At 71.1% G+C, this 225,891-nt stretch carries 203 protein-coding genes, 2 tRNA genes and 1 pseudogene (2 of these 206 cut by a window edge); 111 read left to right on the forward strand and 95 right to left on the reverse strand.

The features are described from left to right. The 4 genes from sucC to glnB form a co-directional block, all read left to right on the forward strand. On the forward strand, positions 1-831 hold the 3' portion of the coding sequence (sucC, locus tag LMH63_RS02115; RefSeq protein WP_109679015.1) for an ADP-forming succinate--CoA ligase subunit beta. The gene continues 339 nt to the left of window position 1, outside the view; 831 of the gene's 1,170 nt are visible here — the last part of the coding sequence; its start codon lies beyond the left edge, outside the window; it ends in the stop codon at positions 829-831. 35 nt (positions 832-866) lie between these two features. Continuing rightward, positions 867-1,739: a succinate--CoA ligase subunit alpha gene (sucD, locus tag LMH63_RS02120; protein WP_109679014.1), complete on the forward strand. Its 873-nt coding sequence runs from the start codon at positions 867-869 to the stop codon at positions 1,737-1,739. Positions 1,740-2,012: 273 nt separating this feature from the next. Next, on the forward strand, positions 2,013-3,638 hold the full coding sequence (locus LMH63_RS02125; RefSeq protein ID WP_109679013.1) for an NAD+ synthase: 1,626 nt from the start codon (positions 2,013-2,015) through the stop codon (positions 3,636-3,638). A gap of 265 nt (positions 3,639-3,903) precedes the next feature. Beyond that, positions 3,904-4,242 (forward strand): nitrogen regulatory protein P-II, encoded by a 339-nt coding sequence (gene glnB, locus LMH63_RS02130; protein WP_109679012.1) that lies wholly within the window; start codon positions 3,904-3,906, stop codon positions 4,240-4,242. A gap of 11 nt (positions 4,243-4,253) precedes the next feature. Here the strand turns inward: glnB and LMH63_RS02135 are convergent, their stop codons facing one another. After that, a complete protein-coding gene (locus LMH63_RS02135; RefSeq protein ID WP_109679011.1) occupies positions 4,254-5,159 on the reverse strand; it encodes an outer membrane protein assembly factor BamD in 906 nt (301 codons plus the stop codon). Between the two features lie 70 nt (positions 5,160-5,229). On the opposite strand from LMH63_RS02135, the gene rluD reads away from it, so the two are divergent. From rluD to clpB, 3 genes are all read left to right on the forward strand, one after another. Beyond that, positions 5,230-6,180, forward strand: a complete 951-nt coding sequence (rluD, locus tag LMH63_RS02140) for a 23S rRNA pseudouridine(1911/1915/1917) synthase RluD (protein ID WP_109679010.1) — start codon at positions 5,230-5,232, stop codon at positions 6,178-6,180. A gap of 9 nt (positions 6,181-6,189) precedes the next feature. Then, positions 6,190-6,930 carry a peptidoglycan editing factor PgeF gene (gene pgeF, locus LMH63_RS02145; protein ID WP_109679009.1) on the forward strand — a complete coding sequence of 247 codons (741 nt, stop codon included), beginning with the start codon at positions 6,190-6,192 and terminating at the stop codon, positions 6,928-6,930. Between the two features lie 248 nt (positions 6,931-7,178). Beyond that, positions 7,179-9,776 carry an ATP-dependent chaperone ClpB gene (gene clpB, locus LMH63_RS02150; RefSeq protein ID WP_109679008.1) on the forward strand — a complete coding sequence of 866 codons (2,598 nt, stop codon included), beginning with the start codon at positions 7,179-7,181 and terminating at the stop codon, positions 9,774-9,776. A 135-nt stretch (positions 9,777-9,911) separates the two neighbouring features. On the opposite strand, the gene LMH63_RS02155 is transcribed toward clpB, so the two are convergent. Together LMH63_RS02155 and LMH63_RS02160 are read right to left on the reverse strand one after the other, a co-directional pair. After that, positions 9,912-10,838: an AEC family transporter gene (locus tag LMH63_RS02155; RefSeq protein ID WP_109679007.1), complete on the reverse strand. Its 927-nt coding sequence runs from the start codon at positions 10,836-10,838 to the stop codon at positions 9,912-9,914. Between the two features lie 71 nt (positions 10,839-10,909). Then, positions 10,910-11,494, reverse strand: a complete 585-nt coding sequence (locus tag LMH63_RS02160; protein ID WP_109679006.1) for a DJ-1/PfpI family protein — start codon at positions 11,492-11,494, stop codon at positions 10,910-10,912. Between the two features lie 132 nt (positions 11,495-11,626). Between LMH63_RS02160 and LMH63_RS02165 the strand changes: the two genes are divergently transcribed. Then, on the forward strand, positions 11,627-13,279 hold the full coding sequence (locus tag LMH63_RS02165; protein ID WP_109679005.1) for an acyl-CoA dehydrogenase family protein: 1,653 nt from the start codon (positions 11,627-11,629) through the stop codon (positions 13,277-13,279). Between the two features lie 274 nt (positions 13,280-13,553). Here LMH63_RS02165 and LMH63_RS02170 read toward each other — a convergent pair whose 3' ends face one another. Next, the gene (locus LMH63_RS02170) at positions 13,554-15,098 is read right to left on the reverse strand and encodes a CoA-acylating methylmalonate-semialdehyde dehydrogenase (RefSeq protein WP_109679004.1); all 1,545 of its coding nucleotides are present in this window, start codon (positions 15,096-15,098) and stop codon (positions 13,554-13,556) included. Positions 15,099-15,262: 164 nt separating this feature from the next. Continuing rightward, positions 15,263-15,730, reverse strand: a complete 468-nt coding sequence (locus LMH63_RS02175; RefSeq protein WP_109679003.1) for a copper chaperone PCu(A)C — start codon at positions 15,728-15,730, stop codon at positions 15,263-15,265. A gap of 149 nt (positions 15,731-15,879) precedes the next feature. Between LMH63_RS02175 and LMH63_RS02180 the strand changes: the two genes are divergently transcribed. From LMH63_RS02180 to LMH63_RS02235, 12 genes are all read left to right on the forward strand, one after another. Continuing rightward, on the forward strand, positions 15,880-16,458 hold the full coding sequence (locus LMH63_RS02180) for an SRPBCC family protein (RefSeq protein WP_158280390.1): 579 nt from the start codon (positions 15,880-15,882) through the stop codon (positions 16,456-16,458). A gap of 155 nt (positions 16,459-16,613) precedes the next feature. Next, positions 16,614-17,081, forward strand: coding sequence for a (2Fe-2S)-binding protein (locus LMH63_RS02185; RefSeq protein ID WP_109679001.1), 468 nt, complete (start codon positions 16,614-16,616; stop codon positions 17,079-17,081). 1 nt (position 17,082) lies between these two features. Next, positions 17,083-19,464 carry a xanthine dehydrogenase family protein molybdopterin-binding subunit gene (locus LMH63_RS02190; RefSeq protein WP_109679000.1) on the forward strand — a complete coding sequence of 794 codons (2,382 nt, stop codon included), beginning with the start codon at positions 17,083-17,085 and terminating at the stop codon, positions 19,462-19,464. Between the two features lie 49 nt (positions 19,465-19,513). Beyond that, entirely contained in the window at positions 19,514-20,308 is a 795-nt protein-coding gene (locus tag LMH63_RS02195) for an FAD binding domain-containing protein (protein WP_109678999.1), read from the forward strand. A 185-nt stretch (positions 20,309-20,493) separates the two neighbouring features. After that, positions 20,494-21,393, forward strand: coding sequence for an AAA family ATPase (locus LMH63_RS02200; RefSeq protein ID WP_109678998.1), 900 nt, complete (start codon positions 20,494-20,496; stop codon positions 21,391-21,393). Positions 21,394-21,728: 335 nt separating this feature from the next. Beyond that, entirely contained in the window at positions 21,729-22,970 is a 1,242-nt protein-coding gene (locus LMH63_RS02205) for a vWA domain-containing protein (RefSeq protein ID WP_109678997.1), read from the forward strand. Further along, on the forward strand, positions 22,939-23,535 hold the full coding sequence (locus tag LMH63_RS02210; protein WP_109678996.1) for a nucleotidyltransferase family protein: 597 nt from the start codon (positions 22,939-22,941) through the stop codon (positions 23,533-23,535). Before LMH63_RS02205 ends, LMH63_RS02210 begins: the two co-directional genes overlap by 32 nt. Beyond that, positions 23,525-24,319, forward strand: coding sequence for an XdhC family protein (locus LMH63_RS02215; protein WP_109678995.1), 795 nt, complete (start codon positions 23,525-23,527; stop codon positions 24,317-24,319). Before LMH63_RS02210 ends, LMH63_RS02215 begins: the two co-directional genes overlap by 11 nt. Further along, on the forward strand, positions 24,316-24,738 hold the full coding sequence (locus LMH63_RS02220) for an iron-sulfur cluster assembly scaffold protein (protein ID WP_109678994.1): 423 nt from the start codon (positions 24,316-24,318) through the stop codon (positions 24,736-24,738). The genes LMH63_RS02215 and LMH63_RS02220 overlap by 4 nt, the downstream gene beginning before the upstream one ends. 163 nt (positions 24,739-24,901) lie before the next feature. Continuing rightward, positions 24,902-25,447: a PadR family transcriptional regulator gene (locus LMH63_RS02225; RefSeq protein WP_158280389.1), complete on the forward strand. Its 546-nt coding sequence runs from the start codon at positions 24,902-24,904 to the stop codon at positions 25,445-25,447. Then, a complete protein-coding gene (locus tag LMH63_RS02230; RefSeq protein WP_229332694.1) occupies positions 25,444-26,562 on the forward strand; it encodes an efflux RND transporter periplasmic adaptor subunit in 1,119 nt (372 codons plus the stop codon). The genes LMH63_RS02225 and LMH63_RS02230 overlap by 4 nt, the downstream gene beginning before the upstream one ends. Positions 26,563-26,572: 10 nt before the next feature. Beyond that, positions 26,573-29,716: an efflux RND transporter permease subunit gene (locus LMH63_RS02235; protein ID WP_109678992.1), complete on the forward strand. Its 3,144-nt coding sequence runs from the start codon at positions 26,573-26,575 to the stop codon at positions 29,714-29,716. Positions 29,717-29,916: 200 nt separating this feature from the next. Here the strand turns inward: LMH63_RS02235 and LMH63_RS02240 are convergent, their stop codons facing one another. Beyond that, entirely contained in the window at positions 29,917-30,588 is a 672-nt protein-coding gene (locus LMH63_RS02240) for a haloacid dehalogenase type II (protein ID WP_109678991.1), read from the reverse strand. 139 nt (positions 30,589-30,727) lie between these two features. Here LMH63_RS02240 and LMH63_RS02245 point away from each other — a divergent pair, with 139 nt between their 5' ends. Next, on the forward strand, positions 30,728-31,333 hold the full coding sequence (locus LMH63_RS02245) for a glutathione S-transferase family protein (protein ID WP_158280388.1): 606 nt from the start codon (positions 30,728-30,730) through the stop codon (positions 31,331-31,333). A gap of 443 nt (positions 31,334-31,776) precedes the next feature. Here LMH63_RS02245 and LMH63_RS02250 read toward each other — a convergent pair whose 3' ends face one another. Continuing rightward, positions 31,777-32,355, reverse strand: a complete 579-nt coding sequence (locus LMH63_RS02250; protein WP_109678989.1) for a histidine phosphatase family protein — start codon at positions 32,353-32,355, stop codon at positions 31,777-31,779. Beyond that, the gene (locus tag LMH63_RS02255) at positions 32,355-33,740 is read right to left on the reverse strand and encodes a YihY/virulence factor BrkB family protein (protein ID WP_109678988.1); all 1,386 of its coding nucleotides are present in this window, start codon (positions 33,738-33,740) and stop codon (positions 32,355-32,357) included. The genes LMH63_RS02250 and LMH63_RS02255 overlap by 1 nt, the downstream gene beginning before the upstream one ends. A gap of 193 nt (positions 33,741-33,933) precedes the next feature. Here LMH63_RS02255 and LMH63_RS02260 point away from each other — a divergent pair, with 193 nt between their 5' ends. The 5 genes from LMH63_RS02260 (at position 33,934) to LMH63_RS02280 (ending at position 37,780) form a co-directional block, all read left to right on the forward strand. Further along, a complete protein-coding gene (locus LMH63_RS02260; RefSeq protein ID WP_109678987.1) occupies positions 33,934-34,623 on the forward strand; it encodes a bactofilin family protein in 690 nt (229 codons plus the stop codon). A gap of 314 nt (positions 34,624-34,937) precedes the next feature. Next, positions 34,938-35,567 carry a hypothetical protein gene (locus tag LMH63_RS02265; RefSeq protein WP_146205224.1) on the forward strand — a complete coding sequence of 210 codons (630 nt, stop codon included), beginning with the start codon at positions 34,938-34,940 and terminating at the stop codon, positions 35,565-35,567. Between the two features lie 83 nt (positions 35,568-35,650). Further along, entirely contained in the window at positions 35,651-36,670 is a 1,020-nt protein-coding gene (locus tag LMH63_RS02270; protein ID WP_109678985.1) for a metal-dependent hydrolase, read from the forward strand. A 107-nt stretch (positions 36,671-36,777) separates the two neighbouring features. Then, complete coding sequence (locus LMH63_RS02275) at positions 36,778-37,470, forward strand: AzlC family ABC transporter permease (RefSeq protein WP_109678984.1); 693 nt, start codon at positions 36,778-36,780, stop codon at positions 37,468-37,470. Further along, on the forward strand, positions 37,463-37,780 hold the full coding sequence (locus tag LMH63_RS02280) for an AzlD domain-containing protein (RefSeq protein ID WP_109678983.1): 318 nt from the start codon (positions 37,463-37,465) through the stop codon (positions 37,778-37,780). The genes LMH63_RS02275 and LMH63_RS02280 overlap by 8 nt, the downstream gene beginning before the upstream one ends. 478 nt (positions 37,781-38,258) lie before the next feature. On the opposite strand, the gene LMH63_RS02285 is transcribed toward LMH63_RS02280, so the two are convergent. After that, on the reverse strand, positions 38,259-38,450 hold the full coding sequence (locus LMH63_RS02285) for an RSP_7527 family protein (protein WP_109678982.1): 192 nt from the start codon (positions 38,448-38,450) through the stop codon (positions 38,259-38,261). Between the two features lie 117 nt (positions 38,451-38,567). Here LMH63_RS02285 and LMH63_RS02290 point away from each other — a divergent pair, with 117 nt between their 5' ends. Both LMH63_RS02290 and LMH63_RS02295 read left to right on the forward strand, forming a co-directional pair. After that, positions 38,568-39,527 carry a LysR family transcriptional regulator gene (locus tag LMH63_RS02290; RefSeq protein WP_109678981.1) on the forward strand — a complete coding sequence of 320 codons (960 nt, stop codon included), beginning with the start codon at positions 38,568-38,570 and terminating at the stop codon, positions 39,525-39,527. A gap of 217 nt (positions 39,528-39,744) precedes the next feature. Further along, the gene (locus tag LMH63_RS02295; protein WP_109678980.1) at positions 39,745-40,233 is read left to right on the forward strand and encodes a hypothetical protein; all 489 of its coding nucleotides are present in this window, start codon (positions 39,745-39,747) and stop codon (positions 40,231-40,233) included. On the opposite strand, the gene LMH63_RS02300 is transcribed toward LMH63_RS02295, so the two are convergent. From LMH63_RS02300 to glpK, 7 genes are all read right to left on the reverse strand, one after another. Further along, positions 40,208-40,720 carry a TspO/MBR family protein gene (locus LMH63_RS02300; RefSeq protein WP_229332695.1) on the reverse strand — a complete coding sequence of 171 codons (513 nt, stop codon included), beginning with the start codon at positions 40,718-40,720 and terminating at the stop codon, positions 40,208-40,210. The two genes, LMH63_RS02295 and LMH63_RS02300, sit on opposite strands and share 26 nt — an antisense overlap. A 4-nt stretch (positions 40,721-40,724) precedes the next feature. Next, the gene (gene gloA, locus LMH63_RS02305) at positions 40,725-41,165 is read right to left on the reverse strand and encodes a lactoylglutathione lyase (RefSeq protein ID WP_109678979.1); all 441 of its coding nucleotides are present in this window, start codon (positions 41,163-41,165) and stop codon (positions 40,725-40,727) included. A gap of 37 nt (positions 41,166-41,202) precedes the next feature. Then, positions 41,203-41,820, reverse strand: coding sequence for an ABC-type transport auxiliary lipoprotein family protein (locus tag LMH63_RS02310; RefSeq protein WP_109678978.1), 618 nt, complete (start codon positions 41,818-41,820; stop codon positions 41,203-41,205). Then, a complete protein-coding gene (locus tag LMH63_RS02315; protein ID WP_109678977.1) occupies positions 41,817-42,755 on the reverse strand; it encodes an MlaD family protein in 939 nt (312 codons plus the stop codon). Before LMH63_RS02315 ends, LMH63_RS02310 begins: the two co-directional genes overlap by 4 nt. Further along, the gene (locus tag LMH63_RS02320) at positions 42,740-43,546 is read right to left on the reverse strand and encodes an ABC transporter ATP-binding protein (protein WP_229332696.1); all 807 of its coding nucleotides are present in this window, start codon (positions 43,544-43,546) and stop codon (positions 42,740-42,742) included. The genes LMH63_RS02315 and LMH63_RS02320 overlap by 16 nt, the downstream gene beginning before the upstream one ends. Further along, a complete protein-coding gene (locus tag LMH63_RS02325) occupies positions 43,521-44,750 on the reverse strand; it encodes an ABC transporter permease (protein WP_199225676.1) in 1,230 nt (409 codons plus the stop codon). Before LMH63_RS02325 ends, LMH63_RS02320 begins: the two co-directional genes overlap by 26 nt. 264 nt (positions 44,751-45,014) lie before the next feature. Continuing rightward, positions 45,015-46,511 carry a glycerol kinase GlpK gene (gene glpK / locus LMH63_RS02330; protein WP_109678975.1) on the reverse strand — a complete coding sequence of 499 codons (1,497 nt, stop codon included), beginning with the start codon at positions 46,509-46,511 and terminating at the stop codon, positions 45,015-45,017. A gap of 156 nt (positions 46,512-46,667) precedes the next feature. Between glpK and LMH63_RS02335 the strand changes: the two genes are divergently transcribed. The 10 genes from LMH63_RS02335 to LMH63_RS02380 all read left to right on the forward strand — a co-directional run bounded on the left by LMH63_RS02335 (position 46,668) and on the right by LMH63_RS02380 (position 57,426). Then, a complete protein-coding gene (locus LMH63_RS02335) occupies positions 46,668-47,483 on the forward strand; it encodes a DeoR/GlpR family DNA-binding transcription regulator (protein WP_109678974.1) in 816 nt (271 codons plus the stop codon). A gap of 114 nt (positions 47,484-47,597) precedes the next feature. Continuing rightward, positions 47,598-49,133 carry a glycerol-3-phosphate dehydrogenase gene (gene glpD / locus LMH63_RS02340; RefSeq protein ID WP_109678973.1) on the forward strand — a complete coding sequence of 512 codons (1,536 nt, stop codon included), beginning with the start codon at positions 47,598-47,600 and terminating at the stop codon, positions 49,131-49,133. Continuing rightward, positions 49,130-50,203: an ABC transporter ATP-binding protein gene (locus LMH63_RS02345; protein WP_109678972.1), complete on the forward strand. Its 1,074-nt coding sequence runs from the start codon at positions 49,130-49,132 to the stop codon at positions 50,201-50,203. The genes glpD and LMH63_RS02345 overlap by 4 nt, the downstream gene beginning before the upstream one ends. A gap of 13 nt (positions 50,204-50,216) precedes the next feature. After that, positions 50,217-51,287: an ABC transporter ATP-binding protein gene (locus tag LMH63_RS02350; RefSeq protein WP_109678971.1), complete on the forward strand. Its 1,071-nt coding sequence runs from the start codon at positions 50,217-50,219 to the stop codon at positions 51,285-51,287. A gap of 26 nt (positions 51,288-51,313) precedes the next feature. Further along, positions 51,314-52,183, forward strand: coding sequence for a carbohydrate ABC transporter permease (locus tag LMH63_RS02355; RefSeq protein WP_109678970.1), 870 nt, complete (start codon positions 51,314-51,316; stop codon positions 52,181-52,183). Next, on the forward strand, positions 52,183-52,986 hold the full coding sequence (locus LMH63_RS02360) for a carbohydrate ABC transporter permease (RefSeq protein ID WP_109678969.1): 804 nt from the start codon (positions 52,183-52,185) through the stop codon (positions 52,984-52,986). The genes LMH63_RS02355 and LMH63_RS02360 overlap by 1 nt, the downstream gene beginning before the upstream one ends. A gap of 13 nt (positions 52,987-52,999) precedes the next feature. Next, a complete protein-coding gene (locus LMH63_RS02365; protein ID WP_109678968.1) occupies positions 53,000-53,302 on the forward strand; it encodes a DUF2160 domain-containing protein in 303 nt (100 codons plus the stop codon). Between the two features lie 134 nt (positions 53,303-53,436). Next, entirely contained in the window at positions 53,437-55,185 is a 1,749-nt protein-coding gene (locus LMH63_RS02370; RefSeq protein ID WP_109679021.1) for an ABC transporter substrate-binding protein, read from the forward strand. Between the two features lie 322 nt (positions 55,186-55,507). Continuing rightward, positions 55,508-56,947: a multicopper oxidase family protein gene (locus LMH63_RS02375; RefSeq protein ID WP_109678967.1), complete on the forward strand. Its 1,440-nt coding sequence runs from the start codon at positions 55,508-55,510 to the stop codon at positions 56,945-56,947. Between the two features lie 53 nt (positions 56,948-57,000). Beyond that, entirely contained in the window at positions 57,001-57,426 is a 426-nt protein-coding gene (locus LMH63_RS02380) for a hypothetical protein (RefSeq protein ID WP_146205222.1), read from the forward strand. A gap of 267 nt (positions 57,427-57,693) precedes the next feature. Here the strand turns inward: LMH63_RS02380 and dctP are convergent, their stop codons facing one another. The 4 genes from dctP to LMH63_RS02400 all read right to left on the reverse strand — a co-directional run bounded on the left by dctP (position 57,694) and on the right by LMH63_RS02400 (position 62,332). Then, positions 57,694-58,806: a TRAP transporter substrate-binding protein DctP gene (dctP, locus tag LMH63_RS02385; RefSeq protein WP_109678965.1), complete on the reverse strand. Its 1,113-nt coding sequence runs from the start codon at positions 58,804-58,806 to the stop codon at positions 57,694-57,696. 50 nt (positions 58,807-58,856) lie between these two features. Continuing rightward, positions 58,857-60,182 carry a TRAP transporter large permease gene (locus LMH63_RS02390; protein WP_109678964.1) on the reverse strand — a complete coding sequence of 442 codons (1,326 nt, stop codon included), beginning with the start codon at positions 60,180-60,182 and terminating at the stop codon, positions 58,857-58,859. Then, the gene (locus LMH63_RS02395) at positions 60,172-60,687 is read right to left on the reverse strand and encodes a TRAP transporter small permease subunit (protein WP_109678963.1); all 516 of its coding nucleotides are present in this window, start codon (positions 60,685-60,687) and stop codon (positions 60,172-60,174) included. The genes LMH63_RS02390 and LMH63_RS02395 overlap by 11 nt, the downstream gene beginning before the upstream one ends. A 241-nt stretch (positions 60,688-60,928) precedes the next feature. Then, positions 60,929-62,332, reverse strand: a complete 1,404-nt coding sequence (locus LMH63_RS02400) for a sigma-54 interaction domain-containing protein (protein ID WP_199225675.1) — start codon at positions 62,330-62,332, stop codon at positions 60,929-60,931. Positions 62,333-62,506: 174 nt separating this feature from the next. On the opposite strand from LMH63_RS02400, the gene LMH63_RS02405 reads away from it, so the two are divergent. Next, the gene (locus tag LMH63_RS02405; protein ID WP_109678962.1) at positions 62,507-64,999 is read left to right on the forward strand and encodes a heavy metal translocating P-type ATPase; all 2,493 of its coding nucleotides are present in this window, start codon (positions 62,507-62,509) and stop codon (positions 64,997-64,999) included. A 79-nt stretch (positions 65,000-65,078) separates the two neighbouring features. Next, a complete protein-coding gene (locus LMH63_RS02410; RefSeq protein WP_109678961.1) occupies positions 65,079-65,381 on the forward strand; it encodes a metal-sensitive transcriptional regulator in 303 nt (100 codons plus the stop codon). Here the strand turns inward: LMH63_RS02410 and LMH63_RS02415 are convergent. Next, positions 65,341-66,651 (reverse strand): GGDEF domain-containing protein, encoded by a 1,311-nt coding sequence (locus LMH63_RS02415; RefSeq protein ID WP_109678960.1) that lies wholly within the window; start codon positions 66,649-66,651, stop codon positions 65,341-65,343. The two genes, LMH63_RS02410 and LMH63_RS02415, sit on opposite strands and share 41 nt — an antisense overlap. A 171-nt stretch (positions 66,652-66,822) precedes the next feature. Between LMH63_RS02415 and LMH63_RS02420 the strand changes: the two genes are divergently transcribed. Next, positions 66,823-67,974, forward strand: coding sequence for a glycosyltransferase family 2 protein (locus tag LMH63_RS02420; protein ID WP_158280387.1), 1,152 nt, complete (start codon positions 66,823-66,825; stop codon positions 67,972-67,974). Positions 67,975-68,010: 36 nt separating this feature from the next. On the opposite strand, the gene LMH63_RS02425 is transcribed toward LMH63_RS02420, so the two are convergent. Continuing rightward, complete coding sequence (locus tag LMH63_RS02425) at positions 68,011-70,731, reverse strand: bifunctional acetate--CoA ligase family protein/GNAT family N-acetyltransferase (RefSeq protein ID WP_109678958.1); 2,721 nt, start codon at positions 70,729-70,731, stop codon at positions 68,011-68,013. Between the two features lie 343 nt (positions 70,732-71,074). Between LMH63_RS02425 and LMH63_RS02430 the strand changes: the two genes are divergently transcribed. The 3 genes from LMH63_RS02430 (at position 71,075) to LMH63_RS02440 (ending at position 73,443) form a co-directional block, all read left to right on the forward strand. After that, the gene (locus tag LMH63_RS02430) at positions 71,075-71,584 is read left to right on the forward strand and encodes an OsmC family protein (RefSeq protein WP_109678957.1); all 510 of its coding nucleotides are present in this window, start codon (positions 71,075-71,077) and stop codon (positions 71,582-71,584) included. Next, complete coding sequence (locus LMH63_RS02435) at positions 71,581-72,642, forward strand: calcium/sodium antiporter (protein WP_109678956.1); 1,062 nt, start codon at positions 71,581-71,583, stop codon at positions 72,640-72,642. Before LMH63_RS02430 ends, LMH63_RS02435 begins: the two co-directional genes overlap by 4 nt. Before the next feature lie 495 nt (positions 72,643-73,137). After that, positions 73,138-73,443: a DUF2288 domain-containing protein gene (locus LMH63_RS02440; RefSeq protein ID WP_109678955.1), complete on the forward strand. Its 306-nt coding sequence runs from the start codon at positions 73,138-73,140 to the stop codon at positions 73,441-73,443. Between the two features lie 390 nt (positions 73,444-73,833). Here LMH63_RS02440 and msrA read toward each other — a convergent pair whose 3' ends face one another. Next, on the reverse strand, positions 73,834-74,364 hold the full coding sequence (msrA, locus tag LMH63_RS02445; protein ID WP_109678954.1) for a peptide-methionine (S)-S-oxide reductase MsrA: 531 nt from the start codon (positions 74,362-74,364) through the stop codon (positions 73,834-73,836). Positions 74,365-74,583: 219 nt separating this feature from the next. Here msrA and mepK point away from each other — a divergent pair, with 219 nt between their 5' ends. After that, positions 74,584-75,147: a peptidoglycan L,D-endopeptidase MepK gene (gene mepK / locus LMH63_RS02450; protein ID WP_229332697.1), complete on the forward strand. Its 564-nt coding sequence runs from the start codon at positions 74,584-74,586 to the stop codon at positions 75,145-75,147. A gap of 75 nt (positions 75,148-75,222) precedes the next feature. Here mepK and LMH63_RS02455 read toward each other — a convergent pair whose 3' ends face one another. The 3 genes from LMH63_RS02455 to LMH63_RS02465 form a co-directional block, all read right to left on the reverse strand. Next, positions 75,223-75,753 carry a DUF4864 domain-containing protein gene (locus tag LMH63_RS02455; protein WP_109678952.1) on the reverse strand — a complete coding sequence of 177 codons (531 nt, stop codon included), beginning with the start codon at positions 75,751-75,753 and terminating at the stop codon, positions 75,223-75,225. A gap of 335 nt (positions 75,754-76,088) precedes the next feature. Beyond that, the gene (locus LMH63_RS02460) at positions 76,089-76,529 is read right to left on the reverse strand and encodes a PAS domain-containing protein (protein ID WP_109678951.1); all 441 of its coding nucleotides are present in this window, start codon (positions 76,527-76,529) and stop codon (positions 76,089-76,091) included. Positions 76,530-76,711: 182 nt separating this feature from the next. Next, entirely contained in the window at positions 76,712-77,266 is a 555-nt protein-coding gene (locus tag LMH63_RS02465) for an NUDIX hydrolase (RefSeq protein ID WP_109678950.1), read from the reverse strand. A 348-nt stretch (positions 77,267-77,614) separates the two neighbouring features. On the opposite strand from LMH63_RS02465, the gene LMH63_RS02470 reads away from it, so the two are divergent. The 3 genes from LMH63_RS02470 to LMH63_RS02480 all read left to right on the forward strand — a co-directional run bounded on the left by LMH63_RS02470 (position 77,615) and on the right by LMH63_RS02480 (position 80,251). Next, positions 77,615-78,523, forward strand: a complete 909-nt coding sequence (locus tag LMH63_RS02470) for an MBL fold metallo-hydrolase (RefSeq protein WP_109678949.1) — start codon at positions 77,615-77,617, stop codon at positions 78,521-78,523. A gap of 211 nt (positions 78,524-78,734) precedes the next feature. After that, on the forward strand, positions 78,735-79,835 hold the full coding sequence (locus tag LMH63_RS02475) for a porin (RefSeq protein WP_109678948.1): 1,101 nt from the start codon (positions 78,735-78,737) through the stop codon (positions 79,833-79,835). 62 nt (positions 79,836-79,897) lie between these two features. After that, positions 79,898-80,251 (forward strand): hypothetical protein, encoded by a 354-nt coding sequence (locus LMH63_RS02480; protein WP_109678947.1) that lies wholly within the window; start codon positions 79,898-79,900, stop codon positions 80,249-80,251. A gap of 77 nt (positions 80,252-80,328) precedes the next feature. On the opposite strand, the gene LMH63_RS02485 is transcribed toward LMH63_RS02480, so the two are convergent. Beyond that, a complete protein-coding gene (locus tag LMH63_RS02485; RefSeq protein ID WP_109678946.1) occupies positions 80,329-80,871 on the reverse strand; it encodes an acyloxyacyl hydrolase in 543 nt (180 codons plus the stop codon). A 263-nt stretch (positions 80,872-81,134) separates the two neighbouring features. Then, complete coding sequence (locus LMH63_RS02490) at positions 81,135-82,457, reverse strand: ammonium transporter AmtB (protein WP_373317894.1); 1,323 nt, start codon at positions 82,455-82,457, stop codon at positions 81,135-81,137. 277 nt (positions 82,458-82,734) lie between these two features. Between LMH63_RS02490 and LMH63_RS02495 the strand changes: the two genes are divergently transcribed. From LMH63_RS02495 to LMH63_RS02510, 4 genes are all read left to right on the forward strand, one after another. Continuing rightward, complete coding sequence (locus LMH63_RS02495) at positions 82,735-83,412, forward strand: ABC transporter ATP-binding protein (RefSeq protein WP_109679966.1); 678 nt, start codon at positions 82,735-82,737, stop codon at positions 83,410-83,412. After that, positions 83,409-85,904, forward strand: a complete 2,496-nt coding sequence (locus LMH63_RS02500) for an ABC transporter permease (protein ID WP_229332698.1) — start codon at positions 83,409-83,411, stop codon at positions 85,902-85,904. Before LMH63_RS02495 ends, LMH63_RS02500 begins: the two co-directional genes overlap by 4 nt. 104 nt (positions 85,905-86,008) lie before the next feature. Then, positions 86,009-88,372 (forward strand): PAS domain S-box protein, encoded by a 2,364-nt coding sequence (locus LMH63_RS02505; RefSeq protein WP_109679965.1) that lies wholly within the window; start codon positions 86,009-86,011, stop codon positions 88,370-88,372. Continuing rightward, complete coding sequence (locus LMH63_RS02510) at positions 88,369-89,538, forward strand: lipocalin-like domain-containing protein (protein WP_229332699.1); 1,170 nt, start codon at positions 88,369-88,371, stop codon at positions 89,536-89,538. Before LMH63_RS02505 ends, LMH63_RS02510 begins: the two co-directional genes overlap by 4 nt. Before the next feature lie 284 nt (positions 89,539-89,822). On the opposite strand, the gene LMH63_RS02515 is transcribed toward LMH63_RS02510, so the two are convergent. The 3 genes from LMH63_RS02515 to LMH63_RS02525 form a co-directional block, all read right to left on the reverse strand. Further along, positions 89,823-90,464 (reverse strand): MlaC/ttg2D family ABC transporter substrate-binding protein, encoded by a 642-nt coding sequence (locus LMH63_RS02515; protein ID WP_109679964.1) that lies wholly within the window; start codon positions 90,462-90,464, stop codon positions 89,823-89,825. 169 nt (positions 90,465-90,633) lie between these two features. After that, positions 90,634-91,278, reverse strand: a complete 645-nt coding sequence (locus tag LMH63_RS02520; protein WP_109679963.1) for a hypothetical protein — start codon at positions 91,276-91,278, stop codon at positions 90,634-90,636. 152 nt (positions 91,279-91,430) lie between these two features. Next, on the reverse strand, positions 91,431-92,696 hold the full coding sequence (locus LMH63_RS02525) for a Bcr/CflA family multidrug efflux MFS transporter (protein ID WP_109679962.1): 1,266 nt from the start codon (positions 92,694-92,696) through the stop codon (positions 91,431-91,433). A 236-nt stretch (positions 92,697-92,932) separates the two neighbouring features. Between LMH63_RS02525 and LMH63_RS02530 the strand changes: the two genes are divergently transcribed. Next, a complete protein-coding gene (locus LMH63_RS02530) occupies positions 92,933-93,766 on the forward strand; it encodes an NAD-dependent protein deacetylase (protein ID WP_109679961.1) in 834 nt (277 codons plus the stop codon). After that, complete coding sequence (locus tag LMH63_RS02535; RefSeq protein WP_109679960.1) at positions 93,763-96,102, forward strand: putative bifunctional diguanylate cyclase/phosphodiesterase; 2,340 nt, start codon at positions 93,763-93,765, stop codon at positions 96,100-96,102. The genes LMH63_RS02530 and LMH63_RS02535 overlap by 4 nt, the downstream gene beginning before the upstream one ends. On the opposite strand, the gene LMH63_RS02540 is transcribed toward LMH63_RS02535, so the two are convergent. Both LMH63_RS02540 and LMH63_RS02545 read right to left on the reverse strand, forming a co-directional pair. Then, entirely contained in the window at positions 96,015-98,501 is a 2,487-nt protein-coding gene (locus LMH63_RS02540) for an EAL domain-containing protein (protein WP_109679959.1), read from the reverse strand. The two genes, LMH63_RS02535 and LMH63_RS02540, sit on opposite strands and share 88 nt — an antisense overlap. Positions 98,502-98,961: 460 nt before the next feature. After that, positions 98,962-99,573 (reverse strand): DUF924 family protein, encoded by a 612-nt coding sequence (locus LMH63_RS02545; protein ID WP_109679958.1) that lies wholly within the window; start codon positions 99,571-99,573, stop codon positions 98,962-98,964. Positions 99,574-99,717: 144 nt separating this feature from the next. On the opposite strand from LMH63_RS02545, the gene LMH63_RS02550 reads away from it, so the two are divergent. Both LMH63_RS02550 and LMH63_RS02555 read left to right on the forward strand, forming a co-directional pair. Next, entirely contained in the window at positions 99,718-99,858 is a 141-nt protein-coding gene (locus LMH63_RS02550) for a DUF2256 domain-containing protein (RefSeq protein WP_109679957.1), read from the forward strand. Beyond that, entirely contained in the window at positions 99,855-101,387 is a 1,533-nt protein-coding gene (locus tag LMH63_RS02555) for a cryptochrome/deoxyribodipyrimidine photo-lyase family protein (protein WP_109679956.1), read from the forward strand. The genes LMH63_RS02550 and LMH63_RS02555 overlap by 4 nt, the downstream gene beginning before the upstream one ends. Positions 101,388-101,618: 231 nt before the next feature. Here the strand turns inward: LMH63_RS02555 and LMH63_RS02560 are convergent, their stop codons facing one another. Then, the gene (locus LMH63_RS02560; protein ID WP_109679955.1) at positions 101,619-102,377 is read right to left on the reverse strand and encodes a DUF3050 domain-containing protein; all 759 of its coding nucleotides are present in this window, start codon (positions 102,375-102,377) and stop codon (positions 101,619-101,621) included. A 261-nt stretch (positions 102,378-102,638) separates the two neighbouring features. Between LMH63_RS02560 and LMH63_RS02565 the strand changes: the two genes are divergently transcribed. Then, positions 102,639-105,353, forward strand: coding sequence for a cation-translocating P-type ATPase (locus LMH63_RS02565; protein ID WP_109679954.1), 2,715 nt, complete (start codon positions 102,639-102,641; stop codon positions 105,351-105,353). Positions 105,354-105,413: 60 nt separating this feature from the next. Here LMH63_RS02565 and LMH63_RS02570 read toward each other — a convergent pair whose 3' ends face one another. After that, positions 105,414-106,265, reverse strand: coding sequence for an HDOD domain-containing protein (locus tag LMH63_RS02570; protein ID WP_158280464.1), 852 nt, complete (start codon positions 106,263-106,265; stop codon positions 105,414-105,416). 464 nt (positions 106,266-106,729) lie between these two features. Here LMH63_RS02570 and otnI point away from each other — a divergent pair, with 464 nt between their 5' ends. From otnI to LMH63_RS02590, 4 genes are all read left to right on the forward strand, one after another. Then, a complete protein-coding gene (otnI, locus tag LMH63_RS02575) occupies positions 106,730-107,524 on the forward strand; it encodes a 2-oxo-tetronate isomerase (RefSeq protein ID WP_109679968.1) in 795 nt (264 codons plus the stop codon). A 105-nt stretch (positions 107,525-107,629) separates the two neighbouring features. Beyond that, positions 107,630-108,376 carry an SDR family oxidoreductase gene (locus LMH63_RS02580; RefSeq protein WP_109679952.1) on the forward strand — a complete coding sequence of 249 codons (747 nt, stop codon included), beginning with the start codon at positions 107,630-107,632 and terminating at the stop codon, positions 108,374-108,376. A gap of 192 nt (positions 108,377-108,568) precedes the next feature. Continuing rightward, positions 108,569-109,207: a glutathione S-transferase family protein gene (locus tag LMH63_RS02585; protein WP_109679951.1), complete on the forward strand. Its 639-nt coding sequence runs from the start codon at positions 108,569-108,571 to the stop codon at positions 109,205-109,207. A gap of 251 nt (positions 109,208-109,458) precedes the next feature. Next, on the forward strand, positions 109,459-110,421 hold the full coding sequence (locus tag LMH63_RS02590) for a 2-hydroxyacid dehydrogenase (protein ID WP_109679950.1): 963 nt from the start codon (positions 109,459-109,461) through the stop codon (positions 110,419-110,421). A gap of 13 nt (positions 110,422-110,434) precedes the next feature. Here LMH63_RS02590 and LMH63_RS02595 read toward each other — a convergent pair whose 3' ends face one another. The 6 genes from LMH63_RS02595 to LMH63_RS02620 all read right to left on the reverse strand — a co-directional run bounded on the left by LMH63_RS02595 (position 110,435) and on the right by LMH63_RS02620 (position 116,766). Next, positions 110,435-111,343, reverse strand: coding sequence for a DMT family transporter (locus tag LMH63_RS02595; protein WP_229332700.1), 909 nt, complete (start codon positions 111,341-111,343; stop codon positions 110,435-110,437). A gap of 108 nt (positions 111,344-111,451) precedes the next feature. After that, positions 111,452-111,664, reverse strand: coding sequence for a hypothetical protein (locus tag LMH63_RS02600; protein WP_109679949.1), 213 nt, complete (start codon positions 111,662-111,664; stop codon positions 111,452-111,454). Next, positions 111,661-111,996 carry a type II toxin-antitoxin system prevent-host-death family antitoxin gene (locus LMH63_RS02605; RefSeq protein WP_158280463.1) on the reverse strand — a complete coding sequence of 112 codons (336 nt, stop codon included), beginning with the start codon at positions 111,994-111,996 and terminating at the stop codon, positions 111,661-111,663. The genes LMH63_RS02600 and LMH63_RS02605 overlap by 4 nt, the downstream gene beginning before the upstream one ends. Before the next feature lie 253 nt (positions 111,997-112,249). After that, positions 112,250-113,488 (reverse strand): threonine ammonia-lyase, encoded by a 1,239-nt coding sequence (locus tag LMH63_RS02610; RefSeq protein ID WP_109679947.1) that lies wholly within the window; start codon positions 113,486-113,488, stop codon positions 112,250-112,252. A 408-nt stretch (positions 113,489-113,896) separates the two neighbouring features. Continuing rightward, positions 113,897-114,976, reverse strand: coding sequence for a porin (locus tag LMH63_RS02615; protein ID WP_109679946.1), 1,080 nt, complete (start codon positions 114,974-114,976; stop codon positions 113,897-113,899). A gap of 767 nt (positions 114,977-115,743) precedes the next feature. Next, entirely contained in the window at positions 115,744-116,766 is a 1,023-nt protein-coding gene (locus tag LMH63_RS02620) for an IS110 family RNA-guided transposase (protein WP_229332701.1), read from the reverse strand. A gap of 191 nt (positions 116,767-116,957) precedes the next feature. Here LMH63_RS02620 and LMH63_RS02625 point away from each other — a divergent pair, with 191 nt between their 5' ends. The 4 genes from LMH63_RS02625 (at position 116,958) to LMH63_RS02640 (ending at position 122,829) form a co-directional block, all read left to right on the forward strand. Beyond that, complete coding sequence (locus LMH63_RS02625) at positions 116,958-117,311, forward strand: hypothetical protein (protein WP_146205225.1); 354 nt, start codon at positions 116,958-116,960, stop codon at positions 117,309-117,311. A gap of 171 nt (positions 117,312-117,482) precedes the next feature. Next, the gene (locus tag LMH63_RS02630; protein WP_109679026.1) at positions 117,483-118,394 is read left to right on the forward strand and encodes a MurR/RpiR family transcriptional regulator; all 912 of its coding nucleotides are present in this window, start codon (positions 117,483-117,485) and stop codon (positions 118,392-118,394) included. A gap of 527 nt (positions 118,395-118,921) precedes the next feature. After that, positions 118,922-119,890 carry a TAXI family TRAP transporter solute-binding subunit gene (locus tag LMH63_RS02635; RefSeq protein WP_109679027.1) on the forward strand — a complete coding sequence of 323 codons (969 nt, stop codon included), beginning with the start codon at positions 118,922-118,924 and terminating at the stop codon, positions 119,888-119,890. A 338-nt stretch (positions 119,891-120,228) separates the two neighbouring features. Further along, on the forward strand, positions 120,229-122,829 hold the full coding sequence (locus tag LMH63_RS02640) for a TRAP transporter permease (protein WP_109679028.1): 2,601 nt from the start codon (positions 120,229-120,231) through the stop codon (positions 122,827-122,829). 121 nt (positions 122,830-122,950) lie between these two features. On the opposite strand, the gene betA is transcribed toward LMH63_RS02640, so the two are convergent. The 3 genes from betA to betI form a co-directional block, all read right to left on the reverse strand. Continuing rightward, positions 122,951-124,609, reverse strand: a complete 1,659-nt coding sequence (betA, locus tag LMH63_RS02645; protein WP_109679029.1) for a choline dehydrogenase — start codon at positions 124,607-124,609, stop codon at positions 122,951-122,953. A 235-nt stretch (positions 124,610-124,844) separates the two neighbouring features. Then, entirely contained in the window at positions 124,845-126,308 is a 1,464-nt protein-coding gene (gene betB / locus LMH63_RS02650) for a betaine-aldehyde dehydrogenase (RefSeq protein WP_109679030.1), read from the reverse strand. After that, entirely contained in the window at positions 126,292-126,903 is a 612-nt protein-coding gene (gene betI, locus LMH63_RS02655; protein WP_109679031.1) for a transcriptional regulator BetI, read from the reverse strand. Before betI ends, betB begins: the two co-directional genes overlap by 17 nt. A gap of 137 nt (positions 126,904-127,040) precedes the next feature. On the opposite strand from betI, the gene choX reads away from it, so the two are divergent. Next, positions 127,041-127,985, forward strand: coding sequence for a choline ABC transporter substrate-binding protein (choX, locus tag LMH63_RS02660; RefSeq protein ID WP_109679032.1), 945 nt, complete (start codon positions 127,041-127,043; stop codon positions 127,983-127,985). 258 nt (positions 127,986-128,243) lie between these two features. On the opposite strand, the gene LMH63_RS02665 is transcribed toward choX, so the two are convergent. The 4 genes from LMH63_RS02665 to LMH63_RS02680 form a co-directional block, all read right to left on the reverse strand. Further along, entirely contained in the window at positions 128,244-129,440 is a 1,197-nt protein-coding gene (locus LMH63_RS02665; RefSeq protein WP_109679033.1) for an HD domain-containing phosphohydrolase, read from the reverse strand. Then, positions 129,437-130,723 (reverse strand): coiled-coil domain-containing protein, encoded by a 1,287-nt coding sequence (locus tag LMH63_RS02670; protein ID WP_109679034.1) that lies wholly within the window; start codon positions 130,721-130,723, stop codon positions 129,437-129,439. The genes LMH63_RS02665 and LMH63_RS02670 overlap by 4 nt, the downstream gene beginning before the upstream one ends. Positions 130,724-131,044: 321 nt before the next feature. Further along, positions 131,045-132,109: a DNA polymerase IV gene (locus LMH63_RS02675; RefSeq protein WP_109679035.1), complete on the reverse strand. Its 1,065-nt coding sequence runs from the start codon at positions 132,107-132,109 to the stop codon at positions 131,045-131,047. Continuing rightward, on the reverse strand, positions 132,093-134,792 hold the full coding sequence (locus LMH63_RS02680) for a bifunctional diguanylate cyclase/phosphodiesterase (protein ID WP_158280391.1): 2,700 nt from the start codon (positions 134,790-134,792) through the stop codon (positions 132,093-132,095). Before LMH63_RS02680 ends, LMH63_RS02675 begins: the two co-directional genes overlap by 17 nt. 199 nt (positions 134,793-134,991) lie before the next feature. Between LMH63_RS02680 and LMH63_RS02685 the strand changes: the two genes are divergently transcribed. Together LMH63_RS02685 and LMH63_RS02690 are read left to right on the forward strand one after the other, a co-directional pair. Beyond that, positions 134,992-137,019 (forward strand): methyl-accepting chemotaxis protein, encoded by a 2,028-nt coding sequence (locus tag LMH63_RS02685; protein ID WP_109679037.1) that lies wholly within the window; start codon positions 134,992-134,994, stop codon positions 137,017-137,019. Between the two features lie 241 nt (positions 137,020-137,260). Then, positions 137,261-138,937, forward strand: coding sequence for an ABC-ATPase domain-containing protein (locus LMH63_RS02690; protein WP_109679038.1), 1,677 nt, complete (start codon positions 137,261-137,263; stop codon positions 138,935-138,937). A 164-nt stretch (positions 138,938-139,101) separates the two neighbouring features. On the opposite strand, the gene LMH63_RS02695 is transcribed toward LMH63_RS02690, so the two are convergent. From LMH63_RS02695 to otsB, 4 genes are all read right to left on the reverse strand, one after another. Then, positions 139,102-140,631, reverse strand: a complete 1,530-nt coding sequence (locus LMH63_RS02695) for an AAA ATPase domain-containing protein (protein ID WP_229332702.1) — start codon at positions 140,629-140,631, stop codon at positions 139,102-139,104. Between the two features lie 630 nt (positions 140,632-141,261). After that, positions 141,262-142,647, reverse strand: a complete 1,386-nt coding sequence (locus LMH63_RS02700) for an alpha,alpha-trehalose-phosphate synthase (UDP-forming) (RefSeq protein WP_109679039.1) — start codon at positions 142,645-142,647, stop codon at positions 141,262-141,264. A 40-nt stretch (positions 142,648-142,687) separates the two neighbouring features. Continuing rightward, the gene (locus tag LMH63_RS02705; RefSeq protein WP_109679040.1) at positions 142,688-144,499 is read right to left on the reverse strand and encodes a glycoside hydrolase family 15 protein; all 1,812 of its coding nucleotides are present in this window, start codon (positions 144,497-144,499) and stop codon (positions 142,688-142,690) included. Next, positions 144,457-145,209, reverse strand: coding sequence for a trehalose-phosphatase (gene otsB / locus LMH63_RS02710; RefSeq protein ID WP_109679041.1), 753 nt, complete (start codon positions 145,207-145,209; stop codon positions 144,457-144,459). The genes LMH63_RS02705 and otsB overlap by 43 nt, the downstream gene beginning before the upstream one ends. A gap of 636 nt (positions 145,210-145,845) precedes the next feature. Here otsB and LMH63_RS02715 point away from each other — a divergent pair. Next, a complete protein-coding gene (locus tag LMH63_RS02715; protein ID WP_158280392.1) occupies positions 145,846-146,106 on the forward strand; it encodes a YcgL domain-containing protein in 261 nt (86 codons plus the stop codon). A 78-nt stretch (positions 146,107-146,184) separates the two neighbouring features. Next, complete coding sequence (locus tag LMH63_RS02720; RefSeq protein ID WP_109679043.1) at positions 146,185-146,523, forward strand: PilZ domain-containing protein; 339 nt, start codon at positions 146,185-146,187, stop codon at positions 146,521-146,523. 63 nt (positions 146,524-146,586) lie between these two features. Here the strand turns inward: LMH63_RS02720 and LMH63_RS02725 are convergent, their stop codons facing one another. After that, the gene (locus tag LMH63_RS02725) at positions 146,587-147,168 is read right to left on the reverse strand and encodes a YajG family lipoprotein (protein ID WP_158280393.1); all 582 of its coding nucleotides are present in this window, start codon (positions 147,166-147,168) and stop codon (positions 146,587-146,589) included. Positions 147,169-147,388: 220 nt separating this feature from the next. Between LMH63_RS02725 and LMH63_RS02730 the strand changes: the two genes are divergently transcribed. Beyond that, complete coding sequence (locus tag LMH63_RS02730) at positions 147,389-148,306, forward strand: mycobacterial-type methylenetetrahydrofolate reductase (RefSeq protein WP_109679089.1); 918 nt, start codon at positions 147,389-147,391, stop codon at positions 148,304-148,306. A gap of 218 nt (positions 148,307-148,524) precedes the next feature. On the opposite strand, the gene LMH63_RS02735 is transcribed toward LMH63_RS02730, so the two are convergent. Then, positions 148,525-148,749 (reverse strand): hypothetical protein, encoded by a 225-nt coding sequence (locus tag LMH63_RS02735; RefSeq protein ID WP_109679045.1) that lies wholly within the window; start codon positions 148,747-148,749, stop codon positions 148,525-148,527. 117 nt (positions 148,750-148,866) lie between these two features. Between LMH63_RS02735 and LMH63_RS02740 the strand changes: the two genes are divergently transcribed. The 3 genes from LMH63_RS02740 (at position 148,867) to LMH63_RS02750 (ending at position 150,986) form a co-directional block, all read left to right on the forward strand. Then, positions 148,867-149,550 carry an MOSC domain-containing protein gene (locus LMH63_RS02740; RefSeq protein ID WP_109679046.1) on the forward strand — a complete coding sequence of 228 codons (684 nt, stop codon included), beginning with the start codon at positions 148,867-148,869 and terminating at the stop codon, positions 149,548-149,550. Further along, positions 149,547-150,452, forward strand: a complete 906-nt coding sequence (locus LMH63_RS02745) for a DMT family transporter (protein ID WP_109679047.1) — start codon at positions 149,547-149,549, stop codon at positions 150,450-150,452. The genes LMH63_RS02740 and LMH63_RS02745 overlap by 4 nt, the downstream gene beginning before the upstream one ends. A gap of 297 nt (positions 150,453-150,749) precedes the next feature. Then, complete coding sequence (locus LMH63_RS02750; protein WP_109679048.1) at positions 150,750-150,986, forward strand: hypothetical protein; 237 nt, start codon at positions 150,750-150,752, stop codon at positions 150,984-150,986. On the opposite strand, the gene LMH63_RS02755 is transcribed toward LMH63_RS02750, so the two are convergent. From LMH63_RS02755 to ccoN, 11 genes are all read right to left on the reverse strand, one after another. Next, positions 150,961-152,403 (reverse strand): FAD-binding oxidoreductase, encoded by a 1,443-nt coding sequence (locus LMH63_RS02755; protein WP_109679049.1) that lies wholly within the window; start codon positions 152,401-152,403, stop codon positions 150,961-150,963. The genes LMH63_RS02750 and LMH63_RS02755 overlap by 26 nt on opposite strands. A 141-nt stretch (positions 152,404-152,544) precedes the next feature. After that, the gene (locus tag LMH63_RS02760) at positions 152,545-153,231 is read right to left on the reverse strand and encodes a sulfite exporter TauE/SafE family protein (protein WP_109679050.1); all 687 of its coding nucleotides are present in this window, start codon (positions 153,229-153,231) and stop codon (positions 152,545-152,547) included. Continuing rightward, a complete protein-coding gene (ccoS, locus tag LMH63_RS02765) occupies positions 153,228-153,407 on the reverse strand; it encodes a cbb3-type cytochrome oxidase assembly protein CcoS (protein WP_109679051.1) in 180 nt (59 codons plus the stop codon). The genes LMH63_RS02760 and ccoS overlap by 4 nt, the downstream gene beginning before the upstream one ends. After that, a complete protein-coding gene (locus LMH63_RS02770) occupies positions 153,404-156,022 on the reverse strand; it encodes a heavy metal translocating P-type ATPase (protein WP_158280394.1) in 2,619 nt (872 codons plus the stop codon). The genes ccoS and LMH63_RS02770 overlap by 4 nt, the downstream gene beginning before the upstream one ends. Continuing rightward, entirely contained in the window at positions 156,019-156,525 is a 507-nt protein-coding gene (locus LMH63_RS02775) for a FixH family protein (protein ID WP_158280395.1), read from the reverse strand. Before LMH63_RS02775 ends, LMH63_RS02770 begins: the two co-directional genes overlap by 4 nt. Then, a complete protein-coding gene (gene ccoG, locus LMH63_RS02780; protein WP_308443948.1) occupies positions 156,525-157,943 on the reverse strand; it encodes a cytochrome c oxidase accessory protein CcoG in 1,419 nt (472 codons plus the stop codon). Before ccoG ends, LMH63_RS02775 begins: the two co-directional genes overlap by 1 nt. 1 nt (position 157,944) lies before the next feature. Beyond that, a complete protein-coding gene (locus LMH63_RS02785; protein ID WP_109679053.1) occupies positions 157,945-158,220 on the reverse strand; it encodes a hypothetical protein in 276 nt (91 codons plus the stop codon). Beyond that, on the reverse strand, positions 158,201-159,118 hold the full coding sequence (gene ccoP / locus LMH63_RS02790; protein ID WP_109679054.1) for a cytochrome-c oxidase, cbb3-type subunit III: 918 nt from the start codon (positions 159,116-159,118) through the stop codon (positions 158,201-158,203). The genes LMH63_RS02785 and ccoP overlap by 20 nt, the downstream gene beginning before the upstream one ends. Then, positions 159,115-159,276: a cbb3-type cytochrome oxidase subunit 3 gene (locus tag LMH63_RS02795; protein WP_109679055.1), complete on the reverse strand. Its 162-nt coding sequence runs from the start codon at positions 159,274-159,276 to the stop codon at positions 159,115-159,117. Before LMH63_RS02795 ends, ccoP begins: the two co-directional genes overlap by 4 nt. Next, complete coding sequence (gene ccoO, locus LMH63_RS02800; RefSeq protein WP_109679056.1) at positions 159,276-159,881, reverse strand: cytochrome-c oxidase, cbb3-type subunit II; 606 nt, start codon at positions 159,879-159,881, stop codon at positions 159,276-159,278. The genes LMH63_RS02795 and ccoO overlap by 1 nt, the downstream gene beginning before the upstream one ends. Before the next feature lie 13 nt (positions 159,882-159,894). Next, positions 159,895-161,319, reverse strand: a complete 1,425-nt coding sequence (ccoN, locus tag LMH63_RS02805) for a cytochrome-c oxidase, cbb3-type subunit I (RefSeq protein ID WP_109679091.1) — start codon at positions 161,317-161,319, stop codon at positions 159,895-159,897. A gap of 134 nt (positions 161,320-161,453) precedes the next feature. On the opposite strand from ccoN, the gene LMH63_RS02810 reads away from it, so the two are divergent. From LMH63_RS02810 to LMH63_RS02845, 8 genes are all read left to right on the forward strand, one after another. Continuing rightward, the gene (locus LMH63_RS02810) at positions 161,454-161,654 is read left to right on the forward strand and encodes a SlyX family protein (RefSeq protein WP_109679057.1); all 201 of its coding nucleotides are present in this window, start codon (positions 161,454-161,456) and stop codon (positions 161,652-161,654) included. Positions 161,655-161,751: 97 nt separating this feature from the next. After that, a complete protein-coding gene (locus tag LMH63_RS02815) occupies positions 161,752-162,327 on the forward strand; it encodes a YfaZ family outer membrane protein (protein WP_158280396.1) in 576 nt (191 codons plus the stop codon). A 200-nt stretch (positions 162,328-162,527) separates the two neighbouring features. Then, on the forward strand, positions 162,528-163,367 hold the full coding sequence (gene cpdA, locus LMH63_RS02820; protein WP_109679059.1) for a 3',5'-cyclic-AMP phosphodiesterase: 840 nt from the start codon (positions 162,528-162,530) through the stop codon (positions 163,365-163,367). A 5-nt stretch (positions 163,368-163,372) separates the two neighbouring features. Further along, entirely contained in the window at positions 163,373-164,467 is a 1,095-nt protein-coding gene (locus LMH63_RS02825; protein ID WP_109679060.1) for a hypothetical protein, read from the forward strand. A gap of 75 nt (positions 164,468-164,542) precedes the next feature. Then, complete coding sequence (locus tag LMH63_RS02830) at positions 164,543-164,713, forward strand: rubredoxin (RefSeq protein WP_109679061.1); 171 nt, start codon at positions 164,543-164,545, stop codon at positions 164,711-164,713. A 214-nt stretch (positions 164,714-164,927) separates the two neighbouring features. After that, positions 164,928-165,560 (forward strand): thiamine phosphate synthase, encoded by a 633-nt coding sequence (gene thiE / locus LMH63_RS02835; protein ID WP_109679062.1) that lies wholly within the window; start codon positions 164,928-164,930, stop codon positions 165,558-165,560. Positions 165,561-165,881: 321 nt separating this feature from the next. Further along, on the forward strand, positions 165,882-167,171 hold the full coding sequence (gene hemL / locus LMH63_RS02840) for a glutamate-1-semialdehyde 2,1-aminomutase (RefSeq protein ID WP_109679063.1): 1,290 nt from the start codon (positions 165,882-165,884) through the stop codon (positions 167,169-167,171). Positions 167,172-167,201: 30 nt separating this feature from the next. Next, positions 167,202-169,154 (forward strand): phosphatase PAP2 family protein, encoded by a 1,953-nt coding sequence (locus tag LMH63_RS02845; RefSeq protein WP_109679064.1) that lies wholly within the window; start codon positions 167,202-167,204, stop codon positions 169,152-169,154. 54 nt (positions 169,155-169,208) lie between these two features. Here the strand turns inward: LMH63_RS02845 and LMH63_RS02850 are convergent, their stop codons facing one another. The 3 genes from LMH63_RS02850 to LMH63_RS02860 are packed head-to-tail and all read right to left on the reverse strand — an operon-like array spanning position 169,209 to position 171,660. Then, positions 169,209-169,811 carry a flavin prenyltransferase UbiX gene (locus LMH63_RS02850; protein ID WP_109679065.1) on the reverse strand — a complete coding sequence of 201 codons (603 nt, stop codon included), beginning with the start codon at positions 169,809-169,811 and terminating at the stop codon, positions 169,209-169,211. Beyond that, entirely contained in the window at positions 169,808-171,157 is a 1,350-nt protein-coding gene (gene mpl, locus LMH63_RS02855; protein WP_229332703.1) for a UDP-N-acetylmuramate:L-alanyl-gamma-D-glutamyl-meso-diaminopimelate ligase, read from the reverse strand. Before mpl ends, LMH63_RS02850 begins: the two co-directional genes overlap by 4 nt. Beyond that, positions 171,154-171,660: a hypothetical protein gene (locus tag LMH63_RS02860; RefSeq protein WP_229332704.1), complete on the reverse strand. Its 507-nt coding sequence runs from the start codon at positions 171,658-171,660 to the stop codon at positions 171,154-171,156. The genes mpl and LMH63_RS02860 overlap by 4 nt, the downstream gene beginning before the upstream one ends. A gap of 155 nt (positions 171,661-171,815) precedes the next feature. On the opposite strand from LMH63_RS02860, the gene LMH63_RS02865 reads away from it, so the two are divergent. The 3 genes from LMH63_RS02865 (at position 171,816) to LMH63_RS02875 (ending at position 176,694) form a co-directional block, all read left to right on the forward strand. After that, the gene (locus LMH63_RS02865) at positions 171,816-173,030 is read left to right on the forward strand and encodes an SAM-dependent methyltransferase (protein ID WP_109679092.1); all 1,215 of its coding nucleotides are present in this window, start codon (positions 171,816-171,818) and stop codon (positions 173,028-173,030) included. Between the two features lie 634 nt (positions 173,031-173,664). Then, the gene (locus LMH63_RS02870; protein ID WP_109679067.1) at positions 173,665-174,921 is read left to right on the forward strand and encodes a 6-phosphofructokinase; all 1,257 of its coding nucleotides are present in this window, start codon (positions 173,665-173,667) and stop codon (positions 174,919-174,921) included. A gap of 213 nt (positions 174,922-175,134) precedes the next feature. Continuing rightward, positions 175,135-176,694, forward strand: coding sequence for a methyl-accepting chemotaxis protein (locus LMH63_RS02875; protein ID WP_158280397.1), 1,560 nt, complete (start codon positions 175,135-175,137; stop codon positions 176,692-176,694). A 220-nt stretch (positions 176,695-176,914) separates the two neighbouring features. Here the strand turns inward: LMH63_RS02875 and LMH63_RS02880 are convergent, their stop codons facing one another. Both LMH63_RS02880 and LMH63_RS02885 read right to left on the reverse strand, forming a co-directional pair. Next, positions 176,915-177,406: a DUF192 domain-containing protein gene (locus tag LMH63_RS02880; RefSeq protein ID WP_109679069.1), complete on the reverse strand. Its 492-nt coding sequence runs from the start codon at positions 177,404-177,406 to the stop codon at positions 176,915-176,917. Positions 177,407-177,450: 44 nt separating this feature from the next. Then, positions 177,451-179,064, reverse strand: a complete 1,614-nt coding sequence (locus tag LMH63_RS02885; protein ID WP_158280398.1) for a putative bifunctional diguanylate cyclase/phosphodiesterase — start codon at positions 179,062-179,064, stop codon at positions 177,451-177,453. 165 nt (positions 179,065-179,229) lie between these two features. On the opposite strand from LMH63_RS02885, the gene LMH63_RS02890 reads away from it, so the two are divergent. From LMH63_RS02890 to LMH63_RS02910, 5 genes are all read left to right on the forward strand, one after another. Beyond that, positions 179,230-179,712 (forward strand): Dps family protein, encoded by a 483-nt coding sequence (locus tag LMH63_RS02890; RefSeq protein WP_109679071.1) that lies wholly within the window; start codon positions 179,230-179,232, stop codon positions 179,710-179,712. Between the two features lie 218 nt (positions 179,713-179,930). Beyond that, the gene (locus tag LMH63_RS02895) at positions 179,931-181,772 is read left to right on the forward strand and encodes a monovalent cation:proton antiporter-2 (CPA2) family protein (protein WP_109679072.1); all 1,842 of its coding nucleotides are present in this window, start codon (positions 179,931-179,933) and stop codon (positions 181,770-181,772) included. A 239-nt stretch (positions 181,773-182,011) separates the two neighbouring features. Next, the gene (locus LMH63_RS02900) at positions 182,012-182,974 is read left to right on the forward strand and encodes a TAXI family TRAP transporter solute-binding subunit (protein WP_109679073.1); all 963 of its coding nucleotides are present in this window, start codon (positions 182,012-182,014) and stop codon (positions 182,972-182,974) included. A 4-nt stretch (positions 182,975-182,978) separates the two neighbouring features. Further along, the gene (locus LMH63_RS02905; RefSeq protein WP_109679074.1) at positions 182,979-183,470 is read left to right on the forward strand and encodes a DUF1850 domain-containing protein; all 492 of its coding nucleotides are present in this window, start codon (positions 182,979-182,981) and stop codon (positions 183,468-183,470) included. Beyond that, positions 183,467-185,464 (forward strand): TRAP transporter permease, encoded by a 1,998-nt coding sequence (locus LMH63_RS02910; RefSeq protein WP_109679075.1) that lies wholly within the window; start codon positions 183,467-183,469, stop codon positions 185,462-185,464. Before LMH63_RS02905 ends, LMH63_RS02910 begins: the two co-directional genes overlap by 4 nt. A 405-nt stretch (positions 185,465-185,869) precedes the next feature. On the opposite strand, the gene LMH63_RS02915 is transcribed toward LMH63_RS02910, so the two are convergent. Together LMH63_RS02915 and LMH63_RS02920 are read right to left on the reverse strand one after the other, a co-directional pair. After that, a complete protein-coding gene (locus tag LMH63_RS02915; protein ID WP_109679076.1) occupies positions 185,870-187,078 on the reverse strand; it encodes a CaiB/BaiF CoA transferase family protein in 1,209 nt (402 codons plus the stop codon). Between the two features lie 5 nt (positions 187,079-187,083). Continuing rightward, entirely contained in the window at positions 187,084-188,265 is a 1,182-nt protein-coding gene (locus LMH63_RS02920) for an acyl-CoA dehydrogenase (protein WP_109679077.1), read from the reverse strand. Between the two features lie 199 nt (positions 188,266-188,464). On the opposite strand from LMH63_RS02920, the gene LMH63_RS02925 reads away from it, so the two are divergent. Together LMH63_RS02925 and LMH63_RS02930 are read left to right on the forward strand one after the other, a co-directional pair. Then, the gene (locus LMH63_RS02925; protein ID WP_109679078.1) at positions 188,465-189,748 is read left to right on the forward strand and encodes an O-acetylhomoserine aminocarboxypropyltransferase/cysteine synthase family protein; all 1,284 of its coding nucleotides are present in this window, start codon (positions 188,465-188,467) and stop codon (positions 189,746-189,748) included. A 101-nt stretch (positions 189,749-189,849) separates the two neighbouring features. After that, complete coding sequence (locus tag LMH63_RS02930; protein WP_109679079.1) at positions 189,850-191,253, forward strand: coiled-coil domain-containing protein; 1,404 nt, start codon at positions 189,850-189,852, stop codon at positions 191,251-191,253. A 99-nt stretch (positions 191,254-191,352) separates the two neighbouring features. Here LMH63_RS02930 and LMH63_RS02935 read toward each other — a convergent pair. Further along, positions 191,353-191,443 (reverse strand) — tRNA-Lys (locus LMH63_RS02935). Between the two features lie 116 nt (positions 191,444-191,559). Here LMH63_RS02935 and LMH63_RS02940 point away from each other — a divergent pair. The 14 genes from LMH63_RS02940 to ltrA all read left to right on the forward strand — a co-directional run bounded on the left by LMH63_RS02940 (position 191,560) and on the right by ltrA (position 202,587). Beyond that, positions 191,560-192,831, forward strand: a complete 1,272-nt coding sequence (locus LMH63_RS02940) for a tyrosine-type recombinase/integrase (protein ID WP_109679080.1) — start codon at positions 191,560-191,562, stop codon at positions 192,829-192,831. Further along, positions 192,831-193,424: a hypothetical protein gene (locus LMH63_RS02945; RefSeq protein ID WP_146205227.1), complete on the forward strand. Its 594-nt coding sequence runs from the start codon at positions 192,831-192,833 to the stop codon at positions 193,422-193,424. The genes LMH63_RS02940 and LMH63_RS02945 overlap by 1 nt, the downstream gene beginning before the upstream one ends. Before the next feature lie 77 nt (positions 193,425-193,501). Then, positions 193,502-193,705, forward strand: a complete 204-nt coding sequence (locus LMH63_RS02950) for a helix-turn-helix domain-containing protein (protein WP_109679081.1) — start codon at positions 193,502-193,504, stop codon at positions 193,703-193,705. Position 193,706: 1 nt separating this feature from the next. Then, positions 193,707-194,123, forward strand: a complete 417-nt coding sequence (locus tag LMH63_RS02955; protein WP_229332705.1) for a hypothetical protein — start codon at positions 193,707-193,709, stop codon at positions 194,121-194,123. Continuing rightward, positions 194,120-194,680 carry a hypothetical protein gene (locus LMH63_RS02960; RefSeq protein ID WP_199225682.1) on the forward strand — a complete coding sequence of 187 codons (561 nt, stop codon included), beginning with the start codon at positions 194,120-194,122 and terminating at the stop codon, positions 194,678-194,680. The genes LMH63_RS02955 and LMH63_RS02960 overlap by 4 nt, the downstream gene beginning before the upstream one ends. Beyond that, the gene (locus LMH63_RS02965; RefSeq protein WP_146205228.1) at positions 194,677-194,883 is read left to right on the forward strand and encodes a hypothetical protein; all 207 of its coding nucleotides are present in this window, start codon (positions 194,677-194,679) and stop codon (positions 194,881-194,883) included. The genes LMH63_RS02960 and LMH63_RS02965 overlap by 4 nt, the downstream gene beginning before the upstream one ends. Positions 194,884-195,369: 486 nt before the next feature. Further along, entirely contained in the window at positions 195,370-195,558 is a 189-nt protein-coding gene (locus LMH63_RS02970; protein ID WP_109679082.1) for a hypothetical protein, read from the forward strand. A 177-nt stretch (positions 195,559-195,735) separates the two neighbouring features. Continuing rightward, entirely contained in the window at positions 195,736-196,104 is a 369-nt protein-coding gene (locus LMH63_RS02975; protein ID WP_146205229.1) for a hypothetical protein, read from the forward strand. A 68-nt stretch (positions 196,105-196,172) separates the two neighbouring features. Continuing rightward, positions 196,173-197,249: a phage major capsid protein gene (locus LMH63_RS02980; RefSeq protein WP_109679084.1), complete on the forward strand. Its 1,077-nt coding sequence runs from the start codon at positions 196,173-196,175 to the stop codon at positions 197,247-197,249. A gap of 10 nt (positions 197,250-197,259) precedes the next feature. Next, positions 197,260-197,484, forward strand: coding sequence for a hypothetical protein (locus LMH63_RS02985; protein WP_109679085.1), 225 nt, complete (start codon positions 197,260-197,262; stop codon positions 197,482-197,484). Between the two features lie 331 nt (positions 197,485-197,815). Continuing rightward, positions 197,816-198,301 (forward strand): DUF1441 family protein, encoded by a 486-nt coding sequence (locus LMH63_RS02990; protein WP_109679086.1) that lies wholly within the window; start codon positions 197,816-197,818, stop codon positions 198,299-198,301. Further along, on the forward strand, positions 198,301-199,683 hold the full coding sequence (locus LMH63_RS02995; protein WP_109679087.1) for a phage tail tape measure protein: 1,383 nt from the start codon (positions 198,301-198,303) through the stop codon (positions 199,681-199,683). Before LMH63_RS02990 ends, LMH63_RS02995 begins: the two co-directional genes overlap by 1 nt. Then, complete coding sequence (locus tag LMH63_RS03000) at positions 199,680-200,471, forward strand: YecA family protein (protein ID WP_199225683.1); 792 nt, start codon at positions 199,680-199,682, stop codon at positions 200,469-200,471. The genes LMH63_RS02995 and LMH63_RS03000 overlap by 4 nt, the downstream gene beginning before the upstream one ends. An 889-nt stretch (positions 200,472-201,360) precedes the next feature. Then, the gene (gene ltrA / locus LMH63_RS03005) at positions 201,361-202,587 is read left to right on the forward strand and encodes a group II intron reverse transcriptase/maturase (protein WP_229332588.1); all 1,227 of its coding nucleotides are present in this window, start codon (positions 201,361-201,363) and stop codon (positions 202,585-202,587) included. A gap of 75 nt (positions 202,588-202,662) precedes the next feature. On the opposite strand, the gene LMH63_RS19470 is transcribed toward ltrA, so the two are convergent. The 21 genes and pseudogenes from LMH63_RS19470 to LMH63_RS19475 all read right to left on the reverse strand — a co-directional run. After that, positions 202,663-203,100, reverse strand: a complete 438-nt coding sequence (locus LMH63_RS19470; protein ID WP_109680205.1) for a type II toxin-antitoxin system PemK/MazF family toxin — start codon at positions 203,098-203,100, stop codon at positions 202,663-202,665. A gap of 141 nt (positions 203,101-203,241) precedes the next feature. Then, complete coding sequence (locus LMH63_RS03010; RefSeq protein ID WP_109680204.1) at positions 203,242-203,589, reverse strand: hypothetical protein; 348 nt, start codon at positions 203,587-203,589, stop codon at positions 203,242-203,244. Further along, positions 203,589-203,744 carry a hypothetical protein gene (locus tag LMH63_RS03015; RefSeq protein ID WP_158280484.1) on the reverse strand — a complete coding sequence of 52 codons (156 nt, stop codon included), beginning with the start codon at positions 203,742-203,744 and terminating at the stop codon, positions 203,589-203,591. The genes LMH63_RS03010 and LMH63_RS03015 overlap by 1 nt, the downstream gene beginning before the upstream one ends. Continuing rightward, a complete protein-coding gene (locus tag LMH63_RS03020; protein WP_109680203.1) occupies positions 203,741-204,190 on the reverse strand; it encodes a hypothetical protein in 450 nt (149 codons plus the stop codon). The genes LMH63_RS03015 and LMH63_RS03020 overlap by 4 nt, the downstream gene beginning before the upstream one ends. A gap of 102 nt (positions 204,191-204,292) precedes the next feature. After that, positions 204,293-204,368, reverse strand: a tRNA-Lys gene (locus LMH63_RS03025). Between the two features lie 68 nt (positions 204,369-204,436). Then, positions 204,437-205,276 (reverse strand): tol-pal system protein YbgF, encoded by an 840-nt coding sequence (ybgF, locus tag LMH63_RS03030; RefSeq protein ID WP_109680202.1) that lies wholly within the window; start codon positions 205,274-205,276, stop codon positions 204,437-204,439. Between the two features lie 22 nt (positions 205,277-205,298). Next, positions 205,299-205,871 carry a peptidoglycan-associated lipoprotein Pal gene (gene pal, locus LMH63_RS03035; RefSeq protein ID WP_109680210.1) on the reverse strand — a complete coding sequence of 191 codons (573 nt, stop codon included), beginning with the start codon at positions 205,869-205,871 and terminating at the stop codon, positions 205,299-205,301. 47 nt (positions 205,872-205,918) lie between these two features. Beyond that, on the reverse strand, positions 205,919-207,289 hold the full coding sequence (gene tolB / locus LMH63_RS03040) for a Tol-Pal system beta propeller repeat protein TolB (RefSeq protein ID WP_229332706.1): 1,371 nt from the start codon (positions 207,287-207,289) through the stop codon (positions 205,919-205,921). Further along, positions 207,282-208,370 (reverse strand): cell envelope integrity protein TolA, encoded by a 1,089-nt coding sequence (gene tolA / locus LMH63_RS03045; RefSeq protein WP_109680200.1) that lies wholly within the window; start codon positions 208,368-208,370, stop codon positions 207,282-207,284. Before tolA ends, tolB begins: the two co-directional genes overlap by 8 nt. A 2-nt stretch (positions 208,371-208,372) precedes the next feature. Next, a complete protein-coding gene (gene tolR / locus LMH63_RS03050) occupies positions 208,373-208,774 on the reverse strand; it encodes a protein TolR (RefSeq protein ID WP_109680209.1) in 402 nt (133 codons plus the stop codon). A 58-nt stretch (positions 208,775-208,832) separates the two neighbouring features. Further along, positions 208,833-209,534: a protein TolQ gene (gene tolQ, locus LMH63_RS03055; protein ID WP_109680199.1), complete on the reverse strand. Its 702-nt coding sequence runs from the start codon at positions 209,532-209,534 to the stop codon at positions 208,833-208,835. Continuing rightward, positions 209,524-209,949 (reverse strand): tol-pal system-associated acyl-CoA thioesterase, encoded by a 426-nt coding sequence (gene ybgC / locus LMH63_RS03060; protein WP_199225759.1) that lies wholly within the window; start codon positions 209,947-209,949, stop codon positions 209,524-209,526. Before ybgC ends, tolQ begins: the two co-directional genes overlap by 11 nt. Before the next feature lie 528 nt (positions 209,950-210,477). Further along, positions 210,478-211,833, reverse strand: a complete 1,356-nt coding sequence (locus LMH63_RS03065) for a sigma 54-interacting transcriptional regulator (protein ID WP_109680198.1) — start codon at positions 211,831-211,833, stop codon at positions 210,478-210,480. Positions 211,834-211,835: 2 nt separating this feature from the next. Beyond that, on the reverse strand, positions 211,836-212,405 hold the full coding sequence (locus LMH63_RS03070) for a hypothetical protein (protein ID WP_109680197.1): 570 nt from the start codon (positions 212,403-212,405) through the stop codon (positions 211,836-211,838). Positions 212,406-212,445: 40 nt separating this feature from the next. Beyond that, positions 212,446-213,984 (reverse strand): HAMP domain-containing sensor histidine kinase, encoded by a 1,539-nt coding sequence (locus LMH63_RS03075; RefSeq protein WP_229332707.1) that lies wholly within the window; start codon positions 213,982-213,984, stop codon positions 212,446-212,448. A 33-nt stretch (positions 213,985-214,017) separates the two neighbouring features. Then, positions 214,018-215,061, reverse strand: coding sequence for a Holliday junction branch migration DNA helicase RuvB (ruvB, locus tag LMH63_RS03080; RefSeq protein WP_109680196.1), 1,044 nt, complete (start codon positions 215,059-215,061; stop codon positions 214,018-214,020). Positions 215,062-215,075: 14 nt separating this feature from the next. Beyond that, on the reverse strand, positions 215,076-215,678 hold the full coding sequence (gene ruvA / locus LMH63_RS03085) for a Holliday junction branch migration protein RuvA (RefSeq protein ID WP_109680195.1): 603 nt from the start codon (positions 215,676-215,678) through the stop codon (positions 215,076-215,078). Between the two features lie 24 nt (positions 215,679-215,702). Continuing rightward, complete coding sequence (gene ruvC / locus LMH63_RS03090) at positions 215,703-216,209, reverse strand: crossover junction endodeoxyribonuclease RuvC (protein ID WP_229332708.1); 507 nt, start codon at positions 216,207-216,209, stop codon at positions 215,703-215,705. A 7-nt stretch (positions 216,210-216,216) separates the two neighbouring features. Continuing rightward, positions 216,217-216,960, reverse strand: coding sequence for a YebC/PmpR family DNA-binding transcriptional regulator (locus tag LMH63_RS03095; RefSeq protein WP_109680193.1), 744 nt, complete (start codon positions 216,958-216,960; stop codon positions 216,217-216,219). Between the two features lie 285 nt (positions 216,961-217,245). After that, positions 217,246-217,983: a patatin-like phospholipase family protein gene (locus LMH63_RS03100; protein WP_229332709.1), complete on the reverse strand. Its 738-nt coding sequence runs from the start codon at positions 217,981-217,983 to the stop codon at positions 217,246-217,248. A gap of 130 nt (positions 217,984-218,113) precedes the next feature. After that, a pseudogene (locus tag LMH63_RS19475) lies at positions 218,114-218,293 on the reverse strand (hypothetical protein); the annotation flags it as partial. A gap of 151 nt (positions 218,294-218,444) precedes the next feature. Between LMH63_RS19475 and LMH63_RS03105 the strand changes: the two are divergent. Next, the gene (locus LMH63_RS03105; RefSeq protein ID WP_109680192.1) at positions 218,445-219,692 is read left to right on the forward strand and encodes an HDOD domain-containing protein; all 1,248 of its coding nucleotides are present in this window, start codon (positions 218,445-218,447) and stop codon (positions 219,690-219,692) included. A 34-nt stretch (positions 219,693-219,726) separates the two neighbouring features. Here the strand turns inward: LMH63_RS03105 and LMH63_RS03110 are convergent, their stop codons facing one another. Further along, entirely contained in the window at positions 219,727-221,427 is a 1,701-nt protein-coding gene (locus tag LMH63_RS03110) for an AMP-binding protein (protein WP_229332710.1), read from the reverse strand. A gap of 75 nt (positions 221,428-221,502) precedes the next feature. On the opposite strand from LMH63_RS03110, the gene pabB reads away from it, so the two are divergent. The 4 genes from pabB to phbB form a co-directional block, all read left to right on the forward strand. Then, positions 221,503-222,852 (forward strand): aminodeoxychorismate synthase component I, encoded by a 1,350-nt coding sequence (pabB, locus tag LMH63_RS03115; protein ID WP_109680191.1) that lies wholly within the window; start codon positions 221,503-221,505, stop codon positions 222,850-222,852. Between the two features lie 374 nt (positions 222,853-223,226). After that, positions 223,227-224,405, forward strand: coding sequence for an acetyl-CoA C-acetyltransferase (locus tag LMH63_RS03120; protein ID WP_109680313.1), 1,179 nt, complete (start codon positions 223,227-223,229; stop codon positions 224,403-224,405). A 158-nt stretch (positions 224,406-224,563) separates the two neighbouring features. Continuing rightward, positions 224,564-225,103, forward strand: a complete 540-nt coding sequence (phaR, locus tag LMH63_RS03125) for a polyhydroxyalkanoate synthesis repressor PhaR (protein WP_109680312.1) — start codon at positions 224,564-224,566, stop codon at positions 225,101-225,103. A 207-nt stretch (positions 225,104-225,310) separates the two neighbouring features. Continuing rightward, a protein-coding gene (gene phbB, locus LMH63_RS03130) for an acetoacetyl-CoA reductase (RefSeq protein ID WP_109680311.1) crosses the window boundary here: on the forward strand, positions 225,311-225,891 show its 5' portion. 166 nt of this gene lie beyond the right edge of the window; the window shows 581 of its 747 coding nt (coding positions 1-581); it begins with the start codon at positions 225,311-225,313; the stop codon falls past the right edge of the window.

Genomic DNA, 225,891 nt, shown 5'->3' on the forward strand with positions numbered 1-225,891 from the left:
GTGGACCGCGGCAGCAAGCGGGTGGTGTTCATGGGGTCCGCCGCCGGCGGTATGGACATCGAGGAGGTGGCCGCCACCGAGCCGGAGAAGATCATCACCGTGCGGGTGAACCCGGTGGCCGGTCTGCAGCCCTACCAGTGCCGGCAGATGGGCTTCGCCCTCGGGCTCTCGCCCGCGCAGATCAAGCAGCTCACCCAGATCATGTCCGGGCTCTACCGCTGCTTCACCGAGCGCGATCTGAGCCTCATCGAGATCAACCCGCTGATCGTCACCGGCGACGACGAGCTGCTGGCGCTGGATGCCAAGATCAACGTCGACGACAACGCCATCGAGGTGAACCGCCAGGCGGAGATCGCCGAGATGCGCGACGTCACCCAGGAGGACGAGACGGAGGTTCAGGCCGCCGAGCACGGCCTGAACTACATCACCCTGGACGGCAACATCGGCTGCATGGTCAACGGGGCCGGCCTCGCCATGGCCACCATGGACGTGATCAAGCTCCACGGCGGGGAGCCCGCCAACTTCCTCGACGTCGGCGGCGGCACCAACAAGGAGCGCGTCACCGAGGCGTTCAAGATCATCTCGGCGAGCCCCGACGTGCAGGGCATTCTGGTGAACATCTTCGGCGGCATCGTCCGCTGCGACATGATCGCCGAGGGCATCATTGCGGCGGTGAAGGAGGTCGGGGTGCAGGCCCCGGTGGTCGTGCGCCTGGAGGGCACCAACGTCGAGCAGGGCAAGAAGCTGCTCGCCGAGAGCGGCCTGGACATCATCCCGGCGGACGATCTCACCGACGGCGCGAAGAAGGTCGTGGCCGCCGTTGGCGCCTGACCGCGAACCCGGACAGACAACGAGGAATCCGCACCATGAGCATTCTGGTGGACAAGCACACCAAGGTCATCGTCCAGGGCTTCACCGGCAAGCAGGGCACCTTCCACGCCGAGCAGTGCATCGCCTACGGCACCAACGTCGTCGGCGGCACGACACCAGGCCGAGGCGGCGAGACGCATCTGGATCGTCCGGTGTTCAACACCGTGCGTGACGCGGTGGACCAGACCGGCGCCGACGCCTCCATGATCTACGTCCCGGCCGCCTTTGCCGCGGACGCGATCCTCGAGGCCGCCGAAGCGGGCATCAAGGTCATCGCCTGCATCACCGAGGGCATCCCGGTGCTGGACATGCTGAAGGTCAAGGCCGCGCTCGACTTCTACGACGCCACCCTCATCGGCCCCAACTGCCCCGGCATCATCACCCCCAACGAGTGCAAGATCGGCATCATGCCGGGCCACATCCACAAGGCCGGCTCCATCGGCATCGTCTCCCGCTCGGGCACCCTCACCTACGAGGCGGTGAAGCAGACCACCGACATCGGCCTCGGTCAGAGCACCTGTGTCGGCATCGGCGGCGACCCGATCCAGGGCATGAGCTTCATCGACGTCCTCGAGCGCTTCGAGGCCGACCGCCAGACCAAGGGCATGGTGATGGTGGGCGAGATCGGCGGTACCGCCGAGGAGGAGGCCGCGGAGTTCATCCAGTCCAACGTGCGCAAGCCCGTGGTGGCGTACATCGCCGGCGTCACCGCACCCCCCGGCAAGCGCATGGGCCACGCCGGCGCCATCATCAGCGGCGGCAAGGGCACGGCCAGGGACAAGTTCGGCGCCCTGGAGAAGGCCGGCGTGGCCACCGTCCGCTCCCCGGCCGAAATCGGCGAGCGCGTGAGCGAGTTCTTCACGGGCTGAGTCCTGCGCCGTGCCTGTTTTAGGGCCTGCTTGAAACACAACGACACCACGAGCACAACGGATCACAACGATTAGAGAAAGGCTGGATGGGGCAATTTCGTGCTCTATCCATTCCTTCTACCGTTGTGATTCGTTGTGACCGTGGTGTCGTGGTGTTTGATCCCGGCGCTGGAACGGAGTCGATCGGCGCCGGAGCGGAACCAACCGCATTCCCGGGCGGCGCCGGGTTCGGTAGCATCGGGTGCTCTTCCACGGCGCTGACGGGGCGGCCCGATGACCGAGCAGATCCGCTTTGCGATGGCCCAGATCAACCTGCTGGTCGGGGACGTCGCCGGGAATACCGAGGCCGCGATCGCGGCGGCGGAGTCGGCGCGGGACGATCTCGGCGCCGAGGCGGTGATCTTCCCTGAGCTCACCCTCACCGGCTATCCGCCGGACGACCTGCTCCTGCGCGCGGACTTCATCCGCGCGGTGGAGGCCGGCATCCGTCGCATCCAGGAGGGCGTGCGCGGCATCACCGTCATCATCGGCGCGCCGATGCTGGACGAGGAGGGGCTGCTCAACGCCGCCCTCGTCCTGCGCGACGGCGAGCTCCTCGGCACCTACGGCAAGCACCACCTGCCCACCTACGGCGTCTTCGACGATCGCCGCTATTTCACGCCCGGCGAGGGTGCCTGCGTGGTGGAGGTGGCCGGCTGCAGGGTGGGGGTGACCGTCTGCGAGGACGCCTGGCACCCCGGGCCGGTGGCGGAGGCGGCCGCGGCTGGCGCCGAGGTGGTGGTCAACATCAACGCCTCGCCCTTCGACCAGTACAAGTGGATGGCGCGGGAGGCGGTGCTGCGCGAGCGCATTGGCGAGACCGGGCTGCCGATCCTCTACTGCAACATGGCCGGCGGGCAGGACGAGGTGGTCTACGACGGTGGCTCCTGCGCCTTTGACGGCGAGGCGGACCTCATGGTGCGGGCGCCGCGCTTCCGCACCGGGCTCTACCCGGTGGACCTCGCCCGCATCCACGGCCAGTGGCAGCCCCTGGAGGGCGAGATCGAGGACGACCCCTCGGACGAGGCGGTGGTCTACGAAGCGCTGGTCTGGGGCGTGCGCGACTACATCGAGAAGAACCGCTTCCCCGGCGTGGTGATCGGCCTCTCCGGCGGCATGGACTCGGCGCTCACGGCCTGCATCGCCGTGGACGCCCTCGGCCCCGAGCGGGTGCACTGCGTGATGATGCCCACCCGCTACACCTCGGACATGAGCCGTACCGACGCCGGTGCGGTGGCCGAGGCCCTGGGGGTGCGCTACGACACGGTCGCCATCGAGGATATCTTCAACGGCTTCACCGCCGCGCTCGCGCCGGTGTTCTCCGGCCGGCCGGCGGACGTCACCGAGGAGAACCTGCAGTCGCGCATCCGGGGCGCGCTGCTGATGGCCGTCTCCAACAAGCTCGGCGGCCTGGTGCTCGCCACTGGCAACAAGAGCGAGATGGCGGTGGGCTACGCCACGCTCTACGGCGACATGGTCGGCGGCTTCTCGCCGCTGAAGGATATCTTCAAGACCGAGGTCTACCGGCTTGCGCGCTACCGCAACGAGCTCGGGGCAGTGATCCCGGAGAACATCTTCACCCGCCCCCCCAGCGCCGAGCTCGCCCCGGACCAGAAGGACACCGACAGCCTCCCCGACTACCCGGAGCTCGACGCCATCCTCGCCGCCTACGTGGAGGAGGACGCGAGCATCGAGGAGATCGTCGCCGCCGGCCACGACCACGCCACCGTGGCCCGGGTCGTGCGCCTGGTCCACCGCAACGAATACAAGCGCCGCCAGGCCGCCCCCGGCGTCAAGGTCACCGCCAAGGCCTTCGGCCGCGACCGGCGGTACCCCATCACTTCCGGGTTCGGGCGGTGAGGCGAGGCCACCGGGAGAGGGGATCACCGCAAAGGCGCAAAGGACGCTAAGCGGAGAGATGTTGCTTGGAGCATGGCTCGTGAGCGGCAGCGCCTCGGCTCAGGAACCCCCCGGCGTCATCAACGGTGCCAGGAAACATCAAAGCTTTGCGCGTTCTTGGCGTCCTTCGCGCCTTTGCGGTCAACTCCCACAGTCACCGCCGAAAGCCGCACTGGGCCGTGGGCTGATACACTCCACGCCGATTTCCGGATCCAGGAGCGTTGGGATGAAGAAGATCGAGGCCATCGTCAAGCCGTTCAAGCTGGACGACGTGCGCGAGGCGATCTCCGAGGTGGGGATCCACGGGATGACGGTCACCGAGGTGAAGGGCTTCGGCCGCCAGAAGGGGCACACCGAGCTCTACCGGGGCGCGGAGTACGTGGTGGACTTCCTGCCCAAGATGCGCATCGAGATCGTCGTGGCCGACGACCTGGTGGACCGCTGCGTGGAGGCCATCATCAAGGCCGCCCAGACCGGCAAGATCGGCGACGGCAAGGTGTTCGTCACCCCGGTGGAGCGCGCCGTGCGTATCCGCACCGGCGAGGAGAACGATCAGGCGATCTGAGCCCGGGCGCCTCAGACCCCCGGTCCAGGCCCTGGTATCGGGCTCGGGCCGCCCGGCCCCGGCGGGCGCGGTGCCGGCGGTGCCGGCTGCGGCTGGTCCTGACCGGGCAGCGGTACCGACTCCCCATCGTCGGACTCCGGCGGATCCGGCAGCTCCGGGATCCCGTCCCTCGCCGGAGCCTCGAAGCGCCCGCTGGTGGGCAGGTCGAGCTGGCGCACCCGGGCGACGCTGGCGGCGAGGTCCTGCAGCTCGAGGGCGCGGTAGGCGGTCTCGAGGACGTCCAGGGCGCCGGGTATGGCCACAGTCCGCGGGTAGTTGTCCAGCACGTGGATCGAGCGCCGGGCGGCGGCGACCCACGCCTGGCGGGCGGCGTAGAATTCCGCCACCGAGAGCTCGTAGCTCGCGAGCTGATCGAAGATTACCGCCATGCGCGCCTCGGCGTCGCTGCGGTAGTCGCTGTCCGGGAAGCGTTCCACCAGGGTCCGCAGGGCCTGATAGGCGCGCTCCAGGGGCACCGGGTCACGGGCGCTGCGCTCGATCCCGAACCAGCGCGTGAGCGTATCCTGCCCGGCCTCCTGCTGGGCGACGCCCTCCATGTACCAGCTGTAGGGCACTGCCGGATGGCGCGGGTTGATGCGCCGGAAGCGCTCCGCGGCGGCCACGGCGGACTCGGTTTCGCCGGCGCGGTAGTAGACGTAGATGATGTCGAGCTGCGCCTGGGTGGCGTAGGCGCCGAACGGGTACTGCGCCTGCAGCGCCTCGAGCTCCTGGGTGGCGGTGGTCCAGTCGCCGCGCTCGATGGCCGCGGTGGCGGACTCGTACAGCTCGGCGGCGGCGGCGTCGTCGTCCACCGGCTCGTTGGACGCGCATCCGGCGAGGAGCAGAGCCAGCGCGAGAGTAGCAAGGAGGCGCAGCATGCAGCGGTCCGTGGCGTGTGCAGTGAAGCCGACAGTCTAGAGAAAAGTGTGGTCCTGTGAAGGGGCGACGATGAGCCGAGAAGAAACCATCCAACGCGCGGCGGTGATCCCGGAGGCGGCCGCCGGCCAGCGCCTGGACCGGGCGCTGGCGGAGCTCTTCCCGGAGTTCTCCCGCAGCCGCCTGCAGCGCTGGCTGCGCGAGGGGGCGCTGCGCGTGGACGGAGCGACACCGCGGCCGCGGGCGGCGGTGCAGGGTGGCGAGCAGGTCGTGCTGGAGGCGGTGCTGGAGGCCGAGGGTCCGGCAGAGGCGGAGGCCATTCCGCTCACCGTGGTGCACGAGGACGACAGCCTGCTGGTGATCGACAAGCCGGCGGGCCTGGTGGTGCATCCGGGGGCGGGCAACCGCGAGGGCACACTGCAGAACGCCCTGCTGCACCACGACCCGGCACTGGCCGCCGTGCCCCGTGCCGGCATCGTCCATCGGCTCGACCGCGAGACCTCGGGGCTCATGGTCGTGGCCCGCACGCTGCCGGCCCACACCGACCTCGTCGCCCAGCTCCAGGCGCGCAGCGTGGGCCGGGAGTATCTGGCCCTGGTGGCGGGCACCTTCACCGCCGGGGGCCACGTCGAGGCCGCCATCGGCCGCCATCCGCGGGACCGCCTGCGCATGGCGGTGCGGGAGGACGGCAAGCCGGCGGTCACCCACTATCGCATCGAGCGGCGCTTTCCGGCGCATACGCTGCTGCGCTGCCGCCTCGAGACCGGCCGCACCCACCAGATCCGCGTGCATATGGCCCACATCCGTCATCCCATCGTGGGTGACCCGCTCTATGGCGGGCGGCTGCGCCTGCCCCCCGGCGCCGACAAGACGGTGACCGACGCCCTGCGCGGCTTCCGCCGCCAGGCCCTGCACGCCGAGCGGCTCACCCTCCGCCATCCGGCCACCGGTGAGACGCTGAGCTGGACCTCCCCGCTGCCGGCGGACTTCGACAGCCTGCTCCGGGTGCTGGCGGACCGGTAGGCTGCGGTCATGAGCGTCAGACATCTGTTACTTCCCGACTGGCCTCGGCCTCCGGGGGTGTGCGCCCTGGCGACCACCCGGGCTGGTGGTGTCAGCAAGCCCCCGTTCGACACCCTGAACCTGGGCACCCGTGCCGGCGACGACCCGTCGGCCGTCGCCGCCAATCGCGGGCGCCTCCGGCATCTGGCGGCTCTACCCGCCGTACCGTCCTGGCTCGCCCAGGTTCACGGGCGTCGTGTGGTGCACGCCGACGAGGTGATGCCGGATGTCACCGAGGCGGACGCGGTGTGGAGCGACCGGCCGGGGGCCGTGTGCGCCGTGCTGGTGGCGGACTGCCTGCCTGTCCTGCTCGCCGACCGTGACGGCCGTTGCGTCGCCGCCGCCCATGCCGGCTGGCGCGGCCTCGCCGGTGGGGTGCTGGAGGCGACGGTGGCGGCGCTCCCGGTTGGCCCGGGCGCCCTCGTCGCGTGGCTCGGCCCGTGTATCGGGCCCGACGCCTTTGAGGTCGGCGTCGAGGTGCGGGAGGCCTTCCTGGACGGTGATAGCGGGGCCACCGGGTGCTTCCGGCCGTCTCCGGCCGGGCGCTGGCTGGCGGACCTGGGCGGCCTTGCCCGCCGCCGCCTCGCCGGCGCGGGGGTGGCCGCCATCCACGGCGGTGGCCTTTGCACCTACAGCGACCCCGCACGCTTCTTCTCCTACCGCCGCGACGGCCGCACCGGACGCATGGCGGCACTGGTCTGGATGCAGTAATCGGGGCCAGCGCGTTCCGGTGGGGGTCGGCAGCGGGTTCACGGCATGGGATGTCGCACACGGCTACGCCCTGGACGACACGTGGAACACCTTCGCGTATGACCGCGATCGCGGGCGCGGCCGCGCTTTCGGCCCTCTCCCATTGACCCTGGTCAAGTCTTTTCCACAGCCCACCATTGGAAAGCCCGGGGCAGCCCCTCATCTAGGGAGGCATAGTCGCAACGCAAGATTTTCGAGGTTTTCTCCCCATGCGGATGGACAAGCTCACGACGAAATTCCAGCAGGCGCTGGCCGAGGCGCAGTCGGTGGCGGTGGGCCGGGATCACCAGTTCATCGAGCCCGAGCACCTGATGACCGCCATGCTCGACCAGGAGGGGGGCGGCGTGCGCCACCTGCTGCAGCAGGCCGGCGTCAACGTCAACTACCTGCGCTCGCAGCTCGGCAATGCGCTGGACCGCCTGCCCACGGTCTCGGGCACGGGCGGCGAGGTGCACATCTCCAACGAGCTCGGGCGCCTGCTCAATCTCACCGACAAGCTCGCCCAGAAGCGCAAGGATCAGTACGTCTCGAGCGAGCTGTTCCTGCTCGCGGCGGTGCAGGATGGCAAGTCCCGCCTCGGCGAGGTGCTGACCAAGTCGGGGGCCAACGCGAGTGCCCTGGAGCAGGCCATTGACGAGGCCCGCGGCGGCGAGAGCGTGGACGACCCGAACGCCGAGGACCAGCGCCAGGCGCTGGAGAAGTACACCATCGACCTCACCGAGCGCGCCGAGCAGGGCAAGCTCGATCCGGTGATCGGCCGCGACGAGGAGATCCGGCGCACCGTGCAGGTGCTCCAGCGCCGCACCAAGAACAACCCGGTGCTGATCGGTGAGCCCGGCGTCGGCAAGACGGCCATCGTCGAGGGCCTTGCCCAGCGCATCGTCAACGGCGAGGTGCCGGAGGCGCTGAAGAACAAGCGTGTGCTGGCGCTGGACATGGGCGCGCTGGTGGCCGGCGCGAAGTACCGCGGTGACTTCGAGGAGCGCATGAAGGCGATCCTCAAGGATCTCGCCAAGCAGGAGGGGGAGATCATCCTCTTCATCGACGAGATCCACACCATTGTCGGCGCCGGCAGGGCCGAGGGCTCCATGGACGCCGGCAACATGCTCAAGCCCGCCCTCGCCCGGGGCGAGCTGCATTGCATCGGCGCCACCACGCTCGATGAGTACCGCAAGAACATCGAGAAGGACGCCGCTCTCGAGCGGCGCTTCCAGAAGGTGCTGGTGGACGAGCCGAGCGTGGAGGACACGGTGGCCATCCTGCGCGGCCTGAAGGAGCGCTACGAGGTCCACCACGGCGTGGAGATCACCGACCCGGCCATCGTCGGGGCGGCGACGCTCTCGCATCGTTACATCACCGACCGCAAGCTGCCGGACAAGGCCATCGACCTCATCGACGAGGCGGCGAGCCGCATCCGCATCGAGATCGACTCCAAGCCCGAGGAGATGGACCGGCTGGAGCGGCGGCTCATCCAGCTCAAGATCGAGCGCGAGGCGCTCAACAAGGAGACCGACGAGGCCTCGAAGAAGCGGCTCGCCTCGCTGGAGGAGGAGATCGCCGAGATCGAGCGCGAGTACAACGAGCTCGAGGAGATCTGGAACTCCGAGAAGGCGGCGGTGGAGGGCACCCAGCACATCAAGGAGGCGCTGGAGCAGGCCCGTCAGGAGCTCGAGACGGCCCGCCGCGCCGGCGACCTCGGGCGGATGTCCGAGCTGCAGTACGGGCGCATCCCCGAGCTCGAGCGCCAGCTCGACATGGCCGCCCAGGCCGAGATGCAGGAGATGCGGCTGCTGCGGAACAGCGTCACCGAGGAGGAGATCGCCGAGGTGGTGTCCAAGTGGACGGGGATCCCCGTCTCGAAGATGCTCGAGGGCGAGCGCGACAAGCTCCTGCGCATGGAGGAGGCGCTGCGCGAGCGCGTGGTGGGCCAGGACGAGGCAGTGGCCGCGGTTTCCAACGCCATCCGCCGCTCCCGCGCGGGGCTCGCCGACCCGAACCGGCCGAACGGCTCGTTCCTCTTCCTCGGGCCGACGGGTGTCGGCAAGACGGAGCTCTGCAAGGCGCTGGCCGGCTTCCTGTTCGACACCGAGGAGGCGATGATCCGCATCGACATGTCGGAGTTCATGGAGAAGCACTCCGTCGCGCGGCTCATCGGCGCGCCGCCGGGCTATGTCGGCTATGAGGAGGGCGGCTATCTCACCGAGCACGTGCGCCGCAAGCCCTACTCGGTGATCCTGCTCGACGAGGTGGAGAAGGCCCATGCGGATGTGTTCAACATCCTGCTGCAGGTGCTGGACGACGGCCGGCTCACGGACAGCCACGGGCGTACCGTGGACTTCCGCAACACGGTCATCGTCATGACCTCCAACCTCGGCTCGCACCTGATCCAGGAGCAGGGCAGCGAGGAGGACTACGACGAGATGAAGCGGACGGTGATGGGTGTGGTCTCCCAGCACTTCCGCCCGGAGTTCCTCAACCGGATCGACGACGTGGTGGTCTTCCACGCCCTTGGTCGCGAGCACATCCGCCGGATCACCGGCATTCAGGTGCGCTACCTCAGCGAGCGCCTGCGTGACCGGGATATGGACCTGGAGCTCAGCGAAGCAGCGCTGGACCTCATCGGCGAGGCGGGCTTCGACCCGATCTACGGCGCCCGGCCGCTGAAGCGGGTGCTCCAGCAGCGGGTGGAGAACGCCCTCGCCCAGCGCATCCTGCAGGGCGACTTCGGACCCGGCGACCATATCCGGGTGGACGTCGAGAACGGCGAGCTCACCTTCGAGCGGGTGGCCGAGGCCGAGGTGGCCTGACGCTGCCCTGGCGGAGGCTGCCCCGTGGGAGCGGCCTCCGACCGCGAAACGCCGCGCAGCGGCATACCGGACCGGGCTCTGCACGCTCCCGCGGTCGGAGGTCGCTTCGGTCGGGGGCGCTCCCGCGGCGCCTGCTCAGGCCCGCTCCAGCAGGCTCAGCACCACCGGCAGGGTTACCGCCGCGGCGGCGGTCTGCAGCGTAAGGATGCTGGCGACCAGGCGGTGATCGCCGCCCATCTGCCGCGCCAGGATGTAGGCCGAGGGCGCGGTGGGCAGGGCCGCGATGAGCACCAGCGCCCGGGTCTCGAGGGTGTCCAGGGCGAACAGCCCGGCCGCGAGCCAGGCCACTGCCGGCATGAGGGCGAGCTTGAGCACGGTGGTCTGCACCAGGGTGCCGGCATCCCGCCAGACGCGGCTAAGCCGCAGCCCCGCCCCGACGGTCATCAGCCCGAGCGGCACCGCCGCCGAACCGGCGATGTCGAGCAGCGAGGCGAGGTGCGTGTTGAGGCCGATACCGGTGAGGTTGAGCGCGAGTCCGGCGAGGCAGGCGAGGATCAGCGGGTTGCGGGCAAGCCCCCGGGCCAGTGCCCCGGCGTCCGTCGCGCCGCCCGCGTAGATCGTCAGCATCAGCACCGAGCCGACGTTCACCAGCGGTATGAGCAGGGCCAGCACCAGCGCCGCCGGCGCCATCACCGGCTCGCCGTAGAGGGCCAGCGCGATGGCGATGCCCAGATAGGTGTTGAAGCGCACCGCGCCCTGGTACACGGAGGTGAGGCCCGGGCCGTCCACCCGCAGCAACGGCCGCAACGCGAACAGGGCGGCGCTCATGGCCAGAATCGTCAGTGTCGTCGCCGCCACCATCCCTGGCAGCTGGCTTGCGGCTACGTCCGCCGTGGCGAGCCCCTCCACCAGCAGCGCCGGGAACAGTACGTAGTAGATCAGCCGCTCGAGCCGCGACCAGAAGTCGCCACCGGGGAAGTCCAGGCGCTGCAGCACCGCGCCCGCCACGATAAGGGCGAACAGCGGCAGCAGTGCGGCAAGGATGGGGCCGAGATTGCTCACGGGTGGTCGCTGTGGTCGTGGTGTCGGAGGCCGCCACCCCGGCGCCGCCAGGGCGGCGGCGCCGGGGTGGGTCAGTCGTGGCTGATGCGCGTGCCGAGAACGGCCAGGAACTGCGCGAGCCAGGCGGGATGGGCCGGCCAGGCCGGTGCGGTGACGAGATGGCCGTCGGTGACCGCATCGTTCACCTCGATCTCCGCGTACTCGCCGCCGGCGAGCCGCACCTCCGGGGCGCAGGCCGGGTAGGCGGAGACGCGTCGGCCCTTGATGGTCTGGGCCGCGGCCAGTATCTGGGCGCCATGACAGATCACGGCCATGGGCTTACCGGCGCTGTCGAACTGGCGGACCAGGTCGAGCACGCGCTCGTCGAGCCGCAGGTATTCCGGTGCGCGGCCGCCAGGCAGAACCAGCGCATCGTACTGCGACGCCTCGACCGTGGCGAAGCTCGCGTTGAGCTGGAAGTTGTGGCCGGGCTTCTCGGTGTACGTCTGATCGCCCTCGAAGTCGTGAATGGCCGTGCGCACGCCCTCGCCGGCATGGCGGTCGGGACAGACGGCGTGCACCGTATGGCCCACCGCCTGCAGCGCCTGAAAGGGCACCATGATCTCGTAGTCCTCGCCGAAGTCGCCGACAATCATCAGGATCCGCTTTCCGCTCATGGGGTCGTCCTCCTTGGTGGCGCGACGCCGAGCACTGTACCGCGGGCGATGGCTCAGCGGGCAGCCTCGCTTGACGTTTGGCGCCCGCGGCGGTGTGCTAGCTGAAAACGCCTCGCCGCTGCGGAGGCCGCCATGACGCACCGCCAGCCCCGAACCGAGCTTGGGACGCATCGCGTGGAGAATCAGCCCCCGGAGGTCGGCGACCAGGATCTCTGGGGCGACGACCCGGGGCTGCGGCGCGTGGTCGACCGCGAGGGGCCCGACTGGGTCGGTCGTTTTCTCGCCGAGCTGGGCGCGGACCTCGGCCGCGAGATCTGGTTCGAGCAGGGCGTGCTCGCCAACCGCTGCCCGCCGGAGCTGGTGTCCTTCGACCGGCACGGTCGCCGGCTCGACGAGGTGCGCTACCACCCGTCCTACCATGCGTTGATGACCCGCGCCATCGAGGGCGAGGTGCATCGCATTGCCTGGACGCGGCAGGGGGAGGGCGGCCATCTCGCCCACGTCGCCGGGCTCTATCAGCTCACTCAGCCGGAACAGGGCGTCTGCTGCCCGGTCACGATGACCCACGCCGCCATCCCCGCCCTGCGCCGGGCACCCGGGGTGGCGGGCATCTGGGAGCCGCGGGTGCTGTCGGCGCGCTACGACCCGCGCTGCCTGCCCGCGGAGGAAAAGCACGGCGTCACCGTCGGCATGGCCATGACCGAGAAGCAGGGGGGCTCGGACGTGCGGGCGAATGCCACCCGGGCCGTGGCCGACGGCGAGCACTGGCGGCTCACCGGGCACAAGTGGTTCTGCTCGGCGCCGATGTCGGACGCCTTCCTTACCCTGGCACAGGCGCCGGGCGGCCTGACCTGCTTCCTCGTGCCGCGCTGGCAGCCCGACGGCACGCGTAATCCGTTCCTCATCCAGCGGCTCAAGGACAAGTGCGGCAACCGCGCCAACGCCTCCGCGGAGATCGAGTACCGGGATACCTGGGCCGAGGCCATCGGCGGCGAAGGCGAGGGCGTGCGCACCATCATCGAGATGGTGCAGCAGACCCGGCTCGACGCCGCGGTGGCACCGGTGGGCATGCTGCGCCAGGCGCTGGTGCAGGCACTGCACCACTGCCGCCATCGCCGGGCCTTCGGCGCGCCGCTGCTGGAGCAGCCACTGATGCGGCTCGTGCTCGCGGACCTCGCCCTCGAGCTGGAGGGCGGGCTGGCCATGGTGCTGCGCGTTGCGGGGGCCTATGACCGCGCCGGGGACGACGAGCAGGCGCGGCTGTTCACGCGGCTGGCCACCGCGGTGGCCAAGTACTGGACCAACAAGCGAGCGCCCCAGGCCATTGCCGAGGCCATGGAGTGCCTCGGCGGCGGGGGATACGTGGAGGAGTCGATTCTGCCCCGGCTCTATCGCGAGGCGCCGCTGAACGGCATCTGGGAGGGCTCGGGCAACGTCATCTGCCTGGACGTTCTGCGCGCCATGCAGCGCACGCCGGAGACCGTGCCGGCCTTTCTCGCCGAGGTGGAGGCTGGCCGCGGCGGCCATCGCCATCTGGATGCCGCGCTGGATCGCCTGCGCACGGCGCTGACCGATGATAGCGAGCCGCAGCGGCGCGCCCGGCGCATCACCGAGCTGATGGCGCTTACCCTGCAGGCGAGCCTGCTGGTGCAGCACGCGCCGGCAGCGGTGGCGGACGCCTTCTGTGCAAGCCGCCTGGGCGGCGAGGCGGGCCTCGCCTTCGGCACCCTGGCCCCGGAGACGGACACCGCGACCATCCTCGAGCGCGCCGGGGTGAGCCCGTAGGTCGTGCGCGGCGGCAGCCGCGTGCGACGTGCCGAGTGTCAGTCGCAGACGCGAGTCGACGGTGGTGCCCGGCCGCTCCACGCCAGCTGCCGCCGGGGCTGGCGTGTCTTCCTCGGGCGTCGCACGCGGCTGCGCCGCGCACGACCTACGGGTTCCGGGGGCTGCCGCGCCACCGTGCCCATGGCAGGCGCCCGATCAGCCCCCCCGCCCTTTGAACCTCGAACTCCGAACTTTCCCACTACGAAAAGGGCCCGCCAGGAGCGGGCCCTTTTCGTCACTTCATGGTCGGCATCACGAAGTGGTTCTCCTCGCCGCGCACGCCCTTGGGCCAGCGCTGGGTGACGGTCTTCATCTGGGTGTAGAAGCGCACCGCCTCCGGGCCGTGGGCGTGGAGGACGCCGAAGCGCGAGCGCTTCCAGCCGCCGAAGCTGTGGAAGGCCATGGGCACGGGAATCGGCACGTTGATGCCCACCATGCCCACCTGGATGCGCTGGGTATAGGTGCGGGCGGCGTCCCCGTCGCGGGTGAAGATCGCCGTGCCATTGCCGTACTCGTGGCCGTTGACGATGTCCACGGCCTCGTCGAAGTCCTTCGCCCGCACCACCGAGAGCACCGGGCCGAAGATCTCCTCGCTGTGCACGCGCATGCCGGGGCGGACCCGGTCGAACAGCGAGCCGCCGATGAAGAACCCGCTCTGGGGGCCGTCGCCGCGGACCTCGCGGCCGTCCACCACCAGCTCCGCGCCCTCGGCGACGCCGATGTCGAGGTAGCCTCGGACCTTCTCCAGGTGCTCGCGGGTGACCAGCGGCCCCATCTCCGGCTCCGGCTCGGCGAGCCCGTCGCCGATACGGAGGCCGCGCACCCGCTCGGCCAGGCGCTCCACCAGGGCGTCGGCGGTCTTCTCGCCTACCGGCACCGCGACGGAGATCGCCATGCAGCGCTCGCCGGCGGAGCCATAGGCGGCGCCCATGAGGGCATCCACGGCGCCGTCCAGGTCGGCGTCGGGCATCACCACCATGTGGTTCTTGGCGCCGCCGAGGGCCTGCACCCGCTTGCCGTGGGCGGCGCCGTGGGCATAGATGTACTCGGCGATGGGCGTGGAGCCGACGAAGCTGATGGCGCCGACCCGCGGATCCTCCAGCAGCGTGTCCACCGCCGCCTTGTCGCCGTTGACGACGTTGAACACGCCATCCGGCAGGCCCGCCTCGGTGAGCAGCTCGGCCAGCAGCAGCGGCGTCGAGGGGTCCTTCTCCGAGGGCTTGAGGATGAAGCTGTTGCCGCAGGCGATGGCCACGGGGAACATCCACATGGGCACCATGGCCGGGAAGTTGAAGGGCGTGATGCCCGCGCAGACGCCCACGGGTTGCTGCTGCGACCAGCTGTCCACGTCGCTGCCGACGTCGATGGAGTGCTCGCCCTTGAGCAGATGCGGGATGCCGCAGGCGAACTCCACCACCTCGAGCCCGCGGGTGACCTCGCCCTTGGCGTCGGAGAAGGTCTTGCCGTGCTCCCGGGTGATGGCCCGGGCCAGGCGTTCGTGGTCGCGCTCGATGAGCTCCTTGAAGCGGAACATCACCCGGGCACGGCGCAGCGGCGGTGTCGCCGCCCAGGCGGCCTGCGCCTCGCTGGCGACATCGATGGCGTCGCGCACCTGGGTGGGGTCGGCGAGGGCCACCTCGCCGCTCTGCTCGCCGGTGGCCGGATTGTAGAGGGGACCCCGGCGGCCACCGCGGTCCTCTACCACGCGGCCGCCGATCCAGTGATGCAGGGTGCTGTCACGCCCGGCGGCCGCCGGGACGTCCTGGGAAGCGGTACTCATGGCGCTCTCCTCCAATGCGTATTCAGGGGCGCGCACCGGCTGGAAGACCCGGGCGCCTTGCCACCCCCCAGGGTACAACACTGCTCCAGCGACGGCGCGGTCCGGCAACAGGCGGCGACCAGCGGGGGTGTCGCCACCGCCGCGAATCCCCTGCAGCCGGTCCCTCAGTTCGGGGTATCGTCGGCTTCCGGCGGCCCCATCGCGGTTGCCGGCTGCACGGTTACCTCCACGGTGACCTCACCCGCGCGCTCGAAGCGCAGCGTCAGCGGGAAGCGCTCGCCGGCCTGCAGCGGCTCCTGCAGGCCCATCAGCATTACATGTCGCCCGCCGGGCTCGAAGCGCACGGCGCCCTCGGCCGGCACCTGCACCCTTGGCGTGTGCGCCATGCGTGCCTGCCCGCTGCTGGTGTCGGAGCGGTGCAGTTCCGCCCGCGGCACGCGCGGCGTCTCCACACCCAGCAGGGTGTCGGCCCGGGGGGCGGGGTTCACGATCTCGAAATACACCGCACCGTTCTCGATCATGGGCGGCGTGGCGCGCGCCCAGACGCCGCGGATCTCCGGGCCGGGGTCGGCCACGGCCAGCGGCGCGAGCAGACAGAGCAGCAGGGCTGGCAGGGCGCGGCGTGATAGCACGGGAGCCTCCTTGAAGATTGCGGCTTATGCCAGTCTATCCGACCGGCAGGCGGCCGCCGATGGCGTTGCTGCAGCGCAAGAGTGCGTCCGGCAGGCAGTCGTTCTATAACGGGTGCACCAGCCGACGCGGAACAGGGAGGTCGCCCCCGATGGAGATGACGAGTGCCCGCCACCTGCCCATCGAGCGCGACACCGTCTGGGATGCCCTGAACGACCCCGCGGTGCTGCAGGCCTGCATACCCGGCTGCGAGGCCATGGAGCGGCTCGAGGCGGACGTCTACGAGACCGCCGTGACCACCAGGGTAGGCCCCGTCAAGGCCCGCTTCCGCGGCCATATCCGCATCACCGACGCCGAGCCCCCGGAGCGCTACACCCTGAGCTTCGAGGGCCAGGGTGGCGCCGGCTTCGCCAAGGGCTCCGCGGACGTCGAGCTGGAAGCCGACGGCGACGGCGGCTGCCACATCCGCTATGTCGCCCGGGCCAAGGTCGGCGGCAAGCTGGCCCAGGTGGGCTCCCGCCTGCTGGATGGCACCGCGCGCAAGCTCTCCGACCAGTTCTTTGACAGCTTCACGCGCCATCTGGGCGGAGAGCCGGTGCCGGCCGGCGAGGAAGCGGCCAGCGATGGCAACGACGCTCCCGCCGCAGCCGAAAGCGGCGGTGACGACGCGGCGGCGGGCGCATCCGGCAGTGGCCATGGCTGGAAATTCTGGAAGCGCGGCGAGTCCTGAGGATGCCCCCGGGTTGCCCTCGCCAGCTGTATCCGGGGGTTGCGGGCCCTGGATCGGATGAATAGGTGAGATAGGCGGGCTAGCAGGATTGCCCGGTAGGCCGAACACGAGCCCCGCGCCAGCGCCGCGGGGCCGAGTCAGAGGAGGAGAGCCGCATGAACGTATCGCTCACGGTCAACGGCCGCCCGGCCAGTGCCGAGGTGGATCCGCGCACCACCCTGGTGGAGCTCCTGCGCGGCCCGCTCGGGCTCACCGGCACCCATGTAGGCTGTGACACCGGCCAGTGCGGCGCCTGCACCGTGCACCTGGACGGCCGTGCGGTGAAGGCCTGCAGCGTACTCGCCGGGCAGGCCGAAGGCACCGAGGTCACCACCATCGAAGGGCTCGCCCCCGACGGCGAGCTGCATCCCATGCAGGCCGCCTTCCGCGAATGCCACGGCCTGCAGTGTGGCTTCTGCACCCCGGGCATGGTCATGGCCGCCGTCGACCTGGTGCAGCGCCACCCCAACCCCGATGAGCACACGGTGCGCGAGCAGCTGGAAGGCAACTACTGCCGCTGCACGGGCTACCACAACATCGTGCGCGCGGTGCAGAGCGCCGCCGCCGAGATGGGAGGCAGCTGACATGAGCGAGACCGGCATCGGCAAGGCCATCGAGCGCCGCGAGGACGAGCGCTTCCTGCGCGGCCAGGGCCGCTACACCGACGATCTGCACTTCCCGGGCGAGGTGGCCGCCTGCTTCGTGCGCTCGCCCCACGCCCATGCCCGCATCCGCGGGATCGACGCCGAGGAGGCGCGGCGCGCGCCCGGCGTGATCGCCGTCTATACCGGCGCGGATCTCGCCGCCGACGGTGTCGGCGGCATTCCCTGCGGCTGGCTCATCACCGGCAGCGACGGCAGCCCGATGCACGAGCCGCCGCATTACCCGCTGGCCCGGGACACGGTGCGCTACGTCGGCGACCACGTGGCCGTCGTCATCGCCGAGAGCTTCTGGCAGGCCAAGGACGCCGCGGAGCTGGTGGAAGTGGACTACGAGATGCTGGAAGCGGTGACCGCCACCGCCGACGCCCTCGACCCGGGCGCGCCTAAAGTCCACGAGGACCTGCCGGACAACCGCTGCTACACCTGGGCCCTCGGCGACGCCGATGCCACCGACGCGGCGTTCCGCCAGGCGAGCCACGTGAGCCGCGTGGATATCGTCAACAACCGCCTCATCCCCAACGCCATCGAGCCGCGGGCGGTGATCGCCACCCACTCCCCGGGGGAGGACCGCTACACTCTCTACACCTCGAGCCAGAATCCGCACCTCATCCGCATGGTGATGTGTGCTTTCGTGCTCGCCATCCCCGAGCACAAGCTCCGGGTGGTGGCCCCGGACGTGGGCGGCGGCTTCGGCTCCAAGATCTACCACTACGCCGAGGAGGCGGTGCTCACCTGGGCCTCGAAAAAGGTGGGCCGGCCGATTCGCTGGACCGCCGAGCGCTCCGAGTCCTTCCTCTCGGATGCCCACGGCCGCGACCACGTCACCACCGCCGAGATGGCCATGGACGAGCAGGGCCACTTCCTCGGCCTGCGGGTGAAGACCACGGCGAACCTCGGGGCCTACCTGTCGCTGTTCGCGTCCTGCGTGCCCACCATCCTCTACGCCACGCTGCTGGCCGGGCAGTACCGCACGCCGCAGATCCACTGCGAGGTGACGGCCGTGTTCACCCATACCGCCCCAGTGGACGCGTACCGCGGCGCCGGCCGCCCGGAGGCGACCTATGTGCTGGAGCGCCTGGTCACCCAGGCGGCCTGGGACATGGGCCTGACCCAGGACGAGATCCGCCGGCGCAACTTCATCCCGAAGGACGCCTTCCCCTACCAGACGCCTGTGGCCCTGACCTACGACGTGGGCGACTACGAGGCGACTCTGGAGCGGGCCATGGAGTTGGCGGACGTCGCCGGCTTCGAGCAGCGGCGGCAGGAGTCCGAGCGGCGGGGCCGCCGGCGGGGGCTTGGCTACAGCACCTACATCGAGGCCTGCGGACTCGCGCCGTCGCGCATCGCCGGCGCTCTCGGCGCCCGCGCCGGGCTCTACGAGTCCGGGCAGATCCGGCTGCATCCGACCGGCAAGGTGACCGTATTCACCGGCTCCCACAGCCACGGCCAGGGCCATGAGACCACCTTCGCCCAGATCGTCTCCGAGCGGCTCGGCCTGCCCATCGAGGACGTGGAGGTGGTGCACGGCGACACCGACCGGGTGCCCTTCGGCATGGGCACCTACGGCTCGCGCTCGCTGGCCGTGGGCGGTTCGGCGCTGATGCGGGCGCTGGACAAGATCATCGCCAAGTCGAAGAAGATCGCCGCGCACATGCTCGAGGCCAGCGAGGATGACGTCGAGTACGACAATGGCGTCTTCCGCATCGCCGGTACCGACCGGCAGCTCGCCATGGCGGAGGTCGCCTTCTCGGCCTACGTGCCCCACAACTACCCGCTGGAGGAGGTGGAGCCCGGGCTCGACGAGACCGCCTTCTACGACCCGAGCAACTTCACCTATCCGGCGGGCAGCCACATCTGCGAGGTGGAGGTGGACCCGGACACCGGGCGGGTGGAGATCGTGAGCTTCACCGCGGTGGACGACTTCGGCAACGTCATCAACCCGATGATCGTGGAGGGCCAGGTCCACGGCGGGCTCGCCCAGGGCATCGGCCAGGCGCTGCTGGAGGGCTGCGTCTACGATCCGGACAGCGGCCAGCTCGTCACCGGCACGTACATGGATTACACGATGCCCCGGGCCGATGATCTGCCGAGCTTCCGGGTGGACATGCACGGCACGCCCTGCACCCACAACCCGCTGGGGGTGAAGGGCTGCGGCGAGGCCGGCGCCATCGGCGCCCCGCCGGCGGTAATCAACGCCGTCCTGGATGCCCTGCGCCCCCTGGGTGTGGAGCACCTGGACATGCCTGCCACCCCGCACCGGGTCTGGCAGGCCATCCAGGCGGCTCGCGGCCGGGCCGCGGCGTAATCCCCAGGGCACCGGCGTGGCCGGTGCCCGCTGAACAGGAGGCCCAACCATGTATGCCTTCGACTTCCATCGCCCGAAGAGCCTGGACGAGGCGCTGAACCTGCTCGGCCAGGGCGAGGACGCCACGCCGCTGGCCGGTGGCCAGACCCTGCTGCAGAGCCTGCGCCAGCGGCTCGCGATGCCCTCGGATCTGGTGGATCTCGGCGCCATCCCCGAGCTGCACGGCGTGCGCCGTGAGGGCCAGAGCCTGGTGATCGGCGCCACCACCCGCCACGCCGAGGTCGCGGCCGACCCCACGGTGCGCGATGCGATCCCTGCGCTGGCGGAGCTCGCCAGCGGCATCGGCGACGCCCAGGTACGCAACATGGGCACCCTCGGCGGCTCCGTGGCCAACAGCGACCCCGCCGCGGACTATCCGGCGGGCGTGCTCGGCCTCGGCGCCACGGTGGTGACCACCAGGCGCGAGATCGCCGCCGATGACTTCTTCGTGGATCTCTTTGAGACGGCGCTGGAGCCCGGCGAGCTGATCCGCGAGATCCGTTTCCCGATCCCGAAGCGCGCGGGCTACGCCAAATTCCCGCAGCCGGCGTCGCGCTACGCCCTGGTGGGTGTGATGGTGGCGGAGACCGGCGATGGCGTGCGCGTCGCCGTCACGGGTGCTGGCCCCTGCGCCTTCCGGGTCCCGCCCATGGAGCAGGCGCTGGCCAGCGACTTCCGCGCCGATGCCCTGGACGGCATCACCATCGACCCCGACGGCCTCAACGAGGACATCCACGGCACCGCCGCCTACCGCGCCAACCTCATCGGCGTCATGGCCAAGCGCGCGGTAGCCGCGGCTTCCTAGCTTGGGGTAAGCAGCTGGTTCGGGCTGTCGTGCGGGTTCGCGGCCGCTTGTTCAACACAACGACACCACGAACACAACGGGGCACAACGTCAATCAATTTAATCTCTTACGTTGTGCTTCCGTTGTGCCCGTTGTGTCGTTGTGTTTAATGACGGGCCCCGAGAGGAACGGAAAAGACAGGAGAGATGATCGAAACCGTCGATGACGTGCAGGCGCTGCTGGAGGCGGGGGATTACGTTGCCGAGCGGCGGCTGGCGACGGTCGTGTTCCTTGCGCTGCGGCTGGAGCGGCCGCTGTTCCTGGAGGGCGAGGCCGGCGTCGGCAAGACCGAGGTGGCCGCGGTGCTGGCGCGCCAGCTCGGGCGGCGGCTGGTGCGGCTGCAGTGCTACGAGGGCCTGGACGTCGCCTCGGCGCTCTATGAGTGGGACTACCCCCGGCAGATGATGGAGATCCGCCTCGCAGAGGCGGCGGGGCAGCCGGATCGCGAGCACCTCGCGGCGGACGTGTTCGACGAGCGGTTCCTGATTCGTCGGCCGTTGCTGCAGGCGCTCACCGAGGACCCGGCCGGTCCGCCGGTGCTGCTCATCGACGAGCTCGACCGCACCGATGCCCCCTTCGAGGCCTTTCTGCTCGAGGTGCTTTCGGACTTCCAGGTGAGCATCCCGGAGCTTGGCACCATTCGCGCCGAGCGTCCGCCCATCGTGGTGATCACATCCAACCGCACCCGCGAGATCCATGACGCCGTCAAGCGCCGGTGCCTCTACCACTGGGTGGACTACCCGGATCTGCACCGGGAGCTCGCCATCGTCCATCGCCGCGTCCCGCAGCTGATGGACCGTCTGGGCCGGCAGGTGGTCGCCTTCGTCCAGGCCCTGCGCGAGCGCGACCTCTACAAGGTCCCCGGCGTCGCCGAGACCATCGACTGGTCCCGCGCCCTCACCGCCCTGGACACCCTCAGCCTCGACCCGGACATCGTCCGCGACACCCTCGGCGCCGTGCTCAAATACCAGGAGGACCTGGAGCGCATGGACCTGCAGGAGATCGAGGCGCTGATCGCGCGGGTCAATGCGGAGCTGGGGCCCTGACGGGGCCTCCAGTTCAAAGTTCAAAGTTCAAAGTTCAAAGTTCAAAGTGAGGATTGGCCTCCGAGGCGGTTTCCGGGGAGGCATGTGCTTCCAGTGGCAGGGGGCTCCGACCGCGAAACGCCGCGGAGCGGCGTAGGGGTGACCGGCGTCGCTGGCACGGGCGATCATTATCCATGGCAGGGAGGAGTAGCGTCTCTGTTACCGCGCTGCGCGCGGTATCGCGGTCGGAGACCGCTTCCACGGGGACGCTGTCGCGGGGTACCGACGGTCGTGCGACTCCTTTGAACTTTGAACTTGGAACTTGGAACTCGGCAGGCGAAACGCCGCAGACGACGATGCACCACCGACCCCGAACCGAAGCCGCCAACACCGAAGCGCCCCCCACCGGCCGCCTGCCGGAGAACATCCTCCACTTCGGCCGCCTGCTGCGGGCGGCGGGGATGCGGGTGGGCCCGGATCGGGTGCTGATGGCGTTGAGCGCGGCGGATGCCGTGGGGCTGGAGCGGCGGGAGGACCTGCGGGCGGCGCTGGGGGCGGTATTCGTCAGCCGGCGGGAGGATCTGGCCCTGTTCGACGAAGCCTTCGGCCTGTTCTGGCGCGACCCGCGGCTGCTGCAGCGGGTACTGGGTGCGTTGCTGGAGCAGGCCTCCGGCGGACGGGCGCCGCCGGAGCGGCAGCCGCCGCGGCGCCTGGCCGAGGCGCTGGCGGGGCGTGCGGCGCGCGACCCGGAGGCCGCGGGCGAGCAGCTCGAGATCGGCGCCAACCTCACCTGGTCCGACGAGGAGCGGCTGCAGCATCGCGATTTCGCCGGGATGGGCAGTGAGGAGCTCGCCGCGGCACAGCGGCTGATGAGCCGCCTGCGCATCGACCTCGCGCCCCTGCCGGGGCGCCGCGCCCGCGTCGCGCTGCGTGGCGCCCGTGTGGACCCGCGAGCGAGCCTGCGCGCCGCGGTACGCGCCGGGGACACGCTGCCGCTGCGCTATCGCGAGCCGCAGCCGCGGCCGCCGACGCTGGTGCTGCTGTTCGATATCTCCGGCTCCATGGGTGGCTATGCGCGCATCCTGCTGCAGTTCGCCCACCTGCTCACCGCGCGCCGGCCCCAGGTGCACACGCTGCTCTTCGGCACCCGGCTCACCGACGTCACCCGCGCCCTGCGCCGGCGCGACCCCGACGCCGCGCTCGCCGCCTGCGGCGAGCGGGCCCGGGACTGGTCCGGCGGGACGCGCATCGGCGAGGCGCTGGCAGCCTTCAACCGGCGCTGGGCGCGACGGCTGCTGGGCAACGGGGCGGTGGTGCTGCTGGTAAGCGACGGCCTCGACCGCGAAGGTGGCGCCGGCATCGCCACCGAGGCGGCGCGGCTGCGGCGCATGAGCCGGCGCTTCATCTGGCTCAATCCGCTGCTGCGCTGGGAGGGCTTCGAGCCGCGAGCGGCGGGCATGCGCGCGCTGCTGCCCCACGTCGACGAGCTGCGCCCGATCCACAATCTCCACAGCCTGGAGCAGCTAGCGGCCGTGCTCTCCGGGCGTCCGGCAGCGGGGGAGCGCCATGATCTGCGCGCTGCTGCTGGCCGGCGGTAGAGGCGAGCGTTTCGGCGGCGACAAGCTCGCCGCGACCCTGGCGGACGGTACGCCGGTTGCTCTGGCGGCGTCGCGGCCGCTGCTTGCCGGTTGCGACCGGGTATTGGCCGTGCTGCGCCCGGGCCGCGAGGCCCTGGGCGAGCGCCTGCAGGCCGAGGGCTGCGAGCTGCTGGTGAGCCCGTGCACTCGGCAGGGCATGGGCGCGAGCCTCGCCGCGGGGGTGGCTGCCACGCCGGAGGCCGGAGCCTGGCTGGTGGCGCTGGCGGACATGCCCCTGGTCGCCCCGGCGACGGTGGCGGAGCTCGCCGCGCGCCTGCGTGCCGGAGCCGGTATCGTAATGCCGGAATACGATGGCCGGCGCGGCCACCCGGTCGGCTTCGCCGCCCGCTTCGGCCCGGCGCTGCGGGCGCTGGCAGGCGATACCGGGGCCCGCCGCGTGGTGCGTGCCCATCCCGGCTGCGTGGTCACCGTCCCGGTGGCGGACCCGGGCATACTGCGGGACGTGGACACGCCGGCAGACCTGGCGGCAATGAACGAGGGAGGAGACACGCGGGATGACGGATGATCTGCTGGACCTGCAGGTGCGCCTGCGCGACGAGCGAACCCCCCACGCGCTGGCCACGGTGATCGGGACCGAGGGCTCGGCCTCGGCCAAGGTGGGGGCGAAGGCCATCATCGACGCCGACGGGCGGCTCATCGCCGGCTGGGTGGGCGGCGGCTGCGCGGAATCCTCCACCTGCCGGGCGGCGCTGGAGTCCATGAGCAGCGGCGAGCCCCAGGTGCTCGAGATCGACCTCACCGACGAGCTGCTCGGGGCCGGCATGCCCTGTGGCGGCACCATGCGCATCTATGTCGAGCCCGCGCTGCCGCGCCCGGTGCTCTGGATCCTTGGCCACGGCCGGGTCGCCGAGTGCCTGTGCGTGATGGGGGACATGCTCGGCCTCGATGTGGTCATCGACGACCCAGGCGCTCGCCGCGAGGACTACCCCGCCGCCCGCCGGCTGCTCACCGACGACCTCGACTACTCCGCGCTGAAGCCCCGGGCCGAGGACTTCGTCGTTGTCGCCACCCAGCACAAGGGCGACCACCAGTCCATCGCCCGGGCGCTGGAGACGGACGTCGGCTACATCGCCCTCATCGCGAGCCGCAAGCGGGCCACCATCGTGTTCGATCAGCTGCGCGAGCTCGGCGTCGCCGAGGGATCGCTCCAGCGCGTGCGCTCGCCGGCGGGGCTGAATCTGGGCGGCAAGAGCCCTGAGGAGATCGCGCTGAGCCTCATGGCGGAGATCGTCGCCGTGCGCCGCGGCGCCGATGCCGCTCCGCTGGCCGAGCCCGCGGGTCGGGCGTGAGCGTTCAGGACGCCTACCGGGGCCGGCTGCGGGAGCACTTCACCCGCCCCCGCAACCAGGGCGATCTCGCCGGCTGCAGCACCAGCGCCCGGCTGAACAACCCGCTCTGCGGCGACGAGATCGAGGTAGGCGTCTGGCGCGAGGGGCCGGCCCTGGCCAGCGTCCGCTTCCGGGCCCGGGCCTGCGCCATCTGCGTGGCCTCGGCGTCGCTGATGACGGAGCAGGTGGCGGGTGGCCCGGAGGCGGCTGCCCTGGCTCTGGCGGGGCAGGTCCGCGCGTGGATCGAGTCCGGCGGCGAGCCGCCGGCGGACCTCCCGGAGCCGCTGGTGGCGCTGGCCGTGACCCGGGATCTGCCCAACCGCGAGCGGTGCGTCACTCTGCCCTGGGAGGCTCTGGAGCAGGCACTGGAGGGTTGCTGACAGCCTCTCCGAGTCCCGGATTCGGAAAACTCGTCAGCCGTGTGTGCTCACCGCCGCGGCGATGTCGCTGGCGGCATTGCGCTGCCAGTCCGGTAGTGTTTGGGGTGGACTCGGATATGCCAGTCTGGTATATAACGCGCTGCCATACCGCCAGAGTGCATCCATGGATACCCGCACCCTCTGTCTCGGCATCCTCGGCGACGGGGACGCGACCGGTTACGAAATCAAGAAATTCGTCGAGGAGCGATTCGGCCACTTCCTGGAAGTGAGCCAGAGCGCGATCTACCCGGCGCTCGGCGAGCTGCACCGGGAGGGGCTCGTGTCCTGCCGGGAAGTGCGCCAGGAGGGGCGGCCAGACAAGAAGGTCTACCGGCTGACGGAGGCGGGGCGCGAGGCCCTGCTGGCCGGGCTCGAGCGCTCGCCGGGCCGCCATCGGGTGCGCTCGGAGTTCATCGCCCTGCTGCTGTTCGCCCGCTGGCTGCCGCCCGAGCGGGTGAGTCGGCTGCTGGATGAGCGGGAGGCGGATTTCGCGCGCATCCTCGGCTACCTGCGCCAGTGCGCCGATGAGGCCAGGGGGCCGGGCGAGCGCTTCGTGGGCGGCCTCGGCGAGGCGATGGTGGGCGCGGGGCTCGCCTACATCCGCGAGCACCGTGCGGCGCTGGAGCAGGGCCTCGACCCCGGCGACGAAGAGCGCGAGGCCGCGCCGTGAACAGCAAGTCCTACCTCATCGCGGCGGCCATCGCCCTGGTGCTGGTGGTGTGGATGCTCTCCGGCCAGATCGCGGGGGACACCGGTCCGGCCACGCCGGCCAGCGAGGCCGAGGCGCCGGTGGCGGTGCAGGTGCGGGAGATGGCCGCAGAGCGCGTGGAGCGCGAGCTGGAGAACCAGGGCGACACCGTCGCCGACCAGGATGTGGAGCTGCGCGCCCAGACCGCCGGCCGGGTGGCCGAGGTGCTGGTGGCGCGTGGCGAGCGGGTGGCCGCCGGTGACCCGATTCTGCGGCTCGCCATGGAAGACCGGGCGGCCCGCCGGGCGGAGGCCGAGGCCCGCGTGGCCCAGCGCGAGGCCGACTACGAGGCGGCCCAGCGCCTGGGCGACGACGGCTTCCAGGCGCAGACCGCGGTGCGTGAGGCCCGCGCTGCGCTGGAGGCGGCGCGGGCGGCGCTGGCTGCCATCGAGGAGGAGATTCGGCATACCACCGTGCGCGCGCCGTTCGACGGCGTGCTCGAGGAGCGCCCGGTGGAGGTAGGTGACTTCGTCGCCGTCGGCGATCCGGTGGCCCGGGTGGTGAATGCCGACCCCCTGCTTGCGGTGATCAACGTCGCCCAGCAGGACATCGGCCGGGTCCGCCTCGGCGCGGAGGCGGTGGTCGAGCTCGCCACCGGTGACCGACTGGAGGGTGTCGTCAGCTATATCTCCGGTGCCGCCCAGAGCGGCACCCGCACTTTCCGCGTGGAGGTCGAGGCGCCCAACCCCGATGGCCTGCCTGCCGGTGTGAGCGCCACGGTGCGCATCCCGCTGGAGTCGGTGCAGGCGCACTTCGTCACCCCGGCGGTGCTGGCCCTGGAGGAGTCCGGACAGCTCGGGGTGAAGACCGTGAACGAGGCCGGAGAGGTGGTCTTTCACCCGGTGAACATCGTGCGCGCCGAGCGCGAGGGCGTCTGGGTGACCGGCCTGCCCGAGCGCGCCCGGGTGATCACCGTCGGCCAGGGCTTCGTGCGGGCGGGGGAGCCGGTGCGTGCGGTGGCCGAGGCGGAGCTGCCGGATGATCGCACTCTGCCCGAGCCCGAGGCGCCGCCCGCCGCCCTCGGCGACGGTGACTGAGGCTGCTGCCATGGAGCGACTGATCGCCGCCGCCTTCGACCGTAGCCGCACGGTTACCCTGACCCTGCTGGTGATCGTCGCGCTGGGGCTGGTCGCCTACCAGAACATCCCCAAGGAGGCGGAGCCCGACGTCAATATCCCGATCATCTACGTCTCCATGGCCTACGAGGGCATCTCTCCCGAGGACGCCGAGCGTCTGCTGGTGCGGCCGATGGAGAAGGAGCTGCAGTCCATCGAGGGCCTGGACGAGCTCAAGGGCACCGCCACCGAGGGCTTCGCCTCGGTGCTGCTGGAGTTCGACGCCGGCTTCGACCCGGACCAGGCGCTGGACGATGTGCGCGAGCGGGTGGACATCGCCAAGGCCGAGCTGCCCGGCGGTGCGGAGGAGCCTCGGGTCAACGAGGTCAATGTGGCGCTGTTCCCGGTGCTCACCGTGGCGCTCTCCGGTCCTCTGCCCGAGCGCACGATGCTGCAGGTGGCCCGCGAGCTGCAGGATCGCATCGAGGCCCTGCCCGGGGTGCTCGAGGCGGATATCGGCGGCGACCGCGAGGAGCTCCTCGAGGTGGCCGTGGACGACCGGGTGATGCAGACCTACGGCGTGGTCTACGAGGAGCTGTTCAGCCTGGTCAGCGCCAACAACCAGCTGATTGCCGCGGGCGCCCTGGATACCGGCGCCGGCCGGCTGTCGGTGAAGGTGCCCGGCGTGATCGAGGATCTGGACGACGTCCTCTCGCTGCCGGTGAAGGTGGAGGAGGACCGGGTCGTCACCTTCGAGGACGTGGCCCACGTGCGGCGCACCTTCAAGGACGCGGACGAGTTCGCCCGGGTCAACGGCCAGCCTGCGATCACCCTGGAGATCTCCAAGCGCGTCGGCGCCAATATCATCGAGGTCACCGAGGCCGCCCGCGCGGTGGTGGACGAGGCGCGGGCCGAGTGGCCAGCGGCGCTGGAAGTCACCTACCTGCAGGACCGCTCGCAGGACATCCGCACCATGCTGCGGGACCTGCAGAACAACGTCCTCACCGCCGTGGTGCTGGTGATGATCGTCGTGGTGGCCGCTATCGGCTGGCGTCCGGCACTGCTGGTGGGGCTGGCCATACCGGGCTCCTTCCTGGCGGGCATCCTGGTGATCCAGGCACTTGGCTACACCATGAACATCGTGGTGCTGTTCAGCCTCATCCTCGTGGTGGGGATGCTCGTGGACGCCGCCATCGTCGTGGTGGAGCTCGCCGAACGGCGCCTGGCCGAGGGCTGGCCGGCTGGCCGGGCCTACGCCTACGGCGCCACCCGCATGGCCTGGCCGATCATCGGCGCCACCGTGACCACCCTCGCGGTGTTTCTGCCGCTGCTCTTCTGGGGCGGCATCGTCGGCGAGTTCATGAAGTACCTGCCGATCACCGTGCTCATCACGCTCACCGCCTCCCTCGCCATGGCACTGGTGTTCATCCCCGTGCTCGGCGGCCTGCTGGCCCGGCGCGAGCGCATCGGCGACGCGCAGCTCGACGGCGTGCTGGCGGCCGAGAGCGGCGAGTTCCATCGTCTCGGGCGCTTCAGCCGCGCCTACGTGGGGCTGCTGCAGCAGGCGCTGCGCATGCCCGGCAGCGTGTTCGCGGGCATCCTGCTGCTGATCGTCGCCACCTACATCGCCTACGGCAGCCTCGGCCGCGGCGTCGAGTTCTTCCCGTCCGTGGAACCCGACTTCGCCCGGGTGCAGGTGCAGGCGCGGGGGGATCTCTCCATCCGCGAGAAGGATCAGCTGGTGCGGGCGGTGGAGTCGCGCCTGCGGGGGTTCGAGGAAGTCGACTACGTCTACGCGCGCACCTTTGCCGATGCCGAGCGCCTGGGCGGCCAGGAGCTTGCGCGGGATGCCATCGGCGTGCTGCAGCTCGAGTTCATCGACTGGTCAAGGCGCCGGCCCGCGGCGGCGATTATCGAGGACATCCGTGCCGCGGCGGCGGACATCCCGGGCGTGCGCATCCAGGTGGCCGAGCAGCAGCAGGGCCCGGGGCAGGCCAAGCCGGTGGAAATCCAGGTCTCCGGCCGGCCGGAGCGCCTCGCCGAGGGGGTCGAGGCCGTGCGGCGGCGCATGGAGGCCATCGGCGGCTTCAGCGACGTCGAGGACGACCGTCCGCTACCCGGCATCGAGTGGAGCCTGCGCGTGGACCGGGAGCGCGCTGCCCGCTATGGCGCCGACGTCCAGCTGGTGGGCAACGCGGTGCAGCTGGTCACCAACGGCGTGCTCATCGCTGACTACCGCCCGGACGATGCCGACGACGAGGTGGACATCCGCGTGCGCTTCCCGCTGGAGGACCGCAGCCTGGATACCCTGGGCCAGCTGCGGGTGCCGACCCGCTTCGGCCAGGTGCCGGTGAGCAATTTCGTGGACTTCGTGCCGGCGCCCAAGACCGGGACGCTGGAGCGCGTCAACGGTGAGCGGGTGCTTACCGTGAGCGCCGACGTCGCCGAGGGCGAGCTGGTGGACGAGCGGGTGGACGCCCTGCGCGCGGCACTGGCCGAGAATCCGCTGCCGGAGGGCCTCGAGACCACCTTCCGCGGCGAGGACGAGGATCAGCGCGAGGCCCAGGCCTTCCTGAGCCGCGCGTTCGTGATCGCCATCCTGCTCATGGCGATCATCCTGGTGACCCAGTTCAACAGCCTCTACCAGGCCCTCCTGGTGCTCTCGGCCATCGTCTTCTCCACCGCCGGCGTGCTGCTCGGGCTGATGGTGACCCAGCGCCCCTTCGGCATCGTCATGGGCGGCGTGGGCATGATCGCGCTGGCCGGCATCGTGGTGAACAACAACATCGTCCTCATCGACACCTACAACGCCCTGCGCCGCGAGGGCCTGGCCGCCCGCGAGGCCATCCTGCGCACCGGCGCCCAGCGCCTGCGCCCGGTTCTGCTCACCTCGGCCACCACCGTGCTCGGCCTGATGCCCATGGTGCTCAAGCTCAACGTCGACATCATCGGCCGGGAGATCCAGTACAACGCCCCCTCGACCCAGTGGTGGGCCCAGCTCTCCGCCACCATCGCCGGGGGCCTGACCTTCGCGACGATCCTCACGCTGCTGCTGACGCCGTGTCTGTTGATGCTCGGGGACAACGTGGGGGCGCAGTGGCGGCGGTGGCGGCACGCCACTGACGCCACGGGGTGAGCAGGCGGATTGCAAGCATCGAGGTGCAAGTTGCAAGTAACAAGTTGCAAGTAACAAGTTGCAGAGAAAAGCAGACAGCCGCTGCTATCTGCGGCGAAGCCTTGGTTTCCCGTCTCGCCGCCTCCCATACTCTTCGCCACTTGCCACTTGCCACTTGCCACTTGCAGCTTGCAGCTCGAACCTTAAGCCGCAGGCGGCGCCTACACCTCGACCTCCAGAATCGCCTCCGCCACCTCGCCCAGGTCGCGCCCGACGATCTCTGGCTCCGGAAACAGCCGATCCAGGATCTGGCCCGGACGGGCGACGAAGGCCGTGCCGCAGCCGGCGCTCATGGCACCGGCGAGGTCCCAGCCGTGGGCAGCGACCATGAGCATGCCGGTGGTGGGGACCTGGAGGCGCTGGGCGGCGTGGCGGTAGACCGCGAGCGCGGGCTTCAGGGCGCGGGCGCCGTCCACCGAGATGCGGTGGGCGAACAGCGGCGACAGGCCGGCGTGGGCGAGCTGGGCCTCCATCACCTCGTCCGGCGAGTTGGTCAGCGCCGCCAGGGTGAGTCCCGCCTCGCGCAGCCGGCGCAGCGCCGCCGGCACCTCCGGATGCGGCGGCAGCCGCCGCATGCCCTCGGCGATGGCGCGCCGACTGCCCTGGGAGAGGCTGACGCCATGGCGCTCCGCCACCATGGACAGCGCCGCCGCGCCGACCTCGGAGAAGTTCCGGTAGAGCCCGGAGAGGGTTACCGTCATGGCGCTTTGCAGGACCTGGGTGAACCACTCCCGGCGTACCGCCGCGCTGCCGAAGGCGGCCTCGAACTCGGCGTCCAGGGCGCTCAGGTCGAGCAGGGTCTCGTTGACGTCGAATACGACGACGCGCGGCATGATTCCTCCTCCGGCGGCGCGGCTGCGATCGAGAACGCGCATCATCCTGAACCGCCGCCGGCCCCTTGTCACCCATGGCGGCGATCGGTCTCCTTGCGCGCTATGCTTGGCGCACGCCAACAATGGGGACAGTGCCTCGATGAAACTCTTCGCTTCGGCCACCTCGCCCTTCGGCCGCCTGGTACGGGTGGTTCTGCACGAGAAGCAGATCGCAGGCCGGGTCGCCCTGGAGATGGTCGATCCCTGGTCGACGCCCGCCTCGCTGGCGTCCGTGAATCCGGTCTCCCGGGTGCCGACGCTCGTCGCAGACGACGGCACGGCGCTCACGGAGAGCACCCTGATCGCTCTCTACCTGGAGCGCCGCTACCCCGAGCCGCGGCTCGTGCCGCGGGACCGGGTGGAGTCGGTGCACGCCCGCCTCGGCCTGGTCCACGGCTGTCTGGATGCGGCGGTGGGCGTGGTCTCGCTGCGTCGCTTCGCCCCCGAGGCCGGGGCGATGATCGAGCGCCGCCTGCAGGCCGTGCGCCGGGTGGTCGCACCGCTGACCGCGGCCGTGCAGGGCGTGGACGGCGAGCAGCCGGACCTCGGTGATCTGGCGGTGGCCGTAGCCCTGGAGTATCTCGATTTCCGCTTCGCCGGCGAGGTGGACTGGCGAGGCAGCAGCGGCGCCGCCGAGCGCTGGCTGGAGGTCATCGCGGCGCGCCCGTCTCTCGCGGAGACGCGGCCGCCGCAGCCCAGCTCATAACTCACCATCATCGAGGATGGCGTCGCCACTGGTCCGCGAGGCATCGAGCGCTTCTCGCTCCGTTGCCAGGCCCGGGGAGTGGTGGAAGCGAGCGGGACACGCCGTAAATACTTCCCTGTAGGCTCGAAGGCGACATCCCTGTCGCCTACGGTCCCGCTCGCTCCCACCACTCCCCGGGCTTCATGCGCCAGCGGCGGATCCGCGACGGAACCGGCGCGCGCCTGGCTGTGCCATTCGCGGCATACAACTTCCTGGTTACGTATTTGACTCAGCTACGCTTTCATTTAGCCCGTCGCGGAAGACGCCACCGACGTCTGCGGTGCGGAACGGGGTGGGAGCCCCCAGGGATGGATTCACGGCGTATCCCGTCCGCACCCGCCAGTCAGCGCGCTGGGCACGGATTCTCGGAGCTGACGGCGTCGCGGGTCCCGGCCGGATACCGCCTACGGCGGCGGAACGCGGGCCACCACCTCCAGGTCTCCGCCGGCTCCGATGCGGACCACCACACCCTCGCCGGAGGCCGGGTAGACGCCAGTGAGGGCGGTGACGTTGACCTGATGGGTCACCAGCACCGCCGAGGTCCAGTCGTGGCGCTCGGCCAGGAACGCCCGGGTGCGTCGGGTCTGTTCCGGGCCGCGCTCGCGGTTGCGGAAGAACGAATCCAGTGACGGCAGCGCCTGCGGCTCGCCCAGGCCGAGCAGGCGCGCGGTGTCGCGGCAGCGGCACCAGCGGCTGGTGTAGACCGGGAGGTCGTCAAGGCCGTTGGCGCGCAGGCGCTCACCCATGGCGCGGGCCTGCTCGCGGCCGGCGGCCGAGAGGTTGCGCTGGGTGCTGCAGTCGCCGAGGGTGAAGTCGGGCGGGTCCCCGGTGCCGGGGGCGATCGCGTGGCGGAATACGATCGCATGCCCGCCTTCGGCGATGGCCTGCCAGGGCACACTCGTCGCTGCGACCGCCGGCATGGCGGCGAGCAGCAGGGCAAGCAGCGTCCGCCGCAGTCGGCCTGCCCTCCGAGCGATGCGCATCACGCCCCCTGGCTTGCCCGCGAGCGCGCCTCAGTGACTTCCCTCACCGGTGCGCCCGGACCGCGTTCCGTGAGGTCCCGCACCGTGAGCCCCGCCAGCGGCTCGGCGGCGGCGGTCTCCCGGCGGCCCAGGAGACTGTCCAGCGCCGGGGGCAGGGCGAGGCTCGCAAGATCCAGCCCGGCGCGTTCGCCGTGACGACGGACGGCGGCTAGAACCTCCACGGCGGGCGTCTCCTCGGGCGGGGTCCCCGGCAGATAGCCCGAGGGCTCGCCCTCCTGCTCCAGCGCGCGGAGCAGCCCAGCCTCACGCAGGGCGTCCACCACCGGCTGCAGCGCATCGGCGGGCATGTGCAGGCGTGCGGCCAGGGCCTCGTCGTCGGGTGGGGTCTCGCGTGCGTAGTGGGCCTGGGCAACGCAGCTCATCACGCCGAGGGCGGCGCGCTCGCGCAGGCGTGGGCTCAGCTCCGGGGCGTCGCCAAGGAGCAGCAGCCGGCGGGGATGCTGATGGTAGTAGGCGATGCTGGAGCCGATGAGCAGGATCAGCCAGCTCAGGTAGAGCCAGATCATGAACACGATGAGGGTGGCGAAGGCGGAGTAGATCGCCGTGTAGTTGGCCGAGCCCGCGATCACCGAGGCGAACACCAGGCCGCTGCTCTGCCAGAGCACGCCGGCCACCAGCGCCCCGACCAGCGCCGAGAGAGGGCGCACCCGCGTGTTCGGCACGAACAGGTAGACGAAGGTGAAGGCCGCGATCACCAGCACGTAGGGCACGAGTCGCGTGGCGAGGTTGATGAGCGCGCCCAGGGGGGCAACGGTGCCGAGGCTGCGCACGAAATCGGAGCCGAGCACCGAGGCGGTGATGCCGAGGGCGGCGAAGATCAGCACCGGGCCCACCAGCAGGACGCTCAGATAGTCGCTGAAGCGCTGCGCGAAGCCGCGCGGGCGCTGCACGCGCCAGGTCTCGTTGAAGGCCCGCTCCACCTTCTGCAGCAGGGCGATCACGGTGTAGAGCAGGAGCAGCAGGCCGAGGGCGCCGAGTACCCCGACCTGGATGTTCTCGACGAAGTCGATCACCCGGGTGGTGATCTCCTCGCCGCGGCTGCCGAGCGGGGCGAGGAAGCCGGCCAGGGCCGGCTCGATCTGATTGTGAACGCCGAAGGCCTTGAGGACGGAGAAGCTCACCGCCAGCAGCGGCACCATCGACAGCAGCGTGGTGTAGACCAGGCTCATGGCGCGCAGGGTCAGGTGGCCGCGGGCAACGTCGCGGCTCACGGCGTAGGCGAGACGCAGGCAGAAGAGCAGGCCACGCCGCCAGCGCGGCTGCTGGCGCGAATCCACCTCCAGCACATGGCTGCGGAACCAGTCGTCCAGCGTTTCCAGTCGCATGGCCGCATTCTGGCACAGTCGGCCGGGGTCGGCGCGGCGCTCCGTTCGTCGGCTGTAGACGGGTTCGCATTACCGACTCCGGTCCGTGCGCTAGCATCGGCGTCCGGGGGTGACCGGAGGGAATCGTTCAGCGCTTCCCTGGACGTTGCACATCGCCGCAAGAACCGGCGCAGGCCATTCGGGAGACCTCAGCATGTTCGATATCAGCAAGCGTGGCAGCGGCCGCCAGGAAGGCGGCGTCGATGACGAGCTCGAGCAGGACCGGCTCGGCAACCCGCCCCGTGCCGGCGGCGCCAGCCCCGGCACCAGCGCGCCGGGTTCCACCGCCCGCGTGCGCGAGGCAGCCATTATCGGCCCGTCCATCCATATCGAGGGCGACCTCCGTGGCGAGGAGGATCTGGTCATCGAGGGCACTGTCTCCGGCAGCATCCACCTGCGCGACAACGGTCTGACCGTCGGCAGCAACGGCAAGGTCAGGGCCGAGGTGCATGCCAAGAGCATCGTCGTGGACGGCACGCTGGAGGGGGACCTGTACGGCTCCGAGCGGGTGGCCATCCGCAAGTCGGGCCAGGTGCGCGGCAACATCGTCTCGCCTCGGGTGAGCCTCGAGGACGGGGGCCGCTTCAAGGGCACCATCGAGATGGACCAGCAGGTGGTCGACAAGGCCTTCGGCAACACCGGCCGTGCCGCTGCAAGCGGCTCGGGCGGCGGCGCGGCCGCGGCCGGCAGCGAGGCCGGCGGTGGCAAGGAGAAGGAGACGGCCGCCAGGGAGACCGGCAGCGCCCAGGCCAGCAGTGGCGAGGCTGCCGCCGGCAGTGGCCAGAGCGGCAGCGGCAAGCCGGCCTCGGACTCCTCGGCCAGCGCGGCCGGTGGCAAGCGCTGAGAAGCTGGCGGCTGGGGTCGTCGTCCTGTCCTGACGGCGGACATGGGTCCACAATGCGTCGGGAGCGGGGACGCCGCGGCGCCACGGGCGACCCCACCGCCTTGCCCGGTGCGGGCCGGTGTGGGAACGCCCGGGACACGCCGTGAATACCTCCCTGTAGGCTCGTAGGCGAGATCCCTCTCGCCTACGGTCCCGGGCGCTCCCACCCCGGCTCGCACTGGTGGCCTCCGTGGCCGCTTCCGCGAGGCCTCCGGCGGCAGGCGCCTCGGACTCAGGCACGTCATCGGGCATCCGCTGCGCACAGAGGAGCCAACTTGGCACGCGCCCCGCGACACGATCCCGGCGCGCCGGTTTCAGCCCCGGAACCCGAGATTCTCGGCAGCGGCCTGCTCGCCGAGGCGACGGCACCGCTCGCCCGCGGAGAACCGTGCTCGGTGCTGGATCTGGGGCCGGCGCGGCCGGGTAATCTGGCGTTCTTCAACGACTTCCGCTGCCGGCTCGGCGTCGCCGACGCGCTCGGTGAGCTCGCGGGCATGGCCGCCAGCCTCGCGCCGGGCGACCCGGAGGTTCCGGCCCGTCTGCAGGCCATCCTGCCGCCGATACCGCCGCGGCCCTGGCAGCTGGTGCTGCTCTGGGACGTGCTCGACTACCTGCCCACGGCCATGCTGGAGCGGCTGGGTGAGGCCCTGGCCCCGGCAATGGCGCCCGGGGCGCTGCTGCACGGCTTCGTCAGCACCGGTAGTGCGCCACTGCCGGATCCGCCTGCGGTCTACGACATCGAGTCCGTGGAGCGCCTGCGCCGGCACCACCAGGGGGGCGAGCGGGCGCCCGCGCGGCATACGCCGTGGCACATCCAGCGCCACCTGGCCGGCGTGGCCATCGAACGCTCGCGTCTGCACCGGGATGGCCGCCAGGAGCATCTGCTGCGCTGGCCCGGCAGCTGACCGGACGCCAAGCGACACGGCGAGACGGGGAACCCCACGGACGCGTTCGCGCTCCAAGCGGCGTCTTCGCGTAGGGATCAGTCATGGATTCGGTAACCCAGGCCGCCCTCGGCAGTGCCGTTGGCGGTGCCGTGCTCGGTCGCCGTCTTGGCTGGCGGGCGTTCGCCTGGGGGGCGGGCCTTGGCACGCTGCCTGATCTTGACGTCTTGCTGAGCTACGGCGGCCCGGTGGCGGATTTCGTCTTCCATCGCGGCGCCTCCCATGCGATTGCCGTGCACACCCTGGCCGCGCCCCTGCTGGGCGCAGTCGCCTGGCGCCTGCACCGGGCGCGCGGCGTGGGGCTCGCGCAATGGGTTCTGGCGGTATGGCTGGTGCTGGTCACCCATGCGCTGCTGGATGCCGTGACCATCTACGGCACACGGCTGCTGCTGCCCTTCGCCGACGAGGCGGTCGGGCTTGGCAGCCTGTTCATCATCGATCCGCTCTACACCCTGCCGTTGCTGGTGGGTATCGCCGCGGCGCTCGCCGGGCGGGTCGGGCTGCGGGCACGGCGCTGGAATCTGACGGGGCTCGCGCTGAGCACGCTCTACGTGGGCTGGAGCATCGTCGCCCAGCAGCATGTGCTGAACGTGGCCGAGGCCGCCCTTGCCGAGCGCGGCATCGAGCCCGAGCACGTGCTGGTGACGCCGGCGCCGTTCAGCACGGTGCTCTGGCGCATCGTGGCCATGACCGCGCCAGGGGATGACTACTACGAGGGTTACTACACCGTCGGCAGTGGTCGGGAACCCCACCTGACGCGCTTCCCGAGCCGCCCGGAGCTGCTCCGGCCGCTGGCCGCCACGCCCGCGGTTCGGCGGCTGCGGGCCTTTACCGATGGGTACTATGCCGTCGGCCTGCAGGGCGACAGCGTGGTCATCACCGACCTGCGGATGGGGGCCGCGCCGGCCTATGCCTTCGCCTTCGCGGTGGGGCAGCGCGAGGACGGCACGATAGTGCCCATGCCGGATGTGGCCGCAACCGCGCCCCGCCCGCCACTCGACCGCATCCTCGGCGAGATGCTCGCCTGCGCCCGGGGGCGGCCGGTCGCGCTCATCGCCTGCTAGCCCGCCTATCTGAGGCCTGCGGGGTTGCCGGCAAAGGGCCGACCGCTCCCGCCCGGCCCCGCCGGTCGGTTATCGTGTGAGGCTGGCATTTTCCCGTGGGGGCGATCATGACCGGGCGGCGCGAGGCGTATGTCGCCGGCATGCAGGCGGTGGCGCCGATGCTGCCGGGGGTGGTGCCGTTCGGCATGACGGCGGGCGTGGCCGGTCTGGACGCCGGGCTCGGCGGTGAGCTTGCCTTCGCCATGTCGGTGCTGATCTTCGCCGGCGCCTCGCAGATCGCCACCGCACAGCTGCTCGGCGCCGATGCCGCTCCCGCGCTGGTGGTGCTCACGGCGCTGCTGATCAATCTGCGTATGGTGATGTACAGCGCCTCGCTCGCCGGGCACTTCGCGCCGCTGCCCCTGCGCTGGCGGGTGCCCATGGCCTACCTGCTGACCGACCAGGCCTATGCGCTGAGCATTCAGCGCATTCTGCGCCGCCATCCCGGTCCGCAGGAGCACTGGTTCTACCTGGGGGCGGGGCTCACCCTCTGGATCACCTGGCTCTGCGCTACCGGCGCCGGCATCGCGGCGGGCTCGGCGGTGCCGCCGGCCTGGGAGCTCGGCTTCATCGTGCCCCTGATCTTTCTCAGCCTGCTGGTGCCGGCCATCGCCAGCCGCCCGGCGCTGGTGGCGGCGGTTACTGCCGGGCTGCTGTCGGTGCTTGGACGCGGACGGCCCGCCGGGCTTGGCCTCACGCTGGCAGCGCTGGCCGGGATTGCGGCGGGCGTGGTGACGGAACGGATGACGCGCCGTGGTTGAGGCGGCGTGGATCGTGGTGGCGCTGATCGGCGCCGGCACGCTGCTGGAGCGGGCGTCGTTCCTGGTCTTCGGTGGCCGCCTGCAACTGCCGGATGTCGTCCAGCAGGGCCTGCGCTACGTGCCGGCCGCGGTGCTCTCGGCCCTGGTGCTCCCCGGCCTCGTCCAGCCCGGCAGCGACGGGCTCCCCGACGCTGCCCGCCTGGCCGCCGGCGTCGTGGCCGCCCTGGTGGCCTGGCGGACTCACGGGGCGCTGCTGACGCTTGTCGCCGGAATGGCGACGCTCTGGCTGCTGCGCTGGTTGGGCCTGTGACCGGGCATCCCCCCGATCCGCACCGGTCCGGGTAGGTCGGCATCCGCCGCAGGCGGACGCCGACATCTACCGCGGATTGAGTAACTGACTCGGCCACTACGACAGGCTTCCCGTCGCGGAAGCTGCCACCAACGTCTGCAGAGCGGGGCGAGGTGCGAGCGCCCGGGACCGTAGGAGAGAGGGACCTCGCCTACGAGCCCCCAGGGACGGGTTCACGGCGTGTCCCGGGCGCTCCCGCCTCGCCCCGCGTCGGCACGGCCGACGCTATCGCCGCGGCGTCGCGGCTAAAGGCCCGGAGGCATCGCTGAGTCACGTATGCAATCAGGAAACAGAATGCTGGCGCCGGGTCGCTTTGAACTTTGAACCTTGGACTTTGAACTCGTCGACGAACTCATCTACCCGCGCCTTTTCCGTCCAGGAAATAAAAACGCCCCGCCGGCATGGCACCGGCAGGGCGTTCGGGAGTAGGGCCCGGCGGTCAGTGGCTGCCGGCGAGGCGGCCCTGCGGTGCCGTGCCGAGGGCGCGCAGGCGGCGGCGGGCAGCCGCCAGCAGGCGGCGGGCGGCCTGCGCAATGTATTCGTCGCGAAGCCGATGGGCGCGGGCAGTCAGCGCGTCGACCTGCTCCGGAGTAAGCTGCTGCGTGTTCGCGATCGTCGTGCGCTCGTTCATGGTGTGGCCTCCATTGCTTGCCGGTTGGCGATTGGTGGTCATGCTACGGCCGTGGCAGGCTGGGATAATCCGGGGAAAGGGCATACCGCCTTTGCTTTTCAGTCACAGGTGAGGCCGATGGATCGAGCAGCGGAGATGCACATGTTCGTGCGGGCGGTGGACAAAGGGAGCTTCTCCGCCGCCGCGCGCGATCTCGACCTCACCCCTTCCGCGGTGAGCAAGCAGATCCGGCGGCTGGAGGATCGCCTCGGCGTGCGGCTGTTCAACCGCACCACGCGCCGGGTGAGCCTTACCGAGGCCGGGCATGCCTATTACGAGCGCTGCGCGCGCATCCTCCAGGAGATCGAGGAGGCCGAGGAGGCGGTTACCGCCCTCAACGAGAATCCCCGCGGCACGCTGCGGGTGGCGGCCACGGTCGCCTTCGGCCGGGTGGAGGTGCTGCCGCGGATCAACGAGTTCCTCGAGCGCTATCCCGAGCTCAACGTGGAGTTCGAGCTAACCGACCGCCATGTGGATCTGATCGAGGAGGGTATCGACGTCGCCATTCAGTGGCGCGAGCAGATGGAGGACCCGTCCCTGATCGCCCGCCGGCTGTGCGTGAACCGGCGCATCATCTGCGCGGCGCCCTCGTATATCGAGCGCCACGGCAAGCCCGCCAGCCCCGAGGAACTTCTCGAGCACAACTGCCTCACTCTCTACGAGGTCTCCCAGTTCAACGACTGGGCCTTCGAGGATGCCGAGCACGGCTATCGGGTGCTGCATGTGGGTGGCAACTTCCGCGCGAACACCGCTGATGCCCTGTACGAGGCGGCGCTCTCGGGCGCCGGCCTGGCGCGCCTGTCCACCTGGCTGGTGATGCCCGCGATTCGCGCCGGGCGGCTGGTGCCGGTGCTGCCGCAGTACCCCCACGAGAGCTCGGCCTATTTCGTCCTCTACCCGCACCGGCGGCACCTGTCACGCAAGGTGCGGGCGTTCGTGGACTTTCTGGTGGAGGTGTTCACGCCGATTCCGCCCTGGGAGCGGGAGGGCATCGAGTTCTCCGAGGCGGAGTGGGAGGAGCGCATCCGCCAGGGCTGACGAGGAAAGCCTCATGCGCGGATTTCCGGCGGTTCTAGCCCGCATATCTCGCCGATTCGCGGCTGCGGGCGCGGATCTGGCGGGCAGTCCGGCGTTGCGCTCGGTCCGGGTGCTCGACGTACTGTCGAGTACGCCTGCGCGCCCGAACTCTCCCGCGCCTTGTCCTGCCCGCCATCTCCACGCCCTCGCGTCGCGAATCGGTGAGATATGCGGGCTAGTGGTGATCGCGGTGGTGCTGGCGGGCTGCGCCGGGGTCCCGCGGGGGCCCGACTACGCCCGCGTGCCCCTGGACAGCGAGCTGCGACTGGCGGATGAGCACGTCGCCGACGCCAACGGTTTCCTCTACTTCCAGGGAGGCAGGCGGGTGTCCGCGCCCAACCGCTTCGCGGCGCCCTGGTGCCGGCTGCGCAGCGGCGTGGGGCCGGTGCCGAGGCAGTGGCGCGTTACCGGCTTCGACGTACTGGCCTGGGACAGCGGTGGTGTCGCCCCCGGTCCCGGGTTCGTGGGCCGTGAGAACGACAGCGTCGAGCTGGTGGACTACCGCAGCCTGATGGACCTGCGGACGGCGGACGGGCGCAGCGGTCGGCTGCGCTGCGTGGTCCGCGCCGTCGCCGGCGGCCCGCAGCGTTATCTCACGCCCGAGCAGATCCGCACGATCCTGGAACCGGCGGCGGAGCTGGCTAGCCCGGCGGCGCGGGACCGTTGAGCAACAGGATGGTGGCGTTCAGGTAGACCGCGAAGCTGACCCAGACCAGGTAGGGCGCGAGCAGCCAGCAGGCGGTCGCGCTCACGCGGTGGAAACGGAACATGGTCAGCGCCACCAGCACCCATAGGGCGGCCAGATCCACCAGCGCCAGATCCACGCGGTGCCAGTGGAAGAACAGGATGGACCAAAGGCCGTTGGCGCCGAGCTGAGCGATGAAGGGCAGCAATGCGGGCAGGCCGGCCACCAGGCCGGTGCGGCGCCAGACCAGCCACGCCGAGACGGTCATCAGCGCATAGAGGAGTGTCCACGCCACCGGGAACAGGAGATCCGGCGGCGTGAACGGCGGCTTCTCCAAGCCGGCGTACCAGGCGTCGGAGGGGGTGAGCACACCGCCCATGGCGGCCAGCGTCACCAGCGCCAGCCAGCCGGCGAACCCCAGCAGCGCCCGCCGGCGTCCGCCGGTCTCCTGCAGCAGGTCTCCGGCCACGGGCCTACCAGGTCCCGGTGTTGGGCATGGAAGCCCAGGGCTCCTGCGGCGCGAGCGCCTCGCCCTTCTGCAGCAGCTCCACGGAGATCCCGTCCGGCGAGCGGACGAAGGCCATATGCCCATCCCGCGGTGGGCGGTTGATGGTTACGCCGCCGTCCTGCAGACGCTGGCAGAGGGCGTAGATGTCATCCACGCGAAAGGCGAGATGGCCGAAGTTGCGGCCGCCGCTGTAGGTCTCCGGGTCCCAGTTGTAGGTGAGCTCGAGCATTGGCGACTTCTCGGCCCGGGCACGCTCCACGTCCTCGTCGGCGGCGAGGAAGATCAGCGTGAAGCGGCCCTGCTCGCTGTCGCGGCGGCTCATTTCGCGCATGCCGAGCAGCTCGCAGTAGAAGTGCAGCGAGGCATCGATGTCGCTGATGCGGACCATGGTGTGCAGGTATTGCATGGACTGTCTCCAGGCGGCGACGGGTTGGAGGGGCACTCTACCAGCGCCCGCGCCGGGGATCAGCGAGCTGCTGGTGCAGCCAGCCGTCGAGCTCGGCGGCGAGATCGGCCAGGGCTCGGTTGGCGGCGGCGGCCGCGGCCGCGGGTCCGGCGGCCTCCGCCGCGGCCGTGGCCTCGACCCGGCGCTGCGCGATCAACTCGCCCTCCCGGTCCAGCAGCCGGATGCGCAGGCCGATGCGGGCCTCGCCGGCGCCGCCGCCGCCGCGGTAGTCCTGCTCCAGGCGCAGCAGCTCCAGCTCCAGGCGGTAGTCCGCCACCGGCGGCGGGGCACCCGTGAGCACCGCGCGAAACCGTCCGGTGCGTTCCAGGGCCTCGCCCAGGCGCTCGGTAACCAGCTCGCCAGGGGCGCTCACCCAGCGGGCAGTGGCGAAATAGCGCAGGGCCAGCGCGTCGCCTTCACGATAGGCCATGAGCGGCTGCTCGTAGCCGGCCGCGACGCCCGTAAGGCGCACGCGCAGGACCTCGTCGCCAGTGCCCGCCGCCGGCAGCGCGGGGACCTCCAGGGTGTAGAGGGCGGGCGCCGGCGCGTTCTGCAGCAGCGGCGTGCAGCCGACGAGGAGCGCAGTCAGGGCGAGGGCGGCGAGTCGCCGGCTCATCGTGCGCGCTCCTCGCCGGGCCCCGGCGGCCGCGGGGCGGGCCCGTACAGCAGCTGTGAGGGGTCGTCCTCCAGGCGGGCGGCCAGGCGGCGCAGGCGCTCGGCGGTGCGCTCCAGGGTCTGGAGCAGGTCCTCGGCGATGGGCAGCGTGCGGTCCCCGAGACGTGCCAGATCGCGGCTGCCCTGGTCGCCCAGATTGCTGAGGGAATCCCCGGCCTGGCCGATCCGCTCGGCCATGCGTTCCAGCCCCGTGAGCGTCGCCTCGACCGAGTCGAGCGTCTCCGGTACCCGTGCGGCGGCGACGGCGCCGCTCCCAAAGGCCTCCTCCGCAGCGGCAAGGGCCTCGCGCAGGGCGGCCCGGTCCCGCTCAAGGCCCTCGGCGAGGGCGGCGAAGCTGGTCAGCAGACGGTTGAGGGCGGCGGCGTTCTCCGGGGAAAGCACCGTGTCCAGGCGTGCCGCAATGGTGTCGAGGCTGCTCATGCCCTCGCGCACGAGGGTGTCCAGCTGGCCGAGCAGCGAGCGCTGGTAGGGGATCTCGGGGTAGCGAGCCCCGGGCTCCGGCCGCAGCGGTGATGCCTCCGGCTCGCCTCCGGAGAGCTCGAGATAAGCGCCGCCCGTTAGCCCGCGGCTCTGCAGGGTGGCGGTGGTGCCCTCGCGCACCGGGGCGTCTGGATCCACCGCCAGCAGTAGCCGGATCTCGTTGCGGCGCTCGCGGGCGATGCTGATCTCCGCAATCCGGCCCACCTCGACACCGCGGTAGGTCACCTGGGCATCCCGGTGCAGGCCGCTGGCGGACTCGGTGAGGTAGACCACGTAGTAGCGGCTGTCCGAACCCGTGCCGAGGCCGCCGGCGAGCCAGATGCCGGCGAGCGGCACTGCGACGCCGAGCAGCAGGACGAACAGGCCCACCAGGCTGTAGCTCACTCGGGCTTGCATGAGCGCTCCCTGGCCCGCTGCATCCGCGGGCCTTCGAAATAGCGGCGCACGGCGGGGATCGGCGAGGCGGCCAGGCGGGCGGGCTCCCCGATGTCCAGGACCCGACCGTCGCCCAGGAAGGCGATGCGGTCGGCGATCTCCCAGAGCGAGTCCGCGTCGTGGGTCACCACCACCACCGTCAGCCCCAGCAGCTCGCGCAGGCGCAGGATCAGCCGGTCGAAGGCCGCGGCGCCGAGCGGGTCGAGCCCGGCGGTGGGCTCGTCCAGGAACAGCAGCTCCGGGTCCAGCGCCAGTGCCCGGGCCAGCGCCGCGCGCTTGGTCATGCCGCCGGAGAGCTCGGCCGGATACAGCGCCGCCGCCTCCGCCGGCAGTCCGGCCAGGGCGATCTTGAGCCGCGCCGCCCGGGCCACCAGCGTCGGTGGCAGCCGCGTATGCTCGCGCAGCACGAAGCCGACATTTTCCGCCACGGTGAGCCCGGTGAACAGGGCGCCGTGCTGGAACATCACCCCCAGGCGGCGCCGCAGGGCCCGTTCCGCGCTGCGGCCGAGCCCCCGGGTCGCCTCGCCGAACAGACGGACTTCCCCGGCCGTCGGAGCCAGCAGCAGGCTCATGGCGCGCAGCAGCACCGTCTTGCCCGAGCCGCTGGCGCCGGCGGTGGCCAGCAGCTCCCCGTGACGGACGTCCAGATCCAGCCCGCGATGGACCCGCGTCGAGCCGAGCCGGGTCTCCAGCCCGCGCACCGCGACGATGGGCGAGCCGCGGGGGCTAGAGCCCGATCTGCTGGTAGGCAATGGAGAAGATGGCATCGGCCACGATCACCAGAAAGATGGATTGCACCACGGCCTGCGTGGTCGCAGCGCCTACGGATTCCGCGCTGCCGCTGACGCTCATGCCCTGATGGCAGCCCACCAGGGTAATGAGCACGGCGAACACCGGCGCCTTGGCGAGGCCGGCCCAGTACATGCCCGCAGGCACGGCGTCCGGCAGCCGCTCGAGAAACGTCACCACGCTGATGCCGTGAAAACGCTCGGCCACCAGCATGCCGCCGAGCACCCCCGCTCCGCCGCTCCAGAGCGCGAGCAGGGGCAGGCTCACCACCAGCGCCAGCAGCTTGGGCAGGATCAGCATCTCCGTGGGTGTGATGCCGAGGCTGCGCAGGGCGTCCAGCTCCTCGGTCAGGCGCATGGTGCCGATCTGTGCCGCATAGGCCGAGCCGGTGCGCCCCGCCACGATGATGGCAGCGAGCAGCGGTCCGAGCTCCCGCGCCATGGTGATGCCGATGAGATCCACGAGATAGATGCTGGCACCGTAGGCGGCCAGGGTCGTCCCGCCCTGATAGGCCATGACGATGCCCATGAGGAAGGCGAGCAGGCCGGTAATGGGCAGCGCGGTCACCCCGGCCCGCTCGATCTCGTGGACCACCTGCCGCCAGCGCACGCGCCCGGGCCGGGCGAGCCGCCCCGCGCTCTCCACGCTGACGTCGCCGACGAAATCCAGGAAGCGCATGCCCTCGCCGGCAGCCTTCACCGTCCGGCGGCCGAGCGCCTCCAGGCCCCGCGGCCGTCGCGGCGGGCGCGCCGGCGGGCGGTCATGTTCGGCGACGATGCCGAGCAGCGCCTCGTGGGCTGGATGCGCCCCAGCCAGCGCGGCGCCGCCCAGCCGCTCGCGCACGCTGGCGAGCAGCAGCGCGCCGGCGCTGTCCAGCCGGCTGACCGCAGAGAGGTCGAGCCGCCAGCCGCCCGACCGCGGCTCCGCAGGCGGCAGGCGCCGCGCCACCGCGCCCAGCGCCGGCGCCGTCCAGGGCCCCCTGGCCCGGGCGACGCGGGCCTCCCGGTCGAGCTCCAGCTGCGGTATCTGCGGATTGGTGGCGATGGCGCGGGTCTCCGCGGGGATCACCTCGGGAGGATAACCCCCGAGCGCCAATGTGTCCGCGAGCTTGGTGGTGACTCGTTGTACGGTGCCGGGTGCGATGAGCGGTGGGAGCGCCCGGGACACGCTGTGAATACCTCCCTGTAGGCTCGTAGGCAAGATCCCTCTCGCCTACGGTCCCGGGCGCTCCCACCGCTCATCGCACGGCTGCCCGTGGTGGCTGATCCGCGACACACGTGATCGCTCCCGTTGGCTGCTGGCACGCTGCCAGACGAAATGCGTCTTGCTCCTGCGCATGTGGGGCCCGGAGCGCCGCGCCGAGGGCGTGATCCAACAGTCCCGCACCAGGCATGGCCGCCAAGCTCGGCCAACGCGCCGCGGATGTAGGCTCTAATCGCCGGCCCCGCTCAGAGTCCGGCGCACCGCGTCGTGCCAGCCGGCAATGATGTCGCTGCGGTCGGTGTCGGCGAGCGCCGGCCGGAAACGCTGGTCCAGCTTCCAGTGGCTGCCGAGGGCATCCAGTGACGGCCAGAGGCCATGCTGCAGGCCGGCCAGATAGGCGGCGCCGAGGGCGGTGGTCTCGATGACCTGCGGGCGTTCCACCGCGATGCCGGTGAGGTCGGCGAGCCGCTGCAGCAGCCAGTCGTTCGCCACCATGCCGCCGTCCACGCGCAGCGTCTCCAGATCGCCGCCGGCGTCGGCGGCCATCGCCGCCACCAGATCCCCGGTCTGCAGGCAGACCGAGTCCAGCGCCGCACGCACCAGCTCGGCGACACCGGTATCCCGGGTGAGCCCGAACAGCGCCCCGCGGGCGTCCGGGTCCCACCAGGGGGCGCCCAGTCCGGTGAAGGCGGGGACCAGATACAGCCGGTCCTCGCGGGCGCGGCGGGCCAGAATCTCGCTCTCGGCGGCGCTGGCGATGACGCCGAGGCCGTCGCGCAGCCACTGCACGGCTGCACCGGCGACGAAGATCGAGCCCTCGAGGGCGTAGGTGGGGCGGCCGTGCAGCCGGTAGGCGAGGGTGGTGAGCAGGCGGTTGTCCGAGAGCACGGCGCGCTCGCCGGTGTTCATGAGCGCGAAGCAGCCGGTGCCGTAGGTGCTCTTGATCATGCCCGGGGCGAAGCAGCTCTGGCCGACCACGGCGGCGTGCTGATCCCCCGCGACGCCCTGGATGGGCAGGCTCACGCCAAGGACATCCGGATCGGTCTCGCCGAAGTCCGCGGCGCTGTCGAGCACCTCCGGGAGCAGGCCCGCCGGGACCTCGAACAGCGCGAGCAGGTCGTCGTCCCAGTCCTGGCGGTGGATGTCGAAGAGCAGCGTACGGCAGGCGTTGGTGGCGTCGGTGGCGTGCCTGCGGCCGCCGGTGAAGCGCCAGATCAGCCAGCTGTCCACGGTGCCGAAGGCGAGTTCCCCGGCATCCGCCCGCTCCCGGGCGCCTTCCACGTGATCCAGGATCCAGGCCACCTTGCTCGCCGAGAAGTAGGGGTCGAGCAGCAGGCCCGTGCGCGCGCGCACGGTGGGCTCATGACCGCCATCGCGCAGCGCGCTGCAGGTCTCGGCAGTGCGCCGGTCCTGCCAGACGATGGCGTTGTGCACCGGCTCGCCCGTGCGCCGGTCCCAGACCACGGTGGTCTCGCGCTGATTGGTGATGCCGAGGCTGAGCACCCGGGCGCCGGCGTCGCTGGCATCCGCCAGGGCCTTTCGGCAAACGTCCACGGTGGAGCGCCAGAGGTCCTCCGGGTCATGCTCCACCCAGCCGCTGTGGGGGTAGTGCTGACGGAACTCCTGCTGGGCGCTGGCGACGATGTGCCCATCGACATCGAACACGATGGCGCGGGAGCTTGTCGTGCCCTGGTCGACGGCGAGTATGCAGGCATGCTCCGCCATGGCTCTCCTCCTCGGGGCGCGCGGCGTGCGCCGCCGCGGTTGTCGTTTGCCGCCATGATCGAGTGCGGTCCGCAAATGTCAAGCCCGCAATTTTCGGAAGCGAACGTTCGCCGCTGCTAGACTGCGCTCGAAGATGTTGCCCGGAGGAGACCCTCGATGCCGCCTGCACTGTCCGCGGTCAGCCTCAACCGGCGCCAGCAGGAGATGCTCGGCCTGGTTCGCCAGCAGGGATTCGTGTCCGTCGAGGCCCTGGCGCAGCACTTCGCCGTCACCGCCCAGACCATCCGCCGCGACATCAACGCCCTCTGCCGGCATGGCCTGCTGCGTCGCTACCACGGCGGCGCGGGACTGCCCTCCAGCGTCGAGAACGTTGCCTACACGGCGCGCCAGGTGCTCCACCCGGAGGCCAAGGAGCGCATCGCCCGCGAGGTGGCGCAGTACATCCCCAACCAGGCCTCGCTCTACATCACCCTCGGCACCACCACCGAGGCCGTGGCCCGCGCCCTGCTGGACCACGAGGGCCTGCGGGTGATCACCAACAACCTCAACGTGGCGACCATCCTTTCCGGCAATCCGAGCTGCGAGGTGATCATCGCCGGCGGCGTCGTGCGCCACCGGGACCGCGGCGTCACCGGCGAGGCCACCATCGACTTCATGAACCAGTTCAAGGTCGACTACGCGGTGATGGGCATCTCCGGCATCGAGCACGACGGTACCCTGCTGGACTTCGACTACCGCGAGGTACGGGTGCTGCAGGCCATCATGCGCAATGCGCGCACCCTGCTGCTCGCCGCCGACCACAGCAAGTTCGGACGCAACGCGCTGGTGAAGGTGGCGGACCTGAGCCAGGTGGACGTCCTGTTCACGGACGCTGAGCCACCGGCCCCGGTGCGGCGGCTGATGGCCGAGCATGACGGCGAGATCGTCGTGGCCGCGCCAGAAGAGGAAGCGGCGCCGGCCGCAGACGCATAGTCTTCATCGATGCGCGGAAATGTTCGGGTTGACGCGCGCGACGGGCGTGCTATGTTTGAAACCGAACATTGCATCGGCTCCGCAGCGATCGGGGCCTGACGAGGAGGAGAGCCCGTGAGCGGAGCCGCAGCGGAGACTGCCGACCGTTACGACGTGGTCGTCGTCGGGGGTGGCATCAACGGAGCCGGGATTGCCCGGGACGCCGCCGGCCGCGGACTGCGCGTAATGCTCTGCGAACAGGGTGATCTCGCCAACTACACCTCCTCCGCCAGCACCAAGCTCGTCCACGGCGGGCTGCGCTACCTGGAGTACTATGAATTCCGGCTGGTGCGAAAGGCGCTTGCCGAGCGTGAGGTGCTGCTCGGAATCGCGCCGCACATCATCTGGCCGCTGCGCTTCGTCATGCCCCACGTGCGCGAGCTGCGCCCGGCCTGGATGATCCGCGCGGGGCTGTTCCTCTACGACCATCTCGGCGGCCGCAAGAAGCTCGCGGGCTCCCGTGGCATCGATCTGCGCCGGCATCCCGCCGGCGAGCCGCTGCAGGAGGGGCTGACCAAGGGCTTCGTCTACTCCGACTGCTGGGTGCAGGACGCGCGCCTGGTGGTGCTCAACTGCCGTGACGCTGCCGACCGCGGCGCCACCGTTCTGCCCCGCACCCGCTGCGTCGGCGCCGAGCGGAACGGCGAGGGCTGGCTGGTGGGGCTGGAAGACACCGTGACCGGCTCCCGCCGGCAGGTGCATGCCCGGGCGGTGGTCAACGCCGCCGGCCCCTGGGTCGGTCGCTTCCTGGGCGAGGCCATGCATGACGAGCGCAAGCGCGACGTGCACCTGGTCAAGGGCAGTCACATCGTCGTGCCCAAGCTCTTCGAGCACGACCACGCCTATCTCTTCCAGCACACCGATGGCCGCGTGATCTTCGCCATCCCCTACGAGGGCGAGTTCACCCTCATCGGCACCACCGACGTCGCCTACGAGGGCGACCCGGCCACCGCCAGCGCCAGCGCCGAGGAGATCGACTACCTCTGCCAGGCCGTCAACCGCTACTTCCGGCGGCCAGTGAGCGCCGACGACGTGGTCTGGACCTACTCCGGCGTGCGCGCGCTCTACGACGAGGATGACTCCGAGAACGCCTCGGCGCTGAGCCGCGACTACACTCTGGATCTGGACACCCGGGCGGCGCCCCTGCTGTCGGTGTTCGGCGGCAAGATCACCACCTATCGCACGCTCGCCCGCGAGGCCGTGGACCGCATCGCGCCGTTGCTCGGCGCCGAGATCCGCGACTGGACCGGCACGGCGGCGCTGCCCGGGGGCGACATCCGCGACGGCGATTTCGAGGGCTATCTGCAGGGGCTGCTGGCCGCCCGCCCCTGGCTGCCGGAGAGCCTCGGCTGGCGGCTGGCGCGCAACTACGGGCGTGATGCCGAACGGATACTCGGGGCGGCGCAGGGGGTCGAGGGGCTCGGCGAGCACTTCGGCGCCGACCTCTACGAGGCGGAGCTCCGGCACCTGGCCGAGCGCGAGTGGGCGATGACCGGCGACGACGCCATCTGGCGGCGCAGCAAGCTCGGCCTGCAGCTCAACGCTGCGGAGCAGGCGCGCGTGGCGGAATGGTTCCAGACGAGGCAGGAGAGGGGAGCGAGCGCATCATGAGTCTGGTGCTCGAGGGGGTATCCCGCCGGGTCGACGGCGAGCTGCATATCGACGACATCTCGCTGACCTGCGAGCGCGCGGGCTTCAACGTGCTGCTCGGGCTCACCGAGGCCGGCAAGACCACGCTCATGCGCCTGATGGCGGGGCTGGACCGCCCCACCACCGGCCGCGTGCTGGAGGACGGCCGCGACGTCACCCACGTGCCGGTGCGCCGGCGCGGGGTGGCCATGGTCTACCAGCAGTTCATCAACTACCCCTCGCTCACCGTCTACGACAACATCGCCTCGCCGCTGAAGCTGGCCGGTCTGGCCCGCAGCGAGATCGAGCAGCGGGTCCGGCGCGAGGCCGAGCGCCTGCATATCGAGCACCTGCTGAACCGTCTGCCGGCGGAGCTGTCCGGCGGCCAGCAGCAGCGCACGGCCATGGCCCGGGCGCTGGTGCGTGATGCGAGCCTGGTGCTGCTGGACGAGCCGCTGGTCAACCTCGACTACAAGCTGCGCGAGGAGCTGCGCTCGGAGCTGCGGGACATCTTCGAGGACCGCGACGCCGTCGTGGTGTATGCCACCACGGACCCGCAGGAGGCCCTGGTGCTCGGCGGCCGCACCGCAGTGCTCCATGAGGGGAAGCTGGTGCAGCACGGTCCCACGCCACACGTCTACCGCCACCCCGCCAGTACCACCGTGGCCCAGGTATTCGCCGATCCGCCCATGAACCTGATCGGCGCCCGGCTTGACGACGGCGAGCTGCGCATCGGCGATGCGGCCCGGGTGCCGGCGCCGGCGCACTTCGGCGGGCTGCCGGCCGGGCACTACGAGATCGGCATCCGCCCGACCCACCTGAGCCTCGACGCCGCCGGCGCAGCCATCACCCTCAACGGCGAGGTGGAGGTGGCGGAGATCGCCGGCTCGGTGACCTTCGTCCACCTGGCCGTGGGGGGGCGTGACTGGGTGGTGGAGGAGGCCGGCGTGCACCCGCTCGAGCTCGGCAGTGCAGTGACCATCGCCGCCGAGCCCAGCCGGCTGTACGCCTTCGACGCCAACGGCCGCCTCGCGGCGGCGCCCGAGAGCTGACCCGGAAGACACCATGGCCCGTATCGAGCTGAGCAATCTGGCCCATCAGTACACGCCCGGGGCGGAGTACGCCCTGCAGAGCATGGACCACGTCTGGGAGGACGGGGGCGCCTACGCGTTGCTCGGTCCTTCCGGCTGCGGCAAGACCACGCTGCTGAACATCATCTCGGGGCTCGTCCAGCCCTCGGAGGGGCGGGTGCTGTTCGACGGCCGCGACGTCACCGCCCTGCCGCCGGAGCGGCGCAACATCGGCCAGGTTTTCCAGTTCCCGGTCATCTACGACACGATGAGCGTCTACGACAACCTGGCCTTCCCCCTGCGCAACCGCGGCATCGCCGCCGACGCGGTGGACAAGCGGGTCCGCCAGGTGGCGGACATGCTGAGCCTCGAGCACGTCATCGGCCGCCGCGCCGAGGGCCTCACCGCCGACGCCAAGCAGAAGATCTCGCTGGGCCGGGGCCTGGTGCGCGAGGACGTCGCTGCGGTGCTGTTCGACGAGCCGCTCACCGTGATCGACCCGCATCTGAAGTGGCAGCTGCGGCGCAAGCTGCGCGAGGTCCACGAGCAGCTGCGGCTGACGCTGGTCTACGTCACCCACGACCAGACCGAGGCCATGACCTTCGCCGACCAGGTGGTGGTGATGTACGCCGGGCGGGTGGTGCAGATGGGCAGCCCCGAGGCCCTGTTCGAGCGCCCGGCGCACACCTTCGTCGGCTACTTCATCGGCAGCCCGGGGATGAACTTCCTCGACTGCGCCCTGGACGGCGACGCAGCGGTGGTGGACGGCCACCGCATCCCGCTGGATCCCGAACGCCGTGCGGCCGCGGAGCGCGCCAGCGGCCACCTGCAGCTGGGCATCCGCCCCGAGTACCTGCGTCCGGCGCGGGACGGGGAGCCGGGGCTTGCCGCCCGCGTGGAGCAGGTCGAGGACCTGGGGGATTTCAAGCTCGTTACCGCCCGGCTCGGCGAGCGGGCGCTGCATCTGCGCGTGGCGGAGTCCGAGGCCATCGGCAGTGACGGCATCGAGCTGGTGTTCCCCACGGAGCAGACCCTGCTCTATGCCGACGAGCATCTGGTGGCCTAGGCCGTACGCGCCGGGAGGAGAGAGAGATGGAGAAGCGCGAATACCAGTGGGCCTGGCTGATGGTGCTGCCGGTGGTGGCGGTGGTCGCATTCAGCGCCATCATCCCGCTGATGACGGTGGTCAACTACTCGGTGCAGGACATCTTCGGACCGGACTCCCGGTTCTTCGTCGGCACCGAATGGTTCCGGATCATCCTGCGCGACGAGGACCTGCACGGAGCGCTGCTGCGCCAGTTCGGGTTCTCGGCGGCGGTGCTCGCCATCGAGATCCCGCTCGGCATCGGGCTCGCCCTGTGCATGCCGAAGCGCGGCGTCTGGGTGTCGGTCTGCCTGGTGCTGCTGGCGCTGCCGCTGCTGGTGCCCTGGAACGTGGTGGGCACGGTCTGGCAGGTGTTCGCCCGCCCGGACATTGGCCTTGCCGGGGTGACGCTGAACGCCATCGGCTTCGACTACAACTACACCGGCGACCCCTTCGACGCCTGGCTCACGGTGCTGGTGATGGACGTCTGGCACTGGACGTCGCTGGTGATCCTGCTCTGCTACGCCGGGCTGCAGGCCATCCCCGACGCCTACTACCAGGCGGCACGCATCGACGGGGCCTCGCGCTGGGCCGTGTTCCGCTACATCGAGCTGCCGAAGCTGCGCGGCGTGCTGCTGATCGCCATCCTGCTGCGCTTCATGGACAGCTTCCGGATCTACGCCGAGCCCTCCGTGCTTACCGGCGGTGGCCCGGGCAACGCCACCACGTTCCTGAGTCAGGAGCTCACCACCATGGCGGTGGGGCAATTCGACCTCGGTCCGGCAGCGGCGTTCTCCCTGATCTACTTCCTGATCATCCTGCTGTTCAGCTACGTCTTCTACATGACGATCAACAATCTCGGTAAGGGGGTGAAGTGATGGGCTCGCGCGGGCGCTACATCCTGCTGGGGCTGTGGATCTTCTTCCTGATGCTGCCCCTGTACTGGATGCTGAACATGTCCCTGCAGACCAACCGCGAGATCCTCTCCACGTTCTCGCTGTGGCCGCAGGCGCTCACCCTGGACAACTACGTCAAGATCTTCGGCGATGCGACCTGGTACACGGGCTACCTGAACTCGATCACCTACGTGCTCACCAACACGGTCATCTCGCTCACGGTGGCGCTGCCGGCCGCCTACGCCTTCTCTCGCTTCCACTTCCTGGGCGACAAGCACCTGTTCTTCTGGCTGCTGACCAACGTCATGGCGCCGCCGGCGGTGTTCCTGCTGCCGTTCTTCCAGCTCTACCAGAGCGTGGGCCTGTACGACACGCACATCGCCGTGGCGCTCGCGCACACGCTGTTCACGGTGCCGCTCGCGGTGTGGATCCTCGAGGGCTTCATGTCCGGCGTGCCCAAGGAGATCGACGAGACCGCCTATCTCGACGGCTACTCCTGGCCGCGGTTCTTCGTGACCATCTTCCTGCCGCTGATCCGCTCCGGCGTCGGCGTGACGGCCTTCTTCTGCTTCATGTTCTCGTGGGTGGAGCTGCTGCTCGCACGCACGCTCACCTCCACCGACGCCAAGCCCATCGCCTCGGTGATGACGCGCACCGTCAGCGCCTCGGGTCTCGACTGGGGGCTGCTTGCGGCTGCCGGCGTGCTCACGCTGGTGCCCGGGGCGCTGGTGATCTGGTTCGTGCGCCGGCACATTGCCCGGGGCTTCGCCCTCGGCCGGGTCTGAGAGGAGGGACGTCATGGAAGTCGGACAGCAGGGCGGATTCAGCCTCGACTGGATGGCCTGGACCATGCCGGTGGCCATCTTCTTCACCGCCATCGCGGTGATGCTGGTGGTCTTCGGCGTGCTCCAGTTCGTCTGGCCCACGGTGGAGCGGCGCGGCTTTCTTCCGGTGCCCACCACCCGCGGCGACCGGCTGTTCATGGGGCTGCTCGGCTCCGCCTACATCCATCTGGGCTGGCTCGCATTCACCGAGGCCAACCTGCTTTTCGCATCGGCGCTGGCGGCGGCCTTCATGGCCGTGATGCTGCGCTGGGGGTAGCTGGCCCCTGGGGCGTTACCGCTGCGCGGGCGGCGGGCGCCCGAACGCAGCACGGGCATGTCCCGCCGGCACGGAGCCGGGGGACGGCGATAGTAGAGCAACGGGATAGGCATCCCATGCAGGAGGAGATGACGATGAGACAGCAGACTGGCATTCAGCGGTCGACGACGGCACTCGCCGTGGCGGCCGCGCTGAGCCTGGGTGGTCTGGGGGCTGCCCAGGCTGCTACCGAGGAGGAGATGGCCCGCGCCGAGGAGTGGCTCGACGAGTTCCAGCCCTCGACGCTCACCCGCGAGGAGCAGCTCGCCGAGCTCGAGTGGTTCATCGATGCCGCCAAGCCGTTCCGCGGCATGGACGTGACGGTGGTCTCCGAGACCATCGCTACCCACGAGTACGAGTCCGAGGTGCTCGCAGAGGCCTTCTCCGAGATCACCGGCATCAACCTGACCCATGACCTCATCCAGGAGGGTGACGTCATCGAGGCCGTGCAGACGGAGATGCAGTCAAAGGAGAGCATCTACGACGCCTACGTCAACGATGCCGACCTCATCGGCACGCACTTCCGCTATGGCGACGTCATCCCGCTCTCCGACTACATGGAGGGCGAGGGTGCCGACGTCACCTCGCCGACCCTGGATCTGGACGACTTCATCGGCACCAGCTTTGCCACCGCCCCGGACGGCAAGCTCTACCAGCTCCCGGACCAGCAGTTCGCCAACCTCTACTGGTTCCGCTACGACTGGTTCCAGCGCGAGGACCTGCAGGAGCAGTTCGAGGAGATCTACGGCTATGAGCTGGGCGTGCCCGTGAACTGGTCCGCCTATGAGGACATCGCCGAGTTCTTCACCGAGCACGTCCAGGAGATCGACGGCGAGCGCGTCTACGGCCACATGGACTACGGCAAGAAGGACCCGTCCCTGGGCTGGCGCTTCACCGACGCCTGGCTGTCCATGGCCGGCGCTGGCGACAAGGGCATCCCCAACGGTCTGCCGGTGGACGAATGGGGCATTCGCGTGGAGGACTGCCATCCGGTGGGCTCGGACGTCCGCCGCGGCGGTGCGGTAAACAGCCCGGCGGCGGTGTACGCCCTGCGCAAGTACATCGAGTGGCTGAAGGCCTACGCGCCGCCGGAGGCCTCGGGCATGACCTTCTCCGAGGCCGGCCCGGTGCCTGCCCAGGGCAACATCGCCCAGCAGATCTTCTGGTACACCGCCTTTACCGCCTCCATGGCCGAGGAGGGCATCCCGGTGGTGAACGAGGACGGCACCACCAAGTGGCGCATGGCCCCCTCGCCCCACGGCCCGTACTGGGAGGAGGGCATGAAGGTCGGCTATCAGGACGTCGGTTCCTGGACGCTGTTCGAGCATGCCGACCCGGAGCGCCGCAAGGCGGCCTGGCTCTACGCCCAGTTCGTGACGTCGAAGACCGTGTCCCTGAAGAAGACCCACGTGGGCCTCACGCCCATTCGTGAGTCGGACATCATGCACGAGTCCTTCACGGAGCGGGCGCCGGAGCTCGGCGGTCTGGTGGAGTTCTACCGCAGCCCGGCCCGGCTGCAGTGGACCGACACCGGCACCAACGTGCCGGACTATCCGCGTCTTGCCCAGCTCTGGTGGTCCAATGTGGCCGAGGCGGTGACGGGCAACGTCCCGCCGCAGGAGGCCATGGACACGCTGGCCGAGCAGCAGGACCGGGTGATGCAGCGCCTGGAGCGGGCGAACGTGCAGGAGCGCTGCGGTCCGCGGCTGAACGAGCTGCGTGACGCGCAGTACTGGTTCGACCAGCCGGGTGCGCCGAAGCCGGCGCTGGAGAACGAGAAGCCGCAGGGCGAGACGGTGCCCTACGACGAGCTCGTGCAGAGCTGGCGGGAGGCCAGCAACTGAGGCGCTGACCACGCCACGTCAACGCGAGGGGGCCTGCGGGCCCCCTTGTTTTTGGTGGCGTCTGCGGCGTATCCGGGGCAGGCTGGCACTAAAGCGGAAAGAACCGCCATCGCTGGGTGGTTGTTCCGCGACGGTTGAACTGAGTCAGGTGCCTCGATCTCCGTAGGAGGCCTGCAATCGGTATGTCGGACATTCGGCGCGAGGGCGCGCCTCCCACAGGCCTTAACTTGTCGTGTTGCCAGGATCGGAGCCTGTGGGAGCGGCGCCCCCGCCGCGAATCTCCCGGGCAGGTGATACGAGGCGATTTGAGTAGGAAACAACCATGGACTCTGTCTTCCCGCCATTCTCCCCCCGCCGCCGACGTTTCCTACGCGCTGGAGCGGGCCTGCTCGGTACCGGGCTGCTGCCTCTGCCGTTGCGGGCGCTGGCCGCGTCGCCCGGCGAGGTCCGCCGGCTGCATCCGGCCCCGGCCGCGTGGCGTCTCGGCGGCGATGCGCACCCGCCGGTGGACGTCTGGGCCTACGAGGGGACCGTGCCCGGCCCGGTGCTGCGGGTGCGGCAGGGTGAGCGGCTGCGGGTGCGCGTGGACAACGGGCTCGACGAGCCGACCAGCGTCCACTGGCACGGGCTCCGGCTGCCCAACGCCATGGACGGGGTGCCCGGGGTGACTCAGGCGCCCATCGCGCCCGGGGCCGCGTTCGACTATGCCTTCCACGCGGTGGATGCCGGCACCTTCTGGTACCACCCGCATATCCGCAGCGAGCAGCAGGTAGGGCGCGGGCTCTACGGCGCGCTGATCGTCGAGGAGCGGGAGCCGCCGGCGGTGGATGGCGAATGGCTCTGGGTGCTGGATGACTGGCGCATCACCCGTGAGGGCCAGCTCGCGGCGTTCGGGAACTGGCACGATCGCAGCCATGGCGGGCGGGTCGGCAACTGGACCACGGTCAACGGCACGCCGCCGGCCGAGCACGCACTGCATCGGGGCGAGCGCGTGCGGCTGCGGCTGGTGAACGCCGCCAATGCCCGTATCTTCGGTCTGCGCTTCGGCGGCCACCGCCCCTGGCTGATGGCCCTGGACGGCCATCCGGTGCCGCCGCGGCGGCTCGACGCCGACGAGCCGATGGTGCTCGGCCCCGGCATGCGGGCGGATCTGTTCCTGGACGGCGAGGCGCATGAGCCCGGCAGTGGGCACGAGGTCTTCGATGCCTTCGCCCGGGAGGCCACGGCCCCCGTCGCCCGCCTGCGCTACGCTGCGCCCCGGCGCGAGGCGGCCCCCGGCGAGCCGGCACCGCTGCCGGCGAATCCCGTGCCGGAGCCGGACCTGGCGCGCGCGGAACGCCACGAGATCACCCTGGATGGCGGCGCCATGGGCAATATCGACGCGCTGACCATCGACGGCCGCCCGGCCGGCATGAGGCTGATTCGCGAGACCGGTCTGATGTGGGGGATCAACGGGGTCGCCGCCGGCGGCCACCATCTGCCGCCGGCGCTCACGCTGGCCCGCGGCGCCCACGTGCGGCTGCGCCTGCGCAACAACACCGCCTGGCCCCATCCCATGCACCTGCACGGCCATGCCTTCCGGGTGCTGACGCGCAACGATGCCCCGGTGCCGGATCGGCCCTGGCAGGATACGGTCCTGCTCGACCGCCGCGAGACCGCCGAGGTGGCGTTCGTGGCGGACAACCCCGGTGACTGGATGTTTCACTGCCACATACTGGAGCACCAGGCGGCGGGGATGATGACGTTGCTGCGGGTTGCCTGACCCCAACCTGCCGTGGCACGGCGCCCAGTTCTGAACAGCACAGGAGAAGCTTCATGCGATGGTTTTCGAGCCCGACCCCCCGGATGGCGAGCGCCGTATTGGCCTCGAGCGTGCTTCTGGCGGGTACGACCGCAGCGCTGGCCCATGGCGAGGCGGAGCCCGGGCCGCATGGCGGGGAGATCCGCATGCCCGGGGCGTTCCACACCGAGGTCGTGGCCGCGTCCGGGGCACTGCGGGTGTATCTGCTGGACATGCAGTTCGAGAACCCGCAGACCGCGGAGTCCTCCGTCGAGGTAACCGTCCGCCAGCAGGGCGAGACGCACCGGGTGGAGTGCACGGCCGCCGAGCGGGCGTTCCGCTGCCCGCTGCCCGACGGGGTCAGCCTGAACGCCGGCGCGCTCGAGGTCAGCGCGGTGCGTGGCGGCGGCCAGTCCTGGGACGCGGAGTACTCGCTGCCGCTGGCATTCTCCGGCGGCTAGCCCGGAACTCTCACCGATTCGCGCAGCGAGGGCGTGGAGATGGCGGGCAGGACAAGGCGCGGGAGAGTCCGGGCGCGCAGGCGTACTCGACAGTACGTCGAGCACGCGGACCGAGCGCAACGCCGGACTGCCCGTCAGATCCGCGTCCGCAGCCGCGGATCGGTGAGATTTCCGGGCTAGGGCTGCGCCTCTGACGATGAACGGCCCCACGCCGAGGCGCGGGGCCGCTCCATTCCGGAATCCGCCCGGAGGCGGTTCAGGGGAGTCTCAGAGGCACTCCTCGATGGCCTCGAGGTCCGGCAGCTCCTCGTAGGAACGGCTCAGGTTGAAGGGCTTGGAGACGTCCCGCCAGGCGGCGTAGTCCTCGAGGTAGGAGACCTGGGAGTGGTAGACGCGGGCGATGCGCTCGTCCTCGCAGGCGCTCTCCACGATCACCTCGTTGGCGATCTGCTGGAGCTCCACCAGATCCTCGTCCGGCAGGCGGGTGATCTCCACCCCTGCTTCCTGGAACTGGCGGGTGCCCTCGTTGGAGCGGCGCTCCGACCAGGCCAGCGACCAGGCCAGGGTGGCCTCGGAGGCGGTGATCAGCGCGTTGCGCGTCTCCTCCGAGAGGGCGTCCCAGGAGTTGCGGTTGATCATCACGCCGAAGACGCTGGCCGACTGATGCCAGCCCGGGGTGAGCCAGTAGTCGGTGACCTCGTGGAAGCCCGCCTCGTAGTCGACGCCGGGCACGGAGAACTCGGCACCGTCCACCACGCCGCGCTCCAGCGCCTGATAGATCTCGCCGCCGGCGAGGCTCACCTGCTGGGCGCCGAGGCGCTCGAGCACACGGCCCTGGTCACGCCCGGAGACACGCAGGCGCAGGCCCTCGAAGTCCTCGATGGAGCGGATCGGCTCGTTGGTGCGAATGCCCGACTCGTTGTTGGTGATGCCGTAGGGCAGGTACACCATGTCGTACTCGCCGTAGACCTCCTGGTAGACCTCGAAGCCGCCCCACTCCTGGATCCAGTTCAGGTAGTCGGCGCCGTTGAAGAGCATCGGCGTGCTCGCCAGCGGGCCGAAGGCCGGGCTGCGTCCGGCCCAGTAGCCGGGCCAGTCGCCGGCGGCGTCGATGTCGCCGGCGCTGGTGGCGTCGAACACCTGGGTGCCGGGCATGAGCGAGCCGCCCTCGTGGAAGGTGATCTGCAGCTCGTCGCCGGCAAGCTGGTTGGCCAGCTCCACCCAGTGCCGGTCCAGCTCGATGAGCTCCAGCGACGAGGGCCAGGTGGTGGTCATGGTCCACTGGGTCTGGGCGGCGGCCTGCCCGGCGGCGGCGAGACCGAGGGCGGTGACGCCGGCGAGGGCGGCGTGGGTCAGGTTGCTGCGTCGGGTGTGCGTCATGAGTCTCTCCTCCGCGTCTGCGGTTGTCGTTGCGGGGAACCGGTGACCCGTCAGCCGAAGAGCTGCTCCGGCAGCCAGGTCACGATGCCCGGGAAGAGCGCCATCAGCCCGATCATGCCGAGGATGATCAGCACGAACGGGACGATGCCGCGGTACAGGTGCAGGGTGCCGACCTCCGGTGGGGCGACCCCCTTCAGATAGAACAGCGCGTAGCCGAACGGCGGTGTCAGGAACGAGGTCTGCAGCATCACCGCCATCATCACCACGAACCAGAGCGGGTCCAGCTCCATGGCCTCGATCACCGGCAGCATGATCGGGAAGCTCAGCAGCACGATGCCGGTCCAGTCGAGGAACATGCCGAGCAGGAAGACGATGGCGAGCATCACGAAGATCAGCACCGCCGGAGAGAGGTCGGCGCCGATCAGCAGCTCCTGCACCATGCGCATGCCGCCGCCGATGTTGAACACACCCGTGAACGCCGTGGCGCCGACGATGACCCACAGCACCATGGCGGTCACCTTGCCCGTCTCCAGCAGCGAGACCATGAATCGCCGCGGGGTGAACTGCCCGTAGCCCACCATCATCACGAAGGCGAGGAAGGCGCCGATGGCCGAGGCCTCGGTGGCGGTGGCGACGCCGGTGAACAGCGCCCCGAGCACGCCCAGGATCAGCCCGATGGGCGGCAGCACGTGGCGCAGCAGTCGGCCGGCGATCTCGCCGCGGCTGATGTCCTGCAGCTCGCTCTCGGCGACCGGCGGGCCCCAGTCCGGGCGCAGCAGGCAGGTGATGACCACATACACCGCGTAGGCGAGGCCGAGCAGCAGCCCCGGCACCAGGGAGCCGGCGAACAGCTCGCCCACCGACAGCGGCGAGTAGCTGGCCATCAGCACCAGCATGATGCTCGGCGGGATGAGGATGCCCAGCGTCCCGCTCGCCATCACCGTGCCGACGCTCAGCTCCTTCTGATAGCCGTACTCGAGCATCGGGCGCAGGGCGATCATGCCCATGACCGTGATCGAGGCGCCGACGATGCCGGTGGTGGCGGCGAGCAGCACCGAGACCACCACCACGGCCAGGGTGAGGCCGCCGCGGACGCGGCCGAGGGCGAGGCGCAGGGTCTCGAACATCCGGTCGGTGACGCCGGAGTCGTTCAGGAAGCGCGCCATCAGGATGAACAGCGGGATGGCGACCAGGACGTAGTTGTCCATGACGCCGCCGTAGATGCGGTTGACGATGATGCCGAAGGCGCCGAAGCCGGGGCCGAGGAAGGCCGCGATCACCGCCACGCCGCCGAGCACGAAGGGCAGCGGATGGCCCATGAACAGCCCCGCCAGCAGGCCGCCGAACATGACCACGGTGAGCAGCTCAGGCGACATGGGCGCGCTCCTCCCCGCGCAGGAGCACCGTGACCGCCCGCGCGAACGTCGCCAGCGCCTGCAGGGCGAGCAGTACCGCCGCGATGCAGATGACCGTCTTGATGGGGTAGACCGGGATGGCGAGGATGCCGTAGGTCGTCTCGCCGCTGGCCCAGGAGCGGCTCGCGAAGCGAATGCTGTAGGCGAGCAGCACGATGACGAACGGAAGGAAGAACACCAGATAGCCCAGCACGTCCAGCAGCGCCTGACCACGGGCGGACAGCCGCTCCTTGAAGACGTCCACCTCCACGTGGCTGCGATGCAGCAGCGCGTAGCCACCGAGCATCATGAAGTGCAGGGCGTAGAGCTGCTTGGTGACCTCGAACGCCCAGTCCGTCGGGCGCGAGAACAGCGCCCGGGAGCCGACGTCATAGATCGTGAACAGCACGATGAACACCGTGGCGACGGCGATGATCCGCCCGGTCCACTCGTTCAGGCCGTCCACGGCCCGGAGCACGGTGTGCATAGTCTCCTCCTCGCCTGGGGCGCCCGGTTTACGGGAGGGCCGGTGGGCCGGCTTCAGCGCCCTTGTAGCCCACGGGCGCAGCAAGCGCCATGCCAGGCCTGCAGGTCATTGAAATCAATGCGTTACTGTATGAGCCGGAGGCGCCTCCCCCCGCCTGCCGTCCGGACCGCCGGACGGCAGGCGGGGCGCCTGAGCCCGACCGACCATCCCGCTTCGGCACGCGGCGGCGGCGGATGGGCTCTCAGGGTCGCTCCGGATCGTCGGAGTCACTCCGGAAATGCGGACGGATGCCGTGCCGGGCGAGCTTCTCGTAGAAGGTGGACTTGCTCACCGCCAGCTGCCGGGCCGCCTGCATGCGATTGCCCCCGGTGGCCCGCAGAGCGGCCTCGATGGCCTCGCGCTCGGCGCGGTCGAGCACCTGGCGCAGCGTCCCCTGCGGTGCCGCCGGCCGGGCACTGCGGCGCAGCCCGCCGGGCAGGTCCTCGACGCCGATGTGATCGCCCTCGCTGAGATAGAACGCCGCCTCCACCGCATTCTCGAGCTCGCGCACGTTGCCCGGCCACTCGGCACCGCGGAGCAGCGCCATGGCGTCCTCGTCCATGGCGGGCACGCGCCGGCCCATGCGCCGGGCGAGCCGCGCCAGCACGTGTTCCACCAGCAGCGGGATGTCCTCCGGGCGCTCGCGCAGGGGCGGCACGTCCAGCGGCACGACGTTGATGCGGTAGAAGAGGTCCTCGCGGAACTGGCCGCGGCTCACCAGTCGCTCCAGCGGCCGATGGGTGGCGGCGAGGATGCGTACGTCCACCGGTACCGAGCGCGTACCGCCTACCGGCTCGACCTCGCGGCTCTGCAGCACGCGGAGGAGCTTCACCTGCATGCTCGGCGGCATGTCGCCGATCTCGTCCAGAAACAGCGTGCCGCCGTCGGCGAGCTGGAAGCGCCCGGGCTTGCCGCCACGGCGGGCGCCGGTAAAGGCGCCCGGCTCGTAGCCGAAGAGCTCCGCCTCCAGCAGCTCCTCGGGCAGGGCGGCGCAGTTGACGGCGATGAACGGCCCGCTCGCCCGGTTGCTCTGGGCGTGCAGGGCGCGGGCGCAGAGTTCCTTGCCGGTGCCGGATTCGCCGCGGATGAGCACCGTCGCGTCCCCGGCGGCGACCTTGCGCAGGCGGGCGCGCAGGTCCTCGATGGCGGCGCTCTCTCCGATCATCGTGCCGGCGCCGGCTCCCGACTCGGCCATGGCCTCGCGGTAGTAGTCCAGCTCCGCCACCAGCCGCCGGACCTGGGCGTTCATCTGCCAGAGGTCATCGGTGTTGCGGTACATGACGATGCCGATGGCCCCGTCCGGACGGCCGCGGTCAAGGATCGGATAGCGGCTTGCGATCATGTGCCGCCCCTGGATCAGCTGGATCTGCGCCACCTCGGCGCGCCCGCTGCGGGCGACGATGTGCATGCGGGTGTTCTCGATCACCTCGGTCACCGGCCGGCCGGTGACGGCGGCCGGGTCGACTCCGAGGAAACGCCCGTAGGCCTGGTTCAGCAGGCGGATGATGCCGTCGCGGTCGACGATCACCAGGCACTCGTCCATGGCCTCCAGGGCCTGGTGCAGGCGGGCTGCGGAGAGGGACTCCCGGGCGGTGGCTGGGGTCACGGCGCCTCCGTGGTCTGGCGCGCTGGGTTATGAAGTCCCCGGCGTTCTATCATGCCCCCGTCGCACGGACCAGCGGGCTTGACCGCGTGCAGCGCTCGCGCCATCCTGGGGATACCCCACCCGGGGTGGGGTGGGTAGCACCACCCCGGGTCGTCCGACTTCCAGGAGACCGCCATGGCTGAGCGCGAGCTCACCCTGACCATCAACGGCATGACCTGTGGGGGCTGTGTCTCGCGGGTGCAGCAGCGGCTGCGCGCCGAGCCCGGCGTCGCCGGGGCGGAGGTCAATCTCGCCACCGGCCGCGCCTGGCTGCAGCTCGCCGACCAGCCCCCGGCGGCCGCGGACCTGGCCGCCGCCGTGCGCGACGCCGGCTACGAGGCGCCCGAGGCGGAGACCGTGCTGGCGATCCAGGGCATGACCTGCGGCGGCTGCGTAAGCCGCGTGGAGCGGGCGCTGGCGGCGACGCCGGGTGTGCTCGAGGCCTCGGTGAACCTCGCCCTCGGCCAGGCCCGGGTGCGCCATCTTGCCGGGGCGGTGTCCGCGGATGGCCTCGCCCGCGCCGTCCACGACGCCGGCTATACGGCCCGTCCGCACGAGGCCACCGAGGCCGACGCGGAAGCCGGCGCCGAGGACGGCGAGCTCGCCGCCCTCCGCCGCCGGGTTCGCTGGGCCGCGGCGCTCACCCTGCCGCTGGTGCTGGTGGCCATGGGCCGGCATTTGCCGGGTAGCGGCGATTTCCTGCTCGGCCTGATGTCCGGGCGGGCCTGGATGCTGGTGGAGCTGTTGCTGGTGACGCCGGTGCTGTTCGGCGCCGGCGGCCAGTTCTACCGCCAGGGCTGGGCCGAGCTGCGGCATCGTGCCCCGGGCATGAGCAGCCTGGTGATGATCGGCGCCTCCGCGGCCTGGGGCTACTCGCTGCTGGCGCTGCTGGTGCCGGGGATCTTCCCCCCCGGCACTGCGGCGAGCTACTTCGAGGCGGCGGGCGTCATCGTCACGCTGATCCTCGTGGGGCGCTATCTCGAGCACCGCGCCCGCGGCCGCACCTCGGAGGCCATCCGGCGGCTGCTGCGCCTGCAGGCGCACACCGCGCGCGTCGTCCGCAACGGCGAGCCCGTCGAGGTGCCGCTGGCCGAGGTGGTGGCCGGCGACCAGGTGGTGGTCCGGCCCGGCGAGCGCGTACCGGTGGACGGCGAGGTGCTGGAGGGCGCCTCCCGGGTGGACGAGTCGATGATCTCCGGGGAGCCGGTGCCGGTGGCCAAGGGCGTGGGCGACGAGCTCGTCGGCGGCACAGTGAACCGCAACGGCAGCCTGACCTTCCGCGTCACCCGCACCGGCGACGACACCGTGCTGGCGCGCATCATCCAGCTGGTGGAGCGCGCCCAGGCGGAGAAGCCGCCGATCCAGCAGCTCGCCGACCGTATCGCCGGCGTGTTCGTGCCCATCGTCATGCTGGTGGCGCTGGCCACCTTCGCCGCGTGGCTGACCGTTGGCCCGGAGCCGGCGCTCTCCTATGCCTTCGTCGCGGCGGTGAGCGTGCTGCTGATCGCCTGCCCCTGCGCCATGGGGCTCGCCACCCCCACGGCGGTGATGGTGGCGACCGGCAAGGGCGCCGAGGCCGGTGTGCTGTTCCGCCGCGGCGCGGCGCTGGAGACCCTGGCCGGCGCGGATACCGTGGTCCTGGACAAGACCGGGACCCTCACCGCCGGCGAGCCGCGGCTGACGGATCTGGAGGTCCCGGCCGGGGCCGAGGACGAGGCACTGGCGCTGATCGCCGCCGTGGAGGCGCGCAGCGAGCATCCGGTGGCCGAGGCCATCGTCGCCGCCGCCCGCGAGCGGGGCCTCGCTCTCGCCCCGGTCAGCGACTTCGACGCCGTCGCGGGCTATGGCGTCGAGGGTCGCGTGGACGGACGCTGGGTGCATGTCGGCGCCGAGCACTACATGACCTGGCTCGGCGTGGACGTCTCTGCCGTCGCCGATACCGCCCGGCGGCTCACGGAGGAGGCGAAGAGCCCGCTGTATGCCGCCGTGGACGGCCAGCTGCTGGCCCTGCTGGCGGTGGCGGACCCGCCGCGCCGGGAGGCCGAGGCCGCCGTCGCCGAGCTGCAGGGCCTCGGCGTCACCGTGGCCATGATCACCGGCGACCATCGCGCCACCGCCGAGGCCGTCGGCCGGCGCCTCGGCATCGATCGGGTCATGGCCGGCGTGCTGCCGGACGGCAAGGCCAGGGAGGTACAGCGGCTGCAGGCCGAGGGGGCCCGGGTGCTGTTCGTCGGTGACGGCATCAACGACGCCCCGGCTCTGGCCCAGGCGGACGCAGGCATCGCCATCGGCACCGGCACCGACATCGCCATCGAGGCCGCGGATGTGGTGCTCATGCGCGCTGATCTCCACCAGCTCGGCGCCGCCCTGCGCCTCGCACGCCAGACCCGGCGCACGGTGCGGCTGAACTTCCTCTGGGCCTACGGCTATAACGTGGCGCTGATTCCGGTGGCGGCGGGGCTGTTGTTCCCGCTCACCGGCTGGCTGCTGAACCCGATGGCCGCCGCGGCGGCGATGAGCCTGTCCAGCCTGTTCGTGCTGAGCAACTCGCTGCGCCTGCGCCGTTTCCGCGCCGAGCCACGGGGCAACGGCAAGCCCGCGCCGGCAGCAGCCGCGGCCACGGGATAACCGCCCGCCGCCGGTGCCGCGCCCGCGAGCCGACAATCGGTGAGAGACTCTGCCGACAGCCACAGAAAGGAGACCCGCCATGGCCAGTGATGCCCCGGACGCCTGCTGCCAGCTCGCCCTCGACCCGGCGGTACGTGAGGATGCCCGCCGCCGGCTCGCCTCGGTGCGCGGGCATGTGGACGGGATCATCCGCATGCTCGAGCGCGAGGACGTCTACTGCGTGGACGTGCTCAAGCAGGTGAAGGCGGTGGAGGGGGCGCTGGCCAAGGTGGGCGAGGGCGTGCTCCGCAGCCACCTGCGCAACCACGTGGTGTCCGCCCGCGAGCGCGGCGATGCCGACGTCATCGTGGCGGAGCTGATGGAGGTCCTGAAGTACCGCTGACCGCCGCTGCGCCGAAGGCCAGCGCCTCGTCGGCGGTGACCAGCGCCGCCTTGCCCTCGTCCTTGACCCGGTACAGCGCCCGGTCGGCGGCATCGAAGGCGTCCCGCCAGTCGCCACTTTCCCCCACAGTCGCCAGGCCGATGCTCGCGGTGAGCTGCAGGCGCCGCTCGCCGACGGTCAGCTGCAGCGGCTGCAGGGCGCCACGCAGCCGGCGCAGCACCTCGTAGGCGTCGTCGGCATCCGCCTCCGGCAGGCAGACCAGGAACTCGTCGCCGCCCCAGCGCGCGGCGCTGTCGCTGCGGCGCAGGGCGGCGGCAATCGCGTCCGCCACCGCCTGCAGCATCCGGTCGCCCACGGCGTGGCCGTGGCGGTCGTTCACCGCCTTGAAATCGTCCAGGTCGATGAGCACCAGCGCGGAGGCGAGCCCCGCGGCCTGGCGCTCGTCCAGGGTGCGCTCCATGGCCCGGCGGTTGTGCAGTCCGGTGAGGGCGTCGCGGCTCGCCGCCTGATCCAGCTCGCGCAGGCGCAGGGCCTGGTTCCGCCGCTCTTCCAGCAGCCGCCGGTAGTCGGCGCCCAGCAGCGCCAGCGAGCTGACGTTGAACAGGGCGAAGCCGAGCCAGGCCACCGGCTCGGGGAAGATCACCACCTCCAGCTCCCGCAGGGCGTCCACCGCCGGCAGGATAACCAGCAGCAGGCCGGTGGCGCCGTGCAGCAGCCACGGCCAGTGCCCCCGCCGCTGCCGGCAGACCGTGAGCACCTGGCGGGCCAGGAACAGCATGGCGGTGAGGATTACGGCCAGGTAGACGTCCCGCGCGGCGCCGTAGTGGGGCAGGACGTTGTTGTCCACGACCCGGATCTCGCGGTTCTCCAGCACCGACCACTCACCCGGGACGAGGCTCATGACGGCAAGCAGCAGGGCGGCAGCGGTGAGCAGCTGCAGCGTCCGTTGCTGGCGCTGCACGTCGTGGGCAAACACCGCGTGCAGGAGGATGTAGGCCGGTCCGGCCAGCACGGCGCTCACCAGGGCCAGCTGATAGGCCGCCGGGACCCAGGTGAGGTCATCGATGTGATGGGACAGGCGAATGATCAGGGTGGCGAAGAGATACCCGCCCGAGGCGAGGCTCGCCGCCGCGAAGCAGAGCGCGAGGCCGAGATGGCGATCCGGCTGGCGGTAGGCGAGGGCGAACCCGCCGGCGGCCAGCGCGCCGAGAAGACTCAGCGTGGCGGCGGCGAAGATGCCGCCGAGAAACAGTGCAGTGGTGAGTGTCATGGGCCCTCCGAGCCATGTCGCAAATCCGTTTGCCGTCCCCCGGGCCCGGAGGCGGTTCCACTATAGTCGGGGCTCCCCGAGCTGTCAGCCGTGGCTGGAACTTCCGGACGTTGCGAGGACTCCGCCGTCAGGACCTAGCCGACTCCCGGGGCATTTTCGACAGGAATGGGGATGAGCCTGCTGCTTGCGCTGATCTGCCTGGGTGCCGTCGCCGGCGGCGCGGCGCTGCTGCTGCTCGGCGTGCGCCGGCTGCCGCTGCTCACCGCCGTGCGTCCGCCCCCCGGTCCGCTGCCGACGGTGTCCGTGGTGATCGCGGCGCGGGACGAGGCGGCTCACATCGCCGCCACCGTGCGCGCCCTGCTCGCCGCCGCCACGCCAGGCCTCGAGGTCGTGGTGGTGGACGACCGCTCCGGGGACGGCACCTGGGGCGCGCTGGAGGGCCTTGCCGTCGACCCGCGGCTGCGCCGGATCCGACTGGACAGGCTGCCGCCCGGCTGGCTCGGCAAGAACCACGCGCTGGCGCGGGGCGCGGCAGCAGCCCGGGGCGAGTGGCTGCTGTTCATGGATGCCGACGTGCGCCTCGAGCCCGGGGCGCTGCCGCGGGCCCTGGCCGAGGCCGGCCGCCAGCGGCTGGATCATCTCGCCGTCTTCCCCAGCCTGGAGGCCCGGGGCCTGGTGCTGCGGCTGATGCTGCTGCAGTTCGCCATGAGCTTCCTCGCCTGGTTCCGCCCCTGGCGCCTGCCGGAGGACCGCCGGGCCTACGTCGGCGTCGGCGCCTTCAACCTGGTCCGGGCCGCCGCCTACCGGCGGGCCGGCGGCCATGCGGCCTTCGCCCTCTCGCCGCTGGACGACATGATGCTCGGCCGCGTCGTGGCCCGGGCGGGTGGACGCTCCGCGGCCGCCCTCTCCGGCGGCCTGGTGCGGCTGGCCTGGTACCCGAGCGCCGGCGAGATGATCCGCCACTTCGAGAAGAACGCCTTTGCCGCCTTCGGCTTTCGCCTCACCCGGCTGGTGGCGCTGACGGCGGTGATCGCCCTGCTCGGCCTGTGGCCGTGGCTGGGGCTCGCCCTCGCCACGGGCCTCGAGCGCGCTCTGCACGCCGCGACGGTGGCGGTCACCGTCCTGGTGCACGGGGTGCTGGCCCGCGGCAGCGGCTGGCCGGTGTGGATCGGCCTCGCCAGCCCCCTCGGCACCCTCGCCATGCTCTGGCTGTGGTGGCGCGGCTCGCTGCTGGCATGCTGGCGGGGGGCGGTGCGCTGGCGTGGCACGACCTATCCGCTGGCGGCACTGCGCGCCCATCACGATCGGCTTATGCGGGACTGAGCGCGGGCCGCGCGCCCGCGGCGCCCGCATCCGGCATCAGTCGCCGCCGTCCTCGCCCGCGCCGGTCAGCGGCAGCCGCACGTGCACGATCTCGCGGTCCTCCGGATCGGGGCGGCGGTGGAAGCCGAGCTGCTTGCAGAGGGTCAGCATGGCCCGGTTCTCCTGCAGGACGTCGCCGCGGATCTCCCGGATGCCGCGGCGGCGGGCGTAGTCGATCACGCGCTCCATGAGCAGCCGTCCGAGCCCGCGACGGGTGAGCTCGTGGCTGACGATCACCGCGTACTCCGCGCGCTCGTTGTCCGGGTCGGCGTGGATGTGGACGACGCCGAAGATATCCGCCTCGCCGGCCGGGCGGCCGGTCTCGGTGAGCACCAGCGCCATCTCCCGGTCGTAGTCGATCTGGGTGAAGCGGGCCGCGGCGACGTGGCTCAGCTGCTTGATGGGCGCGAAGAAGCGCATGCGGATCTGCTCCGGGGTGAGCTGGGCGAAGGCGCGGTGCACCGCCGGCTCGTCCTCGGGCAGGATGGGCCGCAGCAGGAACTCCCGGCCATCGTCCAGGTGCACGGTTTCCTCCAGCTCACGGGGATAGGGCCGTATCGCCAGCCGCTTTGCGCCACGGTCGTCGCCGCCGAGACGGACCCGCGCGTCCAGGGCGACGACGCCTTCCGATGAGGCGAGCAGCGGGTTGATGTCGAGCTCGCGGACCTGGGAGAGATCGGCGGCGATCTGGGCGATACGCATCAGGGTGATGGCGATGGCCTCCAGATCCGCCGGCTTGCGGTCCCGGTAGCCGACCAGCTGGCGGTGGATGCGCGTGCGCTCGATGATTTCGTGAGCGAGCTTGAGGTTGAGCGGAGGGAGGCCGAGGGCCTGATCCCGGATCACCTCCACCGCCGTGCCGCCCTGGCCAAACAGCACCACGGGTCCGAACTGGGCGTCCTCGGTGAAGCCCGCGATCAGCTCCCAGGCGCCGGCGCGGCGCACCATGGGCTGCACGCTGAAGCCCTCCAGGCGCGCGTCCGGGTAGGTCTCGGCGACCCGGCGCTGCATCGCCTCGGCAGCGTGCCGGACCTGTCCGGCGTCCTCGAGATCCAGCACCACGCCGCCGACGTCGCTCTTGTGCGTGATGTCGGCCGAGAGGATCTTCACCGCCGCCGGATAGCCCAGCCGGTCGGCGGCGGCAGCCGCGGCCCCGGGGTCCCGGGCCACCTCCGTCGGCACTACGGAGACGCCGTAGGCGTCCAGCAGCGCCTTCGCCTCCGGCTCGGTGAGCCACTCCCGGCCCTCGGCGGTGGCGTCGTCCACCAGCCGCCTGGCCCGCTCCGTGTCAGGCGTGAACACCTCCGGCACCGAGGGCGGCGTCTCCAGCAACGCCTCCTGGCTGCGGCGGTAGTCGACCACGTGCATGAACGCGCGCACGGCGCCCTCGGGCGTGGTGTAGCTCGGGATACGGGCATCGGCGAAGCGCTGGCGCGCGCGCTGCGCGGTGTACTCGCCCACCCAGCAGGTGAGCACCGTGGGGCGCGGGCCGCCCTGGCCGCGGCGCTCCACCTCGGCCACCACCGCCTCCGCGGCGTCCATGCTGTCGGCCACGGCAGTGGGACAGTTCAGCACCAGCACGGCGTCGGCCTCCTGCGCCTCGGTGAGCACGGCCAGGGCGTCCGCGTAGCGCTTGCCGGGGGCGTCGCCGATGATGTCCACCGGGTTGCCGTGGGACCAGGTCGGCGGCAGGACGTCATCCAGCCGCTTCAGGGTCTCCTCGGAGAGCTCGGCCAGATGCCCTTGGCGGTCCATCAGGGCGTCGGTGGCGAGCACGCCGATGCCGCCGCCGTTGGTGAGGATGGCGAGGCGGTCGCCCTCCGGCAGCCGGGTGGTGGCTACCGTCTCCACGGCGGCGAACAGCTCGCCGAGGGTGTCCACGCGCAGCATGCCGGCGCGGCGGAAGGCGGCGTCATAGACGGCGTCGGAGCCCGCCAGGGCGCCGGTGTGGGATGCGGCGGCCTTGGCGCTCGCCGCATGGCGCCCGGACTTGACGACGATGACGGGCTTCATGCGCGCTGCCGCCCGCGCCGCGGACATGAACTTGCGGGCGTCGGTCACGGCCTCGACGTAGAGCAGGATCGCCCGGGTCTCCGGGTCGTTGGCGAGGTAGTCGAGCATGTCGCCGAAGTCGACGTCCGACATGTCGCCGAGGGAGACCATGTGCGAGAAGCCGATGCCCCGGCGCTCCGCCCAGTCCAGCACCGAGGTGACGATGGCCCCGGACTGGGTGACGAAGGCGAGCCGCCCCTTTGCCGGCGCCAGATGGGAGAAGCTCGCGTTGAGGCCCTGCCCCGGCACCAGGATGCCCAGGCAGTTCGGGCCGATGATGCGCATCAGGTGCGGCCGTGCGGCCTCGAGCATGCGCTGGCGCAGGGCCATGCCGTCGTCGTCACCGCCCTCGCCGAAGCCGGCGGTGATCACCACCGCACCGCGGGTGCCGCGCTCGGCCAGCTGGGCGACGATATCCGGCACCGTCCGCGGCGGGGTGCAGATCACCGCCAGATCGGGGGTTACCGGCAGGCTCTCCACGTCCGGGTAGGCGAGCACGCCTGCCACCGCCCGGTGCTTCGGGTTCACCGGCATTACCGGTCCGTCGAAGCCGCCGTTGAAGAGGTTACGCGCCAGTACCGCGCCCACGGAGCCGGCGCGGCGGCTGGCACCGATCACGGCCACGGACTCGGGCTTGAACAGGGCGTCCAGGTTGCGAATGGTCATGGCGCCGCACCTCGTCTGCGGGAAGCGAATTGCTGCAGAGCAGCATGGTAACGCAGATGAGCAGACGCTTTCGTGAAATGAACAGGGCCCGTGGTGCCTGCGTTTTCGGGTTAGGGCTCAAACAGGCTCCCGATTCGCAAAGACTCAACTCCGGCGCCAGGAACCCGCGAAGAATAGGGCGCGTAACGGCCGTGCCTCGCACCCTCCTGGTCCGGTACCGGCTTCCGCGAGCACAGTGGCGTCGCGCATGGCGCGGTGACAGTGATCGGATCAGTGAGCGACTTGCATCGCTGTCCGCCAAGGCCCCATAAAGGCGCCTTGATCACGTAATGGAGGAGGCGCCATGGACGCAGAGCAGCTACGCGAGATGCAGGCACCGCTCAAGGCCCGCTACCGCGAAGAGCCCGAGGCCGCGCGCATCACGCTGAAGGCGAGCTCCCGCCTCGGCGAGGGCGTGACCTGCAGCGTGGATACGGCCCGCGGCATGGTGGAGGCCGGGCTGCATCCGGCCACCGGCGGCGATGGCCAGAGCCTCTGCTCCGGCGACATGCTGCTGGAGGCCCTCGGCGCCTGCGCGGGAGTGACGCTCTCCGCCGTGGCCACCGCGCTCGGCATCGAGCTGCGTGACGCGCGTGTCCACGCCGAGGGCGACCTGGACTTCCGCGGCACTCTGGGTGTGGATCGGGACGCTCCGGTGGGCTTCGAGGCCATCCGCGTGCGCTTTGCGCTCGACACCGATGCCGACGAGGAGCAGATCGCCAGCCTGCTCAAGCTGACCGAGCGCTACTGCGTGGTCTATCAGACGCTGGCGCGCGGCCCGGCGCTGACCGTCAGCCACGAGCGTCTGGCGTGAGCGGCGTCGCCTGGCTGGCGCTGGCCTTTGTCGCCGGCCTGGTGCTGCTCGTGCTGGGCGGCGAGTGGCTGGTGCGGGGTGCCTCGCGCCTGGCCGCGCGGCTCGGCGTGCCGTCCCTGGTGATCGGGCTGACCGTGGTCGCCTTCGGCACCAGCGCCCCGGAGCTGGCGGTGACCGTCGGCGCCGCCGTCAGCGGCGGGCCGGCGGCGGATCTGGCGCTCGGCAACGTCGTCGGCAGCAACATCTTCAACGTGCTGTTCATCCTCGGCATCTCCGCGCTGGTGACGCCGCTGGCGGTGAATCTGCGCATGGTGCGCCTCGAGGTGCCGGTGATGATTGCGGTGAGCGTGCTCTGCCTCGTGCTCATCGCCAACGGCCACGTCGGCCGCGCGGAGGGTCTGCTGCTGGTGGCCGGGCTTGTGGCCTACACCGTGTTCACGCTGGTGCAGTCCCGGGCCGCGGCGAGCGCTGATGACGCTGCGCCCACCGGGACCGGCGCGGTCTGGCGGCAGCTGCTGCTCATCGTCGGCGGGCTGGTGGTGCTGGTGGTGGGCTCGCGGCTGCTGCTGCACGGCGCCGTGGGCGCGGCCCGGCTGATCGGCGTGAGCGAGACGGTGATCGGTCTCACCATCGTCGCCGCCGGCACCTCGCTGCCCGAGCTCACCACCTCCGTCCTCGCCGGCCTGCGCGGCGAGCGGGACATCGCCGTCGGCAACGTGGTCGGCAGCAATATCTTCAACATCCTGGGGGTGCTGGGCCTGGCCGCGGTCATCGCGCCGGCGGGCGTGATTGCGCCGCCGGCGGTGATCGCCTTCGACGGCTGGGTGATGCTCGCCGTGGCCGCGCTCTGCCTGCCGGTGTTCTTCACCGGCTACCGCATCGAGCGCTGGGAGGGCGGGCTGTTCCTGCTCTACTACCTCGCCTACAGTGCCTGGCTGATTCTGGACGCCACCGGCCACGATGCGCTGCCCGCGTTCAGCGGGGTGATGCTCTGGGGGGTGCTGCCGCTCACGGTGCTGACGCTGGTGGTCAGCCTCCGGCGGCGGTCGACGGGGTAGCCCGCATATCTCACCTATTCGCGAAGCGAGGGCGTGGAGATGGCGGGCAGGAGAGGGGCAGCGCGCAACCCTTCCCGCGGGCCTCTGCGCTTCAGAGCGGCGACCTGGCAAGGCGGCGTTCGCAGCGAATGGCCGTAGCCCTTTGCAAGAACGCCAACGCAGTCCAGGGCGCCGCTCTGAAGCGCCCTTTGGGGCCGCACAGCGCGCGCGCAGCCGGCGTTGCGCTGCTTGACTGTACTCGCGGTACAGCGCTGCGCAGCGCGCCTTGTCTGCACGCGCGCCGTGCGGCCAGAGGCCCGCGGGAAGGGTTCCGCGCTGCCCAACGCGCGGGAGAGTCCGGGCGCGCAGGCGTACTCGACAGTACGTCGAGCACCCGGACCGAGCGCAACGCCGGACTGCCCGCCAGATCCGCGCCCGCAGCCGTGAATCGGTGAGATATGCGGGCTAGGCCCAGCGGGCGTTACCCTCGCGTGAACCCCATCCACCGGAGCCCCCATGACGGACCCGCAGGAACCCGATCTGGAGACCCGCCTCAACACGGAGACCGGCCGTATCAGCTGGGCGGAGCTGGAGCGGCACTTCGCCCGCGGCTCGGTGGTGCGGGTGGCCCCCAACCTCGATCTGGTGGCGGTGGCGGCGGCCTTTGTCCGCGACGACCGCCCGAAGGTGGAGGTCTGGCTCACCAGCGGCGAGGTCCGCAAGGCCACGGGCGAGGACGCAGCGGACTGGAACCGCCGGGACCCGGCGCTCTGGGCCGTCGTCGCCGCGCCCTGGGTGCTGGTGCAGGAGCCGGATCGGTAGCTGGGGTATTCGCTACCCGTTCGGGCCAACGTGCGACCGCCCTTCCCGTTCGGAGCGCAGCTGTGCTGCGCCATCACCGGATGGGCATCACGGCACATTCAACCGATCGGTGCCCGGCCCGGACTCGGCTGTCCTTCCCGGGACACGGCGTGAATCCATCGATGGAGCCTCCACTGCGGCATCCCTGCCGCAGAGGGTCCCGGGAAGGACAGCCGAGTCCGGGCCTTCACGCGCCGGGGCGGGTTCAGGCTCTAGCCCGCATATCTCACCGATTCGCGGCGGGGGCGCCGCTTCTACAGGCTTCGCCCAGATGGCGCGGCACGATCAACGCCTGTGGGAGGCGCGCCCCCGCGCCGAATGCCTTTCACGAGGCGCCGTGCCGGCCGGCGTTCAGCCGGTCATCCGCGCCCCGAAGCGGTCCAGGGCCTTCTTCAGCTTGGGGGCGATGACGATCTGGCAGTAGGGCTGGGCGGCGTTCTCCCGGTAGTAGTCCTGATGGTAGGCCTCGGCCGGATAGAACCGCTCCAGGGGCTTGAGCTCCGTGACGATGGGGTCGCGGAAGGCGCCCTCGCCCTGCAGGCGCTCGATCACGGCGCGGGCGGTGTCGCGCTGGGTTTCGTCATGCCAGAGGATGATCGAGCGGTACTGCGGGCCGACGTCGTTGCCCTGGCGGTCGCGGGTGGTCGGATCGTGGATGGTGAAAAAGACCTCCAGCAGCGTCTCGAAGTCGATACGCTCCGGGCCATAGTCGATCTGCACCACCTCGGCATGGCCGGTTCGGCCGGTGCAGACGCTGCGGTAGTCCGGGTTTGGCGTGTGGCCGCCGGCATAGCCGGAGGTCACGTGGTTGACGCCCTCGAGGCGCTGAAACACCGCCTCGAGGCACCAGAAGCAGCCGCCGCCGAGTGTTGCCGTTGCCATGTCGTGCTCCTTTCGTTGAGGGCGCGCAGTGGATTGGGGTTGCTGGCGCGGCGGGAGTTCCCCGATCACGGCCACAGTGGGGGCGCCGCAGCCGGGAGACGTTCTGTGGTGCAGACTCCTGGGGGGGCCGCAAGCGCGAAAGCGTGACGCCCGTCCGCCCCCGGCCGGCGCCGGACAGGCATACTCCCTCTGCCTGGGGAGTCTATCGGGGGATCCGGGATGAGCGGAATGATGACCCATGCGCCCGATACGGGGCGTCGCCGTCTGCTGTTGGCCGGTGTCGGGCTACTCGCGGCAGGGCTGGCGCCCGGGGCAGCGGCGCATGCGCTGCGCCCGCGCGGAGAGCGACGGCTGACGCTGCGCAATCTGCACACCGGGGAGACCCTGGAGACCGTCTACTGGCGCAACGGCAGCTACCGGGAGTCTGCGCTGACGGCGCTCAACCGGCTGCTGCGGGATCATCGCACCGGCGACGTCTTTCCCATCGATCCCAAGCTTCTGGATCTGATCCACCGGCTGCACGCGGACCTCGACAGCGGCGCGCCCTGGCAGGTCATCTCCGGCTACCGCTCGCCGGCCACCAACGCCATGCTGCGCGCCCGCTCCGGCGGTGTTGCCCGGCGCAGTCTCCACACGGAGGGCCGGGCCATCGACGTCCGGCTGCCCGACCGGCCGTTGAAGGCGCTGCGGTCCGCCGCCCTCGCGCTGCGCCGGGGTGGTGTCGGCTACTATCCGCGGTCAGGTTTCGTACACGTCGATACCGGGCGCTTCCGCACCTGGTAGGCGTGCACTGAAGGGCTCAAACGTCTCCGCGGTCTGCGGTCTCGCCCGCATATCTCACCGATTCACGGCTGCGGGCTACACGTGCACCCGTCGCGGGGCTGCCGGCTCGCCCTCAGGCCACCGGTGGACCGCGTCGGTGACCCAGCATCCGGCTGCACAGCTCGCGGTGGCTTCCCGCCTCAGAACGAATACGTAGCTCAGCGTGCGGAAATCGCGGGTGGTGATGGTCACCCGCTGTGCCGCGCGTTCGCCGTCGCGGACGAGCTCACCGAGGGCGGCGCTGCGGTGGTCCAGCATGGCGTCGTAGCTCGGGCCATGCAGCAGGGCGATGAAGCGCTCGATGGGCCCGGTGCTCGCCTGATTGCCGGCTGAGGCGAAGCGGAAGGCAATGCGGATGCCGCCGTCGCCGCTGAGCGCCGAATTGCGTTGCAGCGCCTCGAGCTGGATGCGCACCACCTCGGCGGGATCAAGCCGCGGATCCGGGCCGAGGCGGGTGAGCTCGTCCGGCGCAAGCGCCGGGCTGTGCACGGCCTGATCGGTGCAGGCCGCGAGCGCGCTGCCGAGTAGGGCCGCCAGCAGCAGCCGTCGCACGATCCCGATCATCATTGCTCACCCCCAGGCCGGTGCGGCGACCGTTCCTGTCCAGTCTGTATAAGCAGAGGCTAGCTGAATGTACAAGGTATGTACAGATTAGTCGGTGCGCGTTCGTCGGCCTTGCCTGAGCGCGCCGGAGCCACGCAGCAGCAACATGCCGCCACCGATACACGCCAGCCCGAGCGGGATGGGCAGTGGCAGGAGCACGAGACCGAGGGCGATGAGGAGAATACCGGCGCAGCGATAGAGCAGACGACGCGAGCGCATGTCCCAAGCTTGCGCCAGGCTGGTGACAGGGCGATGAAGTCCCCTCCCGGCCGCGACGCCGGGTCGGAGCCGGCAGCGCCTCAGCCGGTGGAGCGGGCGAGCCGGTCGCGCAGGCGTTCCACCTCCTGCTCGGCCTCGACGCGCCCGGTGACGTCCTTCTGGATGCCGATGTAGTAAGTGAGCTGGTCGCGCTCGTCGTAGACGGGGGTGATGCTCAGCTCATTCCAGAACAGGGAGCCGTCCTTGCGGTAATTGCGCAGCGTCACCCGGCAGGGCTCGCCAGCGTCGATGGCGCGCCGCAGCTGGGCCACGCCCGGCTGGTCGCGGTCGTCCCCCTGCAGGAAGCGGCAGTCCTGATAGAGGATCTCGTCGCGGCTGTAGCCCGTCAGCTGCTCGAAGGCCGCGTTCACGTAGATCAGGATCTGGTCGTCACCCTCGCGCTCGGCCACGACGATGCCGTCATTGGAGGCATCCACCAGGCGCTGCAGCAGCTCCAGATCGAGGGGTTCATGATCGCCCATAGCACTGTTCCGTCTTCGGCGCGCGGGGCTGTGCCAGCGCGCAGTTCGGTGGGAGAGGCTGGCTGGCGCGCCCTCTTCTATTCTGGCGCCCCCCGCCTCGGGTGCCAAGGGAAAACCGATCCGAATGACGTACCTGGCGTCGTCCGGATCGGGGTATCTGCTGCCCGCGGCGGGTCCGAGGCTCACCAGCGCTCGAGCGGGATCTCCGGTTCCGGGTTGGTGAAGGCACCGGCGTGATCGCCGGCGGCGGCGCGGCGCTCGTGCTCCAGTGCCCACTGCACGGTGGGAAAGGCGAGCTCGTCCCAGGGGATTTCGTCCCAGCGGAACAGCGCCACCTCCTGGGACTCGGGTCCGGCGGACACGGCATCGTCGCGCAGGCGGGCGCGGTAGATGAGCTGTACCTGGTGGATGCGGGTAATGCTGTAGACGGCGAGCAGCGGCCCGAGCTCGAGGTCGGCCCGTGCCTCCTCCCAGGCCTCGCGCAGCGCGCCGGCCTCGGCGCTCTCCTCGAGCTCCAGGTAGCCCGCCGGCAGCGTCCAGTAACCGGTGCGGGGCGGGATCGCCCGCCGGCACAGCAGCAGCCGCCCATCGCTTGCCCGGGGTACGCTGCCCACCACGATGCGGGGGTTCTCGTAGGCCACGTAGCCACAGTCGGGGCAGGTCAGACGCGGGCGGTCGTCACCATCAGGCACCTGGTGGATGCGCGGCCCGTGCTCCGGGTCGTGGGCGTCGCTCATGAGGGGGGCTCGCTGCGGCGGTTACTGGCGAGGGCGCAGCATAGCAGAGCCGGCGACTCGCGCCGCCGGCAGCCGTGAATCGGGGCGATGCGCAGACTCCCGGATACCCCTGGCAGTATATGGTTATAACGTTATACTGAAAATGAATACTGTCAGACCTGCCTGTCGAGCAGTCACCGTTCCGCCCCGGTTCGCACGGGGAGCCGCCGATACGCCACCGGCGACGGCGCGGGACGGTGCCGGAGGCCGGCGCGTCGTCTGGCGGACGGGCCTGCACGAGCCGCGATCCGCCGGAAACACGCGCGTCGATGCAGGACCGCGAAGGGTGGCAACCGGGAGACATGAGACATGAGCGTATCCGTGGGTGATTCCGCGCAACCGATCGTCCGGGGCTTCTTCGACCGCCGCACCTTCAGCGTGCAGTACGTGGTGTCCGATCCGGACACCCGGCGCTGTGCCATCATCGACCCGGTGCTGGACTACGACGAGAAGTCGGGGGCCACGGCGACATTCTCCGCCGACGCCATCCTGCGCCACGTCGAGTCGGAGCGCCTCGAGGTCGAGTGGATCCTCGACACCCATCCCCATGCCGACCACTTCTCCGCCGCCCGCTATCTGGCCGAGCGCACCGGCGCCCCCACGGCCATCGGCCGTGAGGTGACGGCCGTCCAGCGACTCTGGAAAGGCATCTACAACCTGCCGTCGGAGTTTCCCACCGACGGCTCCCAGTGGGATCACCTGTTCGCCGACGGCGACCGGTTCCAGGTGGGGGCGTTGCCGGCGCGGGTGATGTTCTCGCCCGGGCACACCCTCGCCTCCATTACCTACGTCATCGGCGACGCCGCGTTCGTCCACGACACCCTGTTCCAGCCGGACTTCGGCACCGCACGGGCGGATTTTCCCGGCGGCGATGCCGCCCAGCTCTGGCGCAGCATCCAGGACATCCTGGCGCTGCCGGAGGCGACACGGCTGTTCACCGGCCACGATTACATGCCGAACGGCCGTGAGCCGCGCTGGGAGAGCACGGTCGCCGAGCAGAAGCGCCACAACCCGCACGTCGCCGGTGTGGCGGGCGAGGCCGAGTACGTCGCCCTGCGCAATGCCCGGGACCGGCAGCTGCCCATGCCGAAGCTCATCCTGCACGCACTGCAGGTCAACATCCGCGGCGGCCGCCTGCCGGAGCCCGAGGACAATGGGCGCCGCTATCTGAAGATCCCCCTGGACGCGCTGGAGGGCGCGGCCTGGGACGATGCCTGACGCCGGGCCTTGCCCGACTACGTACGCGCCGGCCCGTAGGGAGAAACTGCTACGTAGTGGTTTAACCGTAAGAACAATACCTTATGGGCGGTTTGTGCCACACGGACGAAACTTTCGTTGCGGCCTGACAACGCGGTGACGGTTCCACGCCACAGCCGCTACCGGTCAGGCCCCGGGACGAAGGTAATTCTCATCCGTGGAGGCCCATGCCATGCCCATCCAACCCATCCCGCGGCGCGCGGCCGGCGCGCTTGCCACGGCAGCACTGCTCGGCGTTTCGGGGGCGGCCGTCGCCATCGACGCCGAGATCTCCGGCCACGTCAATCGCGCCATCATGGTCTTCGATGACGGCGAGGACTCCGAGACCGCTTTCGTGGACGGCGAGCCGAGCAACAGCCGCGTGCGCTTCCGCGGCACCGGCGAGCTCGGCAACGGGCTCACCGCCGGCGTCTACGGGGAGTGGGAGCTCGTCTCCAACAACTCGAGTCAGGTCACCATCGACGATACCGATCCGAGCGGCAGCGAGTTCGAGGTCAACGAGCGCCACATGGACGCGTTCATCCAGGGTGGCTTCGGTAAGCTGAGCCTGGGTCAGGGCGACGGTGCCGCCAACGGCATCGCGGAAACCGACCTCTCGGGCACGGCCATCATCAACTACGCCGGCGCCGGTGATCTCGGCGGCAGCATCGTCTTCCGCGACGACGGCGTCGCCATCACCGATGCCAGCGGCGACGAGGTCACCATCGGCGGCAGCTACAGCCAGTTCGACTTCGAGAGCCGCTTCGACCGGGTGCGCTACGACACGCCGGCCTTCGGCCCGCTCCAGGCCGCGATCGGCTTCGGCACCAAGGACAACAACGACGTCACCGACGCCGCCCTGCGCTACAGCGGCGAGTTCGCGGGCGGTGCCGAGCTTGCGGCCGGCCTCGGCTACTCCACCGAGTCCAGGGGCGGCGCCGAGGGCAGCGAGGAGACCTTCGGCGGTTCCGCCTCGCTGCTGCTGCCGGGCGGGCTCAACTTCACCGCCGTGTACACCCGGCAGGAGAACGATGCGGATCTCGACGCCGACACCTTCTACGGCAAGGTGGGCTACCGCGTCGGGCGCCACGCCGTGTCGGTGGACTACGGCATCACCAACGACCTCGTCGACGACGACTCCGAGGGCGAGGTCTACGGCGTCGGCTATGTCTTCACCCCGGTGAACTGGGCCGAGCTCTACGCCGGCGTCAAGCAGCACAGCCTCGACCTCGACGGCGGCAGTGATCCGGACGACATCGTCATCGCCACCGCGGGCACGCGACTGAAGTTCTGAAGCATCGATACCCCCGGCACCGGCCTCGCCGGTGCCGGGGGGCGGCAAACCTGGAGGCGGTCATGCGGGTTTTCGGCAGGCTGATCATCGTTGGCGCCCTGGCTGCCGCACTTGCGGGTTGTGCCGCCAGCCCCACCGACTATCGATCCCAGCGGGAGGTGCCGGAGGGCCCGGGCATGTTCAGCGGCGGCGACGGCGGCTTCACCGTGATCCGCGATGGACGCCCGCTGGGCGGCGCCGACGCCGACGCCGACGCCGATGCCGACGCGTCACCCGGTGACGCCGAGTTTCGGGAGTTCCAGCGCTTCCAGGCCTATCAGCAGTGGAAGGAGACCGCCCGGGAAACCGGCGAGTACGAGGAGTTCCAGGACTGGCTGCGCTGGCAGGAATACCGGCGCTGGCAGGAGTCCCGCTGAGGCTGCCCGCGCTCAATGTTCATCCCTCACTTGGCCCGCCTCGCGCGGGCTTTTCTTTGGCCGCGCGGACGCACACGTCAGAGTCCGTAGCGCAGCGCGAGCAGAGCGAAGTCCATGCCGGGATTGATCTCCGAGAGCGAGCCGTTGGAGGCGTGGTGGACCTCCGCGGCCACGGTCCACTGGCGAGCCGCGCCGAGCCGCAGGCCCACGCCGAGATGGGAGTCGAACTGCAGCGCGCTGCCCCAGTCCAGATCGCCGACCACGGTGCGGTCCTCAATCAGCATCAGCCCCGTCCCGGCCTCGACGTAGCAGCGGCCGTCGTCCGTCAGCGGGGCTGCCAGGGCCGCACGCACCGTGACGGCAGCGGTGGTGTGCCCGCCGGTCCCATTGAGGGGCGTCCACCCATCGACGCCGGCCTCCCAGCGCGGCGCCAGTGCCGGCCAGGCATCCGTCGGCTGCCACGCAGGCAGCCGCTGGCCGACCGTCAGCCGGGCGATGCCGGCGTCTTCCCCGAAGGCGCCACCGACGGCGCCGCCCACCTCCCAGCCGGCGGCGCCGGCAACCCCGGAGAGGCTGGCGCCAAGCGTCAACGCCGCAATTGCGGAGCGTGCGATGGACATGACTATCGGTTCCCCCCGCCACCAAGGTCCTGCCAGATCGTATTCTGGCACCAGAGCATGGCGGATCCGTGGCCGCGCCGCCCATTGCCGAATCCGCGTACGGGACACCGCGGATGAGCCCCGACTCGCGCTGCCGGCGCCGGCTTCCGCGAGGAACGGGGAAATCCGCCGCAGGCAGGGGGCGGCAGACCTCTCGCCCGAAAAAGAAAAGGCGCCCCGGGGGGCGCCTGAAGCGGCGGTGCGTGCGTGCTTCTTCTTGGTTGTCAGGCGGAAGGCTGCGGCGAGGCAGCCGTGGAGGAGGAGGGCGACTGCGCCCGCCGGCTGCTTCCGCCCCGGGGCTCGCTGCGGAGCTGCTGGGAGGTGAACTCCGGGTAGGCCTCGAGGCCGCACTCGCCGATGTCGAGGCCCTCGAATTCCTCTTCCTCGCTGACGCGGATGCCCATCACCGCCTTGATGATGCCCCACACCAGCAGGCTCGCCAGGAACACCCACAGGAAGATCACCACGATGCCGAGGATCTGCGCCCCGAAGGTGGCCCCGGGGTTGGTCAGCGGCACCGCCAGCAGGCCCCAGATGCCCGCCGTGCCGTGCGCCGAGATCGCGCCCACCGGGTCGTCGATCTTCAGCTTGTCCAGCCCCACGATGGAGAACACCACCAGCACGCCGCCCACCGCACCGATGAACGTCGCCGCCAGCGGCGCCGGCGTCAGCGGCTCGGCGGTGATCGCCACCAGGCCCGCAATCGCCCCGTTCAGCGCCATGGTCAGGTCGGCCTTGCCGAACAGCACCCGCGCGGTGGTCAGCGCCGCCACCACGCCGCCGGCCGCGGCCATGTTGGTGTTCACAAAGATCGCCGCCACCGCGTTGGCGTCGGCAATGTTGGAGAGCACCAGCTGCGAGCCGCCGTTGAAGCCGAACCAGCCAAGCCAGAGGATGAACGTGCCCAGCGTCGCCAGCGGCAGGTTCGCCCCGGGGATCGCCCGCACCTGGCCCTCGGGGCCGTACTTGCCGCGCCGCGCGCCGAGCAGCAGCACGCCGGCGAGCGCCGCCGCGGCCCCGGTCATGTGCACCACGCCCGAGCCCGCGAAGTCCTGGAAGTTGTTGGCGTCAAGGAACCCCCCGCCCCACTTCCAGTAGCCCTGCACCGGGTAGATGAAGCCGGTCATCACCACCGCAAAGAGCAGAAACGACCACAGCCGCATGCGCTCGGCGATCGCCCCGGAGACGATGGACATGGCGGTGGCGACGAACACCACCTGGAAGAAGAAGTCCGAGAGGTTGGAGTAATACCCCCCCTCGCCGGCGAGCACCGCCTCGGGGCTGTTGTCCGCGCCGATCAGAAAGCCCAGCCCCGGCAGCACCCCGCTGCCCCCGCCGTACATGATCTGGTAGCCGCAGAGCAGGTACATGATGCTCGCCACCGCGTACAGCGCGACGTTCTTGGTCAGGATCTCGGCGGTGTTCTTCGCCCGCACCAGCCCCGACTCCAGCATCGCAAACCCGGCCGCCATCCACATCACCAGCGCACCGCTGACCAGGAAGTAGAACGTGTCCAGCGCGTACGCCAGCTCGACTGCCTGTTCCATGCCTTATCCCCCGAAGTGATCGATGTTCGTCCCAACGGGAGCATCAACCGTGCCATTGCGCTAAGCCACTGAGACGACAGGGGCGAGGGGTACGTCTGCATCAAAACGGTGCACTGGCTTGGTGCAGGCTCTCGGTAGCGCACCAATATGAGGCGTAGGCTCGGTGTCCGCGGCGACGGAAAGGCGTAGCGACCGTGCTCAGGCGGCCGGCGCGCATCGAGGCAGCGAACCGTAACGTCCCTGCGCAGTCGGACCCTCGGGCGGAAGCGAGGCAGCCATGGCACGCATCGAATTCGACAATCTGGGTCGCTGGTTCGACGGCGGGCGCCGTCGCACCGTGCTGGAGGGGGTGAGCGGCGTCATCGAGCCGGGCGAGTTCGTGGTGGTCATCGGCCGTAGTGGATCTGGCAAGTCCACCCTGCTCAACCTGCTCGGCGGCCTCGACCGGCCGAGCGCCGGCAGCGTGCGCATCGACGGCGACGACCTCGCCACGCTGCCGGACACCGCGCTCACGGCGCTTCGGCGCCGCCGGCTCGGCTTCATTTTTCAGGCCTACAATCTCATCCCCACCCTCACTGTCGGCGACAACCTGCGCCTGCCGCTGTCGCTGAACCGGCTGCCCGACCACGGCGTCGTGGCCGACTGGCTCGCCCGGGTCGGCCTCGAGGGGCGCGAGCGCGACTGGCCGGACCGTCTCTCCGGCGGCGAGCAGCAGCGGGTGGCCGTGGCCCGGGCGCTGATCCACGGCCCGGAGGTGATCCTCGCCGACGAGCCCACCGGCAACCTCGACCTGGACAACGCCCGGCGGGTGGTGTCGCTGCTCGACGGCCTCTGCCGCGAGCAGGGGCGCACCCTGGTGATGGTGACCCATAGCCGTGAGGTCGTGGGCCTGGCGGACCGGCTGCTCACCATCCGCGAGGGCCGGCTCGCCCCGGCGGAGGACGCGGCGGCGTGAGCCCGCTGCTGCTGCGCACCGGCTGGAACGACCTGCGCCGCCACCCGCTGCAGACCCTGCTGGCGGTGATCGGCGTCGCGGTGGCCGTGGCCGTCGTGGTGGCGGTGGATCTCGCCAACCACAGCGCCCTGCAGGCCATGCGCGTCTCGCTGGAGTCGGTCTCCGGGACCGCAACGCATCAGATCGTCGGCGGCCCGGACGGGATCGACGAGCGCGCCTACACGCGCCTGCGCACCGAGCTCGGCGTCAGCCGCGCGGCGCCGGTGGTGGAGGGCGGGGCCACCGTGCCCGCGGCCGGGGAGCGGCCGCTCACCCTGCTTGGCGTCGACCCCTTCGCCGAGGGGCCGTTCCGCCGGCCGCTGGTCACCGGGGGCGAGGGCGTGGACCAGGCCCTGGACGCCCTGCTGCTGCGGGACGATGCCATCGCTCTCGGCAGTGGCGAGGCGCGGCGGCTCGGCGTCGACGCCGGTGAGCGGCTGCGCCTCGCCATCGCTGGCGAGGAGCGGGAGGTGATCGTCGCCGCGGTGATCCCGGATCCGCAGGATCAGTGGCGCGGTCTGGCGCTGGCCGACATCGCCGCGGCGCAGGCCCTGCTCGGCGAGACCGGCCGGCTCGGGCGCATCGACCTCATCCTTGACCGTGGCGAGGCGGAGGCGCTGGCGGAGCGACTGCCGGACGGCCTGCGTGTCGTGCCGGCGGGGGCGAGCGCCAACGCCGTGCTGGAGATGAGCCGGGCCTTCCGCATCAACCTCACGGCGCTCTCCCTGCTCGCCGTCGTCGTCGGCGCCTTTCTCGTGTTCAACACCCTGGCGTTCCTCGCCGTGCGCCGGCGTGCGGCCATCGGCACCCTGCGTGCCCTGGGGGTGCAGCGGCGGGAGATCCTCGCCGGCGTGCTCGCCGATGCCCTGCTCATCGGCGCGGTGGGTACGGTGCTCGGGCTCGCCCTCGGCATCGCGCTGGCCCACGGACTGGTGGGGCTGGTGCTGCAGACCATTACCGATCTCTACTTCCGCCGCGCCGCCGGCGAGCTGGTGCTGGCGCCCTGGAGCCTGGCCGCCGGGGTGCTGGTGGGGCTTGGCGGCTCGGTGCTGGCAGCCCTGGCCCCAGCGCAGGAGGCGGCGGCGACGCCGCCGCGGGCGGCCCTGGCGCGCAGCGAGCTCGAGGATCGTGCCCGCCGGCTGGCCGGGCGCGGCGCGGCGGCGGGCGCCGGCCTGCTGCTCGCCGGTGGTCTGCTGATTGCGGCGACCGGCGGGCTGGTGCCGGCCTTCGCAGGGCTGTTCGCGCTCATTCTGGGAGCCGCGCTGCTGGCACCAGGCTTCATGCTGGTGCTCGGGCGTGCGGTGGGCCGGCTCACCCGCGGCCGGCCGCTGGCGGCCCTGGCCGTCGAGGGTGCGGTCGCCTCGCTCAGCCGGACCGGTGTGGCCGTGGCGGCGCTGTCCGTGGCCGTGGCGGCGGTGATCGGGGTGGCGGTGATGATCGCAAGCTTCCGGGCAAGCGTCGTGGACTGGCTCGAGGGCTCGCTCGCCGCCGATTTCTACGTCTCCGCGCCAGCGCCGCTGGACGACGCCCTCGCCGAGCGACTGGCCGGCGTGGCGGGGGTGGACTGGGTGGCGCGCTCGCGCTGGTACCGCGTGCCTACGGCATCCGGTCCGGTGCAGCTCTGGGCCCTGGAGCTGCCCCCCGACCGGGACCCCGCGGTGGACATCCGCGCGGGGGAGCCGCGGGCGGCGCTGCAGGCGTTCGAGGACGATCGGGCGGTGCTGGTCAGCGAGCCGTTCGCCGCGCGCCGCGGTCTCGCCCCGGGCGATGCCCTGACCCTGCCCACGCCATCCGGCGACGCGGCGCTGACCGTGGCCGGCGTCTACCGCGACTACGGCAGCCCGGGCGGTGTGGTGCTGCTGCGGCGGGCGCTCTACCGCACGCTCTACGGCGACGCCCGGCTCTCCGGTCTGGGCGTGCACGTCGCCGCCGATGCCGCTCGCCCGGCCGTGCGCGAGGCCCTGGAGGCGGCGCTCGCCGGGGTCCCGGGCGCCCGCCTGCAGGACAACGCCGCGGTGCTGGAGCGCTCCCTCGAGGTGTTCGACCGCACCTTCGCCATCACCGAGGTGCTGCGCTGGCTGGCCGGGTTCGTGGCCTTCGTCGGCGTGGTGAGCGCCCTCATGGCGTTGCACCTGGATCGGGCGCGGGAGCTCGCGGTGCTGCGGGCGGTGGGGCTCGGCCGGCGCGGCGTGGGCGGACTGATCGGCGCCCAGAGCGGGCTGCTCGGGCTGGCGGCCGGTCTCTGGGCGGTGCCGCTCGGTCTCGCCCTGGCGGCCCTGCTGGTCTTCGTCATCAACCGCCGCGCCTTCGGCTGGACCATGGGCTTCCACCTGGAGGTGGCGCCGGTGGTCGAGGGGGTGGTGCTGGCAGTGGTCGCGGCGCTGCTCGCCGCAGTGATCCCCGCCTGGCGGGCGGCCCGCAGCCTGCCGGCGGCGGCGCTCAAGGACGAGTAGACCCGCGCCAGCCCGGATATCTTACCGATCCGCGCCCGCAGCCGCGGATCGGCGAGATATCCGGGCTAGACTTAACCCCGGGCAGGTAGGTTGCGGGGGTTGCCATGACCACGGCTGGCGGCGGCGAGGCCGACGCGACGTGGCTGCTGGCCGTCGCCGGGCGCGTTGCGCGCATCGGCGGCTGGCGCGTAGAGCTTGGCGAGAGCGTCGTGCGCTGGTCCGACGAGGTCGCGGCCATTCACGGCTCCGCCCCCGGGGCGTGGCCCACGCTGGACGAGGCGTTCACTTTCTACCGCCCGGGTTCGCGGGAGCGCATCGAGCAGTGCTTCAGGGCCTGTGCCGAGACGGGCACCCCCTACGACGAGGAGCTGGAGCTGCGCCGCGTCGACGGTACCCGTGTCTGGGTGCGGGCCATCGGCGAGGCGGTGCGGGACGTCGAGGGGCGTATCGTGGCCGTGCAGGGTGCCCTGCAGGACATCACCGAGCGGCGCGAGGCGGAGGCGCTGGAACGCCGGCGCGCCCGCCAGCGCTCGGAGATGCTGGACATCCTCCAGGAGATGGCGGCGACGCACCTGGAGGGGCGGCCGTTGCTCGAGCGCATGGCCGAGCGCTGCCAGCGCCTGTTCCAGGCCGATGGCGCCGCGGTGGACCGGCTCGAGGGCGAGGAGCTGGTCTACCAGGCGGCCACCGGCATCGTCGCGCCCCACGTGGGCCTGCGCCTGCCGATCAGCGGCAGCCTCTCCGGCGCGGCCATCCTCGCCAACCGCCAGCTGGTGACCCGCGACGCGGATAACGACCCGCGCCTGGACCCGGCACCGTTCCGCGCGGTCGGCGTGCGCTCGCTCGCCACCTCGGTGCTGCGCGTCCATGGCGAGGCCCTGGGCACGCTCAAGGTCATGGCCGCCGCCTGCGATGCGTTCACCGAGACCGATGCCGCCCAGCTGCAGCTGCTCGCCGAGGCCTTCGCCGCGCTCATCCAGCGGCGGGAGGCGGACGCCCGCGCCCGCGGGCAGGCCGAGCTCCTGGAGCAGGTCCAGGAGGCGATCGTCGTCAAGGCCATGGACGGCCGCGTGCGCTACTGGAACCGCGGCGCGGCGAGGATGTACGGCTACGACCCCGCGGATGCGGTGGGCAAGGACTACGGCGCGCTGGTCGGCCCCGGGCCGCTGGATGATCCGGCCGGCGCGGCGGCGCTGCGCCAGGGCGGCGACTGGCGCGGCCGGCTCCACCAGCAGCGGCGCGACGGCAGGCCAGTGGTGGTGGAGGGGCACTGGAGCGTGGTGTCGGACGCACGCGGTGGCGAGCGCCTGCTGGGGGTGCTGACCGACATCACCGAGCGTCTCGCGCTGGAGGAACAGCTCCGGCAGTCGCAGCGCCTGGAGGCGGTGGGCCAGCTCACCGGCGGCGTGGCCCACGACTTCAACAACCTGCTCACCGTGATCCTCGCCAATGCCGAGCTGCTGCTGGACACCATCCCGCCCGGCAGCGAGGGGCGCGAGTCCGCGGAGGTGATTACCCGTGCGGCCGAGCGCGGCGGCGATCTCATCCAGCGCCTGCTCACCTTCGCCCGGCGCCAGCCGCTGGACCCGCGCGCAGTGGACCTCAACCCGCTGCTGGAGGGCCTGCACGGGCTGCTGCGGCGGACCCTGGCGGCCAACATCGCCCTGCGCCTGGTGCCCGCGCCGCAGCCCGCCGTCGCCTGGGTGGACCCGCATCAGCTCGAGGCGGCCCTCCTCAACATCTGCCTCAACGCCCGGGATGCCATGGCGGAGGGCGGCGAGCTGCTGATCGAAGTGCAGCCTGACGACGGCGAGGGAATGCTGTCGGTGATCGTGAAGGATACCGGCACCGGCATCGATCCGGCGGACCTGGAGCGCGTGTTCGATCCGTTCTTCACCACGAAGGCCAAGGGCCAGGGAACCGGACTGGGGCTCAGCATGGTCTACGGGTTCGTGATCCAGTCAGGAGGCCGCGTGAGCATCGATTCCCGACCCGAAGAAGGTACCTGCGTGACCCTGACCCTGCCGAGCGCCGGCGGGGCCCGCCCGGCGCCGAAGATGTCCGCCGCGGACGAGGAGAGCACCGCCCGCGGGGGTGAGCGCATACTCCTTGTGGAGGACGACGAGCTGGTCTGCCAGCACGTGGAAATCCTGCTGCGGGCGCTGGGCTATGAGGTCGTCACCGCCCACAACGGCCCGCAGGCGCTGGCGAAGCTCGAGGCGGGCGAGGCCGTGGATCTGCTGTTCACCGACGTCATCATGCCCGGCGGCATGAACGGGCGGGAGCTTGCGGCCGCCGCTCAGCGACTGCGCCCGGATCTGCCCGTGCTCTACAGCTCGGGCTATCCCGACGGTGCCCTGGGCAGCGACGGCCGGCTGGAAGAGGGCGTCGCACTGCTGCCGAAGCCCTACCGCCGCGCCGAGCTTGCCGCCAAGCTGCGGGAGGTGCTGGGGCGCCGGGCGCCGTGAATCGCCCGCTGCGCCCCGATGCCACGGTGCTGGCACTGGCCCTGGTGGTCCTGGTCGGGGCCCTCGCGGCGCTGTGGCGGGCGTCGCCCACGCCGGCGCCGGCGACCGAATCGGCGGACACGGCAGGCCTCGGCGGGCTGCTCGGGCCCGCGGCGGAGGGCGAGGGCTTCGCCCGGGTCACCGGGCCGGCGCCGCTGGTGTTCCCGCGGGATCATGCAGCCCATCCGGACCACCGCAGCGAGTGGTGGTACTTCACCGGCAACCTGCGCGGCGCCGACGGTGGCGACTACGGCTTTCAGCTCACCCTGTTCCGGTTCGCTCTGGCGCCCTCGGCGCCGCCGCGCGAATCCGCCTGGGCGACGCGCCAGGCCTGGATGGGGCACTTCGCCATTACCGATATCGCGCGCGGCCGGCACGTGGCGGTGGAGCGCTATCAGCGGGGAGCGCTCGGGCTCGCCGGGGCGGAGATCCGGCCCATACGCGTGTGGCTCGACGACTGGCAACTGCAGGCCGAGGGCCCGGAGCGGCTGTTCCCGCTCACGCTGGAGGCCCGGGACGCTCCGGCGGGGCTCGATCTGCGCCTGCGGCTGACGCGCGACAAGCCGCGGGTGCTGCAGGGCGAGGCCGGCTACAGCCGCAAGGGCGAGGATCCGGGCAACGCCTCCCGCTACTACTCCTACACGCGCCTCGCGGCGGAGGGCAGCCTGCGGATCGCCGGCCGCGAGGCCGAGGTCCGTGGCAGCGCCTGGCTCGACCGCGAGTGGAGCACCAGTGCCCTGGACGAGGGCCAGGCGGGCTGGGACTGGTTCGCCCTGCAGCTCGCCGACGGCCGGGATCTCATGGTCTATCGCCTGCGCCGCGACGATGGCGCCACCGATCCCCGCTCGGCGGGCGTGCTGGTGGGCCCGGAGGGCGCGGTCCGCCACCTGGATGCCGACGACTTCCGCGTCCTGCCCCGACGCTACTGGCAGAGCCCCGACACCGGCGCCCGCTACCCGGTGGACTGGCGCGTGGTGGTCCCGGCCGCCGACCTCAGCCTGGACGTCACCGCCCGCCTGGACGCCCAGGAGATGCCCACCAGCGTCCGCTACTGGGAGGGCGCCGTGGCCGTCACCGGCAGCGCCGAGGGCGTCGGCTACCTGGAGATGACCGGCTACGACGGGTGACGCCTTCCGTGGTAGCGGCCGCCGACCGCGACACGGCCCGGCCCGCAGGACCCTGATTCGCTGCCAGCAGGCGCATCGTGTGGGAGAGGTTCAACACAACGACACAACGGACACAACGGATCACAACGGGGAGAGTGATGAATGTTCCAGCCCGCGAGCCCTCTATCTCTCTCTCCGTGGTGCCTCGTTGTGCTCGTGGTGTCGTTGTGTTGAGTCCCACCTGTGCTCGGCGGACACGGCGCTCACTGGAGGAATGACCGGCGCTTCACGGTCGGAGGCCGCTCCTATCGGTCCTGCTTCCAGGCGTCGTCGAGGCCCGCCTCGCCGTCGGCCAGGTCGGCGATGACCGCCTCTATGCCCTCCTCGCGCAGGCGCTTGCCGAGGGCGTCGCGGAACAGCAGCAGGGCGCTGATGCCGGCGACCTCGATATCGAACACCCGCCAGCGGCCGTCGCGGCGGTAGAGCTGCAGGCGCAGCGTGGTTTCGCGGATCTGCGGGCCGCGCAGACGGGCGGCGACGGTGGCGCGCTGGCCGTCGTCGCTCACCGTGCGCAGGTCGATCTGGCCCTCGCTGGCGAAGTCGGCAATCTCCTCGGCGTAGCGCTGCAGAGCGGCGGCATAGAGCCGCGTCAGCCGCTCGCCGAGGGCCTCGCTGAAGCGATCCAGAGTGGCCGCATCCACCTGCCGCGCCCGCGGGCCGAGCAGGAAGCGGCTCATCAGCTCCAGGTCCACGTGCGGCATGGCCTCGGTGGCGACGATGCGACGGGCGAGCTCGCCGTCCTGCCCCAGCGCTCCGGCCTCCGCGGCGACCCGGGCCAGCGCCTCGTTCACCACCGACCGCACCACCGCGTCCGGCGCCGGATCCTCTGCCAGGGCCGGCGACAGGGCCAGCAGCAGCCAGAGGCCGAGCAGTAGCCTAGCCCGCATGTCTCACCGACTCGCGAAGCGAGGGCGTGGAGATGGCGGGCAGGACAAGGCGCGGGAGAGCCCGGGCGCGCAGGCGTACTTGACAGTACGTCGAGCACCCGGGCCGAGCGCAACGCCGGCCTGTCCGCCAGATCCGCGGCCGCAGCCGCGAATCGGTGAGATATGCGGGCTAGACCAGCAGATCGCGCAGATACTCGAGGCGGCGGCGGGAGAGCTCGATGCGCTCGGCGAGCCCCGGGTCCGGATCGGGCAGGGCGTTGAGCACGTCGGCATGGAAGAACACCCCGAAGCTGTCGATGTAGTGCAGGTGCCGGTTGCGGTCGAGGACCAGATTCTCGAGACCGTAGAGGTCGATTACCCGTTCCTCGGACTGATACCACGCCTCGGCCACCTCGATGAACCGGCACAGCGCCGCCCGCGCCCGCGGCATGCGCTCGAGCAGCGGCCGCGCCTCGGCCTCGTTGGCGGGGTTGGCGATGTCGAACCAGCGGCTGATGGTGGGCGCCAGGGCCACCACGCTCTCGACGCCGTCGATGTGGGCGATGACGTAGAGCGTCTCCGGGACGATGTCGCCGAGGGCGTCGCGCAGGCGGCGGTGCTCGCGTCGCATCACCCGCACCTCGGCGGCTGTGAAGGGCACCCGTGGCACCTTGATGACGAAGTCCCGCGTCTCCCGCTGCCCGTCCCGGCGCACGCTGCCCGCGCAGCGCCAGACCTCGCAGTGGTAGCCGTCACTGGACACCAGGGTTGCCGGCAGCCGGTCTGTCCGCAGGGCGTCGATGCGGGCGTCGATACGATCGCTTTCGCGGCTCACGGGCGGCCCTCCGGGGCGGCGGCCCGGAGGGCCGAGTTGCAAGTTTCAGGTTGCAAGTTGAAAGTTCGGCTCAGCTACCCAGGCTAGCAATGCCACCGATCGGTGCGATCGCCAAACCTTAAACATTAAACCCGAAACCCGAAACTCGGGTGCTAAATCCCCCGCCGCACCAGCCATCGCAGGGTGATGTAGCTCCCCATCGCGATGGTGGCCGCGCCGGCCATGACGCCGGTCATGGCGAGCAGGGGGTCGTCGCCCAGGGCGCCGACGGCGGAGCCGGTGACGGCACCCAGGCCAAACTGGAACAGGCCGAACAGGGCCGAGGCCGCGCCGGCATTCTGCGGGTAGCGGTCGAGCAGGCCGGCGACGGTGTTGGCGGCGGCCATGCCCACGGTGCCGACGGCCAGGAACAGTGGTGCGGCCAGCACGGCGAGGCGGGTCTCGCCGCCGAGGGTCAGCCCGGCCAGCAGCCAGCTCGCGGCGAACATCACCGTGACCGCTGCCCCGAGCATCCGCCGGTAGCCGTAGCGCATCACCAGCCGGCCGTTGATGAGGTTGCCGATGACCAGCCCCAGCACGTTGAAGGCGAAATAGTAGCCGAACCGGCTCTGGGGCACCCCGAACACCTCGGTGTAGACGAACGGGCTGCCGGTGACGTAGGCGAACAGGGCACCGAAGGTCATCCCGCCGCAGAGCAGATAGCCCAGCGCCACCGGCGCCCGCAGCATCGGCCCGTAGGCCGCCGTCAGTCGCAGCAGGGTGGCGCCGCTGCGGCGCGCCGGCGGGTGGGTCTCCGGCAGGCCCTGCTGCACCAGCGCCAGACAGAGCACGGCGAACGCCACCAGGCACCAGAACGCCGCGCGCCAGCCGAGGCTTGCAGTCAGCCAGCCGCCGATCACCGGGGCGAGCAGCGGGGCGATGGTCATCACCAGGATCACGAACGACATCATCCGTGCCGCCTGCCGGCCTTCGTAGAGATCCCGCACCACGGCCCGGGCGAGCACCGGCCCCGCCGCGGCACCGAGCCCCTGCACCAGTCGGGCGCCGTTCAGGGTGGAGACATCCGGCGCCAGCGCGCAGACCAGGCTCGCCGCGAAGTACAGCACGATGCCGGCGAGCAGCGGCGGCCGCCGCCCGTACCGGTCGGCCAGGGGCCCATAGGCGAGCTGGCCGGCGGCCAGGCCGAGGAAGAACAGGCTCAGGCTCTGCTGCACGAGGCTCGCGTCCACCGCGAAGTCCCGCGCGATCAGGGGCAGCCCCGGCAGATACAGGTCGATGGACAGCGGCCCGAAGGCGCTCATTACGCCGAGGATCACCACCAGCCCCAAGCCGTCCGGCCGCACGCCGCGACGCCGCAACTCGCTCCGGGCCGGCGGCGCTGCAGTGGCCGAGGGGGCAGAGCGGGTGTCGTCGGGCATCGGAGGCCGTGAGCCTGGCTGCGGGCTGCGCAGTGTACCGCACGCTTGCCGGCGGGGCGGCTCCGCGGGCGCTTTGACGCCGCTCGCGGCGAATCCTCCGGGTGGTACCCGCACCCGTCCCCGCGCCGGTAGACTGCCGACAGCGGGTTCTGAAGGAGTCAGCCGTGTCCAGTGCCTCGCCTCTCAGCGCGCCGGCCCCTGCGCGCCGTCCCACGTCCGCCGCGCCTGAGCTGTCCGTGGACGAGGTGGCTGGCTGGCTGGGCGGGGGTGGTCCCGCGGTGGTGCTCGCCGGGGCCGGGGTCAGCACCGGGTCCGGCATCCCCGACTATCGGGATGCCAGCGGCGCCTGGAAGCGCAGCCCGCCCATGCAGCTCGGGGAGTTCCTCGGCAGCGAGCGGGCGCGCCAGCGCTACTGGGCGCGCAGCCTGGTCGGCTGGCGCCGGGTTGCCGCCGCGCGGCCCAATGCCGCCCACCGTGCCCTGGCCGGTCTCGAGGCCGGCGGCCGGCTCACCGCGGTGATCACCCAGAACGTCGATGGCCTGCACCAGCAGGCCGGCAGCCGCCGGGTCATCGACCTCCACGGCCGGCTCGACCGCGTCGAGTGCCTGGACTGCGCGCGCGTCCGCCCCCGGGATGAGCACCAGGGCGAGCTCGAGGCCGCCAATCCCGGCTGGGCGGAGGGTGCAGCGGTAAGCGGCATCGCCCCCGATGGCGACGCCGACCTCGCCGGCACCGACTACCGCGACTTCCGGGTGCCTGCATGCCGGGCCTGCGGCGGCGTGCTCAAGCCCGCGGTGGTGTTCTTCGGCGAGGGCGTGCCGCGGGAGCGCGTGTCGGCGGCGCTGGCGCAGGTCTCGCGGGCCGGGCTGCTGCTGGTGGCGGGCTCCTCGCTCATGGTCTGGTCCGGCTACCGCTTCGTGCGCGCTGCCCGGGAGGCTGGTGTCCCGGTGGTGCTGGCGGGCCTCGGTCTGACCCGTGCCGAGGGCGAGGCCGCCGGTCGCGTCACCGGCGACTGCCGGGAGACGCTGCCCGCGTTGCTGCGACGCCTCGGCGGCACCGGCCGGGCATGAACGCCGCGATGGAGTTCGGCCCGCTGGACGCCGACGCCGAGCGGGCGCGCCTCTCCGCGGCGCTGGTGGAGGCCATGGGCGACCTCGACGAGGGCGAGGCCATGGCCGGCATCCTCGCCCGCTTTGCCGACCGGCTGGCCGCCGCCTCGTCGCGGCTGCGGCTCGCCTGGCTGTACCTCGGCGACCCCCGCGCCCCGGTCATTCGCCCGCAGTACTGCGCCGGCCCCGAGCAGCGCTACGGCGAGTCACTCAGCGTGGATCGCTCGGCGCTGATGATGCGCGGCCCGGTGCGCCGGGCGCTGGAGGAGGGGCAGGCAGTGGTGCAGGACATCCCGCCGCGGCTCGGCCCGGTGGCGCGCCTGCTGCCGGGGGTCACGCGCTGGCACCGTGCCGCGGTGAACGCCGGGGTGTTCGCCGTGCTGGCGCTGCCGTTCCCGCTGCTGCACCGATCGGAGTGGGGCCTGGTCACCGTCTATGCCGATCACCCGGCCTATTTCGCCCGGGTGGGGCTGGAGCCGTTCCTGGCGCTGGCGCGGCTGGTGCAGGTGGGGCTCGACCGCATCGCCCTGCGCGAGTCCGAGCAGCGCAACCGCGCCGATCTCGAGCGGCTGCGCGCCCGCGACGCCGCCACCGGGCTGCTCAACCGGGCGGGTCTGCAGGAGCGGCTCGGCGCACTGCTCGGCGAGGGCGGTGAGCGTATCGGGCTGGTGCAGCTGGACCTCGATGACTTCTCCGAGCTCAATGCCGACCTCGGCCCCGGCGCCGGCGACGAGGTGCTGCTGGAGGTGGCGGGGCGGCTACGGCAGCTGGCGCCGGACGCCGAGGTGGCGCGGCTCGGGGCCGACGAGTTCGTGGTCCTGTTCCGCAACCTGCCCGCCGCCCTGCCTGCGGGGCATCTCGCCGAGCGCTGCCAGGCGGCGCTGGCCCGTCCCCTGCAGGTGGCCGGGCGGGGGGTGTCGCTGTCCGCCGCTGCCGGGGTCACGGCAGTGGTCACCGGGGACGCCGCGGAGGACGCGCTCACCGTGCTGCGGCATGCCGGTGTCGCGCTCGCCGGCGCCCGGCGGCTCGGCCGCGGCGAGCACTGCCTGTACGGTCCGCATCTGGAGAGCCGTGTCTCCAGCCGGCACGTCCTCTACGCCGAGCTGCGCCAGGGGCTGCGTCGTGGTGAGCTGCAGCCCTGGTTCCAGCCCCAGCTCGCCCTGCGCGGCCCCCAGGCGGGGCAGGTGGTGGGCTTCGAGGCCCTGCTGCGCTGGCAGCATCCACGCCAGGGCCAGGTCGCCCCGGGGCGCTTCATGCCCGAGGCCGAGGCCTCGCCCCTGATCCGCGACATCGGCCTGCAGGTGCTGGACGCCACCCTGACCCGCCTCGCGGCACCGGACTGCGCGGCGCTCACCGCCGGCGTCAACATCGGTGCGCGGCACCTGCTCGACGAACGCTTCATCGAAGACGTCACCGCGGCGCTCTCGCGCCATCCCGGTGTGCCGCCGGAGCGCCTGGAGATCGAGGTCACCGAGACTGCCGCCTTCGCCGATGTGGGGCTCGCGGTGCGGGTGCTGCAGCGCCTGCGTGCCCTCGGCTGTCGCGTCGCCCTGGACGATTTCGGCACCGGTCAGGCCTCCCTCACCCATCTGCAGGATCTGCCGGTGACGCGGCTGAAGATCGACCGCCGCTTCGTCAGCCGCCTGGCGGCGAGCCCGCGGGAGTTCGCCATCGTCGCCGGCACCCTGGTTACCGCCCGCGGGCTGGGTATCGAGACGGTGGCGGAGGGCGTGGAGGCCGCCGAGGAGCAGGCCCTGCTTACGCGCCTCGGCTGCGATGTGCTGCAGGGGTTTCTGCTGGCGCGGCCCATGCCAGGGGAAGCGCTGGGGCAGTGGCTCGCCAGCCACCGGCCGGACCCCGCCCTGCCGGCGGCGCCGCCCCAGCCCGGGGCGGTGCTGCCGCTGCTGGAGCTGGACGTGCGCCGGGCGGCGCTGCGCGAGCGGCTGGAGGCCCTGGGTGGCGAGCGCCCGGGGGGCGACGGCGACGGGCTGGCGGAGACCGTCGCCGCGCTGCGGGCGGACGTGCGCGGCGCGAGCGAGGGCCTGGAGCCGGGGACGGGCGCGCGGCTGCAGGGGGCGGCCGAGGCCTTCACCCGGGCCACCCGCGGCGTGCTGCGGGCGGCGGCCGGTGGCGAGCGGCGGGCCCTGGCAGGTGCCCTGGACGAGCTGACGGCGGCGGACGGCGAGTGGCGCCGGGCCGCGGAAGCGGCCTATGCCTCGCTTTCGTGCCGGTCCGGGCGCAGCAGCGGGCGCTCCAGCAGTGCCTCCAGTGCCTCCGGAGGCCCGGGCCGGGCATAGCGGTAGCCCTGCAGGGAATCGCAGCCGAGGGCGATTAGCGCCCGTTCCTGGCCCTCCGTCTCCACCCCTTCGGCCACCGTCTCCAGGCCCATGCTGCGGGCGAGGGCGACGATGGTCTCGATGATGCCGGCATCGGTGGGATCCTCGAGCATGTCGCGGACGAAGGAGCGGTCGATCTTGAGCGCGTTCACCGGCAGGCGCTTGAGGTAGCTGAGCGAGGAGTAGCCGGTGCCGAAATCGTCGATGGCGATGTAGACACCCTGCGCCTTGAGCCGGGCGAGGGAATCCAGGTTGGACTCGGCAAAGGCCATCGCCGCGCTCTCGGTGATCTCGAGCTCGAGCCCCTCGGCGGCAACGCCATGAGCCTCGATGGCGGCGAGCACGCGCTCGGCGAAGTCGTCCCGCTGCAGCTCCCGGGCGGAGATGTTGAGCGCGACCCGCAGCGGTACGCCCCGGGCCTGCCAGGCGCGCAGCTGGCGGCAGGCGAGCTCCAGCACGTGCTCGCCCAGGCTGTGGATCAGGCCGCTGGTCTCGGCCACGGGGATGAAGCGCTCGGTGGGTATTTCCTGCTCGCGGCCGCGCCAGCGGACCAGGGCCTCGACGCTCGCCACCCGGCCGTTTGCGGCCCCCACCCGGGGCTGGTAGGCGAGCTCCAGGGTGCCCTCGCGCAGTGCGCGGGCGAGCTCGCGCTCCAGGTTCACCCGCGCGTGCAGCTCCAGGCCGTGCTCCGCCTCGTAGGGCAGGTAGCCGAGGCCGGCGTCCTTGGCCCGGTACATGGCGATGTCGGCGTGCTGCAGCAGCTCGTTCAGGCTGCGCCCGTCCCGCGGGCAGACCACGCCGCCGATGCTCGCGCCCATGCGCACCACGCCGGCGCGCACGTTGAACGGGCGCCGGAAGGCCTCCTGGATACGGGCCGCGGTAGCCGCCAGCGCAGCGTGGTCGGCCCCCGGCATGAGCAGCGCGAACTCGTCGCCGCCGACGCGGGCCAGGGTGTCCCGGCGGCGCACGCAGGCACGCAGCCGCGCCGCCACCTCCACCAGCAGCAGATCGCCGTGATCGTGGCCCTGGGTGTCGTTGACGTCCTTGAACCGGTCCAGGTCCATGTACAGCACGCCGAGCCCCGCGCCGCTCACCAGCGCCCGCTTGATGGCTTCCTCGCCGGCGCGGCGCAGCAGCCGGCGGTTGGGCAGATCGGTGAGCGGGTCGTAATGGGCGAGGCGCTCCACCTCGCGTTCGCGGTGCTTGCGCTCGCTGATGTCGTGCAGTGTGGCGTAGAGGGCCGGGCGGCCGTCGTACTCGACGGTGGTGATGGTCACCTCCGCCGGGAAGTCGGTGCCGTCGAAGCGCCGCTGCATCCACTCGAAGCGATAGAACTTGCGCGTCTCGGCGATGCGGATGATGCGCTCGGCGAGCTCGCGGGAGTCGCTGCCGTCGGGCTGATGCGGCGGCGACAGCGCCCAGGGCGTGTGGGGGATCAGCGCCTGGCGGCCGGGGACGCGGAACAGCCGCGCCGAGGCGGCATTGCAGTCCACGATGCGCCCGTCCACCAGCACCATCATGGCGTCCTCGGAGGCGTGGAAGACGTCGTGGAACAGCCGCTCGCGGGCCTCCAGCCGGGCCCTGGCGGCGTTACGCTCGGTGACGTCCAGCATGGCGCCGACGAGTCCCGTGGGGCGGCCGGCAGCGTCGTGGATCACCGCCTTGTGGAACTCGATGGTGTGGCGGCTGCCGTCGTGGAAGCGCACCTCGCTCTCGTAGCACTGCGTGCCGCCGGCCTCGAGCAGGGCGCGATCCGCCTCGGCATAGCGGGCCGCGAGCTCCGGCGGGGCGAGGTCGTGCACGCCGCGGCCGACGATGGCCTCCGGCTCCGCGCCCATGATCTGTCGGGCGAAGCTGCGGTTGCAGCCGCGATAGACGCAGTCGGAATCCTTGAAAAAGATCGGCACCGGCAGCGCATCCAGCACCCGGCGGAGGGTCACGTCCAGCGCCCGGGCCGGGCCGTCGCCCTCCGGCGCGGCGGTGAAGACCGGCCCGGGCTCCAGCGCGGCAGCCAGCTGCGCCAGGTCGGGATGCACGGCCTCCCAGCAGTCTGCCAGCGGCGCATCGGGGCGATGGTCTGCGGCCAGCAGCAGCCGCGGACCCTCGGGCCAGGGCAGGCGCATGGCCGCGAGCACGCGGACGCTTCCCGGCATGCCGGGGAGGTGGGGTGCGCTCGCGGCGGGGAAGGACTGGCAGGTTGGGCCATCGTCGTCGGCGGGCAGGTGGGTGGCGAGGTCCGCCGGCAGGCGCTCCAGTCGCAGGCCGGCAGCCGCGGCGATGCGCAGCCCGTCAGCCTCCCCGGGCTCGATGATCGCCACGACCGGGGCCTGCAGGGCCGCCGCGGCGGTTCTCGCCAGCACGGCGAGCGTGCCCTCGCGTGCCTCGTCCGCAATGTCCGGGGCGCTCAGCCCCTGATGCGGGATGGTGATGGGATGCCCTCCTCCCCCGTTGCGGGTTGTGTTCCCGCAGAAGGCCCAATGCCGGCGATTGTAGGCACAGACTGGCGCCGGGGAAAGTCAGGCCTCATTCCACGGTGATTGCGGGCTGGCGATCCGCAGCGTCATCGTCGGATCTGATGACGAACCTGGCTGCGTAGACCTGCGCCGCGCCGCCGCGGGTGAGGCATCGGCCGTGCCGAGGCGGGGCGGGGTGGGAGCGCCCGGGACACGCCGTGAACCCGTCCCTGGGGGCTCGTAGGCGAGGTCCCTCTCGCCTACGGTCCCGGGCGCTCCCACCCCGCCCCGCTTCGCGGACGTGGGTGGCGTCTTCCGCGACGGGCCGCGGGCGTCCTTCGCGGTCCGCCCCCATGGTAGGCGGCGCTCAGAAGCCGGCGCCGGGCTCCGCCAGATAGGCCTCCTCCGCCGGCGTCGAGGCGCGGCCGAGGATCGCGTTGCGGTGGGGGAAGCGGTCGAAGCGCAGGATGACGTCCCGGTGCCGGCGGGCGAAGTCGAGGAACATCTCGAAGGGCTCGCGCTCGGCCTCGGGCACGGCGGCGAGCAGCTCCTCGAAGCGGTGCACGCACTCGTCCTGGACCGGCAGCGCCTCGGCGTGCTCCATCGGCATGTACACGAAGACACGCTCCACCGGGCGCAGGGTGAGGTCCTCCCGCAGGCGCTGGGCCTGCAGTGACTGGCCAAGGGCCAGATGGTCGCTGGCGAAGGCCTCGGGTCGGCCCCGGTGCACCACCCGCGGCAGCTGGTCCAGGGCCAGGATCAGCGCCAGCCGGCCACGGGCGCTGTCCGCCCAGGCGTCCAGCTCGCCGCGCGCCGCCTGGGCCGCCAGGGCGCCGAAGCGCTCGCGGATCTCCTCGTCCTGCTGGTCGCTCTTGCCCCACCAGAGCTGCGCCTGCCGCTGCGCAATCGCGGCGTCGGAAAGGGCGTCGGCGTCCTCGCCGAACCAGTAGGTGAGCAGGGCTTCGGCATCGGGTGTCATGGAGAGGGGCCTCCGTCGCGATGAATACCAACTTGCAGGGGCGCCGTGGCGCGAACTTCGCCGTTCCGTCCCGGTCCCCAACAGGCACGACACAACGTTAAACGCGAAACGTTAAACGCGAAACGCCAGACCTGCGGCCGCCCCATGCAACGCCCGCTGCCCGAGAAAGTCTGCGCCGTCTGCGGCCGCCCGTTCACCTGGCGGCGGAAGTGGGCGCGGGTGTGGCATGAGGTGCGCTACTGCAGTGAGCGCTGCCGCCGGCAGCGGCGGGGAGGCCGGGCATGAGCGCCGTGCAGGTGGTCTGGTTCAAGCGCGATCTGCGGGTGGCGGACCATGCGCCGCTGGCGGCGGCCGCCCAATGCGGCCCGGTGCTGCCGCTGTACGTGGTGGAGCCGGGCTACTGGGCGCAGCCGGATACGGCCGAGCGGCACTGGGCGTTCATCCGGGAGAGCCTCACCTCGCTGGACGAGGCGCTGCGGCGGCTGGGGCTGGCGCTCCATCTCGCCGAGGGCGCGGTGACGGACGTGCTGGCCCGCCTCCACGCGGCACACGGCATCGCCGCCGTGCATGCCCATGAGGAGACCGGCAATGCCTGGAGCTACGCCCGCGACCGGGCGGTTCGCGCCTGGTGCCGCGAGCAGGGGGTGGCGTTGCACGAGACACCGCAGTTCGGCGTGGTGCGGGGGCTCGACGACCGCGACCGCTGGGCCGGTCTCTGGGAGGCACGCATGCGCCAGCCCGTGATCACGCCGCCAGCCGAGGCGGTGGCTGCGCCGGTGGCACCGGGCCTGACGGTCGAGACGCTGCCGCGACGGCTCGGTGTCGGACGCACGCCCTGCCCGCAGCGACAGGCGGGCGGCCGCGCGGCAGGCGAGCGGCTGCTCGCGGGCTTCCTCGCCGAGCGCGGCGAGGACTACCGCCGCGGCATGTCCAGCCCCGCCAGCGCCGAGCAGGTCTGCAGCCGGCTCTCGCCGCATATCGCCTACGGCACGCTGTCCCTGCGCGAGGTCGTGCAGGCCCATCGCCGGCGCTGGGCGGCGGCCCGGGCCGGCGCGCCGCGCTCGCGCTGGGCGCAGTCGCTGAAATCGTTCGAGTCCCGGCTGCACTGGCACTGCCACTTCATCCAGAAGCTCGAGGACGAGCCGGACATCGAGTTCCGCAACCTGCACCGGGGCTACGACGGGCTGCGCGAGGACGACTTCGGCCCGGAGCGCTTCGCCGCCTGGGCCCAGGGGCGCACGGGCCTGCCCTTCGTCGACGCCTGCATGCGCATGCTCGCCGCCACCGGCTGGATCAACTTCCGCATGCGCGCCATGCTGGTGGCCGTCTCCAGCTATCACCTCTGGCTGCACTGGCGCGAGCCGGCGCTGCACCTGGCGCGGCTGTTCACGGACTACGAGCCGGGCATCCACTACTGCCAGGTGCAGATGCAGTCCGGCACCACCGGCATCAATACCCTGCGCATCTACAATCCGGTGAAGCAGTCCCGGGATCAGGACCCGCAGGGGGAGTTCATCCGCCGGTGGGTGCCGGAGCTCGACGCGCTGCCGGCGGAGTGGATCCACGAGCCCTGGCAGCTGCCGGCGAGCCTGCAGCAGCGCTACGGGGTGCGCATCGGCCGCGACTATCCGGAGCCGGTGGTGGACCACCAGGCCGCCGCCCGCGAGGCCCGGCGGCGGATACGCGGGCACCGGGCGAGCCGGGACATGCGCCCCGAGTCACAACGCATCCGCCAGCGCCACGCCAGCCGCAGCCCCAGCCCCCGCCGCCCCAAGCGCCCCGCCGCGCCCGGCCAGGGCCGCCTGAAGCTGTAACTGTCCGGGGACGGGACTAACCGCAAAGGCGCAAAGTGCGCAAAGAAACCGGTAGGTCGGGAAGCGCCACAGGCGCTACCCGACACGCCGGAAAGAGCATACGCATGGCCGCGCGTTGCGCGGCTGTCGGCGAGCGCTGCGCGCTTGCCGACCTACGGCTCTTACTACTCGCTTTTTGCCTCTTTGCGCCCTTTGCGTCTTCGCGGTTAATCCCCGTAGAACCCCGCAAGATCAGCGCCCGTGACTCTCGCGGCGGTCGATGTCGGCGCGGGCCTCGATGATGGCGGCGGCGGTGGCGTCCCAGAGGCGGTGGCGCAGCTCCAGGCTGCGCAGGGTGGCATCCTCGCACCACTGCCGGCGGACCGGGTCCTCGCCCACCACGTATTCCAGCAGCTCCCGGCTGCGGGCGGCGTGGTGGTGCTGCTCGCGGGCCACGTGGCGGTCCAGGTAGTAGCGGAAATGGGGGCAGCGGGCGCCGCGGTCGCCGAGGCCGGTGATCAGTGCGGTGAAGAGCTCCGGCAGCACCCGCTCACGCCCGAACAGCAGCGCGCCGGCCACCTCCTCGTCCATGCCGCGGGTGGCGATGGTGAGGTGGAAGTCCACGAACTCGCGAACCGCCGGCGGCAGGCGCCGCAGGTCCTGGTCGTCCACGAAGCGGGTGACGGCCCGGGTATCGGCCCCGACCTCGCTCATCGCCTCCAGGTAGAGCTCGTAGTGGCTCATGGGCCGCCCGCCCATGTCGAGGCCGCTCTCCTCCTCCAGCACCAGCTCGTTGATCAGGCGGATGAGGCGGGGTGGATGCGGTGCCGGGCGCCAGGGCAGGGTGCAGCCTGTCATGCGCTGCTGCAGGGCCTTCAGCAGGCTCATGAAGTCCCACACCGCGAAGACGTGGTGCTGCATGAACAGGCGCACCGCTTCCGGCGAGCGCAGCAGCTGGAAGACGGGATGGTGGGCCAGGCCGGCCTGGCGCCTTTCCAGAGTCTCGAACATGCGGGCCTCCCTGGGCTGCCGCCCCAACGGTCCTCCTGACCTGCCGGCGCCTGCCCGCCCGCGGACACCTTGCCGATGCTACGCGGTCGGACTCGCGCAATCCCTGGATTGTACGTGACCGACGCACGCCGTGAGATGCGGAGTGCGTCACAAAGCGGTGAACCTGCCTGCGCCCCTCTCCTTGACCGGCATCACCCTGGCCCGGGGCCGGCGCGGTAAACTGGCTGTCGCAGTGCAGCATCCCTGTGCCAGGAGTGTCCGGTGAGCGCCCAGATCGAAGTTCAGAGCTGGCATGCCCAGACCGCCGAAGACGTTCTGCATGCGCTGGAGACCCATCGCGACGGCCTCTCCGCGGCGGAGGTCGAGCGCCGTCTCGAGCGCTACGGCGAGAACCGCGGCCGGCCGCCGCAGCGCCGCAGCCGCCTGCGCCGGCTGGCCGCCCAGTTCCACAATCTGCTCATCTATCTGCTGATCGCGGCCGCAGCCGTTACCGCCGGCCTCGGCCACTGGATCGACACCGGCGTCATCCTCGGCGTGGTGCTGATCAACGCCGCCATCGGCTACATCCAGGAGGGCAAGGCCGAGCACGCCCTGGAGGCGATCCGCAGCCTGCTCTCGCCGGAGGCCGTGGTGCGGCGTGACGGCCGCCGCCGCACCGTCGCCGCCACGACCCTCGTGCCCGGCGACATCGTCTACCTGCAGCCCGGGGACAAGGTGGCGGCGGATCTGCGCCTGTTCGCCGCCAAGGGCCTGGCGGTGGACGAGTCCGCGCTCACCGGCGAGTCCGTCCCGGTGGACAAGGGCACCGAGCCCGTGGCCGCCGACGCTGCCCTCGGCGATCGCACGGGCATGGCCTTCGCCGGCACGCTGGTGACCGCCGGCCAGGGCGAGGGCGTGGTGGTGGCCACCGGCGAGGCCACCGAGCTCGGCCGCGTCACCGGGATGCTGGCGCGGGTGGAGGTGGTGACGACCCCCCTGCTGCGGCGGCTCAATCGCCTCGGCCGGCAGCTTGCCGTGGTCATCCTCGGGCTTGCTGCCGCCACCGTGCTCGCCGGCATGGCCCTGCACGGCTTCGACCCGGTGACCCTGTTCCTCGCCGCCGTCGGCCTCGCCGTGGCGGCCATCCCCGAGGGCCTGCCGGCCATCGTCACCATCACCCTGGCGCTGGGCGTGCGGCGTATGGCCGCGCGCAACGCCATCGTGCGCCGCCTGCCCGCCGTCGAGACTCTGGGCGCGGTGACGGTCATCTGCTCGGACAAGACCGGCACGCTGACCCGCAACGAGATGACCGTGCGCAGCGTTGCCACGGCGAGCCACGACTACCGGGTAAGCGGCGAGGGCTACCGCCGGGAGGGCGCGATCACCGGCGGCGAGCCGCAGGCGGACCGCGCCCTGGCCGCGCTCGTGCGGGCGCTGGTGCTTTGCAACGACACCGCCGTGGACCATGGCGACCCGGACGCACCCCGCGTATCCGGGGACCCGATGGAGGCGGCGCTGCTGGTGCTGGCCCACAAGGCGGGTGTGGACCCCGACGCCCTGCAAAGGCAGTGCCCGCGCACGGATATCGTGCCCTTCGACTCCGAGCACCGCTACATGGCCACGCGCAACCGCCTTCCCGAGGGTGAGCAGGTGCTGGTGAAGGGGGCGCCGGAGGTCATCCTCGCCATGTGCGAGCGCGCGCAGCGCAGTGACGGGGACGCGCCGCTGGACAGCGACGCCTGGCACGCCCGGGCCGAGGCCATGGCGGCAGAGGGCCAGCGCCTGCTGGCCGTGGCGGCGGCGCCGGCGCGGTCGCATCCGCTGCACCGCGATCACCTCCAGGGGCTGACGCTGCTCGGCATCGTCGGCATCATCGACCCGCCCCGCAGCGAGGCCATCGAGGCCGTTCGCGCCTGCCAGTCCGCCGGCATCCGCGTGAAGATGATCACCGGCGACCACGGCGTCACCGCCGCCGCCATCGGCCGCGCCCTGGGGCTCGCCGGCAGCGACCGCGCCGCGGTTACCGGCCGCGAGCTGGACGCCATGGACGACGCGGCCTTCGCCCGGGTGGCCCGGGAGGCCGCCGTGTTCGCCCGCGTCTCCCCCGAGCACAAGCTGCGCCTCGTGCAGGCGCTGCAGGCCGCCGGCGAGGTGGCGGCAATGACCGGCGACGGCGTCAACGATGCGCCGGCGCTGAAGCGTGCCGACGTCGGCGTCGCCATGGGCGGCAAGGGCACCGACGCCGCCCGCGAGGCCGCCGAGGTGGTGCTCGCCGACGACAACTTCGCCACCATCGAGGCGGCGGTGCGCGAAGGGCGGGTGATCTACGACAACATCGTCAAGTCGGTCCTGTTCATCCTGCCCACCAACGCCGGTCAGGCGCTGATGCTGGTGCTGGCCGTGCTTGCCGGGATGACGCTGCCGATCACCCCGGTGCAGATCCTCTGGGTGAACATGATCACCGCGGTGACGCTGGCGCTGGCACTGGCCTTCGAGCCGCCCGAGCCCGGCGTCATGGCACGCCCGCCGCGGCCGCCGCGGGCGCCGCTGGTGCCTTCCGGGCTCTGGTCGCGCCTGGCGCTGGTGGCGCTGGCCATGGTCGCGGCGGCGTTCGGGCTGTTCCTGCTGGAGCGTTCCCAGGGCCGGGATCTCGCCGAGGCGCGGACGCTCGCGGTGAACACGCTGGTGCTGGTGGAGCTCTGGTACCTGTTCGCGGCGCGCCGGCTGCGGGCGCCGACGTTCACCCGCGACGGCCTGCTCGGCAACCCCTACGTGCTGGGTGCCGCGGGCCTGATCGTCGCCGCGCAGCTCGCCTTCACCTACCTGCCGGTGATGCAGCTGCTCTTCGATACACGCCCGCTCGGGGCCGGGGACTGGCTGCGCGCGGTGCTGGCGAGCCTGCCGGCCCTGCTCCTGGTGGAGGCGCACAAGTGGTGGTACCGCCGCCAGCCGGCGGCGGGGCCGGTACGCGCCGCCGGCGTAGGGGTCAGGTCTTGACATGACAGTTGCGCGAAGCCGCAACTGTCATGTCAAGACCTGACCCCTACGCCCTACGCCCTAGCGCCCGAACAGCGTGGCGTAGACCTCGATGGACTGCAGGTCCGCCTCCACCCGCAGCGACTCCACCTGGCCGGCATCGAGGCGGATCCGCTCGGCCGCCGCCGGGTCGAGCTCCGGCTCGCTGACCGCCTCGCGGCGGACCTTGTGGCCCGGCTCCACCGGCTTGCTGAGGGCGTTGGCGGCGTGCACCAGGCAGGCCTCGTCGCGATAGAGGCGGCTTTCGCCCGGGCGGTGATGGCAGCCTACGGCCTCGCGGTAGACCGCCGGCAGATCCCAGGCCTTGAGCAGCGCGCCGCCGACGTCGGCGTGGTCGAAGCCGAGCTGCTCCCGCTCCACGGCGTGCAGCGGCGTGTCGGTCTCGGCGAAGGTCTCGAGGATGTCCTCGGTCTCGTCCGGCAGCTCGTGGTAGAGGGCGAGCTTGCCGAGGTCGTGCAGCAGCCCGGCGATGAAGGCCTGCTCCGCCTCGCCCACGTCCAGCTCCCGGGAGAGCAGCCGCGCCATCAGGCCGCAGTAGATGCTGTGATGCCAGAAGTCCGCCATGTCCACCAGGCGGGTGTCGATGCGGGAGAAGGCGCTGGCGACGGCGGTGGCCAGCACCAGCTCGTGCAGCGCCCGCGTGCCGACGACATTGATCGCAAGCGGTACGGTATCCACGTGCCGCGGCAGCCGGTAGTAGGCGCTGTTCACGAGCCGCAGCAGCCGCGCCGTGAGCGCCGGGTCGTGGCTGATCACCCGGCCGATGTCCGCGGCGCCGTAGCGCTCGTCGTCGATCATCTCGCTGATGCGATGGTAGGCCCGCGGCAGCGAGACGAGCTCGCTCAAGCGGCTGGCGATGTCTTCCGGCTGCATGTGCGTGGTTCCCCCCTGAGCCCCCGTGGAACGCCCAGCCCGCATATCTCACCGATTCACGGCTGCGGCCGTGGATCTGGCGGACAGTTCTGCGTTGCGCTCGGTTCGGGTGCTCGACGTACTGTCGAGTACGCCTGCGCGCCCGAACTCTCACGCGCCTTGTCCTGCCCGCCATCTCCACGCCCTCGCTTCGCGAATCGGTGACATATGCGGGCTAACGGCAGTCTGGCACAGCCCCCGGGGGCGGGCGGCGTGCGTGCGTCACGAAAGCGCGGCGCCTCCCTCTCAGCCGCTTTTGCGCACCAGCAGCCGAAAGCCGATGTCCGCGGTGCGGCTCGCCGGCGGCTGCCCGTCGAGCTCGGACAGCAGCCTCTTTGCCGCCCGCCGCTGCTACGCTGCCCTACACCCGAACAGGTCGCGGCGCTCCGCGAGCGTCACGGCCGCTGACTGAGAGGACGGTGACCATGCCGCGTTTTGCCGCCAACCTGAGCATGCTCTTCGCTGAACGCCCGTTCCTGGAGCGCTTCGCCGCCGCCGCCGAGGCCGGCTTCACCGGGGTTGAGTATCTGTTCCCCTACGCCCACGACGCCGCCGATATCCGCGCGGCACTGGAGGCGTCGGGGGTCGAGCAGGTGCTGTTCAACCTGCCGCCCGGGGACTGGGAGGCGGGCGAGCGGGGTATCGCCGCGCTCCCCGGGCGCGAGGCGGATCTCCGCGCCGGCGTCGAGCAGGCCCTCGACTACGCCCGCGCCCTCAGCTGCCCCCGCGTGCACATGATGGCCGGCATCCCGCCGGCGGACGCCGATCCCGAGGAATGCGAGGCGGTGTACCTGCGCAATCTGCGCCACGCCGCCGGGGAAGCGGCACGCGCCGGCGTCACGCTGCTCATCGAGCCCATCAACCCGGTGGACATGCCTGGCTACTTCCTGACCCGGCAGGCCCAGGCCCGCCGGCTGCTGGCCGCTGCCGGCGCGGACAGCGCCCGGGTGCAGCTCGACCTCTACCACGTGCAGATGACCGAGGGCCGCCTCGCCCACGCCCTCGACGAGCAGTGGCCGCGGCTCGGCCATGTCCAGATCGCCGGCGTCCCCGGCCGCCACGAGCCGGATGCCGATGGCGAGATCAACTGGCCGTGGCTGTTCGCCGAGCTCGACCGCCGCGGCTACGCCGGCTGGGTCGGCTGCGAGTACAAGCCCCGCGCGGGCACGTCCGAGGGGCTCGGCTGGTTCAACCGCGCGCGTCGGGAGTCCGCGAACTGAAGGCGGTGATGACCGCCGACGCCGGAGAGGGGCCTGTAGGAGCGGCGCCCCCGCCGCTAACCCCGGTCTGCCGGCCAGCGCCCCACGACCAGGAGGACCGACATCATGCGAATGCAGAACAGAACCGCCATCGTCACCGGGGCCGGGTCCGGGTTCGGCGAGGGCATCGCCCGCCGCTATGCCGAGGAGGGGGCGCGGGTGGTGGTGGCGGATATCAACGATGAGGGTGGGGAACGGGTGGCCGCCGGGATCCGCGATGCCGGCGGCGAGGCGGTCTTCATCCACGCCGACGTCGCCCGGGCGGACTCGGTGCAGGCGCTGGTGGAGCGGGCCCTCGAGCACTTCGGGGATCTCGACACCGTCGTCAACAACGCCGGCATCACCCATCGCAACGGGCCCATGCTGGAGGTGGACGAGGCCACCTTCGACCGCGTCTACGCGGTGAACGTGAAGAGCCTCTACCACATGGCCCGCTCGGCCGTGCCCGTGTTCCGCCGCCGGGGCGGGGGTTGCTTCGTCAACATCGCCTCCACCGCGGGCGTGCGCCCGCGCCCGGGGCTCACCTGGTACAACGGCAGCAAGGGGGCGGCCATCGTCCTCGGCAAGTCCATGGCGGTGGAGCTGGCGCCGGACCGGATCCGGGTGAACACCATCAACCCGGTGATGGGGGAGACCGGCCTGCTCGGCGACTTTCTCGGCGACAACCCGCCGGAGAAGATCGTGGCCGGCATCCCGCTGGGGCGCCTCAGCCGCCCGCTGGACATCGCCCAGGCGGCGCTCTTCCTCGCCTCGGACGAGGCCGAGTTCATCACCGGCGCCAGCCTCGAGGTGGATGGCGGCCGCTGCGTGTGAGCGGCACCGGCCCTCGGCAGCGTTCCGGCGGCCCCGCGCGCATCGCAATCCGGTCCTGAACGGCGCGCGCCCTGCGCCGGGGCATGCCCGTTCGGGCCACGTGACGTAAGCTGAGCGCCGAGCGTGTCTGCCGGCGCGGAACAGTCCCCGTGCCGGCGACCCCTGAAAACCAGCCCGTCGAGGCAAGCTGCGATGATCGATCTCTGGACCTGGACCACCCCCAACGGCCGCAAGGTCTCCATCCTGCTGGAGGAGCTGGGGCTGGACTACGCGGTGCACCCGGTGGACATCACCGCCGGGGAGCAGCACGAGCCGGACTTTCTCGCCATCAGCCCGAACAACAAGATCCCCGCGATCGTCGACCGCGACGGCGGCATGGCGCTGATGGAGTCCGGCGCGATCCTGTTCTATCTGGCGGAGAAGACCGGGCAGCTGCTGCCCGCATCGGGCGAGGCGCGGTACCGGGTCATGGAGTGGCTGATGTGGCAGATGGGCAGTCAGGGGCCGATGCTCGGCCAGGCCCATCACTTCCTGAAGTACAACCCGGGCCGGGCGCCCTATGCCGAGGAGCGCTACGGTGGCGAGGCGCAGCGCCTCTACGGCGTGCTGGACCGTCGCCTGGCGGAGCACGAGTTCGTCGCCGGAGAGTACTCCATTGCCGACATCGCCATCTGGCCCTGGGTGTCGCGCTACGAATGGCAGCAGGTCGATCTCGCGCGGTATCCGAACGTGCGGCGCTGGTACTGCGCGCTGGCGGAGCGCCCGGCCTACCAGCGCGGCTATCATGTGCCGAAGTACGTCAACGACATCCCCATTCCCACGAGTGACTAGCTGGCACCGGGAGTCCGCGGCTTACCCGATAGCTTCGGCGCCTGGTGCCGGGCGCGAGGCGGGGCGTTGAACACAACGACACCACGGACACGGCGATACACAACGCGGAACCTGATTGGCAACGAGCATCAGCTACGTCGCCTACCGGTAGCGGCGCGCCGGCAGCGTGGCTGAGGGGCGTTGCAGACGAGTTTTCCACAATCAGACCCGGACGCCGCTCAACCGCGGCCCAAGCCGGGCGGAGCAATGCCATGAGCAAACCCAAGGTACTGGTGACCCGAAAGCTGCCGGACAGCGTCCAGCAGCGCCTGCAGCGTGACTACGATGCCCTGTTTAACCACGACGACCACGTCTTCGACCGGGGCGAGCTGCTGGCGAAGGCGGAGGGCGTGGCGGCGATCCTGCCCTGCCACAGCGAGCGCTTCAGCGCCGACGTCATCGACGCCCTGCCGGACAGCGTGCGGATCATCGCCAACTACTCGGTGGGCGTGGATCACGTGGACCTGGAGGCGGCGAAGCGCCGCGGCATCGTGGTGACCAACACGCCGGATGTCCTCTCCGACGCCACCGCCGAGATCGCGCTGCTGCTCGCCCTCGGCGCCGCACGCCGCGCCAGCGAGGGCGACCGGCTCGTCCGCCGCGGCGCGTGGACGCAGTGGAGCCCGAGCTTCATGGTGGGCACGCAGATCACCGGCAAGGCCGTCGGCATCGTCGGCATGGGGCGGGTCGGCCGGGCGGCGGCGCAGCGCTTCCGCGGCCTGGACATGGAGATCCACTACCACAACCGCTCCCGGCTGCCGGAGGCGCAGGCGCAGGGCGCGCACTACCACGCCTCGCTCGACGAGATGCTGGGCGCGGTGGATGTGGTCTCGCTGCACTGCCCGGCGACGCCGGATACCACCGGCCTGATCAACGCGGAGCGCATCGCCAGGCTGCGGGACGGCGCGATCCTCGTGAACACCGCCCGCGGCGCCCTGGTGGACGACGATGCCCTCATCGCCGGGCTCAAGGCGGGCAAGCCGGCCGCCGCGGGGCTCGACGTCTTCAACGGCGAGCCGGGGGGCGACCCGCGCTACCGCGAGCTGGACAACACCTTCCTGCTGCCGCACATCGGCAGCGCCACCACCGAGACCCGGGCCGCCATGGGCGAGCGGGCGCTGGCCAACCTGGACGCCTTCTTCGCCGGCCGGGAGCCGGGGGATCGCGTGGCCTGACCGGCGCAGACTCCTAGCCGGCGAGGCGTCGCCGCAGCCAATCCGCCGCGCGGCCGTCCATCACCGCGAGCCCGGTGAAGATGATGCCGAGCCCGGCGAAGGCCGTGGGGCCGAGGCGCTCGCCAAGGAACAGGGCCCCCAGGCTGATCGCGCTCACCGGCACGAGAAAGGTCACCAGCGACATGTTGGTGGCCCCGGCGGAGGCGAGGATGCGGAAGTAGAGCAGGTAGGCGAAGGCGGTGCAGAGCAGCGACAGCCCGAGCAGGGCGGTCCAGCCGGAGACGCCGGGGGTCAGCGTCCAGGGCTGGTCCACGATGAGCGTCACCGGCAGCAGCAGCAGGGTGGAGGCGGTGAGCATGTAGGCGGCGTTCACCAGCGGCGTGGCGCCGCCGAAGCGCCGCCCGATGTGCACCGCGAAGCCGTAGGAGCAGGCCGCCCCGAGCACGGCGAGCTGGCCGAGGCTGTAAGGGTCCAGCCGCCGCAGCAGGTCCGGGCCCATGAGCACCGCCACCCCGGCGAAGCCGAGCGCCACCCCCGCCGCCCGCGCCGGCGTCAGCCGCTCCTCGCGCCCGATCAGCAGCCCCACCAGCACCGCGAACACCGGCGTCATGGCGTTGAGGATGGAGGCCAGCCCGCTGGGGATCTGGGTCTGGCCCCAGACAATGAGGGAGAAGGGCAGCGCGTTGCTGGTGGCCCCGAGCAGCAGATAGCCCGCCAGCACCCGTGGCGCCGTCGGCAGCCGCTCGCCGCGGGCCCGGGCCAGCACCAGCAGCACCACGGCGGCGATACCCACCCGCCCGAGGACCACGGTGAACGGCGGCAGCGTGTCCAGCGCCACCTCGAAGAAGAAGAACGATCCGCCCCACACCGTGGACAGCACCACCAGCAGCGCCCAGTCCACGGCGCTCATGCGCTGGTCCATGCCCGCGCTCCTGCACCGCCGCCGTGAAGGCGGAGGAGACTAAGCCCGGGGGGTCGTCGCCGTCCACCCGATTCCGGTGGCGTTTTGGAAGCGAGTGCGCGGCCGGCGCTATTCGGGGCGCCGGCCCTGAAGGCGGTCGAGCATCGCCAGGGCGCCCTCGATCCGGCTGACCCGGTCACGAAGGTCGCGCATCTCGGCATTCAGCCAGTCGAGCTCGCCGCGTACCTCACGGCCCTGCTCGGAGACCTCCTGGGCAAGCTGCTGAACCCGTTCGGAGTTGAGCAGGGCAGCCTGAACCGCCTTGAGCGCCTTCTCGATCATTGCCCCGGGTCCTCTCGGCGTTGGGCCCGAAGGGCTGCCAGCTGCTCCCGAGTCTTCGCGATTTCGGCGAAGGCATCGTCCAGGGCGGCGCCGGTTGCCGCGTTCTGGGCCTCCAGCCGCTCGACCATCGCGGCGAGCTCGCGGGCCTCCGGTGTGTCCTGGGCATCCCGTGATGTCAGTGCCTGCCACTCGGCCAACGGCACGAGCACCGCCACCTGCCGGTGATGCTTGCTCACGATGTAGTGATGCCCCCGGCCGACCCGGTCCAGGACCTGGCTCCAGTGCACCTTGGCGTCGTAGCTCTGGATCACTTCCGGCTCGTGCTCGGTCATGGTCGTTCCCGTGCTTCTGGATCGGTCGGTTGACTGGTCTGAATATACGGGCTGTGTGTCCCGGGCGCCATACCGCCAGACAGAGCGCTCTGGCGGGACCTTCGGAGCATTCCGCGCCGGCCGCGAATACGCCCCGAAACCGAGGTCGCCGTAGGTCGTGCACGGCGCAGCCGTGTGCGACATCCCCGTTCCGGAGCCGGGAGGTCGCACACGGCCTGCGGCCGTGCACGACGTACGGTTCGGCTGGCGCTCTCTACCGCCCCCGCCACTCGCGCGGATGCGGCTCATGGTCCGGCAGCAGGCAGTCGTAGCCCGCCTCGCGCAGGCTGCGGATCACCGCCTGGCTGTGCTCCTCGCCCAGGGTCTCCACGGTGGCCTCCACCTCCGTGGCGCGCACGGAGAGATCCGTGAACGCCCGCTGGTGGGCGATGTGGATGACGTTGGCGCGGGCGTCCGCGAGCAGGCGGGTGAGGTCGGCCAGCGCCCCGGGGACGTCGGGCACGCCGACGCGCACCCGCATCACGCGCTTCGTGCGCACCAGCCCGCGCTGGATCACCGAGGACAGCGGCAGCAGGTCGATGTTACCGCCGCAGAGCACCAGGCCCACCCGGCGGCCGCGAAAGCGCTCGGGGTCGGCGAGCACCGCGGCGAGGCCGGCGGCACCCGCGCCCTCCACCACGGTCTTCTCGATCTCCAGCAGCTGCAGCACCGCGCGCTCGATGTCGGGCTCGTCCACCAGCACCACCTCGCGCACCCACTCACGGATCAGCGGCAGGGTGAGCTCGCCGGGGCGCTTGACGGCGATGCCGTCGGCGATGGTGGCGGGGCCGCATTCCACCGGCAGCCCGGCCAGGGCCTGATGCACCGCCGGGTAGCGCCGGGTCTGCACGCCGATGACCTCGATGGCCGGATTCACGCTGCGCGCGGCGACGGCCATGCCGGCGATGAGCCCGCCGCCGCCCACCGGCACCACCAGGGTGTCCAGGTCGGGCACGTCCGCCAGCATCTCCAGGGCCGTGGTGCCCTGGCCGGCGATCACCGCCGGATCGTCGTAGGGGTGCACGAACACCAGGTCCCGCTCCGCGGCGAGGCGCTGGGCAAAGTCGCCGGCCTCGGCGACGGTCTCCCCCTCGAGGCGGACGTCGGCGCCGAAGGCGCGGGTGTTGCGCACCTTCACGTTGGGCGTGTGCCGGGGCATGACGATGGTGGCGGCGATGCCCAGGCGCTCGGCGTGGTAGGCCACCGCCTGGGCGTGGTTGCCGGCGGACATGGCGATCACACCCCGGCGCCGCTCGGCCTCCGTCAGCGCCAGCAGGCGGTTGAGCGCCCCGCGCTCCTTGAACGCGGCGGTGAACTGGTGGTTCTCGAACTTCAGGAACAGCTCCGCGCCGGTGAGGCGCGAGAGCACCTGGGAGCGGCTGCAGGCGGTGTGCAGGACCGCGCCGCCAATGCGGCGGGCCGCCGCGCGGATGTCGTCGAGGGTGACGGGCAAGGCCGGCTCCGGGGCTGAGGGCGTGGGCGAAGTGTAGCGGATGCAGGCCGGCTCCTTCGTGTGGTGACGGGATTCGCGGCGGGGGCGCCGCTCCTACCGGCTTCGGTCCGGCGCAGGGGCGGGCGGCGCCCCGTGGGAGGTGCGCCTCGTGGCGAATCCCGGGCAGGAGCCGTAGGTCGTGCACGGCCGCAGGCCGTGTGCGACGTCCCGGTCCGGCGCGGGGATGTCGCACACGGCTGCGCCGTGCACGACCTACGGTGGCTACCGTCCTTACCGTGGTCGCGCCGCGGGCGGCAACGCCGAGCGTCCGTGCCAGGTGGACGCTGCAGTCCGGTTGATTCCGGTCCCCCAACAGAAAAGGGCGGCCCGGAGGCCGCCCTTTCAGGCTCCGATCAAGATCCGGGGATCTTAGAAGGAGTAGAGGCCACCGATGGCGAAGCCGTCGTTGGCGTCCTCTTCCTGGTCGTAGGTCGCATACTCGGCATAAACGTAGAAGTTGCTGCCGATGTTGTAGTTCGCGCCCAGGATCACCTCGGTGAAGGAGTCGTTGCCAGCGGCGTTCTCCTCGTCGTAGCCGACCTCCTGCACGATGCCGTACAGGTCGCCCATGCCGTAGTTGAAGCGGCCACCCAGGCTCAGCACGTCTACGTCGCCGATGGCACGCTCGTCGGTGTCAGCGGCGTCGAGCTGGTAGCCGCCGTCGACGGTGAAGCGGCCGAAGTCATAGGAGACGACAATACCCATCACCGGATCGTCGAAGTGGTTCGGACCACCCTCGGAACCGGCGTCAGCGGCGCTGACGAACTCATTCGAGCGCTGGTCGATCGCAGCCGACACGGTCAGGCCGCCGGTTTCGTACATGGCCGCCGCGGCGAGGCTGATCCCGGCGTCGTCGCCGTTCACGTCGCCAGTCTCGTTATCCCCATTGTTCACGCCACCCTGGGTGAGCTCAAAGGTCGCCTCGTCAGCGTCACCGTTGATCTGCGCCTCGAGGCCGAAGCTGAACCCGCCGAAGTTCGGGCTCATGTACAGCAGCTGGCGGTCCTTGTGGTCCACGCCGCGACGGCCGTTGATCGGGGCCAGGAACTCCTGGTAGTCCCAGTAGTCGCGGACGAAGCCGTCATAGATGGAGTCGGCGTTACCAAGCCGGACCATGCCGAAGTCGCCGCGCACGCCGAAGTACGCCTGGTCGGTGGCGGCGGTCTCGGCGGCCTGCTCGACGGCGTCGTAGCCGTCCTCCTCGATGCGGGCAAAGCCGGTGAGGCCGTTGTCGAACCTGTGCTCGACGGCCACGCCGATGGTGGTGCCGTTGTCTTGCAGGTCGCTGACGCTGTCGCCGCTGGCATCGTTGGTGTCGCTGTAGGCGATCTGCACGTTGCCGTAGAGGCTCAGCGTGGTGTCGTCGTTGACCTGGAAGGTGGCAGCGCTCGCGGCGCCAGTGCCCATCAGGGCGGCCACGGCGAGAGCCGAAGCAGTCTTCTTCATCATTGGTTCATCCCTCACTAGTGAAGCGGATCGGTTTTACCTGCGCCTGCGCGCAGCGCAGGCCGTCCTTTTGGACTGCAGCGGAGTCTAGGCAGGCCGCTGCGTATATGCAACACCTTTTTGCGTCAGAGCCATGGATTTCGGGTGAACTGTTGTGAAAGCACCACAGAAACCCCGGCCCGGTGCGTTGCATGAACAACTGTAGCCAAGCCCGCGGCCTTATGGAAGACCTTTCGTCAGCTGAAAAACGGTTTTTGCTGAATCAGTTGTGCGAGGGCGTTGATGTGGTTTCCCGGAGCGTGGTGTTTGGGCCACGAGTGAGGGGGGATGGTGGCGGGGCGGTAGTAGCGGGGCGGTGGGTGCGGTCTCCGACCGCGGACCGGCGCAAGGCGCCGGACCCGGGACCCTCGCCCCACTGAATGTCACGATCACGCCGGACCGACGGATCACCGTGCTCCGCGCGGTATCGCGGTCGGAGACCGCTTCTCTAAAGCGGCCCCCGGAGTCAACCTCCCGGGTTGTAAAAGGAAGGCTGGCCGAGGCCTCAGGCTTCTCTACGTGGTCGCCCCCGTGGGGGCGCCGACAGGATGGGATGTACGAGAACGCCGTCCGGAATCTCCCAAACACGGGGTCACTCCCAAACACGGGGTCACTGCCCCAAGCGGTCTGCAGGATCGGCGTCCTCGATACCCCGGCCAACCTGTTTGCTCGCTTTGAGCGCTCGCTTTGATCGCTGTGCTGCGCGTTGCGCTACCTCCCGGCGGTCGTGATCAGGCACCCACCGCCCGCTCGGGCCAGGCCTTGAAGCGCTCACCGCTCACCCAGAGCCGGTGGAGGAGTACCGCCAGTTTGCGCGCCAGCGCCACCTTCGCCTTCGCCTGGCCCTTGCGCTCGGCAAGCCGCAAGCCCCAGCGCCTGAGCGCGCAGTCCCGACCGCGGACCAGCAGCGAATGCGCGGCCTCCACCAGGTGCCAGCGCAGGAGCTTGTCGCCCTCACGGCTGATGCGCCCCTGTACCTGGAGCTCGCCGGACTGGTAGATCCGCGGCGTGAGCCCCGCGTAGTCGGCCACCTCATCACCACTGGCGAACCGCCGCGGGTCATCGATGGTGGCCACGTACGCCTGGCTGACCAGCGGACCCACTCCGGGCACGCTCGCCAGGCGCTCCGCCACCGCATGCTCGCGCGCCTCGCGCTCGATCTCCCGGCGCAGGCGCCGCGCCTCACCGAGCGCATGCTCGTAGGCCGCGAGCAGCGGCTCCAGGTAGGTCGCCAGCCCCGGCACGTGCTCGGCGCACAGCGCACGCACCCGCGGCGCAAACTCGCCCTTGCTCACCCGGCCAACCCGCACCCCGTGCGCGCGCAGCAGCCCCCGCACCCGCGCCGCGAAGCCCTTGTAGGCCTCCACCAGCCCCTGACGCGCCTGCAGCCGCGAGCGCTGCAACCGCGCCTCAGCCGACTTGCGGTGCACCGCCGTGTACCAGCCCGCCTGAGCCATGCGCGCCAGCGTCCGGGCATCCCGCCGGTCGGTCTTCTTCGAGGCATCCATCAGCCGCTTCGCCGAGCGCGCATCGATCACCACCGCCTCATGGCCAGCATCCTCGACCACCAACGCCACCCACTCCGCTAGCGGCGTGCTCTCGATGACCACCCGCGTCGCCTCAAGGCCCGAGAACGCCTCCATCAGCGCCCCCGCCTCGGTCGCCACCGTGCGCTCGAGGATCACCTCGGCGTTCGCGTCCACCACGCAAACCGTGCTTGCCCGATTCGCCACATCGATGCCAGCGTAGAGCATGGAGACAACCTCCCTTTCCGTTGAGGCGCCTTCGGCGACCTCGTGAATCTGCTCGGGAGGTTGTCTCCTCCTTCCCACTCCACTCAAGCCGCAGGCCGCTTTACTCCATCTCCCACCGGCGCCGGCTGCTGCGGAACCACGGTCACGCCTGCCACTCCGACAGGGGCACGCTCGCGCAGAGGATGGACAGCTTGTCGGCGATCGATGTGGCGCTGGGAATACTGTTGGCGGCGGTGGTGTTCGGGGCGGCGCTCCTTGCGCGGCACCTGAAGGCCCGTCCGGTGCGCGCGGGTTGGGGGTACGGACACGCCGGGCTGGCCGTGCTCGGGGTTCTGGCCCTGGGCTGGCCCGTCTTCACGACGCCGACGCCGCTGGTGGTGAACGCGGCCCTGCTGATGTTCGCCTTTGCCGTGCTGGGCGGGGTGTTCGTGCTGCTGTTCCGGCTGCAGGGGGAGCGGCCACCGCTGTTCATGGTGGCGCTGCATGCGGTGTTCGCGGCGGTGGGGGTGGTGTTGCTGGGGCTGGGGGTGCTGGCCGGCGGGTAGGTGTGGTGGGGGATTCGCGGCGGGGGCGCCGCTCCTACGGGCTTCGGTTAGGCGCTGCGGTTTGGTCCGGGCCGGGCTGTCGGCGGGCTGGGGTACGGCGCGTCGCGCCGTTTCGCGGTCCGGGACCGCTTCTACGCGGGGCTTCAGGCCGGCAGTGATAGGCTTCCGGCAATGTCGACGGACCATTCGCAACAGGCCGGGGAAGGCCCGCCGGAGACCCTGGAAGGGCTGGGGCAGCGGCTTGCGGCCGCTCCGGGGCGTCGGCGGCCGGGGCGGCGGGCGTGTGCCGTGCTGGAGGGCATGCTCGCGGCGCCGCAGCAGGCGGCGGTGAGCACCATCGGCGAGCTGGCCGGGGCCTTCGGCGTGCACGCCTCCACGCTCACGCGCCTGGCCCAGGCGCTGGGGTACCGCGGCTTCGGCGAGCTGCAGGCGGTATTCCGCCGGCACGTGGCCCAGACCGGGCACTTCTACAGCGACCAGGCGAGCCGCCTGCGCGGCCTCAGCGCGCCGGCCCGGCAGGGGCTGGACCTGATGGGCCGGGTGGCCCGGGATGAGCAGGCCAACCTCGCGGGCATGCTGGAGCTGCTGGAGGCGCCGGCGCTGGAGGCGGCGGCCGCGCTGCTGGCGGAGGCGGCGCAGGTGCGCTCAATCGGCCTGCGCCAGTCCCACGCCATCGCCGAATATCTCGGCTACGCCCTGGGGCTGCTGCGGGGCGGCGTGCAGACGGTGGACGCGGCGCAGGGCATCGCCCACGGCGTGGCCGGGCTGGGGCCGCGGGATGCGCTGGTGGCGGTGGGCTTCGCCCCCTACACGCGGGCGACGGTAGCGGCGGCGGAGGTGGTGCGCCGGCGCGGGGTGCCCATCGTCGCCATCACCGACGGCCACGCCTCGCCGCTGGCGCGCCACGCGACGCACGTCTTCGTCGCGCCCGCGGGCGGGCACTTCTTCAGCAACAGCATGGCGGCGGCGCTGGTCCTGGTGGAGGGGCTGCTGGCGATGGTGGCGCAGCGCCTGGGTGACGAGGCGCTGCGGGCGCTGGAGGGGCGGGAGGCGCTGATCCGCGAGCTGGGTGTGGCGCTTTAAGCCGGAATGGGCCGCGCTGCGCGCGGCTCCAAGGGGATTCGGCGCGGGGGCGCGCCTCCTACAGGCGGGGCCTGCCGCGGTGGCTTGATGCGGCCTGTGGGAGCGGCGCCCTCGCCGCGAATCTTCAGCGGAGCCAGAGTAGGTCGGGAACCGCCGCAGGCGGTACCCGACACGCCGGAGGCGCGCTCCGCATGGCCGGATAGGCCGCGCTGCGCGCGGCTGTTGGCGAGCGCGTTGCGCTTGCCAACCTACGCCCGTTGCCGGCACCCAGGCCGGACTCCGGGCCGGGCACGGCCCTGACCGCTCCCAGGTTATCCGCAAAAATATCGCCAAGCGGACTCTGAAGGTTCACTCAGCGAGATGCGGAACCCCTGCGAAAAACCGTATGGAAAGCGTGCCTTGCCGGCAAGTTGACAGGCCTGGCGGGGTGGACAATGGTGAAGGGGTTACGCGGCAACGCGGCGGGCTGTCACAAGACGGCGGGTCGCCGGCAACGATAAGACGACTCTCAGAAGGAGGAAGAACGCATGATCAACAAGACCTTCACCACGGCGCTGGGCGCCAGCGTACTGGCCCTGGGGATGACCAGCGGCGCCTCGGCGCAGCAGGAGTTCATCACCATCGGCACGGGCGGCGTCACGGGCGTGTACTACCCCACGGGCGGCGCCATCTGCCGGCTGGTCAATGCCGACCGCAGCGAGCACGGCATCCGCTGCTCGGTGGAGAGCACCGGCGGCTCGGTCTACAACACCAACTCCATCAACAACGGCGAGCTCGATCTCGGCATCGTGCAGTCGGACGTGCAGTACAAGGCCTATCACGGCGAGGCGCCGTTCGATGAGCCGATCGAGAAGCTGCGCGCCGTGTTCTCGGTGCATCCCGAGCCGCTGACCATCGTCGCCCGCGCCGGCGCCGGCATCGAGACCTTCGAGGACCTGCGCGACAAGCGCGTCAACGTCGGCAATCCGGGCTCCGGCCAGCGCGCCACCATGGAGGTGCTGCTGGAGGAGATGGGCTGGACCATGGACGACTTCGCCCTCGCCTCGGAGCTGAAGGCCTCGGAGATGGCCTCCGCGCTGTGCGATAACGAGATCGACGCCTTCGCCTACGTGGTGGGCCACCCCTCCGGCGCCATCGAGGAGGCGACCACCTCCTGCGACTCCGTGATCGTGACGCTGGACAACGAGGCCACCGCCAGCCTGGTGGAGGAGAACCCCTACTACTCCATGGCCACCATCCCCGGCGGCATGTATCGGGGCAACGACGAGGACACCACCACCTTCGGCGTGCGGGCGACCTTCGTCAGCTCCACCGACACCTCCGCGGACACGATCTACGTGGTGGTGAAGTCGGTGTTCGAGAACTTCGACCAGTTCAAGTCCCTGCATCCGGCGTTCGCCGTGCTGGAGAAGGAGGAGATGGTCTCCGCCTCGCTCTCGGCGCCGCTGCACGAGGGGGCCGAGCGCTACTACCGCGAGGCTGGCCTGCTCGACTGAGACAGCCGGTGCCGAGGCACGGCTGAAACGAGGCCCGGGGCGGTTTGCGCTGCCCCGGGCTTTTTTGCTTCGGGGGGAAGGGATTCGGCGCGGGGGCGCGCCTCCTACAGGCCGGTTCGACCACGATGGCTGATGCGCACGGTAGGAGCGGCGCCCTCGCCGCGAATTCCCGGCGGGGTAGGTCGTGCACCGAAGGTGTGCGACATTCGGGCGGTCGGGGGCGAGGGGATGTCGCACACGGCCGGCGGCCGTGCACGACCTACGCGAGAGCCCTGTAGGAATGGCGCCCTCGCCGCGAATCTTACCCGCCATGACGGTCGTAACGGGGTGACGGACGCATGAGCGAGAGCGAAAACGGCAGCGGCGCAGGCGAGTTCCTCAGCACCGAGACCGGCGCCCGCATGCCGAAGGGGTCGGTGGGCCGGCTGCTGCTGGTCATCCCCTTCCTGTGGTCGCTGTTCCAGATCTGGTACAGCTCGCCGCTGCCCTTCATCGTCGGCTTCGGCATCTTCAACAGCACCGAGGCGCGGGCGATCCATCTCGGCTTCGCCATCTTCCTCGCCTTCATGGCCTTCCCGGCGCTGAAGCGCTCGCCACGGGACCACGTGCCGCTGGCGGACTGGGCGCTGGCGCTGCTCGCCACCGCCTCGGTGATGTATCTGGTGGTGTTCTACGAGGCGCTGTCCCAGCGCCCGGGCAATCCCACCTGGTACGACATCGTCGTCGCCCTCTCGGGCATCGTGCTGCTGCTGGAGGCGACCCGGCGGGCGCTCGGGCCGCCGCTGATGGTGGTGGCGCTGGTGTTCCTGGCCTACGTCCTCGGCGGCCAGTACGCGCCCGACGTCATCGCCCACGACGGCGCGAGCCTCGGGCGCGTGGCCTCGCACATGTGGCTGACCACCGAGGGCGTGTTCGGTGTCGCCCTCGGGGTGTCGACGGACTTCGTGTTCCTGTTCGTGCTCTTCGGCGCGCTGCTGGAGCGCGCCGGGGCGGGGGCGTACTTCATCAAGGTGGCGTTCGCCATGCTGGGCCGCTACCGGGGCGGGCCGGCCAAGGCGGCGGTGGTGGCCTCGGGGCTGTCCGGCATCATCTCCGGCTCCTCCATCGCCAACGTGGTGACCACCGGCACCTTCACCATCCCGCTGATGAAGCGGGTGGGCTTCCCCGGCACCAAGGCCGGCGCCGTGGAGGTGGCGGCCTCCACCAACGGCCAGCTCACCCCGCCGGTGATGGGCGCGGCGGCGTTCCTGATGGTGGAGTACGTGGGCATCCCGTACCTGCAGGTGATCCAGCACGCCATCCTGCCGGCGCTGATCAGCTACATCGCGCTGCTCTACATGGTGCATCTGGAGGCCGTGAAGCTCGGCATGGAGCCGATGCGCGGGCCGGCGCGGGCGCGGCTGCTGGTGCGGCTGACCCTCATTGCGAGCAACATCCTCGGCATCATCGCGCTGAGCCTCGCCGTGTACTACGGCGTCGGCTGGACCAAGGACGTCTTCGGCGCGGCGGCGGCGCCCATCGTCGGCGCCGTGGTGATCGCGGCCTATGTGGCGCTGGTCTGGCTCGCCGCCCGCCAGCCCACCCTCGAGGACAAGGGAACCGACGAGGACCTGGTGATCCCGCCGCTGGGGCCGACGGTGCGGGCCGGGCTGTACTTCCTGCTGCCGGTGGCGGTGCTCATCTGGTGCCTGATGGTGGAGCGCTTCTCCCCGGGGCTGTCGGCCTTCTGGGCGGTGATGTTCATGATCGCCATCAGCCTCACCCACCGGCCGCTGCTGGCCTTCTTCCAGCGCGACCGCACGCTCTGGGCGGCGACCCGCCAGGGCGTGGCGGAGCTCGCGGACGGCATGATCGGCGGCGCCCGCAACATGATCGGCATCGGCGTCGCCACGGCCACGGCAGGCATCGTGGTGGGCACGGTGACGCTCACCGGCATCGGCCTGGTGATGACCGAGTTCGTCGAGTTCATCTCCGGCGGCAACCTGATGCTGATCCTGTTCTTCGTGGCGCTGCTGAGCCTGATCCTGGGCATGGGGCTGCCGACCACGGCCAACTACATCGTGGTCTCGACGCTGATGGCGCCGGTGGTGGTCGAGCTGGGCGCCCAGAACGGGCTGGTGGTGCCGCTGATCGCGGTGCACATGTTCGTGTTCTACTTCGGCATCCTCGCCGACGACACGCCGCCGGTGGGCCTCGCCGCCTTCGCCGCCTCGGCGATCTCCGGGGCGGACCCGATCCGCACCGGCATCCAGGGCTTCGCCTACGACATCCGCACGGCGATCCTGCCGTTCATGTTCATCTTCAACACCCAGATCCTGCTGATCGGGCTCACCGGCTGGGTGGATCTGGTGATCACCGTGGTGAGCGCGACCCTCGCCATGCTGGTGTTCTCGGCGGCCACCCAGGGTTACTGGCTGACGCGCAGCCGCTGGTACGAGACCGCGGCGCTGCTGCTGATCACCTTCACCCTGTTCCGCCCCGGCTTCTGGTGGGACGACATCTACCCGCCCTACGAGAACGTGCCGGGTACCGAGATCTTCGAGGTGATGGAGACCATCCCCGCCGGCGGCAATCTCGCGGTGCTGGCCAGCGGCATGACCATCGAGGGCAACGAGGTCTCGAAGACGGTGCTGATCCCCCTGGAGGAGCCGCCGGGCGATCCCCAGAATCGCCTGCGCGCGGCGGGCCTCTCGGTGATGACCACGGGCGGGCAGGCCCAGGTGCAGAACGTGCGCTACGGCAGCCAGGCCCAGCGCGCGGGGCTGGACTTCGGCTTCACCATCGACGCCGTGCGCCTGCCGGCGGACCGCCCGCCCAAGGAGCTCGCGACCATCCCGGCGTTCCTGCTGCTCGGCGCCATCGGCTGGGCCCAGCACCGCCGCCGGCAGCGCGAGGGCGAGCCGGCCCCCAACGCGGAGCTGCGCGGCGCGGAGACGTAGATCGTGCACGGCGAAGCCGTGTGCGAGATCCCCGCCTCATGACGGGGGCTGTCGCACACGGCCTGCGGCCGTGCACGACCTACGCTTCTGAACCGATCGCGGGCCGCGGCGACTCTCCGGCCTACCGCTGGCTCGTCTCCCAGTTCGGCGCCTCGTACCAGGGGTGGTCCTCCGCCGGCAGGGGGGCGCGGCCGCGGATGGTGTCGGCGAGCTTCTCGGCGAGCATGATGGTGGGGGCGTTGAGGTTGCCGCTGGTGATGCGCGGCATGACCGAAGCGTCCACCACGCGCAGGCCCTCGACGCCGCGCACGCGGGCGGCGCCGTCCACCACCGAGGCCTCGCCGCCGCCCATGCGGCAGGTGCCGCTCGGGTGGTAGGCGCTCTCGCCGTGCTGGCGCACCCAGGCGTCCAGCTCGGCGTCGCTCTGCACGGCCGGACCCGGGCCGAGCTCCTCGCCGCGGAAGTCGTCGAACGGGGACTGGGCGATGACCTCGCGGGTGAGGCGGATGGCCTCGCGCATCTCGTGGCGGTCGCGCTCGGTGCCCATGTAGTTGAACAGGATGCGCGGCGCCTGGTCCGGCTCCGGGCCGGCCAGCGTCACGCTGCCGCGGCTCTCCGGGCGCATGGGGCCGACGTGAGCCTGGAAGCCGTGGGTCTCGGCGGTGGCGCTGCCGTCGTAGGTGATCGCCATGGGCAGGAAGTGATACTGCAGGTCGGGCTGGCGCACGCCCGCCTCGCTGCGGATGAAGCCGCCGGACTCGAAATGGTTGGTGGCCCCGAGCCCGCGCCGCAGCAGCAGCCACTCGGCGCCGATCAGCGCCTGGTTCCAGGGCTTGAGCGCGCTGTAGAGGGTGATCGGCTGGCGGCAGGCGTACTGCACGTACACCTCGAGGTGGTCCTGCAGGTTCCGGCCGACGCCGGGCGAGTCCACGGCCACGTCGATCCCGTGCCCGCGCAGGTGGTCCGCCGGGCCGATGCCGGAGAGCATCAGCAGCTGCGGCGAGTTGATGGCGCCGCCGCAGAGCAGCACCTCGCGCTCGGCGCGCACCGTCTGGCGCACGCTCCGGTGGCGGAAGGTGACGCCGGTGGCGCGGCCGTCCTCGAGCACCACCCTCTCCGTGAGCGCGCGCACGCACAGATGCAGGTTCGGCCGCGACAGTACCGGGCGCAGGTAGGCGTTGGCCGTGGACCAGCGCTGGCCGCGCCGGGTGGTCATGAACATCGGCCCGAAGCCTTCCTGCTGGTAGCCGTTCATGTCCGCGGTGTAGGGGTAGCCGGCGGCGACGCCGGCATCGACGAACGCCCGGTACAGCGGGTTGCGCATGGGCCCGGTGGTGACGTGCAGCGGCCCGCCCTGGCCGTGGTAGTCGTTGCCGCCCTGGTCGAAGTCCTCGGCGCGCTTGAAGTAGGGCAGGACGTCGCGATAGCGCCAGTCCGGCAGGTCGAAGTCCGCCGCCCAGTGCTCGTAGTCGAGCGCGTGGCCGCGGACGTAGGCCATGCCGTTGATGGATGAGGAGCCGCCGAGCACCCGCCCGCGGGGGCAGTACATGCGGCGCTGGTCCATGAACGGCTCGGGCTCGGAGTGGTAGTACCAGTTGTAGCGGTCGTTGGCGAGCGGCTTGGCGAACGCCGAGGGCATATGGATCCACAGGCTGCGGTCCATGGGCCCGGCCTCCAGCAGCAGCACGGAGACGTCCGGGTCCTCGCTGAGCCGGTTGGCGAGCACGGCCCCGGCGGAGCCGGAGCCGACGATGATGTAGTCGAAGGTCTGTGTGGTCATGGCGTCGGTACGTCGATGTCGGGTGTTCGTGGTGATGTCCGTGCCGTGCGCTTATCCGGGCGTGTGTGGCGGTTCATCATGCGCCGGGGCGCGGCCGAGGCCGGTACGGCCCTGCGGGACACGCCGTGTCCCGGGAAGGACAGCCGAGTCCGGGCCCCGGCACCAATGCCCGATCCGACGTCATCCCTGTCAGCCCTTCGCGCACCGAAGCTGCGCTCCCACGGAGCAACGCGGTTCAGTACGGCGCCTCCACGCTCTCCATCGAGACGTAGACGCTTTTCAGCCGGGTGTAGTGCTCCAGCGCCCGGCGGCTGTTCTCGCGGCCGAGGCCGGACTGCTTGACGCCGCCGAAGGGCATCTCGATGGGGGTCAGGTTGTAGTGGTTCACCCAGACCACCCCCGCCTCCAGGGCCGCCGCCACGCGGTGGCCGCGGGTGAGGTCGCGGGTGAACACGCCGCCGGCGAGGCCGTAGGGGGTGTCGTTGGCGCGGCGGATGACCTCGTCCTCGTCGCGGAAGGCGAGCACCGTCATCACCGGGCCGAAGATCTCCTCGCGCACGATGGTCTGCTCGTCGTCGGGCGCGCGGAACACCGTGGGGGCGACGTAGTGCCCGCCCTCGCAGCCCGGGACGGTGACCGCCTCGCCGCCGCAGAGCAGCTCCGCGCCCTCGGCCCGGCCGCGCTCGATGTAGCCGAGGACATGGTCGCGGTGGCCGGCGGAGATCAGCGCACCGACGTCCGTCTCCGGATCCAGCGGATTGCCCACGCGCAGCTTCGCCGTGCGTGCCAGCAGGCGCTCGAGGAATTCCTCGATCACCGCCTCGTGCACGAACACCCGGGTGCCGTTGGTGCAGATCTCGCCCTGGGTGTAGAAGTTGCCGAGCAGGGCGCCGGAGACGGCGTCGTCGAGGCTGGCGTCGTCGAAGACCACCAGCGGCGACTTGCCGCCGAGCTCCATGGTCACCGCCTTGAGGGTGTCGGCGGCGTCGCGCATCACGGCCTTGCCGGTGCCCACCTCGCCGGTGAGTGAGACCTTGTCCACGCCGGCGTGGGTGGTGAGCGCACGCCCGGTGTCGGCGAAACCCTGGACCACGTTGTAGACCCCTGCGGGCACGCCCGCCTCGGCCAGCAGCTCGGCTAAGCGCAGCGCGGAGAGGGGGGTCAGCTCGGCGGGCTTGAACACCATGGCGTTGCCCGCGGCGAGCGCGGGCGCGGCCTTCCAGGCGGCGATCTGCAGCGGATAGTTCCAGGCGCCGATGCCGGCGCAGACGCCGAGCGGCTCGGGACGGGTGTAGAAGAAGCCCCCCGGGACCTCCTGGTACTCGCCCTGGAGCGAGGCCGCCTGGCCGGCGAAGTATTCGAGGCAGTCGGCGGCGGAGTCCACGTCCGCCTCCGGCGTCTCGGCGATGGGCTTGCCCCCGTCCAGGGTCTCCAGGCGCGCCAGCTCGTCGCGATGCTCGCGCAGCAGCGCCGCCGCCCGGGCGAGCACGCGGCCGCGCCCGGTGCCGCCGAGGGCCGCCCAGGCCGGCTGCGCCCGGCGCGCCGCGGCGACGGCGCGGTCCACGTCCGGGGCGCCGGCGAGGGCCACCGTGGCCAGCACCTCGCCGGTGCCCGGGTTCTCGGTCTCGAAGTGGCCGCCCTCGATGGCGGGCTGGGGCCCGCCGTCGATCCAGAGCAGGTGATCAGGCGATGCGGACATTCTGCGTCTCCCCGCCGCGCAGGCGTAGCTGACTGATGAGGTAATCCCGGGCGAGCTCCCGCGCCTGGCTGATGTCGAAGCCGCCGGTGCGCATGCTGGCGCGCAGCCACAGGCCGTCTATCATCACGCCAAGGCCCTCGGCCACGTGGCGCGCATCCTCGCGGGCGAGCAGGCCGCGCAGGGCGTGCAGCAGGTTGCTCTCGAGCCGCCGCGTCACGATCCGCTGGATGCGCGCGAGCTCGGGGTGGTGGTTGACCTGGGCCCAGAACGACAGCCAGCCGCTCACCACCACCGCCCCGGACTGGCTGGGGGCGAAGTTGGCGTCGATGATGGCGAGCACCTGGCCGAGGCCGGGCTCGGCGGTCCGCCGGCGCTCGCGGTACTCGCGGGCGAGCTCCCGCGCCAGATGGCGCAGGGTGGCCGCCAGCAGGCCGGACTTGTCGCCGAAGTAGTGTGCCACCAGCCCCGGCGAGGCGCCGGCGCGCCGGCCGACGCGGGCGAGCGTCGTCTCGTGCAGGCCCTGCTCGTGGATGATCTGCAGCGTGGCTTCGATGAACTGGCGCTGGCGGATGGGTTCCATTCCCCGCTTGGGCATGACGGCGACGCTCCGGGTCGATCCAATGTGGCCGGAGAGTCTATTTGATTTTGATTGAGTGTTCAATTAACTTGGCGGGGCAGTCGGCGCCCGTCCGGCGCCGCGCGCAAGCGTTCACGCAACAGAGGAAACGCAGCATGCAGCATCGCATCCGACTCTCCCTCGCCGCCGCCGCGCTGGTAGCCGCCGGCGGGGCGTATGCCCAGGAACCCGAGTCCTGCCGCGACGTCGGCATCGCCAACGTCAACTGGACCGGCGTGACCGTGAAGTCCGAGACCGCGAGCTACATCCTCGACGCGCTCGGATACAACACCACGCTGACCACGGCCTCCGTGCCCATCGCCTTCCAGTCCGTCGCCGAGGGCGATCGCGACTTCTTCCTCGGGCTGTGGCTGCCCACCCAGCAGAGCATGATCGAGCCCTATCTCGAGTCCGGGGAGATCGATCAGGTCACCGCGAATCTGAAAGGGGCGAAGTACACCCTGGCGGTGCCGGACTACGTGTATGAGGCCGGCGTGACCTCCTTCTCCGATCTCGACGAGTATCGCGACCGGTTCGAGGGCCGCATCTACGGCATCGAGGCCGGCAATGACGGCAATCTGATCATCCAGCAGATGATCGACGAGGATGCCTTCGGCCTGGGCGACTGGAACCTGATGGAGTCCTCGGAGGCGGGCATGCTCACGCAGGTGAAGCGCTCGGTGCCGCGCGAGGACTGGGTGGTCTTCCTCGGCTGGGCGCCGCACCCGATGAACCTCAACATCGACATGGAGTACCTCACTGGCGGTGAGGAGTACTTCGGCCCGGACCAGGGCGGCGCCACGGTGTACACGGTCGCCACCAGCGGCTACACGGACCGCTGCGCCAACGTCGGCCGGTTCCTTGAGCAGTACGAGTACACCGTCGAGGAGCAGAGCCGTGCCGGTGGCTATGTCATCAACGAGGACATGGGCACCCGCGAGGCGGGCCTGCGCCTGATCGAGGAGCAGCCGGAGCTGCTGGAGCGCTGGCTCGACGGCGTCACCACCGCCGACGGCAGCGAGGACGCTGTTGCCGTGGTGCGGGAGTCGCTCGGGCTGTAAGCCCGTCGGTTCGCGAGCGACGTGAAAGGGGTGCGGTTCCGCCGCACCCCTTTTTTTCCGCCGGAGGCGGTAACCGACATCCCGATGGGCGTGGCGAATTGAGGCCGCCGTCGGCCCGTTGCACCTGGCCCGGGCTGTGTTCGCCTGCAGGCGTGTCGGGTACCGCCTGCGGCGGTTCCCGACCTACAGGGAATGTCGCACACGGCTGCGCCGTGCACGACCTACGGCGCTTTGATCCGGGGGTGGCGGCTGGCCGCCTCAGTCGGCGCGGATGCGCACGGTGCCGCTGACGCCGCCCTGGAGGGCGCGGATCCGGCTCAGCAGGGCGGCGCTGAGGCGGTGGCCCGCCGGGACGAGCAGGATGCCGGTGCTGGTGGTGAGGTCCTCGGCGAGGACCATGCCCTCGCGCAGGTCGCTCACCGGTACGCCCTCGCCGGCGGCCGCCTGCGGCGTCGCCGCCGCTGGCCCGTGCTGCCGGCGCCAGCGCAGGAAGGCATTGACCACCCGCGGGTCGAAGCGCCGGCCGCGCTCCTCCTCGACGAACTGGCAGGCCTCCTGCTCCGAGAAGCGGCGCGGGAACAGATGCCCGTGCAGCGCCTCGTCGAAGGCGTCGGCCAGGGCGAGCAGGCGCGCCGGCACCGGAATGCCCCCGCCGGCGAGGCCCTCGGGGAAGCCGCGGCCATCGTGGCGCTCATGGTGCAGGCGGACGATCTTCGCCGCCGTGCCGAGGCGTGGATGCCGGGCGAGCCACTCCGCCGCGATGGCGGGATGGCGCTCGAAGGCGGCGCGGGCGCCGGCGGCGAGCCGGCTCTCGGGCAGCTCCCGCGTCTCCGCCGGCAGACCGGCCTCGCCGACGTCGTGCACCAGCGCTGCCAGGCGCAGGCTCTCGAAGCCGGCACCGCCGAGGCCGAGATGCTGGCAGAAGCCCGTGAGCAGCTCGGCGACGCGCTCGCCATGGCCGGGCTTGTGGTCGCCCAGCAGCTGCGGCACCGCGCCGAGCAGCGGCTCCAGATCGTCCAGGCTTCGGTTCGCATCCGGCGTGGGGCTGACTTCCGCCAGCGCGCCGCCGATGCTGCGCGCGCCGTGCAGCCCGGCGGCGAGGGTATCCAGCAGCTCCCGGGCGCGCCAGGGCTTCTCCAGGTAGGCGTAGCAGTGGCCCTCGTTGATGGCGCGCACGCTTGCCGCGTAGTCGGCGTAGCCGGTGATCAGTATGCGCACGCTGCGGGGATGGTCGCGGGCGACCTCGGCGAGCAGGGCGATGCCGTCGCCGTCGGGCAGCTTGAAGTCCGAGATCACGGCCTCTGCGCCGTGGCGGGCAAGGCCCGCCCGCGCCTCGCTGACGCTGGTGTAGCCGATCACCGAGTAGCCGTGGCCTGTCAGGGTGTCCTGCAGCAGGCGCAGTACCTCGGGGTCGTCGTCGACGCAGACCACCTCGGCGGTGGTGTCCGTGCTCATGGCGTCGCCGCCTCATCGAGGCCGTGCTCGCGAAGCTTCGCCTGCAGGCTCAGGTTCTCGGCGCTGAGCTCTCCCACCTCGCCCTCCAGGGTGGTGAGCCGCTCCTGCAGCTCGATGGCCTGGGCCGCGAAGCGGTCGATGGTCGCTTCGAGGGCTTTCGTGTCACCGCTTGCCTCGGCCCGGTTGGCCTCGTCCAGGCGCTTGTTGAGGCGGCGGATGGTGCGACGGTTGCGCGCGTTCTCCTTCATCAGGGCCTCGAAGGACTGCTCGGTCTCCGCGGCGGCGGCTTCCAGGCGCTTGATCTGCTGGGTGTAGTAGTGCCGGAGCTCCTCCTCGCGGTGCTCGGCGGCGTCGAGCTTGGCCCGCAGGTCGTCGATCAGGGCGTACTGGTGCTTGAGCGAGAGCAGCAGCCGGCGCTCGGTGACCTCCGCCTGGCGCTCGCGGCCTTCGGCGAGCTGATTGGCGCGGCGGGCGCGGTGGTCCGGCGAGGGGGCGGCGGTGAGGTGGCGCTCGCCGAAGGGCTGGATGTCGCCGCGCTCCAGGAACTGCTGCAGCGGCGCCTGCGCCTGCTGCCAGGCACCCACCGCGGCCTGCAGCTCCGCGCTCCCTTGGCCCCCGGCGAGCTCGCGCGCGACGAGCGGCTCCAGGCGCTCGCCGGCGTCCCGCAGGCGCAGCATGGCGCCGTGCAGCTCGTTGAAGCGCCGCCGGTAGGCCTCCAGCTCCTGCACCCGCTGCTCGAGCCGGGCACTGCGGCCCTGCTGGCGCTCGAGCTGGCGCTCCAGCTGCTGGGCGCTCTCGCCGTGGCTGCGGCGCGCCTGGGCGAGGTCCTCGCGGTGCTGGTTGCGGCTGGTCTCGAGCCAGCGCTGCAGCGTGGCCTCGGCGGTGCGAAAGCCCTCCAGAAGGGTGTCCAGGGCGCCCCGGCGTGCCTCCCAGAACTGCTCGGGGGGCGCCTGCAGGGCGCTGAGCTCGTGGCGCAGCGTCTCGTAGTGGAGCTGCAGCCCGACCCGGGGCGGGTCGCCGTCGGCCAGGGCGCTGCCCTGGTGCAGGGTCGCCGGGTTCTCGTTCCAGCGGCTGCGCACGGCCGCGATGAGCGCGCTGATCGCGCTCTGCACATGATTCAGGTAGTCCGCGCGCTCGCGCTCGGAATCCCGCGCCTCGCCCTGCAGCGCCGCGAGGCGCCGACGCGCCCGCCACCACAGGCGGCCGAAGACCACGGCCGCCACCACCGCGGCGAGCAGCAGCTCCGCGAGCAGGATGGCGATGGCGAGCAGTTCACTGTCCACGGAGCCCCCGCGTTCCAGCCGGTTCGGGTGACGGCGCTTCTGCCATGGAAGTCTAGGCGTTGACGCAGATCAAGGCGTATGACGGATCGACCTATCATTGTGAAGTATGTCACTGTTTGGGCGTTTGTCACCCATTGGCGCCTAGCCCGCATATCTCACCGATTCGCGAAGCGAGGGCGTGGAGCTGGCGGGCAGGACAAGGCGCGGGAGAGTCCGGGCGCGCAGGCGTACTCGACAGTACGTCGAGCACCCGGACCGAGCGCAACGCCGGCCTGCCCGCCAGATCCGCGCCCGCAGCCGTGAATCGGTGAGATATCCGGGCTAGAGGGGGCCGCTGAGCTGTGAGAGCTGCACGCCGAGCAGGCGCACCGCGCGGTGCAGGCGGTGCTGGAACAGGCAGCTGTGCACGGCGGCGTGGAGGATGTGCGGGTCGTCGCTCGGACTTGGCAGGGAGAGCGAGCGGGTGTGGGTGGTGAAGTCCCGGTAGCGCAGCTTCACGGTCACGGTGCGGGCGCGCAGGCCCTTCTCCCGCAGGCGCGTGAGTACCTGATCCAGCATGCCCCCGGCCTCATGGGCGAGCCGGCCGCTGCTGCGGCAGTCCTGCTGGAAGGTGCGCTCGCGGCCGATGGATTTGCGCACCCGCTCGGTCTGCACGGGGCGCTCGTCCTCGCCGTGGGCGGCGCGCAGCAGGGCGCGGGCATGGCGCTCGCCGAAGGCGCTCTGCAGGTGTTCGACGGCCGTTCCTGCCAGCTCGCCGATGGTCCCGATGCCGAGCTCGTGCAGGCGCGCCTCCGCCCGCGGGCCGACGCCGTGCAGCGTGCGCACCGGCAGCGGCCAGACCCGCGCCGGGACGTCTTCGTGGGTCAGCCGGGTGAGCCCGTCCGGCTTCTCCAGATCGGAGGCGATCTTGGCCAGCAGGCGGTTGGGGGCGATGCCGACGGAGGCGACCAGCCCGGTGGCGGCCTGGATGTCGGACTTGAGCGCGCGGGCGGTGGCCAGCGGTGCCTCACTGTGCCCGGTGAGATCCAGGTAGGCCTCGTCGAGCCCCACTGCCTGGAGCACCGGGCTCACCCGGCCGAGGATGGCGAACACGTCTGCCGAGGCCGCCTGGTAGGCGGCGAAGTCCACCGGCAGGAACACCGCTTCCGGACACAGCCGGGCGGCGGTGCGCAGCGGCATGCCGGAGTGGATGCCGAACACCCGGGCCTCGTAGGTGGCGGTGGAGACGACCCCGCGGCTCGCCGGGTCGCCGCGGCCGCCCACCACCACCGGCTGCCCGCGCAGCTCCGGGCGCCGCCGCAGCTCCACGGCGGCGAAGAAGGCATCCATGTCGACGTGGAGGATGACGCGGCGGGTCGCCCCGGCAGGCTCAGGCAGGGTCGTCATGGAGGTGCAGGAGCGCGCGCAGGGCCTCCGGCAGGCGGTCCGCGAACAGCGGCCCCTGGCCGGTATCGCAGCCGATCTGCTGTGCCGCCGCCCACTGGCCCGGGCGGGCGATGCCGTCGGCGACGATCTCCGGGGCCAGCGCCCGGCCCAGCGCCACCAGCGGCTGCAGCAGGGCGTGTGCCGCCTCCCGGCGGCCGGCATCGTCGGCATCCAGCTCGGCGAACAGGCTGCCGTCGATGACGATGGCGTCGGGTTCCAGCGCCTGGACCAGGCCGAGGCTGGGCTGATCGCCGCCGAGGCCGCCGAGGGAGAGACGCAGACCGGGGATGGCCTCGCGCAGCCGGGCCACGGCGTCCAGCAGCGCGATGCCGTCGCGGTTGGCCTTGCCGGGCAGGGACAGCTGCAGCTCCGGCGGGCACGGCAGACACTGCAGATCGGCCACGAGGCGCTCGCGGAAGCGTTCGTCCCAGATGCGGCCACGGGTGATGACATAGACCGGACGCGCCGTCGGCGCGGAGCGCGCGAGGGCGGCGCTGCACTCGGCGAGGGCGGCGAGGCCGAAGCTCTCCACCGCCTCCAGGGCGCCGTTGCGACTGGCCTGGTTGAGGAGCTCGGCGGTGTCGCGCAGGCCATGCTCGGGGTCGAGCCAGCGTACGCCGAGCTGGGCGGCCAGCAGCTCGCCGGCACTGTTGACGCGCGCCTCGCCCGCCACCACCAGCTGGCTGGCCAGCTCGCCGCCGCGAATGTCCCGGCTGAGGCGGAAGGCCTCCTGGACGGCGTCGCGGATCTGCTCGTCGTGGAAGGCATGGCCGTTGCGGCCGCTTGCCTTGACGCTGTACATCGCCGCATCCGCGGCCCGCAGCAGGTCGCCGAAGTGCTCGCCATGCTCCGGCGCCATGGCGATGCCGATGCTGGGGCTCACCTGGGTCCATTCCTGTTGCAGGGCCACTTCGCGGGTCACCGCCTGGCGCAGCTTCTCGGCGACGCGGGCCGCGGCCTCCCGGCCGCCGCGGGGCAGCAGGACGACGAATTCGTCGCCACCGAGCCGGGCCACGGTGTCGGCAGGGCGCACGGCGCGCTGCAGGGACTCCGCCACCTGCACCAGGAGCTCGTCGCCGGCGTCGTGGCCAAGGGCGTCGTTGACGAGCTTGAAGTTGTCCAGGTCGATCAGCAGCAGGGCGGCGGTCTCGCCCTCGGGCAGCGCGTGCAGGGCCTGCCCGACGCGCTGCTGCAGCAGGCTGCGGTTGGGCAGGCCGGTGAGGGCGTCGGTGTTGGCACGGTGGCTGAGCTCGTCCAGCAGACGCCGGCGCTCCATGGCCAGGGCCGCGAGGCCGCCCACCTCGCGCAGCGCCTCCAGGTCGCCCGGCTCGGTGCGCTGGACGTCGCGGTGAAACACCGCCAGGGTGCCCAGGGTCTCGTCGTTGCCGCCCGGGATGGCGAAGGCCCAGGCGCTGCGGACGCCGAGGTGGCGCGCCGCCTCACGGGACGCCGCCTCGCAGTCGTCGGCATACAGATCCGGATGCACCATGACGCCATTGAGCCGCAGGCTGTCGTGGCACGGGCGCTGCCGCGGGTCCAGCGGCAGCCGGGGCAGCAGGGCGGCAATGTCCTCCTCGCGCTCGCTGGCGTACTCCAGGGAGTGCGTCGCACCGCTGCTGCGCACCACCACCACCAGCGCCTCCGGGTGCTGGTGGCAGAGGGTGATGCCGACCTGGTCCAGCAGCGCGGTCATGGGGGCGTGGCGCAGCACCAATTCCATGATCCGGGCCCGGTCCTCGGTGAGCCGGCTGCGGCGCTGCTCGTCGGTGAGGTCACTGAGGGTGGCGAGCACGAAGCGCTCGCCGTCGTCCAGCTCGATGAGCTCGTTGACCACCTGCGCCGGCAGCACCCGGCCATCGTCCCGATGCAGGAGCCAGACATCGCTGTGGCGATCGCCGCGGGCGAATACCCGGTCCAGCGTGGCCCGCACCTCGCTGGCCTGATGGCGGGCGGCGAGCTCGAGAGCCGGTATCCCCATCAGCGCCTCGACGCCCCGTCCGCAGATCTCCGCCGCCCGCGGGTTGAGGTCCACCACCCGGTGCTCGTGGTCGATCATGAGGAAGCCCATGTCCGCGGCGTGGTAGACCACGTCGATGAGGTCACGGCCGCGGCCGCGCTCGGCCTCCATGGCGCGCAGCCGCCGGGTAACCAGGCGCACCCGCAGATGCTCCACCGTGAGCCGGGCCAGATCCGCGAGGCGGGCGAGGGTCTCCTCGTCCGGCGCGGGATGGGGTGTGGCGTCCACTGCACAGAGGGTCCCCAGCGCGTAGCCCTCCTCGGTGACCAGCGGCATGCCGACATAAAAGCGGATGCCATCCCGGGCGACGTAGGGGTTGTCCCGGAAGCGGGGGTCGCGGCTTGCATCCGGGACCACCGTCGCCCGCGCGGGGTCGAGGATGGCGTGGCCGCAGAAGCTGAGCTCCCGCGGCCCGCTCTGCTCACCGAAGCCGACGCAGGCGCGGAACCACTGGCGGTTCTCGTCGATGAGGCTGATGAAGGCAGTGGGGACGTCGAGCAGCCGGGCGACGAGCCGGGTCAGCGCGTTGAACACCGGCTCGTCCGCCGTCTCCAGCGCATCCAGCGCGTGCAGCGCCTGCAGGCGCGCGTTCTCGTTGGCGGGCGTTGGCGGGGCGAGGACGCTCACGGCGCAGCTCTCCGTTTGACCTGACGGCCGGGGCGGAGCCTGCGGCACGCGCCTTCTCCCTGCGTCGTGTTGCTGATGCCATCCGCCCCGTTGATCGACGGAATGCTAAAGCGCGGGCCGCAAGGCGTCGATAGCTTCGGTTACAGGGGGGTCGCATGCCGGGCTCGCGCCGTCAGCTCTACAACCGGGGGAATCGATCATGAAGCTCTTGCAGCGCCAGGGGATGGCCGTCCAGGTGACCGCCGCCCTGCTCGTCGCGGTGGTGGTCATCATGGGTGTGCTGGTGGTGTTCGCCTCCACCTTCAGCCAGCGCAGCATGCTCGCCGAGAAGGAGGGCGAGATGCGCCAGCAGGTGCGCGTGCTCGATACCATGCTGGAGTTCTACTACGAGGTGCTGGAGAGCCGGGCCAACGAGTACGCCCGCGTGTTCGCCGCGGACTTCCCCGGGGAGCTGACGCGGGACACGAGCGAGCGGGTCACCATCGGCGACTACCGGGCGCCGGTGATGCGCCACGACGGCGAGGTGCTGAACCTCGACTTCAGCACCGTCGATGCCTTCGCCCGGCAGACCGGCGGCAACGCCACGGTGTTCGTGCGCTATGAGGACGATTTCCTGCGCGTCACCACCTCGCTGAAGAAGGAGGATGGCTCCCGGGCCATCGGCACCCTGCTCGGGCAGTCCCACCCCGGCTATCGCCAGCTCATGGCGGGCGAGCCGTACATCGGCCGCGCGCGGCTGTTCGGCCGCGACTACATGACCCGCTACGACCCGGTGCTGGACCGCCGCGGCGAGGTGATCGGCATCCTCTATGTGGGCGTCGACTACACCGCCGAGTTCGCCGATCTGCGCCAGAGCATCGCCGGGCTCACCTTCGGCGAGTCGGGCCGGGCCTTCGCGGTGGACCGCACCAGCGCCGAGGCGCCGGTTGTGCTGCACGCCGAGGAGCAGCGTCTCGGCAGCGCGCTGGCCGAGGCCGGCATGGGGGCGGGCGAGGACACGGTGTCGCGCCTGCGCGGCGATGAGGGCGGGGTGTTCCGCTACGCCGGCGCCGGCAGCGAGTGGCTGATGGCGCACCAGCCGGTGGACGGCTGGGGCTGGACCATCGCCGCCCGCGGCGCGCTGGATGATTTCCAGGCCGCCGGCGCACGCCTGGGCTGGCTGCTCGCCGGCGCCGGCGTCATCGCCGGCGTGCTGCTGGTGGCCGTGGGCGGGCTGACGCTGCGGCGCATGCTGCGGCCGCTGGATGCCCTCGGCCGGCAGGTGCGCCGGGTGGGCGAGGGTGACCTCACCGTCGATTTCCGCCGCCTGGAGGACGAAGGCAACCGCAACGAGCTGCGGCGCATGGAGGACAGCCTCGCGGCGATGACCGCGGACTTCCGCAAGCTCATCGGCGAGGTGGTGGGTGCGGCCCAGCAGCTCGCGAGCGCCGCCGGGCAGATGCTCGAGACCACCCGCCAGTCCGCCCAGGGGGCGGAGCGCCAGCAGAGCGAGGCGGACCAGGTGGGCACCGCCATGAACGAGATGGCGCAGACGGTCCAGGAGGTGGCCCGTAATGCTGCCGAGGCCGCGGAGGCCGCGAAGGAGGCCGACGGCCGCGCCGGCGACGGCCAGCAGACCGTGGAGCGCACCGCCGAGGCCATCCGCCGGTTTGCCGAGCAGATCAGCGGCGTCGCCGGCACCATCCGCGAGGTGGAGCAGGGCAGCGAGCGCATCGGCGGCGTGGTGGATCTCATCAACGGCATCTCCGAGCAGACCAACCTGCTGGCCCTGAACGCCGCCATCGAGGCCGCCCGGGCCGGCGAGCAGGGGCGGGGCTTTGCCGTGGTGGCCGAGGAAGTGCGCAGCCTCGCCAACCGCACCCAGGAGGCGACCAAGGAGATCCAGGGCACGGTGGAGTCGCTGCAGCGGCTCGGCCGCGAGGCCAGCGAGCGCATGACCGAGGGCGAGGCCACCGGCCGCCGCACCGCCGAGCATGCCGAGGAGGCCGGCGAGGCGCTGCAGGCCATCGCCGAGTCGGTGAGCCACATCACCCGGCTCAACCAGCAGATCGCGACGGCGGCGGAGGAGCAGAGCCAGGTGGCGGAGGAGATCAACCGCAGCGTGGTCAGCATCCGCGACGTCTCCGCCGAAACCGCCGAGGGCGCCGCCCAGTCGCGGGATGCCGGCGACAACGTCGCCCGGCTGGCGGACGATCTGCGGGAGCGGGTGGCGCGATTCCGCACCTGAGCCGGCAAAGCCGCCTCAGGTGCGGAATCGAGTTCAAAGTTCAAGGTTCGAAGTTCAAAGGGCCGGGGTTCGGGTCTGGCAGCTCGGGTTCCGGGCCCGGGTTTCGGGTTTCGGGCTTGAAGGTTTAAGGTTCGGCGGCTTCGGGCGTTGGCGGCCGTGGCAGACGGTCGAGCCCGCCGAACCTTAAACCTGAAGCCCCGAACTCGAAACTTCCGGCGTGTCGCGCCGGCACCCAGGCCTGATGAAGCAGAACGACCTCGAATCCCTTCTCCACCGCCTCGACGGGCGCGGCTACAAAGCCTATCGGGATCTGCTCGGCGAGCACGATTTCGGCGAGTTCCGCCTGCACGTCGATCACGTGCAGGCGGACCCGTTCGCCGCGCCCTCGCGGGTGCGGGTGCGCATGCCGCTGGAGGGCGCGGCGTTGCCCGCGCATGTGTTCGCCGACGGCGAGCGCGAGCGGGCGGCGCGGGACTGGCTGGCGCGGCGGTTTCGCGCCGAGGTGCGGCAGAGTCCGGCGCTGGCCATCGATGCCGGCGCCCAGACCGTGCTCGACCGCACCGCGGCGCTGTTCCGGGACGGCGCGGCGGAGCTGCGGTTCACCGTGGCGCTGCCGGCGCGGGGGCGGAGCATCCTCGGCCGCGCCGCGGCCAGCCTGCTCACCCGCGAGCTGCCGCGGGCGGTGCAGGCCGCACTCGGGCCCCGCGGGCGGGACGAGGCGGCGCTGCGCCGGCACTGCGATGCGGTTTCCGATCAGGTGGCGCTGCGCTCGCAGCTCGCCGCCCGGGGACTGGTGGCCTTCATCGCCGACGGGGCCGTGCTCGCCCGGCGCTCGGGCATCGACGACCGCCCGCTCGGTGACGCCGTGCCGTTCCGGGCACCGGACACGCTGCGGGTGACGCTGGAGGCGCCCCACGCCGGCACCGTGTCCGGGCTGGGCGTCCCGGAGGGGGTGACGGCGATCGTCGGCGGCGGCTTCCACGGCAAGTCCACGGTGCTGACGGCGCTGCAGCAGGGGGTGTGGGATCACCGCCCGGATGACGGCCGCGAGCAGGTGGTCACCCGCGGCGAGGCCGTGAAGATCCGCGCCGAGGACGGGCGCGCGGTGCATGGGGTCGATCTCTCGCCGTTCATCGACCACCTGCCCTTCGGCCGGCGCACCGATGCCTTCCACACCGAGCTCGCCTCCGGCTCCACCAGCCAGGCGGCGGCGCTGCAGGAGGCGCTGGAGGCCGGCGCCCCCGCGCTGCTGGTGGACGAGGACACCTCCGCCACCAACTTCATGATCCGTGACGCGCGCATGCAGGCGCTGGTGGCGAAGGACGAAGAGCCGATCACCCCGTTCATCGACCGCGTACGGGAGCTGCGCGACCGGCTCGGTGTGTCCACGGTGCTGGTGATGGGCGGCTCGGGGGACTACCTGGGTCTCGCCGACACGGTGATCCAGATGCACGATTATGCCCCGCGGGACGTGACTGCCGCCGCGCGGCGCATCGCCGAGGCCCACGCCGGCGAGCGCCGCGCGGAGGCGGAGCGCGCCCTGACCCGGCCGCCGCCGCGCCCGCTCGACCCCGCCTCCCTGGACCCCCGCACCCGGCGGGGCAAGCCCCGCATCAAGGCCGCGCGCCGTGATGCCCTGGTCTATGGCGAGGGCGAGGTGGACCTGCGGGCGCTGGAGCAGATCGCCGACGCCGCCCAGGTGCGCGCCATCGGCCGTCTGCTGGCGCTGGCCTCGGAAGCCCGGGACAGCGAGCTGTCCGATCCGGTGACGTGGTTCGCCGAACGCCTCGCCGCCGACTGGTCAGATCTGCAACGGCTCCCCGACGGCGACCTCGCCCGCCCGCGCCTCGCCGACCTCATGGCGGCGGTCAACCGCCTGCGCGCGGCGCGCTTTCTGCCGTCTTCAAGCGGGAATTAACCGCGAAGGCGCGAAGGGCGCGAAGGTAAGAGGGAAAGTTTGCTGGGGGCGCCGAAGTGCTTGGCGGCGAGGCGGCATCAGCAGCCTTTGCTTTCCAGGCTTTGCGTCTCCTTCGCGCCCTTTGCGCCTTTGCGGTAAGTCCCCGAATCCGCGTCGCAGGCCGACTATGCCGGCGGCTGGATGACGAGGCGGCGCTCCGGTTCGCTGCCGGCGCTTTCGGCGAGGAGGCGGTGGCGCATGGCGATGCGGTGCTGGAGCTGGCGCAGGGCGGCGGGGCGGGGGGTGAGCTCCACGGCGACGCCCTCGTCGCGGGCCCGGCGCACGCCGTCCTCGGCCTCGCGGACGGCGTCCTCGGCGACGGCCTCGCGCTGGCCCGGGACGACGTTGAACAGATCCTGCAGCAGGCGCCGGAGCTGGGCGGTGCTGTTGCGCTTGACCACGTGCACGGGGATATCGCGGCCCGCCATGAGGCGCTCGAGCCGCGGGTCGGCGTTGCGACCGCGCAGGGCGATCACCAGGTCCGCCCGCTCCGCGCGGTCGACCACCCGCGCCGGCAGGCGCAGCTGGCGGATCACGCGGTCCAGGGAGTCGGCGCTGATGGCGTAGGCGAACAGCCGCAGGCGGCGGCCGCCGGTGGGCGGTACCGCGCCGCTGCCCACGGGCGCGGGGTCCGGCTCCGGCCTGGCGGCCTGCTGCCCGGCCTCCCCCTCTGCGGCCGGCTCGGGCTGGCCCCGCGGCTCGCCCTGGGGTGGGCGCCCGCGCAGCAGCGAATCCACCGCCCGGGCGGTATCGCCGTGCACCCGCAGGCGCTCGCGGTCGACGATCTCCACCACCGATTCGAAGGTGGGCGGGCTGCGGCGCTCGCTGACGGTCTTCTGGGTACCCCGGGCGCGGGCCTCGTCGTCGCCGAGGGTTACCGTCTGCACGCCGCCGACCAGATCCGCCAGCGTGGGGTTGGCCACCAGGTTGGCCAGCGTGGTGCCGTGGGCGGTGGCGATGAGCTGCACGCCGCGCTCGGCGATGGTGCGGGCCGCCGCGGCCTCGGCGGCGGTGCCGATCTCGTCGACGATGATGACCTCGGGCATGTGGTTCTCCACGGCCTCGATCATCACTGCGTGCTGCGCCTCGGGGTGGGGCACCTGCATGCGCCGGGCACTGCCGATGCCGGGATGGGGCACGTCGCCGTCGCCGCCGATCTCGTTGGAGGTGTCCACCACCACGACGCGGCGGCCGCAGTCGTCGGCGAGCACCCGGGCCATCTCGCGCAGGCGGGTGGTCTTGCCGACGCCGGGGCGGCCGAGCAGCAGCACGCCGCGGCCATCCTCGATCAGGTCCCGCAGGCTGTCGATGGTGCCGTACACGGCGCGGCCGACGCGCAGGGTGAGCCCGATCACCCGGCCGCTGCGGTTGCGCAGGGCGGCGATGCGGTGGAGCGTCCCCTCGATGCCGGCGCGGTTGTCGTCGCTGAAGCGCCCGACCCGGGCGAGCACGCTGTCCAGCAGCTCCCGGCTCACGGGCTCGCTGTCCAGGTCGATGGTCTGGGCGCCCACCCGGGCCTGGGGGACGCGCCCGAGGTCGAGCACGAGCTCGAGGAGCTCCGCGGTGGGCAGCGCGCTGGCCCGGCCGTGCAACGGCTCGGGCAGAACATCGAGGAGCCGCTGCAGGTCGTCGGTCTCGGCGTGGGGCACTGCCACGGCGTCGGTCCGGGTGGCCGTTGACGCCTGCGAGTGTCGGGTGTGACGGACGGTCTTGGCAAGTCTCCGAGAGATCCTCCGCGACCTCTTGCAGGATTCGGTCGTGGTGCGTGCGCTCCCACCCGACCTCGCGCGGCAACGCCGTGCCCGCCGCCGCGGTCATGTGGGCGGGTTCCCGCTTTTGCCGGGGAGGCGAATGCAGCGAATGTAGGTCGGGAACCGCCGCAGGCGGTACCCGACATCTTCGACACCGCGGATACGCCTTGCCCGGATATCTCACGGGTCCGCGACCGCAGCCGTGAATCGGCGAGATATCCGGGCTCGGGATGTCGGGTACCGCCTCCGGCGGTTCCCGACCTACGTCTGCTTGGTACCGATGCGGAGATCCCGCTGCACGGAAGCTGCCAGCGGTGACGACGGCGAGAGCGCAGATCCCGGTTGTCGCGGATCAGCCCCGGCGCGTTCAGGGCGGAGTGTGGTGGCCTCTGCCGGGACCGTAGGCGACACGGATGTCGCCTACGAGCCTACAGGGACGTATTCACGGCGTGTCCCGGCAGAGGCCACCACACTCCGCCCAAGGCACCTGTCGACAAGCCGCTTCTGGCGGCGCGGACCGGTGAGATATGCGGGCTACGGCTCGGCAAGATCGCGGAGGTAGCGTCGCTCCCACTCCAGGATCGAGCCGCGGCGGAGGACTTCCATCATGCGGGCGTGACGGCGGCGGCGTTCGGGGAGGGGCATCGCCAGGGCCTCGTTGAGGCCGGCGGCGATGGCGTCGATGTCGTAGGGGTTGACCTGGACCGCAGCGTCCAGCTCGGCGGCGGCGCCGGCGAGCTCGGAGAGCACCAGCACGCCCGGGTTCTCCGGATTCTGGGTGGCGACGAACTCCTTGGCCACCAGGTTCATGCCGTCCCGCAGCGGCGTGACCAGACCCACCCGGGCGGCGCGGTAGAGCCCCATCAGCGAGCCGCGGGCGAAGGTCTTGTTGAGGTAGTGCATCGGCACCCAGTCCAGGTCGGCGTAGGTGCCGTTGATGTGCCCGGAGAGGCCCTCCAGGCGCTGGCGCAGCTCGTCGTACTCGACGATGGAGGTGCGCGAGGGGCTCGCGATCTGCATGAACACCGTGTGCCCGCGCCGGTGCGGGTAGTCCTGCAGCAGGTTCTCGAAGGCCCGGAAGCGCTGCGGCAGGCCCTTGGAGTAGTCCAGGCGGTCGACGCCGACGATGAGATCCCGCTCGCCGAGGCCCTGCACCAGGCGCCGGACCCGCGGCGCCTCCACGGTGCGCCCGGCGAGGTCGGTGAGCTCGTTGATGTCCACGCCCACCGGATAGACGCCGGTGCGCAGCCTGTGGTCGCGGTGGCGCAGCACGCCGTCGGTCTCGCCGAGGGCGCCGATGCCCTGACGCGCGCAGTCCTCGAAGGCGTGGCGGTCGGCCTCGGTCTGGAAGCCGAGCAGGTCGTAGCGGCAGAGATCCTCCAGCAGGCTGCGATAGCCCGGCAGGGCGCGCAGCAGCTCGTGGCTGGGAAAGGGGATGTGCAGGAAGAAGCCGATGGGCTGGCGCACCCCGCGCTCGCGCAGCTCCCGGGCCAGCGGGATGAGGTGGTAGTCGTGGACCCAGATCAGCTCGTCGCCCTCCAGCAGCGGGGTGAGGGCGTCGGCGAACAGGCGGTTCACCCGCCGGTAGCCCTCGGCATAGCTGCGCCGGTAGTCCATGGCGCCGAGGTTGAAGTGGCAGACCGGCCAGATCACCTCGTTGGCGAAGCCGAGGTAGTAGTCGTCGTAGTCCTGGCGGGAGAGGGGGAGGGTGGCGTAGTCGATGTTGCCGTGGCGCTCCACCCGGGGGCGGTTCACCGGGCCGGGGCTGAGCTTGCCGTCCCAGCCGAACCACAGCCCGCCGCGCCGGCGCAGGGCGCCGCTCAGGGCCACGGCCAGCCCGCCCGCCTGGGGCTGGCTCGCCCGCGGATTGGGCACACGGTTGGAGACGACCACGAGGCGCGCGGGCTGCCCGCCGCTCATCCGCGGGCCTCCCTGACCGGACAGGGGCGAAGGATCCGGTTCACAGCGATGCCTCCCAGGAGCGGCTGAGATGCATCGCCGAGTTTATCAGCCCCACCATGCTGTAGGTCTGGGGGAAGTTGCCCCAGAGCTCGCCGCTGGCCGGGTCCAGGTCCTCGGAGAGCAGGCCGAGGCGGGTGCGGTGGCCGAGCATGTTGCAGAACAGGCGCCGCGCCTCGTCCTCGCGGCCGATGGCGTGCAGCGCGTCGATGAACCAGAAGGTGCAGATGTTGAAGGCGTTCTCGGGGAAGCCGAAGTCGTCCGCGGCGGCGTAGCGGAAGAGATGGTCGCCACGCCGCAGATGCCGCTCGATGGCCTCCACCGTGGTGACGAAGCGCGGGTCCTCCGCGGGCAGGAAGCCGAGCTCGTGCATCAGCAGCAGGCTCGCGTCCATGGTGTCGCCGCCGAAGCTCTCGGCGAAGGCCTGCTCGCCCTCGTGCCAGGCCTCGCGGCAGATGGTGGCGTGCATGCGCTCGGCCTCGCCGCGCCAGCGCTCGGCGTCGTCGGCGAAACCCAGACGCGTGGCGATACGCCCGAGCCGGTCGCAGGCGGCCCAGCACATCATCGCGGAGTAGGTATGCACGCGGGATCGCCCGCGGTACTCCCAGATCCCGGCGTCGGGCTGGTCGTAGAGCCGGGCGGCCTCCTCGCCGAGCAAGGCAAGGCGGCGGTAGAGGCTCTCGTCCCCCGGGCGCTCCAGGCGCTCGTCGAAGAAGGCCTGGGTGGCGGCGAGCACCACCGCGCCGTAGACGTCGTGCTGGTCCTGGGTGTAGGCGGCGTTGCCGACGCGCACCGGGCCCATGCCGCGGTAGCCGGCCAGCGCCGGCGCCTCGCGCTCGTCGATTCGGCGCTCGCCGCCGATGCCGTAGAGGGGCTGCAGGCGCTGCTCGCCGGCGCCCACCACGAGATTGATGATGTAGCGCAGGAATCCCTCCATGGTCTTGGTGGCGCCCAGGCGGTTCAGCGCGTGGACCGTGAAGTAGGCGTCCCGCAGCCAGCAGTAGCGGTAATCCCAGTTACGGCCGCTGTCGGCGGCCTCGGGGATGGAGGTGGTCAGCGCCGCCACCACCGCGCCGGTGTCCTCGTAGGCGGAGAGCTTGAGGGTGATGGCGGCGCGGATCACCGCCGGCTGCCACTCGAAGGGGATGGCCAGCGAGCGGGTCCACTCGCGCCAGTAGTCCCGGGTCTGCTCGAGGAAGCGCCGGCCCATCTCGTCCACCGATTCCTTGACGCTCTCGTCCGGGCCCAGGACGAAGGTGATATCGCCGTCCACCACGAACGGCTGCTCCTGCAGCACGTGGGTAAGCGGGGCGTCGGTGGTGACGCGCAGGACCTGCTCGCCACCCAGATAGCGGACATGGTTGCTGCCGCGGGTGTGCGCTGGGGCCTCGCCGTCGTAGCCCAGCGCCGGGCGCAGGCGTGTGCGCACCACCGGCGTGCCGCGCACCGCCTCCAGGCGGCGGATGAGCAGGGTCGGGCGGTAGTGGCGGCCGAACTGGCGGAAGCGCGGGCAGAAGTCGGTGATGCGCAGCACCGAGCCGTGGGTGTCGGTGAGCTCGGTGCAGAGCACGGCGGTGTTGCGCAGGTAGTACTGCTCGCAGCCGGCGAGGTCCGCCAGCTCGACGCTGAAGTGCCCGCGGTCGGCGGTGTCCACCAGCCGGGAGAAGGCGGGCTCGGCGTCGAAGCGCGGCAGGCAGGCCCAGACCAGGCGCCCCCGCGGGTCGATCAGCCCGGCGATCTGGCAGTTGCCGATGACGCCGAGCTCGAGGCTCAGCGTGTCGTCCCCAGCCGCGCCGGCAGGCTGTTCAGCCATTCCAGTACCTCCTTGACCGAGTCCACCTGATAGCGCGCCGCGCTGCCCGGCCGCGGGCCGACCCGGATGCTGTGTCCGTTGCGGGCGTTCACCGCCCGGAAGGCGTCCTCGTCGGTGACGTCGTCGCCGATGAACACCGGGCAGCGCCCGGCAAAGGGCGGCTCGGCGAGGAACGTCTCCACCACGGTGCCCTTGTGATGGCTCGTGGGCTTGAGCTCGAGGACCTGCTTGCCGTGCTGGATGGCGAATTCGTCGCCGAGCCGGCGGCACTGCTCCGTGAGGAAGCGTTCGGCCTCGGCGGCCACCGTGGGGGCGCCGCGGTAGTGGAGGGTGAGGGCGTTGCCCTTGTCCTCCCAGTGGGTGCCCGGATGGCGGGCGACGAAGTCGGCGATGGCCGTGCGCGCCTCGCGGAAGCTTGCGGTATGGTCCACCGGCCGGTGGACGCGGCCGTGGGCATCCCGGCGCTCAAGGCCGTGGACGCCGGCCATGGCCAGGGGGGCGCCGTCGAGCAGGCGCTCCAGGCCCTCGAGGCTGCGCCCGCTGACGATGGCTACCGCGCCCCCGAACGCCTGGCCAAGACGCTCCAGCAGTCGTGGCACCTCCGGCGGCACCGCGACCCGCTCGGGATGCTCGGCGAGCTCCACCAGGGTCCCGTCGAAATCGAGAAACAGCGCCCAGTCCGCCGCTGGCGGGGGCAGGCTCTCCTGCATCGTTCGCTTTCCCCTGACCGTGCCGGCGCACCCGCAGCGGGCGCGCGGACCCCCAGTATCCTCGATCGGCCGCCCTTACGGCCAGTGCGCCGTGGTGGCTGCCCGTGTCCTGCAGCGAACACGAAAAAAGGCGCGCGGGCTGGCTTGCTCCGCGGACCCGCAAGCGGATGAACGGCCGTGCCGGGTGCGGGCCGGGGGTGGATGTGACCGGGACACGCTGTGAATACGTCCCTGTAAGCTCGTAGGCGAGGTCCCTCTCGCCTACGGTCCCGGTCACATCCACCCCCGACCCGCACGGCGGGCGCCGTTGTCGCTTCCGCGGGGTGGTGAGCGACGCGATGGCCGACTCGGTAGGTCGGCAAGCGCGCAGCGCTCGCCGACAGCCGCGCGGAGCGCGGCCGGCGAAGCGGGTAGGTCGTGCACGGCGAAGCCGTGTGCGACGTTGCCCTTGCGGTGTGCGGGGAGATGTCGCGACCGCCACGAGATGTCGCACGCGGCTGCGCCGCGCACGACCTACGACGCGATGCCCGTTACACAGGCACCCGGCGGCATAATGTTCGCGGAAGCCGGTCTCGCTCTCCGAGATGCGAGCGAAGGCTAAAACACGCTTCCGACCCGACAGCCAGGAGCCGGTTGATGCATGTCGCCATCTACAAGGGACGTCGCCGCCCGGATACCTATGTGTTCGTCACGGGGGACGAGGCACTGGCGGCGCTGCCCGATGACCTGTGCCGGGCGCTGGGCGAGCTGGAGCACGTCATGGACCTGGTGCTGACGCCCGACCGGCGGCTCGCCCGGGTGGAGGCGCGCACCGTGCTGCGGGCGCTGCTGCAGCGTGGCTGCTATATCCAGCTGCCACCACGGGACGAGCGTCTGCCGCTCGCAAAAAGACACTGAACACCGCGCGCGCTTGACCTATTCTTGCAGCAGGACCACCGGGCGCCGCACGGCTCCCGCGGCCAGGAGCGAGCGCGCATGAGCCAGTATCGTCCCCGTAACCGCCGGCGCATGGAGCGCTTCAGCGCCGACATCCTCGTCCGCGTCTATCACCGCGGCGAGCGTGTCGCCGAGTACCGTACCCACGATGTCAGTCAGGGCGGCATGGGCCTGAAGCCCGGTCGGGTCATGTTCTGGCGGGGTACCCGGCTCGAGCTGCAGCTCTTTGCGCCTACCCGCAACCGGCTGATTACCCAGCGCATCCCGGCCGTCGTGCGGTACTGCAGCAGCCGTGGCATGGGGCTCAAGTTCCGCGCCGGCGAGCTGCCGGCGCTGCGTGGCGAGGGCCTTGGCCTGGGCGAGGTGGAGCGGCGCTGACCCGCTGATCTGGCCGGGCCGCGACTGCGGTCCGGCCAGATCAGCGGGCTGCCGCCCCGGTCCTCAGTCCGCCTGGCCGGCGAGGAAGGCGGCGAGTTCCTCGTCCAGCAGCCGGCCAAGCGCCCGGGTGATGGCCTCGTTGATATAGGCCGCGTTGGCCTCGGCATCCGGTGCCGTGGGCCGGCGGTCGGTCAGCTCCGTGCGGGCCTGGCTGGTATAGCGCTGGCCGTTGTCGACGGCGCGCGCGCGAAGGGTGACGCGGGTGGCGACATCCCTTGGCAGGTCCGCGTCCACCGAGTGCTCGAGCTGCTCGATGTCGATCTGCAGGCGCGGCGTGTAGCTCTCCTCCCAGACCGTCGGCCGCAGGCCGTAGCCGAGCAGCGCCTCGCCAGCGGCGAGCTCCACCACGTAGGCGAGGTTCTGGTCGGTGATGACGCGGGCGGGGTCGCCGTCGCGGTTTTCCAGGGTACCGAGGTCCGGGTTCTCACGCGTGTCGACCACGCGCAGGGCCACCACGCGCTCGTCGCCGAGCACGGGGCCGGTCTCCGGGGGCTCCGGGCCGAGCCGGACGCTCTGGGTGGTCTGGGCGCAGGCGCCGAGCAGGGCGCTCAGCACGAGCAGGGGCAGGAGCCGAAGCAGCTTCATCACGATGCCTCCAGGAATCTCGGAGCAGGCGGTACGAGGGCGTGGATCAAGCCTGAACTCTGGGTGCGGGGGGTATGGCATTGCAAGCCCTCCGGGCAATCCTGCGCCGCCGGTCCAGTTGACGGGGTCGCCTCGGGGCACGAGACTCGGACACTCGTGCCGGCGGGGCCCCGCCGACGCCGCGGCCCTGGCCGCGCCCGCCCGATCGCAACAAGGGAAGATGAACGTGGAGCTGTCCTCGAGCCGCTTCGAGCGGCCGCTCAGGCTTGTACTGGAGGCCGTCCCGCCGGAGGTCCATCTCGGTCGCGCCGGCATGGAGGCGGTCGTGGAGAAGGTGGCCACGGTGCACTCGGCCGTGGGCCTGGACGCCGTCAATATCCCCGAGATTCGCGAGGAGCGGTCAAAGAGCGAGAAGGGGGAACGGCGCAAGCCGTTCGCGCCCCGCGTGGAGCCGCGCGAGCTCGCCTACGAGCTGCGGGAGCGCGTGGGGGTCGACTGCATGATCAACCGCGTGGTGGTGCATCTGGAGCGCGAGCGCCAGCTCGACTGGTTCCGCGAGACCTGGGAGCGCTTCGGCGTGCGCGAGTTCGTCCTGGTAGGGGGCGAGCGCAGCGATGTCACCTACCCCGGGCCGTCGGTGCCCGAGGCCAACACGCTGCTGCGGGAGCAGCTCGCGGTGCCGGGGCTGCGGCTTGGCAACATCTGCATCCCCACCCGGGTCGGCGAGGCGGCGCGCCTCGGCCGCAAGCTCGCGAGCGGCGCCGATTTCTTCACCACCCAGATCGTCTACCACGGCGACGAATTCACCGCCCTGCTGGACGCGCTGCGGGATGCCGCGCCGCCGCCGGAGCTGCTGCTCACGCTCTGCCCCGTGCGCTCGGCGCGCAATATCCGTTTTCTGCACTGGCTCGGTGTGAGCGTTTCCGACGATCTCGAGGGCTGGCTCACCGCCGGGCCGGAGAGCGTCGGCGAGCGGTCCCTTGCCCACATCCGCCAGACCTGGCGGGAGATCGTCGATCATCACCGTTCGGCGAACCATCCCTGCCCGCTGGGAGTGAGCCTCGCGCCCATCGGGCGCGTGCCCAATGCCACCACCGTGGAGCTGGCCGAGGGGCTGATCGCCGACGCCGGCGGCTGAGGGCGCCCGCAGCCGGGAGACGTTTACGGCGCAGACTCCTAGCCCGCATATCTCACCGATTCACGGCTGCGGCCGCGGATCTGGCGGGCAGTCCTGCGTTGCGCTCGGTTCGGGTGCTCGACGTACTGTCGAGTACGCCTGCGCGCCCGAACTCTCCCGCGCCTTGTCCTGCCCGCCATCTCCACGCCCTCGCGTCGCGAATCGGTGAGATATGCGGGCTAGTCCCGTTGCCGTGGCGGCATGTCGCCGCGCAGATAGTCCTCGGTGGTGAGCAGGAACAGGCGCCGGAAGAGCTCTTCGACGGCGGCGTCCGCGCCGTCGCCGGCATGGCGGCGGCGGGCCTTGGGATATTCCCAGGCCAGGCGCAGCCGGCCGGAGTGGGCGTCGACTACCTCGAGGCGGGGATTGCCGCGGTGCAGGCTCGCGGCGATGCGATAGCTCATGGCGCACTCCTGTCCGTGAATAGCTAATAGCAATCATTCGCATTAAGTGGGCTGAAGTCAACCTCCCGGCCGGCTCTGGTATCGTCCCGCTTCCCTCACTGCCCGGGGCTCGCCGTCATGGCCAACGTCACCCTTGCAGAGCTCATGAGCCGGTTCCCGCGGGCCGGTCGGCTGGAATGGATCGGGCTGCGGCCCGCCCGTCGGGAGGCGCCGCAGACACCCGTGACGGCAGAGGTGGATGCCGCGGGCCTGCGGGGTGATCGCTATGCCGGGCGCAGCGGCCGCCGCGCGGTGACCCTGATCCAGGCCGAGCACCTGCCGGTGATCGCTGCCCTGTGCGCGCCAGCCCGCCTATCTCACCGATCCACGGCTGCGGGCGCGGATATGGCGGACAGTCCTGCGTTGCGCTCGGCCCGGGTGCTCGACGTACTGTCGAGTACGCCTGCGCGCCAGGGCTCTCCCGCGCCTTGTCCTGCCCGCCATCTCCACGCCCTCGCTGCGCGAATCGGTGAGATATGCGGGCTAGAGATCGCCGACCCGGCGCTGCTGCGGCGCAACCTGGTGGTCTCCGGGATCAATCTCTGGGCGCTGCGGGACCGCCGGCTGCGGATCGGCGATGTCGTGCTGGAGGGCACCGGCCCCTGCGATCCCTGCTCCCGAATGGAGGAGGCGCTGGGCGAGGGTGGCTACAACGCCATGCGCGGGCACGGCGGCATCACCGCGCGGGTCATTGCCGCCGGCACGCTGGCGCTGGGCGCGCCGGTGACCGCGGAGGCCGCGCCGGAGCCGCGGTCGTCATGAGCACCGCCACCGGCAGCGCCCTGGTCTCGCCGGCACGGGCACGCCTGCTGCTGCTGGCGGTGGTCCTGCTGTGGGGGGCCAACTGGCCCGTGATGAAGGTCGGTCTGGAGTCCATCGGGCCGCTCACCTTCGCCGCTACGCGCATGCTGCTCGGCGGTGCGACGCTCGCCGTCGTGGCGGCGCTGCAGGGCCAGCTGCGGCTGCCGGACCGGGCCGACTGGCCGGTGGTGTTCGGCGTCGGGCTGCTGCAGATGGCGGGGTTTCTGGGGCTGGTGAACCTGGGCCTTCAGTACGTGCCAGCGGGGCGGTCCGCCATCCTCGCCTACACCACCGCCATCTGGGTGGTGCCCCTGGCGGCCATGCTGCTCGGCGAGCGCCTCGCGGGGCGTCGGCTTGCCGGCTTCGTGATCGGCATAGCCGGAGTCGGCGTGCTGTTCAATCCCTTCGGCTTCGACTGGACCGATCGGGCGGTGCTGCTGGGCAACGGGCTGCTGCTGCTGGCCGCGCTGCTCTGGGCGATCCTGATCGTGCAGGTGCGGGGGCATGCGATGCGCGGCTCGCCGCTGTCCCTCGGCCCCTGGCAGTTCGCGGTGGCCGCGCTGGTGCTGACGCCGCTGGCGCTGCTGCTGGAGGGCACCGCCTCCATCCGCTGGAGCCCGCAGCTCGCGGTGATCCTCGCCTACAACGGGCCGCTGGCCACCGGCTTCTGCTTCTGGGCCATGATCACGGTCACCCGCGCCCTGCCGGCCATCACGACTTCGCTCAGCTCCCTGGCGGTCCCGGTGACGGGCATGCTCCTCGCCGCCGTCACCATCGGCGAACCCCTCACCGTCACCAACCTCGCCGGCCTCGCCCTCATCCTGGGCGGCGTCGGGCTGGTGTCGGTGCCGCAGTCGCGCTGACGCGGCGGAGCGGATGGCGGCGAGCTGGAAGATCAGGCGGATAACTCATATCCGTCCTTCCGGAATGCGTATCCGCGGTGCCGCAGGAGAATTCGAGGCGGTGCACGGTGCACGCGCCTCGGGGTGTTCCGCGGGCAACCCGGCACCGGGCGCACGGGGGTAGTTGCAGATGGTCAAGCTCGCAGACACCCATTCCAAGAGCCTGCCGCAGCCGGTAAAGTCCTACGAGGCGTGGGGACCGGCACCACACCTCTACCACTTTGAACCTTGAACTTCGGACCTTGAACTAAGCCCCCCATGGACCCGATGATCCGCACGCTTCGCATCGTTGGCTGGGTGTTCCTGGCGATTGCCGTGAACGTCGTCGCCTGGGGTGTGGGCACCCTCTGGCTCGAGGCCGGGCCGGCGGGGATCCAGGCGCTGCTGGACCCGGCCAACGCCGTGGTCTGGATCACCACCCTGCTGACCTTCGCCCCCGCGGTCGCCAGCTTCTACGCCGCCTACCTGCTCAAGCGCCGCGAGCAGGACGACTGATCGGCCCTCTGCATGCCGGCACAACCTTCCCCGGGTTGAGGCGCCCGTCCGGGTCCAGGGCGGCCTTCAGGCGGCGCATCAGGTCCTGCTCCACCGGATCCTTGAGGCGCGCGACCTCGCCCGGCTTGAGGAGGCCGATGCCGTGCTCGGCGGCGAACGAGCCTTCCAGCTCCAGGGCCACGTCGTGCACGCGGCGGGTGAAGGTCTCCCACTGCGCGAGGAAGGCCTGCGGATCGGCCCCTTCCGGCTGGCTGAGGTTGAAGTGGATGTTGCCGTCGCCGACATGGCCGAAGGCGCATACGCGCACGTTCGGGTCCAGCTCGGCGACGGCCGCCGTGGCCTGCTCGATGAGCACCGGGACGCGGGAGACGGGCACGGAGATGTCGTTCTTGATGCTGGCGCCGGCCCCCTTCTGTGCCGGCGGGATCTGGTTGCGCAGGCGCCAGAGGGCCGCCGCCTCCGCCGCATTGGCGGCGATCCGCCAGCGCCGGACCGGTGCCGCGGGGTCGTTCAGGGCCGTGCCCAGCAGACCCGGCAGGTCGTCGTGCACGCGGCTGCTGGTCAGCTCCACCAGCAGATACCACGGGTGCACCTCGTCAAAGGGCTCGGCGCAGCCCTCGCCGTGCGCGATGGCCATGGCCAGCGGCGTGCGGCCCATCAGCTCGCAGGTGGTAACGGCGTCGGCGCTCGCGCCGCGCAGCTGGCCGAGCAGGGCGACCGCCGCCTGCGGGTCGTCCAGGGCCACCAGTGCGGTGGCGCGGTGGCGGGGCGCGGGGAAGAGCTTCAGCACCGCGGCGGTGATGATGCCCAGGGTGCCCTCGGCGCCGATGAAGAGATCCCTCAGGTCGTAGCCGCTGTTGTCCTTGCGCAGGCGGCGCAGGCCGTTCCAGACGCGGCCGTCCCCCAGCACCACTTCCAGGCCCAGCACCAGATCGCGGGCATTGCCGTAGCGCAGCACGTTCATGCCCCCGGCGTTGGTGGCCAGGTTGCCGCCGATCTGGCACTCGGCCTCCGCCGCGTAGCCCAGCGGGAACAGCCGGTCCACCTCCGCCGCCGCCTGCTGCACGGCGGCCAGGGTGCAGCCGGCTTCGGCGGTGAGGGTGAAGTCGTCGGCGTCGACGCGGCGGATGCGGTCGAGGCGCTCCAGCGAGAGGATGACATTGCCTGCTTCGGCCACGGCCCCGCCACAGAGCCCCGTGTTGCCCCCCTGGGGCACGACGGCGGCGCCATGTTCGGCGCACAGGCGCACGGTGGTGGCCACGCCTTCGGTATCCCCGGGGCGCGCCACCGCGACGGCCGCCCCGGCGTAGAGCCCGCGGCGCTCCCGCAGGTAGGGCGCAATGGCGTCCGGCGCCGTCAGCACGGCATCGGCGCCGAGGGCACGGGTGAGACGGTCGAGTAGCGCGGGCGCGGTCATTCGGGTGTGTGCCTTCATTCAGTGTGTGCCCAGTTTACCGGCCGTCCGCCCGGGCGCCGAGCGGGTTCGATGCAGCGGTGCTGCGGCCACACGTCGAGTCTCGGGGGGCCGACGATTCGCGGCGAGGGCGCCGCTCCTACTTCAATGCCCGCCGGCGAGCAGGCCCTGGAGCGGGAACACCGCCGTCCAGGCACCCAGCAGCACCACCGCCAGACCCGCCGAGCGCCGCAGGCCGGCGTGGCCGAGCACCCGCCCGAGGCGGCCGCCGGTGGCGCCGAGGGCGGCCATGGCCGGGATGGTGCCGAGGCCGAAGGCGAGCATGAATCCGGCCCCCTGGCCTGCGCTGCCGAGGCCCGCCGCGGTGAGCGCCATGGCATAGACCAGGCCGCAGGGGAGCCAGCCCCAGAGCGCGCCGAGGGCGATGGCCATGCCCGGATGGCGCACCGGCATGCAGCGCCGCGCCAGCGGTGCGATGTACTGCCACAGGCGCAGCCCGGCGTTCTCCAGCGGCGCCAGCAGCCGCCAGCCGGTAACGAGTTGCACGCCCACCAGCATCATCAGCGCGGCGGCGAGCAGGCGCAGCGCCGGGGCGGCGGCGCCCAGCCCGGCACCGATGCCGGCCCCGAGCAGGCCTGCCAGGGCGCCGATGAGGGTGTAGCTCAGCACGCGTCCGGTGTTGTAGCCGAGCACGCAGGCGAACCCACGCCCGCCGGGTGCCGCGGCACCCCCGAGGGCGGCGCTGATGCCGCCGCACATGCCGAGGCAGTGGCCGCTGCCCGCCAGCCCTGCCACCAGGCCGGCCAGCAGGGTGGGGTCGGCGGGCGTCATTCCCGCTCGCGCTCCTCCGGGGCCTCCGGCGGGCGGCGCTCGTCGTCCAGCAGCACGCGCCACGCGGGGCTGTCCAGATCGTCGAACTGGCCGTTGCCCACCGCCCACAGAAAGGCGCCGATGGCGATGGCGAGCAGCACGAGGCCGAGGGGTATGAGGACGAACAGGATGTTCACGAGGTCGCCTCCTGCAGGGCGGGGGCGGCTGGCGTTTCGCGATCCGGCGCGCGGCGGGCCAGGCGCGTGGCGTTGAGCACCACCAGCACCGAGCTTGCCGACATGCCGATGGCCGCCGCCCAGGGCGGCACCTGGCCGAGGGCGGCCAGCGGCAGTGCCAGGGCATTGTAGCCGGCCGCCCAGGCGAGATTCTGGCGGATGACGCCCCGCGTGCGCCGGGCGAGCCGGACCGCCTCCGCAAGCCCCGCCAGCCGCTCGCCCACCAGCAGCAGGTCGGCGCTGCCGTGGGCGAGGGCGGCGCCGCTGCCCATGGCCACCGACACATCGGCGCCGGCGAGGACGGGTGCGTCATTGACGCCGTCTCCCACCATGGCCACGGCGCCGTCGTCGCGCTTGCGCGCGAGCACGGCAAGCTTGCCGGCGGGGTCGAGGCCTGCGTGCCAGTCATCGATGCCAAGGCTCCGCGCCACCGCAGACACCGGACCGCGGGCGTCGCCGCTGGCGATGCTCACCGCGAGCCCGGCCTCACGCAGGGCCTCTACCGCGGCCGCCGCCTCCGGGCGCGGCTCGTCCTGCAGGCGGAAGCGCGCGAGCAGGCCGGCTTCCGTGCCGAGCATGACGACCGTGGCGCCATCGTCCTGCCCAGCCGGCGCGGTGATGCCGGCTAGCCCGCACATCTCACCGATTCGCGGCTGCGGGCGCGGATCTGGCGGGCAGTCCGGCGTTGCGCTCGGTCCGGGTGCTCGACGTACTCTCAAGTACGCCTGCGCGCCCGGACTCTCCCGCGCCTTGTCCTGCCCGCCATCTCCACGCCCTCGCTTCGCGAATCGGTGAGATGTGCGGGCTAGGGCGGCCACCCAGTCCGGGCGCCCCAGGCGCAGGCGCTGCCCCTGCCAGCGGCCCTCGACGCCCGCTCCCGGAATGCTCTCGATGGCCTCGATGCCGTCGGCGCGGGCCTCGCCGTCGAAGGCACGGGCCAGGGGATGCCCCGCCTCGGCCTCCAGGGACGCGGCCAGCGCGCGGCATTCGGCCTCCGGCAGCGCGCCCAGAGGGGTGGTGGCGGTCAGCGTGATGCGCCCGCGGGTGAGGGTGCCGGTCTTGTCCAGCACCACCTGGCGGATGCCGGCGAGGCGCTCGAGGGCGTCGGCGCGGGCCACCAGCAGCCCGTGCCGGGCGAGGCCGCTGGTGGCGGCGACCAGGGCCGAGGGTGTGGCCAGCGAGAGCGCGCAGGGGCAGGTGATGACGAGCACCGCCAGCGTCACCTCGAAGGCGCGCCCGGGGTCGATCTGCCACCAGGCGAGCGCCGTCGCTCCGGCGGCGAGCAGCACCGCCAGCACGAAGTAGCGGGCGGTGTGGTCGGCAAGCCGGGCCACCCGCGGGCGCTCCGCCTGGGCGCGCTCCAGCAGCCGCATCACCGACGACAGCACGCTGTCGGCGCCGAGCCGGGTGACGCGGATCTCCAGGGCGCCGGCGGTATTGGTGCTGCCGCCCACCACCACGTCGCCGGGGCCGCGATGGCGGGGCAGGGGCTCGCCGGTGAGGAGAGACTCGTCCAGGTGGCTGTGCCCGGCGAGGACGCAGCCGTCCGCCGGTACCGCCTCGCCGGGGCGCACGCGAAGCCGGTCGCCGACGCGCAGCGCGGCGAGCGGCACGCGGGCCTCGCCGTTCCCGTCCAGACGCAGCGCCGTGGCCGGCAGCAGCCGGCCGAGGGCGGTGCTCGCCCGGCCCGCGCGCTGGCGGGCGCCGAGCTCCAGGAAACGGGCCAGGGTCAGGAAGAAGACGAACATCGTGACCGAGTCGAAGTAGACCTCGCCCTGCCCCTGCACCGTGTGCCAGAGGCTCGCCAGGTAGGCGCCGCCGACCGCCAGCGCCACCGGCACGTCCATGCCCGGGCGGCGCGCGCGCAGATCGCGCCAGGCGCCGCGGAAGAAGGGCCAGCCGGCGTAGAGGGCCACCGGCGTGGCCACTAGGGCACTCACCCAGCGCAGCAGGGTCTCGATGGCGGGGTCCATGCCCTGGTGGATGCCGCCGGCGTAGAGGCCGACGGCGTACATCATGACCTGCATCATGCCGAGCCCGGCCACCGCCAGCCGCCGCAGCGCGGCCCGCCGTTCCCGCAGGGCGGCCGGTGTGTGCTCGCCGGGGGTGAGGGGGTGGGGGCGGTAGCCGAGACCGTCCAGCCGGGCGAGCAGCGCGCCGAGCCCGGTGCGGGCCGGATTCCACACCACCAGAGCCCGCGCCGTGGCGGGGTTGACGCTCACCTCGCGCACCCCCGGCGCGCGCCCCAGCAGGTGCTCGATGAGCCAGCCGCAGGCGGCACAGCGCAGCCCCTCCAGCAGCAGCACCACCTCCCGGGCGCCGTCGGCACGCGTGCGCACGCTGCCGCTCTGGGCGGCGTCGGCGTCCCAGGCGCTCCAGTCCTCGCCGCCGGCCTGCTCGGGCCGTGGCGCCGGGGCGCTGCGGAAACGGTAGAAATCCTGCAGTCCGGCGCCGGCGATCAGGGAGGCCACCGCGGCGCAGCCGGCGCAGCACACCGGCTGCGCCTCGCCGCTGACGACCACCGTGCGCGGCTTGCCCGCCGGCAGCGGCTCGCCGCAGTGGTAGCAGCCGCTCACCGCGGCTCCGCGGCCCCGAGACGGGCGCGGGTCGCGCCCGCGGGGAGCCGCTGCTGCAGCCGCCAGGCGCCGTCCGCCGGTTCCAGTACCAGGTAGTGATCGGCCCCGAGCGCGGCCGGAAGCCGGCCCTGATAGCGGTCGCCGTCCACCCGCACCAGGGTCAGGCGCTGGTCCTGCTGGCCGCGGGTGGCATGGGCCAGGGTGAGTCGGATCTGCGCCGGCTCGCCGTGGGCGCCGTGGAGACGCACGCTGAGGGTGCCGCCCTCGGCGGGCAGGGCAACGCTCGCACCGATGCCGCGGCGCTGCGCGGCCTCGAGCGCGGCCTCGGCATTCTGGTAGCGCAGACCGACGCGCTGGAAGTCCCCCACCACGAGGCTGTCCGCGTGCTGCGTGGCGATGATCACGGTGGCGGTGCCGGCGACCACCGCCACCAGCGGCGGCACGATGACGAACCAGGCCCAGAACTGCCGGTACCAGGGGGCGCTGTGGGTGGTGGCGGACATCAGAAGTCCCTCCCGACGGGGGTGCGGAAACGGGTGGTCTCGCTGCCGGTAATGCCGGCATCGTCGGTGCTCCGCACGCGCACGGTGATCTCCTCGCCCCCCGGGTTCTCCGCCGCCGCCGGCGGCAGCTGCACACGGGCCGCGAGGGTGCGCGTCTCGCCAGCGGCCACCCGGACCTCGGGCGGGTCGGTCTCGATGCGGATGCCTTCGGGGCCGGTGACGCTGAAGCGGTAGCTGTGCGCCGTGTCGTGCATGTTGGTGAGCTTGAAGGTGTAGCTGTTCTCGATCAGGCCCTCGTCGGTCTCCCGGTAGAGGGTGTTGCGGTCGGTGAGGATGTCCAGGCGCACCGGCTCGCGCAGGGCGAGGCCGGTGGCGCCGGCGGTGGCCAGCGCCAGCAGCAGCACCAGGTAGACGATGGTGCGCGGGCGCACGACGCGGCTCGGCTTGCCCTCCAGGGCGTTCTCGGAGGTGTAGCGGATGAGCCCGCGCGGGTAGTTCATGCGGTCCATCACCGAGTCGCAGGCGTCGATGCAGGCCGCGCAGGCGATGCACTCGTACTGCAGGCCGTCGCGGATGTCGATGCCGGTGGGGCAGGCCTGCACGCAGAGGTTGCAGTCGATGCAGTCGCCAAGGCCGACGCTCTTGGGCTCGACGCCGCGCTTGCGCCCGCCCCGCGGCTCACCGCGGGCCTCGTCGTAGGAGATGATGAGGGTGTCGCGGTCGAACATCGCCCCCTGGAAGCGGGCGTAGGGGCACATGTAGAGGCAGACCTGCTCGCGCAGGAAGCCCGCATTGCCGTAGGTGGCCAGGCCGTAGAAGCCCATCCAGAAGGTTTCCCACGGTCCCAGCTCGAAGGTCAGCAGGCGGGCGCCGAGCTCGGTGATGGGGGTGAAGAAGCCGACGAAGGTGAAGCCGGTCCAGGCCGCGAAGGTCACCCAGAGCACCTGCTTCGCGCCCTTGCGCAGGATCTTCTCCCGGTTCCAGGGGCCGCGGTCGAGCTTCATGCGCTTCGCGCGCCCGCCCTCGGTCCACTGCTCCATCCACAGGAAGACCTCGGTCCAGACAGTCTGCGGGCAGGCATAGCCGCACCACACGCGCCCGAACAGGGCGGTGACGAAGAACAGGCCCAGCGCGCAGATAACCAGCAGCAGCGTGAGATAGAAGAAGTCCTGCGGCCAGAAGGTCAGCCCGAAGATGTGGAACTGGCGCGCGGGGAGGTCGAACAGCACCGCCTGGCGGCCGCCCAGCTGCAGCCAGGGCAGGCCGTAGAACACGCCGAGCAGCAGGAAGACCATGCCGGTGCGCAGATTCTGGAAGCGGCCCTTGACCTCCCGCGGGTACACCTTCTGGTGCGCCTCGTACATGGAGACCGCCTCCGGCTCGGCCTGGGCCTTGCGGGCCTGCCCGCGTGCGCTCATCTCAATCGCCTCCCGGGCGGCTTTCCGGCGGGCGTACCAGCAGCACGGTGAGCGCGCTGGAGGCGGACGCCACCGCCCAGAACATCAGGAATCCGATGCTGTAGCCGGCCGTGCGGCCGATCTCCCACTCCGGCAGGGTCTGCAGGCGCAGGGTCTCGGGGTCGATGCCGGAGAAGAACAGCAGGCTGGCCACGCCCGCTGCCAGAAACCCCGGCCAGAGCACCGCGCCCAGCAGCCACAGGCGGCTGGCCTGCCGGTCATTCGCCGCGATTGCCATCACGCGCCTCCTCGCCCCCGGAGAGGCGGTAGACGTAGGCCGAGACCAGGTGCACGCGGTCCTCGCCCAGGGTCTCGGCGAAGGCCGGCATCTGCCCCTGACGGCCCTGGTGCAGGGTCTCCTCGATGGTGGCGAGGGAGCCGCCGTAGAGCCAGTAGTCATCGGTGAGATTGGGCGCGCCCACCTGCGGGTTGCCCTGGCCGTTGGCCCCGTGGCAGCCGATGCAGAGCTGCTGGTAGTGGCGCTCGCCGCGGCGGATCAGGTGATCCGGCGCCTCGCGCCCATTCAGGCTGTAGACGTAGGCGGCGGTGGCCTCGATGGCGGATTCGTCGAGCTGGGCGCCGAACGCAGGCATCACGGCCTGACGGCCGTTGAGCAGGGTGTGACGGATGTCCTCCGGCGCGCCGCCCCACTGCCAGGCGGTGTCCGCCAGATTGGGGTAGCCCCGCGCGCCGCGGCCGTCGGAGCCGTGGCAGGTGGCGCAGTTGTTGGCGAACAGCCGCCCGGCGGTGGCCATGGCGTCGTCGTTCTCCGCCAGCGCGGGGATCGGCGTCGCCGCGTACCCCGCATAGAGCGGTGCGAGGCGCTCCTCCGCGGCGGCGACCTCGGCCTCGTAGCGTTCGTACTGGCTCCAGCCGAGCAGGCCGTCGAAGCTGCCGAGGCCGGGCATGAGCAGCAGGTAGATGAGCGCCACGACGATGGAGCCGTAGAACAGCCACAGCCACCAGCGCGGCATGGGTCGGTTGTACTCGGTGATGCCGTCCCAGGCGTGCCCGGTGGTCTCCTCGGCGGCGGCCTCGCCCACGCGCGGCCTGGCGGTCCAGCGGATCAGCCACCAGCACGCGGCGATGTTGCCGAGGGTGAGGACGATGATGAAGCTGCTCCAGAAGATGCTCATGACTGCTCATCCCTGTTCTGGCGCGACGCCGGGGGCTCGTCCTCGAGGGGCAGCCGAGCGGCCTCCTCGAAGTCCCGCCGCCGGCGGCCGCTGTAGGCCCAGATGACGATGCCGAGGAAGATCAGCATCAGTAGTCCGGTCATGATCCCGCTCAGCATCACTGCCCCTCCCCGTACTGGCCGAGCCCCTGCAGGTAGGCGATGAGCGCCTCCATCTCGGTGACGTCCTCGAGCTCCCGTGCGGCCTGGATGTCCTCATCGCTGTAGGGCACGCCGAGCCGGTCGCGCTGGGCGGCCATGCGTCCCGCCAGGGCATCGCCGTCCACCGTGCGCTCGGCGAGCCAGGGGTAGGCGGGCATGTTGGACTGCGGCACCACGTCCCGCGGGTTCATCAGGTGCACGTAGTGCCACTGGTCGGTGTAGCGGCCGCCCACCCGGGCCAGGTCCGGCCCGGTGCGCTTGGAGCCCCACTGGAACGGCCGGTCGTAGACGAACTCGCCGGCGCGGGAGTAGTCGCCGTAGCGCTCGGTCTCGGCGCGGAACGGACGGATCTGCTGGGAGTGGCAGTTGTAGCAGCCCTCGCTGACGTAGACGTCGCGCCCGGCGAACTCGATGGCCGGGTAGGGCTCGACGCCCTTCAGCGGCTGGGTCGTCTGGTTGGCGAACAGCAGCGGCACGATCTCCACCAGCCCGCCGATGCTGATGACGATGAAGATCAGCACCCCCATCAGGCCGACGTTCTTCTCGACGATTTCATGGGACATGGCGGTGATCTCCTCAGGCGCTCTGGGCCGCGGCGGCGGCTGCTGGGGCGCGCTCGGCCAGCGGGCGGATGGTGCGCCAGACGTTCCAGCCCATGATCAGCATGCCGGCGAAGAACAGGACCCCGCCGAGCAGGCGCACGGCGTAATAGGGGTAGGTGGCGGCGATGGACTCGATGAAGCTGTAGGTGAGCGTGCCGTCCTCGTTGACCGCCCGCCACATGAGCCCCTGCATGACGCCGGCGATCCACATCGAGGCGATGTAGAGCACCACGCCGATGGTGGAGACCCAGAAGTGGAGGTTGATCGCCGGCACGCTGTACATCTGCTCGCGGTTCCAGAGCCGCGGCACCAGCATGTAGATCGAGCCGATGGTGATGAACGCCACCCAGCCCAGCGCCCCGGAGTGGACATGGCCGATGGTCCAGTCGGTGTAGTGGGAGAGGGCGTTGACGGTGCGGATGGACATCATCGGCCCCTCGAAGGTGGACATGCCGTAGAACGACAGGCTCACCACGAGGAAGCGGATGATCGGGTCGTCGCGCAGCTTATGCCAGGCCCCGTTGAGGGTCATGATGCCGTTGATCATGCCGCCCCAGGACGGCGCCAGCAGGATCAGCGAGAACACCATGCCGAGGGACTGGGCCCACTCCGGCAGCGAGGTCCAGTGCAGGTGATGCGGCCCGGCCCACATGTACACCGAGATCAGCGCCCAGAAGTGCACCACCGACAGCCGGTAGCTGTAGATCGGGCGCCCGGCCTGCTTGGGCACGAAGTAGTACATCATCCCGAGGAAGCCGGCGGTGAGGAAGAAACCCACGGCGTTGTGGCCGTACCACCACTGCACCATGGCGTCGACGGCGCCGGCATAGATCGGGTAGGACTTGGTGGCCGAGACCGGAATCGCCAGGTTGTTGACGATGTGCAGCATCGCCACGGCGACGATGAAGGCGCCGTAGAACCAGTTGGCGACGAAGATATGCTTGATCCGGCGCCGCACGATGGTGCCGAAGAACACCACCGCGTAGGCCACCCACACCGCGGTGATCAGCAGGTCCAGCGGCCACTCCAGCTCGGCGTACTCCTTGCTCTGGGTGATGCCGAGCGGCAGGGTGATCACGGCGCCGACGATGACCGCCTGCCAGCCCCAGAAGGTGAAGGCGGCGAGACGGTCGCTGATCAGCCGCACCCCGGAGGTGCGCTGCACCACGTAGTAGGAGGTGGCGAACAGGGCTGAGCCGCCGAAGGCGAAGATCACCGCGTTGGTGTGCAGTGGTCGCAGGCGGCTGTAGGTCAGCCACGGCAGATCGAAGTTCAGCGCGGGGAACAGCAGCTGGGCGGCGATGAGCACGCCGACCAGCATGCCGACGATGCCCCAGACCACCGTCATGACGGTGAACTGGCGCACTACGCGATCGTTGTAGGCAGGCGTCATATCCATGATCTTCGTTCCGGTGATGGCCTGGCGAACGGGGCGGCAGGAGCCGGTTTCCCTGTCGCGCATTCTCGGTGCCGGGCCGCCCGGGGTTATTGATCCAGGTCAAACCCGCCCGGGGGGCGGGGAGGAGGAGTGCGATGGAGGAGCAAGACGAGCGCCTCGAGCGACTGGAGGGCCGCGTGGCCTTCCAGAGTCAGGATCTGGAGCAGCTGGATCAGAGCCTGGCCGCCCAGCAGCGCGAGATCGAATCCCTCTCCGCACGGGTGTCAGCGCTGGAGCGCCTGCTGGCGCGGCTCGACCCTTCGCTGTTCCAGGATGGTGCGCCGCCACGGCAGTGACGCCGCCGGCGGGGGGCCTGCACGCCGCTCCCGTGCCAGGGAGAGAACGCGTATCATGCGCTGCTGCGCGACCACGGACACCGGAAGGAGGCCCTGCATGCGGCTGCGTCAACTCGCCCTGATCCCGCTCGCCCTCGGCGTGACTGCCGGGCCGGCAGCGGCCACGTCCATCGACTTCAATCTGAGCGGCGATGCCGCCAAGCTCTCCTTCATCCAGCCGCTCGCCCCCGAGGGCCTGGAAGTGGGCGGCGGCTGGCTCCACCACGAGGATGACGGCGATATCCTGGAGGCGGAGCTGCATCTGGTGGATGACGCCAATCCCACGCGCGGCGCCCTGGAGCTCGGCGTCGGCGGCAAGGTGGTGGCGGTGAACGACGACGAGCGCGACGCCGACGGCGGGGCGCTGGCCATCGGCGGCAAGTTCCTCTACACGTGGCCGACCTTCAATCGCTTCGGCATCGGCGGCCACGCCTACTTCGCCCCTGGGGCGACTTCCGCCAGCGACATCGACGGCTACCAGGAGCTCGCCCTGCGCGCGGAGTATCGCGTGCTGCGCACGGCGAGCGCCTATATCGGCTACCGGGACGTCGAGCTCGACTACGACGGCCGCCGCTTCGGCGACGACCGCAGCTTCGACGACGGGCTCTACGCCGGCGTGCGCATCAGCTTCTGATCGGCGCCCGCCCGCGCGCCTTGCGCGCGCGGGCTTGCCGTATCGCGGCTATGAGTCTGCGCCGCAGCCGGGAGACGTTCTGCGGCGCAGACTCCTGGCTCGGCAACGCCGATGCCGCCGGCAACTTGTGACCGCCGCGGCAGAAATGCGCCCGGGAGCCCGCCCATACTTCGGGCACAACCCCAGGCCATGGCGGAGCGATGAGCGGCGACCACTCCCCCCATCAGGTAAGCGCAGCGGGCACCCGAACCCAGCTGCGCCTGCTCCAGATCACCGACACTCATCTGTTCGCGGACACCCGCGCGCAGCTCGCCGGCGTCGATACCGAGGCCACGACCCAGGCGGTGCTGGAGCATCTGCGGTGGGCCGAGGCACCGGCGGATGTCCTGCTGCACACAGGCGATCTCGTGCACGACGGGTCCGAGGCGGCCTATCGCCGGCTCAAGCAGCGCCTGGAGGAGTTCGGCGTGCGCGGTCTGGTGATGCCGGGCAACCACGACGCCCCGGCCATGCTGCAGCGCCTCTACGCCCACGGCCGGGTGACCTGGGCCCGCAACGCCGTCCTCGGCAACTGGCAGCTCATCACCCTGAACACCTTTACCGGCAATGGCGCCGGCGGGCACCTCACCGCCGCCGAGCTGGACGCCCTGGACCGCTGCCTCGTCGCCGAGCCGGAGCGGCACGCGCTGGTCTGCCTGCACCACCATCCGGTGGCGATGGGCTGCGAGTGGATCGACGGCATAGGCGTCGACAACGGCGAGGCGCTGTTCCGCGTCCTCGACCGCCATCCGCAGGTGCGCGGCGTCGTGTGGGGCCATGTGCATCAGTCCTTCGACGACGAGCGGCGGGGCGTGCGCCTGCTGGCCACCCCCTCCACCGGGCTGCAGTTCCGCCCCGGCTCGCGCGAGTTCGCTGTGGACGACCGTCCCCCGGGCTACCGCTGGCTGCATCTCGACGCCGATGGCGGCATCGACACCGATGTCGTGCGGCTGCCGGCGGCCATGCACGACGTCGATCTCGAGTGCGGCGGCTACCGTTAGCGACGATGAGCGAGCGTCGCGCGGCCCCGGACAGCCTTACCGAGCGTCTCCAGGCGGATCTGGAGAAGACCCAGCTACGCCTGGAGGAGGTCGCGGCCTACTACCGTGGCGAGCTCGAGGCCTCGCGCCAGCGCGCCGAGGACGAGGCCGTGCGCGTCCAGGCGGCGGAGGCCGGGCGTCGCCGTCGGGCCGAGGAGCAGGTGGCCTATCTCAAGGGCGAGCTCAAGGCCGCGCGCGCGGATGCCGAGCACGCCCAGCGCCGCTACCAGGAGCTGCGCCAGCGCCTGGATGACGTCGAGCGCTATGCCGAGGCCCGCAACCAGGAGGAGATGAAGGGCTTCCAGGAGGCCGCCCGGGCTGCCTGGCGGACCGCCGAGGAGGAGGTGGAGCGGCTCGACCACGAGCTCAGCGATCTGCAGCGGCGCCTGGAGCAGGAGCGCGAGGAGCGCCATCAGGTGGAGCGCGCCTACGAGCAGCTCGAGGAGCGCCATCAGCTCGCCGAGGAGGAGCGCCGCCGCCTGATCGCCCGGCTGAAGCGGGCGCTGAAGATGTCCGAGGCCCGCCGGGGGGAGCTCACGCGGCAGCTGGCCGCGGCCGGCACCGCCGCGGCCGACGGCCAGAGCGGCGCTACCATCCGCGGCGAGCAACGCGTCGAGGTGGATCCCGAAGCCGGCTGGGGCAGCCAGTCCCTCGGCGCCGGCAGCGACTTCTCCGACGAGTTCCTGATGGCCGAGGCGGACGAGTCGCTGACGCCGCAGCAGCGGGCCGCCCGGCGTGAGGCGGAGGCGCGGGCGGCGGATTCCGCCCCCGAGGTGTCCGACCAGGAGGCCGAGACCCTGATGATGCAGCTCGCCGTGGATCAGCGGGTTGAGGAGCGCCGCCGCGCGGCGACGCCGGTCTCCGCGGCGGCGCCACCGACGGCCTCGCCGGCCCCCGCTGCAGCCCGTAGCGCCCAGGCGCCTGCCCGTCCCCGTGGCCGCGGTGGCGCCGCCGCGGCGCAGCAGTCCCGCGCCGACGGCGTCCTCGCACAGTGGAAGTGGCCGGCGCTTGCCGCCCTCGTCTGCGTGGCCGCCGGCGGCGTGGCCCTCGCCCTCCTCTGATGGCCGCTTTCCTCGCCCCCGCCGAGGGATTAGGGTAGGCGCCTTCGTGGCAAACCCGAGACGGGAGACGAGGGGATGGAATACCGGTCCTGGATGTGTGTGGTCTGCGGCTGGATCTACGAGGAGGAGGAAGGCCTCCCCGAGGAGGGCATAGCCCCGGGCACGCGCTGGGAAGACATCCCCGACGATTTCGTCTGCCCGGAGTGCGGGGCGAGCAAGTCGGACTTCGAAATGATCGAGATCTGACGCGGCTTTGGCTGCGTCCGGTCTCGATCATTTAGTTCAAAGTTCCAAGTTCAAAGTTCAAAGACCACGACACACCGGACACCGTAACGCGCCTTGCCAACGACGGTGGCCGGTGCGGACTTTGAACCTTGAACTTGGAACTTTGCACTCAGGCCGGCGGTTCAGGTCGGCGACGTTGAAGCGTGCGACTGCTTTAGCCGGGTGATTCCCGACGATGACCTCCCCCATCCGAGGCCTGTACGCCATCACCGACTCCGCCCTCCAGCCTCCCGAACGGCTGGTGGATGCGGTGGCGGCGGCGGTGCGGGGTGGGGCGCGGGTGGTGCAGTATCGGGACAAGTCCGCGGACCATGCCCGGCGGCGGAAGGAGGCCGCGGCCCTTGCGGCGCTTTGCCGTCAGGCCGGGGCCTGCTTCATCGTCAATGACGACATCGAGTTCGCCGCGGCCGTCGGCGCCGACGGGGTGCACGTGGGCCGTGACGATGCCGAGCTCGCCGCCGCCCGGGCGCGGCTCGGGGGCGAGGCCATCATCGGCGTCTCCTGCTACGACGATCTCGAACGCGCCCGGCGGCTCGCCGCGGCCGGGGCGGACTATCTCGCCTTCGGCAGCGTCTTCCCCTCCGCCACCAAGCCGGACGCCGTGCGCGCCCCACTGGGCCTCTTCCGCGAGGCGCGCGCCTTCACTCAGCTGCCGCTGGTGGCCATCGGCGGCATCGATGCCGGCAATATCGCCGAGGTCGCCCGCGCCGGCGCTGATGCCGCCGCAGTGATCCGGGCGGTGTTCGGGGCGGACGACGTCGAGGCGGCGGCGCGGCGGCTAGCCGCCAGTTTCGAGCTCCGGGTTTAGGCAGCCGTAGGTCGGCAAGCGCGAAGCGCTCGCCGACGGCCGCGCGAAGCGCGGCATAGGGATTCGCCTGCCGGCGTGTCGGCGAGCGCTTCGCGCTTGCCGACACGCCGGCTACGGCGACTGGCAATGACCTTCCAGGGGAGAGGAGCAGGTGGCGTAGCGTCGATCGCGAGCGAATCGGTAGCCTGTGCGGGAGTGTATCATCGGACCCAGCGGTCGGGCCGGCGGCAATGCCGACCCTCAAAGCAAGGACGTTACGGCGCCGCTTCCCGACCTTGAACCTTGAACCTTGAACCGTGAACTTTGAACTCTGAAGGCCTTATGCCCACCCGCTCCGAACAGCTCTTCACCGAAGCCCGGCAGCATCTCGTCGGCGGCGTGAACTCTGCCGTGCGCGCCTTCCGCTCCGTCGGCGGTACGCCGGTGTTCTTCCGGCGCGGCGAGGGCGCCTGGCTGGAGGACGTGGACGGCAGGCGCTACGTCGACTACGTCCTCTCCTACGGCCCGCTGGCGGTGGGCCACGCGCACCCCGAGGTGGTGCGGGCGATCCAGGAGACCGCGGCGCTGGGCACGAGCTTCGGTGCGCCGAGCGAGCTGGAGAACGTGCTGGCCCGTTCGGTGAAGGGGCTCATGCCCTCCATCGAGCGCATCCGCATGGTCAACTCCGGCACCGAGGCCTGCATGAGCGCGGTGCGCCTGGCCCGCGGCTATACCGGCCGCGACCGGATTCTCAAGTTCCAGGGCAACTACCACGGTCACGTGGACGCGCTGCTGGTGCAGGCCGGCTCCGGCGTGCTGACCCTGGGTATCCCGGGCTCGCCCGGTGTGCCGGCGGCGGTGACGGAGACCACCGTCACCGCCCCCTACAACGACCTCGAGGCCGTGCGCGAGGTCTTCCGGGAGTACGGCGACGAGCTCGCCGCGGTCCTGGTGGAGCCGGTCTCCGGCAACATGAACTGCATACCCCCCGTGCCGGGCTTCCTCGAGGGCCTGCGGGAGCTGTGCGACGCCAGCGGCGCGCTGCTGGTATTCGACGAGGTGATGACCGGGTTCCGCGTCTCCCTCGGCGGGGCGCAGGAGCGCTTCGGGGTGCGCCCGGACCTCACCTGCCTCGGCAAGGTCATCGGCGGCGGACTGCCCGTGGGGGCGCTGGGTGGCCGGGCGGAGGTCATGGACCATCTGGCGCCCACCGGGCCAGTCTATCAGGCGGGCACCCTGTCCGGAAACCCGCTGGCCATGGCGAGCGGCATCGCCACCCTCGACGTGCTCGGGCGCGAGGGTGCCCATGCCGCCGCCGAGGCGGCCACCCGGGAGCTGGTGGAGGGGCTGCGGGCGCGGGCGGAGGCCGCCGGCATCCCGCTCAGCACCCATCAGGCGGGCACCATGTTCGGGCTGTTCTTCACGGAAACCGATCCCGTCACCGGCTTCGACGATGTCGCCGCGGCCGATGCCGAGCGCTTCCGGCACTTCTTCCACGGCATGCTCGAGGCCGGCGTCTACCTCGCCCCCTCCGCCTTCGAGGCCGGCTTCGTCTCCACTGCCCACGACCGGGTCGCGCTGGACCACACCCTCGAGGCCGCGGAGCGGGTGTTCGCCGGCCTGCCCCGCTGAGGCCCGGCCCCGCCCCGCGGGCCCTGCGCCATGAGCCAGTGGGCGGACACCCTGGCGCCGTTGCTGGCCTGGATCGGCGCGCATCCGCACTGGGCTGGCCTGATCGTTGCGCTGATCGCCTGCGCGGAGTCGCTGGCGCTGGTGGGGCTGTTCGTGCCCGGGGCCGTGCTCATGTTTGGCGCCGGCGCGGTGATCGGCAGCGGCGAGCTGGCGCTGGCGCCGATGGTGGCATGGGCGGTTGCCGGGGCCGTGGTCGGCGACGGCGTGAGCTTCTGGCTCGGCTGGTACTACCGCGACCGGCTGCGCGGGTTCTGGCCTTTTAGCCGCTACCCGGGGGCGCTCGCCCGGGGTGAGCAGTTCTTCCTCCGTCACGGCGGCAAGAGCGTGATCATCGGTCGCTTCGTCGGTCCGGTGCGGCCGATCATTCCCGCCGTCGCGGGCATGCTGGGCATGCCGGCGCCGCGGTTCCTGGCTGCCAACGTCGCCTCGGCCCTGGTCTGGGCACCGGCCTACCTGCTCCCGGGCATGGTGTTCGCGGCCTCCCTGAGCCTCGCCGCGGAGGTGGCGGGCCGGCTCGTGGCCCTGCTGCTGCTCACCGGAGCCGGCCTGTGGGCACTTATCTGGGGAGCGCGGCGTGCCGAGCGGCCGCTGCGCTTCGGTGGTCAGCGTATCGCAAGGGGCGTGGGCCGCCGGCCGCCGGCGGGCATCCCCGGCCTGCTGCTCCGCCCCGGTCACGCAGCCCTGCGCGGCCTGCGTCACCGCCCGGGGCGCTTCTGGTGGGTGGCGCTGGCGGTGCTGCTCGCCTGTGTCCTGGACGTGGCCCTGTGGCCCGTGCCGGCGGACTGGGAGCGGGCGGCGCTCGCCATGGCGGACGCCTATCGCAGCCTGCCGGCCCGTGACGCCTGGTGGCTGGTCACCCAGCTCGGCGGCACCCTGCCCATCGTGCTGGCGACGCTGGCGGGGAGTGCCGTGCTCGCGCTCGCCGGCCGGCGGCACGAGGCGCTCTCGCTGGCCGCCGCCGTGGCGCTGGCCAAGCTGCTCGGCTACGGCATGAAGGCCCTGCTGGCCGTGCCGCGCCCCAACGGCCTGACGGCCACCGAGGGCTTCTTCTACGCCTTTCCCAGCGGCCACGCGACGGGCATCGCCGCCGTGGTGACGGCGCTGCTGGTGCTGGGCGCGCCGGCAGCGCGGGGACGGGTTCTGGCGTTCCTCGCCGGAGTGCTGCTGGTGCTGACGGTGGCCGCGAGCCGCGTGGCCCTGGGCGTGCACTGGCCACTGGACGTGCTGGCGGGGATGGCACTGGGGACAGTGGTGGGGGCGCTGCCGGGTCTGCTTGCCGGGCGCTCCGTGCCGGCGCCCTTGCGGCGGCGGGTGCTGACCATGGCGACGGTGGGGCTGCTGGGCGGCGCCGCACTGACCGCACTGAGCGGCTGGCCCGATCCCGTGGCGAGCTATCCGGGGGAGAGCAGACCGCCCCGTGTCGAGGCGGATGCCTGGTGGCGCGGTGAGCTCGCGATGCCGGCCCGTCGCCAGGGACTGGGCGGGCGCGAGGGCGCTTTCCAGGCCGCCTGGCTTGGTGGCGAGGCCGCCCCGGCGGGGTTCGCCGCCGCCGGCTGGTCGGCGCCGGCGCCCTGGGACTGGCGGGGGGCGCTGCTCTGGCTGAGCCCGCGGCCCGATGCGCTGCGCCTGCCACCGCTGCCGCGCTGGCATGCCGGGCGGCTGCCGGAGGCCGTGCTGGTGCGGCCGGAAGGCCCCGCCGAGCGAAGGGTCCTGCGGGCCTGGGTCGCGGCACGCACCGACGAGGGCCCGCTGTGGCTGCTCCAGGTCGAGCGCGAGCGGCTGCAGGCGGGGCCGCTGTTCCTGAGCGTGGAGGCCGTGGCAGACACCTCGGAGCCCGGGACCACCCTGGCCGATCTCGCGGCCCGGACCGGCTACGATGGCCGCGAGGGGGAGATCGCGCGCTACCGGCCCAGCGAAAACTAGCCCGCATATCTCACCGATCCGCGCGCGCAGCCGTGAATCGGTGAGATATGCGGGCTAGTCCCCCCAGCGCGGGGCCAGCGTCTGGGGCATGCCGAGGCGGTCCAGGACGCGGGCGACGACAAAGTCCACCAGCTCGTCCAGGGACTGCGGACGATTATAGAAGCCGGGATTGGCCGGGAGGATGAGTGCACCCATGCGGGCCAGGCGGAGCATGTTTTCCAGGTGGATCTCGGAGAGCGGCGTCTCGCGGACCACCAGGGTGAGCTCGCCGCGCTCCTTGAGCACCACGTCGGCGGCGCGCTCGATCAGGCCCTCGCTGGTGCCCGCGGCGATGCGGCCGAGGGTGCCGGTGGTGCAGGGGCAGACCACCATCTGCCGGGGCGCGCCGGAGCCGGAGGCCACCGGCGCGGTCCATGCGCGCGGGCCGAACACCTGGAGCTGTCCCTCGCGGGCGCCGTAGCGCTCCCCGAGGGCCGTGGCAATGTCGCCGGCGCGGGCGGGGAGGGTGACGTCCTCCTCCATCTTCAGCACCAACCGCCCGGCCTCGGAGATGAGCAGATACACCGGGCGCCCGGCCGCGAGCAGGCATTCCAGCAGGCGCAGGCCATAGCGCCCGCCGGAGGCACCGGTGATGGCAAGCGTCACCGGTGCGCTCATGCCTGCGCGCCTCCGGTCCGCAGCGCGGCGAGAAGCCGCTCGTGGATGCCCTCGAAGCCGCCGTTGCTCATCACCAGAACGGTATCGCCCGCATGGCATTCGTGGACGATGGCGGCAATCAGGGCGTCCACCGTGGTTGCCGTGCGGGCGCGCTCGCCGAGCGGCGCCAGCGCTGCCGCGAGATCCCAGTCGAGCCCGGATGGCTCGAGGACGAAGGCCAGATCGGCGCCGGCCAGGGCGTCGGCGAGCTGCCCGCGGTGGACACCCTGGCGCATGGTGTTGGAGCGCGGCTCCAGGACCGCCAGCAGCCGGCCGCTGCGCCCCGCGGCGAGCGCCCCAATGGTGGCGGCGATGGCGGTGGGGTGGTGGGCGAAGTCGTCCAAGACCTCCACGCCGGCCGCACGGCCCCGGGACTCCAGCCGTCGCCGGATGCCGCGAAACCCGGCCAGCGAGGCGGCGCCCTGCGCCAGGGGGACGCCGGCGTGGCGGGCGGCGAGCAGGGCAGCGGCCGTATTGCGGGCATTGTGGGCGCCGGGCAGGGGCGGCGTGAAGGGCAGGTCCTGCAGGTGCCAGTCCCCGTTGTCGGCGCCGAGCCGCCAGTCGTTGTCGGCGCCGGTGCCGAAGCGCGTCTGCACGCTCCAGCAACCCATCTCCATCACCACTTCCAGGGCGGCATCGTCGCCGTTCACGAGGATCTGGCCGCTGCCGGGGACAGTGCGCACCAGGTGATGGAACTGCCGCTGGATCGCGGCAAGATCGGGGAAGATGTCCGCATGATCGTACTCCAGGTTGTTGAGCACCAGGGTTCGCGGACGGAAGTGCACGAACTTGGAGCGCTTGTCGAAGAATGCGCTGTCGTATTCATCCGCCTCGATCACGAAGAACGGGCCCTCGCCGAGCCGTGCGGAGACGCCGAAGTTGCCCGGCAGCCCGCCAATCAGGAAGCCCGGCGCCAGCCCGGCATCCTCCAGCAGCCAGGCGAGCAGGCTGGCGGTGGTGGTCTTGCCGTGGGTGCCTGCCACCGCCAGCACCCAGCGCCCGCGCAGGACATGCTCGGCCAGCCACTGCGGGCCGGAGGTGAACGGCAGGTCGCGCTCCAGCACCGCCTCCACGCTGGGGTTGCCCCGGGACAGGGCATTGCCCACCACCACACAGTCCGGGGCCGGCTCCAGCGCGGCCGGATCGTAGCCCTCGGTGACGTCGATGCCCTGGTCGGCCAGCAGCGTGCTCATGGGCGGGTAGACGCCGGCGTCTGCTCCGGTGACGCGGTGTCCCGAGGCCCGGGCCAGCAGCGCCACGCCGGCCATGAAGGTGCCGCAGATACCGAGGATATGGACGTGACTCACGAGCCGAGCACCATGCGCACGAACAGCGTTGCCCCGAAGGTGTAGGCGAGGGCGACCATCACCCCGGCCCCCATGGCGACGGACAGGGCATGGCGGAAGATGTGGCCGACCACCGCCAGGTTCCAGAAGAGCAGGCCGATAAAGACGAGCACCGCTGCGGGCGCCTCGCTCTCCGGCGCGCCCGACAGGCGCAGCAGCGGCAGGGCCACGGCGGTGATCAGGGCGTCCGTGCCGAACAGCGCCGTGGCGGTCTGCACGAACCGCGCCCCGAGCCCCCGCAGCTGCAGGACCGCATAGGCAAAGGCGGCGTTGAAGCCGATCAATACCAGCAGCTGCAGCGCCGGGTCGCTCCCGGGGCTGAAGGTGCTGATGGCCGGATAGCTCACCGCGGCCGCCACCGCGGCCGTGAGCCCCACGAGGGCGGGCGAGTAGGGCACATCCTGTGGCCCCGCGCGCAGCAGGGCGATGTCCAGCAGGCTGCGGAGCAGCAGGTCGAGGCGCATGGACGCTCCGGCGCTGGCCTGGGCATGACGTTTGCAAAATGCCCGGCACGGTCCAACATTTCCCGGTAGGGCCGTCGATCGGCCGCACGCATGGTAACCGTTTGCCGGCCCATCGGCACCCGCGGCCGGCGGACCCGAAACCGGAGGTGCACATGCTGCTCGAGCGAGTACTGGAGGAGGGCGTACACGCGGGAACGCTGCGCCTGGAGACTCCCGACGGCGGTACGCGGACGTTCGGCAGCGGCGCGCCGGAGGCCGAGCTGCGGCTGCACGACCGCCGTGCCGCCAAGCGCGTGGTGACCGATCCGGAGTTCATGCTCGGCCAGACCTACATGGACGGGCAGTGGAGCACGCCGGATCTGCGGGCGCTGCTCGACCTGCTGCTGCGCAACTTCGCCGCCGAGCTGCCGCGGCGCCGCCACCGCTGGCTGGAGGCGCTGCTGCGGCCGCTGCAGCAGTGGAACCGGCGCGCGGCGAGCCGGCGCAACGTGGCCCATCACTACGATATCGACGAGTCGCTGTTCCGGCGCTTCCTGGACAGCGATCTGCAGTACTCCTGTGCCTATTGGCCCCGGCGAGACCTCACGCTGGAACAGGCCCAGGCGGCGAAGCGCGCCCACATCCGGCGCAAGCTCTGCCTGCAGCCCGGGCACCGTGTGCTGGACATCGGCTGCGGCTGGGGCGGGCTCGCCATCGAGCTGGCCGAGCAGGCCGGGGTTCGCGTGGTCGGGCTGACGCTGTCGGCGGAGCAGGCCCGGGTCGCCCGCGAGCGCGTGCGCGCGCGCGGGCTCGAGGATCGGGTGGAGATCCGCCTCGAGGACTACCGCGATGTGCCCGAGACGTTCGACCGCATCGTCAGCGTCGGCATGTTCGAGCATGTCGGCACGCGCTACTACGACACCTACTTCAACGGCGTGCACGAGCACCTGGCGCCGGGCGGCGTGGCACTGATCCATACCATCGGCCGGGTGACGCCGCCGGGGATCACCAATCCCTGGATCCGCCGCTACATTTTCCCCGGCGGCTATATCCCGGCGATGTCGGAGGTGATGGCGGCGGTGGAGCGGCAGGGCCTCACCAGCACCGACGTCGAGGTGCTGCGGCTGCACTACGCCTATACCCTCGCGGAGTGGTTCCGGCGCTTCCAGGGCGTGCGTGATGAGGTTGTCCGGGAGAAGGGGGAGCGCTTCTGCCGGATGTGGGAGTTCTACCTGGCGGTGAGCGAGATGGCCTTTCGCTGGCGTGGCCTGGTGGTGTTCCAGTTCCAGCTCGCCCGGGACCAGACCGCGGTCCCGCTCACCCGCGACTATCTCTACGAGGCGTCGGTGCTGGAGGAGATCGCGGAACCCCGCCGCCAGGCCAGCGCGTGAGCGGTGCGTATTTTCGGAAGCCGTCCGGCTGACCCGCGGCGCTGCCGTCGAGCATGGACACGGTGCCAAGGCCGGCTCGGGGCCACGCTCGGCGGGACACGCTGTGAATACGTCCCTGTACGCTCCGATGCGGCATCCCTGCCGCATAGGGTCCCGCCGAGCGTGGCCCCGATCCGGCCCGCGAGCGTGGCGGGCTGATCCGCGATCGAGGAGGCGACCGAAGCCGGCGGTCGGCAACCGCCGCGCGCGGGTGCCGACTTTTCCTCCCCAGACAGCCCGCCACGCCCCGGCGGCTGGCGGTCGTTGAGCGGTCCCCTCTCCCGGGACCGTAGGCGACAGGGATGTCGCCTTCGAGCCTCCATGGATGGATTTACGGCGTGTCCCGGGAGAGGGGACCGCTCGCCGGCCCGGCTCCAAACGCCAGAAGCTGTCGGCCCGGCTCGCAACGTCAGAAGCTGCCGGTCCGGCGCGCGCACAGGGGAGACGGCGGATGTCGGCATCCGCCTGCGGCGGGTGCCGACCTACGATGGGGGCTGCCTGCCAGGCAGAGACGCGGCTGCAGTCGTGAATCGATGCGTGATGCGGGCTAGACTGCCGCGCGAGCGAGGTCCTGAGCCGTGGAGGGAAGTGAGCGATGCCGAAGAATGCCTTCTATGCCCAGTCCGGCGGGGTAACTGCCGTCATCAACGCCACCGCCTGCGGCGTCATCGAGACCGCGCGGGCGCATCCGCAGGAGATCGGGACCGTCTACGCCGGGGCTCACGGCATCCTCGGCGCGCTCCAGGAAGAGCTCATCGATACCGCCGAGGAATCCGCCGAGACCATCGCCGCGCTGCGGCACACGCCGGCGGGGGCCTTCGGCTCCGCGCGCTACAAGCTGAAGGGCCTGGAGGAGAACCGGGCCCAGTATGAGCGCCTGATCGAAGTCTTCCGCGCCCACGACATCGGCTACTTCTTCTACAACGGCGGCGGCGACTCCCAGGACACCGCCCACAAGGTCTCCCGGCTCGGCGAGCACCTGGGCTACCCGATTACCTGCATCGGCATTCCGAAGACCGTGGACAACGACCTGCCGGGCACCGACAGCTGCCCGGGCTTCGGCTCCGTGGCCAAGTACATCGCCGTCGCCACCCGCGAGGCGGGGCTCGATGTCGCCTCCATGGCGCGCACCTCCACAAAGGTCTTCATCCTCGAGACCATGGGGCGCCATGCCGGGTGGATCGCCGCAGCCTCGGCCCTGGCGCGGGAGGAAGAGGGGGATCCGCCCCATGTGATCCTGCTGCCGGAGGTGCCCTTCGAGCAGCAGCGCTTCCTCGAGCGGGTGCGCGCCAGCGTGGAGCGCTTCGGCTACTGCGTGGTGGTGGTCTCCGAGGGGGTGCGCACGGCGGACGGCGGCTTCCTCTCCGACCAGGGCTCGCGGGATGCCTTCGGCCACGTGCAGCTCGGTGGGGTGGCGCCGGTGGTGGCGGCGATGGTGAAGGAGGGGCTCGGCTACAAGTACCACTACGCCATCGCGGACTACCTGCAGCGCGCCGCCCGCCACATCGCCTCGGCGACGGACGTGGAGCAGGCTTACGCCATGGGCCGGGCCGCGGTGGAGCTGGCGCTCGCCGGGCGCAATGCGGTGATGCCCACCATCGTGCGCGAGTCCGACGAGCCCTACCGCTGGCGGGTCGGCGAGGCGGCGCTGGAGGATGTCGCCAACGTCGAGGCGAGCATGCCCGCGGAGTACATCGACGACAGCGGCTTCTTCGTCACCGAGGCCTGTCTGCGCTACCTGCGCCCGCTGATCGCCGGCGAGGACTATCCGCCCTACGTCAACGGACTCCCCGCCTACGCCCGCCTGCGCCGGCGGCTGGTGGAAAAGCGCCTGCCCGCCTTCGAGGCCTAGCCCGCCAGATCCGCGCCCGCAGCCGCAAATCGGTGAGCTATGCGGGCTAGCCCGGCCCGCGCATCGCCCGGGAAGTTGACCGGCATCAACTTCGCGGGCGATGCGGGCATCAAACCTTGCCTCCTTGCGCCGATAGAACGCTGGCGGGGGCCGTCCTCCGCCGAGAGGCGTGCCGGCAGCGCGCCGTTCCCCCGCGCGAGAGGACCAACAACAATGCGCGTCAATCTCCCGGTTACCGGGCGCGAATGCCCGGTGGGCGCCGACGAGCGCCTGATCAGCACCACCAACCTGAAGGGCGTGATCACCAGCGCCAACGACGCCTTCTGCCGGGTCTCCGGTTTCGCCCATGAGGAGCTGGTGCGCAAGGCGCACAACCTGGTGCGCCATCCGGACATGCCGGAGTCGGTCTACCAGGATTTCTGGGACACGCTGAAGGCCGGCCGGCCCTGGATGGGCGTGGTCAAGAACCGCTGCAGGAACGGCGATCACTACTGGGTGAGCGCCTTCGTCTCGCCGGTGTTCCAGGCCGGCGAGCAGGTCGGCTACCAGTCGGTGCGCCGCCAGGCGACGCCGGAGCAGAAGGCGCGGGCGGAGCGCCTGTACGCGCGGCTGCGCCGGGGCCGGAGCGTGCCGGGCGGGCGGCTGCGCGCCCTGCTGCCCTGGGTGACCGGGATTGCTGCCGCGGTGCTGGGCGTCGCGGCCGGCGCCGGCGTCGCCACCGGTGCCTATGCCACGGGCGGTGCCGCCGCGGGCCTGGCGCTGCTGGCGGCCGGGTACGGACCCTGGTGCCAGGCCCGGCGCAACGCCCGGCTGGAGGCCCGCTCGCGGGCGATCTTCAGCAATGACGTCGGTGCCGAGACCTATGGTGGTGGGCCGGATGCCGCCGGCTGTGCCGTGCTCGCCCTGGAGATGCAGGAGTCGCGGATCGACGCCCTGCAGACCCGGCTCTCGGCGCTGATGGACAGCCTTGCCGACGAGGCCCGGGGTGCCGGCGAGGCGGCGTCCACCAACCGGCGCGCCATCGATGGCCAGCGGGACGACATCGATCAGGTGGCGACGGCCATGAACGAGATGTCCGCCACCGTCCAGGAGGTCGCGCGCAGCGGCAACGAGGCCTCGGAGGCCGCGGGGCAGGCGGCGCGGGAGGCGGAGTCCGGGCATGGCGTGGTCACCAGCGCCGGTCGGGCGATGACGCAGCTGGCCGCGGAGGTGCACGAGGCGGCCCAGGCCATGGACCGGGTGGACGCCGACGCACGTGCCATCGGCAAGGTGCTGGAGGTCATCGGCGGGATCGCCCAGCAGACCAACCTGCTGGCGCTGAACGCCGCCATCGAGGCGGCCCGGGCCGGCGAGTCCGGGCGTGGCTTCGCCGTGGTGGCCGAGGAGGTGCGGGCGCTGGCGCTGCGGGTGAGCGAGGCCACCGGCGAGATCGAGCAGACCATCGACCGGCTCACCGGCGGCAGCAAGGCGGCCACGGGTGTGATGGAGCGCGGCGAGCGCTCGGCGCGGTCGGTGGCGGACGAGGTGACCCGGGCGGTGAGCGCCTTCGAGGCGGTGCAGGCCGCCGTCGGCCGCATCCACGACATGAACGCGCATATCGCCACCGCCGCCGAGGAGCAGTCGGCCACGGCGGAGGAGATCAACCGCAACGTGCAGCGGGTGAACGGTGCGGTGGGCACCACGGCGGATCAGGCCGAGGCGAGCGCCGCCGCGGCGGGCCGTCTGGTGGAGATGGTGGACGAGCTGCAGGGGCTGCTGCGGCAGTTCCGCTAGCCCGGATCGCTCACCGATTCGCGAAGCGAGGACGCGTAGATGGCGGGCAGGACAAGGCGTGGGAGAGTCCGGGCGCGCAGGCGTACTCGACAGTACGTCGAGCACCCGGGCCGAGCGCAACGCCGGCCTGCCCGCCAGATCCGCGGCCGCAGCCGCGAATCGGTGAGCGATCCGGGCTAGGAGTCTGCGCCCGCAGCCGTGAAGCGGTGAGATATCCGGGCTATTCCAGCAGCTCGAGGCGGGTGCCGCGGCGGATGCCGAGGCGCTCGGCCTGACCCGCGGCGACCTCCAGGGCCGCGGCGATGGGCCGGTCGGTGCCGTAGCCGGTACCGCCCGGTTCCATGCGCTCGACCCCGATCACGACCCCTTCGGCATCGACGTAGGCGATGTCCAGCGCGAGCCGGACATTGCGCATGTGCCAGCCGGTGACCCGGGGCTCGGGGAAGTCGAACCAGATCGGGTGCTGGCGAATGGCCGCCGCGGGAATGTGCTGCATGCCCTGGGCGCGCTCGCGGGCATCGTCGGCGATGCGCACCGGCAGCTCCCGCGGCTCGCCCCCGGTTGGCTGGATGCGCACGATGCCGTGCCCCATGGCGTGCCAGGCCTCGGGGCCGGCGAACTGGGCCGGTGTCTGGCCCGGGAAGAGCTGGCTCGCCAGCAGCACCACGGCGCCGATGAGCCCACCCAGAAAAATGCGTCGATACCAGTTCATGGGGCGCAGTCTGCCATGGCCGGGGGCAGCGGGTCGCGACACTGTCAGCGATGGCGCCCGGCGACCCTCGCGGGGGTGTGACCGAGGGCGGTGATGGCCGGCACCGCCACCGGCGTATCGCCGAGGTAGCGCTCGGCGAAGGTCGCGGCAGGCAGCGGCGGTGAGACCAGGTAACCCTGCAGCGCGTCGCAGCCGAGATCGCGCGCCAGCCGGGCATCGGCGAGGTTCTCCACACCTTCGGCCACCGTGGTGAGGCCCAGCCCCCGACCAAGGCTGGCAATGGCCCCGAACAGGGTCCGCCGGCCGCTGACCCGGCTTGCCTGGTGGACGAAGCTGCGGTCGATCTTCAGGCAGTCCAGCGGCAGGCGGTGCAGGTAGCTCAACGACGAGTAGCCGGTGCCGAAGTCGTCGATGGCGATTCGCACACCCAGCGCGCGCAGTTCCTCGAGCATGTCGCGGGCGCCGTGCGGGTCCTGCATGAAGCGCGACTCGGTGATCTCCAGCATCAGGAATTGCCCCGGGAGGCGATGCTCGGCGAGCAGGCGGCGCACCAGCGGCACCACGCCATCGCCCTGCAGGTCCAGTCCGGACAGGTTGACGCCGAGGGTGATCGGCGCATGTCGTCGACGGTGCCAGCGCGCGCCCCAGTCGGTGACCCGCTCGAGCATGAAGGCGGTGATGTCGCCGATTAGCCCGGTGGCCTCGGCCAGCGGGATGAACTCCCCGGGGGGCGTTATGCCACCGTCGGTACGTGGCCATCGGACCAGGGCCTCGGCGCCGGTGACCTGGCCGCTCGCGAGCGAAACCACGGGCTGCAGCCACGCCTCCAGGGCGCCCTGGCGCACCGCCTTGCGCAGGGCACCCTCGCGCTCGAGGGGCTCGCGGGCGTTGCCCCCGTATGCGCTGACGGTGGTCACGGTATTGCGCCGGCCCGTCCGCTTGCCGGCCTGCAGGCCGTGCATGGCCGCATCCAGCAGCTGTGCCGGCGTGTTGCCGTCCGCCGGCGCGCGGGCGAGGCCGATGTGGGCGTCGACGCCGAGGGCGACGCCGTCGATCTCCACCGGTGTGGCGAGTGCCGCCGCGACGGCATCCGCGAGCCCCCGCACACGGCCCTCGGTGGGCGCCTGACGCAGCAGCACGGCGAAGATGTCGCCCTCTAGCCGCGCCACCAGCTCCGTGGCCTCCACGAGACCGTGCAGGCGCTCGCCGACGGCGCGCAGGAAGCGGTCACCGGCGGAGCGGCCCAGGCCGGTGTTCACCCGGGTCAGGTTGGCGACGTCGAGCAGGATCAGGCCGAACTCGTCCGCGGACCCGTGGGTCTGCGTGCAGCGGTCGGCGAGCGCCTCCTCCAGGACCCGGCGATTGGGCAGTCCGGTGACGCCGTCCTCGCGCACGGCGAGCAGGGCGTTGGCGAGCTGGGCGCGGCGACAGGCAAGGCGGTAGACCAGCACGCCGAGCCCGATGGTCATGGCCAGGACGAACAGCACCCCCTTGATCTTGGAGAGCAGCGTCAGCTGCTGCGGATCGCGGGCGACGGCGGCGATGAAGTCGTCGCTCAGCAGGATCCAGGCCAGGGACACGGCCGCGTAGACCACCGAGACGGTCAGCGCGAAGCCAAGCGGATTGGGTGGCTTGATCAGGCGCAGGCGGGGCAACATGTCTCCTTCCGTGGCCGCGGTCCGGCAGCGCAATCCCCTGCGAAAGATAGCAGCGCGGTTGCCGGCCGCACACGCCGCCGCTGGCCATCGGGCGGTCGGCATGATACATTGAAATAGTTTCAATCAGCGGGCCGACGGCCCGAGACACTCGGACAGGAGGTTCAAATGGCCGAAGCCGCACCTGCCATCAACATCGGCATCGAGGAAAACGCCCGCGAGGAGATCGCCGGCGGTCTCGCGCGTCTGCTGGCGGACAGCTACTCGCTGTACGTCAAGACCCACAACTTCCACTGGAACGTCACCGGTCCGATGTTCCAGACCCTGCACGACATGTTCGAGCAGCAGTACACCGAGCTCGCCGAGGCGGTGGACGAGATCGCCGAGCGCATCCGTGCCCTGGGCTCCCCGGCGCCGGGCAGTTACACGCAGTTCTCGCGGCTGACCTCCATCCCCGAGGAGACCGGCCACCCGGACGCGCAGGAGATGATCCGCCAGCTCGTCTCCGATCAGGAGACCGTGGTGCGGACCGCGCGGGAGGTGTTCCCGGTGGTGGACCGTGCCAACGACGAGCCCACGGCCGATCTGCTCACCCGGCGCATGCAGGTCCACGAGAAGACCGCCTGGATGCTGCGCAGCCTGCTGGAGTGATCGCCGCGCCCGCCCGGGCGTGATGGCAGAGGGGCCCGGTTGGGCCCCTTTTTCGTATCGGCGCCCGTCCACCCCGCTCCTGCGGCGGCGTATCCGTGAGCAATGCCGGCCAGTGGCGCTATGCTGCTCGGCTGTAGCCCGCCGATCCCGCCGATCCGCGCTGGCCAGCGTGGTGGGCGCGGCGGGCGGTGGCGATTCGCTCCTGCAACGGGAGACCCATGGATACGACGCTGCTGGGTCAGGTGGTGATCTTCCTCGCCGCGGCCGTGCTGCTGGTGCCGCTGTTCACGCGCATCGGCCTCGGTGCGGTACTCGGCTACCTCGCCGCGGGGGTGCTGATCGGCCCGTCGCTGCTGGCGATCATCGACGATGCCGATGCCGTCCTGCGTTTCTCCCAGGTAGGCATCGCGCTGCTGCTGTTCGTCATCGGCCTGGAGCTCCAGCCCACGCGGCTGCGGGTCATGCGCCGGCCGGTATTCCTGCTCGGCGGCCTGCAGGTGCTGCTGACGGGCAGCGTGCTCGCCCTCGCCGCCGCCGCGCTGGGGCTCGCGGCGCTGCCGGCGGCAGTGGTGGGGGTGAGCCTGGCGCTGTCGTCGACGCCCCTGGTGCTGCAGCTGCTGGCCGAGCGGGACGAGCTGCAGACCGCCCATGGCCGCCACGGTTTCGCGCTGCTGCTGTTCCAGGACCTCGCCGCCATCCCGGCGCTGGCGGTGCTGCCATTGCTGGCCGCCCGCGGCGACATGGCCCGGCCGCCGGGCGAGCTGGCGCTGGAGGCCGCCTGGGCCCTGGGCGCCGTGCTCGCGCTGGTGCTGGGCGGGCGCTGGGTGCTGCGCCCGGCCTTCCGCCTCGCGGCGAGCGCCCGCAGCCGGGAGATCTTCACCGCCGCGGCGCTGCTGGTGGTGATCGGCTCTGCCCTGCTGATGGACGCCTCCGGACTGTCCATGGCCCTGGGTGCCTTTCTCGCCGGCGTGCTCCTCGCCGACTCCGAGTACCGGCACGAGATCGAGGCCGACATCGAGCCGTTCAAGGGCCTGCTGCTGGGGCTGTTCTTCATGGCCGTGGGCATGACGGCGGACCTGGGGCTGCTGCGGGATGCGCCCGGGGCTGTCATCGGGCTGGCTGCCGGGTTGCTGGCGCTCAAGGCGCTGACCATCGCCCTGGCCGCCCGTCTCTACGGCCTGCCCGGCCGTGACGCCACGGATCTCGGCGTGCTTCTCGCCCAGGGCGGCGAGTTCGGCTTCGTGCTGCTCACGGCCGCGGCGGCGGAAGGGGTGCTCGGCGCCGGTCTGGTGGATCGGCTCGTGCTCGCCATCGCCCTGTCCATGGCGGCGACGCCGCTGCTCTTCGCCGCCTCCGTGCGCTGGCTGCGGCCGCGCCTCGCCGCACGCCGGCGGCGCCGGTTCGACGTGCCCGAGGAGCATGCGCCGGAAGTGATCATCGCCGGCTTCGGGCGCTTCGGTCAGATCGTCGGGCGCGTCCTGCGGGGGCTGCGAATCCCCTACACCGTGCTGGAGGTCAACCCCGAGCAGGTGGACCTGGTCCGCCGCTATGGCAACACCGCCTACTATGGCGATGCCTCCCGCCTCGACGTGCTGCGCTCGGCTGGAGCGGAGCAGGCCCGCATCCTGGTGCTGGCCATGGACGACGTGGAGGCGTCGGTGCGCACCGCAAAGCTGGTGCACCGGCATTTCCCGGGATTGCGGGTGTTCGCCCGTGCCCGCGACCGCCATCACAGCCACCTGCTGACCAATGCCGGCGTGACCTGGGTGATCCGCGAGACGCTGCTCTCCAGCCTCGAGCTCACCCGCGGGGTGCTCGCTGCGCTCGGCCTGCCGGCCGACCAGGCCGAGCGCGCCGTTGTCACCTTCCGCGAGCAGGACGCCCAGGCGCTGGAGCGCCAGCGCGCGGTGTTCCGTGACGAGCAGGAGCTGATCCAGTCCGTGCAGGCGGCGGCCCGGGAGCTGGAGGCGCTGTACGAGGCAGATGACGCCCTGCCGGACCCTGGGGAGGCCTTGCCCGGGGACCGGAATGGGGGCGACGCGCGGACGGATAGGCAATGAAGGCCGGCCGCGCCTGCCCCGCCTCGCGCTGGCCGCCTGGTTGGCCTCCTCCGCGGCGACGGGGGCTGTGAGCGCCGTCTGTGCTTGTGGCCAATGAGCACATTCTGCGCGCGCCACCCCGGATGAAGGCCGCCAGGCATGGGCGTGACGGCTTTTTGCTTCTACAGTTACGCCCTAAGGCGCAGCCATAAGCGCCTCGGACCCGTAACGGGAACACGGCTGAACCCTGGAGGAGAATCATGCAGTTCGGCAAAGCGTTGCTCTTCAGCCTCCTGCTTGGCGTGGCGGCCAGCGCCGGCGCCCAGCAGCAGCTGTCCATCGCCACCGGCGGCACCGGGGGCACCTACTACCCCTACGGCGGCGGCCTCGCCGAGCTCATCGGCGAGCATGTGGACGGCTACACCGCCAGCGCCGAGGTCACCGGCGCCTCGGTGGAGAACATGGCGCTGATCCACCGCCAGGAGGTGGAGCTCGCCATCGCTCTGGCCGACACCGTTCGCCAGGCCTACGAGGGCAGCGGCGACTTCGAGGGGCGGCAGGTGGCGGACGTGCGCGCACTGGCGTCCATCTACCCCAATGCGGTGCAGATCGTCACCCTGGCGGATTCCGGCATCGAGACCCTGTCCGACCTGCGGGGCAAGCGAGTCTCCACCGGCGCCCCGGGCAGCGGCACCGAGATCAACGCCCGGACGGTGCTGGAATCCAACGGCATCACCTACGATGACATCGAAGTCGAGCGGCTGAACTTCAACGAGACCGCCGACGCCCTGCGCGACGGCGATATCGATGCCGGCTTCTGGAGCGTGGGCCCGCCCACCAGCTCGATCATCAACCTGGCCACCACGCGGGACATCCGCATCATCAGCCTGAGCGAGGAGGAGATCGAGAACGCCCTGGCGGCGGAGCCGGTGTTCGCCCCGTTCACGCTGGCCGGCGGGACCTACGAGGGCGTGGACGAGGATGTCCGCACCGTGGGCGTCCCCAACGTGCTCACGGTCAATGCGGCGATGCCGGAGGAGCTTGCGTACCAGATCACCCGCACGCTGTTCGAGGAGGTCGAGGCGCTGATCGAGATCCATCCGGCGGCGAACAGCACGACGGTGGAGTTCAGCCTGGACGCCACGCCCATTCCGCTGCATCCCGGGGCGCTGCGCTACTACGAGGAAACCGGCGCCGAGGTGCCGGAGCGACTGCGGCAGTAGCCGCATGGCGCGACGCTGGCCCGGCCCCGCGCGCTGGCGCGGGGCCGCCCTTGTGCTCGCTCTTGTGCTGCCGCTGCCGGCGCTGGCCGGCGGGGCGCGGCTGGAGGTCGTCACCGACGATGGCCGTATCCTGGCGCGCCTGCCGTTGCAGGCCGGCGAGCGCTGGTGCGTGCTCTGGGAGCACTCGGTGGCCGGCTTCACCGTGCGCGACTGCTACACCTATCGCGACGGGCGCATGGTGCTGGTGGCGAGCCATCAGCCGGACTTCGCCGCCGGCCTCGGGCACGTCCCCGGGCGCGGCGTGCAGCGCAGTGACGGCAACGGCGGCTATTGGATCCGCGGCATCGACGAGCCCGTGCCCGGGGACCGGTACCGATTGCGGGTCGGCTCGGAGCGCGTGAACCACCGCATCCGACATCGTGACCGGGTCACCAGCCTCTCCGCCCAGGCCGCGGGCGAAGCGGTGACGCTGCGGCTGCGCGAGGGCGGCGGATGAGCGCGGAGCCGACGCGCAGGCTGTTGCTTGTCGACCCGAATGCGCCGCTGCCGGTGCGCTGGCTGCTGCCGCCGGTGGCGATGGCGCTGTCCCTGTTCCAGCTCTACGCGGCGGGGATCGAGCCCCTGGGGCTGTTCTACCAGCGTGGCATCCATCTGGCGCTGGTCCTGATGCTGGCCTTCCTGATGTTTCCGGTCTTCGGCGAGGGCCGGCGTCGGGGCTGGCTGGGCGGACTGCTGGATACGGCCTTCTTCGCCGGCGCCGTGCTCACGGGCTTCTACCTCACCTGGTTCCTCGACGACATCGTCTCCCGCGCCGGATTCTGGACCGAGACCGACATCATCGTCGGCTGCATCGCGGTGCTGACACTGCTCGAGGCGAGTCGGCGGGCGGTGGGCCTCGGCATGACGGTGATCGGCCTGATCGCCATCGCCTATGCGCTGGCCGGCTCCCGCGGCGAGCTGCCGTGGCTCGGCGAGTGGCTGCCCGGCATCCTGAGCCACCGGGGCAACAGCCTCGAGCGCCTGGTAGGGCAGCTCTATCTCGGGCAGGAGGGCATCTACGGTCTGCCGCTGGGCGTCGCCGCCACCTATGTCTTCACCTTCGTCCTGTTCGGGGCCTTCCTGGAGGTCACCGGGGCCGGGCGCTTCTTCATCGACCTCTCCTACGCCGCCACCGGGCGCCAGCGGGGCGGCCCGGCCAAGGCGGCGGTGCTCGCCTCCGCGGGCATGGGCTCGATCTCCGGCAGCGCCATCGCCAACGTGGTGACCACAGGCGCGTTCACGATTCCGCTGATGAAGCGGCTCGGCTACCGCCCGGAGCACGCCGGCGGCATCGAGGCGGCGGCGAGCACGGGTGGGCAGATCATGCCGCCGCTGATGGGCGCCGGGGCTTTCCTGATCGCCGAATACACCGGCACCCCCTACATCGACGTGGTGATGGTGAGCGTGCTGCCGGCGATCATGTACTTCGCCACGGTGTACCTGCTGGTACACCTGATCGCCATCAAGGAGAACCTGCGGGGCATGGCGGGAGACGAGCTGCCGCGGGTGCGCGACGTGCTGCGGGACGGCTGGCACTTCCTGCTGCCGCTGGCCGTGCTGGTGGGGTTTCTGGTGCAGGGCCTCTCGCCCATGCGTGTCGGCTTCTATGCCATCGTCACCATCGTGCTGGCAGCGCTGGTCCGCGGCGCCTGGGCGCGGCTCGTGACCACCTCGGAGGCCGAGCCACCGGCACGGCGGCTGCTGGCCGGGGCCGGCGGGGCGCTCGGGCTCGGGATCCATGCCCTGCAGCTCGCGGCGCGCAACGCCGTGGCGGTGAGCATTGCCTGTGCCGTGGCCGGAATCATCGTCGGCGTGGTGGGCCTGACCGGTCTCGGGCTCAAGTTCTCCTCGATGATGATCGCGTTCTCCGGCGGCAATATCGTCCTGGCCCTGCTCATCGTCATCATCGCGAGCCTGGTGCTCGGCATGGGCCTGCCGGTGACGGCGAGCTACATCGTGCTGATCGTCCTGGTGGGGCCGGCCCTGCACAACGACTTCGGCATCCCGCTGCTGATCGCGCATCTGGTGGTGTTCTGGTATTCGCAGGACTCCAACGTCACCCCGCCCATCGCGCTGGCGGCGTTCGCCGCCTCGGCCATTGCCGGCAGCAGACCCATGGCCACCAGCGTCCAGGCCTGGAAGTTCGCCAAGGGGCTGTACCTGATTCCGCTGTTCATGGTCTTCAACGAGCCGCTGATCATGGGTGGGCCGTGGCTGGTGGTGGCCTGGAACGCGGTGATCGCCCTGGCCGCGCTGGGGGCCTTCGCCGCGGCGGTGGAGGGCTGGCTGTTCACGCGCCTTGCCTGGGCGACGCGCATCGCCATCGGGGTGGCCATGGCAGCGGTTTTCCAGCCGACGCTCTGGGTCGAGGTCGCCGGGGTCGGGGCCATCGCCCTGCTGGTCGCGGGCAACGCCCTTGCCGCCTACCGCCTGCGCAGCGCGGCGGCGTAGGTCGTGTGCGGCGAAGCCGTGTGCGACGTCGGGTCGGTGCTTCGGATTGCACCATCCCACCGCGGCGGCGAGTCCTGCGGGCGAAGAGGCGGAGTGCGGGCCTGTCTCCCGGGACCCTAGGCGGCAGGGATGCCGCCTTGGAGCGTACAGGGATGTATTCACAGCGTGTCCCGGGAGACAGGCCCGCGCTTCGCCGGCCTGCCACTCAGCCCCGATGCGCCGGGAGGTCGCGGAACCTCTTCGACGTCGCACACGGCTTCGCCGTGCACGACCTACGGTGATTGCCGTTCAGCGGGGAAGATTCGGCGCGCGGGCGCGCCTCCTACAGGCCAAGTCCTCCCCCGAAGGCCGGAGCGCAGCCCGGTGGGAGCGGCGCCCCCGCCGTGAATCGGTGAGATATGTGGGCTAGATGGTGCCGTCGGCGCGCAGCCGGGCGATCTCATCGGCGTCGAGACCCAGGCACTGGGCCAGCACATGGTCGGTATCGGCGCCAAGGGTCGGTGGGGCACGGTCGGCGCAGGCGGGCTCGCCGTCGCTGCGGATGGGGCTCGGCACGCTGGGGACCTGACCCGCGAGGGGATGGGGCAGGTCGCGGCGCAGGCCGCGTGCCTGTACCTGCGGGTCGGCGAAGACCTGGTCGATGTGATTGATCGGGCCGCAGGGCACGCCGGCGGCCTCGAGGGCACCCACCCAGTGCGCCGTGCCCGCGGTTGCCAGCGCCCCGGCGAGGGCGGGGACGAGGCGCTCGCGGTTGGCGACGCGGTCGGCGTTGGTCGCATAGGCGGGGTCCCCGGCGAGGTCGGTGCGGCCGATGACCGCGCAGAGCCGCCGGAACTGGTCGTCGTTGCCCGCCGCGACGATGAGGTGTCCATCCGCGGTGGCGAAGGCCTGGTAGGGGACGATATTGGGGTGGGCGTTGCCGAGCCGCTCCGGCACCACCTCGCCGATCAGGTAGTTCGCCGCCTGGTTGGCGAGCATCGCCACCTGGACGTCCAGCAGGGCCATGTCGATATGCCGGCCCTCGCCGGTGGCGTCGCGCTCGCGGAGCGCGGCGAGGATGGCCGTGCTGGCGTAGACGCCGGTGAAGAGATCCGCGATGGCGACGCCGGTCTTCAGCGGCGGCCCGTCCGCCTCGCCGGTAATGCTCATGAGCCCGCCCATGGCCTGGATCAGCACGTCGTAGCCGGCGCGGTGGGCATACGGCCCGTCCTGGCCGAAGCCGGTAATGGAGCAGTAGACCAGCCCCGGGAGCTCGGCACGCAGCGCGGCATGATCCAGGCCGTAGCGGGCGAGGCCGCCGACCTTGAAGTTCTCGATGAGGACATCGCTGGTGGTGGCGAGGCGGCGCACCAGATCCTGGCCCGCCGGGCGGGTGATGTCGATGGTCACCGAGCGCTTGCCGCGGTTGGCGGCGAGGAAGTATGCGGACTCGCCGGTGGGCGCGCCCGCCGTATCCGCCAGGAACGGCGGGCCCCAGTGGCGGGTGTCGTCGCCGCGGCCAGGGCGCTCGATCTTGATCACCTCGGCCCCGAGATCCGCCAGTAGCTGGCCGCACCAGGGGCCGGCGAGGATGCGCGAGAGCTCGAGGACGCGGATGCCGGCGAGGGGCTGCAACGCGGTCAGTTCCGGAAGGCCTGGATACCCGTCTGGGCGCGGCCGAGGATGAGCGCGTGGATGTCGTGGGTGCCCTCGTAGGTGTTCACCGACTCCAGGTTCAGCGCGTGCCGCATGACGGGGTAGCCCTCGAGGATGCCGTTGCCGCCGTGCAGGTCCCGGGCCTGGCGGGCGATCTCCAGCGCCTTGCCGGCATTGTTGCGCTTCACCAGCGAGATCATCTCCGGCGCCCAGGCGCCCTCGTCCAGCAGGCGGCCCACCCGCAGCGCCGCCTGCAGGCCGAGGGCGATCTCGGTCTGCATGTCGGCGAGCTTCTTCTGCACCAGCTGGTTCGCGGCCAGCGGGCGGCCGAACTGCTCGCGGCCGAGGGTGTAGTCGCGGGCGGCGTGCCAGCAGGCCTCGGCGGCGCCCATGGTGCCCCAGGCGATGCCGTAGCGGGCCTTGTTCAGGCAGCCGAAGGGCCCGGCGAGGCCGGCGACGCCGGGGAGCAGGTTGGCCTCGGGCACGAAGGCGTCCTCGAGCACGATGCGGCCGGTGAGGGAGGTGCGCAGGGAGAGCTTGCCGTGGACCGCCGGCGTGTGCAGGCCCTCGCTGCCGCGCTCCACCAGAAACCCGCGGATGCGGCCCTGGTCAGCCTCGGATTTCGCCCACACCACCAGGATGTCCGCCTCCGGGCTGTTGCCGATCCAGGTCTTCTCCCCGGTCAGGCGGTAGCCGCCGTCCACCGCCCGGGCATGGGTCTCCATGCCGCCGGGGTCGGAGCCGTGCTCGGGCTCGGTCAGGCCGAAGCTGCCGATGTGCTCTCCGGTGAGCAGGCCCGGCAGCCAGCGATCGCGCTGGGCCTCGCTGCCGTAGGCGTGGATGGCATGGATGACCAGCGAGCTCTGGACGCTCAGCATGGTGCGGTAGCCCGAGTCCACCCGTTCCAGCTCGCGCGCCACCAGGCCGTAGGCGACATGCCCGGCGCCGTTGCCGCCCTGGGCGCGGGGCAGGGCAAGGCCGAACAGGCCGAGCTCCCCCATCTCGGTGAAGATCTCGCGGTCGAAGCGCTCCTCCCGAAAGGCGCTCACCACCCGTGGCCGCAACGCCCGCTCGCAGTACTCCCGGGCGCTGTCGCGGACTTCCCGCTCGTGCGCGTCAAGCTGGGCATCGAGCAGAAAGGGATCTTCCCACTGGAACGCCGGCATCACGTCCTCCCACGCGGCGGTCGGCACACTGAGGCCTGGAGTGTAATGCGGCGGGCCGCGGCTGCCCATGCCCGCGCCGGCGACGGCGGCCCGGCCGGCCCTTGTGGCCGCCCGGCGGGTGGCCGAGACTGCTCGACGCTGGCGCTCGCGACGGCGCCACGGTCAACCCCCCCAACCAGAGCAGCCTGGGAGAGACAGCATGCGCCTGGAGACCAAGGCCATTCATGCCGGTTACAGCCCCGAGCCGACGACCCGCGCGGTGGCCGTGCCGATCTATCAGACCACCTCCTACGCCTTCGACGACACCCAGCACGGCGCGGATCTCTTCGATCTCAAGGTGGAAGGCAATATCTACTCGCGGATCATGAACCCGACCAACGCTGCGCTGGAGCAGCGCGTGGCGGATATGGAGGGCGGCATCGCCGGTCTGGCGCTCGCCTCGGGGATGGCGGCCATCACCTATGCCATCCAGTGCATCACCCGGGTCGGAGACAACATCGTCACCACCAGCCAGCTCTATGGCGGTACCTACAATCTCTTTGCCCACGCCATGCCGAACATGGGATTGGAGGTGCGCTTCGCGAGCGCCGACGAGCCCGATGCTCTGGCAAGCCGCATCGACGGGCGCACCCGGGCGGTGTTCTGCGAGACCGTCGGCAACCCCAACGGCAATGTCGTGGACGTCGAGCGCCTGGCCGCGATCGCCCATGCCCACGGCGTGCCGCTGATCGTGGACAACACCGTGCCCACGCCGGCCCTGTGGCGGCCGATCGAGAACGGCGCGGACATCGTCGTCCACTCGCTCACCAAGTACATGGGCGGCCATGGCACCACCGTGGGCGGCGTCATCGTGGACTCGGGCAACTTCCCCTGGGCGGATCACGCCGACAAGTACCCGATGCTCACCGAGCCCGATCCCTCCTACCACGGCGTGATCTACACGGAGGCCCTCGGGGCAGCCGCCTATATCGGCCGCTGCCGCGTCGCGCCGCTGCGCAACATGGGCGCAGCGCTGTCACCGATGAACGCTTTCCTGCTGATGCAGGGCATCGAGACCGTGCCGCTGCGCATGACGCGTCACTGCGAGAACGCCGTGCAGGTGGCGAGCCACCTCGAGGGGCACCCGGGCGTGACCTGGGTGAAGTACGCCGGCCTGCCCACCAGCGCCTACTACCCGCTCGCCGAGAAGTACATGGACGGCCGGGCCGCGGGCATCCTGAGCTTCGGCATCCGCGGCGGCGAGCCGGCCGGTGCGCGGTTCATCGATGCGCTCAAGCTCATCGTGCGCCTGGTGAATATCGGCGACGCCAAATCCCTCGCCTGCCATCCGGCCACCACGACCCACCGTCAGCTCAACGACGAGGAGCTGCTCACCGCTGGTGTGAGCCGGGACATGGTTCGGCTCTCGGTGGGCATCGAGCACGTGGACGACATTCTGGAGGACGTGGACCAGGCCCTGGCCGCGGCCGGCGCGAGTCGGTGAGATATGCGGGCTAGCCCGCACGGAGATCGGGCGGGCACTTGTGGAACGGGCCGCTAGACTGGACGCAACGCGTGGGCAACGATCGACTGCGAGGGGGCTTAATGACGCAGCAAGACCGGAACCGGGCGCAGCGCGCAGGCCGGGCGCTGGTGCTCATGCTGGCGCTGCTGGCGGCCGGCGGGCTGGCCGGCTGTGCCTACCTGTATACGGAGCAGCAGGCGCAGCAGGCCGCATGGGCCGAGGAGCGCGCGACGCTGCAGGGCCGGATCGAGGCGCTACAGGGCGAGCTCGCGGACCGCGAGTCTCGCATTCGCGCCCTCGAGGACGAGGCCGCCCGTCTGGAGCAGCGCAACGAGGCGCTGGCCGGCACGGTCAGTGAGCTCGAGCAGGAGAACGCCAGCCTCAACGACCGGGTAGAGACGCTGCGTGAGTCCGCGGCCCGGGTCGGCGAGCTGGAGGCGCGGCTGGCCGAGAGCCAGGACCGGATCGCGACGCTGGAGGCTGAGCGGGCCGAGCTTGCCGATCGCAGCAGCACGCTGCAGGCGCGTCTGGAACGGACCGAGCAGGCCGCGGACACGCTGTCCGCCCTGCGCGAGGAGATCGCCAGCGCCGAGATGCGGCTGCAGCAGGCGGAGCGGCGTCTGCAGGCGCGGCAGGGCGAGATCAGCGAGGCGGAGGCCGAGCTGGCTGACGTCAGAGCGGAGACGGAGGCAGCTCGGGATGCGTTGACCGCCACGGAAGAGGAGCTCGCCGGGTTGCGCCGCGAGCGGAGTCGCGTCGCGGAGGCGCTGGCCGCGCAGGAGGCCGAGCTGGCCGATGCGGAGCAACGCGCGGCGGCTCTGCAGGACGAGGTCGAGGCGCTGCGCGGGCAACGCGAAGGGCTGGCCGACGAGGCCTCTGCCCTGGAGGACGAGCTCGCCGGCCTGCGGGATGAGCGTGAGCAGCTAAGGGAGGCGATTGCCGAAGCCGAGGCATCGCTGGCGGACAGCGAGCAGCGGGCCGCGGATCTGCGCACGGAGATCGCCGATCTCACGGAACGGCGTGAGGCGCTCGCGGGCGACATCGCGGCCATGGAAGAGGAGCATGCTGCCCTGCGCGAGGAGCGCCGCCGTCTGTCGGAGTCGGTCACGGCGCGTGAGGAGGCCGCCACGGAGGCCCGGCAGGAGGTCGCGCGACTGCGCGATGATATCGAAAGCCTGGAGCAGCGGCGTGACGAGCTTGCCGGACAGGTGGCCGGGCTGCGCGACGAGGTGGACGCCCTGCAGGCGGAGCGCGACACGCTCAGGGAGGCCGTCGCCGAGCGCGAGTCCCGCGTTGGCCGTCTCGAGGAGCGCCTGGCGGACCTGCGCCAGCGTGTCCGCGAGCGCACCACCGCCCTCGGCAACCTGACCTCCCTGGTCAGCGACGTGGAGAGCATGCTGGCGTCGACCCTGGATCGCCTCGAGGCGGCGGAAGCGGAGCTGGAGCAGTATCCCGGAGCGGATGCGCCGGAAGCGGCGCAGTAAGGGGCGTGCCGCGGATCGCCACCGGCGGGATCATGCGCCCGCAGCCGTGAATCGGTGAGATATGCGGGCTAGATGGCTCCGCCGTCCAGGGAGATCGAATGGTGGGCCGTGCTGGATTCGAACCAGCGACCAGCGGATTAAAAGTCCGCTCCGGCGCCATCCTGAAAACCGCGTCACAGCAGGGCTTCCCCTCCTGGATGCCGCTTGCTGAAAGGGTTTCCCTCTGACAGCAAGTGACATCGGTTGCCACCTTATACCCTCCTGTGCTGTGATTCAACTGTGACAGTCACAGTTGAGTCCGACCAAGTGACCAAGCTGAGCGAGGATTACCTCAAGGCCCTGGAGCCCCCGCAGAAGGGGCGCCGGATCGTGTTTGACGACCACAAGAACGCGCCCCGCGGGTTCGGGGTGCGGATCACCCCGAGCGGGACCGTCTCGTTCGTCCTGCGCTACCTCACGAAGGACGGCAAGGACCGGATGCTGACCATCGGCGAATGGGGCGAGAACCAGTGGAGCCTTGCTGCGGCCCGAAAGCAGGGCGGCGAGTACCGCAAGCAGATCGACAGCGGCGCGGACATCCTGGAAGAGCGCAGGGCGCTGCGTGCGGAGTTGACCGTGGCCGATACCGTGAAGCGCTTCTACGTGGGCAAGCGCGACCTGGAGAGCTTCCGCGACATCCGGTGCGTGTTCGAGAAGTACCTCCTGCCGCAGCTCGGCAAGAAGCGCATCCGTACCGTCCGGCGGCGGGACATCATCGCCATGATCGACCCGCTGGTGCAGACCCACCCGCGACAGGCCGGGAAGCTGCTCGGGTACTGCAAGCAGCTATTCGCCTGGGCAGAGGATCGGGAGATAGTCGAGGCGAGCCCCGTGGCGACGCTGCGGGCCTCGAACATGGGCAAGGGGCTGACCTCCAGCAAGCGTGCCCGGGTGCTCTCCGATGACGAGCTGCGCGCGTTCTGGGGGCGCGTGGACGACTGCGGCATGCACAAGCTCACCGCGCTCGCGCTGCGCATGGTGCTGGTCACCGCGCAGCGGCCGGGCGAGGTCGCCGGCATGCGGTGGGACGAGATCAAGGACAAGGTGTGGACCGTGCCAGCCTCCCGGCGGGGTAAGACGAACGATGAGCACACCGTCCCGCTGACCGCGACGGCCGAGGCGATCCTGGAGGCAGCTCGCGCCGAGGTCGCGCGGCTGTCGAAGCGCCGCCACAAGAAGCCGAGCGGGCATGTATTCGAGAGCCATCCAGGGGCGCCCGTGTCCACGGCCGCCATGTCCAAGGCGGTGATGCGCTACGCGAAGGCGCTGGCGAACCAACCGGACGGCCCGGAGGGGCAGTGGCGGCCCCATGATCTACGGCGGACCGCTCGCACAGGGCTCGCCGCTGCCGGCGTGAGTGCGGAGGTGGCGGAGGCCGTTGTGGGCCATGTCCGTCCCGGCGTGCGCGGCGTCTATGACCGCCATGGCTACGACCACGAGAAGCGCGTGGCGCTCGAGGCGTGGGAGCGGCGCTTGTTGCGGATCGCTGAGGGCAAGCGGGCCGAGGACAACGTAGTGCCGATTATGGGAGAAAAGTAATGCGCATCTCGCCCGCCCGAACGCCCGGCACCACGGCGCTGCGTCCGGTTGATGGCTCTCATGCGGACGACGATATGCATGCCGCGCACTTCCAGATTCTCAGGGAGCGATGGGACGAAGGTAAAAACCCCGTTGCGGCCCTCGATGCGTTGGCCTACGCAGTCGAATCCGGCGTATATCCGCCCACGTGGGTTATAGATTGGTTGGGAGGGGCCGCTGTCGAGTATCTCGATAACGGCGGCCGTGCAGATTTCAACGAGCTTCTCGGGCTTCGACGCGGGAGAGGCAAGGCGAATCCGGTTCAGGCGCAAATTGACCGTGACCGCATGGAGAAACTGGCGCTCGCCGTTTGGATATGGAATCGGCTTCTCGGAGTTTCCATCGGCGATGCCGCTTATCGTGCTGTGCGTCGTGCCGAAGCGCGCGACGAAGAGACGGTGCCCGACGTGAGCTGGGTTGAGGATCAGTGTCGCCGCAAATGGCTACGTCACTTTGATGCGCAGCGAGGCGTGTTCGAGGAGATTTTCTCAAGCGACGATGCGATAAAAGCATTCGTTGCATCGTTCCCATCAGATGCCCGCGCTATGGGCTGAAAACCGCGTTTCGACACATTCGCAACCGCTAACTCCCACCTGAAACTGGCGCCGTCACTGACACGACGGAGCCAGACATGCCCGATAGCACACCAGTCCTCACCACCGCAGAGGCCGCCCGTTACCTCCAGGTGTCCGAACGCTCCCTGATCCGGTGGCGCGTCCAGCGCCGCGGTCCCGCGTGGACCTACGCCGGCCGTCAGGTGCGCTACCGCATCGAGGACCTGGATGCCTACCTCTCCGGCCGCACACGTCGGCCCGTGGCTGAGGAGGCGGCTTGAGATGACCCAGAAACAGCAAACCCCCGCCCCGGTGGCAGCCGGGAACGGGGGCGATGAGCATTCGACAGCGCTCACCCGAGAGTCTACTCCGGTCGGCCGCCTGACGAAACGGGGACGGATCCTCCGGGCGCTGTACCTCGGCGAATCCCTCACCCGCTTGGACGCATGGAAGCGCCACGGGGACGCGTGCCTGCCGTCCACTATCAGCGAGCTGCAATCCCGTTACGGCGTAACGATTGCCCGCCGTACTGAGCGCGTCGAGGGGCGCTTCTCAGCGGCGCATGTCGCTAGGTACTGGCTCGCCCCCACCGAGCGCGAGGCCGCCCAGTGCGCCCTTGCTTCGGAGCTGTGCCGGGCTGGTCTGTACCGGACCGTTGGCGAGGCCCTGGAGGCTCTACGCGAGGGGGCAGCAGCGTGAGCAAGAAGCGCCGCGCAGAGGCCCACGTCCGGCTCTATCGGCATGAGTTGGAGTGCGAGGCGTATCGCTCGCTCTCGACTGACGCCCGCGCACTGCTGGTCGAGTTTCGGGCGCTCTACGACGGCCGAGAGAATCGCGTCCACATGAGCATCCGAGAAGCCATGCGGCGACTCGGGGTTGGACGGTGGCGTGCGGAAAAGGCTCTCTACGAACTGTCGGACCGGGGCTTTATTCGCCTGATGGAACCGGGCGGCTTTAGCCGGAAAGTCCGGCACGCGACGGTCTATGCACTCACGAATGAACCGCTGGAGGACCGGGACGGTGCCACCGCCCCGAAGGACTTCATGCGGTGGCACCAAAAATCCACGGTGTTAGTGGCCAGCACCGACGGTGTTAGTGACCAGCACCGAGAGCACTCCGAGAAGCCCCAAAAAGCCCCCCACGGTGTTGGTGACCAGCACCGTAACGGCCCCAAACCCGAAACCCACGGTGTTGGTGACCAGCACACAGATAGGTTACCAGGTGGGCTCCCCGCTGCTGGAGGGATGAAAACATGACCTCCCAGCACTTTGGGCATCGACTATCTGCAATTGGCGAATCCGCATTGCGCGAAATCGTGCGTGACTGCCTGCGGGCGAACGGCCTTGGCGCTGACCTTCCAGAGGAGCGGGCCATATCGGCGGCAATCGAGCTGATCGAAAACGGATTCGTGCGCCTGGAGTACGACGGCGAATCCTACCGGATGGAGGTAGTGGAATGATCGGTTGCCCATGTGGCGGCTTCACCTTTCCCGCATCGGAGCGCCGGCGTGGGCTGGTGCTCAGGTACGAGCGTTGTGGTGCGTGCGGGTGGTGCGATCGCTGGCGATTGGAGAAAGGCGGTGTGTGTATTTCTGAAGGGCAAATCGCACGTCGCGAATACCGAACTATTACGGAACCATTTCCGAAGGGTTCCCGAACCATTGGCGAGCGAGGTGAGCGGTGAACAATGTAATTGACCTCAACTCAAAGCGCCGTAGCAACGCGGCAGACTCTTACTTCGGCGTCTGCCCAGAATGCGGGGGCTGTGACGGGTATCTGAATATTGGCCGCAATCACTGGTTCCTTTGCGAGCGCCATAGGACATGCTGGTGCGTGGGCGCAAACCTTTTCTCCAGCTGGCAGGACGAGACAGAAACCGATTGGCGCCGCAACGCGGACAAGTTGCGCAGCTACCGGGACGTGACTTCAACGGGCGGAGGTGCCGCATGAACGAACCGATCCAGAAACGCCCACAGGTAGGCGATTGGGTCCAGGTCGGCGACCTGCCGGAGCTGTTCAAGGTCATCGACCGCGACGGCGGGCTCTACGTGCTGGAAAGCAAACACGGTGCCCGGTGCCGGGCTGGGGTGCTGGTTGTGCGATTGGTTGATGAGCAGAAAAAGGAGGCAGCGTGAGAAAACCGAACGCAGGGTGGCGTCGCCGGCTGGTGCGCAAGATTCGCCGCGAGCTGGAAGGCAAGGGGCTGACGGCGAACCAGCGGCGGAAACTCCGCATAGAGGAACAGGGCGCGGATTCTGTGCCCTGGGGGGATCCGGGTGAGCGTAGCTCGGCTTAACCGCCTGGTGGAGGCCGTGGACGACCCGGAGCTGCAAGAGTGGCTCCGGGGCGGCCTCGAGGCCTGGCGGGCCGGTGAGGACCTGGACCGGGCGCTCGGTCTGAGCGGCCCGCAGGCGACCAAGGCGAGAGACGCGGCGATCCGCCGGTGCGCCGACCTCCTGGACCGGCATGGCGCACTCTCCACCTGGGCGAAAGCCGGTCACGTAGAGGCGGCCATGAAGCATTACGAGAGCATCGTCTGGCCGCGCCGCCATTCGCTGCCGAAGCGATTGGCAGATACGCCATTGAAGGCCGCATTGCACGAATGGATGACGATGGAAACCGCGAACGGCGTTCGCCCCATTCGGGTACAGCGTGCCCTCTACGAGATCCTGCGTTTCTGAATGAAAAGTCCGCCCCATTCAGAAAAACGCCGGTAGCCTTGAAACTAGGCAAACCGGAGTAACGCAGGATGCTTGAAGCAACCGCCAACACTCGAGACTTCACCGTCTCGGACATCCGCGATGCGGGCGCCGATCTATTCGCCAAGGCGATGGGCGCACGCACCACGAATTCGCACCCCGTGGCCGAGCAGCTCCGAAATCGGGAACTGAGCCTGGCCGAGGCTGCATACATTCTCGGCGAGCCCGAGGTGAAGCGGCGCGGCGCAAGCGGCAAGACCGCAGGCCAGGTGGTCGGCTTCGGCCTCACTACCGATGACTTCGGCTCGGTGATGGAGGCCGCCGTCGGGCGCGTCGTCTCGCAGGCGTACCTTGCCGCGAGCGAGCATCGAAACCTGGTGCTCCCCTGGCCGGTGCCGAACTACCAGCCGGCACAGGTGGCCACCATTGACGTGGACGCCGACACGGGCGAGATCGGCGAGCTGGAGGAAATCCCCAGCGTTCAGGTGAGCGTGCCGCCCGGCCATACCGGCAGTGTCGAGAGCTACGCGGCCAACCTGATCGTTTCCTACAAGCTCGTCGTCAATGACCAGCTCGACGTGATCGCCACCACGGCCCGCGCCATTGCGGTCTCGGCAGCTCGGCGCGAGGCCCGCCGACTCTACGAGTTCCTCGAAGGTAACCCCACCATGGGTGACGGTGCCGCGATGTTCTCGTCTGGCGCGGGGAACCTGGTAACCGGCGTGAGCGGAGTCACGGCCGCGAACCTCGGCACCGCTATGGCCGCCCTGCGCAACCAGAAGACGCCAGGCGACCAGTACGCCAACCACCGGGTGCAGACCCTCATCGTACCGCCGGCTGAGGAGCAGCCTACCTACCAGGCGCTCCGCGAGACCGGCATCGAAGGTGTCTCGGTGATCGCTGCGCCCTGGGTCGCCTCAAGCAACTGGTACGCGATGGCCGCCCCGGAAGTGGCCCCCACCGTGGCGATGATGTACCTCGCCCCTCGCGGCGATACGGCCATGCGCACAGTGCGGACCTACCGCCGGCCGGGCGACCGCCTGAACCGTCGCACCGGCGTCGAGATTGCCCACGACTTCGGATTCGCCCCCGTGTCCCGGGTGGGCATCGTCAAGCTGACCAACTGAGGTGACGACCATGCGCAAGCGCAAGGATGAAACCCCTGACGAGGCAGTCGGCCGTCTGATGGCTGAGGCAGCCAAGAAGGCGGCACCCAAGGTCCGGGAGGCCTACGAGCTGGCCGTCGCCGAGAACGGACACACAGGCTCAGTGCTGGACCTGGTGGAGGACGTCCTCCAGCCGGCGCTCGCCGAGCACTTCGGCGAGGAATACACGCAGCGGCGCAAGCCGTTCGCGGCGTGAGCGGTATCACCAGTCATGGTGTACATCGGGGGGCATGGATATGGCGGTCTACTCGGGCTAGTGCCGTCGCCCCGAAGCAACCCCGAGAGGAGCGGTGCGCGGCTACTCCTTCGGCGCACGCGGCTCCCCGTGCCGGTCTGCCTCTCAGGCCGGGATCGCCCTCGCGGCGCTGCACAGAAACGGCGGGCTCAGCAGTATCAGCAGCGGCACGGGCGAGGCCCCCGGGCCTTCGGGTCCCCCTTGGCACTCTCTGTTGCGGGTCATTCGAGGCGCGAAAGTTGTCCAGTCACAGCACCGCCTATGGTTCCTTCCCGAGTGAGGCGATAGCCGTATGAAGCTGAGCAAGCAGCACCTCGCGGACCTGTTCGGCGTCACGGTGCGCACGGTCTCCGAGTGGCAGCGCGATACCGAGTTCCCGGCACCGACGCGGGAAGGCCGCAGGAACCTCTACGACGCGGCCGCAGTGGTCGCCTGGTGGCGTGACCGGGAGATTGCCCGGCTCATCGAGGGCGAGGACGGCAAGCTGCTCGACTTGAACCACGAGCGCGCCCGGCTCGCGAAGGCGCAGGCCGACCGACAGGAATACGCGCTGGCCCGCGAGCGCGGCGAGCTGGTCGAGGCGGCAGCGGTTGGTGAGGTGGTCGGCGACGACTACACGCGGATGCGCGCCCGACTGCTGGCGTTGCCGACGAAGGCCGCCGCGATGGTCACGCCCGAGACCGACACCGCGGTCTGCCAGCAGATCCTCGACGACCTGGTGCGCGAGGCCCTCAACGAGCTGAGCGATCCGAACACCGTCTACCAGGAGGCCCTGTAATGGCAGGCCGGACCTACACCTTTGGCGTTCGCGTCACCGGCGACGCCCGCGGCGGCGTCCAGGCGATGGAGATGACCGAGCGCGAGCTCAAGGAACTGCGCCGAGAGCTACAGCGCACGGACCGAGGTTTCAAGGACAGCCGCCGAGGATTCAATCGCTGGGCACGCGGAATGCTCAGCGTGCGCAACGCCATCGGCCCGCTGGTCGGTGTGGCCGGCGCGGGCATGCTCGCCCGCCTTGGGCAGCAAAGTATCTCCGCGGCCTCTGAGGTCGGTAAGGCGGCGGATACCGCTGGCGTCGGTGCTGAGTCCCTTCAGGAGTTGCGCTTCGCCCTCGGCGAGCTGGCGAACGTCAGCGAACAGCAGACCGATACCGCCCTCCAGCGGTTGAACCGTCGCCTCGGCCTTGCCGCGGATGGCAGCGGTGCCGCCAAGGACACATTCGATGAACTCGGCATCGCGATGCGTGACGCCGGTGGCCGTGTCCGGGATACCGAGGTGGTCCTGGAAGAAGCGCTGCGGTCGCTCGCCGAGATCGACAACAACGCCACCCGGGCGGCCAAGGCATCGGAGCTGTTCGGCGAGGAGATGGGGCCACGGATCGCCGCCTCGCTCTCTGACGGCATCCGCGCTATGGAGGACTCCCGAGATCGAGCCCACGAGCTGAACGCGGTGCTCGGCGAGGACCTGGTGGAGAGCGCCGAGAAGTTCGACGACTGGCTGAGGCGGCTCTCAATTCGTCTCAGGGGCGGATTCCGCAGGGAGCTGTTGGAGGCCGGAGCGGCGCTGGAGCGGTTCTTCGAGATCGGTGAGGGCGAGGACCTGGCCTTCCGCATTGGCCGGCGCCTGGAGACGCTGGAAGAGGCGACGATGGGCCGGCTGGAACTCCCGGCGCGGCGCGTTGCGGAGCTTCGACAGGAGATCGTCTGGCTCGCCTCCGAGATGGACGCGCTGAATCCCGGGCGCGTCCAGATGGACCCGATTCAGAACCAGTCCACCGAGCTGCCTCTGCCGGGGCTGCGATTCGGCTTTGCCGAAGACACGCAACGCGCTCTGGATGCCGCGGCCCGTCGCCGACAGGCCCGCCGGTTCGCTGCCCTGAACTACGGCGGCAGCGCCGGCCCTGATCCCCTCGTAGACCTGCCCGAAGTCACCGCCGAGGCCGCTCAAGGTTACCGGCGCATCGCTGAGGAGGCGGAGAACGCCGGAGAGAGCACCCGCAGTCTTGACCGCGCCGCCCATGACCTCGGCTTCACGTTCGCCAGCGCCTTCGAGGACGCCATTCTCAACTTCGAGAGTTTCGAGGACGTGGTGAAAAGCGGCCTGCGGGACATTCAGGCCATCACCCATCGACCCTTCATCACTGCGAGGTGTGAACCGTGACGATCTACAACCTGTTGCTGAAGGCCGACGAAGCGGTCGCCATGAGCGACACGAAGGCTATCAACCACGACGGCTCGCAGGTGACTCTGCACAAGGTGGACGCGCTGCCGGGCGCCATCCTGACGGGCTCGGGGAACAACACCGTGTTCGGCAAGTTCGCCCGCCTCGTCTACGAGCGCGGCTATACCGACTTCGACGGTATCGCGGCCGACATCGCCGAGCTGGCCCACGATGCGCTCGCGGAGCGCCTGGAGGAGCTGCGCAAGCCCGGCTCGCCGGAGGTGCCCGAGCTGGTGCGCCAGTTCCGCAATCTGATGGATCAGGGCGACCCCGAAGGCCTGTGCGGTGGCGTGAATTACCAGATGATCGTGGCCGGTCCGTCGAAGCGCCTCGGACGGATGGCGGGGGTGATGACCGACTTCCATAGCGGCAAGGTTCAGGAACTCGAGGTGCCGAGCTTCTCCGGCAACGACCCGGACGTATGCCCCCCGGCCGCCGCATCGGGCGTTCCCACCATCGAGCGCCAGGCTGCGGTGCTACGGGCGCAGTACCATTCGAGCGTGCGGTGGGCGCGGGAGACTGGCTTCAAGGGCTGCGAGCCGGAGCTGGTCGGCGGCGGTGACGTGGAGGCCACCATCATCCGCATGGACGGCGAAGTCACCCGGCACACCCTCGGGCCGCTGGTGGAGCAGGCGCGCTCAGCCAAGGTAGGGCGCAATGAGCCCTGCCCCTGCGGGAGCGGGCAGAAGTACAAGCGGTGTTGCCTGAGGACGCCCACCGCCGCATAGCGGCTGACTCCCTGCCTGCGGTCGTCGCCTTCCGGGGCGACGGTGGGCATGCGAAGGATAGCAGCGCGGTGCGGCGCAGCATGGAAAGTTGAACATGAGCCGCAGCGAGCCCATACTGTGGATGTTCCCGCTCTGCCTCAGGCATCGGGCATTCGAGACTACGCAAAGGTCCGCCCAGCGTAGCCGTGCCGGCCAAAGCGATGACAAGCTTGGCCGGTGACGCGTTCAAGGCCTCCTTCGGGAGGCCTTTGTCGTTGTGCGCCGGGCACGGCGCGCCGGCGCCGTGACCGGCGCTGGATAACCGGTGAGCGAAAGCGAGCCGGGAAGTGGCCTGGGGGTGGAAGTCCCCTGCGGGCCCTGGTGACGGGAACCGCGAGCCGAACGGCAAGGGCATCATCGTGAGGTGCTGTCTGAAGGAAGCCTCAGGCGAATCTCCGACCCGACGAACAGGAACCGCATAGGAGGCGTGTCGTCGCGGGCGAGCAGGCAACGATCTGCGAACCCGATGTCACCCCGGAGCGGCGATACGTAGATGCGGCGGGTGTGGAGTGAAGGTCACGCGCCTTACCCCGGGAGGTCTGTCGGGCTGCTGTGAGCTACCGGCGCCGCGAGGTGCCGGGAAGGCCTGGCAGAAGTCAGCCGAGGCCATAGTAGTCGCCGGCACAGGGCGGCGAAGGGCCGAACGCGTGGAGCCGATCCGGCACTGGAGTGCTCGATGGCCGAAGCAGGCGTAGGCGAGGCGGCTGAGAGGTTGCCGCATCCCCGGAGGGCTGACGGCGGAACCGTCGGAGGTACGGGTGATGGACGCCAAGCGGCTGCGGCGCGCTCGAGACGAGCCGGGTCCGAGTCGACGGCGCTGCTGGAGGCGGCGCTGTGTCGCGAGAACCTGATGGCGGCCTACCGGCGGGTGGTGCGCAACCGGGGGGCCCCCGGCATCGACGGAGTGACCGTCGATGAGCTGTGGGCCTACTGCCAGGCGCACTGGTCGTCGATCCGCGAGCGGCTGCTGGAGGGGACGTACCGTCCCTCGCCGGTACGGGAGGTGAAGATCCCCAAGCCCGGGGGTGGCTCCCGGGCACTGGGCATCCCGACCGTGGTCGACCGGCTGATCCAGCAGGCGCTGGTGCAGGTGCTCACCCCGATCCTCGACCCGACGTTCTCGGGTGAGAGCTACGGCTTTCGCCCGGGGCGCAGTGCCCATCAGGCCGTCGAGCGTGCCCGCGGGCACGTGGCGGCGGGGCAGCGCTGGGTCGTGGACCTCGATCTGGCGCAGTTCTTCGACCGGGTCAATCATGACGTGCTGATGGCCCGGTTAGCGCGTCGGATCGAGGACCGGCGGGTGCTGCGCCTGATCCGGCGCTACCTGCAGGCCGGGGTGATGGCCGGTGGCGTGGTCTCGCCGCGGGCGGCGGGGACGCCGCAGGGCGGGCCGCTCTCGCCCCTGCTCTCGAACGTCCTGCTGGACGAGCTCGACCGGGAGCTGGAGCGGCGCGGCCACCGCTTCGTGCGTTACGCCGATGACGTCAGCGTCTACGTGCGCTCGCCCGAAGCGGGTGCGCGCGTGCTGGCATCGCTGGAGCGGTTCCTGTGGCGGCGGCTGCGCCTGGTGGTCAACCGTGAGAAGAGTGCGGTGGACCGCCCGTGGAAGCGCACGCTGCTCGGCTACAGCATGACCGCGCACCGTGAGCCGCGGCTGCGGGTGGCCCCCAGCTCGGTGCAGCGGCTCAAGGCCCGCCTGCGGGCCGCGCTGCGCCGCGGGCGGGGCCGCCACCTGCAGCGGGTGCTGGCGGCGCTGCAGCCGCTCATCCGGGGCTGGGTGGCCTACTTCCGCTTCGCCGAAGTCAAGGCGGCGTTCGAGGCGCTGGACCAGTGGCTCCGGCGCCGCCTGCGTTGCCTGCTGTGGCGGCAGTGGAAGCGCTGGCGCACCCGCGCCCGGCGGCTGATGCAGCACGGTGTCGAGCGCCTGCGAGCGTATCGCTCCGCCACCAACGGGCGTGGCCCGTGGTGGAACGCGGGGGCGGCCCACATGCACGTGGCCATCCCCGCGCGCTGGCTGCACCGTCAGGGTCTCGTGAGCTTCCTCGGCGAGCACCGTCGACTTGCGAGCGCTGCGTGAACCGCCGTATACGGCCCCGTACGTACGGTGGTGTGAGAGCCGGGGCGGGTGACCGCCCCGGCTACTCGATTCTGGCTATAGGTGCGGCTCTAGGCGGCCAAGGTTCAATGCTTGTAGGACGCAGGCGTAAACATCTCGCATCCTCTCTCGGCCGAGCCGGTCCTTAAAGTACAACCGCTTGCCGGTATTTGGATCCCGCTTGCCGAGCCGAATCAGTTCTAGGCGATGGAAGCCTACCGCATAGACCATGTCGCCTTTAACCCATGACCTCCGGTCCTGGAAGCGGCCAAGCTGCGGTAGGCACGCGCGAGGTAGCTCCAAGTGGTAGGGCATGACGGGATTCGGGGGTGTCGTGCTCAGCGCCACAACGGTCACCAGCCTTGGCCGACCCTTCATCTCCGGCGAGAGCACAATGACTGGCCGCTCGGGCTTAACCATCTCAGGTTCCTTAAACCCGCGGGAGAAGTCACACAGCAGTATTTGGCCGACCTTGGGGTGGATCGTTATTGGCATCGCGCGACTGTAGCTGATCGGTCATTGGGGCCAAAGGGGCGCCGTTGCTCCGAATTTCTCACCCTTATGAATGGCGCATTCTCACCATCGTGAAATCAAAAAGCCCGGCGCGTGGCCGGGCTCTGTGGGGCTGGTGTTGAGTCAGTTGATCGACTCACCCATCGGGATGGGGGTTATCTCCGTCATGTTGACGAGCAATCCGACCGACCCTCGCGGCAACCCATGTTCCAAGATCAAAGCCTCAGCCAAATCCTTGGGCTTTGCTTGGAGCGGTACGGCGGCGACGTAGTGTCCTTGCCGCTTCTCGCTGAGCCTGGCTAGCACCGTATCCGGGGCTCCGACTTCCTCCAGTAGCGACTGGATGGACCGATACCCGACGTCTGTGAGGGGCTGTACCGTTACGGAGTTGCTGTCTTCAATGACCATCGCATGGAAGCCCTGCGCAATGGCCTCCTCAATGGCGGCGATACCTTTATCCCTGTCACTCATCAGTCGGCCTCCTCTCGGGCGTTGTGTAGGGCATCCACAGGGCAATATAGCGACCTGACCAGCTCCAGCCCCTCCAGATACCGCCGATAGTCCACGGCGGCCTCCTCGCTGTCCGGCGCATACCCGTAGTGGGCGCACCAGCGCTCGAAGCTCATCCCGCGGCCCTCCCGGAGAGGTACTCCTCCAGGGCGCCGTCCGCCTCTCGCAACGCGGCGACCACCGACAGCACGGCGCTGGCCTCGTCGTTCTCCTGGTCCCGCAGGCGAAAGCCGATGCTCTCCAGTGTCCGCACGGCATCGGTGAGCGTGGCGGCGGCGGCCTCGATGTGGGGCATACGTAGGCGCTGGCGCAGGCTGCCCTCGGCGGGCTTCGTCTCCCGCATGTGCGCCAGCTCCGCCTGCTCGTGGCGCTGAGCGGCTTTCTCGATCTGCGACACAAGGCACGCGATCAGCCCCTCCAGCTCGCGCTGCGCCTCGACGTCTTGCAGGTTGTCGCCGAGATCTTCAGCACAGGAGGCGATGATGCGGCGGGCGGCGGTTCTGGCGTGGTTCAGCTCCACGCCGGCGTCGCTGAACAGGGCGTCAAAGGATTCGGATGGCATGGTACTTCCTCCGCGTTGGTATGAGCGGGGAAGCCCGGTGACTATGCTGTGACTTGGCGGGGAAAAAGGCAGTCACAGCGATCCGCAACTGCCTGTTTTTTCTGGTGGGCCGTGCTGGATTCGAACCAGCGACCAGCGGATTAAAAGTCCGATGCTCTACCAGCTGAGCTAACGGCCCGGTTGCCGGCGAAATGGTAGCGGGCCCGGGCGGAGGCGGCAATGGCGCCGCCGCCCGCGGCTGTTCGGTCAGAGGCGATCGAGACGCTGCTGGGCGAGGTTGGCGGCGGTGGTGTCAGGGTATTCCTCGACCACCTGCTGCAGGGCAGTGCGCGCCTCCTCGGTGCGTTCCTCCTCGAAGTGGACGAAGCCGATCTTGAGCAGGGCGTCCGGGCGCTTGTTACTGTCCGGGTAGTCTTCGAGGACCTGCTCGAAGTGCTCCAGGGCGGCGTCGAACTCGCGCACGACGTAGTGGGACTCGCCGAGCCAGTAGCGGGCGTTGGCAGCGAGGCGGCTGTCCGGGTAGTCCTCGAGGAAGCGCCGGAACTGCTCGGCGGCCTGGTCGTAGCGGCCCTCGCGCAGGGTATCGAAGGCGGCCTGGTAGGCCTCGGACTCGCCCGCGCCGGGCTCGTCATCGGCGGCGCCGTCAGCATCCCCGGCGCCGGCGGCGTCGCCGCCCTCCGGTGGCGTCTCGCCGCTGGTAGTGTCCGGGCCGCCATCGCCGTCGTCCGCGCGCTCGCCGTCGGCGTCGGCGGTGTCGTCGTCGCTGCCGTCGGAATCGCTCTCCGCGGCGGCCGTCTCCAGTGCCCGCAGACGTTCGTCGACGTCCACGTAGATCTCGCGCTGGCGCTCCTTAAGGGACTGCACCTCCCGACGCAGGACCTCGATATCCCCGCGCAGGGCGCTGACCTCCTGGCGCAGGGCCTCGGAGCTGTTCATGAGCTCGATGAGCGCGCTGCTCTCGAGCCGGCGCTCGATCCGCTCCAGGCGCTCGTTCAGCTCGCTGTTGGACTGGGCCGCCGCCGGCCCCGCCGCGAACGCGAGGGCGGCGGCGAGGGCGAGGGCGGAGAGGGGACGGGCGATGGTCATGGCAACCTCGGGCGTCGTTGGCTCAGCGTTCGTAGACGAGCTCGGCCCGGCGGTTCTGCGCCCAGGCCTCCTCGTTGCTGCCGTTCGCGGCGGGCTGCTCCTCGCCGTAGCTCAGGGTCTCCACCTGGTCGTCGTCCACGCCGTTGAGCTGCAGCACACGGGCAACGGCCTGGGCACGGCGCTCGCCGAGGGCCAGGTTGTACTCGCGGGAGCCGCGCTCGTCGGTGTGGCCCTCCACCAGCACGCGCCGCTGGGGGTTCTCGGCGAGGTAGTCGGCGTGCGCCTCCAGCAGCTCGATGCCTTCGGCGTCGATGTTGCTGCTGTCGAATTCGAAATAGATCACGCGCTCGGAAAGCGGGCTGTCCGGGTCCTCCAGGGCATCGCCCTCGAAGCCGGCCGCGCCCGCGGCACCGGCGGCTTCGGCTTCCTCCGCCTCGCGCCGGGCACGCTCGGCCTCGCGCTCGGCGGCCGCGCGCTCGGCGGCCTCGTCCATCTCGCGCATCTCTTCGTCGCCGATCTCGTCGTCGGTGGTGGCGCAGCCGGCAACGGCGGCGGCCACCAGCAGGATCAGCAGCCAGCGGGTAACCGTCTTCATGGTGAGCACTCCGTATCGCAGGGGCGAGAGCTTGGGGTAGAGGGTAATCATTGCGGCAGCGGCGACCAGTCCGGCTCGCGCACCTCGGCGGGGAAGTCGGTGAGCTCGCCCTGGGCGCGGCCGTAGACGGACACGGTGGCGAGCTCGCTGTCTCCGCCGGTGGCCCGGGTGTACGCGATCATCGTACCGCTTGCCGAGAAGCTCGGCGATTCGTCCAGCGAGCCCTCGGTGAGCACCCGCATGAGCTCGCGCTCGAGGTCCATGACGGCGATGCGGAAGTTGCCGTCCTGGCGATGGACGAAGGTCATCAGCCGGCCGTCCGTGGAGAGGTCCGGGCTCGCGTTGTAGCTGCCCTGGAAGGTGACCCGTTCCGCCTCGCCGCCATCGGCGGCGACGCGGTAGACCTGCGGGCTGCCACCGCGGTCGGAGGTGAAGTACAGGTGCTCGCCGTCCGGCGACCAGGCGGGCTCGGTGTCGATGCCGAAGTGCCGGGTCACCCGGCGGGGCTGCCGGTCACTGCCTGGCGTCAGGATGTAGATGTCCGGGTTGCCGTCCTTGGAGAGGGTCACCGCCAGGCGCTCGCCGTCCGGGGACCAGGCCGGGGCGCCGTTCAAACCGGGGTAGTCGGCCACCACCTCGCGCGCCCCGCTTGCCACCGTCTGCACGAAGATGCGCTGGTCGCGCCCGGACTCGAAGGAGACGTAGGCGATGCGCTCGCCGTCGGGAGACCAGTCCGGGGAGAGGATCGGCCGGCCCGAGGTGAGGATGGTCTGCGGCCCGTGACCGTCCGCCTGGGCGATCACGAGCTTGTGCTGCTGCTCGTCGCCGCTGCCCTCGACCTGGACGTAGGCGATGCGCGTATTGAAGCCGCCCGGGCGGCCGATCAGGCGCTGGAAGATCTCGTCGCTGATGGTGTGGGCGAGCGGGCGCAGGGCGTCGGCGTTGACGCGGAAGCGCTTGCCCTCCAGCCGGTCGCCGCCGTAGACGTCCAGCAGCTCGTAGCGGACCGTATAGCGGCCCTCGGCTCCGCCCTCGATGCGGCCCACCACCAGGCTGTCCGCGCCGAGGGCGCGCCAGTTCTGGAAGCGGACGTCCTCGAAACGGCTCGGCTGGCCGAGGTGGTTCTCCGGGTCGAGCGGGTCGAACAGGCCGCTGCGGTAGAGGTCGGCGCGGATGATCCCGGCCATGTCCGTTGTCGGCGGCACGGCGCCGGCGCCCACCTGAAAAGGCACCACCGCGATGGGCAGCGCGCCCTCGGCGCCGCCGGTGATCTCGATGCGCACCTGGCCCGCCGCCGGGGCGGCCAGTGCGAGGGCGAGGAGCAGGCACAGCAGCCGCAACATGAGGTCCCCCTTGCCGTGGGTCTTGGCCCGTCGCCATTGCGGGCGGCGGGTAGTGTAAGCCAGCTGTTCACTCATCGGGGCGGAACTCGAATCGCACGCCCTGGCGATAGGGAGCGGCGAGCTCGGGGTCGTCGGGCATTGGCAGCGGGTCGGCGCGCAGGACGGCCGTCTCCGCCGAGCGGTCGAAGGCGGGGTTGCCGCTGCTCTCCACCACGCGGGCTTCGAGCACCGTGCCACCGGCGCCGAGCCGGACCTCCACCACGCAGGACAGCCCATCCGGGGTGCCTGCGGGGCGGGTCCAGCTGCGCCGGACCTTGTCGCGGATGGCGGCATCGTACTGGCTGCGGGCCTGGGCGATGCGCCGCTCGCGGGCGGCCTGTTCCCGGGCCTCGGCTTCACGCCGCATCTCCTCGCGGAGCGCCTGCTCGCGCTCGCGTCGCGCCTGTTCCTCGGCTTCGCGCCGGGCCTGCTCCTCGGCCTCCCGGCGTGCCTGTTCCTCCGCCTCGCGCCGGGCCTGCTCCTCGGCCTCCCGGCGTGCCTGTTCCTCCGCCTCGCGCCGAGCCTGCTCCTCGGCCTCCCGGCGCGCCTGCTCCTCGGCTTCGCGGCGGGCCTGTTCCGCGGCCTCCTGTTCCCGGCGCGCCTGCTCCGCGGCCTCGCGCTCCCGCCGTGCCTGTTCCTCGGCCTCGCGCCGGGCCTGTTCGGCAGCCTCGCGCTCGCGTCGCGCCTGGGCTTCCGCTTCCTGGCGCGCCTGCTCCTGCGCCTCCCGCTCGCGCCGGGCCTGCTCGGCCGCCTCGCGTTCCCGCTCGGCCTGCGCGGCGGCCTCCTCGGCGGCCTGACGCTCCGCCTCGCGCTCGGCCTCGAGGCGCGCCTGCTCCTCGCGCAGGGCCTCCAGCCGCTCCTGTTCCGCCTGCCGCTGAGCCTCCAGCTCCGCCAGCGCCTCCTCGCGCTCACGCCGCTGCGCCTCGCGCTCGGCCTCCAGCCGCTCCACGGCCTGCTCCACCTCCTGCTCCTCCACGGCGATGGCCTGGATCGCCTCGCCGTCGTCGTCCGCGCCCCGGGTGGTGGGCGCGAGGTTGAGGCTCAGCGCGAACAGCCCGAGGAGGGCGACGTGGGCGAGTATCGAGTAGAAGACGTAGAGAAGATCGCGGCCGGCCATGCTCAGCCCTCCGCCGGCGGCTGCGTCATCAGCCCCACCTGAGGGACGCCGGCCTGCTTCAGCGCGGCCATGATCTCGATCACCCGGCCGTAGGGCACCCCGGCGTCCCCGCGCACCAGTACCGGTGTCTGGGGCTGCTCGCGCATCACGGCAGTGACGTTCACCACCACCTCCCGGGCGGAGACCGGCTCATCGTCCGCCTGGGCGCCGATGCTGAGGTAGAAGCGGCCCTCCCGGTCCACCTCCACGATCACCGGCTCGCGCTCCTCCTGGGGCAGCGGCTCGCTGCCGGCCTGGGGCAGCTCGATCTCCACGCCCTGGTAGAGCAGCGGCGCGGTCACCATGAAGATCACCAGCAGCACGAGCATGACGTCGATGTAGGGGACGACGTTGATCTCCGCCATCGGCCGGCGGCGCGTGCGACGGGTACCGGCAGTGATGCCTCCCTTCACCGGTGCCTCCCTACTCCGCCGCGCTCGCGCGCGGCAGGTTCTGGCTGTGCACGTGGCGCTGCAGGATGCTGGTGAACTCCTCGACGAAGATCTCGTAGCGGTTGGTGAGCCGCTCGATCTGGCTGGCGCAGCGGTTGTAGGCAATCACCGCCGGGATCGCGGCAAACAGGCCGAGGGCGGTGGCGATCAGGGCCTCGGCGATGCCCGGCGCAACCGTGGCCAGCGTCGCCTGCTGCATGTTCCCGAGCGCGCGGAAGGAATTCATGATGCCCCAGACCGTGCCGAACAGGCCGACATAGGGGCTGGTGGAGCCCACGGTGGCGAGGAACGGCACGTAGGCCTCGAGCTGGTCCAGCTCCCGGGTGAGCGAGACCCGCATCGCCCGGTGCGACGCCTCGACGGTGGATTCCGCGCCCGCCTGCTGCTTGCGCATGCGCGAGAACTCGCGGAAGCCGGCACGGAAGATCCGCTCCATGCCGCCGGTCTCCTCGTGGGGCTGGCTGACCTGGCTGTAGATCTCGGCGAGATTGCCGCCGGACCAGAAGCGGTCCTCGAATTCCTCGGCCCCGGACTGCGCCTGACGCAGCGCCCGGTGCTTGCGGAAGATCAGGGCCCAGGAGGTCACCGAGGCCGCGAGCAGGATGAGCATCACCAGCTGGACGACGAGGCTCGCCTCCAGCACCAGGTGCATGATGGAAAGGTCAACCGACATCGTCGAGCCTCGTGCAGATCTCTGGGGGCAGCGGCCGCGGCCGGCCCGTGGTGTCCATGCAGACCACCTCGACCCGCCCCCGACAGAGGGTGGCCTCCGCGGGCGCCAGGGCGTGGGTCTCCTGGTGAAAGCAAAGCCGCGCCCGGCCCCGGCGGGCGGCCCGGGTGAGCACCTGCAGCCGGTCGTCCAACCGCGCCGGCGCGAGGTAGTCCACGCTCAGGGAACGGACCACGAACAGCCGCCCGGTACGCTCGGTGAGCTCGGCCTGGCCGAAGCCGAGCGCCCGCAGCCATTCGGTGCGCCCGCGCTCGAACCAGCGCAGGTAGCTCGTATGGTAGGCGACGCCTCCGGCATCCGTGTCCTCGTAGTACACGCGCAGGGCGAGGGTGTGCGGCGCGGTGGGCTGATCGTGCAAGCCGTCCGTCCATCCCCGCGTGGCGCAGCCATCACCGGGTGCCGGCGATCACGTTCGGGCGGGGAATAATTTGTTGCCATCTCCAGAAGATGCAGCGCATCGCTCAGACGGAACACTAAACATCCGGGGCCCTCGGCGCAAGCCGGAAAAAGCGGACCCCCGGCCGCCCTGCGGCGACCGGGGGTCTGTCTGTAGAAGGCACCTGCAGGCCGGAATGAGGGGGTGACGGGGCTTTCGAACACCTGCAGGTGCGTAACCGTGGCGGGCCTCGCGGTGGCCCGCCTTGTCCTGCAGGTAGCAAACGCCGTGCCAGGATCCTCATCTCGCTGTTCTGTCAGGTTTTCTGACAATTTCTGCCGCCGTCGACGGCGCTGGAGCCGGTTCAGCTGTTGCCGGCGGGAGACGGGCGGGAGGGGCAGCGGGGGCTGTGCCGGCCCTCACGGGCAGAAATCCAGCCGTGCGGCGGGCGATCAGGCGGTCTGCGCGGCGGCGGCCCGCGCTGTCGCCGGATGGCGACAGGCCGGGGGGTCAGCGTGCCTGCTTGAACAGGCTCGGGTTGAGGTCGTGCCGGTTCAGCAGCTTGTAGAACTCGGTCCGGTTGCGCCGGGCGAGGCGCGCGGCCTGGCTGACGTTGCCCTCGGTGATCTGCAGCAGCTTCACGAGGTAGTCGCGCTCGAAGTCCCGTCGGGCGTCGGCGAAGGCAGGCAGGCCCGGGGTGTCATCGCGCAGGGCGCTCTGGACCAGGTCGTCCGGCACGATGGGGGCCGTGGAGAGTATTGCCGCCTGTTCCACGACGTTGTAGAGCTGGCGGATATTGCCGCGCCAGGGCGCGCTCACCAGCCGCTCCATGGCCTCGGGGGCGAAGCCGCGCAGGCGCTTGCCGTACTTGGCGGCGAGCTGGGAGAGAAAGTGGTTGGCGAGGAGCGGGATGTCCTCGCGGCGCTCGGCGAGCGGCGGCAGCGACAGGCTGACCACGTTCAGGCGGTAATAGAGGTCCTCGCGGAAGCGGCCTTCGGCCATCTCGTCCTCGAGGTCCCGATGGGTGGCGGAGATGATGCGCACGTCCACCGGCAGGGCGCGGGTGGAGCCCACCGGGCGGATCTGCTGCTCCTGGAGCACCCGGAGCAGCTTCACCTGCAGCGACAGGGGCATGTCGCCGATCTCGTCGAGGAACAGCGTGCCCCCGTCGGCGGCCTTGAACAGCCCCTCGTGATCGCTGGTGGCGCCGGTGAAGGCGCCCTTCCTGTGGCCGAAGAGCTCCGACTCCAGAAGGTTCTCCGGGATGGCACCACAGTTGACCGCGACAAAGGCCCCATCGGCGCGGCGGCTCGCCTGGTGCACGGCGCGGGCGAGCAGTTCCTTGCCGGTGCCGCTGTCGCCGTGGATGAACACGCTCGCCTCGCTTGGCGCCACCATGCGCGCGCGCTGCAGGACGTCCTCCATCGCCGGCGAGCGGGTGAGGATGTGGGCGCGCCAGGCCTCGTTCTCGCTCTCGGTGGCCTCGCTCCGGGCGCCGGAGAGGCGGATCGCGCTCTCCACCTGCTCGAGCAGCGCCGGCGCCTCGAAGGGCTTGGGGATGAAGCCGAAGACGCCGCTCTTGGTGGCCTCGACGGCATCCGGTATGGAGCCGTGGGCGGTGAGGATGATCACCGGCAGGTTGGGATGACGCCGGCGCAGGTTCTGGAACAGCGTCATGCCGTCCATGCCGTCCATGCGCAGGTCGGTGATGACCAGATGCGGGCGCACGCCGGCCACGTTGGCCAGGGCCTCCTCGCCGCTCTCCGCCGTGGCCACCTCGTAGCCCTGGGAGCGCAGCCGGATACAGAGCAGGCGCAGCACGCCCGGGTCGTCGTCGACGACGAGAATGCGGTGGCCAGTGGTCATGGTCAGTTCCCCTGCGAGCGGTCTCGCTCCTGGATGCTGCGCTCGATGGCCTTCAGGCCCTCCAGCTGCTCGCGCAGTCGTTCGTTCTCCGCGCCCAGAGCCTCCACGCGGGACTCGGCCTCACTGAGCCGCTGCCGCAGCTCCGCCGCCGTGCTCGCGCCGCTGCGCCGGGCGTCGAGCAGATCCCCCAGCAGCCCGGCGAGATGGGCGCGGGCCGGCTCCACGCTGCCGCCGGTACAGGGGGCGAGGCGCCGCTCGATGTCCCCCGCCTGCTCTGGTGGCAATCGCAGCCGCAGGATAGCAGAGCGCAGCCGCGCCTCGGAGCACCCGGGGGCGCTCGCCCGCGGCTCCAGCGCCTCGGCCCGCTCGCGCAGCGCCTCCGGCCCGAGTCCGTCGCTGCGCGCATAGAAGGCGAGCAGATCCAGCGCCACCGGCTGCGGGCGCGGGCGCGGGGCCGGCGCCTCCGCGTCCGGTTCACGCCCGTCGGCTCCCTCCGGCAGCTCGATCGGCAGGTTCTGGCAGCCGGCCAGCAGTACGCCGGCCAGCGCCGCCGGGATCAGTCCCCGTCGCATGGCACGCTCACACTCCCCGGCCGGCCGCGGCCGGCGGTCCTCATTCCCGTTGTTCCCGGACTGCCGGCAGCTGGCGCGGCAGGCTGATGCGCAGGCAGGCACCACGCTCGTGGCCCTCCACCACCTCCAGGCGGCCGCCATGCGCCATCACGTACTCCCGCGCGATGGACAGTCCGAGCCCCGACCCCTTCACGTAGCCCCTCGGCTGGGTGCGCCCCTGATAGAACGCCTCGAATATCCTATCGCGATCGTCCTCCGGTATGCCGGGCCCTTCGTCCGCCACCTCGATGGTCGCCGTGTGCCCGGTCTGTGCGGTAGCGATGCGCAGCCGCCCACCCTCCGGAGAGAAGCGCACCGCGTTCGAGACCAGATTGTCGATCACCGTGTGCAGCTTGCCGCGGTCGGCGGTGAGCTCGCACTGCCCCGTGTCCAGCTCCACCGCCAGGGCCTTGCTGCGGATTGCCGGCTTGTGGTCCTGTAGCACGGCGTCCACGAGGGAATCTGCCGAGACGCTCTCAGCATTCAGGCTCGGACGCTGTGACTGGGTGCGCGAGAAATCGATCAGATCCTCGATCAGCCCCTGCAGCCGCCGGCCGCTGTCGGTGAGGATCTCCGCGATCTCGCGCTGCTCGGCGTTGAGCGGGCCCACTGTCTCCTCGCGCAGCAGGTCGCCGCTTTCGCGAATGGCGGTGAGCGGTGTCTTCAGCTCGTGGGAGACGTGGCGCAGGAAGCGTGTCTTCTGGGCCTCGAGCTCGATCAGCCGCTGGCGCAGCCACTCCAGGCGCTCGCCCACGGCACGCAGGTCGTCCGGCCCGCGCACGCGGATGGGCTGCTCGAAGCGGCCGTCGCCGAGCTGGCGAATGGCCTGGTTGACCTGCCGTACCGGGCGCGAGATGAGCACGGTAAAGAGCCCGGAGGAGACCAGCGTCAGCGGGATCAGGGCGATGGCCATCCAGAACAGCCACTGCTGGGCGGTGGCCGCGGTGCGCTGGAGGACGTCCACCTCGCGGTCGATGAGCTCGCTGCTGTTGGCCCGGATGCCGTCGGCCAGCGTGCGCAGGTCGGCGAACAGGGCGCCGAGCTGCTCCTGGCTCGGCGGCCCGAAGGCCGGTTCCCCGCCCTCTACCGCCGGCAGGGGTGGGGCGGCGACCAGCGGCGGCTCCGGGCCGGAGGCGGTGAGCGGGGGGACGACGAAGCTCCGCAGCCGGCGGTAGAGGGCCTCCTCGCGCTCGCCGATCGCCGCGATGGGCTGCTGATGCGCGGGCTCCGGGTTGAGGCGGGCGAGACGCTCCACCAGCCCCTGAAACTGTTCGTGGTTCTCACGGTAGACGTCGAACAGCGCCGGGTCGCCGAGCAGCACGAACTGGCGGGCGGTCCGCTCCATGGCGGTAAGCGATTCCGACAGGCTGCGGCTGCTCTGCACCGCGCGTACGGCGTCGTAGACCGCGGTGCGCGCCTGCTCCGAGAGCCGGTCGACGTAGACACCGCCGAAGCCGAGCGCGAGCAGCAGCGGCAGGGCCACGACCCCGAACCCGACCAGGATCAGCCCAAGGGTGGAACGCAGACCGGGCAGGCGCATGCCCGTCAGCTCCGTGCCAGGGTCACGGCCATGTCAGTCGTCCGCGAACAGGTCCGGGAGCACCTCGTTGCCCCGCGGCGGGGGCGTGCGGCCGAAGTGCAGATAGGCGTTGCGCGTCGCCATGCGCCCGCGCGGGGTGCGGTGCAGATAGCCCTGCTGGATCAGGAACGGCTCGATGACGTCCTCGATGGTGCCGCGCTCCTCGCCGATGGCCGCGGCCAGGCTCTCCACGCCCACCGGCCCGCCGTCGAACTTCTCCAGGATGGCCAGCAGCAGGCGCCGGTCCTGCATGTCGAAGCCGTTGTCGTCCACCTTGAGCAGGTCCATGGCGGCACGGGCCACTTCCAGGCTGATGCGCCCGTCGGCGCGCACCTCGGCGTAATCGCGCACCCGGCGCAGCAGCCGGTTGGCGATGCGCGGAGTGCCGCGGGAGCGGCGTGCGATCTCGCCGGCGCCGCCGGCGTCGATGGCCAGCGCGAGCAGGCTCGCCGAGCGCTCGACGATGGCGGTGAGCTCCTCCACCGAGTAGTACTCCAGCCGCTGCACGATGCCGAAGCGGTCCCGCAGGGGCGAGGTCAGCAGGCCGGCGCGGGTGGTGGCGCCCACCAGGGTGAACGGCGGCAGGTCGAGCTTGATGGAGCGCGCCGCCGGGCCCTCGCCGACGAGGATGTCGATCTTGCAGTCCTCCATGGCCGGGTAGAGGACCTCCTCCACCACCGGCGAGAGGCGGTGGATCTCGTCGACGAAGAGCACGTCGCCGGGCTCGAGGTTGGTGAGCAGGGCGGCGAGATCCCCCGGGCGGTCGATCACCGGGCCCGAGGTCTGGCGCAGGTTCACGCCGAGCTCGTGGGCGATGATGTGGGCGAGGGTGGTCTTGCCGAGGCCAGGGGGGCCGAAGACCAGCACGTGATCCATGGCCTCGCCGCGCCCGCGCGCGGCGTGGACGAAGATCTCGAGCTGCTCCCGGACCGCGGCCTGGCCGACGTAGTCGGCCAGCCGGCGCGGCCGGATGGCCCGGTCGACGGCCTCGTCCTCGCCGCTGGCCTCACCGCTGACGATGCGGTCGTTCTCGATCATCGCGCCACTCCCGGTCAGCGCACCGCCTTCTGCAGGGCAGCGCGAATCAGCGTCTCACTGCTCTGCCCCTCGGTGTCCAGCCCGTCCAGCAGCCGGCTGGCCTCGGCCGGCTTGTAGCCGAGCGCCACCAGTGCGCTCGCCGCCTCGCTGCGGGCGTCGTCGGCGGGTGCCGCCGGGGCTACCCCCGGCATGCCGGCGCCGCCCGCTGCCGGGGCCGCGCCCAGGCGGTCCTGCATCTCCATGACCAGGCGCTCGGCGGTCTTGCGCCCGACGCCTGGCAGCCTGGTGAGAGTGGCCGTGTCCCGCTGCTGCACACAACGCCGGAACTCGCCGGCGCTGATGCCGGACAGCAGGCCCAGAGCCAGCTTCGGGCCAACGCCGCTCACCCGGATCAGGCTGCGGAACAGCGCCCGCTCGGCCTCGGTCAGGAAGCCGAACAGCACCGGAGCCTCGTCTCGCATGGCGAGGTGCACGCGCAGGGTTACCCGCTCGCCGGCGGCCGGCAGCTCATAGAACGTGGACATGGGTGCCTCGACCTCATAGCCCACGCCCTGCACGTCCACCAGCAGCCAGGGCGGCTGCTTGTCGATGAGGGTGCCCTGCAGGCGGCCGATCATGGCGCTCTACTCTCTCCCGTCGGTTCAGCGCGCGGCGAGCCGCGCCGCCATGCGATCGTGCTGGGCGTGGCAGAGGGCGATCGCGAGCGCGTCCGCCGCGTCCTCCTGCAGCCGGCCCTCGAGGCCGAGGATCATCCGCACCATATAGGCCACCTGGCGCTTGTCGGCGGCGCCGCCGCCCACCAGCGCCTGCTTTACCGCCCGCGGGCCGTACTCGCTCACCGGCAGACCGTGGCTGGCGCAGGCGCAGATGGCCGCACCCCGGGCCTGCCCCAGCTTGAGGGCGGAGTCGGCGTTGCGGTTGACGAACACCTGCTCGATGGCCGCCTCGCCGGTGCCATGCTCGGCGATGAGGGCGCCCAGACCCTCGAAGATGGTGCGCAGCCGCCCCGGGAAGGCCCCGTCACCGGCCTGGATGACGCCGCTGGCGACATACCGGCTCTGCCCGCCATGCAGCTCCAGCACGCCGAAGCCGGTGCGCCGGGAGCCGGGGTCGATGCCGAGGATGCGGCGCGGCCCGGCGTTGCCCACGGTGCGTTCAGGCCTCCTCGTAGGCGGAGGCCTGAACGTCCGCATTGGTGTAGACGTGCTGGACGTCGTCCAGGTCCTCGAGGCGCTCGATCAGGCGCAGGGTCTTCGCGCCCTCGTCCTCGCCCACGGCGACCGTGGTCTCCGGGCGCATGGTCACCTCGGCATCCGCCGGCTCGAGGCCGGCGGCGGTCAGGGCCTCGCGCGCCGCCGTGAACGCCTCCGGGGCGGTCAGCACCTCGAAGGAGCCGTCGTCGTTGCTGACCACGTCCTCGGCGCCGGCCTCCAGGGCGGCCTCCATCAGGGCGTCCTCGTCGGTGCCCGGGGGGAACAGCAGCACGCCCCGTTGCTGGAACAGGAAGGCCACGCAGCCGTCGGTGCCGAGGTTGCCGCCGTGCTTGCTGAAGGCGTGGCGGACCTCGCTCACGGTGCGATTGCGGTTGTCGGTCATGCAGTCGACCATGATCGCCACACCGCCCGGGCCGTAGCCCTCGAACCGGGCCTCCTCGTAGGCGGCGCCGTCGTCGGTCCCGGCGCCGCGGGCGGCGGCGCGCTCGATCTTGTCCTTCGGCATGTTCACCGCGAGCGCGCGGTCGATGGCGAGCCGCAGCCGCGGGTTGGCGTCCGGGTCGTCCCCGCCCTGGCGCGCGGCCACCGTGATCTCCCGGATCATCTTGGTGAAGATCTTGCCCCGCTTGGCGTCCTGCGCCTTCTTGCGGTGCTGGATATTCGCCCACTTGCTGTGTCCGGCCATGGTCCTCCCCGCTCGGCTCGACAGCCTGCCTTCAAGCCCGCAAGCCTAGCATGAGCGGGCCTTGCGCCGGATGGCGAGTCCTCCTGTGCAGGCGATGCCTTCGAGGGTCGGGTTGAACACAACGACACAACGGGCACAACGATGCACAACGTCAGAGGTGAGGGACTGGCTGTGGGACTGCCGTCGGATGATTCCGGTCACCTGCCTCGCAAGCCAATTGCTCTTCGTTGTGCTCCGTTGTGTTCGTTGTGTCGTTGTGTTGAACCCTACCCTGGGAATCGGCAGCTACCCCCCAAGCCCGGGGACGCGGAAGTCGGTCCACGGGAGGGTGGCGTGGCGGCCGAGGGCGTGGCGGTGGTTGGCGAGCCAGGCATCGGCGCGGTCGCGGCCGCGGGCGTGGAGCTGAGTGAGGAAGCCCCAGTCGGCGTTCATCGAGCTGGCCTGGCCGAAGCCGGTGAAGGCGTCGTCGGCGCTGATGCGGTGCAGGCGGGTGCGGCGGGCGAGCCACGGCCGGAGTTCGGCGCAGAGCTCGAGCTCGCGCAGCAGCCCGGCGTTGAAGGTGAGGTCGCTCGCGCGCAGCGTGATCTCCTCGGCGGTGGTGGGCACGGTCTCGCTCCAGCTCTCCTTCAGCTGCACCAGCATCAGGTCCCGGCTGCCGCCGGCGCGCAGCAGCGGCAGCAGCGGCGGATTGCTGCTGTAGCCGCCGTCCCAGTAGTACTCGCCGTCGATGGCCACGGCCTGGAACAGCATGGGCAGGCAGGCGGAGGCCTGCAGCGCCTCGCTGGTGACGTCGCGGTTGCCGAACAGCCGCAGGCGGCCACTGTGCACGCTGGTGGCGGAAACGAACAGCCGGGGCGCGCTCGGGTGGCGCAGGGCATCGAAGTCGACACTGTCGGCGAGAACCCCGGCCAGGGCGTTGAAGCCACCGGGATTCAGCTGATAGGGCGAGGCCATCCGGGAGACCGTGCGCAGCATCACCAGGGCCGGGCTCTGGTCGCCGGCGAGCAGGCCGCTCGCCGCCATGCCGGTGCTGCGCGCGGCGTCGCTGACTCGCCGCCAGAAGGCAGCGAGGGCTTCGCGGGCGCCCTCGGCGCCCCCCCCGGGTCCAGCCGCTGGCGGTCACGGCGGCGTTAAGCGCCCCGGCGCTGGCGCCGCTCAGCGCCGCCAGGCGCACGTCCCGCTCCTCCAGCAGCCGGTCGAGCACGCCCCAGGTGAAGGCCCCGTGGGCACCGCCGCCCTGCAGGGCGAGCAGCAGCGGCCGGCGTCCGGGTAGCCAGCGCCAGGCCCGGCGGGCCAGGGCGCCGCCGGGTGGGGACGGCGATGACTCAGGCATTGGCCTCCCTTGCCGATATGGCGATCAGTGGGCACGGACGCGGGATGCATGGCCGCCGGCGGGCCCGGGCCCTGTGCTAATGTCGAGCAGGATACCCATCCGGGCAGAAGATGGGTCGAACGGGTTCTCATGCTGGGGGTTGCCGATAACGATGAGCACTGGAGTCGCGCCGCAACTGCTGGAGACGGTGGTACCGCTGCGGGAGCTGGACGACGACGGCCTGCAGACCCTGGCCGCCGAGGCCGAGCTGGTGGACGTGGGCGGGCGCAGCGTCATCTTCCGTGCCGGCCAGGAGGAGGACTGGCTCTACTACGTCCTCTCCGGCGAGGTGATCCTCGTGGATGCCGACGGCGGCCAGCGCAGCGTCGTCGGCATGGGCGACGTGGCCGTCGCCGAGGAGCCGCTCGGCTTCGAGGCGCCCTATGCCGTCAACGCGCTCGCCCGCACCGAGGTGCGCCTGATTCGCCTTGCCCGCTCGCGGGTGCTGGAGCAGCTGGAGAGCCAGCGGCTGCCGGACTACGAGGTCGGTGCCGTCGGGGGGGACAGCGCTGGCGCCGACGGGCTGTTCGCCGGGCTCGTGCAGGATCTCATGGAGGACCGTCTCGAGCTGCCGAGCATGCCGGACATCGCCGTACGCGTGCGCCAGGCGGTGAGCGACGAGAAGAGCAACGCCGCCACGGTCACCAAGATCATCCAGGCCGATCCGGTGGTCGCCGCGCGCGTGCTGCAGGCGGCGAACAGCGCGCTCTACGGCGGCCAGCGCTCGGTGGACAGCCTCAACCAGGCGGTGGTGCGGCTCGGCCTGCGCAACGTCCGCGAGCTGGTGATGGCGGTGACCATGCGCGAGGTCTTCAAGACCCGCCATCCGCTGCTCAACCGGCGCATGGTGGAGCTGTGGATGCACAGCACGCTGGTGGCCTCGGTGGCGGCGGTGCTGGCCCGGCGCCTGGGCAGCGGCTTCGATCCGGACCGGGCGCTGCTGGCCGGGCTGGTGCACGACATCGGCGTGGTGCCGATGATCGGCCACGCGGGCGACTACCCCGAGCTGGCCGAAGACCCGACGCGTCTCGAGGAGGCCATCGGCCGCTACCGCGGCGACGTTGGCTCGATGATCCTGCGGCGCTGGAACTTCCCCGACGACATGATTGCAGTGGTGCTGGATGCCGAGGACTGGACCCGCGCCGGGGAGGGCAAGGCAGACTACGCCGACCTCGTCATCGCCGCCCAGCTGCAGACCTACGCCGGCACGCCGGATGCCGGCCGCTATCCGGATCTTGACGGCCTGCCGGTGGCGGCGCGCCTCGGCCTTGCCGCCGCCGGCGTCACCCAGCAGGAGCCGATCCTCGAGGAAGCGCGGGAGGAGATCGCCGAGGTGCAGAAGCTGCTCATCGGCGGCTGAGACCTGACAACACTTCCGAAACGATTGGTATGGGTCAGGGCTGCTTCTCGCGCAGCGCCCGGCGCAGGACCTTGCCCACGGGCGTTTTCGGCAGCTCCGGCAGGAACTGGATCCGGCGCGGCACCTTGTAGGCGGTCAGGCTGTGCCGGCACCACTCGCGCAGGGCGTCGGGCTCGAGGTCGTTGCCGTCGGCGACGATGTAGGCCACCACCTGTTCGCCCCCTTCCATCGCCGGCTGCCCGACCACGGCGGCCTCGAGCACCCTGGGATGGGTCAGCAGCACGTTCTCCACCTCCGCCGGGAAGACGTTGAAGCCGCTGACGTCGATCATGTCCTTGCGGCGGTCCACGATGCGCAGATAGCCGCGCTCGTCGAGGACGGCGATATCGCCGGTGTGCAGCCAGCCGTCCTCCAGTGCCTGGGCGGTCTCCTGCGGGCGCTGCCAGTACCCCTGCATCACCTGCGGTCCGCGTACCAGCAGCTCGCCGGGCCGACCGGGCGCGGCCTCGGTGCCGTCATCGCCGACCAGCCGCACCTCGGTGCCGGGTAGCGGCAGTCCGATGGTGCCGAGGCGCACCTCGCCGCGGGGCGGGTTGACCGTGACCACCGGGCTCGTCTCCGAGAGCCCGTAGCCCTCGCAGATCGGGCTGCCCACGAGCGAGTGCCACTCGGTGGCCACCTGGGGATGCAGCGCGGTGCCGCCGGCGATGCTGAGATCGATGCTGGTGGGCGGGCTGGCGCGGAACCACGGCTCGCGCAGCAGGCCCTGGAACAGGGCGTTGACCCCGGAGAACTTGGTTACTGCAAAGCGCTCGAAGGCCCGCCGCAACTTCGACGGTGGCCGCGGCGAGGGGCAGAGCACGTTGTGGCAGCCCGCCGCGAAAAAGACCAGGAGGTTAAAGGTGAAGGCGAAGATGTGGTAGAGCGGCAGGGCGGTCAGGACCACGTCCTCGCCGCGGCGGATCGCCGGTCCCGCCACCGTGTCCACCTGGGCGAGATTCGCCAGCAGGTTGCCGTGGGTCAGCGCCGCGCCCCTGGCGACCCCGGTGGTGCCGCCGGTGTACTGGAGCAGGGCGAGGTCCTGCGGGGTCAGGCTCACCGTCTGCAGCGGGTACCGGGCACCGCGCCGCAGCGCCTGCCGGAAGGGGGCTGCGCCCGCTGGCTGAGGCGGGCGCTCGCGGCGGACATGGCGCAGCACCGCATGCACCAGCCAGCGTCGGGGGGGCGGCATCAGGTCGGCGATGCCGAGGGTGACCACCCGCTCCACCGCGGTGCCCTCGAGGGCCTCGGCGAGCTTGTCGGCGAACAGGTCGATGATCACCAGCACGCGGGCGCCGGCGTCGGTGAGCTGATGGCGCATCTCCGGCGCGGTGTAGAGCGGGTTGACGTTAACGAGCACCGCGCCGGCGCGCAGTATGCCGAAGGCGGCCACGGGATAGCCGAGGCAGTTCGGCGTCTGCACCGCGACCCGGTCACCGGGACGGATGCCGGCGTCATGCTGCAGCCAGGCGGCGAAGGCGTCGGCCAGACGGTCGACGGTAGCGAAATCGAGGGTGCCGGTAAGGCCGTTGTCGAGGCACACGGAGAACGCCGGGGCGCGTGAGTAGCGCTGCGCCGTGCCGCGCACGAGCTCATCCAGGCTCGCCTCGGCCCGCGGGCGGAACGGCTCGTCGTAGCCGCCCACGGCACGCGAGGGTGCCGATGCGCCCGCCATGGGTTGCTCGACGCCGGTCATGCCTTGCTCTCCTCACTCGGGGCTGCGGCGTCGCCCGCAACCCCCTGATACACTGCCCGTCTTGGCGTCCGGGCGATGATCATGCACGACCATACGCTACCGTATCCATCCGATCCGGTACAGACCTTTGCCGCCCTGCGGGGCGGCTGGCCGCATGCGGTATGGCTGGACGGCGAGGCCGGCGGGCGCTTCAGCATCATGAGCGCCGATCCCCGGGAATTGCTCGTGAGCGTCGGCGGTCGCACCCGCATCACGCCGCGCGCGGGTGCCGCGCGTACGAGCGACGCAGACCCGCTGGCGCTGCTCGCCGAGCGGCTGGGGCCCAAACGCCCGGCGAGCGCGCCGCCGTTCTCTGGTGGCGCTATCGGCTACTTCGGCTACGAGCTCGGCCGGCGGTTGCAGGGGCAGCAGCCGGCGCTGCCGGATGGCCCCGAGATGGCAGTGGGCCTCTACGACTGGGCGCTGGTCATGGATCACCACGAGCGCCGGGCCTCGCTAAGGGGTGCGCCGCCAGCCGGCCTGATGGCGACCCTGCGCGCGGGTGCCCCACCTGGGGCGGTAGGAGACTGGGCGTCCACGGGGCCGGTGGCGGCGACGCCCGGGGAGGCCGGCTACCGCGAGGCCTTCCGCCGTGTGGCGCGCTACATCCGCGACGGCGACTGCTACCAGGTCAATCTCGCGCGCCGCTTCCAGGCGCCGGTGAGCGGAGACCTCCTGGCCGCCTACCGCTCCTTCCGGCGTCTTGCCGGCGGGCCGTTCGCCGCCTACCTGGAGCTGCCAGGCGGGCCTGTGCTGAGCGGCTCGCCGGAGCGCTTCCTCGCCCTGCGCGACGGCCAGGTGGAGACGCGGCCGATCAAGGGCACCCGGGCGCGCGGCAGCGACCCGGCGAGCGACGCCGCGGCCCGGGCGGCGCTCACCGACAGCAGCAAGGATCGGGCCGAGAACGTGATGATCGTCGATCTGCTGCGCAATGATCTTGGGCGCAGCTGTGCCACCGGCAGCATCCGGGTCCCCGAATTGTGCGCCGTGGAAAGCTTTGCCACGGTGCACCATATGGTCAGCGCGGTCACCGGTCGCCTCGCCCCCGGACGCCATGCCACCGACCTGCTGCGGGACTGCCTGCCCGGCGGCTCCATCACGGGGGCGCCCAAGTACCGGGCGATGGAGATCATCGAGGAGCTGGAAGGGGGGCCGCGTGGCGTCTACTGCGGCGCCATCGGCTACCTCGGTTTCGACGGCGCCATGGACACGAGCATCGCCATCCGCACCGCCACCGTCCGCGACGGCCGGCTCGAGTACCGGGCAGGGGGCGGCCTGGTGGCGGACTCCGAGTGTGCCGCCGAATTCGCCGAGACCGAGACCAAGGCGGCGGCCTTTCGGCGACTGATCCACGTGTCCCGTTTCGCCTGTTCCTTCTCACTCTGAGGCCCGCAGCGGCGCCAGCGCCAGGCGCCCCGACGACGGCGTAGCGAGGCCTACGTCGAGGAGGGGCAACGCCGCGCTGGCGCCGCTGCGGGCCTCCCTCCGGGCGTGCCGCTGCTGCGCGCTCGCGGCGTTGGCGTCGCTTGACGTGACCCGGCCACGCCGGCGCGCCGCCGCCTTGCGAGCGCGCAGCAGCGGCACGCAGAGTGAGAAGGAACTGGCGAAACGGGACACTGGATGGCCGCCGAACGGCTGTGCTGCGCATCGGCAACCCCCGGCTGACGCTGATATGATGCAGTGACGCAAAAGCCGACCGAGCACGGTCGGGAGCCCATCCGGCGCCTGGCGCCGGCAGCCAAGCAACGGGGAGAGCAGCAATGGAAGACGTCGTTATCGTAGCGGCCGGGCGCAGCGCGGTCGGAGCATTCGGCGGGGCGCTGGGCCAGGTGACCGCAGTGGAGCTCGGCGCGCAGGTGATCCGCGGCGTGCTCGAGCGCTCCGGCGTCGACGGCGAGCAGGTCGAGGAGGTGATCTTCGGCCAGGTGCTCACCGCCGCCGCGGGCCAGAACCCGGCCCGCCAGGCGGCGATTCACGCCGGCCTGCCGGTGACCTGCCCGGCCATGACCATCAACAAGGTCTGCGGCAGCGGCCTGAAGGCCACCCACCTGGCGAGCCAGGCGATCAAGCTCGGCGATGCCAGCGTCATCATCGCCGGCGGCCAGGAGTCCATGAGCACGGCGCCCCACGCGCTGCCCAAGTCCCGCACCGGCCAGCGCATGGGTGACTGGAAGCTCGAGGACACGATGATCAAGGACGGCCTGTGGGACGCCTTCAACGATTACCACATGGGCGTTACCGCGGAGAATCTGGTGCAGAAGCACGGCATCAGCCGCGAGGAGCAGGACGAGTTCGCGGCCCGCTCCCAGCAGCTGACGGAGGCCGCGCAGAAGGCCGGGCGCTTCCGTGACGAGATCATTCCCATCGAGATCCCGCAGCGCAAGGGCGACCCGGTCATCTTCGACGAGGACGAATTCCCGCGCCACGGCGTCACCGCCGAAGGCCTCTCCAAGCTGCGCCCCGCATTCGCGAAGGATGGCAGCGTGACTGCCGGCAACGCCTCCGGCATCAACGACGGCGCCGCTGCGCTGCTGATGATGTCCGCGAGTCAGGCCAGGGCGTTGGGCCTGGAGCCGCTGGCACGGGTGCGTGCGTACGCCAACGCCGGCGTGGAGCCATCGATCATGGGCTCCGGCCCGGTGCCGGCGACCCGCCGCTGCCTGGAGCGGGCCGGCTGGGGCATCGACGAGCTCGACCTGATCGAGGCCAACGAGGCGTTCGCCGGCCAGGCGCTGGCGGTGAGCAAGGAGCTCGGCTGGGACATGGAAAAGGTCAACGTCAATGGCGGCGCCATTGCCATCGGTCACCCGATTGGTGCCTCCGGTGCGCGCATCCTGGTGACGCTCCTCTACGAGATGCGCCGGCGGGACGTCAGCAAGGGCCTGGCGACGCTGTGCATCGGTGGCGGCCAGGGCGTCGCTCTCGCCGTCGAGCGCTAGCCCGCCTTGCTTGCCGATGCGCGAAGCGAGCGCTACGCGGGCCCGCCCGCCGGATCCGCGCCCGCAGGCGTGAATCGGTGAGGAAGGCGAGCTGAAGACCCTTCTGCCCGGTCGGCGCGCAGCCGCCGGCCGGGCCTGGCCAGGGAACACCCGATTCCATGTCTGAAACGCGGCTGATCAAGAAATATCCGAACCGCCGGCTCTACGACACGGCGATCAGCAGCTATATCACGCTGGCCGACGTCAAGCGTCTGGTGCTGGACGGCGTCGACTTCCAGGTGGTGGACGCCAAGACCCGCGCGGACCTGACCCGCACCATCCTGCTGCAGATCATCAGTGAGGAGGAGGAGGGTGGCGAGCCCATCTTCTCCAGCGAGCTGCTGGCCCAGATCATCCGTGCCTATGGCGGCAACATGCAGAACATGCTCACCAGCTATCTGGAAAAGAGCATGGAGCTGTGGTCCGAGCAGCAACGGGTGTTCCGTGAGCGCACCCGGCACTTCATGGACACCAATCCCATGCAGATGCTTACCCAGATCGCCGAGCGCAATCTCTCCATGTGGCAGGCGATGAGCGGCCTCGGCGGGGAGAAGAACGGCGAAGAGGACGAGCAGGGCGGAAAGGACGCCGGCAGCGACCGAGAGACCCCTCCGGAGTCCAAGCGCAGCAAGGGCGAGAGTCGCCGCCGACGCGGCTGAGGCGGCTGCGCAACATCCGGCATGCTGCAGGCATGCCGGATTCCTCCGCATTGACACCTCCCAATGCTGTCTCTATGATGCGACGCCACAATTGTGCGTCGCACAAGTTCCTGAATGCCGCCTGAAAAGCGGATTTCCGGCTCTTCCGCGGCGCGTCATCTCGGGGATGCTGCAGGGCATCCGTCCACAGGGTTCGGAGGTTGCAACATGACGGAGCGAGTCGCGCTGGTGACGGGGGGTAACGGGGGTATCGGCACGGAGATCTGCCGGCAGCTCTCCAGCGGGGGCTACCGCGTAGTGACCACCTGCGTAAACCCTGAAGCCGAAGGCGTCGAAGCCTGGGCGGCCGCTCTGCGCGAGGAAGGACACGATATCGGCTGGGTGCAGTGCAACGTCGCCGATTTCGACGCCTGCGCCCGCATGGCCACCGAGGTGGAGGCCGAGTTCGGCAGCGTCGACGTGCTGGTGAACGTGGCGGGCATCACCCGCGACGCCTTCCTGCACAAGATGGATGCGGACAACTGGCGCTCGGTGATCGACGTCAACCTGAACAGCGCCTTCAACGTGACCCGTCAGTTCGTCACCGGCATGCGCGAGCGCGGCTTCGGCCGCATCGTGAACATCTCCTCGGTGAACGGGCAGACCGGGCAGTTCGGCCAGACCAACTACTCCGCCGCCAAGGCGGGCATGCATGGCTTCACCATGGCGCTGGCGAAGGAAAGCGCGCCGAAGGGTGTCACCGTCAACACGGTCTCCCCGGGCTATGTGCGCACGTCCATGACCGACGC

It is taken from the genome of Spiribacter halobius, from assembly GCF_020883455.1.
Lineage (GTDB): Bacteria > Pseudomonadota > Gammaproteobacteria > Nitrococcales > Nitrococcaceae > Sediminicurvatus > Sediminicurvatus halobius.

Bases quoted from the DNA above. Each gene is read 5' to 3' on its own strand.
- ltrA (WP_229332588.1), top strand. From the start codon at position 201,361: ATGGCGGCCTACCGGCGGGTGGTGCGCAACCGGGGGGCCCCCGGCATC.
- LMH63_RS02535 (WP_109679960.1), top strand. From the start codon at position 93,763: ATGAACGCCGCGATGGAGTTCGGCCCGCTGGACGCCGACGCCGAGCGG.
- LMH63_RS02775 (WP_158280395.1), bottom strand. From the start codon at position 156,525: ATGTCCGCCACCACCCACAGCGCCCCCTGGTACCGGCAGTTCTGGGCC.
- LMH63_RS02635 (WP_109679027.1), top strand. From the start codon at position 118,922: ATGATCAACAAGACCTTCACCACGGCGCTGGGCGCCAGCGTACTGGCC.
- LMH63_RS02955 (WP_229332705.1), top strand. From the start codon at position 193,707: ATGACCCAGAAACAGCAAACCCCCGCCCCGGTGGCAGCCGGGAACGGG.
- LMH63_RS02690 (WP_109679038.1), top strand. From the start codon at position 137,261: ATGAAGCAGAACGACCTCGAATCCCTTCTCCACCGCCTCGACGGGCGC.
- glnB (WP_109679012.1), top strand. From the start codon at position 3,904: ATGAAGAAGATCGAGGCCATCGTCAAGCCGTTCAAGCTGGACGACGTG.
- phaR (WP_109680312.1), top strand. From the start codon at position 224,564: ATGTCTGAAACGCGGCTGATCAAGAAATATCCGAACCGCCGGCTCTAC.
- LMH63_RS02585 (WP_109679951.1), top strand. From the start codon at position 108,569: ATGATCGATCTCTGGACCTGGACCACCCCCAACGGCCGCAAGGTCTCC.
- LMH63_RS02550 (WP_109679957.1), top strand. From the start codon at position 99,718: ATGCAACGCCCGCTGCCCGAGAAAGTCTGCGCCGTCTGCGGCCGCCCG.
- gloA (WP_109678979.1), bottom strand. From the start codon at position 41,165: ATGCAATACCTGCACACCATGGTCCGCATCAGCGACATCGATGCCTCG.
- LMH63_RS02590 (WP_109679950.1), top strand. From the start codon at position 109,459: ATGAGCAAACCCAAGGTACTGGTGACCCGAAAGCTGCCGGACAGCGTC.
- LMH63_RS02505 (WP_109679965.1), top strand. From the start codon at position 86,009: ATGACCACGGCTGGCGGCGGCGAGGCCGACGCGACGTGGCTGCTGGCC.
- choX (WP_109679032.1), top strand. From the start codon at position 127,041: ATGCAGCATCGCATCCGACTCTCCCTCGCCGCCGCCGCGCTGGTAGCC.
- LMH63_RS02745 (WP_109679047.1), top strand. From the start codon at position 149,547: ATGAGCACCGCCACCGGCAGCGCCCTGGTCTCGCCGGCACGGGCACGC.
- LMH63_RS02830 (WP_109679061.1), top strand. From the start codon at position 164,543: ATGGAATACCGGTCCTGGATGTGTGTGGTCTGCGGCTGGATCTACGAG.
- LMH63_RS02395 (WP_109678963.1), bottom strand. From the start codon at position 60,687: ATGCACACCGTGCTCCGGGCCGTGGACGGCCTGAACGAGTGGACCGGG.
- LMH63_RS02170 (WP_109679004.1), bottom strand. From the start codon at position 15,098: ATGAGTACCGCTTCCCAGGACGTCCCGGCGGCCGCCGGGCGTGACAGC.
- glpK (WP_109678975.1), bottom strand. From the start codon at position 46,511: ATGGCGGAGCATGCCTGCATACTCGCCGTCGACCAGGGCACGACAAGC.
- LMH63_RS02415 (WP_109678960.1), bottom strand. From the start codon at position 66,651: ATGACACTCACCACTGCACTGTTTCTCGGCGGCATCTTCGCCGCCGCC.
- LMH63_RS02425 (WP_109678958.1), bottom strand. From the start codon at position 70,731: ATGACCATTCGCAACCTGGACGCCCTGTTCAAGCCCGAGTCCGTGGCC.
- LMH63_RS03095 (WP_109680193.1), bottom strand. From the start codon at position 216,960: ATGGCCGGACACAGCAAGTGGGCGAATATCCAGCACCGCAAGAAGGCG.
- LMH63_RS02970 (WP_109679082.1), top strand. From the start codon at position 195,370: ATGAACGAACCGATCCAGAAACGCCCACAGGTAGGCGATTGGGTCCAG.
- LMH63_RS02350 (WP_109678971.1), top strand. From the start codon at position 50,217: ATGGCCCGTATCGAGCTGAGCAATCTGGCCCATCAGTACACGCCCGGG.
- LMH63_RS02205 (WP_109678997.1), top strand. From the start codon at position 21,729: ATGCACCACCGACCCCGAACCGAAGCCGCCAACACCGAAGCGCCCCCC.
- LMH63_RS02420 (WP_158280387.1), top strand. From the start codon at position 66,823: ATGAGCCTGCTGCTTGCGCTGATCTGCCTGGGTGCCGTCGCCGGCGGC.
- LMH63_RS02525 (WP_109679962.1), bottom strand. From the start codon at position 92,696: ATGCCCGACGACACCCGCTCTGCCCCCTCGGCCACTGCAGCGCCGCCG.
- LMH63_RS03120 (WP_109680313.1), top strand. From the start codon at position 223,227: ATGGAAGACGTCGTTATCGTAGCGGCCGGGCGCAGCGCGGTCGGAGCA.
- LMH63_RS02465 (WP_109678950.1), bottom strand. From the start codon at position 77,266: ATGAGCGACGCCCACGACCCGGAGCACGGGCCGCGCATCCACCAGGTG.
- LMH63_RS02180 (WP_158280390.1), top strand. From the start codon at position 15,880: ATGGAGATGACGAGTGCCCGCCACCTGCCCATCGAGCGCGACACCGTC.
- LMH63_RS02700 (WP_109679039.1), bottom strand. From the start codon at position 142,647: ATGAGCGGCGGGCAGCCCGCGCGCCTCGTGGTCGTCTCCAACCGTGTG.
- LMH63_RS02555 (WP_109679956.1), top strand. From the start codon at position 99,855: ATGAGCGCCGTGCAGGTGGTCTGGTTCAAGCGCGATCTGCGGGTGGCG.
- LMH63_RS02720 (WP_109679043.1), top strand. From the start codon at position 146,185: ATGAGCCAGTATCGTCCCCGTAACCGCCGGCGCATGGAGCGCTTCAGC.
- LMH63_RS02515 (WP_109679964.1), bottom strand. From the start codon at position 90,464: ATGCGGGCTAGGCTACTGCTCGGCCTCTGGCTGCTGCTGGCCCTGTCG.
- tolA (WP_109680200.1), bottom strand. From the start codon at position 208,370: ATGGCCGGCCGCGATCTTCTCTACGTCTTCTACTCGATACTCGCCCAC.
- LMH63_RS02755 (WP_109679049.1), bottom strand. From the start codon at position 152,403: ATGACCGCGCCCGCGCTACTCGACCGTCTCACCCGTGCCCTCGGCGCC.
- LMH63_RS02235 (WP_109678992.1), top strand. From the start codon at position 26,573: ATGGAGCGACTGATCGCCGCCGCCTTCGACCGTAGCCGCACGGTTACC.
- LMH63_RS19470 (WP_109680205.1), bottom strand. From the start codon at position 203,100: ATGCCAATAACGATCCACCCCAAGGTCGGCCAAATACTGCTGTGTGAC.
- LMH63_RS02240 (WP_109678991.1), bottom strand. From the start codon at position 30,588: ATGCCGCGCGTCGTCGTATTCGACGTCAACGAGACCCTGCTCGACCTG.
- clpB (WP_109679008.1), top strand. From the start codon at position 7,179: ATGCGGATGGACAAGCTCACGACGAAATTCCAGCAGGCGCTGGCCGAG.
- LMH63_RS02285 (WP_109678982.1), bottom strand. From the start codon at position 38,450: ATGAACGAGCGCACGACGATCGCGAACACGCAGCAGCTTACTCCGGAG.
- LMH63_RS02880 (WP_109679069.1), bottom strand. From the start codon at position 177,406: ATGAACTGGTATCGACGCATTTTTCTGGGTGGGCTCATCGGCGCCGTG.
- LMH63_RS02270 (WP_109678985.1), top strand. From the start codon at position 35,651: ATGGATTCGGTAACCCAGGCCGCCCTCGGCAGTGCCGTTGGCGGTGCC.
- betA (WP_109679029.1), bottom strand. From the start codon at position 124,609: ATGACCACACAGACCTTCGACTACATCATCGTCGGCTCCGGCTCCGCC.
- LMH63_RS03105 (WP_109680192.1), top strand. From the start codon at position 218,445: ATGAGCACTGGAGTCGCGCCGCAACTGCTGGAGACGGTGGTACCGCTG.
- LMH63_RS02950 (WP_109679081.1), top strand. From the start codon at position 193,502: ATGCCCGATAGCACACCAGTCCTCACCACCGCAGAGGCCGCCCGTTAC.
- pabB (WP_109680191.1), top strand. From the start codon at position 221,503: ATGATCATGCACGACCATACGCTACCGTATCCATCCGATCCGGTACAG.
- LMH63_RS02315 (WP_109678977.1), bottom strand. From the start codon at position 42,755: ATGCAAGCCCGAGTGAGCTACAGCCTGGTGGGCCTGTTCGTCCTGCTG.
- LMH63_RS03075 (WP_229332707.1), bottom strand. From the start codon at position 213,984: ATGCGCCTGCCCGGTCTGCGTTCCACCCTTGGGCTGATCCTGGTCGGG.
- LMH63_RS03010 (WP_109680204.1), bottom strand. From the start codon at position 203,589: ATGAGTGACAGGGATAAAGGTATCGCCGCCATTGAGGAGGCCATTGCG.
- LMH63_RS02995 (WP_109679087.1), top strand. From the start codon at position 198,301: ATGGCAGGCCGGACCTACACCTTTGGCGTTCGCGTCACCGGCGACGCC.
- LMH63_RS02310 (WP_109678978.1), bottom strand. From the start codon at position 41,820: ATGAGCCGGCGACTCGCCGCCCTCGCCCTGACTGCGCTCCTCGTCGGC.
- LMH63_RS02165 (WP_109679005.1), top strand. From the start codon at position 11,627: ATGACGCACCGCCAGCCCCGAACCGAGCTTGGGACGCATCGCGTGGAG.
- mepK (WP_229332697.1), top strand. From the start codon at position 74,584: ATGAGCGGAATGATGACCCATGCGCCCGATACGGGGCGTCGCCGTCTG.
- LMH63_RS02195 (WP_109678999.1), top strand. From the start codon at position 19,514: ATGTATGCCTTCGACTTCCATCGCCCGAAGAGCCTGGACGAGGCGCTG.
- LMH63_RS02900 (WP_109679073.1), top strand. From the start codon at position 182,012: ATGCAGTTCGGCAAAGCGTTGCTCTTCAGCCTCCTGCTTGGCGTGGCG.
- LMH63_RS02480 (WP_109678947.1), top strand. From the start codon at position 79,898: ATGCGGGTTTTCGGCAGGCTGATCATCGTTGGCGCCCTGGCTGCCGCA.
- LMH63_RS02675 (WP_109679035.1), bottom strand. From the start codon at position 132,109: ATGACGACCCTGCCTGAGCCTGCCGGGGCGACCCGCCGCGTCATCCTC.
- tolB (WP_229332706.1), bottom strand. From the start codon at position 207,289: ATGAGTGAACAGCTGGCTTACACTACCCGCCGCCCGCAATGGCGACGG.
- LMH63_RS02455 (WP_109678952.1), bottom strand. From the start codon at position 75,753: ATGATGATCGGGATCGTGCGACGGCTGCTGCTGGCGGCCCTACTCGGC.
- LMH63_RS03110 (WP_229332710.1), bottom strand. From the start codon at position 221,427: ATGACCGGCGTCGAGCAACCCATGGCGGGCGCATCGGCACCCTCGCGT.
- LMH63_RS02485 (WP_109678946.1), bottom strand. From the start codon at position 80,871: ATGTCCATCGCACGCTCCGCAATTGCGGCGTTGACGCTTGGCGCCAGC.
- LMH63_RS02410 (WP_109678961.1), top strand. From the start codon at position 65,079: ATGGCCAGTGATGCCCCGGACGCCTGCTGCCAGCTCGCCCTCGACCCG.
- tolQ (WP_109680199.1), bottom strand. From the start codon at position 209,534: ATGTCGGTTGACCTTTCCATCATGCACCTGGTGCTGGAGGCGAGCCTC.
- LMH63_RS02965 (WP_146205228.1), top strand. From the start codon at position 194,677: ATGACCTCCCAGCACTTTGGGCATCGACTATCTGCAATTGGCGAATCC.
- ccoO (WP_109679056.1), bottom strand. From the start codon at position 159,881: ATGTCCCATGAAATCGTCGAGAAGAACGTCGGCCTGATGGGGGTGCTG.
- LMH63_RS02825 (WP_109679060.1), top strand. From the start codon at position 163,373: ATGAGCGAGCGTCGCGCGGCCCCGGACAGCCTTACCGAGCGTCTCCAG.
- LMH63_RS02630 (WP_109679026.1), top strand. From the start codon at position 117,483: ATGTCGACGGACCATTCGCAACAGGCCGGGGAAGGCCCGCCGGAGACC.
- LMH63_RS02250 (WP_109678989.1), bottom strand. From the start codon at position 32,355: ATGCGCATCGCTCGGAGGGCAGGCCGACTGCGGCGGACGCTGCTTGCC.
- LMH63_RS02930 (WP_109679079.1), top strand. From the start codon at position 189,850: ATGACGCAGCAAGACCGGAACCGGGCGCAGCGCGCAGGCCGGGCGCTG.
- LMH63_RS02460 (WP_109678951.1), bottom strand. From the start codon at position 76,529: ATGGGCGATCATGAACCCCTCGATCTGGAGCTGCTGCAGCGCCTGGTG.
- LMH63_RS02910 (WP_109679075.1), top strand. From the start codon at position 183,467: ATGAGCGCGGAGCCGACGCGCAGGCTGTTGCTTGTCGACCCGAATGCG.
- LMH63_RS02255 (WP_109678988.1), bottom strand. From the start codon at position 33,740: ATGCGACTGGAAACGCTGGACGACTGGTTCCGCAGCCATGTGCTGGAG.
- LMH63_RS02595 (WP_229332700.1), bottom strand. From the start codon at position 111,343: ATGGACCAGCGCATGAGCGCCGTGGACTGGGCGCTGCTGGTGGTGCTG.
- LMH63_RS02470 (WP_109678949.1), top strand. From the start codon at position 77,615: ATGAGCGTATCCGTGGGTGATTCCGCGCAACCGATCGTCCGGGGCTTC.
- LMH63_RS02815 (WP_158280396.1), top strand. From the start codon at position 161,752: ATGCGGCTGCGTCAACTCGCCCTGATCCCGCTCGCCCTCGGCGTGACT.
- ybgF (WP_109680202.1), bottom strand. From the start codon at position 205,276: ATGACCATCGCCCGTCCCCTCTCCGCCCTCGCCCTCGCCGCCGCCCTC.
- LMH63_RS02190 (WP_109679000.1), top strand. From the start codon at position 17,083: ATGAGCGAGACCGGCATCGGCAAGGCCATCGAGCGCCGCGAGGACGAG.
- LMH63_RS02225 (WP_158280389.1), top strand. From the start codon at position 24,902: ATGGATACCCGCACCCTCTGTCTCGGCATCCTCGGCGACGGGGACGCG.
- hemL (WP_109679063.1), top strand. From the start codon at position 165,882: ATGCCCACCCGCTCCGAACAGCTCTTCACCGAAGCCCGGCAGCATCTC.
- LMH63_RS02200 (WP_109678998.1), top strand. From the start codon at position 20,494: ATGATCGAAACCGTCGATGACGTGCAGGCGCTGCTGGAGGCGGGGGAT.
- LMH63_RS02905 (WP_109679074.1), top strand. From the start codon at position 182,979: ATGGCGCGACGCTGGCCCGGCCCCGCGCGCTGGCGCGGGGCCGCCCTT.
- LMH63_RS02605 (WP_158280463.1), bottom strand. From the start codon at position 111,996: ATGACCGAGCACGAGCCGGAAGTGATCCAGAGCTACGACGCCAAGGTG.
- ruvA (WP_109680195.1), bottom strand. From the start codon at position 215,678: ATGATCGGCCGCCTGCAGGGCACCCTCATCGACAAGCAGCCGCCCTGG.
- LMH63_RS02890 (WP_109679071.1), top strand. From the start codon at position 179,230: ATGGCCGAAGCCGCACCTGCCATCAACATCGGCATCGAGGAAAACGCC.
- LMH63_RS02495 (WP_109679966.1), top strand. From the start codon at position 82,735: ATGGCACGCATCGAATTCGACAATCTGGGTCGCTGGTTCGACGGCGGG.
- LMH63_RS02875 (WP_158280397.1), top strand. From the start codon at position 175,135: ATGCGCGTCAATCTCCCGGTTACCGGGCGCGAATGCCCGGTGGGCGCC.
- dctP (WP_109678965.1), bottom strand. From the start codon at position 58,806: ATGACGCACACCCGACGCAGCAACCTGACCCACGCCGCCCTCGCCGGC.
- ccoP (WP_109679054.1), bottom strand. From the start codon at position 159,118: ATGAGCATCTTCTGGAGCAGCTTCATCATCGTCCTCACCCTCGGCAAC.
- LMH63_RS02735 (WP_109679045.1), bottom strand. From the start codon at position 148,749: ATGAGCTATCGCATCGCCGCGAGCCTGCACCGCGGCAATCCCCGCCTC.
- LMH63_RS03070 (WP_109680197.1), bottom strand. From the start codon at position 212,405: ATGCGACGGGGACTGATCCCGGCGGCGCTGGCCGGCGTACTGCTGGCC.
- LMH63_RS02335 (WP_109678974.1), top strand. From the start codon at position 46,668: ATGCCGCCTGCACTGTCCGCGGTCAGCCTCAACCGGCGCCAGCAGGAG.
- pal (WP_109680210.1), bottom strand. From the start codon at position 205,871: ATGAAGACGGTTACCCGCTGGCTGCTGATCCTGCTGGTGGCCGCCGCC.
- LMH63_RS02685 (WP_109679037.1), top strand. From the start codon at position 134,992: ATGAAGCTCTTGCAGCGCCAGGGGATGGCCGTCCAGGTGACCGCCGCC.
- LMH63_RS02185 (WP_109679001.1), top strand. From the start codon at position 16,614: ATGAACGTATCGCTCACGGTCAACGGCCGCCCGGCCAGTGCCGAGGTG.
- LMH63_RS02895 (WP_109679072.1), top strand. From the start codon at position 179,931: ATGGATACGACGCTGCTGGGTCAGGTGGTGATCTTCCTCGCCGCGGCC.
- LMH63_RS02160 (WP_109679006.1), bottom strand. From the start codon at position 11,494: ATGAGCGGAAAGCGGATCCTGATGATTGTCGGCGACTTCGGCGAGGAC.
- betI (WP_109679031.1), bottom strand. From the start codon at position 126,903: ATGCCCAAGCGGGGAATGGAACCCATCCGCCAGCGCCAGTTCATCGAA.
- LMH63_RS02600 (WP_109679949.1), bottom strand. From the start codon at position 111,664: ATGATCGAGAAGGCGCTCAAGGCGGTTCAGGCTGCCCTGCTCAACTCC.
- LMH63_RS02355 (WP_109678970.1), top strand. From the start codon at position 51,314: ATGGAGAAGCGCGAATACCAGTGGGCCTGGCTGATGGTGCTGCCGGTG.
- LMH63_RS02375 (WP_109678967.1), top strand. From the start codon at position 55,508: ATGGACTCTGTCTTCCCGCCATTCTCCCCCCGCCGCCGACGTTTCCTA.
- LMH63_RS02640 (WP_109679028.1), top strand. From the start codon at position 120,229: ATGAGCGAGAGCGAAAACGGCAGCGGCGCAGGCGAGTTCCTCAGCACC.
- LMH63_RS02390 (WP_109678964.1), bottom strand. From the start codon at position 60,182: ATGTCGCCTGAGCTGCTCACCGTGGTCATGTTCGGCGGCCTGCTGGCG.
- LMH63_RS02945 (WP_146205227.1), top strand. From the start codon at position 192,831: ATGCGCATCTCGCCCGCCCGAACGCCCGGCACCACGGCGCTGCGTCCG.
- LMH63_RS02440 (WP_109678955.1), top strand. From the start codon at position 73,138: ATGACGGACCCGCAGGAACCCGATCTGGAGACCCGCCTCAACACGGAG.
- LMH63_RS02845 (WP_109679064.1), top strand. From the start codon at position 167,202: ATGAGCCAGTGGGCGGACACCCTGGCGCCGTTGCTGGCCTGGATCGGC.
- ccoG (WP_308443948.1), bottom strand. From the start codon at position 157,943: ATGAGCGCACGCGGGCAGGCCCGCAAGGCCCAGGCCGAGCCGGAGGCG.
- LMH63_RS02345 (WP_109678972.1), top strand. From the start codon at position 49,130: ATGAGTCTGGTGCTCGAGGGGGTATCCCGCCGGGTCGACGGCGAGCTG.
- LMH63_RS02430 (WP_109678957.1), top strand. From the start codon at position 71,075: ATGGACGCAGAGCAGCTACGCGAGATGCAGGCACCGCTCAAGGCCCGC.
- msrA (WP_109678954.1), bottom strand. From the start codon at position 74,364: ATGGCAACGGCAACACTCGGCGGCGGCTGCTTCTGGTGCCTCGAGGCG.
- LMH63_RS02785 (WP_109679053.1), bottom strand. From the start codon at position 158,220: ATGGCAATCGCGGCGAATGACCGGCAGGCCAGCCGCCTGTGGCTGCTG.
- LMH63_RS02260 (WP_109678987.1), top strand. From the start codon at position 33,934: ATGTTCGATATCAGCAAGCGTGGCAGCGGCCGCCAGGAAGGCGGCGTC.
- LMH63_RS02980 (WP_109679084.1), top strand. From the start codon at position 196,173: ATGCTTGAAGCAACCGCCAACACTCGAGACTTCACCGTCTCGGACATC.
- LMH63_RS02570 (WP_158280464.1), bottom strand. From the start codon at position 106,265: ATGCAGCCGGAAGACATCGCCAGCCGCTTGAGCGAGCTCGTCTCGCTG.
- LMH63_RS02245 (WP_158280388.1), top strand. From the start codon at position 30,728: ATGAAACTCTTCGCTTCGGCCACCTCGCCCTTCGGCCGCCTGGTACGG.
- LMH63_RS02985 (WP_109679085.1), top strand. From the start codon at position 197,260: ATGCGCAAGCGCAAGGATGAAACCCCTGACGAGGCAGTCGGCCGTCTG.
- LMH63_RS02725 (WP_158280393.1), bottom strand. From the start codon at position 147,168: ATGAAGCTGCTTCGGCTCCTGCCCCTGCTCGTGCTGAGCGCCCTGCTC.
- LMH63_RS02715 (WP_158280392.1), top strand. From the start codon at position 145,846: ATGCATGTCGCCATCTACAAGGGACGTCGCCGCCCGGATACCTATGTG.
- pgeF (WP_109679009.1), top strand. From the start codon at position 6,190: ATGAGCGTCAGACATCTGTTACTTCCCGACTGGCCTCGGCCTCCGGGG.
- LMH63_RS02620 (WP_229332701.1), bottom strand. From the start codon at position 116,766: ATGCTCTACGCTGGCATCGATGTGGCGAATCGGGCAAGCACGGTTTGC.
- LMH63_RS02135 (WP_109679011.1), bottom strand. From the start codon at position 5,159: ATGCTGCGCCTCCTTGCTACTCTCGCGCTGGCTCTGCTCCTCGCCGGA.
- LMH63_RS02750 (WP_109679048.1), top strand. From the start codon at position 150,750: ATGGACCCGATGATCCGCACGCTTCGCATCGTTGGCTGGGTGTTCCTG.
- LMH63_RS02760 (WP_109679050.1), bottom strand. From the start codon at position 153,231: ATGACGCCCGCCGACCCCACCCTGCTGGCCGGCCTGGTGGCAGGGCTG.
- LMH63_RS02730 (WP_109679089.1), top strand. From the start codon at position 147,389: ATGAACGTGGAGCTGTCCTCGAGCCGCTTCGAGCGGCCGCTCAGGCTT.
- LMH63_RS03015 (WP_158280484.1), bottom strand. From the start codon at position 203,744: ATGAGCTTCGAGCGCTGGTGCGCCCACTACGGGTATGCGCCGGACAGC.
- rluD (WP_109679010.1), top strand. From the start codon at position 5,230: ATGAGCCGAGAAGAAACCATCCAACGCGCGGCGGTGATCCCGGAGGCG.
- LMH63_RS02860 (WP_229332704.1), bottom strand. From the start codon at position 171,660: ATGCGCCTCGACCTGCTGCTCCGCAGCCTGCTGGACATCGCCCTGCTG.
- LMH63_RS02580 (WP_109679952.1), top strand. From the start codon at position 107,630: ATGCGAATGCAGAACAGAACCGCCATCGTCACCGGGGCCGGGTCCGGG.
- LMH63_RS02560 (WP_109679955.1), bottom strand. From the start codon at position 102,377: ATGTTCGAGACTCTGGAAAGGCGCCAGGCCGGCCTGGCCCACCATCCC.
- ruvB (WP_109680196.1), bottom strand. From the start codon at position 215,061: ATGATCGAGAACGACCGCATCGTCAGCGGTGAGGCCAGCGGCGAGGAC.
- cpdA (WP_109679059.1), top strand. From the start codon at position 162,528: ATGAGCGGCGACCACTCCCCCCATCAGGTAAGCGCAGCGGGCACCCGA.
- LMH63_RS03100 (WP_229332709.1), bottom strand. From the start codon at position 217,983: ATGGCGGCGAGCGGCCTGCTCGCCGGCGACCAGAGCCCGGCCCTGGTG.
- LMH63_RS02920 (WP_109679077.1), bottom strand. From the start codon at position 188,265: ATGCCGGCGTTCCAGTGGGAAGATCCCTTTCTGCTCGATGCCCAGCTT.
- LMH63_RS02370 (WP_109679021.1), top strand. From the start codon at position 53,437: ATGAGACAGCAGACTGGCATTCAGCGGTCGACGACGGCACTCGCCGTG.
- LMH63_RS02490 (WP_373317894.1), bottom strand. From the start codon at position 82,457: ATGGAACAGGCAGTCGAGCTGGCGTACGCGCTGGACACGTTCTACTTC.
- thiE (WP_109679062.1), top strand. From the start codon at position 164,928: ATGACCTCCCCCATCCGAGGCCTGTACGCCATCACCGACTCCGCCCTC.
- LMH63_RS02795 (WP_109679055.1), bottom strand. From the start codon at position 159,276: ATGCTGAGCGGGATCATGACCGGACTACTGATGCTGATCTTCCTCGGC.
- sucD (WP_109679014.1), top strand. From the start codon at position 867: ATGAGCATTCTGGTGGACAAGCACACCAAGGTCATCGTCCAGGGCTTC.
- otsB (WP_109679041.1), bottom strand. From the start codon at position 145,209: ATGCAGGAGAGCCTGCCCCCGCCAGCGGCGGACTGGGCGCTGTTTCTC.
- LMH63_RS02990 (WP_109679086.1), top strand. From the start codon at position 197,816: ATGAAGCTGAGCAAGCAGCACCTCGCGGACCTGTTCGGCGTCACGGTG.
- LMH63_RS02810 (WP_109679057.1), top strand. From the start codon at position 161,454: ATGGAGGAGCAAGACGAGCGCCTCGAGCGACTGGAGGGCCGCGTGGCC.
- LMH63_RS02380 (WP_146205222.1), top strand. From the start codon at position 57,001: ATGCGATGGTTTTCGAGCCCGACCCCCCGGATGGCGAGCGCCGTATTG.
- LMH63_RS02615 (WP_109679946.1), bottom strand. From the start codon at position 114,976: ATGATGAAGAAGACTGCTTCGGCTCTCGCCGTGGCCGCCCTGATGGGC.
- LMH63_RS02365 (WP_109678968.1), top strand. From the start codon at position 53,000: ATGGAAGTCGGACAGCAGGGCGGATTCAGCCTCGACTGGATGGCCTGG.
- LMH63_RS02870 (WP_109679067.1), top strand. From the start codon at position 173,665: ATGCCGAAGAATGCCTTCTATGCCCAGTCCGGCGGGGTAACTGCCGTC.
- LMH63_RS02275 (WP_109678984.1), top strand. From the start codon at position 36,778: ATGACCGGGCGGCGCGAGGCGTATGTCGCCGGCATGCAGGCGGTGGCG.
- LMH63_RS02475 (WP_109678948.1), top strand. From the start codon at position 78,735: ATGCCCATCCAACCCATCCCGCGGCGCGCGGCCGGCGCGCTTGCCACG.
- LMH63_RS02885 (WP_158280398.1), bottom strand. From the start codon at position 179,064: ATGTTGCCCCGCCTGCGCCTGATCAAGCCACCCAATCCGCTTGGCTTC.
- LMH63_RS02215 (WP_109678995.1), top strand. From the start codon at position 23,525: ATGACGGATGATCTGCTGGACCTGCAGGTGCGCCTGCGCGACGAGCGA.
- ccoN (WP_109679091.1), bottom strand. From the start codon at position 161,319: ATGGATATGACGCCTGCCTACAACGATCGCGTAGTGCGCCAGTTCACC.
- LMH63_RS02405 (WP_109678962.1), top strand. From the start codon at position 62,507: ATGGCTGAGCGCGAGCTCACCCTGACCATCAACGGCATGACCTGTGGG.
- tolR (WP_109680209.1), bottom strand. From the start codon at position 208,774: ATGGCGGAGATCAACGTCGTCCCCTACATCGACGTCATGCTCGTGCTG.
- LMH63_RS02850 (WP_109679065.1), bottom strand. From the start codon at position 169,811: ATGAGCGCACCGGTGACGCTTGCCATCACCGGTGCCTCCGGCGGGCGC.
- LMH63_RS02360 (WP_109678969.1), top strand. From the start codon at position 52,183: ATGGGCTCGCGCGGGCGCTACATCCTGCTGGGGCTGTGGATCTTCTTC.
- LMH63_RS02545 (WP_109679958.1), bottom strand. From the start codon at position 99,573: ATGACACCCGATGCCGAAGCCCTGCTCACCTACTGGTTCGGCGAGGAC.
- otnI (WP_109679968.1), top strand. From the start codon at position 106,730: ATGCCGCGTTTTGCCGCCAACCTGAGCATGCTCTTCGCTGAACGCCCG.
- LMH63_RS02665 (WP_109679033.1), bottom strand. From the start codon at position 129,440: ATGAGCACGGACACCACCGCCGAGGTGGTCTGCGTCGACGACGACCCC.
- betB (WP_109679030.1), bottom strand. From the start codon at position 126,308: ATGTCCGCATCGCCTGATCACCTGCTCTGGATCGACGGCGGGCCCCAG.
- LMH63_RS03020 (WP_109680203.1), bottom strand. From the start codon at position 204,190: ATGCCATCCGAATCCTTTGACGCCCTGTTCAGCGACGCCGGCGTGGAG.
- LMH63_RS03065 (WP_109680198.1), bottom strand. From the start codon at position 211,833: ATGACCACTGGCCACCGCATTCTCGTCGTCGACGACGACCCGGGCGTG.
- LMH63_RS02125 (WP_109679013.1), top strand. From the start codon at position 2,013: ATGACCGAGCAGATCCGCTTTGCGATGGCCCAGATCAACCTGCTGGTC.
- LMH63_RS02290 (WP_109678981.1), top strand. From the start codon at position 38,568: ATGGATCGAGCAGCGGAGATGCACATGTTCGTGCGGGCGGTGGACAAA.
- LMH63_RS02210 (WP_109678996.1), top strand. From the start codon at position 22,939: ATGATCTGCGCGCTGCTGCTGGCCGGCGGTAGAGGCGAGCGTTTCGGC.
- LMH63_RS02925 (WP_109679078.1), top strand. From the start codon at position 188,465: ATGCGCCTGGAGACCAAGGCCATTCATGCCGGTTACAGCCCCGAGCCG.
- LMH63_RS02740 (WP_109679046.1), top strand. From the start codon at position 148,867: ATGGCCAACGTCACCCTTGCAGAGCTCATGAGCCGGTTCCCGCGGGCC.
- LMH63_RS02705 (WP_109679040.1), bottom strand. From the start codon at position 144,499: ATGGCTGAACAGCCTGCCGGCGCGGCTGGGGACGACACGCTGAGCCTC.